We start from the raw sequence: 230,686 nt of genomic DNA on the forward strand, positions 1-230,686 counted from the left end.
CCGCGCGCAATTCAGCGGCCACAGCGGTGTAGCAACTCTCTAAGTCCTCTACCGTTGCCGCATAAAACATGCGCCCGCCGGTCAAGGTCGCCAACTCGCGCAACTGATTGCGCGCTATGGCGTAGCCGATGCGCGCACGTGGGCCGTACCGTTCGACGACCTCAGCTTCCGTATCAAGGTAAATCGGCAACAGCATTGCGTCGCACTCCTGCGCTAACGCCCGCAGCTCTTCGTAGGTCGTCACCGAACCGTATTCGGGGCCGCCCGGCGGCAGCACATTGTCCATCCCGTCCGTCACGATGACCACCGCGTTGCGCTCGCCGCGTACGTCGCGCAGGACGGATTTGATCGTTCCCGCCAGCGCGTCGTAGAAGTTCGTTCCGCCTTCGGGACGGCGGATATCATCAATCCGCTCCCGCAGCTTGCGCCGGTCGTTCGTCAGCGGGCAGATCAAACGCGCTGTGTCGGAAAACGTCACCACCGCCATCCGGTCTTCCGGGCGCAGCGCCCCTAAAAACCCCAGTGCGGCCCGACGAATTACCGCCAGCTTTTCCCGCGTACTGCCGCTTAGGTCAAGCAACAGAACGAGGTTGAACGGTGTTTCCAGGGCGCCAAAGTAACTCACGTCCTGTGGCTCACCGTCTTCCAACACCACAAAATCCGTCGGTTGAAGGCCGCGAATGGGTACGCCGTTTGGCGTCGTAATCACCGCGTTGAGCATGACCAACGTAGCTTCCAGCACGACATCGCCGCCGTCGCTCGCGCTGAACGGTTCCTCTGCACCTGCGGCTGCGCTCACAACCGCCGGACGCTGCAATGCCGGGCGTTCCCGACGGTCGGCGTTGGGCGGAAGCGGCTTCGCCACAATGTCGCCCCGATCCGCCTGCGCAACCAGAATCGCCCCACCACGCCCCATTTGCCCATGGAGCATTCGGTTGTCCGGCGTACCAAACTGCTTCAGCGGCAATTCCGTGCGGACGGCACCGTGGACGCTTGTCCAAGTCACATCGGCGTCGCCATCTAGCGGCAGATACAACTCAATGTCGCTCCGGTACGCCGTGGCGATGAGTCCCGCCGGCAGCCCTTCCACGCGCACCTTGCCGACTTCGCTGAACAACCGCAGGTAGGTGTTTTCCGGTACGAGTACGTCCAAATCCACGCCCGTCACGGTCTCCGGCGGGTCGGTCGTGATGTTGAGCTGATTGGGCAGTTCTTCGAGGATGACTTCCTCAGCGCGGACCGGCGGCCCTGGCGCAGCGTGGCGTGCCGCCGTGATGGTGACATCGGGGCGGGCGACGATGCGCACGCGGATGTCACCGCGCGGATTCCAGATGCGAATGGTGCTTTTCGGCGGTAGTAGCGTTCGGGTGTCATCGAAGTACCGCTTCACCGGCATGCGCGGCTCAAACGACGGCGACGGCTGCTGTGCGTGGCCGCCGATGCCGCCAAGCCACCACCAAGCAGTCAAGCAGACAAGGAGATGCAGCGTGTCTCTCATGCCCGGTAAGAATCGTCCGTCGCAACCAAGATAACCTCTGCGATAGAGCGTCGGCGGCCTTCAGCGTCGAAGGCGAGGTTCGCAGCGGCTAGCCGCATGTTGACAAGCGTCATGTCAAACACGTCTCGGTGGGTGATGGCCGCCTCATCTTTTTCGTCGGCAAAGTTGAGCGGACAGACCTCGACGAAGCCGTTCTCGTCGTCATCGTTGAGATACAGCAGTGGGAAGCCGTGCGTGCGGCACAGCACCGGCCGCGCCGCATAAACGGCGCAGGCGCCGTCCAACAGCGCCGGACAGGGAACGCTCTGCTCTGGCTCCGGCGGAAAGGTCGTCGGCCGAGGCGGCGCGTCCCGAAACAGGGCGGCCTCACGCTGTTGCGTCGCCTGCGCCTGTCGCCGCAAACGGGCTTTGGTCGGAGCGTCAAGCGCGGCGACAGCCTCTCGCAGACGTTCGGCTTCAATCGGCGACACCGTCAAGTGCTGTTGGCAGCAGCCCGTACAGCCCAGCCGACAGGTAATCGCCGTCGGGAATCGCGCCCGTAGCACAGCGGCAAAACGCTCAATATCAGCAATCAGTTGGTCGTATGCAGCGCGGGCGGCTTCTGGTGTGGGCGATGGGACGGACATAGCGTGGCGACCTTTTCCAGCTATAGCTCTTGCCTATAGGCCCGTTAGTCGGCGATAGGCTTCCCAGTAGCGCCTGCGCGTCGCCTCGACAATCCCCTCCGGAAGCGCCGGTGCCGGTGGGCGCTTGTCCCAATCGAGCGTTTCCAAGTAATCACGGACAAACTGTTTGTCAAATGACGCCGGACTTCGTCCCGGCGCATACTGGGCGGCGTCCCAGTACCGGGATGAATCAGGCGTGAGCGCTTCGTCAATCCACAGCAGCCGTCCGTCGGCGTCCAGCCCAAACTCGAATTTTGTGTCGCAGAGGATCAGCCCCCGGCTCAGGGCGTACTCCGCCGCCTCTGTATAAAGCGTCAGCGTCAAATCCCGCAGCCGTTCGGCGAGGTCGCGCCCAATTTGGTCGGCCATCTGGTCGAGCGAAATGTTCTCATCATGGCCGGTTTCCGCCTTCGTGGCGGGCGTAAACAGCGGTTCGGGCAGCCGGTCGGCCTCGCGCAAGCCCGACGGCAAGGTCAGGCCGCAGACTTGACCCGTTTGTTGGTAGTCCCTCCACCCGGAGCCGGCCAGATAGCCCCGCGCTACACACTCAATTGGCAACGGTGTGGTCTTGCGCACCAGCATGGTTCGTCCTTCTAGTCGGTCGGCATAAGGCCGTACGGCGGCCGGGAAATCGGCTGGGTCGCAGGAGAGCACATGGTGCGGCGTAAGGTGTCCCAGCCGGTTGAACCAAAAGGCGGAAAGCGCCGTCAGAAGGCGTCCCTTGTCGGGAATTGGCGTCGGCAAAACGCAATCGAAGGCGGAAATCCTGTCGGTAGCGACCATCAGCAGCGCGTCGCCGAGGTCGTACATTTCGCGCACCTTGCCCGACCGAAAACGCGGCAGCGGCAGGAAGTCGGTGTGGGCGAGCGGCGGCGCGGCGGGCGGCGTCATGGCGCCTCCGGCAAGTTTGGGGTTGTTTTGCGCGCCCGAACCTTGGTGAACAGCGGCCGCCGCCAGCGAAGGCGGGGGCGGACGCGCCAGCGTTCACGTAGCAGTGTGCGCGGCGGCGCTTCGATCCGATCACGGACTGCGACGTAGAAATCCTTGAAGTAGTTCCACATAGACCACAGGGCGGAAACCACCACCATCCACATCACGAAGCGTCCGGTCCCGTAAGCGATGATGCGCAACGCCTCGATGCTGAACGTTCCCTGCCAGAGCGCCGCCAGCGCCTGCTGAACGGCCGCCATGGAAGAGGTACCGACCGGGAGCGGCGGCCGGCCTTCGTGACTGCCGAGCATTAGGCAGGTGATGGCGACGACCTGCGACAACATCTTGAACTTGGCCATTTTGGAGGCGGCGATAGCGACGCCCTGCTGGGCGGCGATGCTCCGTAGGCCAGAGACAGCGAACTCGCGTCCAATGATGATGACCACAGCCCAACCGGGGGCTAGCTTGTTTTCGACCAATGAAATCAACGCCGCCGAAATCAGCAGTTTGTCGGCAATCGGGTCAAGCAGCGTCCCCAGCGTCGTCACCTGTCCGCGTCGCCGGGCAAGGTAGCCGTCAAGCAAATCGGTTACCGATGCGCCCAGAAACAGCGCTACAGCCAGCAACTGACGCGGTAGGCCGAAAACGGATTCCGAGACGCTCGTCATCAACACGACAACCATGACAGGGACAACGAAAATCCGGGAAACCGTCAGTGTGTTCGGCAAGTTCACGGCGGCGGCAAGGGCTAAAGCGACGTTGTGGACAGGCGGCGCAGAGTGACGCGCACCAGGGGGCGCATCACCAAGACGTTAGAAGAGTTTCAGGCGAATGGTCAGGTACTTTTTCGGGTCCTGCCGGAAGTCCATCAGCAACTGGTTGGCCTGAGCAGAAGTCGCAGTCAGGTTATCGTAAAGTTGCGGATCACGTAAGAGCTTTCCGGCTGAGCCTTCCCCGCGTTCTAGCCCGGCCAGCAGGTGGTTGAGACTGGTTAGGGTTTGCTCCACCTCGCGGTACAGCTTGTCGTCGCGCAGCAGGCGACCAACGGTGCCTTCGCCGCGTTCAAGGCGCGTCATTGCCTCTTCCAGCTTTGCCGAAGTGCGGTCAAGCCGTTCGAGGACGGCGACGATTTCTGTATAGGCGCGGTCATCCGTCGCCAGCTTGCCGAGTGTGCCACGCCCATCGCCGATGTCAGCGACGAGCTTTTCCACCCGGCGCACGGCAGCGTCCAAGTCATCGTACAACTGTGGGTCGTTGATGAGCTTGGAAGCGGTGCCCTGTCCGCTGCGGATGTCCTGCACCAATCGGGCGGCTTCAGCCGTAGTGCGCTCAAGGTTGTTGTATAGGTCGGCGTCCGATACCAACCGGCCGACCGTCCCCTCGCCGCGATTGATTTTGTCGGCGATTTGCTTGAGCGAATCGGACAGCGTTGTGAAGTTGGCCAGAATGTCATCCGCGCCGGAAATAATCTGACGAATAGTCGTTTCCGATGCGCCGCCGATGAGGTCCCCGTCCTTGACCGGCGCAGCGTTCAACGTTCCGGGCGTAATGTCCACCACCTTGTCGCCCAGCAGCCCGACCGATCCCAGAATGACCTTAGAATCTTGGCGAACACGCTCACCGGCGGGACGCCCATCAATGATGGGATCCAGAGCTAGTTCCAACTCGACGTTTTGCGTCGTGTCTTTGCTCTCCGGTACAGACAGCAAGAGCACGCGCTGCACCTTACCGACCTTGACGCCGGCCAGCCGCACTTCAGCTCCCGGACGCAGGCCGTCCACATTCGCTAGACGGGTGCGGACAATGAGTTCGCGCCGGAAGGGATTGAGATCGCCGCTGATGGTCAAAATTGTGGCGATAAGGATGATAATCGCCATCAGCGTCATCAATCCAACGCGCAAATCAAGGATGGAGGGCTTTTTCTTCGCCATGGCCGTTTTTCTGCGCTCAATCCAGTTCGAGAAACGTCCGAATGTATGGGTCGGTTGAGTTCCAGAAGGTTTCTGCGTCGCCTTCTAGAATGATTTTTCCCTGACGCAGCATCATAAACGTCGTCGCCGATTCCGTGTGACCGCGCGGGTTTTTCACAATGACGACCTCGCCGTTGTCGCCGATGGTGGCGTGGTGGTCGGCCAGCACGATGGCGTCCTGAATTCGGTGCGTGACAAACAACGAACTGACGCCTTCCAAGTCACGCAGTTTGATGGCTAGTTCACAGATGGTACGCGCCGTCGGCGGATCGAGTCCGGCGGTCGGTTCATCGTAGAGGATGATTTTCGGGTTTCCCACCAGCGCCCGCGCGATACCGACGCGACGGCGCATGCCACCCGATAGCTCGGCCGGCATTTTGTTGATGGCGTCCTCCAGATTGACGAACCGCAGCATGCGGCGCACGGTTTCTTCAATTTCCGCTTCATCCGCCCCGCGTTCAAAGAGACGGTAGCCAACGTTCTCATAGACGGAAAGGCTGTCAAACAGTGCGCCTTCCTGAAACACCATGCCGATTTTTTGCCGCATGGCGGTAAGCTGCAATTCATTGAAGTCGGTAATATCTTCGTTGTCCACGAAAATGCGACCGCTGTCCGGCTTGAGCAAGCCCAACACGAGCTTGAGGACGGTGGATTTCCCCGTTCCCGAACCGCCCATCAGGATTTTGGTTTCGCCCGGATACACGCCGAAGCTCACGCCGTCGAGGACTTTTTGTGTCCCGAACGCCAGATGGACATCCCGAAACTCAATGGCGTATCCGCCCATCGTCACCTCGGGAAAGCGGAGGCCGAGCCGCCGCTTACGCCGTGCCGCTCAACGTCAAAATCAGTCGGGTAAGAAAGAAATCCGACACTAGGATCAACACGATAGATACGACGACCGAGGTGGTGGTGGATTGTCCGACGCCGACCGTCCCGCCACTGGTGCGCAGCCCGCAGCGGCAGCCCACTACTGCCACAATCAAACCGAATACGCCCGTTTTGAGGAATGTTCCCCAAAGGTCGTCATAGTTGAGGGCTTCGCGCGCCGACGCGAGATACACCGACGATGGAATCTGCAAAAATGTGATCGCCACCACTAAGCCACCGATAACGCCAATGACGTTGGCGAAGATCGTCAGCACCGGCGCCATGGTCAGCAACGCGATCAGGCGCGGACGCACCAACTTCCGAAACGGGTCGGTGCCCAACGCACGCATGGCGTCAATTTGCTCGCTGACGCACATCGCCCCCAGTTCGGCGGCGATGCCGGAGCCGGAACGGCCGGCTAAGAGGATACAGGTCAAAACGGGACCAAGTTCACGGAGCAGGGAGGTCGCCACGAGCCGTCCAGTGTAGTTTTGCGCGCCGAACGACCGGAGTGTGCCGGCGGTTTGAAGCGCCAGCACCGCGCCGATGAAGAAGCCAGCTAGCAAGACGATGGGGAGCGTCCCAAAGCCGATAGTGTCCATCTGAGCGACGGTTTCCCGCCAGTACAACGGACGCCGAAACGGATGGCGGACAGCTCGCCAGACAAGCAGGGTGCTTTCCTGAAGCTCGTCCAGTAGAAGATAGAAAAGGTTCACACGCGGCGGAACAGCCTTGAAAAATCGTCAGCCGGCGACGGGCTTCGCATGGAGACACCACCGACGGCGGCACTTTTACGGAGTATGACCAAGAGGTGTCAAGCCTTGAGGCCCTTGGGCGGCTTGGCATGGCTGCGGCCGATGCTAATGCAGTTTCTCAGGGCGGCGGTCGCCAAAGGACCGCCGATAATGCGCGCTTTTGGAATAATGCGCGCTTTGGTAAGACCGGACAACGTCGCTTACATAACGGCGTATGCGCAAGCCGGGCTACCAAAAGGCGTTGAAACTGGCTTAGCAAACGTCCCCGCCCACGCGCCGCTTCGCCTTTACCGGGCGGCGATACTCAGCGCACGTCCTGTATGCGGCCGAAGAGCCAAGCGTCCAGTGAAAGCGCACCGCCTCCCGAAGCAAGGAGTGATAGCGCCCCCACCATCAAAACTAGCGGATACTCCTGCTTGTTGAAGCCGTCGTTGGCATGCGCGACAAACGCTGCAACGCCCATTGTAAACGCAACGAAGACGGCCGCCCACCGCGTCATCAGGCCCAACAGCAGCGCAATGCCCCCTAAGAATTCCGCCGCAATCGCCGCCCACCCAAAGACCGTCGGCAGCGGAAAACCAATCTTTTCAACGAAACCGATGAAGCGCCCCGGATCGCCAAAAAGCTTTTGTGAACCGTGAATGACCATCGCGCCACCGACGGCCAACCGAATCAACAGCGGGCCGCCCGCCGCGAGACGATCCAGCCAGCCTAGTAAAAGCAGCTTTTTCATCGTGTTTTCAATGATGCTCCAGCAAGGTCGGCGGCTTGTACTACTCAACGGCCGCCGGAGTGTGGACGCCAAAAGAAGCCCTGTCACTAATCGAGCGGCAGGACGCCAATTCCCCTGTCTTCAAGGCTGCCAAGGTAGAGTTTGCCGTTGTGCTCGACGACGTTGGTGACAGGCGCGAAGGCCGTTGGAGATGGATCCTGAAAGTTCTTGACGACTTCGCCCCGCTCATTGATCCCAATCACAAATCCGTAGTGATCTGGCTTCGGTTGGAAAATGCGCGGCAAACGCAGAACCACCTTCCGCCAGAAAGGTTGCGGAAGCAGCTTGTCCAGCGTGGCGTTTCGGCGCGCAAAAAGCGCCACCCAAAACACGCCGTTGCTTCCAGCGGAAACCCCGTCGGGAAATCCGGGAAGGTTGTCAATCAACGTCTCGACCTGTCCACGTCGCTCACCAGCCAGCCAGTACCGCAGGATGCGATACTTCGCCGTCTCAGCCAGCACCAGTGATTGCTGATCAGGGCTGAGCGCGACGCCGTTGGGAAAGTACAGGTTCTCCAGCACGACGCGCGTGGTCTTTGTCGCTGGATCGTAGGCCAGCAAACGACCATTCGGCCGATGTTCGAGGAAATCCAGCCGATACTCCGGCTGGGCGAACTTCCACGAAGCGTCGGTGAAATAAATCGTTCCGTCGGCGGCGATGTCGAGATCGTCAGTAAACTTGAAGGGCTTGCCGCCAGCTTCCGTGCTGAGCACCGTCACCGTCCCATCCGGCGCAACTTCCAACAAACCGCGCATGCAATCGGCGACAAGCAAATAGCCGCGCCGATCAAACTTGAGACCGAGCGGCCGCCCGCCCGTAGCGGCAAAACGCTCCGGCGCACCACCACCAGCTGGAAGCCGGTAAATGTTCCCATCCTTCGCCCCAGCGTAGATGCGCCCATCGGCGGCGACCGCCACATCTTCGGAACCTACAATCGTTTCCGCGCCCAACCGTGCAACTTGAGCCAATGCCCTGTTGACGGCGTAAATGCCTTCCAGCGTCGGCGCTGGCGGCGGCGTCCAAGCGGCGGCGTCAATTTTGACCGGATAAAACAACAAGTAGAGGACGCCGAGCGTCACGATGACGACAAAAGCGATAACAAGATGCCAGAGCTTCACGGCGAATTTTTTCCTTATCATACGCCGGCGGGTGAGATTCGGCGACGCGCTGACTAACACCGACCGGCGCTGTTTGGTAAGGTGCGGCGCATTCCCGGACAGGGCAAGGGGAGACTTCAGCAAGCAGCGGCGCGTCCATCGGACGCCGCACCGACGACGTACTTGTTCTCAAAATGGAAGAATTTTTCAAGCTTTCTGGCATCAATGCCACCATCCGACCACACAGCCGTCCCCTCCCGCCGTTGCGTCTTCACGCCAACGCCGTTACGCCTCTTACAGGCGACGCGCCAGTCCGGTTCATCACAAGTAGTGACGCCGCCGTGACCATTTGGGATGAACCGGCCGGTCGGCTCAACGGAAATGGCCGGCCAAGAGGGCAGCAAGCAATTACGTCTTAGGTACATCCGCACAGGGCTTTCTGAAACCACTCGCAACCATCTGTGCGGCTACGGGTTGATCGGAAGCGAACGCCACGCTGACCAGTTGTTCAGACGGGGCCCGAAAACGGTACGGGCAGTGCCGACAGCCATGGCCGCAGCAATAGCCGCGCTGCAGCAGATACTCGGCCGTAAACACGTAACGCCCCGCTTCAATGTAGTAGTCCCGACCTTCGACCAGCGCCATCCCCAACCAACCAAAACGGCTGTGCCAAGGCCTGTCACTTGTGGTTTGTGGGGACGCCCGACGATGTTCGCCCAAGGATTTCCGTACGCTGCGCCGAAACCAGCCGATACGCCACGCCGCGCCAGACGACGACGCGGCGAAAAAGCGACGCCGCCGTATTGGCAGCATACAGCATGGCTGTCGGAAGATGGAGCAAACAAAACAGTAGTCGCCGTCGCCGGTCGCCGATGTGGTGTGCGCCTAAGACGGCCTTGACGGCCGTCAGGGCGTAGGCGTCATCCAGCGCGCCCAGTAGCACAAGCAGCGCACAACCCAGATGAGCGGTGGAAAGCCGTCCGGCAAGTCCGTCGCCGAGGCTCTCAAGGAAGACGCCGGCGACGACGACCGTGAGAAAGCCGTACCACAGGAGGGCGATGCGCCACATCGTCGGGTGATAAACGCGCGTGATGATAATCTGGCGCATGGTGAACTCCCACAAGTCGCGCCAGCCGACCCGATCTGGGGAAGCGACAAGGCACGTTGGGACAAACACCATCCGCCGCCGTTGCTCACGCAAAACGGCGCTCAGCGTGTAGTCGTCACTGAGCGTCCCACGCCACCGTTCGGCTAGGCGCAGTTGCTCAAACGTCGTCCGCCGCAGCGCCATCGAACCGCCCCAGACGAAGCTTGCGCCGGCGGGATTGAGATTGGTTAGAATGACCGTATTCCAGTTCGCCCGCCACAGACTCGGCAAGTCAGCGTCGGCGAGTGAGTACCACCGCATGCCGCTCGTCGCGCCAACCTGTTCGTCGCCCAACGGCGCCACCAACTCCCGCAGCCAATCCCGCGCCACCTCAATATCGGAGTCCAGAAAGGCGAACACTTCACTCTCCGGCCGCGCGGCGCGGACGCCCGCCAGCAGGTTGTGAACTTTTTGACCGCTGTCGGTCGCCAGGCCGGCGACAACGACACGCAACCGGTCGGGGTGGCGCTGCGCAAAGGAGGTCAGGCGCGGCCACGCGGCGTCGGCTTCACTTTCAACCACAAAGACAATCTCATAGCGCGGAAAATCCAATGTCGCCAGCGTCGGCAGGCTGCGCCGAAGCCCCTCGTCGTCCCCTTTGCAGGGCAGAATGACCGTCACAAACGGGGCGTACGGTTTAGGATGAGCGCGCGCCGCGACAAAACGCCGGACGTAGTGGAGCAGCCGTCGCCCCTCCCACAGACGCAACAGCGCGCGTCCCAACAATGGCAGAAGTAGGAGATCAAACCAGTGGACAGCCGCCACATCGGTCATATCGCGCCAAAACCGTTGTGCGCCAAGGCGTCGGCCACACAGGCCGCCAAAACGCGCCTGACTTGTTGCGGCGAGTGCGGCGGCAGTTCATAGACGGCGGCAAAACCGGCCGTCCGCCAGTCGGTTTCGGCCAGCAGGATGCGCCCAGCAAAGGCCAACACCGGCACGTTGCGCGCGCGTCCCAGCGCCGCCAGATGGCTGGTGGTTTTTCCGGCGAGCGATTGGCGGTCAAGTTGACCTTCCCCGGTCAGGATGACCGTCGCCTGCGCCAGCGCCGCCTGAAAAAGCGGTAGGCCGGTCAACAGTTGCGCGCCTGAAACCAACTCGGCCCCAAGCCAAGCCGCAAGCGCGAACCCAGCGCCGCCCGCCGCTCCAGCGCCGGGTAGGTCACGCGCCGGACGGCCGAAGGTTGCTTCAAGCAGGTCGGCCCAGTGACGCAGGTTGGCTTCAAGCTGCGGCAGTTCGTCGGGCGTCGCCCCTTTCTGGAGACCGAACGTGTACGCCGCGCCGTCCGGCCCAAGCAGCGGATTGCGCACGTCGCACGCGCAAATGACTCGTCCCCCGCGCGCCTGAAAAGCTTCCAGCGCCGGATGTAACGCCGACCAGTCCAGACGCGCCGCCTGGCCTAGCCCAAGGTTGCCGGATGCGACCGGTTCACCCTGCCGATTCAAAAGCCGGACGCCAAATGCTTCTAGGATGCCGGCCCCGCCGTCCAGCGTCGCTGTATCCCCAAGCCCAATGACGATCTTGTGAATGTGTGGCCGCGTCATGACGGCGCGCAGAAGTTCGCCAGTTCCGTAACTGGAAAGATGCGCCGGTCGGCGCGCGGCTTCGGGAACAAGATGAACCCCTGAAGCCATCGCCATTTCCGCGTACGCTACGCCGTCCGGCGTTTCACCAAAGACGCCTGCCCTGGGCGGTCCGACCGGCGGCCGCACCTTGACTTGCCGCCGCCGAAGTCCGGGGTGAAGCGCTTTGAGGGCGTCCAGAAAGCCACGGCCGCCATCGCTCATCGGGAAGCTCAGCAGGTCAGCCGCTGGGTGGGCGCGTCGGACGCCAAGCGTCATCGCCTGCGCGGTGCGGACGGACGACAACGTTCCCTTGAAGCCATTCGGCGCGACCAGCCACATCGAACCAGCCCGGGCTCCTTCAAGCGCTCTGTTCTGTCATGGCTTGCTTGACGGCGTGGAGCAGCTCGTTTTCGCTGAACGGCTTGGCAAGAAATACACACTGCTTGGGCAGGCCCAGCATCCGCTCACGAGCGCCAAAGGAGCCGCTTATGACAATACAACGGCAGCCCGGATATTCCTTGAGTGCATCCTCCACGACCCGCTGTCCGCCGCCTTCCGGCAGAATGTCATCGGTGACAAGTAAGTGAATCGGCTTGCCCTGTTGCGCGACGATATACCGAAGCGCCTCCTCCGCTGTTTGCGCCGCGAGGACGATAAAACCGGCGTCGGTCAGCCATTCGCAGATCAGCTCCAGCAAATCCTCTTCGTCTTCCACCACCAACGCCGTCAGTCCGCTGTAATGTCCACTCGGTCGCCAAGCATGGCGCGGTCTGGGTGACAGGCTTGGGTCGGCTTCGGCCATCGGCAAAAACAGAAAGAATGTCGTCCCAACGCCCAGCGCCGATTCCACCTCAATAAAACCGCCGCACTCCGTGATGCAGCCGTAGGTCATGGAAAGTCCCAGTCCCGTTCCTTTGCCGCTCGGCTTCGTCGTAAAGAAAGGCTCAAAGAGGCGCTGGCGCGTCTCCTGACTCATGCCGATGCCTGTGTCGGCGACCGTAATCAGCGCGTAGTCGCCTGGTTCAGGTGGGAGCGCACAGGCGCGGATGCGCCCGGACGGCGATTGTATTTGTTCCGCCGTCAGATTGACCCGGCTGGTTGCTACAGTCAACGTCCCGCCTTCCGGCATGGCATCACGCGCATTGACCACCAAGTTGAGCAGCGCCTGTGAAAGTTGTCCGGCGTCCACCGAAGCGTAGAGCGGTTCAGGATGCAGATGCTTCGTGAACTTCACCCGCGCCGACAGAATGCGTTCGGCGAGCAGCGCCGTCTCCATGACAATCGGGTTGATGTCTTGCACCAGTGCAACGGCGTCACTTTTCCGGCTGAAGATCATCAACTGCCGCACGAGTTCAGCTCCGCGCTTGGCGGCAGTCAGGATCGCCGCCCGTTGTTTGGCCAGCCGCGCATCGAGTTGACTGGACCGCGCGCCGATCATTTCGGCGTAGCCTTGAATGACCGACAGGATGTTGTTGAAGTTGTGGGCGACGCCCGAAGTGAGTTGCCCAATGGCTTCGAGGCGCTGCATACGGCGAAATTGCTCTTCCCGTTGCTGCCGACCGAGCGTTTCTTCGGCCACCGCCAAACAGAACACATCAGCCCCAAGCCGAAAGCGGGCGATGGCAAGGTGAATGGCGATGGGCGCGGCGTTTTTGGTTTGATGTCGCCAAAGGGTGGGCTGCGTGAACTGGTGCGGCGATGTTTGCTCGCAGGGTTTTTCGGTCAGGTAGTCGCGCCACGCTTCCCGCATATCGGCGGTCGCAAGTTGGACGACATCCAATCCGGGCCATTCATCGGCGGCGTAGCCGTACAGTTGCAGCGCCGCTTCGTTGGCGTACCTTGTCTTGAGGGTGTACGGGTCGAAGAGCCAGACAGGCAGCGGGAATTGGTCAACAATCGCGCGCCACGTATCGGCCACGACGGCTTCTTCGGCCGACCGAAACCACTCGCTCAACAGCGCCGCCGGAAGGTCGCCGGCGCGCGCTAACGTCTCCGGCGTGAGGTTGCCCGCCTCCAGCAACGCCGCCAGAGCTTGATGGTGCAGAGCGATCAGTTGGGTCGCGCTCTGAAGCTTGGCGTCAGTGAGCAGCTTTTTTAGGGTAGCGACAGCCGCCGGGAGGTCAATCCGCCTGCTCACGTAGCTTTTGAGCGCGTCGGTATAAGTTGAACGCGACTGTTCTGGGAAGGGCATGAGTCAAAATAACAACACTCAGCAACAAAGGTGGTAAGGAATTCGTACCACGTGTGATGTTCTCTGAATAGTTGGGCTTGAAGGCCTTCCGTGCCTCTTTCTGTGCCTTTGTCAGCGGTGGCCGCACGAAACATCACCAACGAGCGGCGGCGGCGCCCCGACGCGAGAAGCCGTCCAGCACGGCGGCGACGGCCTCCGCCACAACGTCTTCCGCCTCAATCGTTTGTTCTTCGGCGAAGCCGATGCGCGACGGCAGAATGAAGCGCAACCGACCACGCGCCACCTTCTTATCCAGCCGCATCGCCGCCATGAGGTCTGCAACGGCGATTCCGTCCGTGCCGGGCATGTGGCCGATCCGTCGCACCAATCGTTCCACACGCGCCGCTTCCGCTGCGGAGAGCCGCCCCAACCGGACGGCGATGCGGCAGGCGGCGACCATGCCGACGCCGACCGCCTCACCGTGGCGAAAACGCCGATACCCCGTGACGGCTTCCAGCGCATGCCCAACCGTATGCCCAAAGTTTAGGACCTTGCGTTCACCGGCCTCGCGCTCATCGCGGGCGACAATCTCCGCCTTGATCCGACAGCAATCGGCGACGACTTCCGCCAGCCAGTCCCACGGCAACCGGCGGCGCGGCGACAGCGGCAAACGCGCCTCAAGACGCGCAAACAGGTCGGCGTCACGGATGACGCCGTATTTGACGGCTTCGTGCCAACCGGCGTTCCACTCGCGGCGCGGCAGCGTCGTCAGCGTCTCCAGCTCGGCGACGACCAACGCCGGCTGGTGAAACGCGCCGATGAGGTTTTTGCCGGCGCGATGATTGACGCCGGTTTTGCCGCCGACCGAGCTGTCAATCATCGCCAGCAGCGTGGTGGGCAACTGGATGTAAGCCAGTCCGCGCAGATAGGTCGCGGCGGCAAAACCGGTCAGGTCGCCGACGACGCCGCCTCCCAGCGCCGCCAGCAGGTCGCGCCGCTCCAGTCGGTGCGCCACACAGGCGTCCCAAATGCGCGCCGCCGTCCGCAGCGTTTTGTAGCGTTCCCCAGCAGGAACGACGCACAAGTGGCCGCGCCAGCCGGCCGCTGCAACGCCGGAGAGGACGGCGGCGGCGTAGCGTTCGGCCACCTGCGGATTGGTCACAATGAGAACCGAGCGCGGGTCGTCGCCAAAGGCGCGCCGGAGCAGGTCGCCCAACGCGCGATACAAACCTGCGCCGATATGTACATCGTAGCGCCCGCCGGCGTATGTCACCGGCACGGTGCGGGAGGTGTCCGCCGGGGCGCAGTGGGGTTCGCCGTCCATCATGGGGCGCCGCTAGGTTTTTTCTTCATTTGCTGGATGACCAGATTACGTACTTGGACGGGAACGGCCGGGTCGTTGCTGAGTTCCTTGAGCTGCGCCGGCGTTAGCGTGCCGACCAGCGTTACAGCGCGGCCTAGCGGCAGCATGCGATTGCGCAGAAGCGCCATCTTGACATAGTTGCGGTTGGCCCACCGGGCAGTGTCGGCGATGAGGATAACAACGTGCTGGTGGGTCGCCTTCCACACAGCCGTCGAGACGATACTTTCCGTCAGGAAGGGATTGTTGAGCGCGGCGCGGACGACCTCACTGTTGGCGTCGTTGAGCAACTGTGGCAGCAAACGCCCGCCATTGCTACGCCGCGCCAGTGTGATTTTCTGACCTAGGGGAAGGCTCTGATACTGCTGCAAAATCGCGTTTTCCGCCGCCGTCTTGATTTCTATCGGCAGCGCCGGCGTGATCAGCACTGTAACCAGATCAAACAGAAACAGGTTTGGTACAAGGCGTAGCCCAGCTGAAGCCGGAAGCTTTGGATTGAGCACCAATAAACGCCGCAGCCGGTGGCTTTCCTGCACCCGCCGGTCGCCAGCCATCCGCCGCAAAATCTCGTGCGAGACATCCCGCCGCCGGGCGATAATGGTCAACTCCTCTTCGCCGGTCGCCTCGTTGTCGAGCAGGGCGTTGAGCACCTCGTCCGTGGCGTCGAAGGCCAAGTGGAGGCGCTCCTCCAGCGTTCCGCTCCGGGCGCGCTGGATGCGCCGAAGCAAATCCAGCTTAGCGAGCAGTGCCTGCTTGGCGGCCGTTTCCGCCTCGCTGATCTCCGGTGGCACTGCCTCTAATGCGGCGTCATGTTCCTCTTCACGCTCTTCGGTCATCGCGTTCCTCACTACGGGGCGTCAGGTTTGAGATAGGCGGCGAACCACTCGTGAACGGTTTTGTACCAGAGTTCGCTGTTCTGTGGCTTCAAAATCCAGTGGCCCTCGTCTGGGAAGTACAGCAGCCGCGACGGAACGCCGCGCCGCTGCAACGTCGTAAACAGTTGCAGCCCTTCGCCGACGGGTACGCGGTAGTCCAGTTCACCGTGAATAACCAGCGTCGGCGTGGTGAAGTTTTTGGCGAAGCGATGCGGCGACCATTTTTCGTACAGTTCGGGATGATCCCACGGATTGCCCTTAAACTCCCACTCAGTAAACCACAGTTCTTCGGTCGCACCATACATGCTGACGAGGTTATAGACGCCGGCGTGCGAGACGAACGCCTTGAATCGGTTGTCCGTGTTGTGACCGAGCATCCAGTTGACCATATAACCGCCATAGCTGCCGCCCGCCGCACCGATGCGGTCAGCGTCCACAAAGCCCATGCCGACGACGTGCTCAACGCCCCGGAGCAGGTCGTCATAGACCTTGCCGCCCCAGTCGCCGCTGATTTCGTCGGTAAACCGCTGACCGTAACCCGTCGAGCCGCGTGGGTTGACCATAAGGACGACGTAGCCCGGGGCGGCGAACAGCTGCGCATTCCAGCGGAAGCTCCAGCCGTTCGACCACGCACCCTGCGGCCCACCGTGAATGAGCAAAATCATCGGGTACTTTTTACCTTCGACAAACTGGGGTGGCTTGACGATAAAGGCATGAACGCGCGCGTTGTCCGCGCCGGTGAACCACGTCTCCTCGACCTTGCCGAAGCAAATCTCAGAGAGAAAGGTGTCATTGACGCGCGTCAGCTGCTTTGGCTCACCGCCGGCGGTCGCCACGGCGAAGACTTCATTTGGGCGCATCAGCGTGGACTGTGTGAAGTAAAGCGTCTTGCCATCCGGCGCAACTGAGAGGTTGCCGTTCTGTCCCTGCGCCACCAGCGGGCGGGCGTCGTCGCCGTCCAGCGTCAGGGTGAAGATGGGGACCTGTCCGCGATGGTCGCCGGTGAGAAAAAGCTTGCGGCCGTCCGGGGACCAGACGAGTTCATCAAAGGAGATATCCACCTTCTCGCTCAGACGGCGTAGCTTGCCGGTAGCGCGTTCGTAAAGGATGACCTGCTTTTTGTCCGACTCAAACCCAGCCCGATCCTGCGACAGCCACGCAATGTAGCGGCCGTCCGGCGAGTAGCGCGGGTGAGTGTCCGAACCAGGGCTTGTGGAAATGCGCCGGACTTCACCGCCCGCAAGCGACACGATGAAGATGTCATTGTTGGTGCTCAGGGCTTCTTCGCGGTCGGTGTTGCGCGCGAAGGCGAGTTCCGCGCCGTCCGGCGAAACGTCATAGTCGCGTCCACCGAGACTGAACGGCGGCGCGTCATAGTCGCCCGGCGTCAGATCGCGAGCCGGCCCACCCTCGACGGGAACGACGAAAATATGCGTCCGGCGACCTTCTTTGAAGCGATCCCAGTGCCGATACAGCAACCGGTCGGCGATCTTGGCTTTGACCGGGCTGGCCTCGGCGGCGGCGTACTTGCGCCGGTTGCAGTCTTCGTCCGGGCATTCGGGGTACACTTCGGCAACAAAGACCAGCCGCCGCCCGTCAGCCGCCCAGAGGACGCCTGAAACGCTGGTGTAGAAGTCTGTAATCTTGCGCGGCTCGCCGCCGTCGAGGCCAATCACCCAGATTTGCGCTTTGCCGTCGCGGTTGGAAACAAACGCGACGCGCTTGCTATCGGGCGACCAGCACGGGTCGGTCGCCGAGTGCTTCCCGGATGTCAGTTGGCGGGCCTCACCGCCGCCGGTCGGTAGAACCCAAATGTCGTACTGGACGCGGTTGGCGGCCTTGTCTGTTACGCCTTGGACGTAGGCGATGTGGCGGCCGTCAGGCGACACGACGGCGGCGATGATGCGCCGAAACTTCATCTGATCATCGAACGTCATTGGGCGCAGCGCGGCAAGGGCGGCGCTTGACATAAGAAACGCCCAGAGCAAGCAGAAGACAAAGCAGTGCGGCTTGAGATGTGGCATGAAGAGCCGAACTCCCAACGGATAAAGTGCCGACAAGGCCCGTAGTGTAGTGTGCTGGCGCTGGGCCTGTCACGAAGCCGGTTACAAACGGCGGCGGAGGGCCTGAATTTTTCAGGCTTGCTTTTCGGACGGAGTTTTCTCCATTCTTCAGCACAAGGGTTCTTTCCCAAGTCGGTCTTCCTATGGTTTTACATTCCTCATGAGCATCCTTGTTGTCGGAACGGTTGCGTTCGACCACGTCAAAACGCCGTTCGCCGAACGCGCAAACATTTTGGCAGGGGCGGCGACGTACTTCTCTATTGCCGCTTCATTTTTCACGGCGGTCAGCGTTATTGGCGTTGTCGGTGACGATTTCACGGCGGAGCACGAACGAGTTTTCGACGCGCGCGGCATTGATCTGTCAGGGCTGGAGCGTCGCCCCGGCGGTAAGACGTTTCGCTGGACGGGCGAATACGGCTATGACTTGAACACTCGGACGACGTTGGAGACGCAACTCAACGTCTTCGCTGACTTTCATCCTCGGATTGCAGCTGCCCAGCAGGACATTCCATACCTGTTCCTCGGCAACGCCCATCCTACACTTCAGCGGGATGTCCGGCGGCAGAGCCGGGCGCGGCTGACGGCGATGGACACGATGGACTTCTGGATTCGCGGGACGCCCGGCGAACTGCGCGAAACGCTGCGATGTGTGGATCTCTTGATTATCAACGATGAAGAAGCGCGGCAGTTGGCGCGCGATCCGAACGTGATTCGCGCCGCCAAGACCATTATGGCGCTGGGGCCGAAACGGCTCATCGTCAAGCGCGGTGAATACGGCGCAACGCTGTTCGGGGAGAATTCGTTCTTTGCGATTCCCGGCTTCCCGCAGGAAAATGTCGTAGACCCAACAGGCGCTGGGGACACGTTTGCCGGTGGCGTGATGGGGTACTTGGCGGCGACCGGCAGCGGTCTGGACGAGGCATCACTGCGCAAGGCGATGATTTATGGTTCGGTGATGGCGTCCTTTACGATTGAGGCGTTTGGGACGGAGCGGCTGCTGACGTTGACCCGTGAGGAAATCAATGAGCGTTACCGGCAGTTCAAAACGATGACCTATTTTGACGGCATCGAACACAGCTTCTGAGGGCTGATTCATTTTGGGAGGTGTTGTTATGCAACCCCCACTGACCGTTGACACCCTCTTGGCTATGGCGTGCGCCAAGGGCGCGTCCGACCTCCATCTCAAAGCTGGCAGCCATCCCTTTATTCGCGTGTACGGCGAGTTGATGCCGCTGGTGGACGTTCCGCGCCTAACGCCGGAAGACACGCTGGCGATGGCGTTTAGCATTATGAACAACCGCCAGAAGCAGCGGTTTAAAGACGCCTGCGAGGTGGACATCGCCTACGGTGTTTCAGGGCTGGGGCGCTTTCGGTGCAACATCTTTCAGCAGCGCGGCGCAGTCGGCATGGTCTTTCGTGTCATCCCAATGACGGTGCGGACAATTGCCGAGTTGCAACTACCGCCGGTCGTCGAAAAAATTGCAGAGGAACGGCGAGGGTTGGTGCTTGTCACTGGCACGACTGGCTCTGGTAAATCCACAACGCTGGCCGCCATTATTGACCACATTAATCGCCATCGCACCGAGCACATCATTACGATTGAGGACCCGATTGAATTTCTCCACCGGGACCGGCGTTCGTTTGTTAACCAGCGTGAAGTGGATGTGGATACGCGCAGTTTCAATGAAGCGTTGCGGGGCGCACTCCGACAGGACCCGGACGTGATTTTGGTTGGTGAGATGCGCGATCAGGAAACGATTGAGACGGCGCTGACGGCTGCTGAAACCGGCCACTTGGTGCTCTCCACGCTGCACACGTTGGACGCCACGGAAACCATCATGCGCATCGTCTCGATTTTCCCGCCGCATCAACAGCAGGCAATTCGCCTGCAACTGGCTTCCGTTCTCCGGGCTGTGATTTCGCAGCGGCTGATCCGCAACAAGGAGGGCAACGGGCGCGTCCCGGCGGTGGAGGTGCTCATTACGACGGCTTATATCCGCGACTGCATCATCAATCAGGAAAAGACGCCGAACATCCGCGACGCGATTGCGCAGGGTACGTCACAGTATGGGATGCAGACCTTTGACCAGTCGCTGTACGACTTGCTCAACCGAGGTCTCATTTCGTACGAGCAGGCGCTAGCCGGCGCGAGCAACCGTGATGAGTTCGTCCTACGCACAAAGGGCATTCAGACGACGAGCGATCAGGCCCGCGAGGAAATGGAGAAGCGAATCACGACGCGCGCCGGCGATGTCAGCCTTCCGCCGACCTCGCCCCAGATCAGCCGGTACTAGCGCGCTGTTCAAGAAAAGTAGCGGATGACTCGACTCCCTGGTTGGCGGGGTGGGAGACGGTGGGAAACCGGCGGCGACTCGGAAAATAATAGCTGCCCTATGTCGGCCTCTGGACGGAAAACGACGACGCAGTGGCCTCCGACGGCGTTCCCAAAGCTACCGCGCAGGACACAACAACCAACCAAGTGGAGCATCCCGGTCATCTGGCTTGCCCTAACGTTGAGCTTCATCTTGATGTCGGCAGGGATGGCGGCTCAGGCGCAGAACATTCTGCCAGCTGTTCAAGAGGCGGGCGCGTTGGCTGTGACGCAGCCACCTATCGGACGGTTGGACGGACGCACTATCACGCGGCTCGACATCGAAGTGAAAGGCGGCCTTCCGTCTGAGCCGTCGCTGGGAGAAGCCATCGGGTTACAGGTGGGCGAGTCGCTAACAGCGGCGCGGCTGCGAGCGGCTCTCGTTCGGCTGCATCGTTCCGAGCAGGTCGCCGACGCCGAAGTGTGGACCGCCGCTGACGGTGCCGAAGGGGTTCAAGTGCGGTTTGTCATCACCCGTCAACTCCGGGTCGCCGATGTGACCTTCGACGGCGACATCCTTTTTCCTGCCGAGGAGTTACGGACGCGCTTGGCGGCGCTTGAGCGCGGCAACCGGATTACAGCACGGGCGCTGGCTGAAGGCGAAGAGAACCTGCGACTTTTCTACCGTGAACGCGGCTATTTTCAAGCGACAGTGGCGGCGCGCGTCTCCGCTCCAAACGACGCGGCGCGGGCGCGCGTCACCTTCGTTGTGAGGCCGGGTCCGCAGGCGATCATCGGAGACTGGTGGATTGACGGCGACCTCAAGATTCCCCGCGCTGACTTTGACGCCAAGATCATCCGGCATCCGGTCGGGACGCCGTACGCCATTGACTTCATTCAGTCGGACTTGCAGCGCATCCGCGCGCTGCACCTCGCGCGCGGCTACCTTGATCCGCGCATTAGTGAGCCGCGCGTCGCCTTTGATCCCACCACTAATCGAGTCGCCGTCTCCGTCTCTATCAACTCCGGGCCGCTGGTGACGGTCAACATCACCGGCTTCGCCTTTCGCCGTGAGGAGCAGCGCCAGCTTCTTCCCATTCTCCGCGACGGCGGCCTAGATGACTTGACGCTTGAAGAAGGCGCGCGCCGGTTGTTGGTCGCCCTGCAACAGCGCGGCTACTTCTTCGCCGAGGTGGACTGGTCGCGGCAGCGACTAGTCGGCGAGGAGCGGGTGGTTGTGACGTACACGATTGAACCGTACCGCCGCTATCGGGTGCAGGAAGTGCGCATTGTCGGGACGGACGCGCTTCGCTACCGCGACGTGGCGGGTGACTTCAAAACCCGCCCGGCCTCGCTCATCCCACCGTCGCGTGGTCTGGTCACGGAAGATACGCTGGCGCGGGACGCGGAAGTGATTCTGCGTGACCTGCGCAACGCCGGATACTTGCAGGCTCAAGTAACGGAACGTCGCATCGGAGTCGGACTCAACGACCAGTCGCTGACCGTGCTGTTTCAGGTCGAGCCAGGTCCACGCGCGCAGGTGGTCGCCGTCCGCTTTACGGGCAATCAACTACTTGACACTGAACGCCTCAGCCGGGTGTTGGCGCTGTCGCCGGGCGACTTTGTGACGCAGGAGCAAGTGCGCGCCGACTTGGAGCGGCTCAAGGCGCTTTACCTGAGTGAAGGTTTCGCTGAAGCACGGGTTCGGCAAGAACTGGAGGAAGTCAACGGCGATCCGGCGCGAGTGTACGTGGTGTACGAAATCGAGGAGGGACGGCGCTTTACCATCAACCGCGTCATCATCGGTACGCGCGGCCGTACGTCCGAACAAACCCTGCGGCGTTTTCTGGGCGTGCGGCCGGGCGAACGGTTGCGCCGCGACCGGCTCACGCAAGCCGAGCAGGCGCTCTACGCCACCGGCGCGTTTCGTCAAGTGCTGATTCAGACGCCGTATGTCCGCGCCGCCGGCCCGACCGAGGCGTTAGCCGACGTGACGCTGGATGTCATTGAGTCCAAGCCCTATACGCTGGCCTACGGGTTCGGTTACCAGACCAACGACGGCCCCCGTGGTTCGTTTGAGCTGTCGAACGCCAACATGTTCGGTCGCCTTGAAGTCGGCAGCGTGATTGTGCGGCTCAGTCGGCGGGAACAGTTGGCGCAGGTGTCCTACCAGTTTCCTCGGTTCAACCTACCGCGCGTGACGACGTTGACCGACGGCGTCACGGCACCGATTCTCATTTCCGGTCTCTTCCAACGGCAAGCGCGGGTCAGCTTTACCACACAACGGTTGGCGGCGCTTGTCCAGTCCGAACTGCGCTTCGGCGCCCAGAGCGCCCTGATTTTCCGCTACCGATTGCAAAATGTGCGGGTGCTGGACTTGCGGGTGAGCAACCCTCCACTCCAGCGTCTGGATGTGCCGCTCAATCTCGGCACGTTGTCGGCGACATACGTCCGCGACACCCGCGATGTCCCGCTTGACGCGACGCGCGGCGGCTTCATCTCGGCCGACTTGACGCTGGCGACGCCCTACATTGGCGGCTCGGAGCGGTTTGTGCGCTTTCTGGGACAGTTTCAGGGGTATCGTCGCGCTGCCGAACGGTCGCCGGTCGTCCTTGCCGGGCGGCTGCAGGTGGGATTGGCGCAACCATATGGCGAGAGCCGGACGTTGCCGATCAGCGAACGCTTTTTCTCCGGCGGCCCGACCACCCTACGCGGCCTAGGGTTTGAACAAGCCGGCCCGCGTGATCCGGTCACAGACGCGCCGATTGGCGGCAACGCGCTGGTGGCGGCGACCGGTGAAGTTCGCTTCCCGGTGCTGCAAAATGTTGAGGGCGCAGTGTTTTACGATGTCGGTAACGTCTTTGCCCGCATTGCGGACATCAACTTTGGGTGCATGACCAACAGCCTTGGCGGCGGCTTTCGCCTCAAAACGCCGCTAGGGCCGTTGCGTGTGGACGCGGCGTACCTGCTTGATCCGCCGTTTTATGTGGCGACGCCCAACCGCCGACTCACCAACCTCCAGGTTCACATCACCTTTGGGCAGGCATTTTGAAGCGGCGCTTTATCGGCGTGTGGAGCGTGCAACAGCGCGTCGTAGATGTTCGACGGCAGGCGGATGACCCGTCCGTGTGCGTCAGTCGGGAGATGCAGGGTGTCGCCTGTCGCCAGCAGCGTCTCATCATCCTCGCGGTGGACGGTATAGGCAAAGCCAACCTGCCGTGAACGCAGCGTCGTCAGGCGCGTCTCAATGCGCAGCGCGTCGTCGTATCGTGCGGCGGCGTGATACCGAACGCGCGCTTCAGCGACCACGAGCCGGACGCCCGCCGCCTCCATATCGCGGTAGGTGAACCCGCAGGCGCGGCAGTAGTCCGTTCGCCCGACCTCCATCCAGACCAGATAGTTGGCATGGTAGGCGACGCCCATTTGGTCGGTTTCGGCGTAGCGCACCCGCAGGCGCGAAATGACAGCCGGCATTTCAATCAGCGAGCGGTCGGAAGATATCGGACGTTTACCCATGGACGTGCATCATCATCCGCCGGCCGGCACCGCGGCCGGTTGTTGACGCAGCACATTGAGCTGCGCTTCGCGTCCGTCGCGGTAAAACAGGTTGAAGGTGTCAAACGGGATGAGGCGCCCGTCGGGATGGACAATATGCACGCATGACCGCTTGACCGAGCGAATGTCAAGGCTGTGGGCGTCCATAAACTGCACGATCAAAATCCGAAAGACATTTTCATAAGTGAACTGCTCCGGCACGCTCACGAGCGGCAGGCAACACAAAAGCTGCTTGAGCGAAACCGCCTGCATTGCTGGCGAGTGTCCGGTTGAAAACGTCTTGAAAATCTGCTCGCGCAACGCCGGGCTTTGCTCGTAAATGATCGTGCTGCCCCCGCTGTTGAGCAGGAACTCCGGGTCAATCAGGCCCGTCAGCGGGATGACCTCGCCGCCCAGCCTCAGCGCGTAAGCCATCGCTAGACAGTCGGGATGACACGGCACGGGGAGTATGTCCTGCGGCTTGAGCCACGGCGTCTGGCGGAGGATTGCCTGCCGAACTTCACTGAGCGTCAGGCGGTCGCGCGCCGGATCGAAACGCTCCGTGCGGCCGGCGACCTGTACCGGCTGGAACGTCACGCCCCGGACGCACGAATGCTGAAGCGCGAACGCGATGATGTCGCCGATTTCATCGTCGTTGACACCCTTCTTGAGCGTGACGACCAGCGTCGTCGAAACCTTCAGGCGGTCGAGGCGTTCGAGCGCCCGCTCGCGTACCGTACGCAAATCCACGCCGCGCAAGTCGCGCAGGGCGTCCGCCCGCAGCGAGTCGAACTGCAAATAGATTTCAAAGCCCGGCATGTAACTCGCCAGCCGCTCGGCGAAGGCTTCATCCTGCGCGATGCGCAGCCCGTTGGTGTTGACCATCAGATGCTTGATGGGACGGCGTCGCGCGGCGTCAAGAATTTCAAAGAACTGCGGATGAAGCGTCGGCTCGCCGCCGCTGATTTGCACGATGTCGGGTTCGCCCTCGTTCCGGACGACGCAATCCAGCATGAACTCAACCTGCTCCAGCGAGCGGTGCGTCGGTCGGTGCGGTCCCGACTCGGCGTAGCAAATCGGGCAGGTCAGGTTGCAGTGGTCGGTGACTTCCACGATGGTCAGACAGCCGTGCTGCTCGTGATCGGGACAGATGCCGCAGTCATAGGGGCAGCCATACTGGATCGGCGTGTTGAATTGCCTGACGAGTTGGCCGGGTTTGAGAAAAGCGCGCTGCTGTTTATAAAACGCCGCGTCGGTCGAGATCAGCACCCGCTCGCGTCCGTGTACGGGGCAAAACTTGTGCATGAACACCCGGTCACCCTCGATGACGATTTTGGCCTCGACCTTGCGGTGGCAAGTCGCGCAAATCGCATTAGTGAGTTCGTAAAACACGTACGGACGGTCAGCCATGCGCACGCTCTCCTTCGGCTGTCGGAAGTAGCGCCACTAAACCATGCGGCCGACGCCTAAGCCGCCACAGGGTGTAGCCGGCTGCGCCCATCCCCAGCAGCGCCGCCGTTTGAATCGCGGTGAGTCCCCACGGATACACGAACGGGCGCGGCTTGATGAACTCCACCGTGAAGCGAAACGCTAGATACGCGAGCAGAAAGCGGCGGAACAGCGCGCCCGGCGGGTCCTCTGCAGAAGCCGTCCGGCGCAGCGTCACGCCGAGCGCCGTGAGATAGGCGATTTCGTACAACTGTGTCGGATGGCGGCGCAGGCCGTCGCCGAAGTCCACGCCCCACGGAAGTCCTGTGAGAGCGCCGCATGTGCCGTCGGTCAGCCCGGTGAGAAAACACCCGACGCGACCAATCGCTATCCCGACCAGCAGCGGAACCACGTAAGCGTCGCCGGTCGCCTGTCGGACGCCCGCTAGTCGCTTGGCGGCCTCGACGCCGGCCCAGCCGCCCAACAGCCCTCCGACAATGGACTTACCTTCGAGCCAAATGAGCGGGTTGGCGCGATAGCGCCAGTAGAGCGTCGGCGCTTCCAGCCATGCAAGCAGCTTGGAGCCAAGCCATGCGCCAAAGAGGCACCCGACCAGCGTCCAGACGGTTTGCTCAACGGTGAGTCCGCTCGGTTGACGCCGCCGCGCCCGGACATACAGTTGAAATCCGACCGTGTAGGCCAAGACCTCGCAGACAAGATGAATTGGGACGACCACCCCCGGCAACCGGATGTCATACGGAAAGTTCATGATGCTCACGGGGGCGCACGGCGGCCGACGGTCAGCGTGACTGGTAACGTTCGGCGGTTTTGACCCGTACCAGCGCGGCTTCAACTTCAGCGCGCAGGCGTGAGAGGTCGTCATCTGGGCGTTCCGATTCAGCTTGCTTGAGGGCCAGCTCGGCTTCACGCAGTCGCGTTCGCGCCTCCTCGATGTCAATGTCTTCAGCGAGTTCGGCGCGTTCGGTCAGCACCGTCACGCGGTCGCCAAGCACCTCCACAAAGCCTTGGGAGACAAACGCTAGTGTTTCTTTGCCGCCCTGCCGGTAGGTCAACAGCCCGGCGACGCTCAGTTGCGACATCAGCGCGGCATGGCCGGGTAGAACGCCGATTTCCCCATCCAGCGCCGGTAAAACAACTTCATCCACCGTCTGGGACAGTAGCGCCCGTTCGGGCGTCACGATGTCGAGTGTAAGAGGCATATCGTTTGAAAAACACCCTTTTTGTGCCAGAGTATATCCGGCGGCACGATACCAGCCTCCACCCCTGCGTGGAAGCCGGCGGACGATAGTGAACCGATGTGCACGCTGGCGCAGCATAGCGCAACCTATCGCTTGAGTTTGGAACTAGAGGAGATAACTCATGGCTGTTGAAATCACTGGCAAGTACCTTGGCGCACTGCGCGTCGAAATGCATCACGGCCCGTCGGGCGCAACCCTTCAGACGACGGCTCCGGCGGACAACCACGGCGACGGCAATGGCTTTTCGCCGACGGATTTAGTCGCAGCAGCGCTTGGGTCTTGCATGATGACATTGATGGGGATCGTCGCCCAACGCGACAATCTCGACCTTTCCGGCGCGCACTTTCGCGTCGTCAAACATATGCACACCGCATCGCCGCGCCGCGTGGGCGCGTTGCCGATTACCTTTCACCTCCCCAACCACATTCCCACTGAAGCTCGCCCTAAGCTGGAACGCGCAGCGCTGACCTGCCCGGTGCATCACAGCCTGCATCCCGACATCGAAATGAATGTCGAGTTTCTCTACGATCTGTGAACGGCAGCGTTGACAGCCGTGCGGCGGCGGCGTAATGTCGTTGGCCGCCGTTTTTGCGCGGGCGTAGCTCAATGGTAGAGTACCAGCTTCCCAAGCTGGGTGTTGTGGGTTCGAGTCCCATCGCCCGCTCTGTCGCCTAAAGACAAAAATGAGGCGGAGCCAGTGGCTCCGCCTGCTTGTTTGCGCCCTTTTGCGGCGTCCGGGCTTAGAAGTTGCGGAACAGCGCGTTAGCGTCTAGCGTCCCATTGCTCACACAGCGTCCGTTGAGCGACGGGATGCGATAAACGCTGCTCAGGATATTGTTCTTGATGGTCAAGCCACGAGCGGAACGCCGCGCGGCGTACAGGGCTACAACGCCCGTGACGTGCGGGGTCGCCATTGATGTGCCGCTCAGCGAACCATAGCGGCTGGCCGGCAAGGTGGACTGAATGTTTGAGCCGGGAGCGCCAAGGTCAACACTGGTGCGACCAAAGTTGGAGAAGGACGACAGCGCGCCGGTGCTCGTGATGGACGCAACCGCGATAATGTGGCTGTGATTGTAGCTGGCCGGGTAGGATGGGCGGGCGTCATTGTCGTTCGACGAGTTGCCCGCCGCCGCCACGAAGAGGATGTTGCGCGCCTGCGCCCGTGAAATGGCGTCATAGAGCGCCTGCGAATAGCCGCCGCCGCCCCACGAGTTGTTGGTGGCGACGATGTCCAGACCGTGCCGGACGCGCAAATCCGTGAAGTAGTCAATCGCGCGAATGGCGTTGGCTGTCGTGCCGCCCTGCGTGCCAAGGAACTTGCCCGAAATCATGGTCACGCGCCAGTTGACGCCAACGACGCCAATGCCGTTGTTGCCGACCGCGCCAATCGTGCCAGCGACGTGCGTGCCATGCGAGTCAATGCTGGTCGAGCCAGAGGCCGGGCCGTCATACACTGTCCGGTCGTTGTTGACGAAATCCCAACCGTTCGTGTCATCTACGTAGCCGTTGCCGTCGTTGTCGCGGCCGTCCACCGGATCAAATGGGTTGACCCAGATGTTGGCTTGCAGGTCGGGATGGTTGACCTGAATGCCCTCGTCAATGACCCCGACGAAGATGTTGTGTGAACCCGTGCCGTTCGTAACGGAGGTTGACCATACGGCGGCCGCTTCGCTGCCATACGGGTTGCTTGTACCCGAACCGGTGTTAGCACCGTACATGCCCCACAGTGAGCCGTTGAGGAAGAGCGGATCGTTCGGCCGCGCCGCCTGCAACTTCGTGTAAATCCAGTTCGGTTCGACCGACTTAACAGCCGGATTGCCCTTGAGGATTTCACAGGCTTCCTTGACGCTCAACCCCGGCGGCAGCACCTCCAACTCAACTTCACCGGCGGCGCGCCCACCGGCACGCAGCGGCGTGCCTTCCTCCAGCATCCGCCGCCGGTCGGCTGAAAGCAGCGTTGTCGCACGCGATGCGCCGATCATGGCGCGCACCTGCGCCCGGCTACGCTCATCGGCGTCTTCATAGAACTGAATGATGACTTGATTGGCGACATAGCGCGGTTCGCCAGCGACATCCACCGGGTACTCATCTTGCCCGCCACCCGCCGACGGGGGCAACGGCCGGCTGATCTGGCTAAAGGTCGTCGCTGTCAGACCGCCAGCAAACAGGAGCGCAAACGCATAAACCAGTGGCTTCTTCACGATTGGGATTCCTCCGTATGATTGAACCGGAAAAATTTCTGGCGCGCAGGCGACAAAGCGCACTGTGCATCCAAGGAGGCAAGCAAATCACGCGCCAAACTTGGCGACTGACATACAAAACTTCGCCGACGGTGCGAGAACGTTTCGCGTCAAAGCACAGCAACGTAGCTGAAATGTTGAGTTTCCACGCTTTCCGGCCGTCGTTTGCGGTCGGTATCGCAAAAGAGCTTGAGAAGCGGTGCGACTTAACACTACCCTCACACTTGCATATCCAGTTCCGTCAATCGCCGCTTCCATGTCAAGCAGCTTACTGTCAAGCTGATTGACGGTAAGCTGCTTCACAATCACTTCCGTGATTGGGTGCGTCGCCACGATGCCCAATGTTCCTTCATCTCCCCAAGGTGGTCGGCTTGAGCGCTTAGTCGCCAAGCTACAGTTTGAAATTCACGAGCTTGACCGACAAGGGTCGTCTTTGGCGACGGAACGGCGCTTGACTTTAGTGAGGGCGCTAGTCGAGGCCGGGCGGTATGATGAAGCGGCGCAGGTTTTAGACCTGCTTGCGACGCGCGTCTCCGACGAGGCCCTGCTGGCGCGGGTGCACGCCCAACGGGGCGACTTGCTGCTTCGTCAACACAATATCCCGCGCGCCATCCACGAAGCGAACTTGGCGCTCAAGTTGGGCGAGTCGTTGGCGGACGATGCGCTCGTGGGGCAGGCGGAGGCGTTGCTAGGACGGATTTACGCCGCGATCGATGAGTATGCCATTGCCCGTGAGCATCTGGAACGTAGTCTGCGCTTTTTGGAGCCGTTGCGCGACGTGCAGGGTGTCGCCGAATGTCGCTGGCAGTTGGCCGTGATGGCCCACCACGAAGGTCGCATCACGGAGTCGCGCGACGAAGCGGCGCGGGCGCTCGCCTTGCTAGAGGCGTTGCCCGGCGGGCTGGCGGCACAGGACATCAGCTTGGTCGGCCAGTTGCTTGACCATCAGGCGTTTATCGCCTTCGAGTCAGGCGACCTTGCGGCGGCGCTGACGCTGCTGGAGAAGGCTATTGCGCACTGGTCGCAGACGGAAGACCGGCTCGCTTTGGGGCGGGCGTACGACTTGGTGGCCGACGTACGAATGTACGCTGGCAAGTGGCGTGAGGCGGAAGCAGCCCTAGGTCAAGCCATGGCGTTGGTGGCGGACGACCCGGCGTCGGAAAGTCTGGTACGGCGCACTGCCAGTCGGTTGCGGCTCTGGCAGGGCGACCTTGACGCCGCTGAACGGCAGGCGCGACTGGCGGTTGAACGCGCCTTGGCGGCCGGACGACCGGCGGCGGAAGCCGGCGGCTGGGAGGCGTTGGCTGAAGCCTTACTAGCGCAGGGGCGACATGACGAAGCGATTTCACTCTTTGAACAAGCCACGCGCATCAACGCCAAAATCAACCGCATTGCGCGTCTGCCGGTCAGTCATCTGCGCTTGGCCGAAGCGTGCTTGGCGGCTGGCGACGCCGCTCGCGCCGAAGCTCACTTACGCCGAGCGCGTGAACTGCTCGGCGATTCGCCGAAGCTGCACGCCGCTGGCTTCGCCTGCCGGCTGGACGGCGAACTGCACCTGTTGCGCCAAAATCCTAGCGAAGCCGTCGCCGCTTTCACGCAGAGCCTGTCCATGTTTGAAGCGGCTGGTTTCATCTACGACGCCGCCTGTAGCCATCTTGGCGCTGGACGGGCGTTTCTGGCGTTGGCGAACGCCGCTCGAGCGCGAATTCACCTTGAAGCCGCACAGCGCATCTTTACCGAGTTGGGCGCAGCGCGCTTGGGCGCACAGGCGACCCGGCTTCTAGAGGAAACTAGGCGTATCCAACCAACGACCGTCACGCCGCCTGCGCCCAGCCTGGACGCCCTACTGGTAGAAAGTCTTGTGGCGGCTTCGACTTCGCCTGACCTGTTGTTGCGCGAGTTGGCTATCCTCCTCCGCGATGAGCTGCACCTGACGGCGGCGATTTTTGAGCAAATGCCCGATGGAATTCGACTCCTTGCAGGCGTCGCACCCCAAGCGGAGCGGATGCGCCGCGTGCTGGAAAGCAGCCTGCATGAGGAACGCTCGCTGCCTGATGATCTGACCGTACGCGCTTTCAACGATGTTCGCCCCGGCACTGACCTTCCTCCAATGCGGCGGTTTTTTCTGTGCATCGCCGGCGTTGTGCCGCCGCACGTCGTCACAACCATTGAGGCGCTGGTTCACGTCGTGGAGTTCATTTTGGAAAATCACCGCTTGCGCAACACAGTGCGCACCGCGCGTGCGGTCGTCAACAGTGAACCAGTCGCCAATCGGTTTGCGCACCTTGGGTTGGTGTGCGAGTCGCCGGCGATGCTGGCCGTGGTTGAGCGCATTGAGAAAATTCGGTCGTCAGACGTGACGGTGTTGATTACGGGCGAGTCAGGCGTTGGGAAGGAATTGGTCGCCCGCGCCTTGCACGCGACGAGCCGGCGGCGCGACCGAGTGTTTCTACCGTTCAACTGCGCAGCCATCCCGGCGGAACTTGTGGAAAGCCGTTTGTTTGGCCACCGGCAGGGCGCGTTCACCGGAGCCAGTAAAAGCGCGCCGGGCATTATCCGCGCCGCCGCCGGTGGAACGCTGTTTCTGGACGAAATTGGTGAACTGGCTCTCCATGTCCAGCCCAAGCTGCTGCGTTTCCTTCAAGAGAAGGAAATTCACCCGGTCGGGGAGGAGCAGCCGATCAAGGTGGATGTACGGGTCATTGCCGCCACCAACCGTGATCTCGAAGCCGAAGTCGCTCAGGGCAGGTTCCGCGAGGACCTCTTCCATCGGCTCAATGTTGTCCGCCTACACGTCCCGCCACTGCGCGCGCGGCGGGAGGACATTGCGCCGCTGGCCAAGCACCTGCTGCGTGAATGCGCTCGGCGGGAAGGCAAGACGGTATCGCTTTCCGAAGCCGCTCTGGAGCGATTATGCCGCTTGCCGTGGCCCGGCAACGTCCGCCAGCTCAAAAACGAAATCGAGCGTGCTGTCGCCCTAGCCGAACCGAATGACATTCTAACGCCGGAGCACTTTTCGCCGGAGTTGTGGACGGCGGCGTCGCTGATGTCGAGCGGCAACCATCGAACGCCATTGGTTTCGATGGGTGGGTGGAGCGGTGACAGCGCAGGGGCGTCACCCGTCCGGCAGACCCTAGCCGAAGCGGTTGAAGCGCTTGAACGGCGGATGGTTGCCGAGGCGCTTGAGCGCCATCACGGCAACATCACCCACGCCGCCCGCGAATTAGGTCTGACGCGGCAGGGGTTGATTCTCAAACGCCGTCGGTATGGCTTTGAAAAAGAACCGTTTCGGGAGCGAACCGGCGGCAATCCGATGCGCGACGCCGTCGGCCGGCCATAATCTACTTAGCCGTACTGCGCGCCTGCGCCGTGGTTACTCGAACAGCCACCGGGCGCACAATCCAACTGCCGCCGCTCCGAAGAGGACGAACACGGGATTCATCTGATACCGGCCGGCCAGACTGGCGCTTGCCAGCCCCAGCGCTGGCACTAGCCACCACGTGTAGGGCGCAGGTCCGTACGCGCTTTTCCCGATCGTCACGGCTGCTGCCGCCAGCAGGGCGACGCCAGTTGGCATGGCGGCGCGCAGCGCCCCCTGCACCAACCGGTTCTGCCGGAAGCGTTCAACCGCGCTGGCGACCAAAATCACCAGCCATAATGGGACACCAAAAATGCCAACCGCGGAAACACCGGCTCCGACCAGACCGGCGACACGGTAGCCGATAAAGACGGCGGCGATCACAAACGGCCCCGGCGTCAACAGGCCAAGGGCCGCTGCATCGGCAAGTTCTTTTGGCGTCAGCCAGCCATGCACATCCACGACTTCATGACCAAGCAGGGGAATGATGACAAACCCACCGCCGAAAGTCAGCCCACCGATTTTCAACGCGATCAGCGCCAGCCGCGCTACCCGTAGCAAGAAAGGGTCGGTGCCGGCTTCCGCCGCCAGCCAAAGGCCGACCACCGCCGACCCGCTGACCGCCGCCGTTAGAAACAGTCCTCGGAGAGAGGCGCGCGTCTGCGGTCGCCCCACCGTGTCGGCGGCGGCGTTAGTCTTTCGCCGAGCGGCGCTCACCAACCCGCCCAGCAGGGAGAGGACGATCAAGGGGAATGTCATTGCCGGAACGGCGACAGCTAGGCTAAAAACCCCTATGACCTGTATGTATTGCCAGTGGGCGTCAAGCGCCTGACGTCCAAGGCGAATCGCCGTCGTTGTGACGAGGCCGGCGGCGGCGGCGTTCAGGCCTGTAAACACAGCTGTCGCTAAGGGTATGTCGCGCACGCGGTCGTAAAGCGCGGCGAAAAGCAGCATTAGCAACCCTGACGGCAGGGCGTAGAGCGCCATCCCCGTCGCCGCACCGATGGCCCCGTGCAGCCGGTAGCCGATAAACGCCACCGTGTTCGTCGCAATTGCGCCGGGCAGGCTTTGCGCTAGCGTCACGGCTTCCAAGAACGCCTCGTCCCGCAGCCAACCGTAGCGGCGTGTAAACCGATCTTCTAAGTAAGCGACCATCGCCCCGCCGCCGAACGCCGTCGCGCCAATCAACAAACAGACCAACGCAAACCGGCGCAAGCTGGGGCGGCCGCCCGGCTCGATCTCTTGTCCGCCGGATGTCGTTTCGGACCCCGAAGCCGTCACACAAATGAATAGGTCTTACCGGCGCTGTCTCCCGCTTCGGGTTTGGGCGCAGAGGAGTCACTTGCCGACGATGCAGGACTAGTTGGCGACGACTCCGCCACCGGCGTCGGGGCGCGTTCGGCCGCCATCGCCTTGTCGAACTCAATTCGGTTCGTCGCGGCGGCGCGCGCTACCTCCGGCGTGATCTTGCCCGCCTTACACAGTTCGATCAGATGCTGATCGAAGGTCATCATGCCGTATTCCCGACTGCGGGCGATGACAAAATTAAGATCGCCTAACTTTTCGGGATTGCGCAGACATTCCTGAACTGCGCTCGACATGCGCAAAATCTCAACCGCCGGGATGCGCGCCTGTTGATTCGCCATTGGAAGCAATCGGAGGGAGATGATTGCGGCCAAGTTGTCGGCTAGTCGCGCCCGCGCCATTGCTTGTTCCTCCGGCGGATAAAAACCTAGCACGCGCGAAATGGTTTTCTGGGCGTCCGTGGTGTGGATGGCGCTGAAGACGAGATGGCCGGTCTCCGCCGCCCGCAGCGCCGTGTCGAACGTCACAGCGTCGCGGATTTCACCGACCAAAATCACATCCGGGTCCTGCCGCAGAGCGGCATGCAAGGCTTCCGGGAACGAACGGGTGTCTTGTCCGATTTCGCGCTGCGTAATGATGCTGCGGTCGTTTTTGTAAAGGAACTCAATCGGGTCTTCGATGGTGATGATGTGGAGTTTGCGCGTCCGATTGATATGCTCGATCATCGCCGACATTGTGGTGGATTTACCGTTGCCGGTCGCGCCGGTGACAAGTACTAGCCCGCGACCTAGGTCGGCGATGTGCGCCAGCGTCGGCGGCAGGTTCAGTTGCTCAAACGTCCGTGCTTCAATCGAGATGGCGCGCAGCACGATGGCAAAGCTGTTCCGCTGCTTGAAAATGTTGGCCCGAAAACGGCCGGCGTTCTCGACGCCGTATGAAACATCCCTCTCAACAAATTCATCGTGGGCGTGCAGACGGTCATTTTTGAGCAGGATTTGGGCGATGAGTTCAGTGTCCTGCGGCGTCAAAACATCGTACTTCACATCCATTAGCGTTCCGTTATAGCGGAACAACGGGACGCTACCGGCCTGAAAGTGAATATCTGAGACGCCGCTTTTGACGGCCATGGTGAGGATGCGGTCGAGAATCTTTTTGTCCATAGCCATAGGCCTGATCCAGTCAATGCTCCAACAGGATGAAACAAACAGCCATGAGACAATGGCGCATTACAGAAAGTTGGAACAGCGATGGCCTCACTGTCGCATAAGCTGGAGTTTTGCTCAAGGCAGACGCATCCCGGCGACAAAGGTTTCTAACGTTCGCGGCGACTCAACGTTGAACGTCACGGCGTCGGGCAGAATTTGCCGCACTAAGCCAGTGAGAACGGTTTTTGGTCCGACTTCAACGAAGGCCGTTGCGCCCTGCGCCGCCAAGGTTTGCACCGAAGCCACCCACTGAACCGGCGCGCAGACTTGGGCAATCAGGTTGGCGCGGAGCCGTTCAGCGTCAGTTGTAGGTTGTGCGTCCACGTTGGCAACGACCGCGCAGTGTGGCGTTCGGAACGTCAGTGCGGCTAAGTCCTGCGCCAGTCGCTCCGCCGCTGGCTTCATCAGCGGGCAGTGAAACGGGGCGCTCACAGGCAGTTCAATGGTGCGCGCTTTCCGTGCGCGGGCCAGTTCCATCGCTCGCTGGACAGCCGGACGGTGCCCAGCGATGACCGTCTGCTGCGGCGCGTTGAAGTTGGCCGGACGGCACAGTTCGTCCTCCCGCTCGGCTTCCGCGCACAGCGCCGCGACAGTGTCGGCATCAACTTTCAACACGGCCGCCATCGCCCCAACGCCAGGCGGGACAGCCTCCTGCATGTACTGCCCGCGCCGCCGAACCGTCCGTACTGCCTCGGCGAAGTCAAGCGCGCCGGCGGCGACCACCGCACCGTATTCGCCCAGCGAGTGGCCGGCGACAATACCGGGGGTGAAGCCGTGGCGGCGCAGGACACGCCAGACGGCGATGGCATGCGTCAAAACAGCCGGCTGCGTATTGGCCGTTAGGTTGAGTTCAGCTTCCGGCCCCTCAAAGCACAGCGTACTAAGTGAAAATCCCAGTGCGTCGTCAGCTTCTTGAAAGGTTTCGCGGGCTTCCGGGAAAGCAGCGACCAAGTCGCGGCCCATCCCGACGTACTGCGAAGCTTGTCCGGGGAAGAGAAAGGCGAGCATAAACGTCACAGGGCAACGCGGCGCGCACCACCGGCCGTTCGGCGGCTCCTCGGCTTGTGCGTTCCACGCCGAGTCAGTCTGCACTTGCGGTTGAATACGTTTTCGGAACCAATAGACTGGCGTCAAGCCGGCGCCGTTGCTGACTTGGTTTTTTCGCCGGTGGATTCTAAACCGACAGGAATTTTTTCGGATGACGGGACTAGCCATTCTTGGCTCGACGGGTTCCATCGGCTGTAACACGCTTAATGTTGTAGAGCATCTTGCACCGCGCTTTACGGTGGCGGCATTGGCCGCCGGGCGGAACGTAGAACGCTTGGCGGAGCAAATTCGCCGCCATCGCCCCCAACTGGTTGCTGTTGCGGATGACGTCGCTGCGCGGCGGCTTCGCGACCTCGTGGCGTCCGACTGGTCAGGCGAGATCGCTGTCGGCGTGGACGGCATGACGGCTGTGGCGACCCATCCGGCGGCGGCCGTGGTGATGTCGGCCGTGGTCGGCGGACGGGGCTTGCTGCCAACCTTGCGGGCGATTGAACTCGGCCGTCGCGTCTGCATCGCCAACAAGGAACCGCTGGTGATGGCGGGTGAACTGATGATGCGGCGGGCGCGCGAGTGCGGAGCTGAAATTCTGCCGGTGGACAGCGAACACAACGCCCTCCATCAATGCCTGCGCGGGAACACGCTGGCGGAGGTTCATCGGCTAGTGCTGACGGCGAGCGGCGGGCCTTTCCGGACACTACCGGCGGAAGGCTTTCCACAGATCACCGTCGCACAGGCGCTACGTCATCCGACATGGACAATGGGCCGCAAGATCACGATTGACTCGGCGACGCTGATGAACAAGGGCTTGGAGGTCATTGAGGCGCGCTGGTTGTATGATGTGCCGCCGGACCGGATTGAGGTCGTCATCCATCCCCAGTCGGTGGTGCATTCGCTTGTCGCCTTTGTGGACGGTTCGACGATAGCGCAGTTGGGTGTGGCGGATATGCGGCATCCCATTCAGTACGCGCTGACGTACCCGGAACGAAGGCCTGCGCCCGTAGAGCGTCTCGATCTAACGGCTGTCGCCAAGTTGGAGTTTTATCCGCCGGATATGGAGAAGTTTCCATGTCTGCGGCTAGCCTACGACGCGCTGCGGGCGGGCGGGACGTTTCCAGCGGTTCTTAACGCAGCCAACGAAGAAGCCGTGGCCGCGTTTTTGGAAGAACGGATTCGGTTTACGGACATTCCCCGCATCATTGAAACGACTCTGGGGCGGCATGATGCGCAGCCAACGACAAGCCTTGAGGCGATTCTAGCGGCGGATGCGTGGGCGCGGCGGGAAGCGCGACGCCTCATTACCGCGCCGGTGTGATCGAGGCTTGGCCTTGGATGAAGGCTGGCGCATCCGGCTAACACGCGGCGTTGCACACCTTAGAGACTGGCGCTGTTGGGTTGTTACAGGCGTTCCCCGCAAGCCTGTTCCAGCGCCCGCATAACGCGCAGCACAAGGTCTTCCCGCCAATGCCGAGCAACGACTTGCACGCCGACCGGCAGCCCTGCGCTGCCGCGTTCTACGTCGCGCGCCGTTCGTTGGCTTAGGTCAAGCGTATTGGGACGGTCGCTTTCCTCGTTTGGGCCAACGGTCGTCCATGGAACGACGCCGGCCGGCGTCCCCAGCAGGTTGTAGAGTGCCGTGTAGCTGATGGCTTCCACCGTGTATGCGCTAGCGCCATGCGTGAGTGCAGGTAGTCCATCCGCCGGACACAAAATCACATCGCACCGCTGTCCATCGAGGGCTTCCAGAAACCGCTCACGATAGCGCGTGCGGGCTTCAACAAGCCGCCAGTAGCCTTCGGCGCTGCGTGAGCGCGCCGCACGCAACAGTCGCGCCGTCGCCCGCTGTCCTGTTAGGTCGGCAAGCCGCGCCAACCAGCTACGCAGCCAGTTGGGTAATTGCGCCGTAACCAAGAACGGCCATAGGGGCGTCCAGATGGGTTCAGCATAGAGCAACGCCCGGATGTGACGTAGATTGTCGGCGAACAGAATACCGACAAACAACCCAAACGCTTCGGCCACGTCCGGCGGTTGCCATGGGACAACCTCCGCGCCGCGTCGTTCAAGCGCGTCGGCGGCCTCACGAACGGCGCGACGAATGGCCGGCGACGGACGAAACAACCCATTATCGAGGTAGTAGGCAACCCGTAATCCCGCGAGTGAGGCTGTTTCATCAGGGTCACGCCATGGGACGGGCGGCGTGAGGTCGCCAGGGTGTTGATCGGGCGTTGTTAGGACGCGCATCGCCAAGGCAAGGTCTTCAACCTGACGCGCCATCGGTCCTGGCTGAGCTTGGATGGCTTCCATACCAGGGAAAACTTCAGCGTGCCCCTGCATCGTCAGGCGTCCTGCAGTCGGTTTGAGGGACGCGATCCCGCAAGCATGCGCTGGAAGCCGGAGACTCCCCCCAATGTCGCTGCCAAGGCCTAACGGCGATCCAAAAGCTGCGATGATCGCCGCTTCGCCGCCGCTACTGCCGCCAGGCGCGCGAAGGGCATTGCGTGGATGCACCGTACGTCCATACAGGGGGTTTTCACATTCGTTCGCCATGGCGAGTTGGGGCAGGTTCGTTTTCCCCAGCACAATGGCCCCGGCTCGGCGCAGTCGCGCAACGGTTGGCGCGTCAGCCGCTGCGCGGGCGGCGGCCTGTTGGATCAGCCCTAGTGAAGTCGGCAGTCCGGCAACATCAAATGACGCCTTAACCGTGATGGGCAGGCCGTGTAGTGGGCCGAGTGGTTCACCGGCGGCGCGGCGGGTGTCAGCCTCGGCGGCGGCGCGGCGAGCCTCGTCAAAACATGTCACCACGACCGCCCTAAGCTGTGGGTTGACGGCCTCGATACGCTCGATGTGAGCTTCCACAACCTCCTGTGCGGAGAGCTCGCCTGCCGTGATTCGTTGGACAAGGCTTGTCGCGCTCATTCGGAGGAGAGAACTTTCAGGCGGAGTGTCCGGGGCGGCCATTGGTTCGAGACTCCTTGCTTGCCTCTGTGATGGCCTTGGTGATGGCCAAAACGCGCTTCCGCCGGCGGGACTGTAACGCCGACGATAACCGCGCAAATTGTTCAAGCGCTGCCTTGCTAAACGTCAAGTGGATTCCAAACTTCTAGTTCTGGGGAAGGCGCTACAGGATTTCCGCGTGGGCGCGGTGAAGCGCCTGCCGATTGCCTTCCCACATGAGCCGCGCCGCCGCTGCTTCACAATCCAACCACTCGTAGGCGTCATGCTCGGCCGGGGACAAGCGTATGCGATCGGCGTCCACCGGCGCGGCGAAGGCATGTTCACGGTTGAACACCGGCCCCTCAGCGGACGGCGCAAACCAGTCGGCGTCCACCACGTACGTCCGCGTCAAATCCAAATCGCGCAGCAGGGACGTGGTCAGGCCGGTTTCCTCAGCAAGCTCACGCCGGGCCGCATCCGGCGGCGACTCGCCGGACTCGATGCGTCCAGTGACAAGCTGCCAAAAGCCGCCGCGCGCAGCGACGCGCCGCAGCAACAGATACTCGCGGCGGCCGGCGCGCGTCCGAAAGACCACAACCTGTACTGACGCATGCGCCACTTCACGTCGAACAATTTCGCGCTCGAACACTACGCCGAAACGCCGACTGACTCGCGCCCCGACTTCCTCCAGCGACGGCGTCAGCCCTGTCTCATGCGCGATGGATGTAACGGCTTTGTCTTGAATGCCGCAGGGAATGATGAAGCTGAAATCACGCAAACGTGTCGTGACATTGAGCGCAAAGCCATGCGAGGTAATCCAGCGTGAAATGTGGACGCCAAGGGCGGCGATTTTGCGCTCGCCTGCCACCCAGACGCCGGTCAAACCCGCAAGTCGCCCGGCTGCGATGCCATACTCGGCGACGACGCCGATTAGAACTTCCTCCAGATCACGCATGTACCGGCGGATGTCACGCCGGTTGGGGTTGAGGTCGAGAATGGGGTAGCCGACCAGTTGGCCCCAGCCGTGATACGTCACATCGCCGCCGCGCCGCGTTTCGTAAACAGCAATGCCCTGACTCGCCAGCACAGTCGCCGGAACAACGATGTTCTGCGCCTTCGCTGCACGCCCCAGCGTGATGACCGGCGGATGCTCCAGCAACAGCAGCGTATCGGGGATGTCGCCTGCGCGCCGCTGCGCGACCAGCTTTTCCTGCATCACCAGTCCGGCGGCGTAATCCACCACGCCCAGCGACCACACTTCCAGCGGGCGTACCAATGCGGCCACGGCGCTACGAAGTCTCGACGACGTAATCCATCGTTTCGAGGTCACGGTCAATGACATCCGGCTGCCCAAAGAACTTGAGCCACAGGAAGCCGACCGTCCCCGCCGTCAGCGACGCCAGCAGAATCGTCATCTTGGAGGCGCTCACGATGAGCGCATCGTTCGGGAAGGCCAGATTTGTGATGAAAATGGACATTGTGAAGCCGATGCCGCCCAGCAGCCCTGCGCCCAACAAGTGTTTCCAGTTCAGATCAAGCGGCATCCGGCACAAACCGACACTAACCGCCAGTGCGCTGGCTAGAACAATCCCCACCGGCTTACCGACAAACAGCCCGGTGAAAATGCCGACGCCATTGGCGCTGGCAATCAGCGACACCACATCCTGTTGAATGACGATGCCCGTGTTCGCCAACGCAAACAGCGGCAGGACGCCGAACGCCACCGGAAACTGAAGCCGATTTTCAAGCCGGTGCGAGGGCGATGTTTCATCCTCCGCCTTAGCCGTAAACGGGATTGTGAACGCCAACAACACTCCGGCGATTGTGGCGTGGACGCCCGACTTGAACAGGCAAAACCACAGCCCAATACCGCCCAGCAAATAAGGCCACAGCCGCATGACGCGCAGCCGGTTCAGCACGGTCAGCGCAGCGACCATCGCCAGCGCCGCGCCAAGGTAGCCCCACGCCAACGCCCCCGAATAAAACAGCGCAATGACGATGATCGCGCCCAAGTCGTCAATGACCGCCAGCGCCGCCAGAAAAACCTTGAGCGACGCCGGCACGCGGTCGCCTAGAAGCGCCAGTACGCCTAACGCAAACGCGATGTCCGTCGCCATTGGAATGCCGACGCCCGACTGCGTCACCGTTCCGTTGTTGAGTATGAAGTGAATCGTCGCCGGAACGATAATCCCACCCAGCGCCGCCACAATCGGCAACAGTGCATGGCGAATGTTCGAGAGTTCACCGACGTACAACTCACGCCTAAGTTCCAGCCCGATGAGGAGGAAGAACACCGCCATCAGCCCGTCGTTGATCCAGGCCTCAACCGGCAGCCCACCGACCTTGGCATGCCAGAAGTGTAGGTAACTCTCCCCTATCGGCGAGTTGGCGATCAGCAGCGACGCCGCCGTACATCCCAGCAGCAAGACACCGCTCGCCTGCTCGGACGACAAAAACCGCTTGAAGGTCGGCGACAATCGTAGCTCGATGAGGGGCATCGGGCATCCTCCACACAAACGGCCTCGCCGTTTCCAAAGATGATTCCGGCACTGTATCCGCCGCCGACCTGCAAACCGAAACGGTTGTTAGGAGGGACGGCCAAGGGTGCGGCGGAGCAGTCCGCCCTGCGGTCAACGCAGCGCGATTCCTGAACTCTGCGCGTAAATCGTCGTGATGCTCTGCGCGACCAAGTCCGCCACGTTGATGAGCGGCTGCGGGTAAACCCCGAAAAACAGCACCGCGACCGCCGACAGCGTCAGAGCGACCCGTACGCCCGGCGTGAGCAACAGCGGCGAAGCGTCGGCGACGTTTTCACTCGGCGGGTTCAAAAACATCGCCCGCGCAAAGCGCGCGTAGTAGTAAAATGCCACCACCGCGTTGAGCACCGCGACAACGGCCACATAGGTCAGCCACGGCTTGCCGCTTTGAATGAGCGAACCAAAGAGGAAGAACTTGCCGACAAAACCCGCCGTCGCCGGAATCCCCGCCAAGCCGAGAATGAAAATCAGCATGAGCACGGCGGCGCTCGGCGACTTGATGAACAGACCGTTCAGGTCGTCAAGTTTTTCGCCGATGACGCCCTGCCGATGCAACGCGATGATGACGGCAAAAACGCCCGTGTTCATCAGCGTGTAGGTCATAATGTGGAAGGCGACGCCCTGATAGCCCATCGCCGTCCCCGACACGAGGCCCAGCAGGATGTAGCCCGCGTGGGCGATGCTTGAATAGGCCAACAAGCGTTTGACGTTGTCCTGCGTCACGGCGGCCAGATTGCCGACCGTCATCGTCAGGACGGCGACCACCGCCAGCAGGGTCGCCCAGCCGGGGAGGTTTTCCATCTCGCGCATCGGCCCCAGCGCAAAGAGCAACATCCGCGCCAGCAGGACGTACGCCCCCGCCTTCGGCCCAACCGACATAAAGGCCGTCACGGTCGTCGGCGCGCCTTCGTAGGCGTCCGGCGCCCACATGTGGAAGGGTACGGCGGCGATCTTGAACAGCAGCCCGGCCGCCGTCAGCACCAGCGCCACCATGAGCAACAAACGTGGGTCGCCCGCGTCCGAAGCCACGCCTTGGATGTAATTGGCGATGGTTTCCGAAATGCGACTCAGGTTCGTGTACCCCGTCACGCCATACACCAGTGACAGCCCGTAGAGAATCAGCGCCGACGAGAAAACCCCCGTCAGGAAGTACTTCATTGCGGCCTCGTTTGAGCGTCCGTCACGCTTGAGGTAGCCGACCAGCACATAGACGCTCAATGACATCAGCTCAAACGAGACGAAGAGCGAAATGAGATCGCCGCTCACCGCGACGAACATCATCCCCAGCGTCGAAAACAAAATCAGCGCGTAGTATTCGCCCCGTTGCTCGCGTTCAAACTCCAGATACTTGATCGAGTAGAGAATCGAAAACGCCGCCGCGACAATGAACACGAAGCGAAAAACGACTGACAGCCCATCAATGAACAGCATCCCGTAGAAGGCGCTGATCGGCAGCAGCCCCGCCGTCGCCGCCGTCTGCTGCGCTAGCGCGACAGCCACAAAGGCCAGTCCGATGAGGCTCAAGTAGGCCGTGATGTGCTTCTTGCCGCGCGGCAGCGCCACATCCAGCACGAGCGCCGCGCAGGCGAACAGCGTCAGGATGATTTCCGGCATGATGAGCGCTGTATCGCGCAGGGTCGGAAGCGGAGGCAGTTCAACCAGCAAAGGCAACATAGTCACACTCACAGCAGCGTTTTCAAGCCTGCACGTCCTGTCACGGGTTTAGTTGCGGGCCGTCGCATCAGGCGCGACCGGCGCAGCAGTCCTTGCCTCAACCGGCTTGGCCGTGTCACTGAAGTAGGCGGGGCGCATCTGCCGCACGACGACTTCCGTCGTCCCATTGATGAAGGTTACGAGCGGCTTCGGATACACGCCGAAAATGATCATGGCGGCGACCAGCGGCGTGAGGTACGCCCATTCGCGCGCGTTCAAATCGGGCAAATCGGCGTTTTTCGGATTCTTGACCGGCCCTAGGAACACGCGCTCATAAAGCCACAGCATGTAGGCCGCGCCCAGAATAATGCCCGTTGTTCCCCAGAAAGCCCACGTGATGTTGGCTTCAAACACGCCCCGCAGCCCGATGAACTCACCGACAAAGCCATTGAGCAGCGGTAGACCGACGCTCGCCAGCGTGGCAATCATAAACATCGTCGCAAAAGCGGGCATCGTGTTGACAACGCCGCTGTACTCGGCGATTTGCCGCGTATGCCGTCGTTCATAGAGAATCCCAACCATGATGAACAGCGCCGCGCTCGTGACGCCGTGGCTCAACATCTGGAGTGCCGCGCCGTTAATCCCGTTCGGGTTGAAGGCGAAGAGCGAAAGCATGGTCGTCCCCATGTGCGCGACGGACGAGTAGGCGATGGTCTTCTTCATATCCTTCTGCGCCAAGGCGACCATTGAGCCATAGACGATGCCCAGAATCGCCAGCGTCGCCATCACCGAGGCGACGGTCGGGTCCATCGAGGCGTCGGGGAACATCGGGAAGTTGAAGCGGACAAAGCCGTACGTGCCGATTTTGAGCAAAATGCCGGCCAGAATGGCCGAGCCGGCTGTTGGGGCTTCCACGTGGGCGTCCGGCAGCCACGTATGGAAGGGCACCATCGGCACTTTGATGGCCAGCGCCAATGCAAAGCCGGCATAAAGCCACAACTGAAGCGACAGGGGCACCAAAGGCTTCCCCTGCCCATCGCGGGCACCGCCAATGGCCTGCAAAGCGTAAATGTTGAATGTCCCCAACGGCGCAGTGTCGTCGTACTCGCCGCCGCCCGCCCGCGCTGCGTACGCCACACCGGCCCGGCGCGCGGTCTCAACGCCTTCCAAAACCATGCCGCGCATCGGCGCATTATTGCCGACAATGACCTCGACGGCCGCCTTGACTTCCGTCGGATACTTCGCCGCCGTCTCCGCCGCCGTAAAGTAGAACTTGAACACGGCGACCAGCATCAGCAGCGAGCCGACCAGCGTGTAAACGAAAAACTTAATGGCTGAGTATAGTCGCCGCTCGCCGCCCCAGACGCCGATAAGCAGGTACATCGGCACGAGCATAACCTCGAAGAACACGTAAAACAGAAACAAATCGGCGGCGGCGAAGACGCCGATCATAAACGACTGCATGATGAGCAGCAGCGTGTAGTACTCCTTCTGCCGTGTCTCGATATAGCTCCACGAACACAGCGCCACAATCGGGCCGAGAAACGTCGTCAGCATCACGAGCGTCAACGCCAGCCCGTCCACGCCCAGTTGGTACTTGGCGCCAATCGCCGGAATCCAGTCGGCGGTTTCCATAAACTGCAAGCCGCGTACCTCATAGTTCCACAGCAGGACGAGCGGCAGCGAAACGAGGAAGCACACCGTCATCCAGACCGTGGCAAACTGCTTGATAAGGTCAACGCGGCGCTTGTTGAAGAACAAGAGGATCAGCGCCCCAACCAGCGGCAGCCACGTGACAAGGCTCAGAATGCCGATCGGCCCGATGAAGAGCCGGGCCGGCTCCGACGCCAAGACAATGTTGCTCAGTACCATGCCGTTCCTTCCTCGGTAAGCTTTCCCACGCCGCAGCCGTTCAAGGTTGCGCCACGCGACTGGTCTGCGGCGAAGACGGCGACGACGTGCGCGTCTCCGGCGCGAACAGCGCCTTGTAGAGCGGATAGCCCATCCCCGCAATAAACAGGAAAATCCCTAGCGCCATCACCAGCACGTAGTTCTGCATCAAGCCAGTCTGCACCGTGCGGAAAATGACCGAACTTGCGCGCGTCAGCCACGCAAACAGGTTGACGACCGAATCCACGACGAAATCCACGCCCCACGCGCCGAGGTTGAGCCTCTTGAACGCGCCCACCAGATACACGTCAATGAAATCATCCCAGAACCACTTGCGGTAGCTGAGCACGTAGAGCGGACGAAGCGTTTGCGCGAGCTTGTCCGGCAGTTCCGGGCGGACGACGTAAATGAAATACGCCAGCCCCATCATCGCCAGCGCCCAGACGACGCTGACGCCCGCCAGCAGCCACTCGGTCGGGTTGACGCCGGTGACAGGCTTTTCCGGGTAGAGCGTCGTGTCCATCACCGGCGCGAGCCAGTGATGAACGTAGTTGGGAAACGCCCCGCCGGTCAGTTCTTCCGAAACACCCGCGAAGCCGGCGACGACGGCGAAGAAGCCCAGCACCATCAGCGGAAGCGTCATCACAAGCGGCGATTCATGCGGGTGAAAATCCTTCGACGCCGGCGCGTGATGACCGTCGCCGTCATGATGTCCCTCTTGAAAATCCGGCCCCTCAAGGAAGCGCTCCTTGCCGAAGAAGGTCAGGCACATCAGGCGCGTCATATAGAACGCCGTCACGCCGGCCGTCAGAAAGCCCATCGCGTAGAGCGCCAGCCCCACTTCGTGACTGAAGACCGGCGTATGGAGCGCCTTGGCGAGAATTTCATCCTTGCTGAAGAACCCAGCGAACGGAAAGATGCCGCAGATGGCAAAGAGCGACAGCATCATTGTCGCAAAGGTAATCGGCATGTACTTCTTGAAGTTGCCGTAGTAGGTCATCTCTTGCTGGTGACCGCTGGGCGAGCCGCCGTGGATGACACTACCCGAACCGAGGAAGAGCTGCGCCTTGAAGAAGGCGTGCGTCACGACGTGAAACACGCCCGCTGTAAACGCCCCAACGCCGCACCCGACAAACATGTAGCCAAGCTGCGACACGGTGGAGTACGCCAGCGCCTTCTTAATGTCGGTCTGCGTGACGCCGATGGTCGCAGCGACGAATGCTGTCGCAATGCCGATGACGGCGACCGTGAACATCGCCGTCGGCGCGCGCTGGAAGAGCGGGTTGCAACGCGCCACAAGGTACACGCCCGCCGTCACCATCGTCGCCGCGTGAATGAGCGCGGAAACAGGCGTCGGGCCGGCCATAGCGTCCGGCAGCCACGTGTAAAGCGGTATCTGCGCGCTCTTGCCCGCCGCGCCCAGAAAAATCAGCAGCGCAATGACGGTCAGCGTGCCGGTCGTGAAGCTCAGCGCCGCTAGGCCGAACGGCTCCTGCGGCAGCACCTTCACCATCGCCATCACGTCGGCGTAGTCGAGCGTCCCGAAGACGGCGAAAGTCGCCATCATCGCCAGCATGAGGCCGAAGTCGCCGACGCGATTCATCACAAAGGCTTTTTTGGCAGCCACGGCGGCTTCCGGCTTCTTCAGGTAGTAGCCGATGAGCAAATATGACGCCAGACCGACGCCTTCCCACCCGACGAACGTCATGAGGAAGTTCGCGCCCAACACAAGGTTGAGCATCATGAACATGAACAGGTTGAGATAAGCGAAAAAGCGGTGAAAGCTCGGATCGCCGTGCATGTAGCCGATGGCGAACAGGTGGATGAAAAACGCGACAAAGGTAACGAACAGAATGTACAGCCCTGAGAGTTGGTCAAGCTGATAGGCCCACTTGACCGAAAACTCCGCCGCTTGGCCGGCGTTCGGCCCGATGGTCAGCCGCAAGGCTCCGCCGGGCATCCACTCAAACAGCGTCACGACGTAGGGCGTCGCAACTTCGTCTGTGTCTACCTTGGGATCGGTCGCCTTGGTCTCGGTTGCGTCACGCTTAGTATTGGTCTTCGGGTCGTAGGTGACGCCATGACCAATCAGACGCGCCTGAAGCTCGGCTTCGCGCTGCTTGGCCGCCGCCTGCACCTTGGCGTCGTGGGCGTGGTGGCTGAACTCATAGACGGCGACCGCCGAACAGACAAACGACGCCGCGACCGTTGTACAGGCGATGGCTCCGATGACCTTTTCGGAAAAGCCGAGTCGCTTGGCAAAGAGGCCGTTGATAACAAACCCTAGCAGCGGAAAAAATGGGACGAGCGCAACAAGATCCATAAACCGGCGTCACCACTTGAGCAGGTTGATTTCATCCGCCGCGACGGTTTCGCGGTTGCGGTAGAGCGCGAGCAGTAACCCTAACCCCAACGCTGCTTCCGCCGCCGCGACCACAATGATGAAAATCGTCATGACGTGGCCGTTGTGGGCGTAGAGGCTGCCCTGCGTCTGCCAGTAGCGGGCAAAAGCGATGAAGTTCAGGTTGGCGGCGCTCAGCATCAACTCAACCGACATGAAAATGACGATGATGTTCCGCCGAATGAGGACGCCGCCGATGCCGATGCTGAAGAGAATGGCACTCAGCACGAGGAACTTCGAGGTGTCCACTTCCTTCAGGCCCTGAACATACCGCTCCATAAGCGAGGGTTCGGCAGCCTGTTGCGCGGCCCAGCTCAACACCGACGCGAGAAAAGACATGGCGATCGCTCCTGTCCATCAGTCGTAGGTTTCTTCCTGTTTCCGGTCGCGCGCCAGCAGCACTGAGCCGACAATCGCCATCAGCAGCAACACGGAGGCGATCTCAAACGGCAGCACAGCCTGCGTGTAGAGCGTCACGCCCAGCGTCTCCGTGTCGGCCGAGATGACGCCAGCCGGGGCGTTCGGGTCGGGCTTGGCGTTCTCAATGGCCATCCGGTCGGCGGAAGGCTTCGTCTTGAAGAAGCCCCCGCGCTGCTGGGTGTACGTCACCGCGCCCAGAATGGTCAGGCCAACCAGCGCAGCGATAAACGCGCCGACCTTATCCTGCCGATTGAAGGGGTTTTCCACTTCGCTGCGCGTGTTGACAAGCATCAGCACAAACAAAAACAGCACTAGAATGCCGCCGACGTAGACGAGAATTTGCGCACCGGCGACAAACTCCGCGCGCAGGAGGAGAAACAGCCCAGCCATCGCAATCAGCGTGGAAATCAAAAACAGCGCACAGTGAACGGGATTCCGCGCCGACACCGTAAAGACGGCGGCGAAAAGCGTCGCCAGCGTCAGCATCCAGAAGAAAACCGCTTCCCAACCGACAAGCAACATAGCATTCTCCGTGCTTGACGGCACGGCGTCGTGTGCGCCGCGCCTGTCACACCTAAGCGGGTTTGACGCCCGGCGTCAGCTTGACTTTGCGCGTACTGACAGGAATCGTCGTCCGTTGCGCGCGCAGGTTGAAGCTCTTCGAGTTGCGGTTGATGGCGTTGAGCAGCGCCAAAATGGGGAACAGGGATAGAAAACCGGCGACCGTGAAAAACACCTTGCCCTGCCATTCCATTTCCAAGACGCCGCCTACCGACCGCACCAGTCCCAACTCCTTGCCGATGATGTACACCGTCGCTATGAGCACAATGTTGGCAAGCGCAGCAGGCATCAGCCATTTCCAGCCCAACTCCATCAGTTGGTCATAGCGGTAGCGCGGGAACGTCCAGCGCATCCAGATAAACAGGTAGAGAATCACGCCGCATTTGACGGCGAAAGCCATCACACCGATGAGCGTCAGCACCGCTTCTCGGTAGGCTGCGGGAAACTGCGCGGCGACCCAGTCCATGCCCGGCACGTACCAGCCGCCCAAGTACAATGTTGTGCCAATGGCCGAAACCACGACCATGTTGGTGTATTCCGCGATGAAGAAAATCGAGAAGCGAAAGCCGCTGTATTCCGTGTGAAAGCCACCGACCAGTTCCGATTCGGCTTCCGCCAAATCGAACGGCGCGCGGTTGGTTTCTGCGACGACGGCGACGAGATACACAATGAAGGACGGAAACAGAAACAGGACAAACCACACACCCAGACTGCGCTGCGCCTCGACGATGCCCTGCATCGAGAACGTCCGCGTGAAGATAAGCGCCGAAACAATCGTTAGCCCGATGGCGGCTTCGTAGCTCACCATTTGCGCCGACGAACGCAGCGCACCCAGCAGCGGGTATTTACTGTTCGACGCCCAGCCGCCCAGAATGATGCCGAGCACGCCGACCGATGAGACCGACAAAATGAAGAGCAACCCGATGTTGATGTTGGTGATGCTCGCGTAGTGCGGCCCATACGGCAGCACCGCCAGCACCACGAAGGCGCACACCATGCTGATGATGGGCGCGAGTGTAAAGACCGTCTTATCCGCCTTGAACGGAATGACATCCTCCTTGATGAGGAGCTTGATACCGTCAGCTACCGGTTGGAGCAGGCCGAACGGCCCTGTACGGTTAGGGCCGATGCGCACTTGAATCCACGCGCTGATTTTGCGCTCGGCGAGCGTCAGGTAGGCGACCACCGTCAGCACCACAACCAGCATGACGGCGATCTGGACAAGCGGCCACACGATGAAGTCAGTGGCGTCGGTCGGCGTTAGCTTCGCTGCCACCCACGGCGGCAGGTAGGTATAGACCCACTTTACGAGCGATTCGACCCATTGTGGGGATGCGCTGAGCGCCGGCATCCACGGCCACGGGAGTGTCGTCATCGGTCAATCTCACCCAGAACAATATCCAGCGAGCCAATCATCGCCACCACGTCTGACACAAGCGACCCAATCGCCATCTTGCGCAACGCACCCAAGTTGACGAACGACGCCGGACGCATGCGCAGACGGTAGGGCTTCGTTCCGCCGTCGGAAACAAGGTACAACCCCAGCTCACCCTTCGGGCCTTCAATCGAGTGGTACACCTCGCCGGCCGGCACGCGAATGACCTTTGGCACTTTGCCCATCACTGGGCCGTCGGGAAGCTTGTCGAGCGCCTGCATGATGATGCGGCGGCTCTGGCGCATCTCCTCCATGCGCACGAGGTAGCGATCAAAGGTGTCGCCGTTTTCACCAATCGGAATGTCAAAATCGAGGTCGGCGTAGCACTCGTACGGGTCGGTTTTGCGTACGTCGTAGTCCACGCCCGACCCACGCAACGGTGCGCCGGTCAAGCCCAGATTAATGGCGTCTTCAGCCGAAATCACACCGATGCCGACCGTCCGCCCCAGCCAGATGCGGTTTTCGTTGAGCAGCGTTTCATATTCTTCAAGCCGCTTGGGAAACATGTCGCAGAAGGCCCGCACCTGCGCCTCGAACCCGGGATAGGCGTCGTAGGTCATCCCGCCGATCCGAAACGCATGGCAGGTCAGCCGCGCGCCGAAGAAGTTCTCGAAAATCTTGAGGATTTCCTCACGTTCGCGGAAGGCATAAAGGAACACCGTAAACCCACCGATGTCGAGTGCGTGCGTCGCCAGCCAGAGCAGGTGACTTGACAGCCGATTGAGTTCGGTCAGGATCACCCGCAGGTACTGCGCACGGGGCGGCACTTCGATGCCCATCGCCTTTTCGACTGTTTCTACGTAGAGCAGCCCGTTCGAGACGGCGGCGATGTAGTCCAGCCGGTCGAAGTACGGCGCAATCATCGGGTAGAGGCGGTTTTCAAAAATTTTTTCCGCGCCTCGGTGCAGGTAGCCGATGTCGCAGTCAAGGTCCACCACACGCTCGCCGTCGAGCTTGAGGATGACGCGCAGCACGCCATGCGTGGATGGGTGCTGGGGCCCCATGCTCAAGACCATTTCTTCGGAATCAAACAGCGTTTCGGTGTAGTGGGTAACAAGTGGAATAGCTGGGTTCATGGGCAACACCAGAAGCAGTCGTGGGCCAAGTCGGCCGTCATTCAAACTTCCCAGTCAGATCGGCGCCTTCGGGAATTTCGAGAATATTCAGATTTTCAGCGACCCATTCGTTGTGACGGTATTCAATCGGGTATTCCTTGCGAAGCGGGAAGCCGACCCAACCCTCAGGCAGCAGAATGCGCCGTAGGTCGGGGTGGCCTTCAAACGTAATGCCGAACATGTCGTACACCTCGCGCTCCAGCCAGTTGGCGGCCGCCCAAATGTCACATACCGTGTAGATGGACTGGTCTTCAGGTAGTTCGGCTTTGACGCGCAGGCGACGATTTTCAGGGATGGAGTAAAGCTGATAGACGACTTCAAAGGCCTTACGGTCTGGGTAATGCACGGCCGTGACATCGGTTAGCATGTCGAACCGAATTGCGGCGTCATAGCGCAAGTACCAGAGCAGATCGCGGGCGCGTTCCGGGACGACACGCACGATCTGCTGACCGTTGCATGTGACAGTTTCCTTGATGTCGTCTTGGAAAACCGCCCGCAGTGTAGTGATAAACGGATCGTCCTTGATCTCGGTGTAGGCTGGCGCGGCCTCCTTTTTCGCCGGCGCTTTAGCAGCGGCTTTGGCCGCGGCCTTGGCAGGGGCCGGTTTCGGCGCGGCGTCACCTTCGGACGCAGTAGCTTCACGGGCGGCCTTGGCGGCGGCGGCTTTAGCTTTGGCGGCGGCGATTTTAGCCTCGCGTTCGGCGTCGGCGGGTGCGGATGCGGCCGGTGTGGCGTCGCCTTCGGATGTGGCGGCCTCACGAGCTGCTTTTGCAGCAGCGGCCTTGGCTTTGGCGGCGGCGATTTTGGCTTCGCGTTCGGCGTCGGCGCTTGAGGCCTTCGGTGACTCTCCGGGTGGTGACTCCGCTCCCGGCGTTGACTTCGTCTCGTCGGACATCACTGAACAACCCCAACTGGGACAGGTCTTGAAGCGCCGGCGGTGGGCGCAAAGCCTGCTTATAGGCGAAAAAACGCGCCGGCGACCAGATGAACTTCCGCCTTTTTTCCGCTGCAAGTATATGATTCTGAATGTGTTAGAAAACTAACGCTATAACTTGGAACGGATTTTTCAGCAACAAAAACGGCGGGACGCTCACGGCATCCCGCCGAATGCTGTCACGTCACTCCAAACGTTGCCCAACCGATTGGGTTTGGCGTGGCGGCTATTTGCCCCCTGGCAAGCCGTTGCCGCCTGCCACGACAGCCGCCGCGCCTGCCGCCTGTGTCGCCGAAGCCGCCGCACCGTTGCCGTTGACGGTGGTGCGCTTGGCGCGTCCGATTTGAACGAGCTTCGTTTCGCCGTTCTTGATGCCGAGCACCTTCTCACGGAAGAGCTTTTCCATCAGCCGCTTCTCTTCGGCGGCGGTCATGGGGCCGTCCGCGCCACGCGGACGCACGCGGGCTGCGTCTTCGGGGTTGACGTTCAGTGTGCATGGGCCGTCGGGCAGCTCGACGTTCCGCCCCTTAGCGTAGATTTCGTGCTTACCGTGTTCCTTGTACCACTTCGCTACGGTTGCATTCTTGTACATGTCCTCAATGATGTTCCGCCAGCCGACACCGGTGTTATAGGCGCAGAAGGAGATTTCGCCCTCCTGCGTACCGTAGGGGATGATGCACATTTCCGTCCGGCGGAAGTCATAGTTGAAGAGGTCTTGGAACCACATGCCGGCGATGAAGAGGAAGTTCCAGCGGTCGCGGCGACGCTTTTCGATGTCCTCGCGCGTCCGGTTGCCCTTGACGCTGCCGTAGTCGCGGCCGGAGATGCCAAGCGACTTGTCAAACTTCTCCAACAGCGACTTGATCGTAAAATGCGTCGGTGCTTTGTACGGGTCGTAGTTTCGTAGCAGCGACAGCGCCATCAGAAACGAAGAAAACACTCGTCCGCGGCCAGCGTCCGTAATCGCCTGCATGTCCTTGAGCAGACGCGGCACATTAATAAACGCCGGCACTGGCGCCATTTCCTTAGTTTCTTTGTCAATCATAAGGGCCGTCCCAACGCCGCAGTTGGGGTGGCAACCGCAGCTCAGATGACCGAACTGCGCTTCGGGACCGTGCGCCAGATCGGCGAAATCAGCAATGGTGCTCATCACGGAAATCGGAAACCAATCGCGGGTCGGTTCAGTGACGCCGATCTGTTCTTTTACGTCGTACGCCAAGTGCGAGAGTGTATAACGCTGCCGCAGACGACGCTCATCGGTGATGTCTTCGTCGCGCCCAGTGAACGACACCGGCTGGAACGAGACGAAGGCGATCTTTTTGGGATTGTCCAAGGCGAAGCGAATGACCGGGCCTACTTGGTCGTTGGTGACGCCGTTGACAAGCGTCACGACCAAGACGATTTCAACGCCCGCTTCGTGCAGGTTTTCAATCGCGCGGAGCTTCACGTCAAAGAGGTTGCCGACCTGCCGGTGGCTGTTGGCGTCATTGCCGATGCCGTCAAACTGAAGGTATGCGTAGCGTAGACCGGCCTCGGCCGCCTTGCGGCAAAACTCCTTGCTCTTGGCAAATTCAATGCCATTAGTAGCGCACTGGACGCTGTTGTAGCCTAGTTGCCGTGCGTAGCGAATCGCCTCCAAAAAGTGCGGCGACAGGGTGGGTTCGCCGCCGGAAAACTGCACTGACAGCTGCCGGCGGGGTTTGATGCTGATGGCGTTGTCGAGGATTTCCTTGATTTCCTCCAGCGACAGTTCATGGACGAATCCAACCTGATTGGCGTCCATGAAGCACGGGTCGCACATCATGTTACAGCGGTTGGTGAGGTCTATCGTCAATACTGAGCCGCGACCGTGCTTGATGGAGCTTGTCCCGTGATTGTGCAGTTTGGCGTCATTGTGGGCGTCAATGTCCCGGCCGGGAAATTGCGCTTCGATATGAGCCAAAAAGTTGGCGTCAATTGCCATCAAATCTTCAAACCGACCGTGAACAGGACATTCCTTTTCCATCCAGACTTCATCGCGCCCGGTTTCGGGATTGTGACGTTTGACAATCTGCGCCTTGATCTCACCAACACGTTCATTGATGAGAATTGTGTAATCCACTTCACCGCTCAGAATCTTCTCGCGCGCCTCTTTGACGCATTTGGGGCAAAGTGAATCCGTCGTGCGCGGCCAGCCAAGGGTGGGCTTGGTCTTTTGCCACGATTTGAGCAGGGGCTTATCCGACCACTTGGGCGTAAAGGAAGGGGCTGGCCGGTACTTGTTGACGGACTGAATGGCGACAAATAACCCTCCCGCGAGTTTCGACAACGCTTTTTCGGCGTGCTTGATGGGCTTCATGAGTCCTGTATGTCTCCTAGATTACAAGGTATCGTGCTTTGTCCCAGCGAAGGTGTTCGACTTCAGGCAACAGTCTTCAAGTTGCAGGCGATATGCCAGAAGCAACTTGTTTTGTCGGACACTCTCAACTGGTAAGCGACCGAACCGACGGCTTTTCAAGCGAACAGCAACGCCTGAGTCCAAGCGGCGTTGAACGGTCTCATAGTGCGGCTGCATCTTGTGTGCTGACCGACGGGGTGTCAAGACAAACCCGTGTAATGCATCTGTATCCGGGCGGCTCTCAGGAGACGCTGCAACCGCGCCGCTGGCGGCGGACTTGGCTTCCCGGCTGTCACGGGTTGTCCGCCGGCGCCTCTAAAAAAGGTACACAATGGACAGCGGCGGAGCGGCAGGCGAGCGGCTCTTTCCACAAAATGTCCACAGGCAACGGTCCACAACCTATAAGAAGCTACACGAACTCTGGAGAAGTAAATTAAACGAAAAAAAAGATTTCACTCCGTTCGTCTAACTAACTCAAGCCGAATCAATGATTTGCCTCGATCAGGCGCGCGCCAACTGCATCTCGCGCCTCAAAGAGGGCTTGACACTTACTTGAGCCTTTACTAGATAAACCTCTGTCTGAAAAAGGTTTCACAGATTCATCAAGGGTGAGCAAGGGGGTGCGCCGACGGGTCGCCGGAGGCCGGTCGTGTCTACGTACCGCTGCTTTCCAAGGCAAACCGGATGGAGCTGTCGGTCAGAAGTATCGGTCAGGGTCAATGCCCCATGCCGCCGTGCGTGCGGAAGGCAGGGAGTTACGCACAAGGAGTGACGCCGACAATGGATGAAACCAAAGCACCTGTAGAACCGGTCTTTGAAGACATTCACCTCAACTGTATTGAGTGTGGCGCGCCGTTTGTTTTCACAGCCGGGGAACAACAGTTCTTTTTCGACAAGGGACTCAAAAATCAACCGAAGCGGTGCAAGCCGTGCAAGATACGCAAAAACGAACGTTTCAACCAGTTGCTCAGCATGATGGCAACGGACGGAAGTCGCCCACGGATTCAGGTCGAAGTGGAATGCGCGGAATGCGGCGTACGGACCACCGTACCGTTCTTGCCAACGCAGGGACGGCCGGTATTGTGTCGGGATTGCTTTGTCCGGGCGCAAGTTTCAGCCCAGGTTACGACGAAACCCCCGCTGAAGTACGCGCCGCCGACCGTCGCCCAAAACCTTCCTCCCCTCAATCACATCGCCGTAAAGCCATGACGCGGCAACGCAACCAAGTGGCGCTGTGAGCGGCCGAGCGAGCCGGGTTCAAAGATAACCATCCTCAGCGAAAGGCCTGACGATTTTTATGAACAGACGACCAAGGCGATGTCACGGTGATTGCCGTGACATCGCCTGATTTTCTTTGCTTGTTCGGGTCGCCCTTCAGCGTCGTTTTTTAGCGTAAGTTTCAGCAAACACAATGGGGCAATCTTCAGCGAGCGGTTGGCAGGCTTTTCAGCACACACCTAGCCGTCATTGGTAGGCGGCGGGCCAGCATCTCGTCGCTCACTACCGTCCCGCAGTCGCTGCCTCTTCGTCTTGACGCACTACCCGTTCCGTTTCCGAGCATCCATTTCTAAGTTTCAAGTGCTGCGGGCTTGAGCGACTGAGCAACCTGTGCCATAGTCCCCGCGCCGCATTCAACATTCCGAAGGCTTTCGGAACACCGCTCGCAACCCACCATACTGGGAAACCTTGTTGTTTCCGGGAGACTCAACCATCCCCCACGGAGGCTCTTAGTATGCAGCGTTCCCTTCTTACACTGACTTTATTGGCGGGCGCATATGCGGTTGGCGCAACGTCCGTCCCCGCTCAGACGACTCATCAATCGACAACGGCAGAAGTTCCGATTCGAGGCGCGAATAATATCAGCCTACCTGAACAGTTCATCGTCTCCGCCAAGGCCGGCGTCGTCAACTTTGTTGAAGGTGCGGTCACAACCTGCCGCGCCAAAGACAATAGCAGCTGGCGTTCCGCCGCCGTTGGCGGCCGCCTCAAAGCTGGCGACCGGCTGCGGACTGGCGCGGACGGACGCGCCGAAATGCTTCTCAATCCCGGCTCCTACCTCCGACTCGACCGTGAAGCGGAAATTATCCTGACGAATCCCAACCTCGATGCGCTGACGATTGAAGTCGTACGCGGCGCCGCCCTGTTTGAAGTCACGGGCACCGATGGGACGGAACTCTTCATCCGCCTGATCCTGCCCAACGGCATGGTGAATCTAGCGCGCAACGGCTTGTATCGCGTCACTGTTCCGGCGGAAGGCGCGCCGACCATTGCCGTCGTCAAGGGGCGCATCGCCGTCGAGCAAGCTGGTAAACTGACGCCTATCAAGGACAAACAACTCGTCACGCTCGAAGCCGCCACGTTCACCACCGCCAAGCTCGACAAAAAGGCACAGGATGACTTCGACGCTTGGAGTCGCAACCGCGCGAAAATCCTCCGGGACGCCAACGCCCGTCTCAAAGACCGCGACATTCTGACGGCCTTCAACAACTGGCGGCAAAACGGGGCATACGGCTTCGGCTACGCGCCTTTCTTCGGCCTCTGGCTCTTTGACGCGCGGCTTGGCGGCTACACGTTCTTTCCGTTTTATAGCTTCTGGAACTCGCCCTACGGCTTCGCATACGGCACGTGCTGGGGTTTGCTGTGGGATTTCTATCGCCCAACCCTGCTGTGCAACCCGATGCGGCTGAACGCGCCGCTGACGGCCGGCACGCATCAGTCTCCGGCTTCCACGCCTATGACGCCGTCCGACATGCCCTTTGAGCCGCACCAACCCGGACACGAGCCGGTCGGTGAGTTGAGCGCCGGACGACCATCGCTGACGCCCCGGCCGAGCCTGACACCGCGTCTCCCGATGACACCCCAGCCAACGGCTGGTATGGTCGGTGACGACGATTATCTCCCGGCGTTGCCGCACCGGGAGCTACCTTCAACGGTCGCTCGGCCGTCGTTTGACGACGGCGTGTTTGGCAAGCCCGGCTACGAACCGCCGATGCGCGGTGGGATCATGCGCGGCGGGATGACGCCTGATTACGGCGGCGCTCCCATGCGTGGCGGCTACGGCGGCGACGCCGGCCTCGGCAGTCCCGGCGTCATCAGCCCCGGCGGCGGGCTGCGGCCCAGCACCCCGCTGCGAACCGGCGGTGATGGTTCAACCCGCACCCAAAGCCCGATTGTGGAATAACTCGCCACGGCATCGGCGAACCGCCTTGGCGGCCGGCGTTCCGGCCGCCAAACTTTTTTGGCGGCTTTCTATGACTGCAACCGACACGGCAACGGCTTCCAAACATGATGGAGATTGAATTTCTCGGCACAGGTACGTCGGTTGGCGTCCCGATGATCGGCTGCACGTGCGCAACCTGTACGTCCGATGACCCACGCGACCGCCGCCTGCGCGTGTCGCTGCTTGTCCGTTACCGAGGCGCACATATTCTGATCGACCCGGCGATTGACTTTCGTCAGCAGGCGTTGCGCGCCGGGCTGACCTCGCTCGACGCCGTGCTCATCACACACGCCCACGCCGATCACGTCTTCGGCATTGACGACTTGCGGGCACTGAACTACCGCCACGGGGCGACGCCGTGCTTTGCCAGCGCGGAGACGTGGGCAAATCTGTATCGAATGTTCAGTTACGCTTTCGGCCCGCCGGGGCCGTCGAGTCGGCCGCGACTCATACCGCACGTCATCGGCGGCGACTTTACCCTCTGTGGGCTGCATGTCACGCCTGTCGAGTTGCCGCACGGCGATATGACGACGCTTGGTTTTCGGCTCAACAACTTCGCTTATGTCACCGACTGCAACGCCATTCCCGACGCCGCCTGTGAGCGACTTCTGGGGCTGGAGACACTCGTTCTTGATTGCGTGCGCTACGCACCGCACCCGACACACCTACACCTGGAGGCGGCGCTGGGCTACATCGAGCGACTAAAGCCGAAGCGGGCGTATTTGACCCACATTGCGCACGACATTCGCCATGCAGAACTGGACGCGCGCCTGCCGCCGAGCGTCCGGTTGGCTTATGATGGACTGCGGGTTGAGGTTTCCTAGTGATTTTCTGCGACGGCGCAGCTGGGGGCGCGTGGGCGTCTTGTCCGACCGAGGATTTAGGAAGCGCGCTGAAGCTATCCCAGCGCCGTCTCTCGGCAATATGAACACGCGATGCCGCGCCTGAAGCTGACGGTCGAGTACGACGGTACGGATTACGCCGGGTGGCAGGCGCAAACGAATGCGCGGAGCATACAGAGCGTGCTGGCTGCTGCGTTCGTTCCGCTCACTGGGCGTCCGGCGAGGTTGTACGCCGCTGGACGCACGGACGCCGGCGTTCACGCCCTGGGTCAGGTCGTTCACACGGATGTCACCCAGTCGCGCACCGTAGAAACTTGGCAATCCGCCCTCAACGCCCACCTGCCGCCCGATATTCGCGTGCGGCGGGTGGAAGTCGTCGGCGAGGATTTCCATGCCCGCAAGTCGGCGCGCGCCAAGCTGTACCATTACGCTTTTTGGCGTGGCCGGGTCGAAAGTCCACGCTGGCGACGCTACAGCCTAACCGTGCCGACGACGTTGGACTGGGCAGCAATGGACGCAGCGGCGCGGCATTTTGTCGGATGCCATGACTTTGCGCCGTTTAGCGTAGCCGACCGCACGGTTCAGACAACGGTTCGCACCATTCACGCCGTAACGTGGCATCCGTCGCCGGCCGAACCAACGCTGGCGGCAGGCGATCCGCTGTGGCCGTCCGAGTTGGTCGCTGTCGCCTTCTACGGCGATGGTTTTTTGCGCCACCAAGTACGCCGCATGGTCGGCGCGCTGCTTGCCGTTGGGCAACGTAAGCTTGCCCCGGACGTGATTCGAGAACTGCTTTGCGGCGCAAAGCAGTTTGCGACGATTGTCACCGCGCCGCCCCACGGCTTGACGCTGCTGCGTGTCGATTACTAGTATCTGCGCCATTCTACCCGCACTAGCGGCCGTCGCCGCGATTTTGAAAACGGCTAATCTACGCAACGTTTGAATGCACGAGTTTGAATCGCTGATTGAACGCGGCTCCTTAGATGATTTCCTTTTCCGTCAACTTGACCCCGCCCGCCTCCCGCGTCATTTAGCCATCATCATGGACGGTAACGGACGTTGGGCCAACCGCCAAGGCAAGGCGCGCATTGCTGGTCATCCGGCCGGCGTCGAGGCGGTGCGCACGACGGTTGAAAACTGCGCACGACTGGGCATCCCAACGCTGACGCTCTATGCCTTTTCGTCGGAAAACTGGCGGCGGCCGCGTCTGGAAGTCGCCATGCTGATGCGCCTACTGCAGGATTGCCTTCAGCGCGACGTGCCGTTGCTGAATCGCTACGGCGTTCGCCTGCGCTTTATCGGGCGGCTGGAAGCGTTATCGGCGGAGATTCGCAAGGCGCTTGATTGCGCCATGGCGGCGACGGCGAACAACCGCCGGATGACGCTTAACGTCGCCTTCAACTACGGCGGGCGGGCGGAGATTGTAGACGCCCTACGCGCTGTGGCGCGTGAGTTCATAGGCCTAGGACGGTCGTTGGAGACGCTGACGGAGGAAGACGTAGCGCGTCACCTTTACACGGAAAGCGATCCCGACTTGTTGATTCGCACCAGCGGCGAAATGCGTCTGAGCAACTTTCTGTTGTGGCAGATGGCGTACACGGAAATTTTCGTGACCGACACGCTCTGGCCTGACTTCAACCGGACGCATTTACTAGAAGCGCTGGTGGCTTATCAGCGTCGAAACCGCCGGTTTGGGGGCGTCGAAACGGTTGGCGTTCCGGCGTCAGCGCTGGCATAGTGCGTCCGTGACCGACGCCTGCCCACCGCCTGTTTACCACATTCAGACTGAACAGGGGCGTTACTACTTTGCCGCCGGCCTGACGCTCATGCTGTCGAGCGTCGCCTTCCGGGTTGGGTATTCGTCGGCCGGCGTGACGCTGCTGGCGGTTTTCCCGCTGTTAATCGCGGCGGCGCGCTTTGAGCGCCTCGTTTTTGACGGCCGTTATTTGCGGCGACGCGGGCCTTACGCTTGGTTGAAAAGCAAACTGCTGGGCGCGAGCTCCGATCTCCCCCTGACCGAACTGGAGCTGGTCGTCACAGAGGTCTTGTCTCTCCCGCTGGGTGTTGCGCGCTATCGGTTTCGCACCATTTTCACTGGGGCGGACTTCGAAGCGGTTGTCTTTTCCAATATGGCGGGGTACTCACGCTTCGTGACGGCGGTGTTGGCGTCCACCACCGAGGCCAAGCTCGACTTGCACTCGCTGACATGGCGGCGCTACGGCTCACCGCCGCCGGTGGCGACCATTGCCGAGACGCTGGATAACGACCAGATCGCACAGCTTTCGTCCCCGCTGCTGCGGCACATTGCTAACTACCTTGCGCTGATGGGCGACTTCAAGCCGGCGCTGCGCTGCTTCAAGGAAGCCTATGGACGCGCGCGCGGCGATCCCGAATTGCTGTGCGAAATGGGCCGTTTTTTCTGTTGCCTAGCAGCGGTGGAGCATCCGCGGTGGCGACTCCGCGCCGGCGCTTGTCTGCGTCTAGCAGCCCGGTTGGCGCAACAAGAACCGCGTTTGTTGGAGCGCATCGGTGAAGCTTACTGTGAGTTGTTAGACTTTGTGCGCGCCGAACGCTGTTTTCGGCGAGCCGTCGAGGTGGATCGCGGCTTGTTTCGCGCCTACGCCGGACTGGCTGAACTGGCCTTTCGGAACAGCCAACTGGCGCGCGTCGCACACTACTATAGCGCCGCCGCCGACAGTGTCTCTGACCCTGCGCTCCGTCGCCGGGCGCAACGCGAGGCGCGCTACTACGAACGCCTAAGTCGAGATGATGACTACCTCGAAGCTGAGGCTCGGCGCATCACCTTGCTGCACCACATTCGTCAGATGCGTACGACAGCGGGTTACGTCTTCTGCGTCGCCTGGCTCATCGTCGGCGTAGCCGGACGCTTCTCGCCGAACCTGCAAGACGGCGGCCTTGCCGCAATGGGTTCCTCCGGCTTGGCTTGGATTGGTCTGTCGCTCGGCCTTTGCCGGCGTCGCAAGCGAGTGGAAGCTTCGGAAACTGTAGCGCCAAAATAACTTGGCGCACCCTGTAGCCGGCGAGTGACTTGCGTCGTTCGTTGCGCGCCGATGACAGGCTCGGCCGGCTTTCAACGCGGCTGGCAGGCGGTGGAAAGCGGCTTAGTGCCGCCGTTGCAGCATGAAGTCGGCGTAAAGATCCAATAGCGTTCGGTGCGGCCCGGGCGGCAGGACGGCCAGATGCCGCTTGGCTTCCACAAGGTACTCAATCGCTAGGTTGCGAGCGAAGGCAATCGAACCTGTCTCCTCCAAAAGCGCGATCGCCTCTGGAAGCTCGCCGTTGAGGTCACGTTTCCCCAGCAGTTCAAGGAAACGCGCACGCGCCGCTGGCCGCGCATGTTTGAGGAAATGAATGACAATCAGCGTTTTCTTACCTTCCCGAATATCCAAACCGAGCGGCTTGCCAAGGCGCAGCGGGTCGGCTTGGAGGTCTAAAACGTCGTCCCAGATTTGAAACGCCGTCCCGATTTTTTCTCCAAATGCCGCCAGCGCCGTGAGGCGCACCTCGTCGGCGTCGGCCGTCAACATACCGAACACACAGCTGGCTCGGTAGAGCGCCGAGGTTTTACGGGCGGCCATGGCAAGGTAGTCCTCGATATCCAAATCAAAGCGCCGCTCAAAGTACAGGTCGTCAAACTGGCCGTAGCACATTTGCTTCGCTGTTTGCCCGAGAATGTGCACCATCCGCAGTGCGTGGCGACGAATGCGCGACGCTTGCTCGACCGCTTTGGCATAAAGCCAATCTCCCACCAGTAGCGCTAAGCTCAGCCCAAAGCGGGTATGCAGGGTTGGCTGTCCGTGGCGCTCCGTGCTGCCGTCCATCAAGTCGTCGTGAATGAGCGACAGATTGTGCAAGTACTCTACCGCCAGCGCTGGCGGGATAGCTTCCTCCAGCGCGCCGCCGGCCGCTTCGGCCGTCGTCACGACGAGGAACGGCCGCAGGCGCTTGCCCTTGCCCTCGAACAAGTACGTCACCGCCTGGCGCAGTTCCGGTTGTGTGACCTCCCGTAGATCATCCGCAATGGCGGCGTCCACAATGTGGGCGACGGCTTGAATTCGTTCAACCAGCGGCAGAAAGACTGCCGGCGGCGCAGCTTCGCGCGCGCTGCCCAGAGCGTTGGTGGTTGTAGCCGCCGTGTCGGCGGGCGTCGGCGTCATCATCGGCGTCTCCCAACGGCCAATCGGCTGGGGCGTTCAAATGCTGACGCCGGAAATGGCTCCGCGGCCGGCGCGGCTTCAATTGAAACACCGTCCAACTCAGCCAGACGGCGCTCCAGACGCTGGCGCTCAAAGCGGCTGATTTCAGGAAACGCTGCCAAGTAGGCGCGATATGCCGCCCTTGCGCCCGGTAAGTCTCCGGCGTACTCCAGCGCGCGCCCCAGCCAGGAAGCCGCCGAACGCCGTAACTCCTGCTCCGCCTGCGCTGCTAAGGCAACCCGTCGGAAATGCAGCGCCGCCTCCGCGTAGGCGTGTCGGCGGATACACAACTCGCCGAGGGCGTAAACATCCCGCCAATCCACATTCTCACCGCTAACAGCCTGGGCAAGTTCCTGCGTCAATGTCTCCAAAAGGCGGGCCTCCGGCGATGGTCGAAGACGCGCCCACCAGCGGCGCACGAGCAGCGCCGGCGGCGTCACCCAACGGACGACCCGCCACGCCCAACGCGGATGCCATAGCGCGAGGCGTACCGCCGTCGCCGCCACTCGAACCTTAAGCGATGTCATGCGAATGCCTCTGGTGAAACAACGCTGTGGGAACTTGCCTCGCCATCCTACCCGAAGCTTATCCAGTAAACCAAGCATAACCGCACATCTACGGGCGACTTCCGTGCGGAAAATTTGGTTGGGGCGCTCCGAGAGGAGAGCGCCCCAATCGGTTCTCGTCGGCTTCCGCCGACTCACGAAGTTTTGACGCGCACCGCAACCCCCCAAGCGTCAAGAGACCTGAGAACTCCCCCCGGAGTCGTCGTTCCAAGCCTCCAAACAAGCGATGCGCGCCAAGCCCGTACAATCTCGCTGAGCCGTTTCTGAAGAGCTGGCGACCGTTGTTTCTTGCTTGGTCGCCGCTTGACTCGGCTCACGGCGCAAAGAGTACGAAAAACGCTCAAATCAGTCAAGTCATTTCGCACGCTTTTTTCCGAACCCGACGCCGCCCGAAACCAAGAGGCTTGTCTAAATAGTTTGGAAAAGGCGATTTATCGCTAAGCTAGTGACTGGCGGGCGGCTTGACCGAATCGCCGAGGTCGCTTACAGTTTGGTTGGAAGAGTCCTGCCAAAAACGCTCAAAACGTTCACCGCAAACCCTAGGTAGCCGTTTCGTGCCTCGCTCTAAACGCTCTGCGCCGCCTACATCGAATCAGTCGCCGACGTACTCCACTGCCGAAGTAGCGCGCATGTGGGCCGTCAGTGAGTCGTCCATCAAACGGTGGAGCGACAGCGGCGCACTGCCCTGCCTAAGGACACCCGGCGGGCACCGGCGCTTCACCTTACAGGCGTTGCTTGACTTCCAACGGAAGGCAGGCGGCGTGCTGCAGGCGGAACAAGCGAGCGCGGTGAAACTTGGCGGCCTCGATCGAGCTGTGGCGGCGCGCGACTGGGCGCAACTGCAAGCGCTTTACTACGAAGTCGCCGTCGCCGGCGACGCAGCAGCCGGCATGGCGCTGCTGGAGCGCGTTTACCAGGGCGGCGTTTCCGCCGTTGACATCAAAGAACGCATCTTGACGCCGGTGCTGCACTTGATTGGCGAACGCTGGCGGCGCGGCGAACTCAACATCTGGGAAGAACACCTCGCATCGCAGGTGACGTTGGCGGCGACGGAGCATCTCCACCGGCAAACGCCGCGCGCGCCTGCGCACGGACGGTTGGCGTTGTGTGGCTGTCCGGAGGGCGATCTACACGAAATTGCGCTGCACTTGGTGGTCGAAGTGCTGGAAACCGAAGGCTGGCGCGTAATCTCGCTCGGACCGAACACGCCGCTGTTTTCTTTCGCCGACGCCGCCCAGCGGTTCGCCCCACACCTTATCTGCATTTCGGCGACCATCGTGCACGACCTCGAGCGCCTCCGGCGCGATTATGGGCATTTCTACCGAACAGCCCGCCGACATGGCGCACGCATTGTCATCGGCGGAGCGGCCTTTGCTGACCCTCAGGTCCGCGACATTTTCATCCATGACTTTCAGGCTGCCGGACTGACGGACTTCCTAGAGTACCTTCGGCGGGAATTCCCACCGCTTCCTGGCGTGGAAAAACCGAACTGAGCTGGCGCCCTGGCGTCATCCTGAGTGGGCCACAGTGGACGGGAGGTTTGTGTTCCCCCTGCGCGGAAATCATTCCCAAGCGGCGGCAAGTCGGCTAGATTTACACAACGCAACAACGCCCCTCCCACAGGGCGCGGTCGGCTTTTTCACTTGGCGTTTTTTCCGCTTCCTCCGGAGCTTCACGGTTATGCCAGTTACACGAATTGCTATTTTGCTTTCGGGCTGCCTTGTGGCGGCCGGGTCGGTGACAACGCCGGCGCTCCCACAGCAACCATCGCCTAAGCCGCGGGCCGAAAAGCCGCATTCGCCGCCGCCTGCGAAGGCGTCACGGGACCAACGGATCAAGGCCTACGAGAAATTCCTGCAGGCGCGGCGCTACGTCGCCCAAGCAGACCCCCTCAACGCGATTGCCGCCTTCAAGGAAGTGTTGGCGCTTGATCCGAAAGCGGCCGCGGCTCACGTCGAGTTAGGCAATCTCTACCTTGAAGCGCGCAACCTGCGAGACGCGGAACAGCATGCCCGGCAAGCAGTCGCCCTCGACCCGGAGGATGCCACAGCGCACTGGTTGCTGGGGCGGCTGCTTTACAGTCAGGCGCTGGGCGCTACGTTCAACCGTGAGAAGGCCCGCGAAGCTGTCGCCGCGCTTGAGACTGTCGCCAAACTGGATAGCCTCAATCTGGATGTGTACCGGCTTCTGGGACGGCTCTACCGCGATTTGAATGAAGTGGACAACGCTCTATCGGCGTACGCCAAGCTGATCGGCGCCAATCAGGGCGGCCCGGAAGAGTTTGACGCTGCCACGGAGCTGTACTTCCGCAAACGGCGCTACCGTGACGCCGCCAACACGGCGCGTCAAGCCTATGTGCTTAGCGGCGAAAATCCCCAGTGGGGCTACAGGCTCGCTCAGGCGCTGTTGTACGCGGGGCAAACGGCTGAGGCCATTGAAGTGCTCCGCGAACTGCTCGAAGAAAACGGCAACAACCTGCGGCTGACGCTGAGCTACGCCGAGGCGCTGATGCGCGGCGGGCGCTATGCCGACGCCGAACAGCAGGTGCAACGGATTTTGTCCGTCCACCCCAATCATCCTGAAGCCCTTTCCATCCTGGCGCAGGTGCAGCGCCGCAGCGGCCGGCGCGAAGAAGCCGTCAAAACCCTGCAGCAGGCGCTCGCCGGTCAGGATGTAACGGAGACGTTGGCTCAGCAGTACGCCCTAGCGGAAACACTGGCTGAACTGGGACGGATAGAGGAAGCCGTCGCCGCTTACGAGTCGGCGCTGCGCAGCGTCGTCAACCCTGACAACTCTGTAAGCGAAAGCCAGCGCGAGCGCGCTGAACTCATCCTGATGCGGATCGCCGCCACCTACAAAGCCGCTGGCAGAAACGACAAGGAAATCGCCACCTACGACCGGATGCGGCGCATGCTGGGCGCAGAAAGCGCGCTGGCTGATATGCTGGAGATTGAGTCGCTGCGCAGCGAGGGAAGACATGAAGAAGCTCTCAAGGCGGCCCGCGCCGCCCGGCGGCGTTTCCCACAGGAGCGGCAGTTTGTCTATCTCGAAGCGCAGGTGCTCTCGCGGTTAGGGCAGGTTGACCAAGCGTTGAAAGAACTCAAAAAAGTCGCCGAGGAAGTTGACGACGCCGGCGAGATTGCGCAGATGAAGGCGATTATCCTCAGCGACGCCAACCGGTTTGAGGACGCTGAACAATCGGCGCGGCAGGCGGTGCGCTACGACGAAAAGAACATCGCCTATCTGGTTACGCTGAGTTCGATTCTCGAACGCCGCAAACAGTACGCTGAGTCAGAGCAACTGTTGCGCACCGTGCTGTCGCTCGACCCGGACAACCCAACGGCGCTCAATAACTTGGGTTATTTCCTCGCCGAACGCAACGAACGGTTGGACGAGGCGCTGGCGCTGGTGCAGCGGGCGGTCAATATCGAGCCCACCAACAGTTCGTTTCTCGACAGCCTCGGCTGGGTGTACTTCAAGCAAAACCGGCTGGATTTGGCGAAATACTACATCGAGCAAGCGCTTGGATATGACCGGCGCAACGCGACGCTTAACGACCACCTGGGCGACGTACTGGAACGGATGGGCGATCTGGAAGGCGCACGGCGGCAATGGAAAATTGCCCGGAGTTTGGCGACCGACCCAGAAGAAATCCACCGCATTGAAGCCAAGTTGCAGCGTGGGCAAACAGCCGAAACCCAGTAAGCCGGTAGTGGGAAAGGCGGCATGGGCTATGTGTGGTTGATTGCGTGGCGCTACCTCTGGGCGCGGCGGCGAGCCGCCCTGTCCGTCGCCGCCGGACTGGCGCTTCTGGGGTTGACCGTCGGCGTGTGGGCGCTGACCGTCGCGCTGGCCTTCCAGAGCGGGATGGAGGCCGAGCTGCAGGGCAAAATTCTCGCGGGGACGGCGCACCTCAACGTTCTGCGGCGCGGCGGCCGCCCCCTTGACGCCCCTTCCGCCCTCAAGGCCAGCATCCAGCAAACATCGGGGGTGCGGTCGGCGACGGCGACCACCTACCGGGAAGCCCTCTTGGTCGGTAGTTCACGGACGGCGGCGGCCGTGTTGAAAGCCATTGATTTGTCGGAACCGCCGGATGCGCTTGAAGTGACGCGCACCCTATGTCCGGGCGTTCGGCTAGCGGATTTGACGCCGACGCGCGGCCCGGACGGAACGATTCTCGACGGCGTGATTCTAGGCAAGCGTCTGGCGCAGGAAGCCAAGCTTCGCGTCGGCGATGTCGTCGAAGCGTTGACGCCGCACGGGCGCGGCGAACTGTCGCCATTTGGCCGCTTGCCGGCCGCCTACCCTCTCCGCGTTGTAGGCTTTTTTGAGTCGGGGTTATATGAATACGACGCCGCTTGGGCCTACATTTCGCTGGACGCCGCGCGTCGGCTGACCGGCGATGAAGCGCCGGCGACGGTCATCCAGGTCATGCTCGACGACCCACGTGCGTACCAAGCGGCGGCGGCGGCTTTGCAGGCGAAACTCGGCGCTGACTACGTGATTGAAGATTGGGCAACCTTGAATCGTACGGCGTTCGCCGCACTGAACCTTCAGCGTCTGGCGTTCGCCGTCGTCATCAGCTTGGTGATCTTGGTCGCAGCGCTCAACGTCGTCACCACGCTGACGCTCTTGGTCACGGAAAAACGCCGCGACATCGCCATCCTGCTAGCGCTGGGCGCGACGCCGCGCGCCATCCGGTTGATTTTTCTGGCGCAGGGCTTGGCGTTGGGGCTACTGGGCGTGCTGTGCGGTGGGGCGCTGGGCGCAGCCACGACGATCGTCTGCGACCGCTACGGGTTGATTCGGCTTGATGAGCGGATTTACTCGATTGCGTCTGTCCCGTTTCGCTTTTCCGCGCTTGATACGGCCGTGGTGCTTGGCGTCGCCCTCGGTCTAAGCTTGCTGGCTGCCGTTTATCCTGCCTGGCGTGCAGCGACGCTCAATCCAGCGGAAGGTCTCCGTCATGCCTAGCCTAAGAAACCGAATCTGGCTGCTTGCCGGGCTGCTTTGCTGGCTCGTGGGAGCGAGTGCGGCGCAGACGCCGCCGGAACCGCCTGACTGGTTGAAACGCGCATCCACGTTATCCACTGCGCTGGGCTGCGCGCCAGAACTCAGCGCCGGATTGGACGACCCTCACTGGTATGTTCGAGCTTGCGCTATCCAAACGCTTGGACAGAGGCGGTGCGCCGCCACCGTTCCGGCGCTTGTGGCGCGTTTTGACGCTGAAGACTGGGATAACCAAGCGCGGATTATTGTCGCGCTGGGTGAGATCGGCGCTCCGGCCGGGTTCGCGCTGGTGGCGCGGGTGGCGGAAGGCGAAGCAGGAACGATGCGCCGGCTTGCCCTCGACGCGCTGGGAGGGTTCGACGCGGCGGCTGTCGAGCCTGTGCTTATCCGCCTCGTTGAGAAAACGCTGACGCCGGACGAAAAGCGCATCGTTGTGCGGTGCATCGCGCGTTTCCAATGTCGCGCTCCGGCGGCCAAACTAGCCGAATGGATGGGAAACGACCCGAACCTTGATCGGGAAATTGCGCTAGCGCGGTATCGGACGGGCGACCAGTCAGCAGGCGAGCGCATCATTGCCGAGTTTACACATTTTGATGCAGCGACTCAGCGCCTCCTGCTGGAGGACTGGGCGCGTCAGCCCGAGCAACGGGCTGCGCCGGCTCTGGCGGCGGCGCTGCAGTCTGGTTCGGCGGCGGTGCGGTTGGCGACGGCGCGAGCGTGGGCGGCGTATGGGACGCACGCCCCGTTGGCGGAAACGCTGAATGTCTTGCCAGCGGCCGAAGCCGAAATAGCATCGCTCCTAATCGGAGCTTTGCGGGCGCATCCAGCCGGTGACGTTGCAGAAGCCGTTGTCGAACGGCTCAAAACTAATCCGCCGGCGGCGACGCAAACGGTTTATCTCAAGGTCTTACAAGCGCTTGACCGTGATGTGGCAGCGGCGGCGCTCCTTGCAGCGCGATCGGCGCATGCGCCGGTTATTGATCAGGCGCTGGAAGCGTTGGGCGTCACGCCGGAGGCGCTGACCGCCCGGCTTGCCGACCCGACACTGACGCCGACGGCACGGATTGAAATCGCGCTTCAGCTTAGTCAGCTGGGCGACGCAAGAGGCTTTGAAGCGCTGCGGTGGAGCTTCGCCAATGGAAACGGACAGACACGCCGTGCCGTCGTCGAGGCGTTTGGTCGGCTAGGGGACGCGCGGGCAGCCGAACCGCTTTTTGCAGCGCTGGACGACGCTGACCCTTCTGTTCGGACGACGGCGGCGGCGACACTGAAGCGGCTTGGCGTGACGCCAGAACGCCTACTGCACGACCTAGATTCCCCAAACGTCGCACGCCGCATCGAGTCATTGCGCCTGCTGGGACGACTTGGCGACGCCGCCCACGTGCCACAGATTGCGGCGCGGCTGCGTAAGGGCGAACCGCTTGCGGTGCGGTTGGCGGCGGCGGCGGCGTTAGGGCGGCTTGGGCGGCCGGAAGCGACGGCGGCGTTGACGGCCGCGCTCAATGCCTCTGAGGCGGCCCTACGGATGCGTGTTGTCGCCGCGTTGGGTGAGATCGGCGGAGAACAGGCGGTCGCCGTACTGCTGCCCCTGTTGCGCGACCGGGACGCCGAACTAGTCGGGGAAACGATACGTGCGCTGACCAAAACAAAGCCGCCGGCGGCGGTCATGCCGTTGCTGGCGGCCCTGCATCACCCCGATTGGCGAGTGCGGGCGGCGGCGGCGCGAAGCTTCAGCGAATGGCGTGATCCACAAACGCCGCCGGCGTTGGTCGGCGCGCTCAACGACGCTTCGGCGTTAGTTCGGTTCTATGCGCGGCAAGCGCTGCTACAACAGGGCGCCGCGCCGCACGGCGAACTGCTGGCGATGCTTGACCGCCGCGAGGCGCGTAGTTGGTACGGGGCGTATGAAGTGCTGCGTCAACTTGCTCCAGAGACGGCGCGTACGGCTTTGTTACAGCGACTAGAGTCGCCCGAGCCAAGCGTACGCGCTACGGCAGCCGCCTTGTTGCGCGCCTACCGCGACACCGACACGCTCAATGCGCTTTTGCGCCGGCTGGACGTGGAGACTCGGTTTCCAGTGCGCTGGTGGTTGACGCGGGCCGTCGCTGAGTTCGGCGAGGCGGCCCGCGAGGCCGTTCTCAAGCGCGCGCGGGCGAAAAATCCACGCCTGCAAGCCGACGCCCTGCGGGCGCTAGGGATGCTGCCGCCCAACCACGAAAGTCGGGAACTGCTGCGCGCTGCGCTAACGGACCCAGAGACGCAGGTGCGGTCGGCCGCTGTAGAAGCGCTGGGACGCGCCGGCGACGTGGAGGCGCTGGCATCGCTGCTGGCGCGACAGGCTGGAGGCTTTACAGTAACGCCGGACGAACTGACGGACGCCCTCCTAGCCTGCGGTGAAGCCGGGCGGGCCGTCCTGCGCCAAGCGTTTTCAGTTAGCGACCCCGCCGTCCGCGCCGTCCTACTTCAGCGACTTGGCGAAGACGGTCACCCTGACGTGCTGCCGTTGCTCCTGAACGCTCTACGCGATCCGTCACCGCTGGTACGGCGGGCGGCGCGGCAAGGCTTGGCGCGTCAGTCAGATGAGCGTGCGGCGCAAGCGTTGGCCGCGTCGCCGGAGGCGTCCCGCTGACGCCTCCGGCGAAGGACAAATGATTCGCAAACAGCGATGCTAAACGCATGACTCGTCAAGCCGTTGGCCGGTGTGCTACAAAAGAAAAACGCCGTGACGCACGGCCGCCGGTCGCCGTTTGCGTTGCGTTTCTCACCGGCCGCCGTTTCTGGGCCGCGACATTCCACGTACAACTGGGTGGTTTCTGGTTATATGCCCCGCGTCGGCGGCGTCATCGTGACACATGGACAACTGGCCACCGAGCTGTTGCACGCGGCGGAAATGATCGTCGGCGACATCAGCCACGTGCGGGCTGTTTCGATTGACTGGCATGATGATGTGGATATGGCGCGGGGCATAATTGAGCGCGCCATCTTGGAGGCCGATCAGGGCAGCGGCGTGGTGCTGCTTACCGACCTGTTCGGCGGCACACCGACTAACCTGGTCATGACGTATGCTGGGCCGGTGCAGGTTGAAGTCATTACCGGCGTCAACCTGCCGATGGTCATCAAACTAGCGACTGCACCAACTGACTGGACGGTGCTGGATGTGGCGCGCTGCGTCATAGAGCAGGGACGCAAGAGCATCCACTTAGCTAGCGAGCTTGTTCGGATGCGGACAAGCTAGCGTAGGACATCGCTTGTTTTGGCCGGCGGAGCCCTCTGCGCCCGGAGGCATCTCGACCGGCCACCCTTGAACAGACGCTCCATGCCGCTGGAACGACTTGTTACCGTCGTTAATCCCCTTGGCCTGCATGCACGCCCAGCTGCGCGGCTCGTAACGGTCGTTCAGCAGTTTCAGAGTCGCGTATTGATTCGCCGCGCCGACGCCGCCGACTTTGTGGATGCCAGCAGCCTGCTGAGCGTGATGTTTTTGGCGGCTGTTAAGGGCACTCAGCTTGTCATCCGCGCCGAGGGTGAAGACGAAGCGGCGGCGATTGAGGCCGTCGCTGCCCTTTTCACCGAGAACAAGGAGTCGTCCCATGTCTTCTAGTCCGCTGACTGACGCGGAACTCTGCTTCAAAGCGTCGCCGGCTTCCCCCGGCGTCGGCTTTGGGCAAGTTGTGCGTCTAGCGCCACAGAGCCGGCCGCCGTTGTTTATCAATGTCCTGCCGCATCGTGTCACATTGGAAATTACGCGCGTCAAACAGGCGATGCAGCGCGCGCGTTGCCACCTAGAGGCGGTCAAACAGCACTTTCGGGAACAAGCTGGTCAAAATTCGGCGCACTTGCTTGACCCCTACATTCTCATGCTCGATGACGCAGTTCTGACGCAGGCGATTGAAGACAACATCCGGCGACACCGCGTCAACGCTGAATGGGCTGTCAAGCGCGCTGTTGAGTCATTGTTGGCAAACTTTGACCGTACGGAAGACGACTACCTTCGCCAGCGACGTGACGATATTCAGGACATCGGGCAGCGACTGATCAGTATCCTTTCCGGTCAACCGCTGCAGGTTCCAGTCTTGGAGTCGCCTTCCATCATCTTCGCCGACGACATTTCACCGACGATGTTGGCGGAGCTGAACACGACAAATCTGAGCGGTCTCGTCACTGACGCCGGAGGCGTCATGACGCATGCCGCTATTATTGCGCGCAGTTTAGGCATTCCAGCCGTCTTCGGCGCGCGTGAGGCGCTCGACCATGCCGCAGAGGGCGTCCCGTGTATCGTGGACGGTTCGCAGGGTGAGGTTATTCTCCGTCCCCGGCGCACGACGCAGACGGTTTACTTGGGACGCCGCGCCGCTGGGCAACGACTTCGCCGTGATAGGCTGACGGCGGCGCGCCTCCCAGCTGTCACCCGTGACGGCGTCGCCTGCCACCTGCTGGCCAACATTGAGATTCAGTCCGAACTGCCAGCCCTAGAACGCTGCGGCGCGCAAAGCGTTGGGCTTTTCCGGTCGGAGTTTATTGTTCCTAGCGACGCCGAAGCTCTCCCAGACGAGGACATGCAATGTGCGGTGTACCAAGCCGTCATTCAAGCTTCACCAGATAGAACGGCGACGATTCGGACCTTTGATTTCAGTAGCGACACTTTACCCGCGCCGCTGCGCGTCGCCGAGCCCAACCCGGCGCTGGGGTGGCATGGCGTCCGGTGGTGGCTGGCCCACGAAGCGGTCGCCAGAACGCAACTGCGGGCGATAGTGCGCGCCGCCGAAGTCGGGCGGGTGCGGATTTTGCTCCCGCGCGTGACCTGTCTTAGCGAACTGCGCATGGCGCGGCGGCGGCTCGATGAAGCTTGTCAGGCGGTTGCGCCGTCTAGCGCAGCGGCCGGGCGGATTGAACTCGGCGCAATGATTGAAACGCCGGCCGCTGTCCTGATTGCCGACCGTTTAGCGCGTGAAAGCGATTTTCTCTCAATTGGCAGCAATGATCTTGTCCAGTACCTGCTGGCCGCCGACCGTGGCAATGAACGGGTTGGCTACTTGCAGCAGCCGCTGCACCCAGCCGTTCTATCGAGCTTGAACATCGTCGTTGCGGCGGCCCGGGCGGCGAACAAGTCGTTGACAATGTGCGGGGAAATGGCGGCACAGCCGCTGTGTGCGCTGGCATTGCTGGGCTTGGGCATTCGTCGGTTCAGTTTGTCACCGGCGGCGCTGCCCGGATTCAAAACCACGCTGCGCCGGCTCTCGATTCGGGACGCGGAACGATTCATCGCGCAAGCTCTGACGCTTGACACGGCGCAGGAGATTGAAGCCTGCGCCACAACCTACTTGACGTAAGCGCAGTGTCCGGGTAGCGCAAAGGAAGCCCGCCGTTCCATCAAGCGATACGCACGCTCAAGATTCGGTCCCGACAGACAAGCTGATCCAAAGTTTCCCAACCGTCAACTACCTGTCCAAAGCACGTATAGCCGCCGTCCAGATGCGGCTGCGGCAGATAGCAGATAAACCACTGACTTCCCCCTGTGTCTTTGCCGGAAAGCGCCATACCGACGCTGCCCCGTATGAAAGGTCGCTCGTTGATTTCGCAGCGAATCTGATAGCCAGGGCCACCGTCGCCGTCCCCACGCGGATCGCCGCCTTGGACGACAAAGTTCGGAACGACCCGGTGAAACGTCAAATCATTGAAAAAGCCGCGTTCGGCTAACGTGATGAAGTTTTCCACCGTCAGCGGCGCATCTTCGGGAAACAACTCCAGCGTCAGTTCTCCCTTCGTCGTCGTGACGACGGCGCACGGGCGGCGCGCATATTGCCGCACTAACCGCCCATAAAACGCCTCGACGCGATTCACCTGGCAAATTCCTACGCGGCGGCGGATTTCCTCCACTTGCGCCGAGCGCGCGTCCGCATCCGACGTGGGCGATAGACGGCGCAGTAGGATGTCGCCTGCCCGCTTGCGCACCAGCCAGTCGGCGTCGCGCAGCGCCGCTTCAAGCGTCGCCTTTGCTTCCGGGTGAGGGTCGGCCGCCAGCGCGTCCAAAATCGCCAGTCGGGCGTCATTCTGCACGTCGTTTTCCGCAGACTTCAACGCCGCCTTCAACGCCGCCCGCCCGTCCTCGGTCGGCGGCAATACAGCCAGCGCCGCCGCCGCTACTGCGCGCACCATCACATCGGGATGACGCAACTCGCGCGCCCAAAATGCGGCCCACGCTGGCGTTTTCGGTATGGCGGCCAACAGCGCCGTCCGCGCCCGTGCGTCCAGGGCATCCAGCGCCAGAAAATGCTCTACGACGCGCGCTCGCCGCGCGTCATCTGGTGGCAACACCGCCAATCCGGCGAAGTAGTTCGCCTGCGCCCGCCAATCATCGGCCGGTGGAAGCAATGGCTTTTCAGTGTTCGCTCCGAAGAAGGCGTCCGCCCCCAGTCGGGCTAGCGCGATTTCTACTTCCGGGGCTGCGCCGATATGCCCAGTAGGGAGCGTTCGCAGGCGTTCAAGCAACGGCCGTGCGGCGGCGACCTTCAAGCGGCCTAGCGTTTCCGCCAACGTGAGCGTCTGAAGTAGTCCCGGCCATGTCGGCCGCTCCGCGTCCGGAACTTCACCGTAACGCCCCAACTCCGACGCCAATTGCGCCAGCAGCGGCGGCGCGGCCTGCTCCGGTACGCGCGTGGCGGCGAGCGCTCGGATAGCAGCGATGCGTACGGCGGCGTTATCCGCCTCCAGCGCCTTCAACAAAACGGCCGTCGCTTCCGCGTCGCCCAGCGCCCCAAGCACACGCGCCAGCGCCACGCGGACAACCGCTTGCTTTTCTTCACGGAAATACGTCAGAAGGCGCTCCCGCTCGCGTACGAAAGCCTGCGCAGTTTCCGGTAACTCACTCAATCGCGCCAGGGCATTTGCGGCATGGAAGCGAACAGAGGCGTTTGGAGACGCCAGAAGTTTGATTAGCGGCGGCGCGCTTGCCGCTTGCCGCATGCGCATCGCCGCCGTCAGAGACAGTGCCGTGAAAAGCTCCCGCTCACTTTCAGGCGCAATTTCTTCGTCTGGTTTCGGGAGCGATGCCAGCACAGCCGCCAGCATGGTGTGGACTGTATCAGCGTCCAGCGTCTTGGCGTTGGCGGCGACGATTTTCCCCAGAGCTTCGGCGCAGCGCGCTCGCACCGGGACGACCTCGGCCTCCCGGAGAAGCGTCCGGCGCAAATCCTCCAGCGGTTCGGTCGTTTCCAGTTCGCCTAGCGCAAACGCCGCCATGGCGCGGACGCGCGCGTTGCCGTCGTCATACAGCCGCTCCAGCAACAGACGGTAGGCGCGAGGATCGCCGATTCGGCCGAGCGCCAGACAAGCGCGCCGCCGAACACGCGCGTTGGACGAGCTGAGCATCTCGACAAACGCCTCGTCGTCGTAGTTGCGCTGGTCCTCAAGCTGGAGCAAGCGCGCAAACAAGCGCTGCGCTGAGTTGGCGCGGCCCAGCACCGGCGGTGTTGTTGCGCGCCGCTGGCCGAGAACCACCCGCTGCAAGTCGTGGACAAGACAACACAGGAACAGAAAATGGCGGCGGTTCATCTTGTGGGTCATCGCTGGGCGAGTTAGGGCATTGTGTCGCCGCGCCCGGTGGGGCTACTCAGGTCGGGAGAAAAAGCCACCTGGTAGAGTCGGCGCAACCCGCAAACGCGGCTGATTGACAAGGCAGACTTCCGCGCTGCCCACCAGCAAGTAACCGCCCGGCGCAAGCGCCTGTTGCAGGCGGGCCGTCGTCTGCTGAATTGCCGTATGGTGCATGTGCGTTAGAACGTTACTGCACACGATGACATCAAACGGCCCGGGCAGATGTCGCCAAAGGTGCGGGTCATAGAGATTGGCGTGGCGCAGTCGAATGTTGCGCCGTAAGCGTCGGTCAAGCTCGCCCGGCGGCGCGTCCGGCGCGTAGACGCCATGGAAGAAGCGTTCACGCAACGTCGGATCCAGATTGCGCAACTGAAGCGGATGGTAACGCCCTTGACTGGCATGCAACAGCGCCTTGCTGCGCAAGTCCACCGCCAGAATTTCAATCCGCCAGTCGGGCGCGTCGCCTAGCAGGTCCTCAAGGATCATCGCCAGCGAAAACGGTTCTTCACCTGTCGAGCAGCCGGCGCTCCACAGTCGTAACCGCTTCACGCCCGCCCGTTTCTCAATCAGTCCCGGTAACACCAACCGCCACAGTGCGCGGAACTGTTCCGGTTCACGGAAGAAACTCGTTTCCCCAAGCGCAATCTCCTCGGCGATGGAGTGCAGCTCGCCGGGCGACTGCGCCGCCACGCGGCAGTAGGTCGTTTCGTCAAACAACAGCCGCCGCGACTTTTCCGTTACCACGGCTTGCAACGCCGTCCGCAGCCCGACATTTGGCGCCCAACCGTACACCTCGGCCAGCGCCCGTTCGAGTTGCGGAAAGTGTGGGTTGGCCGGCTTGCGCTTTCTGACCGGCATCCACTACGCGCCTCCGTCGGCGGTGTTCCAGTCCGACTTGCCGCCAGTTTTTGACCGCACTTGAATGTCGGTAATCCGCATCGTCCGGTCTATCGCTTTGCACATATCGAACAACGTGAGCGCCGCTACACTGACAGCCGTCAGCGCTTCCATTTCAACACCAGTACTCGCCCGCGCCCGCGCTGTCGCTGTGATCGCGATGTGGTCAGGCCCCAGCGTTAACTCGACGTTGACGTGCGTCAGGGGCAAGGTATGGCACAGCGGAATAAGCCGGTCGGTCTGTTTGGCGGCCAAAACACCCGCCAGCCGCGCCGCCTCAAGCGGATCGCCCTTAGGGGTCGTGCGGGCGCGAATGGCGTCAAGGGTTTCCGGCTGCATGTAAATTACGCCGGAAGCGACGGCTGTCCGGTCGGTGGGCGGCTTGTCCGTCACATCCACCATAGTCAGCCTCCCGGCTTCGTCAATGTGGCTTAACGGCATAAGCGAAACGCAACCGACGACGAATCAAACGCAGGCGAAAGAATACGGCGAAAAGCGAAAAGCCGTTCTCCAAACCAATGAAGAACGGCTTTTTCCCTTGACGTTTGTGGCGGAGCTGACGGGGCTCGAACCCGCGACCTCCGACGTGACAGGCCGGCGCTCTAACCAGCTGAGCTACAACTCCGCAAACCTCGCGTCCCCGACGCCCACATTGCCTGCTTCTACCCGCATCCGACGTGGTGGGCGGTACTGGGCTCGAACCAGTGACCCCCGGCTTGTAAGACCGATGCTCTACCACTGAGCTAACCGCCCGTGACCGCACCCGTCGTCGGGGAACGACTCAGAGTAGGCAGGACGCCGCCGGATGTCAAGCGGCTTTTCACCACAGGCGCTTACTTGGGCGGCCGAACTTCAATCACCGACGGCGGCCGCGACCGCCGGCCGCGAGGCAAGGAACTTCTCCGAAGTGTCCGGCTTGCTACGAGAAAATTTTTCAATGGCGGCATTGTCAAGGTTGATTGAGCAGAGGCTTCCGCACATTGAACAAACTTTGGCGTTGGCCGCTTCGGATTCCTCCTTGTACCGCCGCGCTTTTTCCGGGTCCATCGCCAGCCGAAACATCCCCTCCCAATCAAGCTGTTTCCGGTAGCGGGACATCTGATCATTCCACGCCTTCGCACCTTTGACGCCCTTGACCAAATCACCGGAATGCGCCGCAATCCGCGTCGCAATGACACCCTCGATGACATCCTGCCGGTCGGGGAGGCGTAAATGCTCGGCTGGCGTCACATAGCACAGCATATCCGTCCCGGCGGCAGCGGCGATAGCGCCGCCAATCGCGCCCGTGATGTGATCGTACCCCGGCGCGACATCGCAGGTCAGCGGCCCCAACACATAAAACGGCGCACCGTCGCAAATGCGCTTCTGGAGCTGAACGCTTGCCGCAATCTGGTCGAGCGGCACATGCCCCGGCCCTTCAACCATGACCTGACAGCCTTTGGCTCTGGCGCGCGCCACCAGTTCGCCCAGCACTAGCAACTCGGCCAACTGTCCCCGGTCGTTGGCGTCGGCGGTGGCGCCCGGACGCAGCCCATCGCCCAGCGAGAAGGTCACATCATACCGCGCAAAGATGTCGCACAACCGGTCAAACTGTTCATAGAGCGGGTTTTCATTGCCTGTCGCTTCAATGTAGGCCGCCAACAACGCCCCGCCGCGACTCACAATGCCTTCAATCCGCTGGTGGTTGCGCAGCTTTTTGACAGTTTCCTTTGTCACCCCGCAGTGCACCGTCATATAGTCCACGCCCTGCCGGGCTTGTTTCTCGATGACGGCGAACAGTTCCTCCGGGTCCATCTTCAAAATCGAACCCTCCGCCGCGACTTGATAAATCGGTACTGTCCCCAGCATCAGCGGACTTTCCCGAAGAAGCGTTTCGCGGATGAGGTCAAGATCCGTACCAGTTGAGAGGTCCATCACGCTGTCCGCGCCGTACTGAACGGCGGCGTGCAGCTTGAGGATTTCCTCTTCAAGCAACTGGTGGTAGCCCGACGCCCCGATGTTGGCATTGACCTTTGTTCTGAGGCCCTTGCCGATCCCAATCGGGCGGAAGTTGTGGTTGATGTTTTTGGGAATGACAATGGTGCCGTCGGCGAGACCTTGCCGGATGAATTCCGGGTCGAGGCGTTCGTCTTCGGCGACGGCAATCATTTCCTCGGTAATCTTGCCCTCAAGAGCAAGCATGCGAAGCGTCTGGTATTCACCGCGCACGGTGGCGTCCTCCAGTGATTCAAGCTTGGCGCGTCAGGCCGACTTGGCGGCTGAGAGCGGTGGTCTAGTTGCTAGTCTTCATTGTGGCTGCTGCCGTCGTAGTGCAGCACGAGCGCGTCATTGTCCACGCGCGTTTCAAGGTGAACCGGCCGTCCCCACAGTTGGTAGATGTATTCCAGCACTTTGCGGGCGTACTTCAAATCCAACTCCGCGCCTTCAAACCGGTGCGTCAGGTAGAGTTCACGATTGCGGTTGTAGTCGCCATCTGTCACCTCAATGTAGGGGAAGCCGAAGTTAGTCATGTTCGCCACTAACTGGTCACGAACACGCTCCCACTGCTTATCGGTGATCGTCCATTCTTCCTCGTCCACCAGCTCGTACACGTAGAGGTCAAGTTCTTCGACAAGTTCCTTGGTGAGATAATTGCGCAGGAACGACACGTCGTTGTCCACTTCGCGGACCTCGAAGATTTTCTCGCGTCCCTGCCCGCCGGGGCGACCATAGACTTCCCGCTCTTCGGGCGTCGGGTCGTCCCAGCGACGCTCGATGTCCTCAAAGATTTTGTAGCCTAAGTAGTACGGGTTGAGCTGTCCCTTATGCGGCGAGACGACCGAAGCGTGCAGTTCGGCGAACTCGATGAACTCATCTGTGCCCTCGCACAATTCGCGCATAATACGCGCATGCCAGTAGCTCGCCCAGCCTTCGTTCATAATCTTTGTCTGCATCTGGGGGACGAAGTACAGCATTTCGTCGTGAATCATCATCATCACGTCGCGCTGCCACTCTTCGAGCGCCGGCGAATAGGTTGCAATGAACCAAACAAGGTCTTTTTCAGGATAGACCGGCTCGCCAGGTTTCCGCTGCGGGGTCGGAGTCAGGTCAGCCGCCGGCTTTTCACCCATTCGGAGAATGTCCTCAAACGGATCTTGCTTACCCGACGCCGGTTTCTTGGCCGGGGCAGGCGGCAGGTCGCGTTCCTTGCGGATAAAGAAGTTAGGATCAATATGCTCTTCAATCGAGAGTACAGCGTCGAGGAAGGCTTCGACGGTTTTGCGTCCGTACTTGAACTCGTACTCTTCAATGCGCGCCGCATGCAGGTTGACTTCGTCCACCATCCGGCGGTTGGTGCGGGCGAAGTAGGCGTTGTTTTTGAAAAAGTCCACGTGTCCCAACACGTGCGCCATGACGAGCTTGTTCTGAAGCAGCGAGTTGGTTTCAAGCAGAAACCCGTAGGCTGGATTCGTATTGATAACGACTTCGTAGATGCGGGACAAACCGAAGTCGTACATGGTTTTCATCCGGTGGTAAGCCTTGCCAAACGTCCAGTGCGAGAAGCGTCCCGGCAGGGCGTACGAGCCGATTTCATACATGACCGTCGCCGGAACAATCTCGAAGTTGACCGGAAACGGGTCCAGCCCAAAGTCGCGAGCAATAGCCCAGATGCGTTCAAGGGCTTTTTCAAGGTCGGCGATTTCCTTATCCACAGCAAAGTACCTCGTTCAATTCCGGTTACGGCGGGCGGCGCGTGGGACGACGGCGTTGGTCGCACAACAAGCGCCAAGTGGATGAAGTTTTTCACGATAGCCCGTCAAGGCGCGCAACTCAAGGGCGCATTGAGCCGTTGGCGCGCGCCGGGCGAAAACAGTTCTGTGGGTTGTGCGGCCGGTTCATGCCAAGCACTGGCGCACGCCTTTCGCTGCGACGCGATTACCATCATCGCTGGAACATCTAGAGAAGAAAAACCTCAGAGGAGTTTCTAACCTGTGAAGATAGGGACTGAAAAACACAGTGCGACATGGCGTGCGCCAAGATTTTTTGCTTCACTGAACCAACACCGGAGCAAGTAGACGCCTTTCTGGCCGCGCAGGCGGCGCTGCCTGTCACGTACGAAGGAGAGGGCGCGACGCGCGACGCCGTTGCGCTGCCGGCGGGGTACACCGTTGACCGGACGCGCATCAGTCTCGGCTACGGGCGCGTAGTTTTTGAGCGCGCTGTCGCCGCCATGCGCCGGTGGACAATGTTCGCCATGCCATGGCTGCGCCTATACTACACAGATACGCCGCTTGAAGTCGGGCGTGTCGTCGCCGTCGTTCCGTGGCACTTCGGGTTCTGGTCGCTCAACGCCTGCCGCATCGTGTACGTCGTCGCCGAAGAACGGCGGTTCGGCTTTGGCTACGGTACGCTGCCGGCGCACGTGGAATCCGGCGAGGAGCGTTTTCTGATTGAATGGGATGCAGCCGACGACGAAGTGTGCTACGACATCTTGGCGTTTTCGCGTCCGGCGCATCCGCTGGCGCAACTGGCCTGTCCGGTTACGCGCCTGTTTCAGAAGCGTTTCGCCGCTGACTCGCGCCGCGCCATGGTCGCCGCCGTCAAAGCCGCTGACCCGGCCGGCAGCTCCACGTAGGCAATGCTTTTTCGATGAAGTCGCTCGCCGTTTCCTTCACTGTCGCGCTGTCTTTGACCGGCGCGTTCGTCTTCGGACAATCGCCGTCATCGGCCGGACAACCTGCGCCGTCGCCCGCCGGACCCATCCGCTTTGCCGAGGGACGCTACGAACTTGGCCGGCGGACGCGCGCCCTTGAACGCGCCTGGATGGCCTGCCGCGACGCCGACCGGCGAGCCGCCGCCATCCCGCGCGTCCAAACGGCCGTACTTGGCTTCTTTTCAGGCAACACTGGCATCGTCGCCCAGTCGCTGGACGAGACAACCGCCGCGCTGCGCGGCCAAACGCCGGATGCGGCCGACCGCTGGGCGGCGGCGCTGTCCGTGACGCCGGCGCGCGCGTTGATTGACCGGCGCGAATCCATGCTCGATGTGACGATTGCGGCGCTCTATGAAGTCAACATGCCGCGTCCCAATCTGACGCTGCGGCTGGCGTTGGGCAAGGCGGTGACGACCGTACAACTAACGGCCGCGACGCCGCTGCCGCACCGCGTGCGCGTCGCCTGCGAACCGGCTGCGCAGGATCAGGATGTGGACACGGCGTTGGAGGTCACGGTGGGGACGCCCGATAACCCGACGCGGCATACATGGCGCATCGGGTTGAGTCGCGCCCGCGACCTTGACCGCCGCTTGGCGGCGCTGGAGACGGCTGTCGCGTCTATTACCAAGTCGCTTGCGCCGGACACATTCGACATCGAGCGCGCCACCCTCACGATGTGGTTGAACCTGCTCAAGGCGCTGCGCGAAAAACCGCCGCTCGAAACCGACCTCGCCGCCGCCGGCCTGCTCCGCGATGCAGAGCGACTTGCGGCGGCGCTGCGTGCAACCCCGCCGCGTTCAACGCTGACCAACCTGACGGGCGAAGCGCTGGTGAGCCTGCCGACGGCGAAGGGGACGCTCCCGGTGCGAGCGTGGGCGAACCCCGATGCGCCGGTGCTGGTCATCGCCTTTCACGGCGCAGGCGGCAGCGAAAATATGTTCTTTGACGGCTACGGCGACGGGGAGCTTGTGCGTCTGTGCCGGGCGCGCGGGTGGGCGGCGGCTTGTCCGCGTGTGACGAGTCCGCTGGACGACTACGGCCCCGTCATCGAGCGGCTTCCAGCGCGGCTGGCCCCAAAAGCCAAGCAAATTTTCATCGTCGGTCACTCGCTAGGCGCGGTGACGACCTTGGTGGTGGCGACCAAGTACGCCGATCGTTTGGCCGGCATTGCGCCGATTTCTGGGCGCGCACCGGGAGCGACCGGGGCGCTCAAGACGCTGCCGACGTTTGTCGCCGCCGGAACCAAGGATTTCTCGCGTCCCGGCTCGGAACAACTTGCTGAACGCCTCCGCGCACAGGAGACGCCGACGACGTTCAAGCTCTACGAGGCTGAACACTTGCTGGTCGTTCCCGACGCGCTGCCCGACATTTTTACGTGGATGGATGAGTTGGTTCGGCGGCGGTCGTCTACGCCGCCGGGGATGTGACGAATTCCGAGAAGACGACCACGACGGGCGAATATGCGCACAAGTCGGTCCGTCCGCCCCTGGCGTCCTTGTTGGGCGCGCATCACGTCTGTTCGTTGCGTCGGCCGCCGACCAGTACCACCGCCAGCATCACAAACGCCTCCACGACGCCCGCCAGCCCCGCTGAGACGCCGACGGCGCGCTGAAGACCCGCCGCGCCGACCTCCAAGGCTCCAAAACAGACGGCCGCCGGTAGGACGCCGAGCGGATGCTGCCGCGCCAACAACGCCACAGCAATCGCCATATAGCCGTAGCCCGGCGAAAACTGTTCGTACAGTCGGTGGCTGACGCCCAACACCTCAACTCCGCCCGCCAGCCCTGCGCAGGCGCCGCTGATGGTCAACGCCAGCCGGGCTGTTCGGTCCGGGTCAATCCCGGCTGTCCACGCCGCCTGCGGGCTTTCTCCCAGAACCCGCAGCTGGAGTCCGGTCGGCGTGAGAAACAACCAAGCGTAGCCGACCAGCGCCGCAGCGACCGCTACGAAGACACCTGTGTGCAAGCGCGTCGGCGGCAACCAGCGTCCCAGCCGCACGGCTGCGGCCACCATGTCCGTCTGTGGGTAGCTTTTCGCCGCTTCCTGCAACGGCCCATGAACCAACCAGCTCACCAACCAGAACGCAATGAAGTTGAGCATGAGCGTCGAAATCACTTCGCTGACGCCGCGCGCCGTTTTCAGCCATGCGGCCAACCACGCCCACACGCCGCCCGCCGCCGCCGCGCCCAGCAGAACCGGTCCAATCGCCCACCCGGAGTCAAACTGCAAACCCAGAACAACCGCCGCCAGCGCGCCCAGCAGCATCTGTCCCTCCGCGCCGATGTTGAACTGCCCGCCGCGAAAAGCCAGCGCCACCCCAACGCCGCACAACGCCAGCGGCGTCGCCTTGACCAAGGTATCCGCCACAGCGAATCGTCCGCCGAACGCCGCTTTCGCCATAACCCACAGCGCCGGCAGCGGCGCATAACCCGCCATCCGCAGGACGACGGCCCCGGCCGCCAGCGCCATCAGGACGGCCGCCGCCGACAACGCTGCAGCACGCAACGCCTCAGACAGTCGCGCCATACCGCTCCCACGTTGGGCCATCGCCGGCCATGAGACGGCCAATCAGCGTCAGCGGCGCGTCCGGCGTCAGCGCACACGACAAGCGCCCCCTGTGGATGACGACAAAGCGATGGGACAAGCTGAGGATTTCATCCAGCTCATTCGAAATCAAAACCAGACTCAAGCCTTCCGCGCAGGCGGCGCGCAAGGCGCGGTGAATAGCCGCGACAGCAGCGATGTCCACACCCCACGTCGGATTGACCGCCACCAAAACGCGCGGCCGCCGCGCCAGTTCACGCGCCGCCAGCAGTTTTTGTTGATTGCCGCCGGAAAGCGCCGCGACGGGGGACGACGCGCCGGGCGCGCGAATGGCGAACCGCTCAGTCAGCGCCGCCGCATGCCTTTGGATGGCGCGTCCGTCGAGTCGCCACCCCCATCTTCGCCATGCCGGAGACGTTTCATCCCCCAAAATGGCGTTCTCCGCCACCGACAGATGAAGCGCCAGTCCGGCGCGGCGGCGGTCGGACGGAATGTAGTGCAGCCCCGCCGCCATGCGCGCCCGCCGGCCGGTCGGTGCCAGCGCATTGTCCAGCCAAACCCGCCCGCTGGCCGAGCGCAACCCGACCAACGCCTCAGCCAACTCGGTTTGACCGTTGCCGTCCACACCGGCGACGCCGAAGATTTCTCCGGCGCGAACCTCAAAGGATGCGCCCCGGACGCCGGGGCCAGCGTCGCTTTCAACCACCAAGCTTTCGACCCGCAACCGAATCTCGTCGCCGGGTGCGGCCGCCAGCTCGGTAGCCGGCTCTGCCGCCCGCCCGCCGACCATCGCCGCCGCCAAGTCGTCGGGTGTCGCCTCTGCTGCGCCGTACGTCGCCGTGACGCGCCCCTGCCGAAGCACCGTGATCGTGTCACAAAGCTCCAGCGCCTCGCGCAGCTTGTGGGTGATGAACACAACGCTTGCGCCGGCCGCGCGCAGTTCCCGTACGAAGGCAAATAACGTCTCCACTTCGGGCGGCGTCAGCGCCGCTGTCGGCTCATCAAGCAGCAGGAGCGTCGCTTGCCGGTAGAGCGCCTTGAGAATTTCCACCCGCTGCCGAACGCCCACCGGCAACCGACCCACCACTGTGTTGAGACTGTCGGCCAAACCCAACCGCGCGGCGGCGGCGCGAAGCCGCGCCTCATCTGGCCGCACATCGCCGAGTAAGACGTTTTCACGGATCGTGAAACTCTCCACTAGATGAAAGTGTTGATGCACAAGACCGACACCGGCGGCAATGGCGTCGCGTGAAGAAGCAAACATCATCCACTGTCCGTCGCGTGCAATGCGTCCGCGGTCAGGGCGCGTAGCGCCGAACAAGATGTTCATCAGCGTGGACTTGCCGGCGCCGTTTTCACCCAGCAGGCCGTGAATCCGCCCCGGCTTGATGACCAGCGATACGCCGTCGAGCGCCCGGACGTGGCCGTACCGCTTGGCAATGTCGTGCAGCTCCCACGTTGCCACGGCGCTCAGGGTTGTTCCTTGAACACGTCAATTTCGCCCTTCTGGATGGCAAGCGTCAGCGCGTTGAGCTTGCTTTCAAGCTCTTTTGGGATGACGCCCTTTTTGACGGCGAATCCGACGGCGTTGTCCTTGATGCCCAGATGGACGACTTCGCCCTTTTGCTCTTTCTGTAAAATCCGACGGACGACTTCAGCCAACCCACGCGGATTGCTTGTCGGACTGCCGATGATGTGGTCGGGCGCCAGATGCGACTGGTCCTTCTGCATACCGAAGGCGCGGATGTTCCGCTCCTTGACAGCTTGGAAAACACCGGCCGCCGCTGCATCGCAGTCGTGAATGAGAAAGTCCGCGCCCTTGTCAATCATCGCCAACGCCTGCTGACGAGCGGCAGCGGTGTCCGTCCAGCTGCCGATAAAGGCAATAGAGACTTCCATCTTGGGGTTGACGGCGTGCGCCCCGTTCCGAAAAGCGTACAAGTTGCGCGCCGAGGCCGGAATGTTTTGTCCGCCAATCGCACCAGCACGTCCGGTTTTGGAGAGCGTCCCGGCGATGGCACCGGCCAGGTAGGAAGCCTGTCCGGTGTCAAAAACAACGCTAACGACGTTCGGCGCAGCTTTGTCGCCGGCTGTGACGACAAATGTCGTGTTGGGGAAGTCGCGCGCAACGGTCAGCGCTTGATCGGTGAATTCGCCGCCGTGGCCAATAATCACGTCAAACCCTTCCTGCGCAAAGGCGCGGAAGCCTTGCTCCCGGTCGGCCGGGCTGTCATTGACCTGTTGCTGCCGTACTTCGCAGCCAAGTTCCTTCTCAATGATTTTGAGCGCGTCATAGCCAAAGGCATTCCAACCGTCGTCGCTAATCGGACCGGGACTCAGCAGCGCTACGCGGGGCTTTCGCTTAGCGTCGGACGCACTCGCCGCCGGCTGGGGCGCCGGCGCGTCCGGCATCTTGCCGCCGCAGGCAGCGATGCTTAGGGCACAGAGGCAGTTGAAGGCACAAACTAACCAACCCCTCCGTGAGAGGCGAGGCAAAATCCAGACCATGGTTTCACTCACGGTAGTTTTTCCGGGGCCGCCAGAGGAGCTACGGCAGGGGAGGTTTCCGCTGGCGGACGCGCCCCGAACCGTTCACGCAACGCCTCGATGACGGCCGGCAGCAGCGATACAAAGATGATGCCCAGCACAACCAGAGAAAAGTTTTTCCTTACAAACGGAATGTTACCAAAGGCGTAACCGGCGTAAGTCATCGAGGTAATCCACAGCACGCCGCCGATGATGTTGTACGTCAGGAATCGTGGGTAGTGCATGGCGCCGATGCCAGCGACGAACGGGGCAAAGGTGCGCACAATAGGGACAAACCGCGCAATAATAATCGTTTTTGCGCCGTACTTGGCGTAGAACCGCGCTGTCCGGTCAAGGTGGCGGCGGTCAAACAAACGCGAAGTATCGCTGCGAAACACCGCCGGGCCGACTTTTTTCCCGATCCAGTAGTTGACCGTATCGCCTAGGATCGCCGCAATGCTCAAAACGACGACAACCAGATGGACGTTAAGGACGCTGGTTGGCGTCGCCGCCAGCGCGCCGATGGCGAACAGTAGTGAGTCGCCTGGTAGGAACGGCGTCACCACCAAGCCCGTCTCACAAAAAATCACCAGAAACAATAGGACGTAAAGCCCCCCGCCAAGCTGACCGCCCAGCGCATTGAGGTGCTTGTCGAGGTGCAGAACGAGGTCGAGCAGGTACTTCAGAAAATCCATCATGCGTTTGGTCGGCGGCGCGATGGTGTCGGAGATTGAGCCGGCGCCGTTTTCGCCGGGACTTCGGCGGGCGGCTCAAGCGTTCCCGGAATAAAAACCGCCGGAACCTCCTTCAGGTCCTTTCCGTCGCCAGTGATAATCCGCTTGAGCGAGGATTGCCGGTAGTCGGCGTCGGCGACAGTGAGGGTATAACGCCCCTCCTGTCCGGGTTCAAGCGTGGCGGGCGTCAGATAGATGATGCGGCGCTCCGGCGGCGCGCCGTCCGGCTCACGCGGATATAGCTCAATTTCTACCCGCAAGTCAGAGAGCTTTTCGTTGGAGATGTTTTTGACACGACCAGCGATTGTGACAGTACGAGCGATTTTCCCCGTCGCGCCTTTAGGGGCGGACGAATATGTGTTGGCGTACTGGCGCACCTCAACCTGCTTAGCTGGGATGGGCGGCGGTGGAGGCGCTTCAATCCCAAGGCCGCGCGGGAGGGCAGCGACGCGCTCGGCCCAACTTGGCGGCAGCAGGCGGTTGCGTGCCGCCGGGAAGAAGACGACGACGAGACTTCCCAGTACGGTGACAAACAGGGCAAGCAGCACACCCAACCAAGCGGCCTCGCGCCCAATACCGGTCGGGCGATCGTCGCCTAGGAAGCGCGGCGGCGGAACCTCAGTGGCGGGACGCAGTGGCGCAGGGGAAGCAACTTTGGGGATAACTTGCACTGGCGGTGATTCCGGCGGCGCAACCGGCGTGGCGGCGACCGAGGCAGGCGCGGCAACGAGCGGCGCGGCGGCTGGCGGCGGTTGGGGCGGACGCAAGGCCTTCCGTTGCGCTGGAAGGCGCTCCGTCAGGCGAGCTTCGCGCAGATTAGCGGTCTGCGCTTCCACCGGCGCACGCTCCTGCAGGGTCACAGGCGAGCGAGCGCCTTCCGCTGGCGACGCAGTGGCCAGTGGTGCGGTTGCTTCTCGTCCAAGCAGCGGCGAAGTATGTGGCGGCTGTTCCTGAATGTCCTGCGCCAAGGGACTGGTGGACGCCGCAGGTGAAGGAAGCTTGGCCGTCGCCGGTGGGGAAAGAACACCGGTCGTCGTCGAAGGCGGCGGCGCTTCCTCCGGCGGCGTCAACTTGTTTGTGGCGGCGCGCACAGGCGCATCTTCAAGCAACGGAGAAACCACCGGCGCAGGTGTTTCGGCGCGGGGCAACGCAGCAGACAAGGGTTCAGAAACCGCCGTCAAGGCCGGCAGGTTCTCCGTTGTCAGGGTCGGTATGTCTTCCGCCGTCACACGCGGGCGAATCTCAACTGCCAACCCGCGCTCTAGGGGGGTGACCGGCGCGACGCCTGGCGCCGGCGTCTCGGCGCGGACAGGTTCAAGCGCCGCCGGTTGTGCAGGCGCAAACGGGTCGGAGGCGACCAGACCAAGCAACCCATCATCGCCGACATCACGAGTGTCTGGTGTGGATCGGAGCTGACGCAGGGCGAACCACAACAGCGCCACGGCGAGGAGGATAAAAATGGCCACCAGTGCGACGCCGCCAACAAACCACCAGTTGACGGCCAGCGCCGGCAGAAGCCGGCCGAGCGCAAGTTGGACAAGAGGAAACATCAGGATTCGCCGTTTAGGTGTTTGATGATGGCTTCAAGGATTTCATTTTCCTTGACGCCGCGTGAGGGACATTCGACCCAGACGCCGCCCGTCTCGGTTTGGTACTCGCCTTCAATGCGCGCATAAACCGTCAGGCGCGTCCGCTGGGGATCAAGCGGCAGGGCTTCAATTTCGAGCGCATACCGCCCGCGCACCCAAGTAAAGTTCGCCCCGCCGGGCCGCCGTGCAATGAACTCCAGATTCGCCCCGGAGGTCAACGCGCCGCGCGTAAAAACAACGGGCTTGGTCACGAGACGGCCGGGCTTTTCGGCGCTGAGTTTCTCATCAATCACCAATTCGCGGTCGCTAAGGACTTGTTTGACGGCTTCCAGCAGGGTGTCACGCGGTACGTTGAACGTGTAGGGGTTAGGCAACATCGGCTTTCTTTCCTTGCCGCGTCCCCAACTAATCTGCCCGGCGGCCGGTGTAATGGAAGCGCCGCCGACCAGCGCCAACAGCAGCCCAACGAACAAGAGGCGTCCTAGAAGACGTGCCATGTGAAAGTCCCCCGTCTAGGAGGTGCGTCGCACAGTGTACCCCGCGTTAGGCGCGACGACGTGCTATCGTAGCATTCTAGCCCACCGGCGCATTTTACGCCCACCGCAGGTTTGCCAGTGCAGATGCGCCGGGGCAAGCGAGAGGTTTTTTCTTCGCGCAATTTTTTGATGCGGGGGTGACGGCGTGGCGGTTGACTTTTCCGTCGCCGATTTTCAGCGGACGGACGACATTGCATGGATTCTGGAGCACTGTCGGCGAATTGCCGTCGTCGGTTTGTCGTCGAAGCCGGATCGCGCCAGCTATGGCGTGAGCCGGTTTATGCTGGCGTGGGGCTACGACATCGTACCGGTCAATCCAATGGAGACAGAGGTGTTTGGGCGGCCGAGTTATCCTGATTTAGCCGCCGTTCCCGGAGAGATTGACCTTGTGAATGTGTTTCGGCGGTCGGAAGACGTGCCGCCGATTGTCGAGGCGGCAATTGCCAAGGGCGCCAAGGCGCTCTGGCTTCAACTAGGCGTGGTGCATCCGAGCGTGCAGCGGGCACGCGATGCTGGGCTGCGGGTCGTTGTAGATCGCTGTCTGATGGTTGAGCGTCAGCGATTGGCGTGAAACAACACCGGCTCGCTTCCCACCGCGTGGAGGCCGCCCCTGCTGCGCCGGCGTGAAGGCGTCGCCGCCCGCCCCAAGCCGGCGCACAAACACCATAAAAAACGGCTTTATGCGCCGACGGCGACCGCTTGGCAAACGTCGTCCGGCAAGCTTTCAAGCGGCGCTTCCTCCGGTTCGGGCAATACTTCTCCAGCCGCTTCGCGTTCGGCCATCCGCGTAAAGTAGTCCACGATGCGGTCAGTCAGTTCAGTACGGGTCTGTGCGTGAAAGACCTGGGTACGGAACACAGCCCCGCCCGGCAGTCCTTTTGTGAACTGCGCGCACAGTTGCTTGACTTTCCCCATAGCGGCGGTTTCTGTCGGGCACTCGCCCAGCATGAGGTTGAAATACTCCAGCAACAGGTCCCGCTTGTCATAGAGCGTCGGGCGATAGGGCATTTCGCCGCGCATGATTTCGGTCGTCTGCCGGAAAATCCACGGGTTGGCCATCGCGCCGCGTCCAATCATCACGCCGTCCACACCCGTTTCACGGAAACGTCGGATGGCGTCAGCCGGCTGGCGAACATCGCCACAGCCGATGACGGGAATGGAAACCGCTTGCTTGACCTGCGCGATGATGTCCCAGTTGGCCCAACCGCTGTACCCTTGCATGCGCGTCCGCCCGTGAATGGCGATCGCCTCGACGCCGCAATCCTCGGCAAGCTTGCCGACTTCAACGGCGACGATGGAGTTGTCGTCCCAGCCGGTCCGAATCTTGATGGTCAGCGGGATTGTGATGCGCCGCCGCATCTCGCGCAGAATGACCGCCAAGTGCGGCAAATCACGCAGGAGCGACGATCCAGCGCCGCGGCCAACGACTTTCTTCGCCGGGCAGCCGCAGTTGACATCCACAATGTCAGCTCCGGCCTCCTGGGCAATCTCCGCCGCGTCGGCCATGCGTTGTGGATCAGCACCGAAGAACTGAATCGAGATAGGGCGTTCGTCGGCGGTAAACTTCATCATTTTGTGCGTTTTGAGATTGCCGCGCGTTAGCCCTTCAACGCTGATGAACTCCGTCACAATCAAGCCGACGCCGCCTAGCCGCTTGATAAGGCCACGGAACGCCGAATCCGTCACGCCGGCCATCGGCGCAAGGACAAGCGGCGGTTGAACAACAACGTTGCGAATGGCGAAAGCCGTAGGTAGTGGAAATGTCATACCCGATTGGCGTCACGAATCATTTTCCAGCATGAGCGCCGCCTCGATTTCGGCGGCGGAAACCGTCGCCGTGCCGCGCTTCATCACGACCAGCCCGGCGGCGACGTTCGCCAAGCGCATGGCGGCTTCCCAGTCGGCCCCGGCGGCGAGCGCCGCGGTAAAGGCGACCAGTACGGTGTCGCCCGCTCCCGTTACATCCACCGGCGTCCGTCCCCCATAGACGGGAATAGACACCGGCGCGGCGTCCCGCCGAGCCAAGGTCATCCCCTCAGAACCGCGCGTCAGAAGCAGGGCGTCTAGCGCCAGCCGAAGCCGCAGCTGTTCCGCATGGTAGCTTGCGTCGTCAAGATGCCGGAAGGTTGTTCCGGCGAGTTGCTCGGCTTCCTCCTGATTTGGCGTCGCCGCCGTCAGCCCGCGAAAATCGGCCAACCGGCGACGGGAATCAGCGACAACGGGCAAGCCTGTCTCACGCCGCCACGCCTGAAGCAGTGCAATGACTTCGGGAGGCGTGCTGCCGTAGCCATAATCCGACAACGCAACTCCGGTCACCTCCGGCAAAACCGCCCGAATGCGCGCCGCCAACGTCTCTGCGACCGCCGACGGCAAAGGCGTTGTGTCTTCGCGGTCGAGTCGAATGACTTGCTGACGGGCGGCGTTGGGTAGGCCAGCTAAGACGCGCGTTTTAGTCGGCGTCAGCCGTCCTGGCAGGACGACGGCCGCGCCGGTGTGGACGCCGCGCCGCCGTAAGTCAGTCAGGACGCGCCGTCCCGGACGGTCGCGCCCAATGACGCCGATCCACGTGACGGCGACGCCCAGCGCGGCGGCGTTGGCAGCGGCGTTGGCGGCACCGCCCGGAAGGGTCTCTGTAAACTCGTGTCGTAGAATCAAAACCGGCGCTTCCCGCGAAACGCGGGCAATCGTGCCATGGACGAACTCATCCGCAATGGCGTCGCCAAGCACGAGCAAGCGCTGCTCCGGAAAACGCGCCAAGACGGAACGTAGGGAGGACAACCAAGACGCCGGCACAATGGATAATCAGTCTCCCTCAACAGGCACTTTGGATCCAGGTATTTCGTTGAGTCTGCCTGACGCGCTCGCTCGCGGGCAAGACACGTGCAAGCTAGCGGTCTGCTCTGCCAGAGGAAAGGGGTAACCGCTGTGCCCGCGATAGACATATATTCGTCAAAACGTTCGGCAGGAAGGGCAGCCCTTTGCAGGCGTGTGCTGTCTGTGCAGCGCGCCTTGCTTTTCACCTGACTTAGAGCGACTTCTGCCCTACAATCCCGGCGTACTGCGCTGCTCAACGGCGTCTCGGAAGAATGCGGCGCTTGAAAAGTCGAGCAGTGTCGCTTTCGGTACGAACGATAGCCGGAGGTCAGCGCATAATCGGACGTGTTCCAGCGGCAACCTTTCGGCTATCCGGCAGCGTCCTCGGCGGATAGCCGACGGGATACTGACCTCCTCAGCGAGGAACTCCATATGTTCGAGCGATACACAGAAAAGGCTCGGCGGGTCGTTTTTTTCGCCCGGTACGAAGCCGGTCAGTTTGGCGCATCGTCTATTGAAGCCGAGCATCTCTTGTTGGGCCTGATGCGCGAAGACAAAGCGCTAGCCAACCGCTTTTTCCTCAAAGCCCATCTGACGCTGGATAGCGTACGGCGCGACATCGAGGCCCGGACGGTGCGCCGTGAACGCACAACAGTGGCGATGGACTTACCACTCTCGCCAGAAGCTAAACGGATTCTTGTTCACGCCGCTGAAGAGGCGGAACGCCTGAACATGCGCGCCATCGGTACGGAGCACCTGCTGCTGGCGTTGCTGCGGGAAGAAAACAGCTTGGCGGCGCGCATTCTTTACGAACACGGCCTGCGTCCCCATGCCATCCGGGAAGAAATTCTGCGGACGTTGGCGCCGCCCGCCACAACGCCTGCGACAGGCGTCACCAAGAAAGAGTCTAACGGAATTGCTGAGTACAGCCGTGACCTGACCGATATGGCGGCCCGGCGAATGCTTGATCCACTCATTGGGCGGCGCGTCGAGATTGAGCGGGTCATTCAGATTCTTTGTCGCCGCAACAAAAATAACCCGTTGCTGATTGGCGAGCCGGGCGTCGGTAAAACGGCGATTGTGGAAGGCTTGGCCCACCGGATTGTCACCGGCGACGTGCCGCCTTTCCTAGCCGACAAGCGCATCGTCGCGCTTGATCTGAGTTTGGTCGTTGCTGGGACGAAATACCGTGGACAGTTTGAGGAACGCCTCAAAAACATCATGCGCGAGTTGGCGGAGGCGCGAAACATCATCGTCTTTATTGACGAGATTCACACGCTGGTTGGAGCCGGTTCGGCGGAAGGTTCGCTGGACGCAGCGAACATCATGAAACCAGCGCTGTCCCGCGGTGAGATTCAGTGCATCGGCGCCACCACGCCGGCCGATTTTCGGCGCAGCATCGAAAAGGATCGTTCGCTGGAACGACGCTTCCAGTCGGTCCCCGTCGCGCCGCCAACGGAAGAAGAAGCGCTAGCCATTCTCAACGGCTTGAAAGAAAAGTACGAAGAGTTTCATGGCGTCACCTACACGCCGGAAGCTCTGGCAGCAGCCGTGCATCAGTCGAACCGCTACATTGTCGATCGCTTCCTCCCGGACAAAGCGATTGACCTGATTGATGAAGCCGGAACGCAAGTCAAACTGCGGGCGGCGCAGTCGGCGGCTTCAGTTCCGCGACGCACAACCTACTTTACAAGCTTCGGCGCAAACTTTGGCGAAGAATCATCGGTCAACGCAGAGGCGGCTTTTCTGCCCTCTGCGCCGCCGGTTGTGACGCGCGCCGACATTGAAGAGGTCATTGCCCGCTGGACGGGCATTCCGGTTGCCTCCCTCAAGGAAGACGATGTGCAAAAGTTGCTCCGGCTAGAAGATGAACTCCACCGGCGCGTCATCAGCCAAGAACGCGCCATTTCGGCGCTGGCCCGCGCCATTCGGCGTTCGCGGGCGGGCGTCCGCAGTCCGAAGCGTCCCGTCGGCAGCTTTCTCTTCCTCGGTCCAACCGGCGTCGGCAAAACCGAGTCGGCGCGGACGCTTGCGGAACTGCTCTTTGGAACAGAACGTGCGCTCATCCGCTTTGACATGTCGGAGTACATGGAGAAGCACGCTGTCGCCAAGCTTATCGGCGCGCCTCCGGGCTACGTCGGGCATGAAGAGGGCGGGCAACTAACGGAGCGTGTCCGGCGGCATCCATACTCGGTTCTGCTCTTCGACGAAATTGAGAAAGCGCACCCGGACCTGTTCAACCTGTTGCTTCAGGTGCTGGAAGATGGGCAACTAACCGACAGCCTTGGGACAACGGTCAATTTCAAGAACTGCATCATCATCCTGACCTCAAACATCGGCGCACGGCTGATCCAGAAACGAGGACGCTTGGGCTTCCAACCAAGCGGACAAACCGACGACGAAGCCGCCGTTATGAACGCCGTCCGGCAAACCTTCAGCCCGGAGTTCATCAACCGGTTGGACGACATCATCATTTTTGAGCCCCTTGCCGAAGCCGACCTAGAAGCGATTGTTGCGCTCTTGTTTGCGCATCTCAACGACACCTTGGCGCACCAAGGTTTGTCGCTTTCAGCGACGCCGGAGGTAATGCGCTGGATCGTGCAGCAAACCGCCGATGAGCGCCAGTATGGCGCGCGTCCGCTCCGGCGTGCGCTCCAGCGCTTTGTCGAGGACCCGCTCTCCGACGCTGTGATTCGGGGTGACTTCAAAGACGCGACGCAAATCGAGGCCTTTATTGAGGACAACCGGATCGCTTTCCGGGCGCTGACGCCCGAACCGACGGAGGCGCTAGCGACTTCCTAAAGGCGCTAAGACGCTTTCCAAGGCAATAAGCGACTGCTGGGGCAATAAGCGACTGCTGGCTGGTTGGTGCGCGGCGAGCTTCCACGCAGGAAAGCAGTGGAACGCCGCCGCCACGCCACTGGCGGGCTGACCCACCACCCAGAGCAGTTTTTTCGAGAAGGTATAGCCCTCCAGCGCAGCAGCCGGTGAGCGCCGCCAAACTTCCCAACCTGTATAGCGGCGACGCACGGTTTCCCCGTCGGACAAAAGCGGGGAGAGCGCCTAGCTTTCCTGCCGCGCAGGCTGCCTAGCCGGATGCACCGCAACTGCTTTTCCTCACTGCCCCCCACTGACCGGCGGGTTGACTCGCTAGATTTGCTCGAAAAGCACACTAAGCGGCCGAATTTGAGCCAATGACGGCGTTTTTAGAGGCCGCGCTGCGTAAAAACTGCAGGATGGCTTTGGCGGCCAGTCGTCCGCTGGCAGTTGCTCCCTCCATGCTGTCGAAGAACCGGTGGCCGCGGGTAAACCCACCCGCGAGAAAGAAGTTGGGGACAGGTGACGCCTGCGTCGGACGGTAACGTTCAATCCCCGGTTTCGGATGGTAAACTGACTGCGGAATCCGCACGACGACCGACTTCACAACATTCAACCGAGGTGCAATTGTGGGATAGTACGACTTCATCCGCTCCCAGACCGCCGCGACGACTTCTTCATCGCTCAGCTGAAAGAGGTCGCGCGCAGGGGCAACAACGGCTTCAAGGAGGGTATGTCCACTTGCCGGCGCATAACGCGGCGTCGTCAGGCTCATGTCGGCGTAAACCGGCGTGACGCCCGCGCCACCGAAAAGTAGATTGTCGCGCTCCGTCAGCCGACCGTCCAACCAGAGCTGAACATTCATGACCGGAACGCCCACAAAGTGACGCAGGTTGGCAAAGTACGGGTACTGGGCGCGCCAAGCGGCCGGGATCAACCGATTCATTTGATGAACCGGCAAAGCGCACAAGTAGGCGTCGCCTGTTTGCAGTGTGTCGTTGACGACAAAGCCCCGAATCTGTCCAGCGGCGTCAAGCTCAATGCGCTTGACTTTCGACCGCACGTGGAGGCGTCCGCCGGCACGCTCGATGGCGCGCGCCAACGGCTGCGTCAGGCATTCTTCCGGCGAGCCTTCAAGGAATGCGACTTGGAAGCCGTCGTCCCGCCGCAAAAACAGACGAAACACGTTGAGGACTACTTGCGCCGACAACTCGTCCGGCGGCAAAAACTTCAGCGCTAGGGTTTGCGGCAGCAGCATGCCTCCGAGAAGGTTGTCGCCAAGGCCTTGCCGGCGATGCCACTCGGCATAACTTATGCCATCCTGGGCGTCGGCATAGCCGCCGTCGCCAAATAACACCGGCAACAGGGCGCGTCCGTACGCCAACTTTTCCATTAGTGAAAACCGGTTGGCTGTGACGAGGTTCGGTAGTAAGTGCAGGGGAAATGGCAGCCCGCGCCAAGACACGATGTCGTAGGTGACGCCGCCCGGTAAGGTGAAATGGCAAACCGGCGCTTTCCACCGGAGGTAAGCGTCTGCGCCGACCGCGTGCATCAGTTTGAAGAGTTCTTCATAACACCCGAAAAAAACGTGCAGGCCGGATTCAATCCAGTCGCCGTCGGCGTCTTTCCAAGCAGAGACTTTGCCGCCAAGCACATCGCGCGCTTCGAAGAGCTCAACCGCGCAGCCGGCCTGCGTTAGGTCGTAGGCGGCCGCCAAGCCCGCCAAACCGCCGCCTGCAATGAGAACTTTTTTCATAGGTGACTTTCACAAGCGCCGCCGGTCTGAAAAGTCAAGAGGCGGCGCAAACGCGGATTCAGTTCAGGGCGTTTCTGAACTGTCTTCTGTACGCGCGCCGCTTTCCCGAAACATGCTCGCCGTGTGCCGAATCTTATGCTTATCCAGGAGGTGGCGCAGGCTGCGCACCGACATGTTGAGCAACTCCGCCGCTTTGGTCTGATTGCCGCGTGTCCGGCGCAGCGATTGCAGAATGTAGGACTTCTCAATCTCCATCAGGAAGTTTTCAAGATGAATACCTTGTTCCGGTAGTTCGAAGGCGGAGGCGGCGCGGGCCGGGTCGTAGCGTAAGACGCTCTCGGGCAGACGTTCAGGCTGGATTTCATGGGTTGGCTCTAGCGCGACAGCCCGTTCGATCAAATTTTCCAGTTCCCGGACATTACCCGGAAACGAGTAGTTTTCAAGGTACTTGAGCGCCGCTTCCGAGATGGAAGTCACCGGAGGGACGCGATGCTGGCCGTACTTTTTGAGAAAATGCATCGCCAGATCGCGGATGTCTTCTCGCCGCTCACGCAGCGGCGGGACCGAGATTGGAATGACATTGACCCGAAAGTACAGGTCTTTGCGAAATGTACCGGCTTCGACCATCTGCGATAGATCACGGTTAGTCGCCGCGACGACTCGGACATCCACCGGGATTTCCTCCGTCCCGCCGACTCGCCGAATCGAACGTTCCTGAAGGACGCGCAACAGCTTAACCTGCATTCCTAAGCTCATCTCCCCGATTTCGTCGAGGAAGAGCGTCCCGCCGTCAGCCGCCTCAAAGAGGCCCTTCTTGTTGGTCACGGCGCCCGTAAACGCGCCCCTCATGTAGCCGAACAGTTCCGACTCTAAGAGAGTTTCCGTAAAAGCGCCGCAGTTGATTGAGACAAACGGCCGGTCACTGCGCGGGCTGCAGGCATGGATGGCACGCGCCACCAATTCCTTGCCGGTTCCAGACTCGCCGGTAATCAGGACGGTGCTGTTCGTCCCGGCGATGGTTTGAATGAGGCGGAGGACCTCCTGCATCGGGCGGCTGCGTCCGATGATGTTCTCCAGGCGGTTGCGGTCGCCCAGCTCGCGCTTGAGCAAGGCGACTTCGCGGCGCAGGAGGCTCTTTTCGTAAGCGTTCTTGACGATGAGCTTGAGTTCATCAATGTCGAAGGGCTTCTGAATAAAGTCGTCCGCGCCCAACTTGAAGGCTTCCCGGGCCTGCTCCACTGTGCCGTGCGCCGTCATGAGAATCACAACAGTATCAGGAGAGAGCTGCCGACATTCATGCAGCAGTTCCGTTCCCGAAAGACGCGGCATCCTGACATCAGACAGCACAATGTCGAACACCTTACTCCGCAGGGCTTCCAAGGCTTGAGCGCCGTTTTCAGCGATGAAGGTCCGGTAGCCCGCCCGACGGAAGACGTGATCGAGAAGTTCACGCATGCTTAGCTCATCGTCCACGATCAGGATTGTTGGTGTACGGTCAGCCATAACTTCTAGAACTAGGCGTTTTTACATAAAACATCAGCAACAAAACGCCACCGATGACTAAAGGAGGTTGTCGAGGGTTTTCAAACTAAAGTCCGCATGGTAGTGTCTTTAGCAGTTGTCGTCCAAAAAAATCTCCAAACAATGCGTGGACAAGCTGGACGACGCCGATTCTTTGCACTCCCCACCAGCTACGCTCGCGCCGGTCGCCATTCAAGGTCGCTGTCTTCACCGCGCGGCGCGCATTATGGGGAGACCCACGGAGGTACTGGGCACGGCATGATAGATACACAACAAGTTCGTCAGTCACTGCTGCAGGACCGAGCCGTTGTAGATGCGATTCGTCGTCGGGCGCATCAGATTTCACTCGAACGCGGCTACAGTACGCCGCAGCATATGGCGGACGACTGGTTTCGGGCGGAAAACGAAATTCTTGAAAAACTGGTTGAGGAAGAAATCAAACGCCGCCAAAAAATGAACGCCGCCATCAGCGAAAGCGCAATGGCGGAGGAATCCATTCCCTCCGTGACGCTGTCACCGCCAGACGACCAGCCTGCTCCAGCTCCGACTCGCAAGCCAGTCGCGCGCCGCAGCAAAAAAGCGACGGCTCCTGAAGTAGGCGCAGCGGCGGCACTGTCGCCGACGGCTGAGGTCGCCGACAAGCCGAAGCGAACACGAAAGGCAAAGACAACGGAACCGACCACTGCAATGCCGCAGAAGACAGCCGCCGCTGAAGCTCCACCCCCTGCTTCAGCGAAAACTAAGGCGATGAAGTCGTCGAAGAGAAAGACCCCGTAGCCCATCCTGGCACGACTCGCTGCAGAAGCGCCATCGCTGTACGGCGTCGTAGGCGTAATGGCGGGGTGGCACTGGATTGAACGACTGGCATTGCCGATTGCTCTGGTAAAGTAGTCTGTCCAGATGCCTGCTTGGACCAGCCGGTTGCCATTTCCCCCGACAGTTGTCGTCGCGGTTATTGCGCTCTTTGGCTTGGTCTCGGGTTTAGTGCTAACAAGCCAAAACCTTCCAGACCTGACACTGCTTGATGAGCTCGACCGCCCGACCAACACCCGTCTAGCGCATGACTTTCTGCTTCGGCAAACGGGCCAGCCGCCGCCGGATGGCTTTACGTTTCGCCTACTCCAACTGGATAGGCCGTCGCTGACCGTGCTGCGCCAGAGTCGGCCGGAAGCCGACACCCGCCGCTTGGCCCATCAAGCGCATTTGCCCTTGGTGATTGACCACGTCGTCTGGTTTCGATCCAACGGCAAGCTGGCTGCACGGATTGGCCTGACCAGTACGGGCGAGTTGGTGAGCTATCTCAACGGCGAGACGCCACCGACGACAAACGAGCCGCCGCAGGAAACGGCCATTGCGCGGGCGCGCGCTTTTCTCAACGGCGCTGGCGTTGGGTTGGCGTGGCTGGGCGCTCCTCAAGTTGAAAGCGTACCGGGGCAGACGGAAACGGAGGTTCGTTGGCAACAACCTGTGGCGGAGCTGCCGGAACTGACGCGCGTGATTGTTGTGCGGTTGCGCGGCGAAACCGTTTGGTACTTCCAGCATCGTCTTCAACCAACCGCCGTCAACCAGCTTCGTCAGCTTGATCTCAGCATTGTTCCGCCGCTCCTCACGCTGTCACTTCAAATTGGCTTACTTGCGGTAGCGATCGCGTACCTTCTCAAAACAGCTCGCCGCCATGCCATTCTTTGGCGTGTCCCGACCGTAAGCGCCGCTGTAGTGGGCTGCAGCCTGCTGTTAGCGTTTGCCGCCTCGCTGCCTTACACCGTCAACAAGAGCATGTTCGAAAGCCCGGTCGGCGACAGCTCTCCACTGCGGCTGGCGAGTTTGCAGACTCAACAGGGGATAGTTATCAGCGTTGGCAGCCAGTTGGTTTCCGGTCTGATCTACATCCTTCTGGAGATGGGAACGGTTTGGGCGGCGTGCGCAGCGCTGCTGCACATTGAGTATGAGATTCAGCGCCCATGTGCGGAGGTTTTTCGCTCCGTCCTGCTCCTCCGGCGCGTGCCTTACGCCACAATGTTAGAACGCAACTTGGTCGGAAGCGGTGTTGGGTGGGCGCTGCTTGGTTTTACCGGCGCGTTTTGTTGGCTGACCAACGGTTCAAGGCGGCCGATAGAGCAAGCCAGCGACCAGCTCATGTTGCTGCTTGACGCCTGGTCGCCAGAGTTGCTGGTGTTTGGGACGCTGATCGCGGGTACCTTCACACAAGGCATTGTTTTTATCGCCTTTGTCTGGCTTGCCTTGGCGGATTGGCTTCGCTGGCCGCTCCGGGTTGCTTGGCTGGCGACGGCGTTGGTCGGTGGCATCGGGTGGAATGATCCCTTCATCTTCGTGACGTCATACAACCTCACTACGCCGTGGTTCTGGGTGCGGGATGTCGTGCTGGCGTTAGCGCTCACGGCGACCTTCGAGAGTTTCGGATTATGGGCGACGCTCTGTGCTATCTGGGTTTATCAAGCGACTGGCATGGCGGTCATCGCAGCGACCCTTCCAGCGACGGGCTTTTCGCCTTGGTTGCCGGCGTTATCGGTGATGCTGCCCTTCACAACGGTGGCATTGACGTGGCGGCCAGCGGAAAGCGAGCGGGATACTCAACCAACGCTCCTAGAGCGCGTGATCGAAGAACAACGTCAGGCGCAACAACTTGCGCTGGCGGCTCGAATCCAAGCGGCGTTCCTGCCGACGAATGCGCCGCAGCTTGAAGGTTGGGATATTGCCGCCGCCACGTTGCCGGCGCGCGAAGTCGGCGGTGACTTCTATGACTTTTTTCATGGGCCGAACAAAACGCTTGGCATCTTTATGGGTGACGTCTCGGGGAAGAGCGTCTCCGGCGCCCTGTTTACGGCGGTGGCGATGACCACGTTCCGCAGTGAAGTTGAGGAGGACAAACTTGGTTGCGCCGCCATGCTAACGCGTCTCAATGAGCTGCTCTACCCGGATATGAAACGGGTTCGCATGTTTGTCGCCGCCGCCTACGTACAGCTTGACCTCACTAGCGGCCGCTTTACTGTGGCGAACGCAGGCTTGCCAGCGCCGGCTTACCGACGGCGCGGCGCACTTTCTGGAGAGTCCGCCGTAACGTTCCTCGAAGTCGGCGGCCTACCGCTGGGGAGTTTTCGGCGGACAACGTACAACGAACTGCAAGCCGTCCTGCACCTCGAAAGCCAAGATTGCTTGGTGCTAACTAGTGACGGTGTCGTGGAGGCCTTGAACGAGGAAAGGGCGGCCTACGGCTATGAGCGGTTAGCGGCGGTTGTCGACCGCCATGCTGACCAAGGTGCACAGTCCCTCTGCGAGGCGATTGTGGCGGATGTCAAACGCCACATCGGGGACGGCGAGCAGTCAGACGACATCACGATTGTCGTCATCCAGCGCCGCTCCTCGCCGCCGCCTTCCGCCAGCGACAACGGCTTTGCTCAAACCACGTCGCGCAACGCATCCTCCAGCGCCGAAAAACGAAATACATAGCCCTGCTGGAGGGCTGCTCTGGGCACAACCCGCTGCCCGTCCAACACCACTTGCGCTGATTCTCCAAGCATCAAGTTGAGCGCAAACGCCGGTGCCGGTAGAAACGCCGGGCGGTTGAGCACCTTGCCAAGCGTGGCGGCGAAGTCCCTCATCCGCACTGGGTTCGGCGCTACGGCGTTGATTGGCCCTTGGATGGCGTCCGACGCCAGCGCCCACTGGATCAACCCGACCACATCAGCGACATGAATCCAAGAAAACCATTGCATCCCACTGCCCAGCGGGCCGCCGAGGCCGAGTTTGAAGACCGGCAGCATCCGCGCCAGTGCGCCGCCGTCCCGCCCAAGGACAACGCCAATCCGTAGCAGCACGGTGCGTACACCGTGTACTTCAGCGACCTTGGCGGCGTCTTCCCATTCCTGACAGAGTTTCCCAAGAAAGTCGTCGGCGGGATGACTGGTCTCGTCTAGTTCGGTTTCCTGATTTTTGGGATATAGCCCAATCGCTGAAGCCGATATCAAAACCTTCGGCTTGCGTTTCGCCTGAGCAATGGCGCTGACAAGGTTCTGGGTTGTCGCTACCCGACTGTCCCGGAGAAGTTTTTTCTGCTCCGGCGTCCACCGCTTGCCTACAATTGGCTCGCCGGCGAGGTTGATAAGACCGAAAGCGCCATCCACTTCCTTTTGCCAGTCATCGGCTGCCATCGGATCGCCCAGCACCCAGCGAACGCCGCTGGAAGTGTCACGAACTTTTCGTGACAGGGCTGCCAAATCGTATCCTTCAAGCTTGAGCGCCGGGAGAAGCGACCGCCCAATAAAACCACTTCCACCGGTAATAAAGAGCTTTTTCATCGCTGTCTAAGTCGAAAACAGGATGGGGAAATGAAGCAAACCATAGGCAAAGCCAAACGAAAAGACGACCTCGTTGCCCAGTTGAACCAAACGACGCCAAGCGCGACAGGCTTTAGCCGACTGGCTTACGACGCCAACACTTTGTCACCTTCACAGTGACGCGCTTCTTAGGTTAGGCCCGTGCGAGCCTCCGCGCTAAGAAAACATCCTTGGTTTTCATTTCAGCCGCTTCCCCATCGGTTTTCCCCTCCTCTTCACCAGTCAAAAAATCACCGTCGCCGATCTGAAGATGAAGGGCGTTTCCATCTATCCAATTCAAAGCGACGCTCACGATTGGCTGTTCGCCAAGCCGTAGCGTAAACGAGCTTGGTAATCCGGGTCATCTTTTCAAAGTCTATCTTGTCTACTGTATCGGTCGGACGGTGATAGTCGGCATGTAAGCCCGTGAAGTAGAAAATGACGGGAACACCGTGCTTGGCGAAATTCCAGTGATCGCTGCGGTAGAAAAGCCGTAGCGGGTGGTTTTCGTCATTGTAGGTGTAATCAAGCCGCAGCCTGACGGTTTCCTCATTAGTCTGTTTACTCAACTCGAAGAGTTCGCTGCTATGTTTGTCTGGCCCGATGAGGAAAACGCCGTCGCGGTCGGTCAGCGCCGCATTTTCGCGTTGCGTGTCGCCGGGTGCGCGTGAGCGGCCAATCATGTCAATGTTGAAGTTGGCAACAATAGCCTCAAGAGGGACGAGCGGCTCTTGGTCGGTGAAGTAGCCGGAGCCAAGCAAACCCATTTCTTCACCCGTGTTGAACAAAATCAGAATGGAGCGTTTCGGGCGCGGCCCCTCAGCAAAAACCCGCGCCAGCTCCAAGACCGCCGCCGTCCCGGAGCCGTCGTCGTCTGCGCCGGGAAAAATGGTTTCCCCCTGCGCGGGCAGGTGGTCGTAGTGCGCGCTAAGAACGACATACTCCCGCTTGAGTTCAGGGTCGCTCCCGTCAAGGACGCCAACGACGTTTCGGCCGTACTCAACTTTTTCATTCTCAAAAGTCCGAATGACGCACTGTCGCGAGCCAGCGACCGAAGGCAACGTTGCGCCAGTCTTAGCCGCTTCATAGAGCTGTTTCAGCGTCAGATTGAAGTCGGCGAGCACGGCTTCAGCAGCGGCGGGACTCAGTAAGAACGTGGGTGCCGCCGGCGCAACGGCTGTCGTCTCGGCTTTGGGGCGGACGCGCGGCCGCGACTGACGGCGTGCGTACGCGGCGGCCTGCGCCCACCCCTCGGCCAGCTTCTCGTCTGGGATCAACAGCAGGGCGCGGACGCCGTGTTCCAGCGCCGCCTGCTCCCGCCAGTTTTCAGGCAAGGTTTCACCAGTGAGTTCAGCAGGCATCCCACTCGCCAAACAGACAGCAATCCGGCCATCGGCGTTGACGTTCCGGTAAGCGTCCAGCTTTGGATGAGACACCCCGTAACCGACAAAAACCAGCTCGGCTTGCAGCGAGAGATTGGGCAGCGTCGCCGTCGGATCGCGCAGAATAAAGTCCTCGCCATGAACAAACGGCTTTGAGGTGCTGTCCAAGGTGATGGTTGAGTCCTGCCCGCCGGTGCGGGTCACAAAAGGAATGAGCTGAAAAAACGAACCATCCGCCGCCGCGCCTCGATAGCCAAACGCTTCGAGTTGAGCCGCCAGATAGCGCGCTGCGATGCGGTTGCCGGCGCTGAGCGTGTAGCGCCCACCTAGTTCGGCCGAGGCTAGAAACGAAAGGTGTCGCTTGAGCTGCGTCGCGCTGACGGCGTCCAAGTTGGCCGGAAGCGGCGACGAACCGCCGAAGCCGGTCAGCAAAAGCAGCAGCGCCAAAACCGCCGACAGACGACGTGACGCGCGAAAGATGTTCCACATTGTCGCCCCCATTGCACTTCTTCGGTGCGCTCTCCACAAAGACGCGCCGCTCGGGAACGCGAGGACGCCTCCGGAGCGCCCAAGCTTCCCCGCTGCGGATTTGTTCTTCAGACCAAGTAGGCGGCGTGCGCGCACCTAAAGACGTCTTATGTACGGCGGGGACGCTTCTACCTTGGCGAGAACCCTAACCGCCGCTGCGCCCGACGGCGCGAAGCGGTACGGGCAAGGGATACTTACCTGTGTAGCACGCCGTACAAAACTGAAGCCCCTCGTCTGCGCCACACGCCGCCAGCAAACCCTCGTGGCTCAAATAACCAAGGCTGTCCGCGTTGATGAACCGCCGGATTTCCTCTGTGGACTGATTCGCAGCGATCAACTCCGCCCGTGAGGGCGTGTCCACCCCGTAGTAGCACGGCGAAATCGTCGGCGGACAGCTAATCCGTAAATGCACTTCCCGCGCCCCAGCCTGACGAATCATTTCAACGATTTTCCGGCTGGTTGTACCGCGTACGAGTGAGTCGTCCACCAACACAACACGCCGTCCCTCAATCAGATCACGAACCGGATTGAGCTTGACCTTGACGCCGAAGTTGCGGATCGCCTGCGCCGGCTCGATGAACGTCCGTCCAATATAGTGGTTGCGCACCAGTCCAAACCGAAAGCTGATGCCCGACTGCGCCGCGTACCCAATCGCCGCCGCCACCCCCGAATCCGGCACTGGAACAACAATATCCGCTTCCACGGGGTGTTCGCGCGCCAACTGCTTGCCCATCTTGTGGCGGCTTTTGTTGACGCTGCGTCCGTAAATGCGGCTGTCGGGACGCGCAAAGTACACGTGCTCGAAAATGCAAAACGCCGGCGTCTGCGGTGGAAGTGGATGCTCTGAGTGAACGCCGCGCCGATTCACTGCCAGCACTTCGCCCGGCGCAATGTCGCGCAGGTAAGTCGCGCCAATCAAATCAAAAGCGCACGTTTCTGAAGCCACCACATATGCCCCATCCAACTCCCCCAGACAAAGCGGACGAAAACCACGCGGGTCACGGACAATGAACAGGCAATCCGGTGTGAGGATCAGAATCGAGTACGCGCCCTCCAGTTCCCGAAAAACTTCGGCGATGGCTTGCCGCAGGTCGGGTTGGCGCGACCTAGCCAGCTTGTGCAGGACAATCTCCGTATCGCTTGTCGAAGAAAAGATCGCCCCATCGCGCTCCAGCTCGGCGCGCAAAGCGTCGGCGAACGGGAAGTTTCCATTGTGACAAACGGCGATCTCTCCGCGATGGCACTTGATAGAAAACGGCTGGGCTTCACGCAGGCTGACCTCACCGGCGGTTGAATAGCGAACATGGCCGATGGCGCTCCAACCGGGCAGTCGGTCAAAGACGGCCTCCGTAAACACGTCGTTGACTTCGCCCATACCGCGTACGGCGTACAGACGCTCCCCGTCGCTCGTCACAATACCGACCGACTCCTGTCCACGGTGCTGTAGAGCATACAGCCCAAGGTAGGTTAGACGGGCGGCTTCCGGGTGACCCCACACGCCGAAAACGCCGCATTCTTCGCGGAGCTTGTCGCTGGTGAAAGCATAATCCATCACGGTGCTTCTCCGGGACGCCATCGGCCGCCTCGGCGGCAACCGACTACCAAGATGGACGACTCAACGACGGCGCTCATGGAATGAAATAAATCACCCAACTAATGACCAAACCAATCCCGACAAACGCGCCAAAGGTCTTGAGGCCGTAGAGGAGACGTTCACGCGGCGTTTCCGCTTCATTGGTGATGGCGGCCAAGACGGTTGAAGTCAACGCCGCAAACGTCATCATGACAAGCAGATGCATCGGCGCGGTGCTCCCGGTCAGCTCTTGCGCCCTTTGGCGATGTCAAAGGCGTCAAAAATCACCAGATAGTTGAGCAAGCCGGCGACAACCAGAAAGTACGTGCCATACTCATACGTCGCTGCCCTGAACTCAAAGCTGGACCCAACCCCCAGCAGGCGCAATACCGGCTGAAGAACGCCAATTCCAATTTGCCCGACCAAGCAAATCTTGGAGAGGACATCCCGAAAGGAGAACAACTCATCGAGATCGAACGGCGAGTACAAGTGTCCGCGCATCACCAACCCTAGCACGGTCATCGTGTAAATACTCAATCCGATGAGCGCCGCGCGTCCATAACGCCCCAGCAGGCCGTGACCAAGACCGGGCACCATCCAGGCGGCCAAACAAACCAGAATCTGTTTTGAGGCAGCCACCGGGGTCGGCGTCACCGTTCCGACGGAAGACGCCTTACGACCAAGGGAAGAGGCGTCAGTGGTGGGCGGCATAGGCAAAGTCCCCAATGGCAAAGCGTTAGTCGGCGGCCAGCGAAGCCCCGCCCAGCGCGGACTGAAGCGAAGCCAGAACACGGCTTTCAACGCTGTCTCGGCTGCCGACAACGGTACAGCCAGAGGCGCACTTGTGCCCGCCGCCGCCGAAGCGTTCCGCAATTTTTGACACGTCCACGTTGCCCTTTGACCGGAGGCTGATGCGGAACTGTCCGGGATGAATTTCCTTGAAGAAAACGGCGGCCTCCACATCCCGGATAGAAAGCGGGTGGTTGACGATGCCTTCCAGGTCGTCTTCAGTGGCGTCGGCGGCTTCCATCATATCGCGCGTCATCGTCACCCAAGCGACGCGCCCGCTCTCATCGCGCTGCAGGGTAGACAGAACGCTGCCCAACAACTTGATTTTGCCGAACGAGTGTGACGCATAAAGCGCCCGCGCCACGTGCGCCGGACGCGCCCCACGCCTTACCAACTCCGAAGCAATTTTGAATGTCCGCTCGGTCGTGTTGGCGTAGTGGAACGAACCCGTATCGGAAAGCAGCGCGGCGTACACACACTCGGCGATGGGTTGGTTGATGGTGACGCCCAGCGCCTTGCACAGGTTGTAGATCATTTCGCCGACGGCCGCCGCTGTAGCATCAATCCAGTTGATGTGCCCGAAGAGCGCCGTCGTCGTGTGATGGTCAATGTTGACGATGAACTGCTTTTCCAGTCCCGGTAGACCGGGACGGTTAAGATCGCTGCACTCAATGACAAACGCCGCGTCGTACGTCTCATCAATCGTCGGTCGAATCAACACGTCGCCCACACCGGGCAACTCCTGATAGGCGGACGGAATCGGGTCGCGCATCATCACAACAGCGTCCTTGTTCAACGCGCGCAAGCACCAGTAGAGCGCCAGCGACGATCCGGTGCTGTCCCCATCCGGGCGGGCATGGCCGGTGATCAAAAAGCGCCGTTTTGATTCGATGAGTTCAACCACTTGGCTGAGCATAGGGCTTCAACTCCATCAAGGGTGTTCGGCCCGCCGGTCGCCGAACAGACGACCGCCGCATCCGTCATGGCTTGCCGTCCTCCGCAGACGGAGGGGCGTCCAAGGCGGAAAAACGGGGGCGTTCCTCGTTCAGAATGGCCTCAATCCGAGACGCGGAAAGGAGCGTTTTGTCGAGAACAAAATGGAGTGACGGGACACGGTGCAGCCCAAGCCGTTGTCCCAGCGAACGCCGAATGAAGTCCCTCGCCGCATTGAGCGCCCGAACGGTGGCGGTGAAATCCGTCTCGGCGCACCCGTCGCCGCTGACATAAACGCGCGCCGACGTTCCCGCCGCATTCAACGCCACATAGTGGATCGCCACGGGGTCTACGGCTTCATCCGTCAGCTCGAAGCGAACAATCTCACTAATTTCTGTGCGGAAGGCTTCGCTGAGGCGCGCCCGGCGATGACGGGCTGCGCCGGTTGACCGCGAACCATGGCTGGCGTGGCGTCGCATGGGTTCGGTTACAACTCCATTGCGGCGTACTTTTCGAGCGTGTAACACTCGATGATGTCACCTTCCTTGATGTCGGAAAAGCGATCCAGCCCAACGCCGCACTCAAAGCCTGCTTTGACCTCCGCAACGTCGTCTTTGAACCGGCGCAGGGAGGCAATTTCGCCTTCATAGACCACCACGGAGTCCCGAATCAGGCGCACCTTTGCCCCACGCTTGATGACGCCATCCGCCACAAAGCAACCGGCGATGTTCCCCACTTTCGGCACTTTGATGACCTTGCGTACTTCCGCACGACCCAACTCAACTTCCTTCGTGAGCGGGTCTAGCATGCCGATCATCGCCTTACGCACTTCTTCTTCGACTTTGTAGATGACGGTGTGCAGGCGAATATCCACTCGCTCCTGTTTGGCCAGCTCAGCGACCCGTGGCGCCGGCCGGACGTTGAAGCCGACGATAATGCAAACGTGCGACATGTCGTTTGACGCGGACGCCAGCATCACGTCGGATTCCGTAATCGCGCCGACATCGGCCCGGATGACACGGATGCTCACCTTGTCGTTGGAAAGCTTCTGGAGGGTTTCGCGCAGCGCCTCGACCGAACCTTGTACGTCGGCCTTGAGAATGACCAGCAACTCTTTGAGCTGACCGCTCTTCATCTGCTGGTACATGTCTTCAAGACCGCGGGCTGAACTGCTCAACAGCTGCGCCATCCGCATCTTCGACTGGCGGTAGTTGGCCAACTCCTGGGCGCGGGCCGCGTCGTCCACCACTTGGAACAGGTCACCGGCTTTGGGTACGCCTTGCAGGCCCAGCACTTCGACCGGCACGGAAGGTCCGGCTTCGGTGATGGAGCGTCCACGGTCGTCTATCAACGCGCGTACGCGCCCAAAGTGCAGACCGACAATGAGCGGGTCCCCGACCTTGAGCGTTCCCTGCTGCACCAAAACCGACGCCACTGGGCCGCGTCCCTTGTCAAGCCGCGCTTCTAGAACAACGCCCGACGCCAACCGCTTTGTCGGCGCTTTGAGGTCGAGAAGATCGCCAGTGAGCAGAATCATTTCGAGGAGCGTGTCGAGATTACGGCGTTGCTTCGCCGAAATCTCAACCATGACGGTGTCGCCGCCCCATTCTTCGCAGACCAAGCCAATCTCAGACAGTTGCTTCTTGACGCGCTCAACGTTCGCCTGCGGTTTATCAATCTTGTTGATGGCGACAACAATCGGTACTTTGGCTGCGCGGGCGTGGTCAACCGCCTCAATGGTCTGCGGCATGACGCCGTCATCGGCGGCGACGACGATCACGGCAATGTCCGCCCCTTTGGCACCGCGCGCACGCATCATTGTGAAGGCTTCGTGACCCGGTGTGTCAAGAAACACCACGCGCCGGAGTTTTTCCGGGTTGTCAGGATCCGGGACTTCAACGCTGTATGCGCCAATGTGCTGGGTAATTCCACCAGCTTCACCGGCCGCCACGCGCGTGTTGCGGATGGCGTCCAGCAAACTGGTCTTGCCGTGGTCAACGTGTCCCATCACGGCGACGACCGGCGCACGCGGCTCAATATCGTCCAGCGAATCGCTCTCGATAGCGAGGATGTCCTGTTGTTCGTTGATGATTTCCTCAAGGCTGCGCACTGTCACTTCGTAGCCAAACTCGCGCGCCACCTCCCGCATCGCCTCTTCCGAAAGCGTTTGATTGATGGTGGCGATGATCCCTTTAGTGAGCAGCGCCGCTGCAATGTCCTTGGGTTTGACTTCAAGCTTCTCGGCCAGCTCTTTGAGCGTTGTCCCTTCGACCACTGTTACCGGCTTCAGTTCAGTAAAGACCGGCTTGGGCTTGGGCGCCGGGGCCGCCGGAGGTTCTGGGCGGACAAGGTTCTTTTCAAACTCACGGATTCGTCCAGCAGGCTCAGGCTTACCTTTCGCGCTGCGCCGCCCCCGACCAGCGCGCCCGCGGTCGGGAACCTGCGGCGGGACATAGGTGGTGCGTGTATGGGGCGGGGCGGTGGTATCCACTGGCGACGGCACACGGCTGATTGTGGGTCGAGCGGCACGTCCCTCACGCAGTTCCGCCCGCTTTTCTGGGGTTGTTTCCTGTTTGGCTGGGGTTGCCTGTTCGGCGCGCGCCGCCGGTTGCTCCGCCGCCGGTAAGCGTACCGCAGGAACAGTGAAGCTACGAATGACTGGTTGCGTTGAAGGCGGCGGCGTTGGAGCAGGCGGCTTACTCGGAGCGGGTGCAGCAGCGCCGCCGTTCGTTGGTGAGGCCGGCGGCGGGACGATGATTGGCTTGATGCTGGTCGCCGGTGCCGGCTTGGTCTCAGCCTTCGGCGCAGGCGTTGCCGGAGGCGGCGGTGATAATGTGACCACGCGCAGTGTCGCTTCCGCCTCAGGAGGCTTCGGCGCAGCCGCAGTCGGCGCAGCGGCCGGCGACGCCGCAGCCGGCGGGGTATCGGTAGCGCGCGCCGGTTCCGGTGACTTCTTGATAAGACGTGCGCCGGGGACGCTCACCGCCGGTTTGACGCCGACCGAAGCCGGCGACTCGGCCACTGACGGCGCAGTGACTGAGGGAATGGTCGTCAGCGGCACGTTTGGGATGACTGTGCCAGGGGGAAGCTTCCGCAGCTTTGGCGTCGGCGGTGGTACATTCGCGCTGGAGGCACGGTTTGGGTTGTAGCGTTCGCGAACCCGCTCGGCGGTCGTCTGCTCAATGCTGCTCGAGGGGACATAGTTCCCTTTGATCCCCATCCGTTGCAGTTCTTCAATGATCCGCTTGCTGTCAACCTTGAGCTCTTTCGCCAGCTCGTAGATTCTGATTTTGGTCGTCATGCGTGCTACGTCCCCTCTACGTGGTCTGCCCGCCAATGCGCCCTTCAAGCCTCAGGTTTAGATTGAGGCTCAACGGCGGCTACCCCCTCCGTCTCAGAAGACGCTTGTTCAATGGGAGACGCGCTAGTTGGCGGCGTTTCGGCGGCCTCTTCGAGCGCCGTCGTTGAAGCCTCAAGTGTCGCTCCGTCCGCCGTAGCTGCTGCAGCGACTGGAGGCGTCGTTTCTACGTTTGTCTCTGTCACCGGCGTCGCTTCTGCCGGAGACGGGCCGGTAGCGGCCTTCGGCGACAACCGTCTGGCCTGTTCAATGAGCGCCACGGCCTCGTCAAAGCTGATGTCAAGAATGCCGGCGACGTCATTGACGTGGGCCTCGGCCAATTCCTCAATCGTGGTGATGCCGGCCTTCTTTAGGTATTGAGCGTAGGCGGGATTGATGGCGCTCAAATCCGTCGCCGGCGCGTCTGTTCGTGACAACAGCGACTGGAATTGGCTAGCGACTTCGCGTTTCATTTCCGCTTCGCTGCGAATGTCAATGTTCCAGCCGACCAACTTGGACGCCAACCGTACGTTTTGTCCACGCTTACCAATCGCCAAACTAAGCTGAGATTCCTCAACGATGACTTCAAGGCGTTGATTAGTAAAGTCCGTAATCTGGACGCGACTGACCTTGGCCGGCGATAAGGCGTTGGCGGCGAACACCACCGGATCCTCCGACCAAGGGATGATGTCAATTTTCTCACCGCGCAGTTCGCGAATCACCGCCTGTACCCGCGACCCCTTCATACCGACGCATGCGCCCACTGGGTCAACATCCGGGTCGTTGGACGCAACGCCGATTTTGGCGCGTTCACCGGGTTCGCGGGCGGCGGCTTTGATGACCACCGTGCCGTCGTAAATTTCTGGAACTTCCATTTCAAAGAGCCGCTTGAGCAACTCTGGACTCGTCCGCGAGACGTGGACTTGTGGCTCTTTGGCGTCCTTCGTCACCTGGATGATGACGGCACGGATGCGGTCATTTTGGCTGAAGGACTCCGCCGGGGACTGTTCGGAACGCGGCAAAATGGCGTCGGTGCGCCCGATGTCGAGAATGATGTTCCCACGCTCAAAACGCTTGACGACCCCATGAACAATCTGGCCGACGCGCCCAATGTATTCGTTGTAGATGTTTTCGCGTTCCGCTTCCCGAACCTTCTGAATGATAATCTGCTTGGCGGTTTGAGCAGCGATCCGCCCCAGCTCCTCAAAGCGATCTTGGCGCGGTTCGTAGAGCACGTCGCCAATCTCAGCGGAAGCGTCGGCCTGTAGCGCCTCTTCCAGCGACACCTCGGTTTCCGGTGAAACCACCACGTCGGTGACGCGCTTAGCGGCATATAACTCCATGCGGTGACTTTCTTCGCTGTAGATGGCGACAAGGTTTTCGTTGGACTTGAAGTGCCGCCGTGCAGCCGCCGTCACAGCGTCTTGAATCGCCTCAATAATGATGCGCGGGTCAATATTTTTATCCCGACTAATGGCCTGAATCTGTTCCGATAGTAATGACATAGTCCGCTGCCTCCCTCTAAGGCCAGTTACGATACGGGAGTCACTGCTTTACGCGCCGCACGTTTTTCTTCCGCCATCCGAAACAGTTCTTCGGCGCTGACTTCGAGCTGCGCCTGCTCGATGGCGGAAAGCGGAAAACGCATTTCCAACCCGGCGTCGTTGACGAGGACAATAAACGGCGCATCGTCCGCGTGAACCGCCTGGAGTCGTCCGCGCCACAGGCGCTTGCCGTGAACGGCCGTCGTGGTACGCAACCGGATGCGTCGGCCAGCAAAGCGCTGGTAATCCGCCAGCCGGTAAAGACCTCGTTCAACGCCGGGCGAGGAGACTTCAAGCGTGTAGGCCGTCGGTACGGCGTCAATCGCATCGAGGTGATCGCCAATCCGCCGGCTTAACGCAGCGCATTGCTCTAGGGTGACGCCGGCTGGGTGATCCACCACGACGCGCAACAGACGCCGTCGTCCGGCTCCTTTCATTTCGCACACAACAAACTCGAAGCCGTCCTGCGTCACAAGCCGCTCAATGGTTTCGGCGATGTCCAACACCGTTGTTCCTCAAGACTGAAATGGCGGCGGTCTCCCACCACCCTAAGCATTGAACCATCCGACGCGGTGAGCGGCGCTGACCATGACGCCGCGCACCATATGCGCCCAAGATAAGTCATTCAGTATAAACAAGCGTCGCAAAAGGGCAAGCGCCGCCAACGTCCTGGCTCAGCGTTTCGCCCCCATCGTGAAGGATGCGGTATTCAATCAATCCGCTCCATTGAATAGACAACAAGTTTGGCGTGGCTGCCTCGGATGTCATCGCAGGAAGCCCGCCTGAAACGCCAGCCGCCGACGCCCGCCGGTGGAAGTGGAAAAACTACGTAACTATGCCGCTTTGAATTCGATATTTTTGGACAGCTTAAGCCGAGACCACACTTTGCCGCCATCGCAGGCGCTTGAGCCGACGTGGGAGAGGTGTCGGCGGATGATTGCGTCCGGTTGAGGCGCAGACTAAAAGAAACTTTGAACCTAGTCGGTTGGTAGTCCCTCGCCTTACGAGGAAAAATGAGCAACCCGACGCCTACAGCCCTTGCTTCAATTGAGGAAGCCATTGCCGACATCCGCTCCGGGCGGATGGTCATCGTTGTGGACGACGAGGATCGTGAAAACGAAGGGGATTTGGTTTGTGCGGCGGAAAAGGTCACGCCTGACATTATCAACTTCATGGCAAAGTACGGCCGGGGGTTGATTTGTCTCTCCCTGACCGAAGAACGCTGCGACGAACTGGATTTGCCCCTGCAGGTCGCCAACAACACGTCGGGCTTCGGTACAGCCTTCACCGTATCCATTGAAGCCAAGCGTGGCGTGACAACCGGCATTTCCGCCGCCGACCGCGCCACGACGATTCTCACCGCCGTCAATCCGGCGACGCGCCCTGAAGACCTTGCGCGACCAGGGCATGTTTTCCCCTTGCGCGCACGGCGCGGGGGCGTCTTGGTGCGTCCGGGGCAAACTGAAGCCAGCGTAGATTTGGCGCGGCTGGCCGGGCTAACGCCAGCCGGCGTCATCTGTGAAATCATGAACGACGATGGAACGATGGCGCGGCTGCCGCAGCTCGTTGAATTCGCCCGCCGGCATGGCTTGAAGATCGTCTCGGTCGCCGACCTGATCCGTTATCGGCTGGCAAATGAAATTCACGTCCGTTGCACGGCTGAAGCCGACTTGACGCTGCCATACGGAAAGTTTCACGCCATGACGTTTCGCAGCGATATTACGGACGAAGTCCACTTGGCGCTTGTGCTGGGCGAACCGGCCAAGGTGGATTCGGTGCTGGTGCGTGTGCATTCACAAACGCTTCTGGGGGATGTCTTCGAGGAAGCAAGCGACGAAGCCGGACAGTGGCTGCGCCGGGCGCTCCGCAAAATTGCCGCCGAGGGTTGCGGCGTGCTGCTGTACTTGCGCCAGAAGCATGCCGGTACGCACCTTGAAGACCATCTGCGCGCCATCGCCAAGGGGGAAACCATCATTCACGGAAACGTCCGCGATTATGGGACGGGGGCGCAAATTTTGCGCGCACTGGGCCTGCGCCGGATTCGGTTGCTGACGAATCATCCCCGCCGGCTGACGGCGCTGGAAGGCTTTGGGCTGGTCTTTCTCGATACAGTGCCGCTTGATGACTGAGCAGCGGCGGCTCATTACCTTAGCCGTCATTGGGGGCATTGCATTTGGGGCGCGGCTAAGCGTCCGGCTGGCGCGCGGCGAAGCCAACTTCTGGGAACAGAGTTACGGTTTTTATTTCGATCTGGCGCAGAAACTCGTCAATGAACACACTTTCTGCTTGGACGCACTGAGTTGCGCCTACTGGACGCCGCTGTATCCGGCGTTTCTGGCGCTGGCGACTGGCGGCGCGCGCCGATTTGAAGCCGTCGCTGTGGCGCAGTCGCTGGTCGGCGCGGGCACGGCTTTGTGCGCATATGGTTTGGCGCGGCGCTGGTTTGACGCGCGCGCCGGCCTCATCGCAGCGGCGCTGACGGCGCTGTATCCCTACTTCGTCGTTCACGATACGGCGCTTCAGGAAACCGGGCTTTACACGCTGGCGGTTGCGGCGGCGACGTTGGTTCTTGATGCGGTTTCATCGGCGCGGCGTCCAGTTTGGGCGGCTGCGTTGGCAGGGGGCTTGACCGGACTGGCGATGCTGGTGCGGCCGTCACTTGCGCCGTTTGTGCCGCTCGCGCTGGGCTGGCTCTGGTTTGCGATGCGAAGCACGCCGGCGGCGGTCTGGTGGAAGACGTTGGGTGGCTACGCGGCGGCGGTCTGCGTCGTCCTTGCGCCGTGGCTGCTGCGGAACACTCTCGTCGTTGGGCGGCCGACGCTAACAACGCGCATTGGCCACTCGCTCTGGATCGGCAACAACCCGCAGACGTTCAGCCATTACCCACAGGGCAGCATTGACCGCAGTACGGAAGCGGCGTGGGCGGCGCTGACGCCCACCGAACTGGCCGAGGTCAAACAAGCTGTTGCGCGCGGCGAGACGGCGCTGGACGACTGGTTTCGCGCGCGGGCATTGGCGTTTGTCCGGGCGCATCCGGGGCGGACGCTGGCGGCGGCTGGACGCAAGTTGGGTGCAGCCTTTTGGTGGCGGCTCAATCCCGTCAAGGGCTGGCGCGAGCAGCTTGTTTACGGCGGCGGTTATGTTCCGGTGATGTTGTTGGCGCTGGGCGGCGCATGGCGGCTAGCACGGCGGCGGCGTTGGTCGCCGTTGGTGCTCTGTGGCGCACACGTCGTTGCGTTTGGACTGACGACGGCGGTGTTTTGGGCGCACACCAGTCACCGCAGCTACCTTGACGTGTATTTCATCGTGTTGGCTGGTGGAGCACTTTCAGCCCTGTGCCAGGGAAACCAAAGAGCAGACCACCAGTCCACTTGAAAGCGTAACTTCCGAATGAAGTGTCCCCAGACCTAGGGGAGCAAACAAAGCACGCGCGTTTGCCGCTCGATGCCCCTACACGAGGCGCTGTTCCCGGCGAGTTAGGCAACCGCAACCTGTTACGATGGGCGCGTAGCCGCCGCTTCAGGCAACCTGCTTAGGGGTTGCGTATTGCAGGTGACCGACGCACGATACAGGTATGCCGAGTTTTCCACCGACTTCACCAACCCTTTCACCGCCATCATTTTCCGGATCATCAAACTCGCCCAGTAACGCGCTTTCTTCGGAGAACACGGCGCCGTTAGGCATCCCGACTTGGTTGCCGCAGGCGCTCCACGCCTTCGCTTTCCGGGATTACCGTCGCCAATGGGCCGGCGCGTTCGCTTCCAGCGTGGGCAGCTGGATGCAGCAAGTCGCGCAAGCTTGGCTCATTCTGGAGTTGACGGCGAGTCCATTCTACCTCGGTCTGGATGCTTTTCTGGGGATGGCGCCGATGCTGAGTCTGTCGCTGGTGGGCGGCGCCGTCGCCGATCGCGTTGACCGTCGCAAGCTGTTGCTGGCGTCGCAGGCCGTACAGCTTTCGAGCGCCCTGACATTGGCGATACTGGTTGGAACACAGGCGCTGCGAGGTATGCCGCTGGTGTACGCCATCCTGAGCCTGTCATTGCTGACCGGCATGGCGCAGGCGATGAGCGGGCCGGCCTACTTGGCGTTGTTGCCGAATCTCGTTCCCAAGCCGTTTGTTGGGCAAGCCGTCGCCGGCAACGCCATGCAGTTCAACCTCGCGCGGGTTGTCGGGCCGATGCTGGCCGGGTTGGTGATGGTGCGCTTTGGGGTCGCCGCCTGCTTTGCCCTGAACGCGCTGTCGTTTTTGGCCGTGATGGCGGCGTTGGCGACGATCCGCCCGCCCCAGTACGTTGGGGCGGCGGCCGGTCAGTCGTGGCAGCAGGAGATTCTAACGGGTGTGCGCTACGTCTTTGGCGATCCCAACCGACGGCGACTGTGCCTCCTTGCCGCATTGACAACCGGGTTGGGCGTCGCCGTTCCAACCTTGCTGCCGCAATACACCAAAATGGTCTGGCATGGCGACGAAGCGTTGTTTTCACGCTTGGCGGCTTGTTCCGGTCTGGGCGCGGTAGTCGGCGCGGTGGCGGCCGCGATGGTCGCCAAAAAAGCGCAGTTATTGCCGTTGGTGTTTGGCGCGCAGGCGACGCTGGGGCTTTGTATGACGCTGCTGGCCGTCACAAGTTGGTTCTGGGCGGCTTGTTTCTGGCTGTTTGTCGGCGGGGCGCTCCTTGTGGCGGCTTACGCGCTGGTCACAACCTGCTTCCAACAGAACATTGAAGACGACATGCGCGGGCGTTCGGTGAGCATCTACATGGTCTGCTTCCGAGGCGGTATGGCGGTAGGCGGCCTGCTGGCCGGGACGCTGGCGCACTGGTGGAATGTGCCGGCGACGTTCGGACTGGCCGGCTTTGCTCTGGCCGCCGTAGGTTTGTGGGGGGCCTGCGACCGACGAAGTGTCAGCCGTGCGGAAGGCGTTTAGACCGCTTCTCGCGTCAGCGAAGCGGCGCCCCGGAGTGAACGGCGTCAAGGGTTCGGCGTGCGGCGGCCGACCGCCGGTCGGCCAAAGGCGCTACGGGTTGCGACGCAGAACGGTGAACGTCCCCCGTTCCGAAACCCAGACGATGGAAAACATCTCATACCCGACCGGACGCCGCCCAAGCATGGCGTCCAGCGCGTCGCCCCGACCAACCACCAGCCACGTCACCGTCGCCGGAATCGCCTTGTCCAAGGCGTGCCACTCCGAACGCCCTTCGTGCAGCAGTTGGGCGTAGGTCAGCCCGCTCTGCGCAATCACGGATGACGCTTCCCCGCTGAAAAGCGCAACTTGCGCTTGCCCAATGTGCGCGCGCAAAAACTGCGCCAACGCGCGGCGCTCGCGTCCGGCCGGCGTGAACTGTACGCGATAAGCTTCCTGAAAAACCGACAGTTGGTACACGCCGTCGCGCAACAACCAGAGTAATTGTCCGAGGCACGCCAGCATAACAGCCGCCGGCCACCACGGTTGCGACCGTCTCCGTTGCCGCGCTGCGACCGCCAGACCAACGCCGACGGCCAACGCCGGGAGCGCCGTCAAGCCATAGCGGTTATTCAAAAACAGCGGGTAAATCTGAATGTTGCCCGAATACAGGCTGTAGGCGGTAAACAGCGGCGGCAGCCACAGCCACAACAGCGCCACGCCAAGCGGTACATCCAATGAACGCGCGCGCCAAAGCTCATACAGCCGCCGCGCCCAGCCGATCAACCCGAACAACGTTGTGACGGCGGTGACGCAAATCACCACCGTCACACTCCACACCAGTCCGGCGGCAAGCGGCTGCCCGACGACAAAACTCAAGTAACTCAACTCGTCCCGGTGACGCGCAAAGTAGCCGCGCGCCGAGTACGGTCCGTCAAGAAACTCCAGCGGACGGCCGTAAATTGCCCAGTTGTGCCAGAGCCAATACACAATCCCCGCCCCGACGACACCGCCCCAGAGCGTGATGTCGGCGACGCGCGCCCGACCGCGACGCGGCGAACACAACGCCACGAGGCCTAATCCGGCCGGCGTCAAAATCCAACCTTCGTAGCGGGTGAGGACGGCCAACAGCGTCCACAGCGCAAACTTCACCAGTAGAGCACGGCGACCCTGCACCACCCAACCGTACCCATACCAGACGCTCCCCAGCAGCGTCGCCAGAAACAGCGGCTCCGTCAGGGGCGTCGTCTGGACGTAAAGCAATGACGGATTGAGCGCAAACGCCGACCAAGCGACGACGGCGGACATCCGCGACGCCGTGAGCGCCGCAACAAGGCGGAAGAGAAAAACCGCCGCCGTGACAAAGGCGGTTAGTGAGAGGAGGCTTCCGGCCAGCCCTGTCCGCCAGAGGAAGTCGGAAGCCGTTAGCGGGGCGGCTAGAACGTGCGGCAGAGGCAGCCACGGACTGCCCAACTGAATGTAACGATCCCACCAGCCGGCGTCCGGTGGGGCGTCCACGAGCTTGCGGGCGATCGCCAGATGGGCGCAGCCGTCGCCGTAGAGGTTATTCCACCCATAGGCGTAAACCCAGACTAGGGTCGCCCCGCCAATCACAAGCGAGCCCGGCGCGACCAACCGCGCCGGTTCGAAGTTTGTCTGTCTAGACGGCGCACCGACGGCGGACACATTCCCAAGCAAAGACCTGTCGAGCACGGACGTTTTCCGTCGCCACGGCCAACGCCGAGACCAAATCATCCTCAAACATGTTGGGCTGAAACGCGGGCGTCGGCGTCAGGCGGTCACGTCCGCCAGTGCGCCGTGAAGGCGGAGAAGGGATTTTTGACGAATCCGTTGCGAATGTATCGGTTGCGAACTTGGTCGTCATAGCGGGTTTCCTCCTGTGACGAACGTCGCGCGCCAACGTCGCGGCGGTCGTGAGGAAACCACCGCGCGTTAGGACGCAGGCAAAGGCGATGGGGCAGGTCGCGTGCGAATGGCGGTCGTCCTCCACAAAGCGCAAAAATGGCGACTGGCTCAATCAGCCGACGCCTATCGTAGGCTGCGCCGACGCGGCTGGCAAGGCGTCTGCGGCTCTGCGGGGGATCAATCATCAGCTTGAGTCAGGGTCGGCCGCGCCGCCTTGACCCTCCCAAAAGCCGGTGGTAGCGTCGCCGTCCTTGGTTGTCCGGGACGCCGGGCGGATTCCCAGCCCTAAGGCCTGTTCGCTGCGTGTCTTCCGAACTCAAACAGTCGCCGCTTGACGCCGTACACCGCTCGCTTGGCGCGAAAATGGCCCCGTTCGCCGGGTGGACGATGCCGATTGAGTACGGCGGTTTGGTCGCCGAACACATGGCCGTCCGTACGGCGGTAGGCGTCTTCGATGTCAGTCACATGGGCGAGATTCTCGTCCGCGGCCGGGAAGCGCTGAAGTTCATCCAGTCTGTGACCTGTAATGACGCAGCGCGGCTTGCCGACGGCCAAGCGCAGTATTCCGCGCTGCTGACCGAGCAGGGGACATTTGTGGACGACATCCTCGTGCACCGCTTTGCGGAAGATGCATACTTCCTCTGCGTCAATGCAGCTAACACGGACAAGGATGTAAACTGGCTCACACAACGCGCGGCGGGCTTTGAGGTCGAAGTGCACAACGTCAGCGCCGCGTACGCGCAGTTGGCCGTGCAGGGGCCGCAGGCGGCGGCGTTGGTGCAATCGTTGACGACTGACGACCTGACGGGTCTTGGCTACTACCGCTTTCGCCGCGAGGTGGTCATTGCCGGTGTTCCGACGTTGGCGGCGCGGACGGGCTACACCGGCGAAGACGGCTTTGAACTCTACTGCGCGCCGGATGACGCCGAACGGCTCTGGACGGCGTTGACAACGACCGGCGGCGCAACGCCATGCGGCCTTGGCGCGCGCAACACACTGCGTCTTGAGGCCAAGATGGTGCTCTACGGTCACGAAATTGACGAGACGGTGACCCCGCTTGAAGCCGATTTGGGTTGGATGTGCAAGCTCGGCAAGGGCGATTTCCTTGGGCGCGACGCCTTACTCAGGCAAAAGGAAACTGGGCTGACGCGCAAGCTGGTTGGCTTCGAGGTGGAAGACCGCGTTCCCGTCCGCGACGGCTATCCGCTGGTCGCTGATGGACGGGAAATCGGGCATGTTACTTCCGGCAGCCCGTCGCCGTTTCTGAAGAAAAACATCGGACTGGCGTATCTTCCGATTGACAAAACGGCGGTCGGGACGCAAGTGTTCGCCGTGGTGCGCGGGCGCGAAGTTCCCTGCCGCATCGTTTCAACTCCTTTTTACACGCGCCCCAAAGCATGAGGCGCGCAAGGCATCTTGGCGAGGGTTTTTCATGGCGAACTATCCTGACGACTTGCAGTACTCCAAAGATCACGAATGGATCCGCGTCACCGGCGATACGGGGCGGGTCGGCATTACGCACTACGCGCAGGAATCGCTGGGCGACGTCGTTTATGTTGACCTCCCCAAGGTCGGTACGACGGTCAAAGCCAACGAGCCGTTCGGCTCCGTCGAGTCAGTCAAGGCCGTTAGCGAACTGTTTGCGCCGGTCTCAGGCGAGGTCATCGAGGTCAACACCAAGCTGGCTGACGCACCGGAACTCGTCAACTCATCGCCCTACGATGAAGGGTGGATGATTGTGATCAAGCTTTCTAACCCAAGTGAACTGGACGCGCTGTTGAGCGCCGCCGAATACGAAGACTTTATCAACGAGAAATGACGGCTGCGACGACCGGCCTCACCCCCCATGCGCCGGTCGTTTTCGCGTCGCTTCAACGCGCATGCGCTACATCCCAAACGCAACACCTGAAGAACGGGCGTCCATGCTGGCGACGCTCGGCCTGTCAACCATCGCCGAGCTGTTTCGCGGCATTCCCGAAGACCTCAAGCTCCAGCGTCCGTTGAACCTGCCGCCGGCGGCGAGCGAGGCCGAGTTGACGGCGTTGTTTGAATCGCTGGCGGGACAAAACATCTTACCGCGCGCCTCATTTCTGGGCGCTGGCGTGTATGACCACGTTCGTCCGCTCATCATTGACACGTTGGTGTCGCGGTCGGAGTTTTATACGAGCTATACACCCTACCAGCCGGAAATCAATCAGGGCACGCTTCAGGCGATTTTCGAGTATCAGACCTTCATCTGCCAGTTGACTGGCATGGACGTTTCGAACGCCTCCATGTACGACGGGGCGACGGCGTTGGCTGAGGCGATGTTGATGGCTGTTCGGCTGACGAATCGTTACCGCGTCATCATGTCAGCCGGCGTTCATCCCGAATATCAGGCAGTATGCGAAACCTATGCGCGCCGCGCCGGGCTTGAGTTGGTCATCGCTCCGTTGGCCGAAGACGGGACGACAGCGCCTGTCGAGGCGTTGATCAATGACGCCGTCGCTTGCGTTGCGGTTCAGTCGCCCAACTTCTTCGGTTGCATCGAGGATGTCGCGCCCGTCGCGGAAGCGGCTCGCAAGCACAAGGCGCTGACGGTCGTCGCCGTCGCCGAAGCGATGTCGCTGGGCGTGCTTGCGCCGCCCGGCGAGGTCGGCGCGGATGTCGTCGTCGGCGAGGGGCAGTCTCTTGGCATACCGCCGTCGTTCGGCGGGCCACACCTCGGCTTTTTCGCCGCGCGCGAACAGTTCGCCCGCCAGATGCCGGGTCGCTTGATTGGGCAGGCCTACGACGCCGAAGGGAACCGGGGCTTTGTCATCACGCTGGCTACGCGCGAACAGCACATCCGACGCGAAAAGGCGACTTCAAACATTTGCAGCAATGAAGGCTTGTGCGCACTGGTCGCGGCAATCTTTCTCTCCACCGTTGGGCGACGCGGCTTTCAGGAACTGGCGACGCGCAACATCCAGAAAGCGGCGTACCTGAAAAACGCCCTCGCGGCGCTGCCCGGTTTTGAGCTTGTCTATCGCGCTCCGGTGTTCAATGAATTCGTCGTCAGGACGCCGGCGCCGGCTGCGCAAATCGTAGATGAACTGCTTGCCGAAGGCATTCTGGCCGGGCTGCCGCTTTCGCGCTACTTCCCGGAGCGAACCCACGAGCTGCTGGTGTGCGCAACGGAAAACACGACGCGCGCAGCCATGGACGACTTTGCGGCGAAGCTGGCGCGGTACAGCGTAGGCTGACGCCATGCGCACGCTCGACGATCTCATCAAGCCGTCGGTGCGGCGGTTGCAGCCTTACACGCTCACGCCGCACCGCGTTCCCATCAAACTCAACCAGAATGAAAACCCGTTCGGCGTGCCGCCCGCCATTGTCGCGGAAACGCTGCGCCGAACGGCCGGGCGCGACTGGGCGCGGTATCCTGACTTTGTCCCAACTGATTTGCAGACGACGCTGGCGCGATTCGCCGGGTGGCGTCCCGATGGCGTTGTCATCGGCAACGGCTCGAATGAGATTATTCAGGCGCTTCTGACGATTCTGGTCGCGCCCGGCGCGGCGGTCGTTCTCAGCGAGCCGACCTTTACGGTCTATCGCTTGATGGTCGAGGTGTTGGGCGGTGTGGTCGTCAACGTCCCGCCTCGACCGGACTTCAGCTATGACATGCCAGCGATGATTGACGCGGCGCAGCAGACCCAAGCCGTGGCAATGATTCTTTGCTCGCCGAACAACCCAACCGGCGTCACGGTCACGGAAGCGGAACTGCGCGCCGTCCTGGACGCCTTCGACGGCTTTGTGATTGCGGATGAAGCGTATCACGAGTTCTGCGACCAGAATTTTGTTCCGCTGCTGGCCGATTTTCCACGTCTGGTCGTCCTGCGGACGTTCTCGAAGGCGATGGCGATGGCCGGGCTGCGCATTGGGTACGGCTTGGCTGCGCCCGAAGTCGCTGTAGAGATCAACAAGGCCAAACTGCCCTATAACGTGAATTTCTTTTCGCTGGCGGCGGCGCAGGTCGCCGTTGAGATGTACGACGCCGAGCTACGTCCGCTGGTCGAGCGCATCATTCGTGAACGGGCGCGCGTGACGGCAGCTTTCGCCGAAATTGATTGGGTTAGGCTGCTGCCGAGCCGCGCCAACTTTCACCTGTTGCACACGCCGCAGGTGGCGCCCAAACGCCTTTTCGAGGCCTTGTTGGCGCAAGGCATTCTCATCCGCGATGTCAGCCGGTATCCGCTGTTGAGTGAATACGTCCGCTTCAACCTTGGGACGCCGGAAGAAAACGATGCGCTGCTGGCGTTTTTCAAAAATGTACAACCGGCGCAAGTCGCCTAGCGTTTCAGCCAAACGCAGCGAAATTCTGAAGAAGTCGTAGCCCCACCCGATGGCTCTTCTCCGGATGGAACTGAACGCCCATGACGTTGGCGCACGCGACGGCGCTCGCGTAATGCAGCCCATAGTAGGTCGTCCCAATCACCGTCTCCGGGCGAACTGACGCCGCGTGATACGAGTGGACGAAGTAAAAAAACGCTTTGTCGGGAATGCCTTGCCAGAGCGGATGCGCCTGCGTCTGGGTTACCTGATTCCAGCCGACATGGGGTACAGGACGTACATCGGGCGGAAAGCGGACAATCTCTCCGGGTAACAAGCCCAACCCGGCATGCCGCCCGAATTCCTGACTCGCCTCAAACAACATCTGAAAACCAACACAAACGCCCAACACTGGAATACCGGCGCGCGCCGCGTCTTGAATCACGCCGTCTAACCGCCGCGCACGGAGTTCAGCCATAGCTGCGCCAAACGCGCCGACGCCCGGTAGGACAACGTGGGTCGCCCGCCGCGCCGCCGCCGGTTCGGAGGAAATATCCGCCATGACGCCAACCTGCGCGAACGCACGTTCTAGGTTGCGTAAGTTGCCGACGCCGTAATCGAGGATGACCAGTCTGCTGGGCATTAGTCGCGAGCATTGGCTGGAACGCCCGTTGTCGCTGGCGTGTTCCGCCGCGCCATTTCTTCAGTGACAAAATAGCCCGGACGCGCCCGTACCCGCGCCTCCGGACGATTCACCCGCACCCGCACTCGCCGATAACCGGGCTGGTCAAGCCCACGGGTTGGGTAGTACCCAAGGACATACACGTGACGGAGTTCGTCGGCAATCGCCTTGAAGATCGTTCGCGCCGTGCTCAGATCGGTGAAGGGGTTGTGCGTCCCGCCGGAAATCACGGCAATGTCGCGCAAAAATGTTTCCTCCAAACCAAGCACGGAAGGATCCTGACGACTGGCGGAACGGCCGGTTTGGGGTGGGTCGGCGAACGGAAACATTGGGCCGCGACGCGAACGACGCCCCGGCATCGGAAACGGCAGGGGGAACGGAAACTGGATCGGCGTTTGAATCTGATTTGGATCGGCGGCCGGGTATTCCACCGTGTACACCAGCACATCCGATTCCACCACCCGGTCGAGAACGTCACGCGGCTTATAGTACCGGCTGGTGGTGTCTTCGCCGTCCGTCAGCAGGATCAGCGCTTTGCGTCCCTCAATCGGAGCCAGATAGCCTTCAAGAATCTGGTAGGCGGCGTCATAAAGCCGCGTTCCCCCCTCGATTTTGGCACGCGCCACGGCGCGGCGCAGTTCGGCTTGATCGCTGGTAAACGGACAGAGTTGCCGAATCTTATCCGAGAAGGTAAACACGCTCACCCGATCGTCCGGGCGGATATGGTCAATAAAGGCGTCCGCCGCGTCGCGCATGTCGTCAATGCTCAAGTAAGCGCTCCGACTGACATCCAACACCAGCGCCACGTGAAAGGGCGTCTGCTCGGACGTAAAAAATGTGATTTCCTGCGGTACGTTGTCTTCCGTCAGGGAAAAGTCGCCTTTCTTGAGAAACGGTATGTAGCGGTTGTAGTCGTCACTCACAACCACCGGAATCGTCACCAGCGTCGCCTGAATGGTGATGATGTCTTCGTCGCTAGCCGGCGGCGTCGGTGTAGGAAGCGACGGACTGGGCGCATTGTCGCCGCGCCGACCCAGCGTCGGACGTTCACGCCTTGGCGCAGCCGAGTCTCCTTCATCGGCAGGCGGCGTATCCGTCGTCGGCCGCGTCGGGACAATCCGCGGCCGCGTTGTCTGACGACCGGACTGCGCCGCCGCAAGCAGCGGTGAGCCGACCACCGCCAGCGCAACAAACAGCGCCAGAAATCGGCGCGTCACTTGGCGTTGCACGTACCCGATGTTTCCCATGCTCGTATCCCCGTCGGCGAAGAGTGAACCGGAGCGGATGCCTGCCGGATGTTGACGAACAAACAGCACACTTCGTTGCAAAAAATTTTAGCGCCTTTCGCAGGCGACGGCGGCGCGGTACAGCGCCTCAACTGCCGAAACTGCGCGTTCCAGTGTGTAGCATCCCACGGCTTGGCGGCCGCCTTCAATCAGTCGCCGCCGGAGGTCGACGTCGGTGGATAGGCGGAGCAAAGCGGCGGACCAACCACGTACGTCGCGCGCCCCCACCCGCAGACCGTTCACGTTGTCAGCGACCAACTCGGCGAGACCACCAACATCCGAGACAACGACCGGTACGCCTGCCGCCCAAGCTTCTAAAACACCCAGTGAAAACGCTTCATTCTGGGACGGGATGGCGACTACGTCGCAGGCCGCTAGCAACCCTGGCGCGTCTTCGACAAACCCCAAGAAGCTGACCTGCGCCGTCAGACCGGCCGTATGAGCCTGCCGCCGCAAACGCGCCAGGTAGGCTTCGTCGCCGTCGCCGGCCAGCACCAAGTGTAGAGACGGCGCAGACCGCCGGGCCGCCTCCAGCGCAAACAACAGCGTCGCCTGTCCCTTGGCCGCTTCCAGACGATTGAGACAGCCGATAATGAACGCCTCGCTAGGCAAACCAAACCGCCGCCGCAAGACCGGACGCTCCACATCAGGCGGGCGGCGAAAACGGTCGGCGTCCACCCAGTTTGGAATGACAACTAAACGGGCGTCATCCCAACCAAGCGACGCTTTGGCTTGGTCACGGACGTAACCCGATACAGCAATCAACTGCTCGGCGACGCTCAGCCACCATCCATAGAGCCAATGGCGCGTCAGCGGCGCATAGTGATGGCGCGTCAGAAACAGAACAGGCGTCGCCTCCCCGCGCCAGTGTCGCCACCGCACAACGCCGGCCGCCACCGGATAGTCGCGGGCGTAGTGGGCGTGTACAATCTCGATTCGCTCCCGCTCCACCACCTCGGACAACCGTCGCAGCGCGTCAAGATCAAATGCTCGCCGGACGACGATTGGGTGGAGAACACAGTCAACGCCGAACCCCTGCAAATGTCGGGCGAGCGCGCTGTCCGCTGGCGTCGCAACGTGTAGACGGTGTCCCCGGACGGCCAGCGCCGCGACCAACTCCAACACATGCCGTTCCCCACCCCCAAAAGTCCGTCCGGAACTCAGATGAAGAATGTTCATGTCGCCGCAGCGCGGCGCTTGACCATGTAGGGATTGACGCGCGGATCGAACCGAAACCGGTCATGCCCGCCAACAAACACCACGCAACCGACTAACAAGGCGACCAAGTGGTGAAAATGGACGGCCTCCCAGCGCATGATGGGATGCACCTGGATGGTCAACAGGCGGCGGGACGGCGAGCCGTGGTGCGTGTTGAGTTGGGCGCGCTCAAACCGTACTTCCAGCAAATCGTGCTTGTAGAACTCTCGCCGGACATGCAGCGAAAAATCACCCGGTTGTCGCCCGTCGCGGCGCAGCCTCACGAGGAAGCGTCCGGTCGGCAGTTCAATCGTCATCCGCGCCCGGTGCGGATTGCGCCGCCGATTGATGCGCAGCCGCGACAGCCCTTGCGTGCCGTCTTGGATGATCATTTCGTACCCCATCCGCCCGACGCTCAGATCAAGCGCCAGACCGTCAGCTAGGGCGACATAGCGGCCAGCCCGCCGCCGCTGCCAGACCAAGTGCGCCAACACTTGGTCGGCCTGACGGAGAGTAAACAGGGGACGGCGAACGCCCGTCCGCTCAACAATGATGAGGCCGGCTCTCCATTCGTGAAAGTCAAGTCGTGGTTCGTGCGGAGTCGAAGCTGAAAATGCTTTCATGCCTGACGCGCCGGAAATCGCATCTCCGGTTTTTTAGTGGGAGGTCGTAGCGAGCGCGGCGGGCTTCATCAGCTTCTTGTAACCATCTTCACTGTCCGTCCACTTGAGAATTTCTGAAACCCGCCAGACGGGAAAGGGGTGCGTTCTGCCACTGGCGATCTGCCACGTCCAGAAGCGGTCAATGAAGTTGCTTTCATTGCGCTGATCAAAAGCGCGCGCCTGAGCAATGAACTCTTCATGGTCGAGCTTGGAAGTCAACGCCCCACCCGCAAGTTTCATCATCAACTTCGTCAAAACGTGCGTTTCCTGCACAACCAACTGCGCCGCCCGGTCGCAGCTCAGCTCCGCCTTCTGATACCAAGTCAGTAAAGCGCTCCGTACAGGCCACGTCAGCAGTTCAGAAACGCCCTGCGGCAGCGGCGCGCGCGCCAAGGCGTAGCTTCCAAGCTGAAACAGTAACTCGGCCGCGGCCTTGTAAACCAGGTGGCGACAATGAATGTGACCGAGTTCGTGGGCGATGACGGCCAGCACCTCAATGTCGTCAAGACGCTCAACCAACGGTGTAAACAGCACAATGAAGGGCTTTTCCACGCCGCTCGTAAACGCGTTGAAGCCCAGCCCACCGCCGCCCAGCGGATTGGTGACGCTCAGATACAGTTCTGGCAATTCCTGAATCCCTAGCGTACGGCAGGCGACTTCCAGTTTGGCGTGTAAATCCGGACACTGCTTTTCCGACACCTTGACGCCGTTGGCGGTGAACATCACCCGCAGATAGCTCTCACCCGTAATCTCAAGGGCCTTCTTGAGCAGCGGGTCAATACCGGGAATCAGTTTCAGAGTGTTCAGCGCCTGCAAGTCTAGCGGATGAATGTACTCACGCGGTTCAAGGCCAGGAAACTTGCGATGCGGCTGTTCATCCAGCGGCAGCCGGCAACGTCCACAACGCACGCCGGCCCGAGGCGTCCAGTCGGGACGGACACGATTCCGCTGACCGCAGTACCGGCAACGCACCTCCCGCGGTCGTACTTCGTTGGCGGCGCCGTTTAAGGTTTCCTTAGCCGCTGCGGCTGCCTTGGGTGCAGCGTCGCCCACAGGCGCAGCGTCGGCGGCGCTGTCTACTGCAGCAGATGGGTCGGCGGACTGATCAGAGGGGTGTTCGCCATCAGTCGGCGGCGGCTCATCGGAGACCATAGGCGTATTTCCAAAAAAGAAGCAGTACTTGGGCGCGGAGACGCCGCGCCGGGGATGCCGCTTCAGCTTGCTTGATTTTACGGCGGTGGGCAACCCTCCGTGGCTAGAGAGCGACGGCGCTCCGCTCAAGTCCAACGCTTTCAGTATGCTCGTGCAAAGATCGCCTGTGTCGTCGTCGGCCGCCCCGTCATGAAACACGTTCCCGTTTCACCCGGCTGCGCCAGCGGGATGCACCGCAACGTCGCTTTGGTCTCTTCCTTGATCCGCTGTTCAAGCGCGGCGTCGCCGTCCCACCATACCCGCGCAAAGCCGGTTTCGACAGCCGCTTTGAAATCGTCGTAGGTCGTCACGTCACGGATGTTGGCGTCGCGGAACGCTGTCGCTTTCGCCAGCAACGACGCCTGAATGTCCTCTAGCACTGCGGCGACGGCGGCGGCTAGCCCGTCCCACGCAACGAAGGTCTTGCCGTCCTTACCCGGCCGGTCGCGTCGCGCTAGCACGACCGTTCGCTTAGCGACATCCTTCGGACCGACTTCCATCCGCAGTGGGACGCCGCGCATCTCCCAATCATTGAACTTGAAGCCCGGCGTTAGGCCGTCTCGTGCGTCGAGTTTGACGCGAACGCCGGCCGCCGCCAGTTCACGTTGCAGCCCGGCGACGGCTTCCATGACCTGCGCGCGTTCGGCGTCATTTTTGTATATCGGGACAATGACAACCTGAAACGGCGCCAGACGCGGCGGCAGCACCAATCCCTGATCGTCGCCGTGAACCATAATGATCGCGCCAATGATCCGCGTGGACATCCCCCATGAGGTTGTCCAACAGAACTTGCGCTCGCCGTCGCGGTCGAGGAACTGAATGTCGAACGCCTTGGCGAAGTTTTGGCCCAAGTTATGCGACGTGCCGGCTTGAAGCGCCTTGCCGTCACCCATCATAGCTTCAATCGAGTAGGTGCGATCCGCGCCGGCGAACCGTTCCGATTCCGACTTGACGCCCGGAATGACTGGCAGCGCCGCCTCGTTGAGGGCGAAGTCGGTATAAACATCCAGCATGCGGCGGGCTTCGGCTTCAGCTTCCTCAAAGGTCGCATGCGCCGTATGGCCTTCCTGCCAGAAGAATTCCAGCGTGCGCAGGAAGAGTTTGGTGCGTAGTTCCCAGCGGACGACGCTGCACCACTGGTTGATAAGCACCGGTAGATCACGATACGACTGAATCCACTTGGCGTAGGCGTGCCCGATGACGGTCTCCGAAGTCGGACGAACGACAAGCGGCTCTTCGAGTTCCTTGTTGCCGCCGATGGTGACGACCGCCAATTCGGGAGAAAACCCCGCGACATGCGAGGCTTCGCGCTCAAGAAAGCTCTTTGGAATGAGCAACGGGAACGCCGCGTTGAGATGTCCAGTCGCTTTGAAGCGGCGGTCAAGCGCCGCCTGAATGTTCTCCCACAAAGCCCAGCCGTAGGGCCGGACAATCATACAGCCGCGCACCGGCGCGTAATCCGCAAGTTCCGCACGTAGCACCAACTGGTTGTACCACTCGTTGAAGTCTTCGGCGCGCGTCGGTAGTTTGGGTTCGGCCATTGGAAAAACGTTGACACCAACAAACAAGATCAAGCGGGCAGCTCGCCCCGCCGTGTGTTTACCTTGCCGCCGCCGACAGGTCAACGGCCGTAGCGCACGCCGCTTTGCCGCCAAGCTCAGCAAAAACAACTAGCCGAAGCGGCGACATTGCGCGTATCGTTTTGGTTCCCGTCCGGCGTCATCAACAATGACCAGCAGTTCCGGCGGCCTGGGCGGAATGGTACGAACGATTGGATTGTTTGCCCTATGAAAGTCATCATCGTTGGCGCCGGGCTGGCCGGCTTGGCGTGCGCTGTCGAGCTAGCCGACAACGGCTATCAAGTTGAAGTTTTAGAAAAACGTCCCGTCCTAGGCGGGCGCGTCTCATCCTGGCTAGACAAGGACGGCGACTGGGTGGAAACCGCCCCACACGTCATCCGGGGGAGTTACAAGTCGCTCATTGCTCTAATGGAGCGGGTCGGCATCGCCGACCGCATCAAATGGAAGAAGCAGCAGCTCGTGTACGCCAGCAAGGGCGGCAAGCTTTCTTACATCACTTTCTCGCCGTCTGCCGGGCCGGTCGAAATCTTGCGTTCCATGATTGGGAGCGATCTGCTCGGCTTCGGCGATAAACTCAAACTGCTGACTGGACTCCTGCCAGCGTTTACCGGCGACAAAAACTTCATTGAGAACCAAGACATCAAAAACTTCAGCGACTGGGCCGCCAACTTGGGTGTCAACCGTGAGGCCATCGGACGCTTCTTCGATCCCTTGTCGCGGACGATTAGCTTCCTCCGTCCCGACGAAGTTTCGGCGCGGGTCATCATTTTCCAGATGGCCTCGATCGCTAAGGGTTTCAATGCGACGCGCATCGGCTTTTTGGATGGCGACCCCTGTCGGCGGTTGTTCCAACCAATTCAGGCGTACCTTGAAAAACGCGGCGCGCGCATTCGCACCAACGCCCGTCTGGCGCGAATTGATTTCTCCAATGATGCGCCGCGCGCACTGGGGTTGGAACTTACCAACGGCGAGTACCTAACGGCCGATGTGTATGTCTCGGCGATGGAACTCCACGCGCTGCGTGAGGTGCTGCCGGGGCAGGCGTGGAGTTTTCCGTTCTTTTCACGCCTCTGGCAGGTGGAGGAAATTCCGGTTATTACCGTCCAACTGCGCTTCGACCGCAAGGTGGTCACCCTGGACAACGCCGTGTTCGCCATCGGCACGATCATGTCGTTGGTCGTTAATCTGTCAGTGACGAGTCCTGGCTACGCCGACGACGTGTGCCTGATTGAAATGATCGTCGCGCCGGCCAAGGACATTTTTCACCTTGACGACGGTGAAATTGTCCGGCTGTGTTTGGACGACCTAACCGAGTTGTTTCCCGAAGTTGCACAAGCGAATCTGGTCAAGAGCACCGTTGTACGAATCCCGCAGGCGCTTTATCGGTGTGAGCCGGGCGCGGAGAGTCGGCGGCCGCCCCAGAAAACGCCGATCGAAAACTTCTTCCTCTGCGGCGACTATACAAACCACGGCTATACGCCCAGTATGGAGGGCGCCACGGTATCAGGCTTTCGCGCGGCGCAGATGATTATGGAAGCTTATGGACGCAACCTCCAGTGGCATGGAGGGACGCCGCCAAGCTAAAGCCCAGCCTTTGCCGAGGAGACTTGAACCATTGGGTGCGTTGATGCCCCCTGGCGCATACCGTCATGGATGTCGCTGTTATTGGAGCTGGCCTGGCTGGTTTGACCGCCGCCTACACGCTGACGCAACGCGGCTTCAACTGTGAAGTGCTGGAAAAGAGTCGTGCGCTTGGCGGGCGGATGGCGACTCGTCGCCATTTGGGCGCTGTGATTGACCATGGCGCGCAGTATTTCACGGTCAAGACGGCGGCGTTCGCTGGCTTTTTGCGGGAAATCGGGGTGGTTGAGGCGATGCAGCCGCTGGCCGCCCCTGTTATCGGTTATCCCTTTCAGAGTCTGACGGCTGCGTTGGCTGAGGCTGCGCAGGAAGTGTCGTCGGAGGGACGTGAATTTCCCTATCGCTACGTCTTTCGGTTAGGAATGACCACGCTGGCCAAAGCCATCGTTCAGCGGCTCGGCGAACACCGCGTCATTCGGGAATGTTTTGTGGAAGCCGTTGCGTGGGACGCGGCGGCGCGGCGCTGGACGCTGCACACTCGCGGCGACAATACGACGCTTGGCGGAATACGTCAGGCCGACTGGGTGGTGTTGGCACTCCCAGCGCCGCAGGCGGCTCAGCTTTTGGCGCGCAGCCAGCCGCTGCCGGCATCGCTTGCGGCGTTACAGAGGGCGCTGGAGAACATCCCCTACTATCCTTGTCTAACTGTGATCTGGGGCGCGATTTCCGACGGCATGTATCCGGGCGTCGGGGCGTTGCGTGCGACAGCCGGCCACTACGCCATTGGTTGGCTAGCATGGCTCGACCGACTTGCTCCGCAGCGCGTTCCCTCCGGCATGGGCGTCGGCATTGCACAGTTTGCACCACAGGCCAGTCGAGTGCTGTTGGATCAACCGGAGGGCGTCGTAGTGCAGGCTTTGGCGATAGCGCTCAACGCTGACCTGCATATTGACCTGCCTACGCTCCAATGGGTGCAGATCAAGCAATGGCGTTACGCTAACCCGGCGGCTACGTTGACCGACCTCAGCCTCCTGACGGCGGCGGCGGAGTTTCAACTTGAGGCCTGCGGCGACTACTTCCTCGGCGGACGTGTTGAGGCCGCTTTTCTCAGCGGCCTCGCGGCGGCGGATCGTTTGTGTCAGCGGGTAGGCCGCTAGTGCGCGCTTTCTGCTAATAGGCGGTTAGCTCGCTATTTGGCGTGCGGCAAACACCGCCGTGCGCCAAACTTTGATGCGATCCACGGCCCCCCTCCACCTGCGCGGAACGGCCCTAGTTCCATCGCGCCAAGGCTGTTTTGGCGTCACGGATGTACGGTTCAAGCGCCTGTCGCTCCGTCTCAGACGTAACACGCCGCTTCTGCTCTTCTAGCCACGTCAACGCCTCGCCCCACCGTTCAAGCTGGAGGTACAGCAGCCCGATGTCACGCCGTACATTGTCGTCATCGGGATGAACGACATACAGCATGCGCATCGTCCGCAGCGCTGTTACCCAGTCCTTGGCGTTGACGGCGATGCCGAACAGATTGCGGAGCATCCGCAGCACAATCTCTTTGACGCCGGCCGTCGCCAAATCCTCCGGCTTCAACTGCGCCTGCGCGCCGCGGACGCCCCGGAGCAGAGACCGCAAACCGTCGTCGTCAAGCCACGCGCAACGGCGAAATGGATCAAGGTAGCCGACGCCGTCAGGGCCGGCATAACGAACCAAAAAGTGCCCCGGAAAGTTGACGCCTTCACACCGCAGGCCGAACCGCCGCGCCAACTCAATGAAGACAACCGAAAGCGTAATCGGAATCCCAGTGCGGCGTGTCAGAACGTCGTGCAGAAAGCTATTACGCGGGTCGTAGTAGTTGGTTTCGTTGCCCCGAAAACCAAGCGCGATAAACCCTTCAATAAACAACTCAATCGAGAGCGGCCGGGACGCACCGGCGGCGAGGCAACGACGTAACTCATCCGCCATGGCATCTAGTCGCGCCGGAATCGAGCCGATCTCTGAGTCCACCTCAACCGCCCACGTTACCGCCGCCGCCGCCTCGGCCAGGGGCGGGGCGCTCGGCCCTCGCCACATGGCCGTCAACTCCGTCAGACGCTGTTCAAAGCGGCGCTCTTGTACCGTGGAAGGCATTTGACAAACAGTTCAACGGGGTCACGGCATGGATTCGCCCGGCGCGGCTTCCTCCGCAAACGACCGGCAAGCCGGACTGTCGGCGTCAGCGTCCTCCGCCGCCTTGTCGCGGCACCGGAGCTTGCCCGTCTCATCCAAATAGTACGTGTAGTCGCCAGTGCGATCCGGCCCCGTCCGTACCGCTGGGAACGCCGTCACGCTGAAACCAGCCGGCTTGCCTCCGCCCGCCGGACGCAAAACAATCGGACCAAGGATGTAGCCTTTGTACGGCAAGCGGTGCATGAGTTCGACTTCTTCCTCGAACGCACGGCCGCCGTCGGCGCGTTTGGCCAAGGTCGGCAAGCTGTCAGAGTAGCTCCCTTGACCGGGGCCACGCGCGTATGCCATCTGCGCTTCATAAATCGCCCGCAAAACATCACATACCGCCTGCTCATTGGCGCGACGTTCGTCCGCCGCCGCCATCGAGCCGTAGCTTGCGCCAGCGACACCGACCATAAACGACAGCGGGAGGTCCACCCTGCTGATCATGGCGCGACCTTCACGCCCGATATGCGTGAAAAAGGAAAACGGCGTCAACCCTTCAAGGAAGGGCTGGTAGCGTTTCGGCGTCTCCCTACGCAGTCCCTCTAAAATTTGCACGAAGAAGTTATGGGCAAGGTAGAAGCTTCCCATTGCATCCGCCGGACGCGCGCTGAAGCCAACGTTGAAATCTTCCCGCCGTCCAAGCGTTTGTCCACGACGATAACTGTCAATCACCCATTTCACGTCGCTTGTCCTTCCAGCGACAAGCACATTGGCGACGACCGCGACGGCGAAAGCCTCCTCTTCCTTGTCGTTCTCACCGCTAAAAAGCCAAATCGTCTCGCCTTCGTAGATCTTCGTACGCGGCTCAAAAATAGGCTTGGGAGGTACCGCCCATTCACCTTCAGCGGGGTTGACGGTCGCCTGTTGCGCAGCTTGTTGGGCGCGCCGGTCGGCGGCTTTGCGGACGGCAAACGAAAAAATCTTGGCGAAGGCGTCACGCAGCGCCTGCGGGTTGTTGCTGACGGCGAAGACCGCGCTGTGGGGTTCGCCGGACAGCGGGTCTCCACCACTGAACATTTCAGCCACCCGTAGCCCGCCGACGCCAAAGGCAATTTCACCGGTCAGCGCGGCGGCGATTTCCTGCCGAAAGTTGACGCCAAACTTGCGCTCGGCGGCCTGAATATCCGTTTCGTACTTGGCGCTGACCACGCCGGCCATCTGGCGAAGCGTGTCATACACGCGCGTTGCGTTGACACTCATCGTGGCGAAAATCTGCGTGTTGTCAGGGAGAAAGTTGGCGGCGTACCCGTTGACGCGCGGCCCGTCCACAAACGCCGGATAGAGGCCGGGCGCGGCGCGGTCAACGCCGACGACAATCTCTTGCATCACGCGCCCCGCCTGCACGCCGCAGGCATAGCCGACGCCGTCCATCACCCCAACGCCGGAAAGCTCTATCAGTTGGTTGACTTTGGCGGCGAACTCGGCTTTCGCCTTGACTCGTTCACGGGAGGCGGTCTTTGCGGACGGGCGTGGCTGCAACAGGTCGGTCAGCAGTTGCCGTACATAGCCGCCGACCGAGGTCGTGTTGATGTACACCAGTCCGTTGTACGGCCTGGTCAGTTGTCTCCGAACCTCTTCAAAGCCCTTGCTTTTGCCTAGTGGCGCAAAACCCGGCCGGCTGACCTGCGCCAGCCAGCGCTTCATCACGGGACTGAGGCCGACGGCGATGACCTGCCCACTGCGAGCCATCATCAGGGACTCATTCGCTTTGCGGGCCGGGAAGGTGGTCGTCTGAAACCGCCCGACCCGACCGGTGACGGGCTTGGCGCTTTTGCCGTTGTTTACGAGAGCGGGCAACCACTGACTACCCAGTTCCACATAGCGTGTCGCCGCCGCGTCATCCGGCGCAATCACCACACCAACCAACTCAACTTCAGGCTTCGGTATACCGATCGCCGGTGCCAGCCCATACTTGTCCTTACCCGGTATCAAGGTCAGACCGAGTCCGAAGCGCGTCGCGCCGATGGTCGCTTTGTCAGGCAGTCCAAAGGCGACAAGCGCTTCGTCATACCGCGTGAGATCAATCGGCAGCGGCGAATCAGCGGACGCCAAGAAGTTCCTGAAGTTGTCGGCGGCGAGAACCTCGTCTATGACGTTAGTGATCCGCTCAACCTCCAGATAGAGCAAGGTGTCGGCCGGAAAATATTCAGCGAGCGGCAGCGGAGCGGCCGGCGCAGTGGTCGCCGGTCCTTGAGCGGCGGTCGGCGTGGCTTCACGCACGGGCTGCCGGCGGGTACGCTGCGCTGCAGCGGGCGTCCAGACAGCTAACAGCAGCGTTAGGACAAATCCGCCAACGACAAGGTGGCGGTGAGGGATAGGCCAGCTATGCAATGGGTGATTCATAAACATTTCCTCAAGTTGGTCCCGACAGTAGGCGGGTGCAAGCGGGCGGATTTAGCCACCCGCGCCCTACGAATCAGCAGGCTGTGCATTTAGGCAGACGGCGTACTCAAGGCTGTGACGAGCCGTCGTGCGCGTTCTGTGAGGTGGTCAAAGTTCGGCGTTGCATCGGTTTGAGGTGAAAAAAGTCCGCCGCCGATAGCGACGACCGACGCCCCGGCACGGAAGTAGTTGGGCACCTCGTTGAGATCAACGCCGCCGGCTGCCAGCAGGTGAACCTCTGGGAGCGCCCGCCGCAGATGGCCAATATAGACCGCGCCGCCGAAAGCCGCTGCCGGAAAGACCCGTACCAGTGCCGCGCCTTGCTCGGCTACCAACGCCACTTCACGCGGCGTCGCCCCGGCTGGAATAACCAGCAGACGGTGCTTGCGGCAAAACTCCACAAGGGGCGCGTTGTCATACGGCAGCGTGACAAACTGAGCGTTGGCTTTGATGGCACGGTCGGCAATTTCGATGCTGGGAGCGTCGCCTATCCCAACGACAACCTCATCACCGAAGCGCCGCCGGATGTCCACAATGACGCGCATTGCGCCGGGCGTGGTGTATGGGACTTCAACAATGCGAATGCCGCCTTCAACAACGGCCTGCGCCGACTGCACAGCGATTTCCGCCGTCGCCGCCCGCAGGCTGGCGATGAGGCGATGGACGAAAAACCGCTGGAGGAGATCACCGGACGACATTAGCCCCGCAGGATGACGCGCGCCGGTGCGCCGTCGCTGTCCATTAGTTTCAGCGGAAGACACAGCAACTCATAGTCGCCGGCGTCCACCTCGCGCAAGTCCAAGCCTTCCAGAATGACGACCCCGTTGGAGAGGAATTCATGATGGGTCGCAAAGGTCGTACTGCCGTATTCCTCAACCGATAAATAGTCAATCCCTACGAGCTTGATGCCGTCGGCGACCAGCTTGGCCGCCGCTTCCGGTGTAATGAAGACATAGTCGGGATTGAATGTTTCCTGCCGCCACAAATGTGAATTACGGGTTTTGAACAAGACCCGGATGTGTTCGCCCAAATCCAAACGCGAAAGTGTCTCGACATCAATTTTTCGTGAAGTGACTTCCACGACACGCGCGCGGCCCACCAGAAGGTTCAGGGGAATCTCGTGTAGCTTGCGCCCGTTCTGAATGAAGTGGAACGGAGCATCTATGTGCGTTCCTGTGTGCGTTCCCATACCGCAGTAGCACACATTCGCCGGGTCGCCCTTAGCAATCTGCGCGTGTGGTTCAAGCACTACCGGCGGGTCGCCTGGATAAACCGGCATCCGTGGATGAACCGGAACCGTCACATCGTAAATTTGCATAACCCTGGATTCCTTCCTTGTCCGGCGCGGATGCTAACGGCGTCGCCCAAGCCCTGTCAAACCGGACGATTATGGCAACGCCGCCTGAAACAAAATCGGCTTTCAGCCATGAAAGAGCTGTGAAACTCGGCTTTTGCACCAGCTTGGTACTTGCGCCCCATGACGCTGCGCGGCGCACCGTTGTATTCTGCCGCTGCGTGTTTGCTGCTGGTTCGCGTATGGACGGCCGCGCCGTCAGGATGGCGCTACGCCTTCTTGCTGGTCGCCGGACACTGCTCCCTGCGTACCCGCGAACGATGTTCACGCCGGAGGTATGTATGCGCTTCTTTCAACTGGGTTGCTTGATGTTTGGTTTGCTTTTGAGCGTCGCCTGTGACAACGCTCCCAAAAAGCCAGCGGCGGAAGACAAAGCCGCTAAGCCGGCTAAACCAGCCCCCAAACCCTGTGACCCCAAAGACCTTATTCCCGTCAAGCCTGAAACGCCCCCGGAGTCGCTGGAAGTCCAACACATCCTGATTGCGTATAAAGGCAGCGGCGCGTCTAAAAATCCCCAGATCAAAGTTACGCGCTCAAAGGAAGAGGCGCGCAAACTTTGGGAAAAAGTGTTTGAGGAAGCCCGCAACTGCGCCGACTTCAATCAGCTTGTCATCAAGTACAGTGACGACCCCAACAAGATGAATGACTACAAGTACAACGCCTTTCCGGGCTTTTACGAAATCACTCCCAAGGGCGTCTTTGATGAGAACTTCAAAAAGTGCGCCCAAGGCCTCAGTCCGGGGAATATTGACAAGGTAGAAAGCTACTACGGCTTTCACATCATTCGGCGGAAGGCGTAAGCGGCGACATGGCGCATGACACAACTGCTTCGGTGGCGTCTTTTACCGTTCGTTTTGCCTGCATCTGTGACCGAGGTCTGCAACGCATCGCCAACCAAGACCGGGCACTGGCGGAAGTCAACGCCCGGCTCTTTGTCGTCTGCGACGGCGTCGGGGGTAACACCGGCGGTGAAATCGCTAGCCAGACGGCGATTGAGACCGTCCGCGACGCCTTCATTGCGCCCGACGACAACCCGCCGCTCATCCGGCTTGAACGCGCGATCCACTACGCCAATCGTGACATTTATGAGATGGCCAAACACGATCTCGACTTGGCCGGTATGGCGACGACGCTGGTGGCGTTGCACCTCAACGGCGAGACGGCTTACGTCGCGCACGCAGGCGACAGCCGCCTGTACCACTTCGCCAACGGCGCACTGACGCAAGTCACGATTGACCACACGCCGTTGCAGGACGCCGTTCGCCGCGGTGAACTCTCAGCCGCCGAAGCTGAACAACTCCCTAAAGCTAACGAAGTCAGCCGGGCGCTGGGCGTGCGTCCCGAAGTCGAAGTTGAAACGCAGGATTTCACGTTTACGGTTGGCTCGCGTTTTCTGCTGTGTACCGACGGTGTGACGCGCCACATCACCAACGACGAACTGGAACGGCTGATGATTACCTTTGTCGACAACCCTGACGGGCTGTGCGACGAAATTCACCGCTATTGCTACGAGCGCGGGGCGGAAGACAACTTCACAGCGCTGGTTGTCTGTGTTGATCCGCCGTCGCCAGCTCCACCGCCGGTCGGGCCACCGTCCACGCCGTCGCTCCAGGAGCGGTTGATACGAACGCGGGAGCTTAGCCTTGCGCCGAGTTTTCCCACCGATCGGACAACCGGCGAGCACCATCCGCTCAAGGAACTGGTTGAAGCGCGGCGGGCGCGTTCGCGGCGCGAACTCCTTTGGCAAGTCTTGGCGACGCTGCTGTTGATGGCGTTGGCGTTTGTCGCCGGATGGTGGATGGGCGGCGGCGGTCGGTCGCCGAACCCGCCGCCGGTTGCGCCGGGTTCTCCATCGGCGCGCTAACGGGCGGCCACTCACGGAATCTCGACAGGCTGCTCTGTCCGGCTTCAGTACTCCGAATGACGCCGGAGGCGTCCACGTAGAAAACACGTCCGCCAGTCAGACCTGGAATGGTCGGCGTCGCCAGCACAAAGAAATCCGCCGGGCTGGCTGGCGTCGCCTCGGTGACATAAAGCATCAGTCGGTAGTCCGCCATCGCCCATAGGTCATCCGGTAGGTGGCTGTACGCCTTGAGTTGCGCCGGTGTAGCGAAATTGCCGCCCGAAACCAACTGGAAGGCCGTCTGGGCGGCGACCAATTGCGCCAAACGTTCCACGACCAGCGCCTCGTTGCGTTTGATCCGCTCATCAGTGCCAATTGCGCCGTCCGGGCGGAGACTGCGCAGCGATAGCCACGTCGGTACGTTTTGGGCGGCGGCGTGGCGGAGGGGCAGCCGACGAACCAGCGCGGCGACTGCCGTTTCCGCCGGAGGCATGGACGGCGTTGTCGGACGTACCTCGAACGGAGGCTCATCCGTTGCGTTTACGGCCGTCGCATCCGGCGCAGGCGTGGGGGGTGGTGCGGCCGCCGGCGACGGGAGCGAGTCTGCGGCAGGCATCCGCCCAGTCAGCGTCGGCGGCGCAGCGGCAACGGTCAGCAGGCCTTCGCCGCTTGTCCATCGCGGCAGGACGCGCGCCGGACGCAGTTGCTCCGAGGCCGGACGCGCTTCGGCGAGCCGTTCTAAAACCGGACGCGCGCCCGGCGTCTCGCGGTCAGCGACCAGCGGCGGAGGCGGCGGGGCGGGCGACGCTGTAGGGAGCGCCGCATCGGGTATGCGTGGCGGCGGCAGTACGGCGACCAGCGGCGGCGTGGCCGGAGCGGTAGGCAGCATCATGCGCGGCAGGCGTAAACGATCCAGCGCGGCGACGGCCGCCTGCCGAACGTCCGGCGAGCCGTCCTCGCGCGCTAGCCGTCGCAGCACTGTCGCTGTCTCCGGCGGCACGTCTTGCAGCGCTGGCGTTAGCGCGAGCCAGTTGGCGCGGACGGACGGGTCAGCTTCCGTGGGCAACCGCCGTGTCGCCTCCCGGATAAAGCGGGCTGGATCGGTCCGCGCCAACCCCAAGACCGCCGCCCGGCGCACGTCCGGGTCGGCGTCTTCCAGCGCGGCTTGCAGCCATTCGGCGGCGTTCGGCGCGTTGACAACCACCACAAGCGCCAGCAGCGCCCCGCGTCGGCGCAGGGCTTCAGGCGCGCGGAGGAGGGTTTCCAGCCTTGTCGCGGCGGCGTCCACAGCGTTGAAAAAACCGGCAAAGGTCGTGCGGTGGGCCGACAACTCATCGAAGGTCATCCGCCCGATGGTTTCGACGACGCCGGTAAATGCCTCCTCTGAACCAAGGCGAGCCAGCGCAAAAGCCGCCGCGCTGCGCAGAGCGTTATCATTGGACTGAAGCACGGCAAGCAGGACCGGCAAGGCGCGTGCGCCGCCGATGCGGGGCAACACAGCGACGGCGGCGGCGCGAACAGTTGGGTTGGCGTCCGCCAACGCCGACTGAATAGCGGGAAGCGCTCGCGCGTCACCGATCTTACCAAGCGATTCAACCGCGCGGCGGCGCAGCAGTGGATCGTCGGCGGTTAGGGTTTGGATGAGCGCCTCCGTTGCGCGGTCATCCTTGAAGCCACCTAACGCTTGGACAGCCAGCGTTCGCACCAGCGGATCGCCGTCGCGCAGAGCATCCGTCACGGCGTCGAGGGTACGCGGGACGGCAAGCGCGCCTAAGGCGTCCACAGCGCGGGCGCGCACGCGGGCGTCTTCATCGCGCAGCGCATCGGTCAAAGCGTCGGCAGCCGTGTCGTCGCCAATCTTCCCCAGCGCAAAAGCGGCGTTCTGACGGACGACGGCCTCGCGGTCGCGGAGGGCGTCCACCAGCGGCAGTACGGCCCGGCGGTCACGTAGGCGGCCCAGCGCCTCAGCCGCGCTTGCGCGGACGGTTCGCTCCGGGTCACGCAACAACTCAATGACTTTGTCAACGGCGCGCGCGTCACCAATGATCCCAAGCGCCATCGTGGCGCGGCTGCGGACATACAGGTTAGCGTCGCCCAACGCGCGCAGGAGCGGCTCAACGGCTTCCCTGCGACCGAGCGCGCCAAGCGCCTCGGCCGCACCGATCCGCACCTCCGGTTCGGCGTCGGACAACGACCCGACCAACGCCGGAAGCGACGCCGCATCGCCCAGCTTGCCAAGCGCCTGCGCGGCGGCGCTGCGGACGGTCGGTTCAGCGTCCCGCAGTCGCAGACGCAACGCCGTCGCCGCCTGTGGACGCCCTAGCCGCGCCAAGGCGAGCGCCGCCGCCGCTCGTACGTCGGGACTACTGTCGTTGAGGGCGGCGATAAGGCCATCCAGAGCGAGTTCACTTTTGAGGTTGCCAAGAGCTTCAGCGGCGGCGCTACGAACAAGAAAATCCCGGTCGCCGCGCAAGGCTTCCAGCAGCGGCGTCACTTGGCGCTCATCACCGGAACGACCAAGCTCTTCAACAGCGCGGCAGCGGGCTTCACGATCCTGTAGCTCGCCCAGGCTGCGCCGCCCATCCTGCGCCGCTGTCGGTGAGACGTTTGACCAGACGCTTCCGGCGATGACGCCCACCAAGAACGCGCCCAGCATCAAGAACCGTCGCGCATGAGGTCCAATCTGCGACATGGCGGTTTCTTCCTCGCTTCTTTCCCGGATGCACGGATGTCTTCGTTCGCCGATGATCACGTCCGCCTGATGATGTTCACAGGCGGTTCGGCGGACGCACGCGCCCGCATTGCATCCGCACGACCCATCTGTTCGGCGATGTTCCCGCAGCGCCACGCTATGACTCTGGCCCGCAGCGCCTGTCGTCGCTTTTCGACCACAGCTGGCAACAGCAGTCGCGCCGCCATCTTGGCGCGCGCCCGCCAGCCGGGCGCCGCCGACCAACTTGACCAAGCCAACACGGCGGCGCGGCGACGTGCGCCCGCGCGCGCAAAAGCTTCCGCGTACGTCCACGTCAACTCGGCGGCGGCGCGGCGGCGTTCCACGTCCGACAGGCCCATCCAGTCGGCGGCGCGGGCCTGCGCAGCCAGCGTCTCCGTCAGCATGAAGTCCACGTCGCGGCTGGTGTTGCGCCCGTGCCGCCGCCAAGCGGCGCGCGCTTCCGCATCTAGCGCAAAATCACCAAGGCGACACAGCCGCAGGTACAACTCATAGTCTTCCAGTCGGGCTCGTTCATTCCAGCCGAACCGGGCCAGCGCGGCCGTCCGATACAGAACGGTGGAACTCATCGGCGCGCCGCCGCGCAGGAGCATGGCGCGTACGTCGCCGTCCGTGTAGCGCGCCCACCAGCGCGTGTCGTCCACAATGTCGTCGTCGGCATTGACGACCAGCGCATGGCCGTAGGCAAGAACGGCCGGCGGACGCGCTTCGAGCATCGCCGCGCGCGTCGCCAGAAAGTCGGGCAGCCAGAGGTCGTCCGAGCCGAGGTAGGCGAAATAAGGTGCGTTGCAGTAACCAAGGGCTTCGTTGAGCGTCGCGCACAGCCCCCGGTTGACGGCGTGGACGATGAGTTCGCAAGGGAAAGGACATTCGGCCAGCGTTTCGGCGATGATGCGCGCCGAATCGTCGGGCGAAGCGTCATCAATAACGAGCAACTTGGTCGGCGGTTGGGTTTGGCGGAAGATGGAGCGCAGCGTACGCGCCACAAAACGCGCGTGACCATACGAAGGGACGACAACGAACACACCGGCGGCGGGCGCGGTGACGACGTTCACAGGGCAATCACCCGGTCGTAAAAATCGCGTAGTCGGTTGAGGTACGCCGCCAGAGTATAGCGTCGGCGCGCATGCGCTTGTCCACGCGCGGCCAGCGTACGGCGGTAGGGCAGGTCGTCCAACAACTGGTTGAGGACGCGCGCGCAGTCCACCGAATCCCCGGCGCGAAAGAGCGCGGCAGCGGTACCGTCGGCAGTGACTTCGCGCAGGGCGGGAATGTCCGAGGCGGCGCAAGGGACGCCGGCTAGCATGGCTTCCACCAGCGCCAACCCGAAGGTGTCGCTGTGTGAAGAAAGAACAAACACATCCAGCTTCGGCAACACGTCGGCGGCCGGACGCGCGCCCCAAAAATGAACGCGGTGCAGGAGGCCGCCGCGCGCACAGATGGCGCGCGCCTCACGGTAGAGTCGTTCGTCCTGCGCCGCCCCGACAAACACGCACTGCGCCGTCGGCCGGCGCTGGAAAACCTCCGGCAGCGCCCGGCACAGCGTGGCGTGATCCTTGATGGGGGTAAAGTTGGCAATCATGCCGAGTATCGGCCCGGTTGCGGGAGCGTCCGCTGCAGAAGCCGCCGGCCGAGCCGGATCGGGGACGCCGTTGGGGATGACCGCCACCCGCTGGGCGCAGTCGAGGCGAAGCATGCCGTCGGCTTCATGCCGGCTTCGTGCGGCTTCGGAGACGACCGTTACGGCGTCCACGCGCGGCAGCAGGAAGTTGAGCGCCCGGCGGTTTTTGGCGTCGTAGGCAAGGTTATGGAGCGTGAGGACAAGCTTGGCCGGCAGGCCGCGCCGCGCCCACCACGCATGGAGCGCCTCGACGGCTTGGTTGGCATGAATGAGGTCAATGGCCTGCGTTTGGATGAGACGACGCAGCCAGCCAGCGAGCCTAGGGTCAAACGGCGCGCGCCGGCGGTGGAAAAACGACCGAGGCAGAGCGTGAAAGGCGTCGGCGAAGTTCCCGTCACCAAAACCGGCGACATAAGCTTCAATCCCGACGGTGGCTGCGTTTTGGCAGGTCGCCAGCGTCAATGTCTCGACGCCGCCCCGGTTGAGCGAGTCGAGCAGATACAAAACACGCAGGGGATTGGCTCGTCCGGCGCTGCGGCTCACGCCGTGGCGTTGCCGGCGGTTGGCGACGCGGCCGCCGAGCCAAGGAAAGGTTGCATCAGTTGCTCCCAGCTTTGCCGGACGGGTTCAATAATCGCTTGAAATGCAGGCGTTTCGCGGAGTCGCGCCCAATCAGGATTCGAGATAAACCACGGGTAGTTCTCATTACCGAGCGCGATGGCACGGCGCAGCCAGTAGAGGGCGTCTTCGTCGTCGCCTAACGCGGCGTAAAGCGTCGCCAACCAGTAGGCGGCGTCCCCATCAGCGTTGGCAATCTCGCGGACGGCGTCGTTGATGAGGGCGCGGGCGCGATCCGGCTGGCCTTCAATGACAAAGCCAAGCCCGTAGATTGGACGAAAAGCATGCAGGTCGGGGTTACGCTCAAAGAGTTCCCGGAACGTACGGGCTGATTCAGCGTAGCGTCCTTGGTAGTAGAGCACCTGCCCAAGCACCATCGAGGCAAAGGGGTGATTGGGTTCGACAAACAGCGCCCCGTCAAGGTACTCAAGGGCTTCTTCGTAGTGTCCTTGGTACATGGCAATGCGCGCGCGGTTGTAGGAAACCCGGACGAAATCCGTCGGATCAAGCCGCAAACAGGCCTCGTATTCGGCGAGGGCCGGGCCGTACAACCCGTCCCACCGGTGCAAATACGCAGCCGTGTTGTGGGCGGCCGGGTCGTTAGGCGCAATGGCCAGCATCCGGCGAACCTGCTCGCGGGCGCGCGCCTTCTCGCCCTTCAGCAGGTAGTAGTAGACCATGTTGATTTGCGGCTCGATAAGCGAGTCATCCAGCGCCAGCGCCTGTCGGAAACGTTCGGCGGCGCGTTCGAAGTACAGCGCTCCACCAATCCCCTTCAGGACATACTCGACATAACACAGCCCCATTCCGGAGTGCGCCAGCGCGAAGTTGGGGTCACAGGCTAGAGCGTTTTCAAACATTTCCGTCGCCGCGCTGAAGTCGTCCTTGAGCATGGTCTGGCGGAACCGCTGCAACTGGTTACGCCCGCGTAGGTAGTACTCAAACGCCTCCGCGTTGCGGGTCGTCGGTTTGGCGATGCGTTCTTGCTCGGTCGGGCTAATGCGGACACGCAGTTCCTCGCAGATTTTCTGCGCCAGCGTATCTTGGAGCGTGATGAGGTCCTGCGCGTCGAGGTCAATCTTGTCGCTCCAGAGAATCTCGCCCGTGTGGACATCAATCAGCTGCGGCGTCACGCGCATCCGGTGCCCGGACTTGACATAGGCGCTCGTCATAATCGCGTCCACCTGCAGCTCGTTGCCGACATAAATCGGATCAAGGTCGCGTCCTTGGTACTTCGCCATGTAGCTTGACGGACGCACGACGATGGATTTGAGGCCGGCTAGTTCGGTGATCACGCTGTCAGCGAGCGAAAAGCTGTAGAAGTCGGTCTGGGGGTCGCCGCTGAGGTTACGGAACGGGAGAATGGCGATGGAGCGTTTATCGGAGGTCCGCCACGAGCTGGGCATCGAATCGCGTAGTCCTTGCCCTTTGTCAGCAATGTCTTCGGTTTTTTTCTCGGCCGGTTCGGCTGGGCGGGGCGTCGCCGCCGGTTGCACAGTCGGCTGATTGGTCGGTGGACGGTCGGCGGTTCCGCGCAGACGGCTGATGAGGCGGCCGACGACGCCGCCGGTGAGCCAATTGCTGCGCTCATGGCGCGGGGCGACCATCGGCAGCAGGGAGTCATCCGTCAACGGTTGGCCGGTTTGCATTTGCACCGCGCGCAGCAGTTGCTTGAGCTCCGCTTGGAACTCGCGCATGGTCTGGTAGCGCGCCGTGACCTCCTTAGCCGTCGCCTTTTCGAGAATGGCCTGTAACCGTTCCGGCGCAGCCGGGTTAAAGGCGGACAATGGCGGCAGGGGTTCGTGCATGATGGCATGCATGACGTCCACGCTGCTCTTCCCTTGGAAGGGGAGACGTCCGGTGGCCATCTCATAAATGACAATGCCAAGGGAAAAGATGTCGGAGCGGGCGTCAATTGTGCCGCCACGCGCTTGTTCTGGCGACATGTAGCCCGCCGTACCGAAAGGGACGCCGGCTTGTGTCAGTTCCATGACCGACTCATCCCCAATCGTCTTGGTCGTCGCCTTGGCGAGGCCGAAGTCAAGAATTTTCGCTTGACCGCGGTCGTTAACAATGATGTTGGTGGCCTTGACATCACGGTGAATGATGCCGCGTTCATGGGCGGCGGCCAGAGCGTCGGCCAGCTGGACGGCGATGGAGAGTGTACTTTCCACATCGAGCGCGCGTCCGCGAACCATCTGCTTGAGGCGTTTGCCTTCGAGGTACTGCATGACGATGAAATGCAGGCCACGGTCTTCGTTGATTTCGTAAACGGTGCAGATGTTAGGGTGGTCGAGAGCGGAGGCCAGCTGAGCCTCACGGAGGAAGCGCTTACGGGTTTTTTCGTCGGCGACCAATTCAGCCGGCAGGATTTTGATGGCGACGATACGCCGCAAGCGGGTGTCCTCAGCTTGATAGACTTCGCCTTGCCCGCCTTCACCGATTTTTTTGAGGAGCTTGTAGTGGAGCAGGTAGGTGCCAATCATACATCCACCCTCAAGTGGCGACCCGCGCACCGGCACAGCGCCGGCGCACTGAGTGAGGCGCAGTCAAAATTTTTGGTTGCGCGGTGTGGTCAGCTTCGCCGTATTGGCTGGGGCGATACTAGATGATTCACCAAGGCTTTTCCACTGGAAACCACAACACCCCTAAGCTAACGCAAGGCCGGGCTGAGGGAGAAGGGTGACGTACACGTGTCGTCTTCCTTCTGCGTTGTTTGAGGTCCGGAGGACCGTCGCGGCAAAGGGGGCGCTCCCGACGACTCCTCCACGTGGAATGACTCACGAAAGCTTGCTCTCACAAAAAAGCCGTTGCCGAAACCGTCTGGCTGTGCATGCTGGATGGTAACATGAGCGCCGGCCTGGTGTTGTCCCGGCGCAAGTCACCTGGAAGGACACGCTCCGCCATGCTCGCCGTCAGCTCCAACCACGCCAAAACCATCGAACTCGTCTACCAAATCCTGTGCGACGACGTACGTCTCGAAGTCGGCAACAAGCTCAGCTTTATGGGGGTGTTTCAGGAAATCTACGCCCCGGAAATCCCCTTTGGGCTGGTGCGCATGGCGGTGTGCAATCACTGGCGCGGGACGGGCGAGTACCTATCGGAAGTCCGCATCCTTTCTCCCGGACGCCGTGAAGCGCTCGCCGTTTCGACGCCGTCGCGCCTGAGCCTGCCGGCGCAGGGCTTCAACACGAACGTGACGTTTTTTCTGAATCTGCATTTTCCGCAGGCTGGGGAGTACGTTGTACAGACGCTGCTTGACTCGCGCTTGTTTTGCGAGACGATCTTGCGGGTTGGACGCCTGACGCCGCCGTCCGACCACCACCCCAATCCGCTACTGAACTGAACCTAATGTGGGTTGTGACAACGTCTGATGTTGTCCCACGCCACCAAAAAACTTTTTATGCGGGGTTTCCAGCGCATGGTTACGGCAGCGGCAGGTCGTTCGCCGCACCGCATGTCTCCGGTGCAGCCGCTATTTTCACCGGGCTGGTGGCGCGGCCAAAACGCCGGTGACGTGCCGTTACCAGCAATGATCAAGGCGGCGCTCGGCAATGGCGCAGTGGACATGAGCGCCCAGCAAACCGGCATGCCGGGCGGCAGTACGCTGGCGCCAATCCCGAACGACACGGAAGGTTGGGGGTGTGTGAACCTCGCCAAAACGGCATTTGGAATCTGTTTGTCGTGGATGACGCAACCGCTGACGTTGGAGCCTTTGCAGGCGGCTGGTCGCTGACCATTCAGACACAGACGCCGGTTTGCAGCTCGTGTACGACCTCCTGCACGCCCGGCGTTATCAACCCACTCGTTACCGTATCCACAAACATAGGTGCGCCATTTGGTTTGCAGGGTTCTTCAACCTGCGCGACAGACGGGTACTCAAACGACTTCTTGATTCAGTCAACACTAACCAATCTATCCACCTCGACGCTGACCAACCTCGCTTTCCAAGTTGTTGAGCTGCAGCATGCGAACGGTCCGGTACCGTCAATACCCTTCCGCCTGACATCGGCGGATGGGGCGACCTGCACAAGCGGCGGTTTGGTTGGCGCGACACAGTCGCTCACGGGCGTCACGCTTGCGCCGGGACAGAGCGCGACGGTGACATTTCGGATTGCCATGCCGTCCGTGCGACGGTTCCGGTTCTTTGTCAACGTGCTTGGATGCATTACTGGCAGCACTCGGCTGCCGGAACAGCGACTTGATGCCCTTGCCAAAGCTTCGCCCATCGAGATTAAGACGGGCGGCCTTGGTCGGAGCGGAGCGACCGAGGCGAGCCGTCGCCGGCCTGCATCAGGGCGCCACTCGGCAGGTCAAGCCGGTCGTCGGTAGCACCTGCATCCACTGACAATGCTTTCGGGGGAGGTGGAATCACCTCCCCCGATTTTTTGCACAGATGTGCAGTGGTCGTTTCCAAGCTGTTTCCACTGAGCCAAGCGTGAAGCTTTGCTTCTCAATCTGCGCCTTTGCAGCTCTGGGGGAGACAAACCGACGGTTCCCGCTGTGTCCGCCACCAGTCCAAATAGGCGGTTACGGAGCGCCGCCAAGTTTGTCCACACTAGGCTGTCGTGGCGCACCCGCCGTCCGAAGCGCCGCGCCTTCTCGTAAAGGGAGCCGTCTCAGAACGGCGAAGCGCCGCCCTCGGTAGCAGAAAGCCTCCTGCGATCTTTTCACAGTAGGAAGGTGCGCCGCACCAAATCGAGCGCAACTTGCGAGGCCAGCTGGCGAATCCGGTCGCGGTCGCCCGGCAAAATAAACCGCCGGTGCGTCGTCACGAAGTCGCCGGCGACGCCGACATACACCAGTCCAACCGGCTTTTCATCCGTACCCCCGTCGGGACCGGCGATACCGGTCACGCCCACGCCGATAGTTGTCTGCGCGCGCGCCTTAACGCCGGCCGCCATCGCCTCTGCCACCTCCGCGCTGACCGCGCCATGGGTGGCGATCAGTTCCGCCGGGACGCCCAACAGTCGCGTCTTGGCCTCATTGGCGTACGCAACGACGCCCTCGATGAAATACTTGGAACTGCCCGGCACGTCCGTCAGCCGCTTAGCAAGCAATCCGCCCGTGCAGCTTTCGGCCGTGGCAATCGTATAGCCTTTGACCGTCAGCCGTAGGCCAATGACTTGCTCCAGCGTCTCGCCGCGATGGGAAAACACGTTCGCACCAAGCGCCTCCTCGACTTGCCCAACCAACTTGTCAAGCAGGGCGTCGGCCTCCGCATCCGACGGCGCTTTAGCCGTAAAATGCAACTCGACTTCCGTGTTGTTGAACAGAATCGTCGTGGTCGGATTAGTGTAGCGCGTGTAAATCGGCGCAATTAGGCTGTCCACCTGCGACTCACCCATCCCGGCAACGCGCAGCGTCCGCGTGCGGAGACGGACGCCGCCAGCTCGGCATTCCAGCCGGGGGCGGACATACGCCGTAAACATCGGACGCATTTCGCGCGGGGGCCCCGGCAAAACCACCAGCAGTCGGTCGCCTTCCTCAAGGATTAGACCCGGCGCCGTTCCGTACTCGTTGCGCAGCGGTTCGGCGTCGCGCGGAATAAGCGCCTGCCGTTCGTTGTTGGCTGGCATAGTCAGCCCCCGGTCAGCGAACTGCCGGCGAATCCGCTCCAGCAGCTCCGGTTGCAACACCAGCGGACGCTGTGTGACGCGCGCGACGACCTTCCGCGTGATGTCGTCTTCGGTCGGCCCTAAGCCGCCGGTTGTAATCACAATCGGCGAGTTGCGCAGGGCGTCGCGGAGCGTTTCTTCAAGGAATGGTTCGTCGTCGCCAACGACGGTTTTGCGGCGCACCGCAATGCCAAGCGCATTGAGTTCGGCGGTCAGCCAAAGTGAGTTGGTGTCGCTACGGAACGGCGTCAGCAACTCTGAGCCGATGGCGATGATTTCAGCGTGGGACATAGGCGCACCAGTGAGTCAGACGTTGTGAGACGCTATGTTACGTCACGTCGCACACCATGGTGGAACCATCATCGCCAGACGAAACAACCGTTTCCGTACAGCCAAGATCGTCCAGAAAAGGCGACCGACACCGGGCTTGCACTGTGGTTTGGCCGCCATTCACATGTTGCGTACGCCGCGCCGCCCACGACAATGTCGCCTGTTTTTCCGCGCGCGTCAGTCCTACGTAGAGCAGTCGCCGCTCCTCCTCAAGCTTTTTTGGGTCATTTTTCACCAAACGGTCAGTCGGCTGTCCGTCCGACGGCGGGCCGGCGTCTTCAAGCGCGGGCAGCCAGACATAGCCGAACTCAAGGCCCTTGGCGGCGTGGATGGTCATCAGCGTTACGGCGTCACAGTCGCGCCACGTGTCGGCCGCAGTGAAGAGGCGCGTAAAATCGAGCAACGCTGTCATCGCTTCGCGGACAGGCAAATCATCGTAGCGTTTGGCCACGGCCGCCAAGGTCGCCGCCGGACGAGTGAGCGCCGCGTCAGACGCCGCGCCGACGCGCCGCCGCCAAACGGCCACCGCCTGTTCCGCAGCCGGTTCAACGCTTAGCCGCGTCAGCAAGCCGTCGGCGGCGGCCGGTTTCCACATCGCCGCGCCCGCCTGAAAGAGCCGTGAGACGGCGGCTTCGGCCTCATCCATTTCGAGCAACATCGCCAGCGCCAGAACACCCAGCGTCTCCGCGCCCAGCGCATCACCGCGTCGCCGAGTGTAATCCGCCTGCATCCGCTCAAAGACCACTGCTAGGGTTTTTACGTCGTCAAGCGCGCGGTGGGCTGTTCCAGTGTCCACACCGTACAGAGCAGCCAAGTTCTCTAAACGGAACTTTTTGACGGCCGGTTGGTCGGCGTAAATCTGGCGCGCAAACGGAAGCGTATCGAACAGTGGGTTGTCGAGCCTGCAGCCGACATTACCCAAACGGCGCTTCAAGATGGGGAAGTCAAACGTTAGCCCGTTGTGCGCGACCAGCAAATCATCGCCGAGAAACTCCAGCAACGCCGGCGCTACGGCGTCAAAGGTCGGCGCGTTGGCGACCATCTCTGGCGTGATGTGGTGGGTTTTCTGGGCTTCGAGCGCAATCGTCTCTAGCGTAGGGCGCACAAGTTGGCTGTAGGTTTCCGTGATGACGCCGTCCCGAACGCGCGCCGCCGCGACCTCGACAATATCGCAGCGCTTAGGATCCTTGTCGGTCGTTTCCAAATCCACAACGGTGTAATGGGAAAACAGCGGGCGCAGGGTTTGCGCCAAGTAGGCGCGCGCCAGTTTCCAGAGAGCGACAAAGCGGCTCGGCCGTGCGCCGCGTTCGTCGGCTGGAAGCGCGTCAGTCCGCACCACCAAACGCGCTCGCATGCCGGTTGGTGCGTCATCACACGCCAGCGCGATGACGCCGGAAAACTTCCAGCGTGCAACGGCCGCTCGCTCAGCGGCAGCGTCCAGCGCTAGTAAAACCGCTTTTTCGTGCGGGAGGGCGTCGCCTAGGAGGTGACACGGCAGAACGTGAAAGCGGGCTTGTCCGGCGAGGGTCTGCGTCAGGAGCACGGCCGCCGCGTCTTCAATTAGCGGCGATTCAGCGGCGATGACCAGTGCGCCCGCCAGTTCGGAAAGTCGCGCCAACCACAGGGCCGCCTTCTGAATATCGTCCGGCGTCGTGAGCAGCGAAGGCAGGGCGGCACCCGGTTCGAGAAACGCGCTGACGGCAGCGATCCAGTCGGAAAGACATGACGCCCTATCGAGGTAGATTTCTCCGATCTTCAAAAGACCAATGAGGCGACCGGCGGTGTGCCGTAAACCGGCGTCGTTGTCTTCAAGCGCCGCCCGAAGCGCCCATCGCAACGCCTGCCTAGTCGCAGGCGCATACCCCTGCCAGCCTTTCTCAAACTTCCGACGGATGGCTTCGTCGGCAACAGCGCCGATGAGTTCGGCAACAGCGAGATCATCGTCGGGGTTGAGCGCCGCCCGCATGAGGAGGAGAAGTCGCTTGACTTCCGGCGCGTCATAGACGCCTCGGCGTCGGACAACCTGGCACGGGATTCCTAACGCCAAGAGCGCGGACTCAAACGCCTCACCGATGTCGTGGCGTCGGTAAAGCACCGCCATGTCGGAAAACGGAACGCCCGACCGTCGCTTATCCTGAATATCAGCCGCAACGCCGTGTATTTCCGCAATGTCGTCGGCGTAGCGATACAGACGAACAGGCGCTCCATCGGGACGATGCGCGCGCGGCGTTTTGTCAAACAGGCGCGGCGCGCGCGCCAGCAGCCGATTCGCCGCCGCCACAATATTGCCCGAGCAGCGGTAGTTGGTTTCGAGCCGGAACACGGCGCGGTCATCGCCGCCTAGAAATTCAGTGAAGAACTGATGAATGTTTTCAGGGCGCGCGCCGCGCCACGCAAAGATGGATTGGTCGTCGTCGGCGACAGCGAACACCGGAATGACGTTTTGGTAGGTTTTGGCGTTTGTGTCCCAGTCAAGCGCCAACCGCTTGAGGATGGCGTACTGCGCCGCGTCGGTGTCCTGAAACTCATCCACTAGAATGAAGCGCCAGTCGCAGCGCACTTCAAATAAAACGTCGTCATTGGCGAGCAGGCGTTCAGTGAGTGTCAGAATGTCGTCAAAGTCAATCAGCGCGTTCCGACGCAGATAGGCTTCGTACTCGGCGAAAAACGAGTTGGAAGCCCGCAACAGGTCTTCCGGCGACGCTGAGCAGACTGCTGCGCCTACGCCCGCGTTGGATCGCCGGTCGCCGATCCGGACTTGCGAAAATTTTCTCAGAATTTCCTTCGCGTTTTTTTCGTCCATGCCAGCTTTCAATCGCTGGAGCGCAGTGATTTGCGCCGCTTCATCGGCGACGCCGAAGTACTCAGGAAGACCAACGTGTTCGTGGTAGCGCCGGAGGAGTTGCAGGCAGAAACTATGAAACGTGCCGACGGCAAGCCGTCCGGTCTCACCGGGCAACAGGCGGCGCAGGCGGTCACGCATTTCTTCCGTGGCTTTGTTGGTGTAGGTCACGGCCAGCACCGCTGACGGCGGGACACCAAGGCGGGTTACGGCATAGACGGCGCGATACGTCAGCGTGCGCGTTTTACCTGTTCCCGGGCCGGCCAAAACCAGATGTGAGGTCAACGGCGCTTCGACGGCCTGTTTCTGTTCGTCGCTGAGCTGGAAGCCCTGGGTGGTGGGGGCATCCATAGCCGCCAGCGGGCCAAAAGGCTCGGTGGTCGTGTTTGACGGGGACGACAGCATCAGCAGTGCACCTGGCTCTAGCGGCTGCGCCCTAGTGGGCAAGGCGTTCGCGGACATACCGAAACACGCGCCGTCCTTACCACGCTTACCGCACAGGTGAAAAGCGTTCCCAGCACAGCAAGTCGCCTTCGTCCGGCGGCGGTTTCCCTAATGCGGCGGTGACGCACCACGATAGATACCCTCGTCGTTGGGAAGCAACGCAGACGGACGCAGCGTTCGGGCGCGCGGCCGCAGAACAGCCGGAAGCTGACTTTGCAGCGCCCGGCGGACAACGTGCCCGCCCGGATTCAAATGCTTGCGCATGTGGTCAATCATCAGGTAGCCGTCGTGAAACTTGAAGGGCGTTTCGCCGGTTGTGTAGTGACCGCAGTACATCCAGGCCGACTTGTAGGGCGCGCGATGCCGCTCAAATTCACTCATGGCATGGCGCGTCAGGTGCGGCAGAAAGGTCATGTCATAGCGGGCGGCAATCAGCAGGGTTTTCTTGTGGCGGTTTTCCGGGCGACCCAACCGCTCGATGTAGGGGAACGGACTAATCGGCAGCCAGTAGTCGCGTAGGTCGTAACGTGTCACGTGGTGTTCAAGGCCGGCGCGAACGTGGCTGGTTGAAATGCCCGTCCAAACGACATCGGCGAAGTAGCTTGAGACGTGGTTGAACGCCGCCACCTGAAGGCGCGGGTCGAAAACATACGCTAGAAAAGCCACGCACGAACCAATGCTTGTGCCGATGATGCCAAAGCGGGTGTAGCCTTGGCTTTCAAGCCAATCCAAAACAAGCCGCACCTCGTGAACCGCCTGCCGGACAGCTTGGATGGTTCGCCCGATGTTGGGGCTGACCATGTAATCGGCTCGCACCTGGTGTACGGGCCGCCGACTGCCGTGATAGGGCAAACTAAGCCGCACCGCTGCGATGCCAAAGGCGTTGAGTCCCCGGCAGACCGAGACATGACTGGCGTAATCGGCATTCCACTGCGGAAGCACCAGCACAACCGGCGGGCGCGTCGTCGCACCCCATCGCTCGCGCACCGGAAAGTACCGCGCCCAAGCAAGGTTGTTCGGCTCATCCGGCGTTTGAATCGAGCTTGGGAACGTCAGCCAGCCGTCGTGCAGATGCCAATCGGTGAGCGGAGGGGGCGTGAAAAAGCGTTCGCTGGCTGGGAGCGTCCGCCGGGCGTATTCACGTAAGAACGCCGGCGGGTCGGGGAAGTCCGCCGCTGACAGCGGCACATCCAAGTGCTCGGCGTGGGCGGTGAGATGTTCCACTCCCCACGCGAAAGGAGACGCATGCCGGTGCCGATCCACCTTCGAGAGACGTAGTTCCCACGCCTGAATAAAACGCTTCAGCATGGCGGACGACAAGCCTAACCAACCGCCGAGGTTTCACTGAATGCGCCGCCTGTGATCGCCGCATCACTGAAAATCACGAATGTGTCGTCGTCAATCGGTCCCAGACCAACGTGGCGCTCCCCTTCAAACTCACGAACCCAAGCGACGACCATCATCTCTTTGCGTTCGGCGTTGATGGTCGGCAGCGCCAGATTGAGCTTCTCGCCGACCGTCACTTCCAACGGGGTGATGACACACGCGCCGCGCCGGCTAATGGAAATACACTGGGCGGAGGCATCGCGCTTTAGGCCATCCCGGCCAAAAACCTCAACCACAGCCGGTAAACGGCATGTCAGTCGGTTCTCACGTCGCAAGGTTTCAAATTTCGACTCTTCGGTTGTCGTCATGGTGCTTGGCCTGCTCCCTGTAACGTTGCACCGTACTGGGCCTGTCCTAGTCCTTTTCGCTATCCAAACACAACCAGATGACTATTTTCCAGCTTGCCGTGAGTGAAACCGGACGGTAGATTGGTAATCTCTTCGTCGCCGAACTCTACCCATGCAGTCAAAGCACGGCATTGCTTTGCCATCCATTCGGTCACGTCTGAACTGGCGGCGGTTTTTGCTTCGGCGGCCGCTTCTTGTTTTCGTTCTCGGTCTGCTTCTCATCGGCGGCGTCACAAAGCCGACGTATCCGGCTGTTCCGACACCCCCGGCGACCATCTCAGAGACTGCAGCCGACGCCCGAAGCAACGCGCGTGTGTTCGACACGGTATGTCGGCTGGTCGAACGTAAGTACTATGACCCAAAACTGCGCGGCGCCAACTGGGCTGCTCTGACTGAGCGATTACGCCGCGAGGCGCTGACCGCCACTGACGAAACAACGCTTTACAATGTCATCAATCGTCTCCTTGGCAGCCTACAAGATCAACACACCTTCGCCGTTCCTCCAACACGCGCGCGTGAGGAGAGGCAGGGTGCGCGGGTTGGGCTAGGAATTCAGTTGCGCAAGGTGGAGGGCCGGTGGGTTATTACCCGCGTTCTAGGTGGTTCGGCGGCTCAGGACGCCGGCCTTCGTCCAGGTTGGCTCATCGTGGAAATAGACGGTCGTCCTTTTGATGGATTCAACCCCGGGCAGACGTTTCGCGTCGGGCAATCCGTGCGGCTCAAGCTGCTTGACGCCGATGACCATCCTCGGCGCGTTGAAGTGATTTGTCGCGCCTTCGCCACCACCCCGGAGCAACGCGCCCGGCTTTTGCCGGAGGGACTGCTTTACCTGCGCTTTAGTGAGTTTGCGCCGAAAACCGCCTCTTGGATAGAGGAGCAAATCCGAGCCCACCCGCACGTTACGGGTCTGATCCTTGATTTGCGCGAGAATACCGGTGGTCTGCTTGACGCCTTAGCCAATTGCCTGCGGCTTATCTATCAGCAGGATGTTGTTTTTGGTGACTTCATTCAACGCAACCAGAAACCGCTGCGGATGCGCATCAGGGGCAACCGGAGCGCCTTCACTGGCGCAGTCATCGTGCTGACGGATGAGAACTCGGCTAGCGCCGCCGAAATCTTCGCTGCGGCGATACAGGACACCCAACGCGGCTTGGTGATTGGCCGACGCACTTCAGGAGCGGTTCTAGCCAGCATTCAGGAAGCGCTTCCCGACGGCGGCAAATTGCAAATCAGCATCCGCGACTACCGAACAGTGCGGGGCGTCCGGCTTGAAGGTCGCGGCGTGACTCCGGATATCGTTGTCAACCTGACCCTTCACGACCTCCGCCGCAACGTAGACGTTGACCTACAAGAAGCGTTGGCGCATTCGACGAGCCGTCCGCCGTTACCGCCGCCGTCGCCAGCGGCGCTTCCGCGCCGGTAATGTTGAGGCGAGCCGACAAAGCTTGACAGGCACTCTGAGGCTATGGCCAACTGCGCATTCGCTTTTTTCAAGAAAGCGCCCCTATGTCTCGTTCGTCTAGTGGCCTAGGACACCGCCCTTTCACGGCGGTAACACGGGTTCGACTCCCGTACGAGACACCACTCGCCGCCGAATTATCGGCGGCTTTATTTTGTCAAACCGGCTTCATTCGGACGACGTTCCAGTGGGCGCGCGACGCCTGCCCTGCTGGAAAAGCCTCTTCCTGCCGTGGGTTGGGTTCAACTGTGGCGGGAAGCCTGCTTGGCGTCGGCGAACTTAGGTTTCAACGCGGTGCGCCCGGAACAAAACGTTTGTCCCTAGTCGCTCACGAGCGTCCCAGAAGGCGCAGACCCACCACGAAACGTCATCCTGCCGATACACCCCGCGCGTGAGCGCGCACGCGCCCAACTCGCGTGTCATCTCCGCCAGCGCCGGTGCGTCACCGAGGTACTCAGCCCAGCGGTCGTCGTCAAGCGATTCCAAAGCGTAGTCAGTTGGAAAGAGGGCCCGACAACTTTCTAAATCAGGGTGGTGGGTCAGGATGAGCTGGGCCGGATCGCTTGACTCCGAACCCAGCCGGTCGCCGACTTGGAAGGTGAGGAGAAACAAGCGGTTGATCAAATCGAACTGTTCAGGCGTCATAGTAGTGTCTTCTGGTGGGCAATGACCGGCGTTGTCAGGGGCAAAGTGCATGGGCGCTACTTGGCGTCGTGCTTTGGATCAGGTTCAGTCGCAGGCGTCTTCTCTTTGCGCAGGACGGAGTCAATCAGATTGGCGTAATCACTGCTGCGTTCGCCGACGACGGCGTCAAGTTGCTCAAGTCGGCGGTTGGCTTGAAACAACTCGTCGGCGATGTTGAGCGCCGAGAGGATCGCTACACGCAGACTGTCCACCGTATGGGTGCTGCTCATCACTTCCCGCATTTTGCGGTCAACATACGCCGCGAGTTCGGAAATGTAGGCGCTGTTGCCGTCGCCGCGGATGTTGTAGACCTGCCCATAGATGCGGACCTCGACCGTCTGGGTACCGGTTTCACGTGGGTTTGCCATTTTGGATTGCCTCTACGCTGGAACCGGGTTTCTCACGAAGCCGACGCGAAACGCTTCAATCCGCCGCTTTCGTCGCTGCCTTCGCCGTCTCTAGCCAAACCCTGCCGTCTCTGTGGGCCGCCTTCGGCGGCTCGAAGCCCTGTTACGAGCGTCGCGCGGCTTCTGTCAACTCAGGTTCGACCAAGGCGATGGCGTCGAGCATAGCCTCCACCTTGCTTTTGATGGCGTCCCGTTCATTGAGCATCTGGTGCAAGCGCTGATTCAGGCGTTCATTTTCTTCGGCCCGTGAAGCCGCCTCCCGTTTGAGAGCGGCCACCTCGCGTTCGAGCGACTCCTTTTCCTGACGTAACAGTTTCGCATACTCGACGATGCGATAGAGCTTGTCTTCCAGATGGTTGAACTTTTCCATTCCGTTGAGCGTCGTCACGGCTTTCCCTCTGGCTCGATGGCTTCCTAGTGAATAGTGTCTCTGCCTGAGTTCGTCATCATGACACAGGGTTGAAGCTCAGCGAATAGTCGCACCAAAGCGACTGCATAGCGTTTCGACGACTCGGCGATGTCGCTCGGCGACCTCATCATCTGTGAGTGTTCGATCAGCCGCACGATACCACAAATTGAGCGTTACGGCGCGCTTTCCGGGTGGAATTTGCGCTCCGGTGAAAACATCCCGCAACCGAACCTGTTCCAGTTCTTCAATCCTAAGGTCGAGGACAGCCTGTTGAATGGCGGCAAAGGGGAGGACGGCGTCAAACAGCGCCGAGATATCGCGTTCGACGCGCGGGTAACGGGGCAAGGGACGGTAGACGGCGAAGCCACGCTGGTCGCTCAACAGCGCCGCCAACTCGATTTCCGCAACGTAGACCGGCGACTTAAAATCGAAATGCGCCGCCACAGCTGACCCCAGCCGACCCAAACGTCCAATCGGTTTATCATTGATACGGAGGACGCCCGCCTGTCCTGGAAAGAGGCCGATTGCGTTTTGTTCATCCGCCGGAACGACGACTGTCGTATGCCGACAACCCGCCGCATCACATAGCGCCTCCACAATCCCCTTGAGAGTGTGGAAGTTTTCCAGACTCGGCCGTCCGCGCCAATCGTCGGGCAAGCTCCGGCCGGACATGGCTAGAGCGAGATGTTCCGCCTCGACCAGTTTGCCGTCTGCTGTGTGAAAAACCTTCCCTATCTCAAACAACCGTATGTCATCTGTGCCGAAACGGAAGTTCCGTGCAACGGCCGTCAGCAGTCCTGGTAGGAGCGAGGTGCGCAACTCGGCCTCTTGTTGGTCAAGTGGGTTGGCGATCAGCATGCCACGCGGCGCGCCGACGGCGGCAAGGAGGTCGCCGGCGCACCAGCTAAACGAAATGGCTTCATAAAAGCCATGCGCCAGCAGCGTTTGGCGTATGACGCGACGGCGCTCGTCGCCGGGCAAATACTCGCCTGCCCCGTCCCAGCCGGGGAGCGTCGCCGGGACAGCGTCATAGCCGACATGCCGGACGACTTCTTCCACGAGGTCTTCTTCAATTGCTACGTCCACGCGAAAGCTGGGAACAATCCACTCTGTTTCGCCTTCCTCCTCGGTGACAAGCTCAAATCCTAAACCGGTCAGAATCTCCGCCGCCTTGGAAGGCGGAACCTCGACGCCGGTCAGTTCCGCAATCCGTGCATGGCGCAGGCGAACTGTGGTCGGCGTACGCGGCACGGCGACCACATCCAGCGGGCCTCCCAAAACTTCTCCGCCCGCGACGTCAACGATGATCTGCGCGCAACGGTCAAGCGCGCGGCGGACGTTTTCGACATCGGCCCCACGCTCAAAGCGGCGCGACGCCTCGGTGTGTAGCCCTAATGCGCGCGCCGTCCGGCGAACGGCGGCCGGCGCGAACCAGGCGCTCTCCAGCAAAACCTGGGTGGTTGCGGCGGAAATCTCACTATCCGCGCCGCCCATGACACCGGCGACGGCCACCGGACGTTCGGCGTCGCAAATCACGAGCATGTCCGGAGACAGCTCACGCCGAACGCCGTCCAACGTCGTGATGGTTTCACCGGAGCGCGCACAGCGGACGACGATGCGCCGTCCGATCAGGCGCTCAAAATCAAAAGCGTGCAGTGGGTGTCCCAGTTCCAGTAGGACAAAGTTGGTGGCGTCTACGATGTTGTTGATGCTGCGCTGGCCGACGGCGGCAAGCCGCCGCACCAACCAGTCAGGTGATGGACCTACCTTCACGCCTTGAATGATACGCGCCGCATAGCGATGACACAGATGAGGAGCTTCGACCTCGATCTGAACCGCTGGGCCAATCGGTTCAGCGCGTTCAACCAGATGGATTTCAGGGAAAGTCAACTGTGCGCCGGTCAAAACAGCCGCTTCACGAGCAAGGCCAAAGTGACACAACGCATCAGGACGATTGGTGGTCAAGTCGAAGTCAAAGATGAAGTCGTCTTCGTAAGGGGTGACGGCGTCCACAGCTAGTCCAGCGGCGGTGAAGCGTTCCGCTAGTTCACGCGCCGCGAGATTAGGCTTGACGTAGGTTTCAAGCCAGTTGTAGCTCACTTTCATAGGGCGTGTGGTTTTTAGGAGATGACGGAAAAGTGCGGGCTCAGGGGCGCAGACGACGCGCTGTTTAGGGTTGAAGTTGATGACCGCAGACGGTGCAGGTACGAGCCTGCTCATTGGCCCAAAATGCATCAAACAGCGGCTTGAGCTGGGTCGTGAGATCCGTCACATGCAGCGAAACTTCATGCAGACGGTTGCCGCAGTGGTCACAGTACCATTCAAACCGATCCAGTTCGTCGGGGCGCCGTACCCGCTCGATGACCAGTCCGAGGGTGTTGGGACCGCGCTGGGGGGAATGCGGTACAAGCGGCGGCAGTAGAAAAATTTCACCTTCTCGAATGGGTAGGTCCCGAAACTGCCCATCTTCAATCAGGCGCAACGTCATATCGCCTTCAAGCTGGTAGAAAAATTCCTCGCCCGGATCAATGTGATAATCCTTGCGCTGATTGGGGCCGCCAACGACCGTCACCATAAACTCACGGTCTTTCCAGATTTGAGCGTTACCCACCGGCGGGCGTAGCAAGTGACGATGTTCGTCAATCCACTGACGGAAGTTAATGGCGGTCAACATACGACATGCGCTCCCAAGCCAAAACAGAAAAGCCGACTCAGCCCATTCTAAGTTGGCGTCTGAAGCGATGGAAAGCCCTGCTAAACCCTCCAGTCAACCAAGGCGGCTCCGTTGCGTTGGTCGCCGTCCCGTGCGATAGTCATTGCCGCCGCGCCACGGGGCTCGGCGCACGGTTTTCAGCCGCTGGGAACTTGTTGTAGCTTGCCTTCAGTATGCGTCGTGTGTTTGATGAGCCGCCGTTGGGTGGTGGCGGCCCGCAGCCCGGTACGCTGTTTTTGATGGCTGCGACGACCGTGGTCATCATTGTGCGGGCGCTTGCGCCGGTCCCGTTCTTTTTTCTGCCGGAGGCGGTGCTCCGCGGCGCCGTGTGGCAGTTCCTGACCGCCACTATTACGCCGATGACGCCCGGTGGGTGGGTTATCGGTTTGTTGGTGCTCTACCTCTTTGGGAACGTGATTGAGCGAATGCTCGGCACGGTGCGTTTTTTAACGTTGTGCTTTGCCGGCGGCGCGGCGGCGTACTTGGGAACCCTGTTGACGGCCCTAGCCGTCTGGTTGGTTTTCCCATCGCCAACGCCCTCATTCATCTTCGCTGCCAGTTCGGCGACGCTGTTTTCGCTGATGGTCGGCGTTTTCGCCGCCCGCCTCTGGGAAACGCCGACGTTTTTCAACTTTGTCCAACTGCGTGGGCGGACGATTTTTTATGTCTCGGCGGCGATTGACAGCGTATTTTTGTTATACGGCTACCCGGATTCAGTTTCGGCGCTGTGGGCCTTGGGGATTGGGTTTTTGTATGTGCGTGGCGGTGAATTCGCCTGGTACCGTACGGCTCGTGATTGGGTGACAGGGCCTATTCGCCGCTGGCGGATTCGACGCCGATACAAAAACTTTCATGTCGCCGAATCGGAAATGCAACGGATGTGGGATGAACTGGAAGAACGTCTGAACCAAGAAGAGCGGCGTCCACGCCGCTGAAACGGCGGGCAAGCAGGCAACCCATTTTCAGGCAACCCATTTTGAAGAAAGCAAGGAGAGTGCGCCGAGATGAAACGTGTCCTAGCCGCCGATGACGACATTGGAACCCGCGCCGTGATCAAGAGTACGCTGGGGCGTGAGTTTGAGGTGGTGGCAGTGGAGAACGGCAAAATTGCGCTGGAGATGCTCCAACGTGACCCAAATTTTGCCTGTCTCCTACTCGACCTTGATATGCCGGAGATGGACGGCGGCGAGACCTACCGCCGGTTGCGGCAGATACCAGCGCTGGCGGATTTGCCGGTGATCATCCTGACCGGTGACGCCAGCGTACAAACGGAGGCAGAAGCCCTGCAGGCGGGCGTGGTGACATACTTCCGCAAGCCGTTCTCACCTTCGCAATTGCTTTCCATCGTTAAGGCGGCAACTCGCAACCGTTCATAGGCGCATCATTGCATGAATCAGTCCGTACCCATGTTTGATCTTGCCAAGCTGCTCCGTGAAAAGTACGAGCCAGTCATCGGTCTTGAAATCCACGCGCAACTCAACACAAGGAGTAAAATTTTTTGCCCCTGTCCGACTTACTTCGGCGCGGAACCAAACGCCAACACATGTCCAGTGTGTTTGGGGTTGCCCGGCGCGCTGCCGGTGCTCAATCAGGCCGTGGTGGAAAAAGCGGCGTTTGCGGCCTTTGCACTGAACCTCCACATCAATGAAGTCTCCATCTTTTCGCGGAAGAACTACTTTTACCCTGACTTACCCAAGGGCTATCAGATTTCGCAGTACGACCAGCCTTTTTCCGTCGCTGGGTATGTTGAAATTCCGACCAGCGAACGCGACGAAGGGGGGCGTCCGATTGAGTGGCGTTTGAAGCGGTTTCGAATTCAGCGCATGCACATTGAGGAAGACGCGGGTAAGAGCCTGCACGAGGGCATGCCGGACTCGGCCAAAGTCTCCTACGTCAACCTTAACCGCAGCGGCGTGCCGTTGGTGGAGATTGTCAGCGAGCCGGATTTCCGCAGCAGTTGGGAAGCGTACGACTACGTGCAGTATTTGCGGCGTGCATTGCTCTACGTGGACGCCTGCGACGGCAACATGGAGGAGGGAAGCCTGCGCTGCGACGCAAATGTTTCCATTCGGCGGCGGGGCAGTGACACGTTCGGCGTCCGTACAGAAACGAAAAACCTCAACTCCTTTCGTTTCATTCAGCGGGCGATTGACTACGAGATTGCGCGGCAGATTCGGATTCTTGAGGAAGGTGGTCACATCGTGCAGGAGACGCGCTTGTGGAATGAACGCGAGGCGCGCACATACACGATGCGCACCAAGGAGGAAGCGCATGACTACCGTTACTTTCCTGAACCAGACCTACCGCCGTTGGTCTTGAGCGCAGAAACCATTGCGGCGTTGCGCGCCCGGATGCCGGAGCTACCAGAGCCGCGTCGTCGGCGTTTCGCCGAGACCTATGGGCTTTCCCTAGAGGACTCGACGTTGATGACGACAACCCGCGAAGCGGCGGACTTCTTCGAAGCCTGCGTCAAGGCGAGCGGTAACGCGCGCGCCGTCTTCAACTGGATCGCCAATGAACTGCTGGCCCGCGTTCCGGTTGAAAAACTGTCGCTCGCCACATCGCCTGTTAGTCCCGAAGCGTTGGCCGAACTCATTGCTTTGATTACCGACGGCACGCTGAGCAACAAGTTGGCAAAGGAAGTTTTTGAACGAATGTTGACGACCGGCAAGCCGGCCAAGCTGATTGTACAGGAGTTAGGCGGCGGCCAAGTGTCGGACGTAGGACAGATTGAAGCGATTGCGTCGGAAGTTATCGCCGCCAACCCGAAGCAGGCGGCGGAGTACCGGGCTGGCAAGAAGCCGTTGTTTGCCTTCTTTGTTGGGCAGGTCATGAAGGCAACGAAAGGGAAGGCGAATCCGCAGGTCGTCAATGATGTGCTCAAGCGTTTACTGGACGCCCCATAGGAAGCTGAAAAAAGTTTCCAGGGGACAGCCCGGCGGCGATCAACCAAGACGCTTCAGCCAAGCGTGCGGACGGAAACCGACAAGCTCCGCCCTAGCGTTATTGGCACATGTTTACCGAAGCCGCCGACGCACGGTTTGACAGGGGCATTGACGAAAAGTGCCCCGAAACCTTATGCTGACCGACTCACTTTGAGCACAAGCTTGACAAGGAGACGAACCACCCTGCATGCCGAACAAGGCTTCTGCCCTCAAACGTGTCCGTCAAACAGAGCGGCGCAACGCTGTCAACCGTCGTAATCGGAGTCGTCTGCGCACGTTCATCAAGAAGTTTCGGGCGGCGCTCAAAAAGCCCGCTCCCGAAGACTTGGCGCTGCTTGAGCCGCAAAAGTTGGCCCGCGTCAAAAAGAAAGAGGCGACGGGTCTCCAGAAGGTGTACTTGGAGGCCGTTTCAATCATTGATAAGTCCGTTCAGAAAGGGATTATTCACCGCAACACGGCAGCCCGCTACAAATCACGGCTCTGGCGTCGCATCGTGACCACCCTCAATCATTACAAGGCCGGGGAGACAACCTCTCCGGCGGCCAACGCCTGAAGCGTCTGTTTTGGTGTCGCTTTGCGCCTTCCGCCGGCGATTTCGGTCGGCTCGTCTCCTGTGGGGGATCGTTTGGCTGATGATGTGGCCGGCGTCCGCACCGCGCACGAGCCAAAGCGTCGGTGCCGCCGTTGTCGCCGACCCACTGACGACCGTCGCTCCAAACACAGCGTATGCAGCCGACCTCGCCTTGGCGGCGCGCTATGCGCCGGTCTTCCACCAAGGTTTGGGGCAGACGCCGCGTTTTGACTACATCACCAACTTCGACTTCGACAACGACTGGCGCGGCGACAACAACTGGCAAAATGCCGAAGACACCCGTTTTCCGTTGGCTGCGTGGGTGTATTTTTCCGTCTGTGAAACAACGACGCACTACTTCATCCACTACGCGGTTTTTCACCCACGCGATTGGAAAGGCGGCAATCGGCGCGGCGTCGTCATGAGCGACCTGCTGCGCATCGGCGCACGCTATGGGCGGCGGTATGACCCAACCGGCGTGGTGGACGACCTCGTGCTGGCGCACGAAAATGATTTGGAAGGCTGTCTGGTGGTGGTCGCCAAGGCGCGCGGCGGCGCGGCGAACCGCGAACGGGTGGTGTTTGTGGAGTCGCTGTCCCACAACAAGTTTCTGCGTTACACGCCGGGGACCGGACAAGCCGCCAACACCGTTCGACTCGAAGGCGACCGGCCGCTGCTGTTCATTGAACCGCGCGGTCATGGCATTGAAGCTTACCGGGGCAGCCAACGTCAGCTTCGGGACTCGGACAAGGGCATCGTCCGCTATGAATACGCCGGTCAGCCGGGCGTTCCCGGCGACGGCGAACCGCCGCAACGACTGGGCTATGCGCTGACGCCGCTGGGGCCGACGCTCTGGGCGCGCGCACAAGGGGGACGCAACGAAACCTACGGCGAACAGTTCAACTATGGGACACGGCACATCACAGTCGCCGGGGGGCGGCGCGCGCTCTGGCTCGGCGTGTTGGGTTCGGCGTTTTTGGGCGTGAACGGCGGCCGGAACATGGCGCGGCCGCCGTGGGGTTGGTTTGATCGCAACGAGCGCCACCGCCCGCTCGGCGAGTGGTATTTTGACCCGGCGGCGACCATCAAGCGTCACTTTCAGCTTGGAAGCGACTTCTCAACCAGTTACGTTGCGCACCCGCTGCTGCAACCGGCGGCCGGTCGGACACCACGCGACTAGACGGTATAGAGAGGCGGCGTTGGCGGCCTGTGAGGTCTGGCGCAGCGAAAGCGCCGCATTCTGCACTAGTCTCCGTCAGACGCTTGCCGGCTTTCTTGGTTGGGCAACAGCCAAGCTCCGGCCGGCGTCAGGAACTCAACGCCGGCAAGAAAACGGCCTTCCTCCTCCTCATCAGGCCGAATGTTGCGCACAACGGCTTCAATCGTCTCCGCCGCATCGCCGCGCGTACCAAACAGATGCACATGCTCACCGGGCGCAAACTCTGTGGCAACGCGCAACTGTGCGCCGAGCAAACTTGTCACTTCCACAACGGCCAACTCCGCCCATAGCTTTCGCTGTAGGTTGTTCGCCACGAGAATGACCGGGTGGGAGACCGGAAAACGGGGCGCACGCCGCTTGCCGTTCGGGTCGGGATCGGTTTCGACGGCCGGCAGCGGCGCACGCGGCTTGCGGGAAAACGCCACTTCTTCAATCGCACGCCGGAGCAACTTGACCCGACTTTGCTCAAGCCGCTGCGCTTCAAGGACATCCCACAGCAAGAGATGCGCGTTGGGATCGGGGAAACCGCTCCACAACACACTGTAGATGCGCATCAAAGCTTCTTCATAGTTGCCCTGCTGAAAAGCTCGCCGCGCCAACTCAAGGTTGACTTGGGGTGAGCTCTGAGCGGTGTTGGTGGCGGTCATCGTTCGTTGCGTCAAACATCCGGGTTGAGCTTAGTGCTTGGCGCACGCTGTACTTAGCACGCTGTACTTAGCGCACGCTGACCCCTGGCCGAATGATGGTCGCTAAAAACCTTGACAGTGTGCGCCAAGGCGTCAAGCCGGTTTTGTCTCCGATGATTTTGCCGCGTCACGTTCAGTGAGAAAAGGCCGGTTCCATCGCCAGCCGCAAATTCGCGCGCGCCGACTCCGAAGCGGAGTCCACCCTAAGCGCCTCAACAAAGGCGCGGCGCGCAGCTTCATAGTTCCCCTGTTCGCCATGGATGACGCCGAGATTCACCCAAGCGTCACCCAACTGCGGGTCAAGCGCCACAGCCCGTTCAAGGGCAGCGCGTGCGGCGTCGGGCTGGTTCAGGCGCAGCAGGGTGACGCCGTAGCCGGCCCAAGCCGTCGCCAAGAAGGGATCGCGGCGCAGCGCGTCCTCGTAAATGGCGCGGGCTTCCGCGTAATGGCCGCCACGGTAAAAACCGGCCGCCGTGTTGGCGAGCACGTCGCCGGGTGGAACATACTGGCGTTTGCCGGCCTCATACCAACGGAGCGCCTCCTCGGTGCGTCCTTGGCGGGCAAGCGCGTTGGCGAGCGAAAAATACGCTTGCCAGCCCAGCGGATTACCTGCAATGGCCGCCCGGAACAGGGCTTCGGCTTCCGCGATGCGTCCCTGCCGAAGATAAAGTTGCCCCAGCAACGTACGCGGCGCGGCGCGATGCGCGCCAATCCTAATTGCCTGCTGCAAGGCGGCTTCAGCCGCCGCCACGTCCCCGGCGTCCTCATACACCTTGGCGATCCCCATCCAGCTCTTTGGATTGCCGGGTGCGTCGCGCAGCAGCGCCCGGCTGTAGGCTTCGTTGTCGGTCCAGTCCGGGTTGCGCGTAATCGTTCGCCACGCCATCAGCGCCAGTCCGACGACGCACAGTGCAACGGCGGCGGTTTTCCCTTCTGGCGCACGCCTGTAAAGCGTTTCCAGTCCAAGACCACCCAGCAGACAAATAGAGATTGAGGGCACGTATAGCACCCGTTCGGCGATCACCAGTCCAGTCGGAACGACAATGTTCGAGACCAGTGAAATCGAAACAAAGAACATCAAGACGGCGAACGCTACAATCGGCCGTCGCCGCCAAGCAGACAGCCCAATGCCAAGTACGGCGCTGACCAAGACGAGCGACAGCGCGACGCGGGGCGTGACAGTTGAAACCTTCGGAAAAAAGCTGAAGTCGTAAAAGGCGCAGAGTTTGTACGGGAAGACGAGCAGTCGGAAGTACTCGACAAACCCTTGCGACATCGTCAAAACGCGCGTCAGCCATGTATCGCCGTGAAAGTACGTCTGGTCGCCTTGGACACCGAAGCGTCCATTTACCAGCCGCCGGGTGACGATATAGCTTGCAGCGACAAGGAGAAAACCGCTGGCGTCCACCGCCGCCCGCCGCCACTCTGCGCGAGTTCGCAAGCGTCCGGCGCACAGCTCCGCCAATCCAATAACGCCGATGAGGGTGAGGGCGCTTTCCTTGGCGTACATCGCCACGGCGAACGCCGCCCACGCTAACCATCGCCAATGCCGTCCCTGTGCGATGCGCAAGTAGGCGTGCCAGCTCAAAAAACCGAAGCCGGCCGCCAGCAGCTCCGTTCGCCCGACGACCTGCGTGACTGCCTCGACATGCACCGGGTGCGCAGCGAACAGAAGCGCTGTGAACAACGCCAACAGCAACCGGCGCGTGTAGGCGGCGACCAGTCCGTAAAGCAGGCAACCGTTCAAGGCATGGAGCGCCAAGTTGACCAAGTGATATCCCAGCGGATGAAACCCGTGGACGGCGTAGTTGAGCGCCAAGCTGACGTTGACCACCGGGCGGTAGGTGGCGACCTCTTCGTAGCCGATCCCCCAGTACGGCTGGGCGAACACGCGATAAATGTGCGGTAGGTCACGGATGGCGCGGTTGACCGTCACCACCAGCACATCGTCTTGGGCGAAGCCGCAGTTGAGCGCGTTGGCGTAGCAGACGACCGTGACGAGACTGATGAGCAGGTAGGCCGTGCGCGCCGGAAGCGTCTTGTCGGCCGACGCAGCTTGCGCCGTCGCCGGGGCTGGATTATGGCTTTCAGGCATGAGGCTTACACCGGGTGCGTCTTTTGAAAACCGTGACCGTACAGCCATGATGGCATACCTTGCCGGTTTTCTCTTTACGTCGGCGGTCTTCATCGTGAGCGTTTTGTACCAACCGCCCGACACGCCGACCGTCACGCTGTGTACGCTGAAGACCACCACCGGCATTGACTGTCCAACCTGCGGCCTGACGCGCGCTTTTTGTGCGCTCGCCAAGGGGCAATGGACGCGCGCCCTACGTTTTCATCCCATGTCGCCGGTGATTTTCACCTTGTTCGGGTGGTGGTGGCTGCGCTCTCTGTTGCATTTGATGGGCCGCAGCCGCTGGGTTCAGCGTGTCGAAGGTTGGTTTCCGCCGTGGCCGACCGTTCTGGTCATAGCGGCGGGATTGCTGATCGGGTGGGCGTTCAAGCTCAAGTTGCAGTGAATCACAGATTCACCGTTGAACTTGTTATCGCTGGGATGTACGCTACGCCCCTGCAAGGTTAGGGAACGCTGTAGCGCCTTCGGCAAGAGGTTGTTCAGCTTTTGGCGTGAGGCGCTGGTCTGAGCCAGGTTCGACTCCTTTTCCCGACCGCTTTCCGAGGTTCGCCATGCGCGACGCTCCCGTTTCAAACGGCGCGTCGTCGGTTCCACCGGCTTTGCTGGCCGGCTTGACGATGCGCTTGCCGCTGGACATTGCTTCGGAACCTGCTCCGCTTCCCCCCTCCCAAAACGACCCCTTCGTCGGTCGGACGCTCGATGGCAAGTACCGGATCGAGCGCCGTATCGGACGCGGCGGGTCCGGCACGGTCTATCGCGCCCGCCACCTACTCATTCACCGCACTGTCGCCGTCAAGGTGCTGTCGCTGCAGCTTGTCGCCGATGAAGACGCGCTGGCGCGCTTTCGGCGTGAAGCGACCATGGCCGGACAGCTCAAGCACGTCAACATTGTTTCCGTCACGGATTTTGGCATCACGCCGGACGGCGTGGCCTATCTGGTGATGGACTTCATCGAAGGGCGAAGCCTGCGCCGCATCCTCGACACCGAAACAACAATTGCCCCGGAGCGGATTGTGCGGTGGATGAAAGCCGTCTGCTCGGCGGTGCATGCCGCGCACCGCAAGGGCATCATCCACCGTGACCTCAAGCCGGACAACGTGATGATTGAACTCGTGGACGAGGAAGAAATTCCACGGGTGCTGGATTTTGGAATCGCCAAGTTGATGGACGCCTTCGCTGGCGGCAATGACTTCAACACCGAAACTGGCAGCGTGATGGGTACGCCCCACTACATGTCGCCAGAGCAGTGCGAGGGCAAGCCGCTTGATCCGCGCTCCGACATCTACAGCTTGGGCACGCTTGTGTACGAACTGCTGACCGGCAACGTCCCGTTTCCGGGCAAGGTCACGACAACCGTCATGATGCAGCAGGTGACGGCGACGCCGCGCCCATTGCGCGACTGGCGACCCGACCTGCCAGAAGCCGTCGAACTGTGCGTGATGCGGGCGCTGAGCAAAAATCCGGCGGCGCGACAATCCACGGCGCTGGATTTCGCCCTTGAACTGGAGGCCGCGCTGGCGTCTTCGACGGCGGGAGCTTCGTCCGACCGTTGGTTGGAGGCGGCGACGGATGAGCCGGCGAACTCGTTGTCGTCAGAACCGGCGACGGATTTTCGCGTCCAGTTACAGCAAGCGGCCGCCGCCGCGCTGCCGTTGCCGCCGGTCGCAGCGGCGACGCCCAAGCCCGTTGCCGACTTGCCTCTAGCGACCGTCGCGGCGGCGGACGCCCACGCCGGCACAGATAGTCTGCATGCGGCGGAGCAACGCGCCGCGACCGCGAAATTAGCTCTTGAACAAAACCCGCCAGCGGCTGAAAGTCCAGAGGGGAAAGCGCACGAATCCAACGCCGCATTGCCGGCGCTTCCTGCAGCGGAAGCCGTCCCGAATGCTGCAAGCGTCTCCCTTCCTGAAGCCGCGCCGCCGTCCGTGACGACGGAAGCAACGCCCCACCCTGTCGCACCGCCGGCCGCGCCAACCATGGTGACAGAGCAACGGCGTGGCATAACTCAGCCGGCTGTCGCATCCAGCCGCGTCAAACTGCAAACGTGGCTGCCGTCGGTGGCGCTGGCGCTGGCGCTGCTGGTTGTCGGCTACGCCCTGACCATCTATGGGTGGTATCGCCAGGCGAACGTTCGGCTGGGACAACAACTGGCCGCACTAGCGCAGGATCGCCGAGAGCCACTGCATACGCTGCGCCGCCGAACCGAGGCGCAGCTTGCAGCGCACAAGCTACGTGTGGACAACGTGCAGGTTCGCCTTGATCCCCCTAACCAACAGATCACCATTCGCGTGCGCTATCAACGTTCCCTGCTGGGCATTCCCCTCGGCTTTGAGGCGGAAGGCGTTGCGCATGCCGTGCCGATGACGCTTGACATGCTGGCGGACATCCCACCAGCGCAGGCGGAGGTGATGAACGTATCGCGGCGGGAGGTGGAGCGTTACCGCGCCGAGCGGCGCTCGGCGGCGCACGGCAACGGCAATTAGTTCTTGACGGCTTCTTTATTTGGATTTAGTCTAAGCGCGTTATGAAACGCCTCTCAACCGACGCCGTCATCAATCTGATCCGCGCCCAAGGCCTCAAGCTGACGCCGCAACGTCTGGCGATTGTGGCGTACCTCCAGCGGTGCGACCATCATCCGACGGCGGAAGAGGTTCTGGCGGCGGTCAACGACACATTTCGGATGACCTCGCGGGCGACTGTGTACAACACCCTCCGCTGGCTCACGGAAAACGGCTGGCTGGCTGAAATCTATGAGGGTGGTGTGGCGCGCTTTGATCCTAACCTTGACCCGCACCACCACTTTGTCTGTCGGCGATGCGGGCGGGTGGAAGATGTGGACTATGACGCCGTTGCGCCGCAGCCGCAGTGTACGTTGCCGGGACGGCACGTGATTGAGAGCTTTGAGTTGACCCTCCGTGGCGTATGCGCGTCCTGCGCGGCGGCGGACGCGGCAACGACATAATTTTTTTGCCTCTGGATTTAGATAAAGTCTAAATCCTGACTTCATCTACAAAGGAGCATGCAAGCGATGAACCAACCCAAAACAAAAACCCACCAGAACTTACAGGCGGCTTTCGCCGGTGAAGCTATGGCGAACCGCCGCTACCTCTACTTCGGTCAACTGGCGCGCAAACTGGGCAACGAAGAAGTCGCCCGGTTGTTTGAGCGGACGGCGGAGGAAGAAACCGGCCACGCCTTTGCGCACTTGCAGTTGATGTACCCTGAATCCGAAATGACGGTCGAGAAGCTGCTGCGAATTGCCTACGAGGGCGAAATGTACGAAACCGAGCAGATGTACCCGACCTTTGCAGAAGAAGCCCGGCAGGAAGGCGCATCGGATGCGGTAGCCAAGTTTCTTGAACAGGCCGCTGAGTCGCGCGAGCATGCCGAGCGCTTCAAGGCGATGTTGGAGCGGGCGGCCAAGCAGTTCAAAGCGTTTGGTCGGGTTGAAGCCGCACACGCCAAACGGTACGCCGACGCTTTGGAAAAGGTCCTCGCCGGTTAGCAGACCTGCAAGCGATGGGGCGGCCGCCCTGCCGTTGGGCGGGGTGGTTGCTCCATCGCCTTGCCCGCCTCAAAAGTCACGCCGTGCCGCCCCAGTCAGCGGCGTGGCTCATCCGGATTCCAACCGTAAACGGTCAGATCAAGCGTACCGTCAGCCCGAAAAACAACGCCTTCGTTCTCCAACCGCGCCCGTTGCTCATCCGCCAGATAAAGCGATAGCTTGCCTGTACTGATCCCGCCGCGCGCGTTGACGACGCGATGCCAAGGTATGGGGCGGGCGGCGCGGGCGCTGACCTGTAGCGCCCACCCGACGCCCTGCGCTGAGAGCCGTTCGCCAATCAGCCGCGAAATCCGGCCGTAGGTCGTCACGCGCCCGTACGGAATGCGACGAACCCATGCATAGACGGCTTCAAACGGCGGAAGGATTTCTTCGGAAGATGGACGCTTGTTCATGACACCTTACGAGCCACCGATTGACTTGCGCAGTGATACTGTAACGCAACCCTCGCCCGCCATGCGGGAGGCAATGGCGCGCGCCGCCGTCGGCGACGACGTGTATCTCGAAGACCCGACCGTCAACGCGCTTCAGGAACGCGCCGCCGAACTCCTCGGTTTTGAGGCTGCATTGTGGACGCCGACCGGGACTATGGGCAACCAGATTTGTCTTCGACTGCACGCGCCGCCAGGAAGCGAAGTCATTGTCGAGCGCCGCGCCCACATTTACGAGTGGGAACTTGGGGCGTTTGCCGCATTGTCGGGGTTGATTCCCCGTCTGATTGACACCGAGCGCGGTCATCCAACTTGGGATGCCATCGCCGCCGCCATCCAGCCCAATGTGTACTATCGGACGCCGACAGCGCTCATCTGCCTTGAGAACACCCACAACATGCACGGCGGAACGGTCGCCGACCCCGCCGTAACAGCCGTTATTCTGCGTGAAGCGGCGGCGCATGGGCTGCCTGTCCACCTTGACGGCGCACGGCTGTTCAATGCGGCGGTCGCCCTTGGCCGTCCGGTTGCGGAATTGGCGCGCGGTTTTTCCAGCGTAATGGTTTGCCTATCAAAGGGACTTGGCGCGCCAGCCGGGTCGCTCATCGCCGGTTCACGTGACTTCATCGAACGGGCGCGAAAGGTGCGCAAGATGTTCGGCGGCGGCATGCGGCAGGTCGGCATGTTAGCGGCGGCCGGACTGATGGCGCTTGAGGAAGGCCCGACGCAGCTTGCCGCTGACCATGCCAACGCCAAGGCGTTGGCCGCCGACTTGGCGACTCTACCCGGATGGCGTGTTGACCTCAGCCGCGTAGAAACGAATATCGTGCTGTGTGATGTCACCGAAACCGGCTTTTCCGCGCCGGAGCTATGCCGTCGCCTCACGACGTACGGCGTCTTGGCTGGGGCAGTGAGCGACACGCAGATTCGTTTTGTGACGCACCGGGACGCACCCTACGAGGCTTGCCGGGAAGCTGTGGCGCGCATTCGCCGCTTGCTGACAGAACTTCCTCCGGCTGCGTGTACGTCCCTGCCCATCTCTCCGACACACGCTACACAAAAAGCCAGTTGAACAGCAGGAAGAAGCCACCAGAGAGAAAAATCGCCGCTGGCAGCGTCAGTACCCACGCAGAAGCAATTTTGATGACCGTCGCCAGTTGCAAGCCCGACCCCTTAGCGACCATTGTCCCAGCGACGCCGGACGACAAGACATGCGTTGTGCTGACCGGCAGGCCGAGGTACGACGCCATTCCAATGCTCGACATCGCCACCAACTCCGCTGACGCACCTTGCCCATAGGTCAGGTGCTCCTTACCGATTTTCTCGCCGATGGTGACGACAATCCGCTGCCAGCCGACCATCGTCCCAATACCGAGCGACAACGCAATGGCGATTTTGACCCAAAGCGGCGCAAAGTCGGTCAGCGCTTTGAGGGTGGCAGCGTCTTTTTTGAGGGCGTCGGCTTCAGCGGCTGAAAACGGCGACGGCTCGGCCTTTAGAACCTTCTTCACCACGGCGTCTAGCTTGATGATGTCGGCCCGTACATCTTTACGCTGCTCGCGTGGGATGTCGTTCAACGCGCCGTGCCCGTCGAGCATCCCACGCACGCGCGCCACAGCCGCCCGCAGCGCATCGCCTTCGGCCGGCGCGAGCCGCACCGCCGCGCCTTCAAGCCGCACCAGCGCTTGCCGCGCGGTTTCTATCTGCTGTGGACTAGCTGACATGTCCAGCGCAAACGAGGCTGGGACAATGCCTGTCAGAATGAGCATTACCAACCCGATGCCCTTTTGCCCATCGTTGGAGCCGTGGGCGAAGCTGACGCCGGTGCAAGTCAGCACCAAAATAGCCCGAATCCACAGCGGCGGTGGGTTGTGCTCGTCGGGCTTTTCGTAGAGCCGCTTGTCTGGGAGGAGATTTTTCGACAACAGCACCAGAATCGCCGCCAACAAAAAGCCGATCAGCGGTGACAGCAACAGTGACAGGCCGGTTTCCGACACCTTGCCCCAGTTGACACCGTCACCAAGGCGGTGGCCGGGCAGCATCGAGTTGGCCAACCCGACACCGACAATAGCGCCAATCAACGTATGCGAACTCGACGCCGGCAACCCAAAGTACCACGTCCCAAGATTCCAAATGATCGCGCCTAGCAGCAGCGCTAAGACCATAGCGAGTCCCGCGCCGGTGCTCTTTGAAATGAGCAACTCGACGGGGAGCAGATACACAATCCCCATTGCCACGGCGATGCCGCCGAAAAACACGCCGCAAAAGTTGCAGATGCCTGACCAAACCACAGCCGTCCACGGACGCAGCGATTTGGTGTAAATCACCGTGGCGACGGCGTTCGCCGTATCGTGAAAGCCGTTGACGAACTCAAAACCAAAAGCTACCGCGAGAGACAGCAAGAGCAACACGAGGGTGCCGAGCGGAAGCGCCTCGCCGAATAGTGCGTCCATACGGGTCGGAGTTCCTCAAAAAAGGCTTGAATACGCTGGGGCAACGTACTGCAAGGCTGACCGGAAGACGTTAACGCCATGTTTCAAAAATGATTCACGTCAACACTTTCTTGACCTTGGCGGGCACACCGACCACCAAGGTGTCCGGCGGCACGTCTTCCGTCACAACTGCTCCAGCCCCGGTCATCGCTCGCGCGCCGACGCGCACCGGCGCCACCAGCATGGTGTCGCTCCCGACTTTTACGCCGTCTTCTATGATGGTGCGGTGCTTCTGCTTGCCATCGTAGTTGCAGGTGATCGTGCCGGCGCCGATGTTGACCTGTGCGCCCAGCGTGGCATCACCCAAGTAGCTCAGATGCATGGCCTTTGTTCCGGTACCCAGCGACGATTGCTTGACTTCCACGAAGTTGCCGACGACGGCGGCTTCGTGCAAGTGGGCGTTCATCCGCAGGTGCGCAAACGGACCGACGGACGTTCGGTCGTCAAGGCGGCTGTCAAACACCAGCGAATAGTCGCGCACCGTCACGTCGTTGCCCAACCGTGCGTTGACCAGCCGTGCGCCAGGATGAATCCGGCAGTTTTCGCCAATGACAGTTTCCCCTTCGAGATGGACGTTTGGATACACGACCGTATCCATCCCAATCCGCACATCGGCTTCGACATAGGCCGTCGCCGGATCGAGGAACGTCACACCGGCGGCCATCAACTCGGCGACCTTGCGCCGCCGAAAAGCCTCTGCGACGGCGGCCAGTTCGGCGCGGGTGTTGACGCCGCGCACTTCCTCGGCGTCGGGATGGTGGACGACCTCGACAGGGGAACCGGCGGCGCGCAGCAACGCCAAGGCGTCAGGCAGATAGTATTCGCCCTGCGCGTTGTTGTTTGAAACGCGCGCCAGAATGTCAAACAAGCCATCAAATTGAAACGCATAGACGCCGGCGTTGATTTCGGTGACGGCTTTTTCTTCAGGCGTGGCGTCGCGTTCTTCCACAACGCGGTCAAAACCGCCGTCGGCGCGGCGCAGGACTCGGCCGTAGCCGGTTGGAACCGCCATGGTGGTGGAAAGTACGGTCGCCGCCGCACCCGTTTCGCTATGCGTCGCTAGCAAGCGACGGAGCGTTTCAGCCCGCAGCAACGGTACGTCGCCTGACAACACCAACAGCGTCCCCGTTGCATCCTGCAAAACATTCTCCGTCGTACGCAGCGCATGCGCCGTGCCGCGCCGCTCGGTTTGCACAACAACCGTTGCCGGAACGTGAGGACAGAGTGCCGTCCACCGGGCGTGGAAAGCTTCCCGAACAGCTTCAGCCTCATAACCGACGACGGCGATGACCTGCTGCGGGGCGAGCGCGGCGGCCGTCCGACAGACATGACCAAGCAGCGAATCTCCGGCGACTGTGTGCAGTACCTTCGGACGCCGCGACTTCATGCGCGTGCCGTCGCCGGCCGCCAAAATGACAACGGTAAGTGACATGGACAATGTGATAACTCCTCGACACAATTCCCGGCTGGTGCAGATTCCGCCGCCGGACTATAAATTCTCGAGAAGGGCTGCCGCTACTTCTGCACGGGGTTGGGCGGAGACGACGCCGACCAACAGAGTGGGTATGGGACGCTTTTTTGGCACGGATGGGATACGCGGCCGCGCCGGCGAGTTCCCACTTCAGCCGGAAGCCTTAGCCGTCATCGGCGCGACCTTAACCAACGTGTTTTCGGCGCGCCTCGGACGCACGCCGCGCTTTATCATTGGCGGCGATACCCGTGAATCGAGTCCGTGGATGGCGGCGGCGCTGGCGCGCGGAGTGATGCGGTCCGGCGGGACGGTGAGTTGCGCCGGGGTCATGCCAACGCCTGGCGTGGCGTACCTAACGCGCGCGGAGGGGTTCGACGCCGGGATTGTCGTCTCGGCTTCCCATAACCCTTTTCACGACAACGGCGTCAAGTTTTTCCTTGCTTCCGGCGAAAAACGCGATGACGTACTAGAAAACGCCATTGAGGATGCTCTGCGGTCATTGACGCCAGCGCCAACAACGACCGCGCCGACTGAAACGCCGCTGTGGGAAGACCCGACGCATGCGCTCAGCTACTTGGAGTTTTTGACACAGTGCATCGGCGACGACCTTGATCTTTCCCGCTGGTCGGTGGCGATTGACTGCGCCAACGGCGCGGCTGCGCCATACGCCAACATCGCCCTTCAGGCGCTTGGCGCGCAGACCTTCGTCACCGGCGCGACGCCGACGGGACGCAACATCAACGACCAGTGCGGGACGGTTCACATCCGGCATTTGGCGGACTTCACCCGCGCCGTCGGCGCACAAATCGGGGTGGCGTTTGATGGGGACGCCGACCGCTGCCTCTTTGTGGATGATCAGGGCGAAGTCGTGGACGGTGACGCGATTCTCTACGCCATGGCGCTGGACGCCGACGCGCGCGGCGAGCTAACGCCCCGCTGCGTCGTGGCGACCGTTATGAGTAACATGGGGCTGGAAGTCGCGCTGCGCGAGCGTGGCATTGAGCTGATCCGCACGCCAGTCGGCGACCGCGCTGTGCTGGCAGCGATGCTGGAGCGTGGCGCACTGCTGGGCGGTGAGCAGTCTGGGCACATCATATTTGCGCGGCAGAGTCTAGCTGGCGATGGCCTCATCACCGCCCTCAACGTTCTACGGATGCTGACCGAACGTAACCTGTCGCTGCGCGACGCCGTGCGCGGTCTGCCGCGCTTCCCGCAGACGCTGATCAACATTCCCGTCCGTGAAAAGCGCCCGTTTGAGACGCTGCCGAGCGTGACGGCGACGGTGCGGGCGGTTGAAGCGCAGTTGGCCGGACGGGGAAGGCTGCTTCTCCGCTACTCCGGCACGGAAAACTTAGCGCGCGTCATGCTTGAAGCCGCCAACGGCGTTGACATCGGTGCGCTGGCGGCGCAAGTGGCGGCGGCGATTGAGCGCGATCTGGGCAACGGCCGCCCATGACAGTTGTCGCCGACAGTCCGACGTTTCAGTACGCGCCGCCGCAAGCTGCGTACGGCGCGCGGTGCATTATCGTCAAGCCGAATTTGGGCTACCCCACGCCCGCCCCGGTGACGGTGAGCCTGCCGGTGCTGCGCGCCGTGCTGATGGGGCTGCGCTGCGCCGCGCCGCGCGCAGAGATCATCCTGCTGGAAGGCGTTTGCACCAAGGTCGGCTTTGCCGAAGTGATGACGCAGTTGGGCGTCAGTCGTCTCTTGACCGAACTGAATGACCCAGATGTTCGTCTACTGGACGCTGATACACTCCCCAGTAAGCCGTATCCCAACCAGTCGCCGACGCCCGAACGCTTTTCCGAAATGCATGCGCCGGCGCTGTTGGACGACGCCGATTGCCGTCTGTCGGTCGCTGCTTTCAAGCGGACGACGCTCCGGGAACGTCCGCTGTTGAGCGCCGCGATTAAGAACCTGTATGGCTTGTTTCCGCGCGCCATTTACCGCGCCCGCAGCCCGTACGCGCGCGGGCAACTCCATGTCCCCGACGTACAGCGTGTTTTGGTGGACGTGTATTTCACGCTGGGCATGCGGTTTGACGGCGCGGTGGTGGATGTGACGCACAAGTTCGTCAGCCGCGACTGGCGACCCGATGTGGGGACAGCCGTCCCCGTCGGCAAAGTCGTGACGGGAGACGACCTTTTGGCGGTGGATATGAAAGCGGCGGAACTTGCCGGAGAGCCGCCGTCGGATTACCTCCAGACCATTGCCGCGCGACGGCGGACAAACGGCGCGTAAGCCACATATGAACGAACCGGCGGCGATGCTCACCGAGGATTTTTTCAGCCGGGATGCCGTGACCGTCGCGCAGGAACTGCTGGGGTGTACGCTGGTTCATGGCGAGGTCGGCGGCGTCATCGTCGAAACTGAAGCATACACCGACGATCCGGCCTCGCACGCGGTTCTGCGCGGGCCGCGCGGTCAACTGATGCGGGAGACTTACGGGCGGCTTTACGTCTATTTGATTTATGGGATGTACTACTGCCTAAACTTCACGACGGACGCCGCCGGTCCTGGCGCGGTTCTGATTCGCGCCGTCGCGCCGACGCGCGGTCTTGAGCAGATGCAGGCGCGCGTACCGCGTCGGTTGCCCCCGCATGAGTTGGCGCGCGGCCCTGGTCGGCTGTGTCGCGCCTTCGGCATCGGACGCGAGCACAACGGTGACCGCATCGGCGACCGGGTGTGCGTTCTGCCGCGCGCCTACCAACCCGCCATCGCCAGTTCACCGCGCATTGGCATTACGAAGGGCCGCGATTTGCTTTGGCGGTTTTACATACCCGACGAACCGAGCGTGAGTCGCTTCCGATGACGGTGACACCGATGACACACAACATCCAAAGCGCCGATTTGACGACGATTCTTAGCGCAGTCTGGAGGGCGCTGGAGACCGGCGCGCAGCAGGCGAAGCATCCGTTCCACACGCCGGTCGTGGCCACAGGCGGCGCGAACGACTGCGATGCGCGGGTGGTCGTCCTCCGGCGGGCGTCGCCGGCGTTGCGCGAACTGGCGTTTCACACCGACGCGCGCGCGCCAAAGGTTCGCCTGTTACAAACGTGTCACACAACAGCATGGGTGTTTTATGACCCGGCGGCGAAGGTCCAGGTACGCGCTAAGGGGGTGACCGCCGTTCACATTGGGGATGAGACGGCGGCGCAGGCGTGGTTGCGGACGAAGCTGATGTCACGGCGGTGTTATCTGGCCGAGACCGCGCCGAGTACGCCAGTGGACGAGCCGACCAGTGGGCTTCCGGCGGCGTTGCTTGCGCGGTCGCCGACGGCGGAGGAAAGCGAGGCGGGTTTTGTCAACTTTGCGGTGTGCGTGACGACGGTTGCCCGGTTGGAGTGGCTCTATCTTGCGGCGCGTGGTCATCGGCGGGCCGCCTTCGTTTGGGACGCCGCCGCTGAGCGGTGGCAGGGAACTTGGCTGACGCCGTGAGGGCATGGGCGGCAGGTGTTTCCAGTATGCTTCCTCCACACGTTGACGATTTTGGGTCTTTTCGCTGGGGCGCTCGCCAGCTTTTCGTTTGTGTTTCAGGTGTGGCGGAGTTGGCGCACGAAGTCCGTCAAGGATGTTTCGGCCGGGATATACATTGTGTTCGCAGCCAGCGTCGTTCTCTGGCTGACCTATGGGGTGTTGCGTTGTGACGTGGCGTTGATTGTCTGGAACGCGCTTACGCTGGTGTTGTTCATGGTCATCCTGACGCTGAAGTTTCGTTACGCCCAACGCGCGATAGACTAGAGCAGCTTTCGCATAAGGGTAGCAACGCCCCCGCGAGAATCGCAGCCTGGCGTGCCAACCCGCTACATCTAAAGTGCGCCGGCAGCCTTCGCAGGGTCTGGGCCAACTTGAATAGGTGGATTGCTCCTTCGACGCTTGGCAGACCCTTCGGAGGCGCTCCGACGGCTATGAAGGATGATTTGCGCGGTATTGCCGCCCTGACTGTCGTTACGTTTCACGAAGCCCGTAAGCGTAAGGTGCTTCTGGCGGCTTTTGTGTTGGGGTTGCTGTTTCTGGCACTTTTTGCATGGGGATTCCGCACGACCGTGGTGGAAGCGGCTAGCGTGCCGCCAACCATTCAACGTCTGCAACACAACCTACTGACACTGGCCGGCTTGTATGTCGTCAACTTCCTTGTCGCCGTCACGGCCGTGGCGCTGCCCGTGGACACGCTGTCGGGTGATATCGCTTCTGGTGTCGTCCACACGCTGCTGACCAAGCCGCTGTGCCGGGCGGCGGTTGTCATCGGCAAGTGGCTGGGTTTTCTCGGCTTGCTGACGCTTTACCTGTGTTTCATGGCAGGCGGCGTGTTGCTTGTCGCCCGCCTGACGGCCGGTTACACGCCGCCCAACGCGCCGGCGGCGCTGGCGGCGATGTGGCTCGGGGGCGTCGTCCTGCTGACGATGACCATCGCTGGCGGGACGCGGCTTTCAACCCTCACCAACGGCGTCGTCGTCTTTGGGCTATATGGCGTCGCCTTCATCGGCGGTTGGATGGAACGCATCGGGACGTTGCTCGGCAACGCAACGGCGCGCAACTTGGGCATCGCTTCCAGTTTGCTCGTACCAACGGAGGCGATGTGGCAGTACGCGGCGGCGCTTCTTCAACCGACGCTAGCGCGGCAATTCGGACTGGGGCTGTTTTCCGTGGACTCCACCCCGTCGCCGCTCATGCTTGGCTGGGCTGTTGGATGTGTTCTCGTGAACCTGGCGCTGGCCGTCTGGTGGTTCGAGCGCCGTGACCTATAACTGCACGCCGCAAGAGATTTGCCGTGACCAAAGCCCGGAACGTATGGTGGAACAAAGACCATCCCTTGTTCTTATGGAGTCCTGCCCATGCTCGTCCTTCCCGAACGGCCGCGGCGAAACCGTCGCACCGAGTCCATCCGCCGCATGGTGCGCGAAACATCCCTCACGCCAGCGCACCTCGTCGCTCCGCTTTTCGTTGTGGACGGCTACAACGAACGACAGCCGATTCCTTCGATGCCCGGCTGCGAACGACTTTCGATTGACCTGCTGGTTGAGGAATGCCGCCAACTGGCGGCGCTTGGCGTCGGCGGCGTCGCCCTGTTTCCGGCGTTGCCAGAGTACAAAAAGGACAAGACGGCCTCAGAGGCCCTCAATCCTGACGGCCTCTTCCCGCGCGCCGTCAGCGCCGTCAAAGAGCGCGTCCCGGAGTTGACTATCTTCACCGATGTCGCCCTTGACCCCTATTCCTGCGATGGTCACGACGGCTTGGTGTCGGAAACCGGCGAGATTCTCAACGATGAAACCGTTGAGGTGTTGGCGCGCATGTCGGTTGTCCATGCGCGCGCCGGGGCGGATTACGTCGCGCCGTCGGACATGATGGACGGGCGCGTGGGCGCGATTCGGGAAGCGCTTGATGTCGAAGGGTTTACCAACGTAGGGATTATGGCGTACTCCGCCAAATACGCCTCGGCTTTTTATGGGCCGTTCCGCGACGCGCTCGATTCAGCCCCTAAATTCGGCGACAAGCAGACCTACCAGATGGACCCGGCCAACGTACGGGAAGCTTTGCGCGAAGTTCGGCTCGATTTGGCGGAAGGTGCAGACATGGTGATGGTCAAGCCGGCGTTGGCCTATCTGGATGTCATTCGCGCCATTTGGGAGTTTTCAGACGTGCCGGTTACGGCCTACCAAGTTAGCGGCGAGTACGCGATGGTCAAGGCGGCTGCCGAGCGTGGCTGGATTGACGGCGACCGAGTGATGCTGGAAATCCTGACGGCGATTCGCCGCGCCGGCGCGGATGTGATTTTCACCTACTTTGCCAAGGAAGCCGCTCGGCGGTTGGCATGACACACGATGAACTAAGAAGCCTGTTGCTTGCCGTCCGTGCGGGGACGTGTTCGCCGGACGACGCCTTGGCGCGGCTGGCCGGCTGGCCTGCCGAGACATTGACCGACGCAGACGGACGGCCGTTCGCCACGCTTGATCACGGTCGGGCGTTGCGGCAGGGCTTCCCAGAGGTCGTCTACGGCGCGTCAAAGACCCCGGAGCAACTGGCGGCGATTGTGGCGCGCCTGAGCAGCCAACATCCCAACATTTTGGTAACGCGCGCGTCGGAAGCTGCTTACCAAGCGGTCAGAGCGGTCGCCCCAGAAGCACAGTGGGACGCCTTGTCGCAAACGCTTGTTATCCGACGTGATATGACGCGCTACGGCGGCGGACTCATCGCCGTTGTATGCGCCGGTACGACCGATTTACCGGCGGCGCGGGAGGCCTTGCTCACGTGCGAGGTCATGGGCAACGAAACCACGCTCATTGCGGATGTCGGCGTCGCCGGCCTGCACCGCCTGCTAAGCCATCTGGACACGCTCCGGCAGGCGCGTGTCGTCATTTGCGTCGCCGGGATGGAGGCGGCGCTGGCGTCGGTCGTCGGCGGTCTTGTGGCGGTTCCAGTCGTCGCCGTGCCGACCAGCGTCGGCTATGGCGTGGCGCTGAACGGTCTGACGGCGTTGCTTGGGATGCTCAACAGCTGCGCGCCTAACGTAACCGTCGTCAACATTGACAACGGCTTCGGCGCAGGGTATGTCGCTTCCCTCATCAACCGCCGGTCCGGTTGCTGACCTCTCCTGATTGGTTGCAAATTCCAGCCAAATGGCCGTTGCACGCTACCCCGCCCCGGCCGTATACCGTGAAAGTTTGCAGCGCATCCCCCTGCGCCGGCTTTGTACGGACGACCGTTGGAAACCGCCGACGTGTCGCCGCGACGATGGAAAGTCCTGATTGTCAGCGTTTTTTGGAGGAAGTTTGCCTGATGGACGACACTCAGCAGCAAATGCGACTCAAGACCGGCTTGGCGGAGATGCTCAAAGGCGGCGTCATTATGGATGTCGTCAACGTCGAGCAAGCCCGCATTGCCGAAGAAGCCGGGGCGGTAGCCGTGATGGCCTTGGAGCGCGTGCCGGCCGACATTCGGCGGGACGGCGGTGTGGCGCGCATGTCGAATCCACGCCTGATTCGCCAAATCATGGAAGCCGTCTCGATTCCGGTGATGGCCAAGGTGCGCATTGGCCATACGGCCGAAGCACAGGTGCTTGAAGCCCTTGGTGTGGATTTTATTGATGAGTCGGAGGTGCTGACGCCGGCCGACCCCTACCACCATATCAACAAATTCGCCTTCCGTGTCCCGTTTGTCTGCGGCGCGACGAATCTCGGCGAGGCGCTGCGGCGAATTGGAGAAGGCGCGGCGATGATTCGGAGTAAGGGCGAGGCCGGGACTGGCAACATCATTGAGGCGGTGCGGCATTTGCGCGAAATCCGGCGCGACATTCGGTTGCTGACGGTTCTTGACGAAGATGAGTTGATGGCGGAAGCCAAGCGCCTACAAGCGCCGTATGAGCTGGTGCGCTATGTGGCGCAGCACGGCAAGCTGCCCGTACCGCTTTTCGCCGCCGGTGGTGTGGCGACCCCAGCTGACGCTGCGCTGTGTATGCAACTGGGGGCGGAAACGGTGTTTGTCGGCTCTGGCATCTTCAAGTCCGATGATCCGGCGCGTTTCGCCCGCGCCATCGTCAAAGCCGTGACATTTTACCAAGACCCGGCCAAAGTACTGGAGGCCTGCGAGGAAATCGAAGACGGCCAGCCTATGCGCGGGCTGGCGATTGAGACGCTTCCAGCCGAACAGGTCTTGGCAGCGCGCGGTTGGTAGGATTCGCCGAGCGCACGGGACAAAACTTCGCCCGGCGATGGACTTTCAACTCGGACGTTGCTTATGCTCCAGTCGCATTGGCAACGTCCTTCTGTTTGTTGCTTATTGTGACCGTTTGCTGCTTCGCTGATGTCGCTACGTGAACTCAAGATTGTTCGTGTGACGCCGGTCGGTGCAGCGCCGACCTACAATCTGACGATGCGTGCGCCGCACCACAACTATTTCGTCAACGGCGTCCTGACGGCGAATAGTCACTCGGTCTGCTACGGCATCCTTGCCTACCGGACGGCGTACCTCAAAGCGCATTACCCGGCGCACTTTTGGGCCGCTGTCCTGACGAATGAACTCAGCGACAGCGACAAGGTGGCGCGCTACCTTGAGAGTGCACGCGCACAAGGCGTTGAGATTTTGCCGCCCGATGTCAACGTCAGCCAGCATGGCTTTACGGTGACGGAAGGCAAAATTCGCTTTGGATTGATGGCCATCAAGGGACTTGGCGAAGCGACAGTGGACGCCATCCTTGATGCCCGTGAACAACAAGGACCGTTCAGGTCGCTCTTTCATTTCACTGAGCGGGTTGACCCCAAAGCTCTCAATCGGCGTGTCTTGGAAAGCCTTGTGAGGTCTGGCGCGTTTGACGGTCTTCCGGGCACGCGCGCCCAGAAGTTCGCTGCCATTGACGCCGCACTTGAACATGGCGCACGGGCGCACCGGGATGCAGCCGCCGGTCAAGTCTCGCTGTTTGATGGACTCACTGGTGACACAGCCCAGGCGCTGGAGACGGCGCTGCCGAATGTTCCTGACTGGACACCTAAAGAAAGCCTTGCTGGTGAAAAGGCGACGTTAGGGTTTTACCTTACTGGGCATCCGTTGGCTGCGTTCCGTGAAACCTTGAAAAGCCTCAAAAGCCTTTCCTGTGCGCAACTTGCAGAGCAGAACTCCGGCGATGAGGTGCGTGTCGGCGGCATCGTCAGCAACTTTACGGTGAAGAATACAAAAAAGGGCGAACGCTTTGCTGTTTTCAGCCTTGAAGATGAAACCGGCGGGATTGAAGTCATTGCGTGGCCGGAAACGTTCAGACGACTTGGCGACAAGGTACAAGACGACGCAGCGATTCTTGTCACCGGTCGCTTGGAACTTGAAGACGGCGTACCGACACGGCTTATCGCCGAAGCAGCCGAACCGCTCGAAGGCCTGCGCGAACGTCAGGCACGAAGTGTGACGATTCGCCTGCCAGCGACGGCGCTCGACACGGCGCGAGTTGAAAAACTTTGCGAGGTCATTGACCAGCATCGTGGGGAGCGCCCCCTCATGTTTATTGTGCGTTTGCCTTCCGGCATGGAAGCTACACTTCGCGCACATCGCGCCTTTGACGTACGCCCTTCACCAGAGCTACTTGAGGCTTTGCAAGCGGCTCTTCCGGATTGCATCATTGAACTTCAGTGACCTGTTCCCGGAGGGCGTTGATCACGGCGCGGTTGGAAGAAGGGACTCCAGTAACGACCTAAGCCGAGCTTGCCGCCGTCGCATCGGTTGGTGGCGCGCCGGACAGTCCTGACTTTTGCCGAAGTGTTGGCGCTCGACCTCTCTTGCTGGAGCCAGCATTCCCACTACAGATGGCGTTCCCTTGGAAAGCGTCTGGATCGCCTGCAAAACCTGCCTCGACGATTGTCTGGGCGGCGCTGGCGTGGGCGGTATTGAGGCGGTGGAACGAGACGGGCAAGAGGCCGCGGCGTGAGCAGCTTGCGGCTGGTTGGGCAAGTGGAAGGGGAGTCTCACAGGGTGGCGAGCGGTGGTTGCGGTTGTGTACGCGGCGGGTCAGTTTGCGCCAGCAGCGGCGGAAGTGGGACGTATTCGTGCGGAAGCGGCTGAAACGCAGCTGCAGGTGAGAGAGTGCGAGCGGCGGGCCTTGAAACTAGAGCATTTGTGCACGTTGCCGGAAAGTCCAATCCTTGACAGGCCGCAAATCACCCCAAGGCTTTATTTGACGCCGACTCAGGCAGCCAAAGAACTCCCTTCCTTGGAATAGTAATCTGGCTTGGTTGAAGACCAACCTCAAATGAATCACAGGCCGACGCAGCTTCAAGGCAACGAGTGCATAAGGCGTTTAACTGCCGACGAACATCCGCTTCGATGTGTAGCAGCGTTTCGTGAAGGTCTGGGTCACTCACCACCTGGCTCAACGGCTGGTTGTCTTCGGCAGTGACAACCAATCGCTCGCCGCTCGAAAAGAGCGCCTCAAGACGATTCACCGAAGAAAAAAATTCCTGCCGTCGGTTATTCACAATTTCATTGAGTTTGGCTTCCGGGAGATTTCTGGCAAGTCCCTTTCGCTCGGCCGCCGCTTGTACTTGCAATAGCTTGAGGTTGACGCGCGCCGTTAGCGCCGTCAGTTCATCTTCAATCGTGTCGGCGGCCGACTCGGCCAGTCGCCTGATGAAGCTTTCCCGCGTTTCCCCAACTTCGGAAAAGGCGTCAAACTGCCGGTTAAACCACAGCCGGAGCTTCTCACGTCGCGCCAGCCAATCCACGAGTTCTTCTACGTGGCCCGATAATGCCGCGTCATCCAACAAGCATCCGTGCAACTGGTAAGGGAGTTCACGCGGCGGCGACTTCCACAGCCGATCCTCCGTCAAACCGGAGGGGTCAAGCGGCGGATGCTCCCAGTCAGGGCTACCCTCACCGCGCGGAACCCAGGCTAGAAACCGTCGCTCTTCCGTGTGTTTGAGCCGCGCCCGTAGGCTGTGAAACTTCAGGCTGCATTCGACCAACCACGCCGGCCGGTAGCCGTCGGCCGTATCCGGTACGGGGGCAAGCCAGTACTGCGGCACATTGAGGGTTGGCGGCGACAACAACGTCGTCATGGCGCTTATATCGGCGGCGGCGCAGGACTACAGCACGCCCTACATGCGCTCCGGCGCGTCAATTCCAAGGACGTTCAGCGCCGCGCGGAGCCGGGTTTCGACCAAACTCACCAACGCAAGCAGAAACGCCCGCCGGACATCGTTGGATTCGTGTCGGATGTTATGCCGATTATAAAACGCGCTAAACGCTTGCGCGAGTTGGAAAGCATACTTCGCCACAACGGATGGCTCCAGCGTTTCGGCGGCCTCTGCAAGGGCAACGTCGTAGCGCAATGCCAGCGTCGCCAACGTCCAGAATTCGTTCGGGCTTTGGCCTTCGTCCCGAAGCCAGTCGTCGAGGCGGCGCAGGTGGTCGCGCAGAACGGCGGCCGGCGCGGCACAATCCAGACCGGCTTCGCGGAGTTTACGGCGAATGCCCGCCACACGCACCAGTGAGTACACCAAGTACACGCCGGTTTCACCTTGCTCAGCCATTGCATCGGTGAAATCAAAGGCGATGAGCGTTGTCCGTGCAAACTTCAGCAGGAAATACCGAGCGGCCGCCACGGCGATCTTGTGGGCAATCGCCCGTTGTTCGGCTTCAGACAACGCCGACTGATGCGCTTGGACATGCGCCAGCGCCTTACTTTCTAAACGGTCGAGTAGATCATCGGCCCTGACGCCCAATCCCTTGCGACCGCTCATTGAGATGAAAGGCCGCCGTCGGTCCTCATCAGAGAGGGTAAAGCCAAGCTCAAGACAACTGGCCGGCGTCAAGGCCACTTTTTCATAAGCGACATGCGCGCTGGCGGCGATACGGCTTTGTACGTTCGGCGGCGCGACGGCTAAAACCCCACGTTTGACGAACGCTTGGGCGTAACTCTGACCAACGTCAATGACGTTCAAGTAGGCGACGCCGTGACCAAACGCCGTAGGAGGGGATTCAGCCTTGGACGCAGCCGCGCCACCCATCCAGACGGTATGCCCATCAGGATAGTGATAAAACGCCCGATAGTGAAAATCACGGTTGAGCAGACCAAGCTTCCAGAGGTGATAGGCAATGTCTTTACCGGTATAGTTCACCGTGCCATTTGAGCGAACAAGGATTTTGTCGGCGTCATGTTCGTCGTCGGCCACGGCGGCGGTGTCCTGATCGGCGCGCATCACCCAGCAGCCGGCTCGCCGGCCTTCGGTTTCATAGACGATAGCGCCAGCCGCTTTGAGCTGCTCGAAGGCGTCCGCCCAGAAGTTCAGGCGTAGAATGGCGCTTTCACAGGGCAACACATCATACTGAACGCCCAGCCGCTGCATGGTGGCAAGGTGACATCGCACAATACGTTCGGCGATGTGTTCCGCCAGCGCCGCCGCCGCTCCCTCATGTCGCTCGATGGCGTGCAGGACCTCCGCCCGGAAGCGCAGGCGCGTTTCATCCTCGGCGTACCACGCCCCGACGCGCGCGTAGAGGTCCCAGCACACATCGTCAAACTTGTCGGTTATGGCTTCGACCTCAGCCAGCGACTTGCCTTCCATGTGCATAAACCCGACGACAACGTCCGCCACCTGAACGCCCGTGTCATCAATGTAGTTGTGTACTTCAACCGTCTCACCGACGGCGCGCAAAATCCGCACCAGCGCGTCGCCTAGAACGGCGTTGCGAAGGTGGCCAATGTGGGCGGCTTTGTTGGGATTGACGCTGGTGTGCTCAACAATGATTTTGCCGCCGAAGCGCGGCGTCGGTTGCGCCGCCGGCGACTCAAGCGCCGCGAGCAGCGTCTCTGCCCGCCGCAGAAATAAGTTCACGTAACCGGCGCCGGCGACTTCAATCCGGTCGAAGCTCGTCAATTTGGCGCGCAGTTCTTCAGCCAGCGCCGCCGCGATGTCGCGCGGCGGGCGCTTTTCGCCCGTCGCCGCTTTGAGACGCTTGGCGATTTCAAACGCCGCCGGTGTCGCCAAATCGCCCATCAGAACGCTAGGCGGAAACTCCACTGCCGCATCCGGTAAAACGACACCAAATCGCCGCTCAGCCGCCGCCTTGACGGCGGCGCGTACTTTTTCTCGTAACGAGTGGAACATAAGCTTAGGTGGTGTGGGCAATCTCTAAGCCATAACGCTACCATTCCAGACGGTGGGCGGCGCAAGGGCGCAAGTCGGCGACCGTCTCGACGCAGGCGCACCTGACGAATAACGTTTGGCTTGCGGTCATACTGCATAACTTGTCGTGTTCAGGGAGGTTCAACCATGCGCGTTTGGCTGCTTTCGGCCGTCTTGACGGCTGTTGCGCTGCTTAGTTTGCCGGTGACGGCGCAACAGCGCCGGCCGGCGCGTCCGACTGCAACACGCCCAACCACGCCGCCGAAGCCGCCTCAACCACTGACGCCGAAGCCAAGCCGGGCGGCGACGCTCTCGGTGGAGGAACTCAAAAGGGTACGCGCTGTGATTGAGTCAGCGGCCGGGAACATCGTGCTGGAGTTTTTCCCGGAAGTTGCCCCGAACCACGTCCGGAACTTCCTGCGCTTGGCGGAGCAAGGCTACTACGATGGGACGGAGTTCAATCGCATCGTGAAGGACTTTGTCATTCAGGGCGGCGATCCCGCTAAGTGGCCGGCGGATAGCCCTAACCGCAAAATTCGGTTTGACACTGGGCCGCTCAAAGCCGAATTCAACGATACGCCGCACGATAGAGGAATTCTTTCGATGGCGCACGGCAGCGACCCTGACAGTGCGACGACGCATTACTTCATTTGTCTGCGTCGTGCTCCGTCGCTGGATGGCAAGTACACGGCGTTTGGGCGCGTCGTCGAGGGGATGGATGTTGTGGACAAAATCGCCCAGACGCCGATTATGCCCGGTACCGACGACAAACCCGCCGAAAGGATTGAGGTGCGGACGATTCGAGTCGTCTATCCACAGCAGTGATGTTCTTCGCCGCCCGAAGACAGGGAGCGCATCAACGGCGGCGTGGTCGTCTCATCCACAGGTTAGTCGCCTTCTGCAAGGACGCAGCCGCTGTATGACGTTCGAGGCGCAGCTCAGAAGTTGCCTTTTCGAAATTGCCCTTTTGTGAAGCAGTGCAAGGGACTCCACATTGTCCGGCTAGCGGCAACTCCGGCCGATGCTGACCAGAGTAGGCCGCGCGGAGCGTAGGTGCCCTGCCCACTGCGCCAACGAGTGATCCGGTGGCCGGCCACAGCGGGAAAATCCTCGCCGTTCACCCCAACCACCGCCCCCCACTCGCGCGGCTTGATTCTGTCCAACGTTAGACGGGTTGGGTGCGCCACCCAACAGGAAAGCGTAGGGCGGCGCTATTGAGCTGCAAGTAGCATATCCCCTTACGAGAAAGCGCCGCACGGCGTTAGCCGTCGGGTATCGTTCCCCATCGGGTGGCGTCAGCGCCAAGGCGTCAGCTTTTCTAGGCCGAAGTTGAACGAGTCTGTGTCGCCGCGCTGAGAGAAGCGCCTTGGATGAGGATTCCACATGAGCCGCTTGTGAGCGCACGACTGGCGCAGCTTCGTGAAACACGGTGCGCGCGCGTGCTATGGTTGCCGCTGACTCCCGATTCTGTGTCAGCGGCCGTGTTTCATGGACACCCAGCACATCCGGAACTTTTCCATCATCGCCCACATTGACCACGGTAAGTCCACTCTGGCCGACCGTTTGCTTGAACGCACCGGTGCGCTCACTCAGCGCGAAATGGCCGACCAAGTGCTTGACGCCATGGACCTTGAGCGCGAGCGCGGCATCACCATCAAAGCCCATGCCGTCCGCCTCAACTACCGCGCCCGGAACGGCGAGGACTACGTCCTCAACCTAATTGACACGCCCGGACATGTGGACTTCTCCTACGAAGTTTCCCGGTCGCTCGCCGCCTGCGAAGGCGCACTCATCGTCGTGGACGCTACGCAAGGCGTTGAAGCCCAGACGCTAGCCAACGCCTACCTCGCGCTCGAAAACAATCTCGAAATGTTTCCAGTCATCAACAAGATTGATTTGCCGTCGGCGGAGCCAGAGCGCGTACTTGCCCAAATTGAGCAGGTCATCGGCCTCGACTCAAGCCGGGCCGTTCTAACCAGCGCCAAAACCGGCGTCGGCACGGACGAAGTGCTGGAGCGTATCATTGAGGTCATTCCGCCGCCCCGAGGCGACCGCAACCAACCGCTCAAGGCGCTGATTTTTGATTCGTGGTTTGACAACTACAAAGGCGTTATTGTCCTCGTGCGCGTCGTGGACGGCGTTCTCCGTCCAGGAATGAAAATCCGCTTCATGGCGACCGGACGCGACTACGAAGTGGAAGGCGTCGGCGTCATGACGCCCAAAATGCGCGAAATCGCTGAACTCGGCGCCGGCGAAGTTGGTTTCTTTTTCTCGAATATCAAGACCGTCGCCGACGTACGCATTGGCGACACGGTGACGGACGCCGCCCGTCCCGCCGCCGAGCCGCTGCCCGGCTTTCAGGAAGTCAAGCCGATGGTCTTCGCTGGGTTGTACCCGGTCGAAAGCGACCAGTACGAGGCACTCCGCGATGCGCTTGAAAAGCTGCGTCTCAATGATTCGTCATTCCTTTACGAACCTGAACACTCCGCTGCGCTCGGCTTTGGTTTCCGCTGTGGCTTCCTTGGGCTGCTGCACATGGAAATTGTTCAGGAGCGACTGGAACGCGAGTTCGGGTTAGACCTCATCGTTACCGCTCCCAGCGTACGCTTTGACGTTTACCTCACCAACGGCGAGAAGGTGACTATTGATAGTCCCTCGAAACTCCCTGATCCGGTCAAAATCGAGCGCATTGAAGAACCCATCATCCGCGCCACCATCATGACGCAGGACGACTATCTTGGGCCGATTCTGGCTTTGCTCGATGAGAAACGTGGCGTCCAGCGGGGTTTTGACTATATCGGCGAAAAGCGCGTCATGCTGACCTACGACCTACCGCTTTTGGAAGTCGTGTTGGATTTCTTCGACCGTTTGAAATCGGTTTCGCGTGGCTACGCTTCGCTGGACTATCACTTGAAAGGCTACGAGCCGGCCGATCTGGTCAAGCTTGACATACTGGTTTCCGGCGAGCCAGTGGACGCCTTATCGCTCATCATCCACCGCAAAAACGCCTATGCTCGCGGCCGAGCGCTGGTCGAAAAGATGAAGGAGCTGATCCCACGTCAGCTTTTTGAAGTCCCCATCCAAGCCGCCATTGGCAATCGCGTCATCGCTCGTGAGACGGTCAAGGCAATGGGCAAGAATGTTCTTGCCAAGTGCTACGGCGGCGACATCACCCGCAAGAAGAAGCTCCTCGAAAAACAGAAAGAGGGCAAAAAGCGCATGAAGAAAGTTGGGCGCGTGGATATTCCGCAGGAAGCGTTCCTCGCCGTCTTGCGCGTCGGCGAGGCAAAGTGACGACGCATAACCAAGAGGGACGCTCTGCAACCGCCCTCACGGGACAACGCCGCTTCCCAATAGCGGCGGATGCTGCTTTGGCTGCTGGTGGACGCCAGACAATCCGTTGTGACAACCTCTGTCTCCTGCAGAAAAGCGCCCCTAGAGCGGTTTTCCAAGGAGATACGGCGTCCGTGACCCCGGCTGGCGGTCGGCGACGCTTACTTCGCCGGCTTTGCGGGCTTGGGCGGCTCAAAAACGTCGTGACCCATGGCGACGCGCGGCGCGCCTTTGACTGGCGACTGCCGCCCGCCGACCGGCGGGCTGACTCGCTGCACTTTCTTTGCACTTTCTTTCGGAAAAGTGCGCTTAGGTGTGCAACGCCGACGCTTGCATGCGAAGGTTGAGAAAGCGCAGACCGACCGTGAAACCCAACGCTAAAACGCCGGCCGCCAGCACGGTTTCCGGGGAAGCTCCAAGTTGCTCAAACCACTGCGTGTAAAAGTGAATCCCGCCAAACACCGCTACCGTGTTGACGACCCAGCGCCGGTTGCGTCGCCAGGCCCAAAGCGCGGCGACCAGAAGCGCACCGGCCCACGCCAGCGCAAACACGAAGGCTGGGATAGGCGGCTGGCTATGGAGATGGAAATCCTTCTCCATCCAGAGCCAATCACCCCACAGTGAGCCAACCCAAAATCCAAGATTGGCGATTAGTACGCTCGTCCGGGCGGCGGCGAGCGTCACCCCTTCGTAGTTCGAAGGCGCGCGCTTAGAAAGCTGATACAGCGCGATGGCGAGAAGCGTGAACACCACGACCGTTAGGAGCGGCTTTTCGACGAAGATAAAGTACGCGGCGTGTCCGTAGCCTGTCCCAACCCCCAGACACGCCGACAACATCAAGGTCGCCAACACCGCTAGCAGGCTGCTTTGCGCGACAACGGTCGTCACGGTGAACAGGGCGAAAACCGTCCAAAACGACGCCGGCTGCGCGTTCCCAAACGCAATGACGCCGCCGCCGGTTAGGAGCGCGCCGACTAGTAGGCAGATGTTCGCCAGCAAACGCCACATCTCGGCCTGACGAAGTAGCAACCCTAGTCCGCCCCCAAGCACAACCAACCCAAGCGCCGTCGCGGTCGTAGGCTTCGGCAGCAAGGCAAGTGCGCCGCCGCTCACCGCTATTACGCTGAACCCAATCAGCAGATTGAAAACAAGCGAACCCGTCGCGCGGGCGGCGTACGCACGAAGCCGCTCGTACTCTTCCGTTGTGATTTTGCCTTCGGCAAGCAGCTGATCTAGATCGAGCGTGTACTTCATAGGGCCGCCGCCTCGCGCCACCGGGTACGGCGTTATCTTTGTGGAAACATCTTTCCCCGGCAATGTCCTCCAAAACAAACGCCGGTGGAACCAAAACAAGCGCCGCGCCTCAAACCTCTTCGAGAACGCGCACGCGGCCAGCCGCTTGCGCCTCCGCCACGACGCGCTGCGTAACCTGCGGCGGCGCTTCGTCGTAGTGCGCAAACTGCATAGCGTAACTCCCGCGCCCGCTCGTCAGCGAGTTGAGCGCTGTAGCGTAGCTTAGCATTTCACCCAGCGGTACATGCGCTTCAATGACCTGCTTGTTGCCTTTGGCGCTAATGCCCAGAATGCGACCGCGACGTGTGGAAAGGTCGCTCATTGTGTCGCCGGCCGCTTCGGCTGGTACGCTGACCTCAACATGCATAATCGGCTCAAGCAGAACCAGTTTGACCTTCTCCATCGCCGCCCGGAACGCCTTGCGTCCAGCCAGCTTGAACGACAGTTCATCCGAATCCACAGTGTGATACGCGCCGTCCACCAGTTCGACTTGGAAATCCACCACCGGGTAGCCCGCCAGCGACCCCTGTTCGGCGGCTTCCAAAATGCCTTTTTCCACCGCCGGACGGAACTGCTGCGGAATGACGCCGCCGACAATTTTGTCTATGAAGCGAAAGCCTGATCCACGTGGCAGCGCCTCAAACACACACTTGCAATCGCCGAACTGCCCGCGACCGCCGGTCTGCTTTTTGTGGCGCGCATGAACTTCGACCCGCCCCTTGAACGTCTCTAAATACGCCACCTTGGGCGCGTGCAGCGTGACGGCGACGCCGTACCGCTTGTGCAGCCGCTCCACCGTCAGCTCAATGTGCTGCTGATTGCAGCCTGACAGAATGAATTCCTTGGTCTGCGGATCGCGGGCGTACCGCAGCGTTCCGTCCTGCTCAATCAGTCTGGCGATCGCGCTGGAAAGCCTGTCTTCGTCGGCGCGCGACTTAGGTTCGATAGCGAAGGCGATAGCCGGCTCTGGCATCGTCACTGGGGCAAACCGCACTGGCGCGGCCTTGTCGCAGAGTGTATCGCCTGTGTGCGTATCTTTGAGTTTGGTCACGGCCACGATGTCGCCGGCATGGGCTTCGGGGATTTTTTCAAGCTGCTTGCCCTGCGGGGCGTACACCGCCGTGATCTTTTCCAGCGTGCCGCGCCCGCCGTTGACGACCAGCGTATCCGGCCGGAGAACGCCTGACACAATCTTGCACAGCGAAATGCGGTTGAATTGGTCGTCGAGCGTTTTGAAGACATAAGCGGCGAAGGGTTCGTCGTCGGTCACGTGACGCGGCGACACAAGGTCAGCGTCCAGCGGCGACATTCCAAGCCAGCCGCCGACATGCGCTGGGTCGGGCGCGAAAGTCGTCAGCGCGTCAAGCAACGGCGCAACGCCGATGTTGAGCGTCGCCGAGCCGACAAACACTGGCGTCAACCGGTGCCCGGCAATCGCCGCCGGCAGCGCCGCGAAGAGTTCTTCATCGGTCAGCGTCCCGCGCTCAAAAAAGGCTTCCAGCAGGCGGTCGTCGGTTTCCGCGACACGCTCGACGAGCGTTTCGCGGGCCTTGGCTGCTACTTCCACCAGCGAGGTTGGAATGCTGTCTTCGGTGAATGTTCCGCTGCCGTCGGGCTGGTACAGCAGCGCCCGTTGGCGCAGCACATCCACAACGCCGCGAAAATGTTTCTCTACACCGATGGGCAGTTGAAACAGGATCGGCTGCAAGTCGCATTGCTCAGTCAGCGCGGCCAAGCAGGCGTCAACATCGGTCTGCTCTTTGTCGAGCTTATTGATAAAAACAAAACAGGGCAGATTGAATTCCGCTGCATACTGCCGAACTTGCTCTGTGCCGATTTCAACCCCATTATGGGCGTCAATAACGATCAGCGCCGTTTCGGCGGCGCGTAGCGCCGGACGACTATCGAGAATAAACGCCGTTGCGCCGGGCGTATCGAGCAGGTTGATTTTGTGGTTGCGCCAGACGCCGCGCGCGACGCTTAGATGCGTTGACAGTTGATGCGCTACGGCGACTTCATCGAAGTCAGTGACGGTTGTGCCGTCGGCGACTTTGCCGAGGCGCGGTGTCGCGCCCATAGTGTACAGCATTGCGGCCGCCAGCGAGGTTTTACCGGCGTGCCCGTGACCGACGAGCGCGACGTTGCGTAGGTGAGGGGTGGCAAAGACGTTCATGCCGTAAAAACTCCTTTCCAGTCTGATGGTTGTGAGCTGGAGTGCGCCAAGCCTCTGCGCGTCATAGCGGAGATGGCGCACTGCTGGAACCGAGCGACAGCCACGGCATCTCACCAACAGAAGAGCAGATGGCGAAAAGCGTAGGTATTAAAACGTACTTTGCCGCTGCATCGGCGGGCAAAAAAACTTTCGTGCGGCTGCGATGGTGGCGCGCAAATTGAGGCGCGGATTCCGACGGCGTATGGCATGCTGCCAGCGGCCTGACCCATTCGCGCCGCTGTCAACGCTCACCTCAGAAACCGCGTCGCCGTCATGTCATTTGTTCACACAATGAGGCAACATTTTTCAAAACCAGCGTCCCGGTGCTGGAGCGTCGCCGTCTCCCCTTTCAGAACTTGGCTTGGCGGCCTTGTAACCCAAGGTTGGTCGCTTTGGCCGGCGGTCCTGCTGCTGTCAGCGGCGCTGGTGGGATTAGCGCCGGCTCAACGCCGTGCTGTGCCGCCCAAGGTTGCGGCGGCGCTGGCTGAAACTGACGCCATCTTGCGCGAGGTATCGCGTCTGCGTGAGCTTCCGATCAAACGCCCGGTCAAGGCGGGCTACCGCTCGCGGAAAGAAGTTGAGCAGTTTGTCATCGCGGATCTTGAAGCCTCACAGACGCCTGATGAGTTTGCGGCGCAAACCAAAATGCTCATCGCGCTGGGGTTGATCCCGAAGGATTACAACCTGCGGGAAGCCATGATTCGGCTACTGACCGAGCAGATTGCGGGCTTCTACCAGCCGAAGACCGGAGAATTCGTCCTTACGGAAAGCCTTGTCGCCGACGATCCTGACAGCCGGCGGATCGCCATCGCGCACGAACTAACCCATGCGCTTCAGGATCAGCACTTTGACCTGCGGCGGTTTGAGAAACCGACCAAAGGCAACAGCGACCGCGACATTGCTGTTCGCGCCCTTATCGAGGGGGACGCGACAGTGGCGATGCTGGCCTACGCCTTTGATGGGCGAATGGACGTTCAAAAACTGCCCCTCTCGATTGGCGCACTGTTGGAGACGGTGGGCGCATTGAGCGAGGACTCACGGAAGACCCCAGCGCTCGCTGCGGCCCCGAAGGCGCTCAAGCGGATGCTGCTATTTCCTTACGCGGACGGCGCGAACTTCGTCCAAGCGTTATTGCGCAACGGCGGCTGGGCGCGAGTATCTCGAACCTTTACCGACCTGCCCGAAAGCACCGAGCAGGTGCTGCACCCGGAAAAGTATTTCGCTAATGAGGATCCCATCGTTCTAGCCGTGACCGACGTTGCCGCGCAACTGGGCGACGGTTGGCGCTTTGTGACCGACGATGTCCAAGGAGAGTTTGGCTACCGGCTGATTCTCGGCGAGTTTATTGACGAAAAATGGGCGCAACGGGCGGCGCAGGGATGGGGCGGCGACCGCTCGGCGCTGTACGAGCACCGCTCCACTGGACAACTTTGCCTCATTCAGGTCACCCGCTGGGACACGGTCGCCGCCAGCCAAGCCTTCTTTGACGCCTATGTAGAACGGACGCAGCGCCGTTTCCCACGCCAAGACTTTGCGCGCGTCGCGGCCGGGGTTGTCGTGGGCGAAGGGGTACACATTGAGCAACGCGGCGCGGATGTCTTCATACTGGAGGGTTTGCCGCCGGACGCTGACGCCAAGGCGCTGATTAGACGACTGACGACGCCGTAACTACCCTTGGCCCCTTGCTGGCGCATACCATACACGACGACAGGCTGTTTTTTTGAGCAAACAGGCGCAATGTGCTAGTCTGGCTAGGATTTAGCTTGCTTGTCGGCCGGCTGCGCCGTCTTGTCCTAATCTTTCGGTTAGGTTTACCACGCTGTGGGGTTGCACATAGCCGCCAAGCTGTGGAACAGCCGGATGGACGTATGAACAACACGTCGCCTGTCGAGTTGTCGCCCGACCCGCCCGCTGCCGAGGCGGCGGAAGTCACGGTGCGCCGTTCGGATGACAGCATCGCCGGCTTTGACGCGCAGCGCATTGTGGAATCGCTGCGCCGCGAGCTCGGCGTCTCGCGCGAACTCGCCCAGCGGATAGCTCAGGATATTGAAGTTGTCGTCCGCCGGTCGGCGCTCCGCCGTGTAACTTCGTCCATGCTGCGAACGCTGATAGATGCCAAGCTCATTGAGTACGGCTTGGAAACCGAATACCGAGCGCATGCCCGACTAGGGCTGCCGGTCACCGACGTTGATCGCATCGTCAAACAGGCTGGCCACCGCGCCGCGCCCTTGCCGCTGACCCCGGAGGGGACAAGCCTTGAAATTGCCGCCGCCGTCAAGCGTGAATACGCCCTGCTGTCGGTGTTTTCCGCGCCGGTGGCTGAAGCGCATTTGGTCGGCGACATCTTTATTCAGGACTTAGGGGCGATTGATCGTCCCTACGCCATCATCCAGTCGCCGGATGTCGTCAAACGGCACGGGTTTGCGCTGCCGAATCGGTTTACCGTTTCTCGTCCGGCGCGGCATCCAGAAGTGCTGGTCGCCCATTTGGTCAAGTCATCGTCGGCTCTGCAGGGCTATGTCAACGGTACCGTCGAGTGGGACGCCGTCAACTTTAGCCTAGCGCCGTACTTGGAAAGTCTGACCGAGCGAGAGTTAGCCCAGATTGCCGAGTCCTTGATTTTTGAGCTGTCAGCGACGGCGGTTGGACGCGGCGGCGCGACGCCTACCTGCGTCATGCATCTTGACTGGCAAGCGCCGCCGTATCTGGCGCAGCGTCCGGCCGTTGGCCCCGGCGGCGGCTTCACCGGCAAAGTCTACGCAGATTACACCCCCATAGCGCGTCGCTTTCTCTGGGCGCTGTTTAGCGCTTACCGGGACGGCGATGGGCAGAAACTGCCGTTGTTGGGGATTCGTCCAGTCCTGCACGTTACGCCTGAGGACGCTGACGATGAATGGCGGGCGCTTGTCACCGAGGCCTGCCGTACCCTGCTGGAACGGGGCAATGTTTGGTTCGCCTTCGACCACACCCCGGAACGGGCTTTCCTCAGTCGGTTTGGTTTACCTTACGAAACAGGTTTCGCCGAGGCCGCGACGGATGAGTGGTGCGCCGCCGCCTTCCAAGTGGTCGCCATCAACCTGCCGCGTGCGGCCTATCGGGCGCGTCCGGGCAAGGTCGTTGAGATTTTTGAGGAACTCACACGGTTGATGGACATCGCTGCGCAGTCGCACCTAGAAAAGCGAGTGTTTCTAGAAAAACTGCTGGCGCGTGGTGAAGACGGCCCACTGGCGTTGCTGGCGGCGCGACGCGGTGGGCGACCTTTTTTGCGGCTGAGTCGAACTACCCACCGGCTGTGCCCGGTCGGCCTTGATGACTTGGCGCAGGCTGTTACTGGCTATCGGCTTCATGAGTCTTCTGTGGCGCGCGATTTCGGCGCACAGGTCGTTACTCACCTTGCCGCCGAAGCCGCGCGCCTCACCTCCCGCCATAAGACCCACTTCGTCTTGGCTGAATCGCATACTGAAGGGATGACGGAACGCTTTGCCCGCCTAGACACGCGGTTTTTCCCACAAACCGCTGTGGATGGCCGTCCGTTTGCCGACCTAGCGACGATAGAAAGTTACGTCAACGGAGCGAAACTATCGCCGGCGGCGCCGCTCCCGCCGCGTCAACGCGCCCAGTGGGAGGGTCAGATTCAGCGCGGCTACTTGCTCAACGCCACGACAGACCTCTGGCTGGGCGACGACCTCCCGACGCCGACCCAACTTGCTGATTTGGTGGCCGACATCCGTACCGACGGCTTAGCTACGGGGCTGATGGCGGCGCCGGAGTTTACGGTCTGCCGCGCCTGCGGCGGCGTCACCGTTGGGAACGCAACGACATGTACAGCCTGTGGCTCGACCCAAGTCGAAACCCTCGCCAAGGCGACCAATCGCTACAGCCGGGTGGCGGCTTGGTCGCCAGCGGCTCAGGCTGAACGGCAGCGTCGCGCGCGCGTTACTGCCGATGTACTGTGAGTGAACTGTCTGTGCTGCGGCCTCCTTCTGCAGGCGGAATCGTACATCACCCAAACTCGCCCGTCGCTTTGCTTATTCGTCGCCTTCCGCCGCAGGCAGATCGCTGACCAGATCAAGCAAATCCGGGCCGGAACGCCGCTCATTTTCTTGAAGCCACGCCGCCAATTGCAGGCGTTGCTCGCGGTTGAGTCGCCCAACCAATCGAAGCAGTTCGGCCCGCTGCCGCTTCAGTTGAGCGTCAAGCGTCGCCTGCAAACGCGCTTCAAGTTCAGCCTCACGCTGGGTGGTTTGTTCGGTCAGCGCCTCCGTCACTGTCTGGGCCGCCAAGCGTCGCAGCGCGGCTTCGTCCACCGCCACCGAACTAGACGCCTGTGGTGTGCGTTCCGTGCGCCCCGACCAGCCGAAAGAAACAGAAACATTTTGCGGCCCAACTGTTACCCGAAAGCCAGCTAACGCCAGCACGACAAAGGCGGCAGCCAGGCTGGTCGCCATTCGACCCCACAGGGGGAGTATGGCGAAGAACTCACGCCACGCCTGCCACAATGTCGGCTTGACGACAAGGTGCACACGCGGCGCGACGGCATCCATTGTCCAGCTTTGCAGCGTCGCCTGGACAGACTTGAAGCCTTCTAATTCGGTGCGACAGACGGCGCAAACTTGCAGGTGACGCTCAATGTCCGCGATCTCGGCGGGGGTGGCTTCTCCGTAAAGGTAGGCCACCAGGTCCGGGCCGCGGTCGCAGGCGGGGGCTGACGAACGATGCGTGGTCATAAACGATTTCCTCCTCAGTGAGACGAACGGTGCAGGCCCAGACCTTCCAGACGGCGACGCAAGAGATTGAGTCCCGTGTAGAGCCGGGTTTTGACCGTACTCACCGGAATCCCAAGCACTTCAGCGATTTCGTGAAACTTCAGCCCTTCATACTCCTTCATCACAATGACCTGCCGCATTTCCGGGGGAAGCGCCGCCAGCGCCCGCCGGACGAGTTGCGCTTGTTCATCACGGAGCAATGCCTCATCCACAGTGCCGGCCGTTGCTGGAGGATCGAAGCCGTGCGCTTCGGCGTGTTCGTCAAGCGAGACGTTCTCGGACGGCTGACGCCGTTGCCGTGAGCGACAGGCGTTGAGCGCAATCCGATAAAGCCACGAGGAAAACTTGGCTTCACCGCGAAACGTTTTCAGGTTGCGAAACGCCGCCAGAAACGTCTCTTGGCATACCTCCCGCGCATCTTCATCCGACCCCATCAGGCGATAGGCCAAGCTGAACACCGGGCGTTCCCAGCGCCGAACCAGGAGTTCAAACGCCCGGTGTTCTCCGCTCAGCGTACGCTCGACCAACTCTAAGTCAGACGCTTCTACCATCGGTTGGTTTTCGCTCTGCCAGCCGGGTTGACCGATCATCACGGCTGCGCCCGTCCCGGACGCGCGAAATAAGACGCCAACCTCAGCCATAAAGTCGGATTTTTACCGTTGCAGCAGTGGCATGCCGAACCAAGGTGGGGCGTTTTAGCGACCGTCGGCCAAAATGCCTCACATTTTTGCCTCACATTCGGTGGCCGGTGAAAGCGCACTCTCAGTTGCCGCCTCACAACTGACTGACTCTGAAAATCTTCAGGAAGACGCCCTTTCTCTTTTCAGCAGCGGCACAGCGTTTGCTTACCCCTTTTGTCGGTATCCGCCATCATTGAAGACGGAGCAACCAAAGCTAACTTCTCGAAAGGACTTACGCCATGAAGAAAATTGCGCTCGCGCTTTTCGTCGCGCTCGTAATGGGCGTGACCACCTTTGGCGTCATCGAAAACGCCTATGCTCAAGACCAGCCGGCCGCTGGCAGCGGTAGTTCATCCGGCACGAAAGCAACAAAGAAGAAACGCCGTCGTCGCAAGAAGAAGAAAGAAAGCTCTTCTTCAACGCCAAGCGGCGCAGTGATGGCCAATCAGTTCTAAAATCCGTTCGACAACATCACGGTTGACACGAATTGCAGGCATGGGGGCGCACGCCCCCATGCTTTTTTGTCGCCATGCAGGCAAAGCCTTCAGGCTACGCTTGTTTCCGCTCACCGGCCAAGTAGTATGCAAGACAAACCATGGCGGCTTGACGCCAGGCACACCCTATGGAGTTTGTCTGAGGCATGACGTTTGACATCTGGACGCGCGACCCGCGTACCTTGGCCGCCGACGCGCTGGCCGTGTTTGTGTTTGAAGAAGATACCCTGACCACGCCCGAACTGGCGGTTTTCCATGAATCCATGCCGGGCCTTCTGCCAAACGTGCTAGGGACGGAGATGCGCGGGAAAATCGGTGACGCCGTAACGCTATACGTGGTCGGTGGATTGGAGGCCAAACGGCTGTTGCTGATTGGTGCCGGGCCAGTCGCCGACTTTGACCTGCGGACGTTGCGCCGGTGCAGCGCGCAGGCGGCGCGTGTCGCCGTCAAGAAGAACGTGACAACGTTGGCGCTGCTCCCACGCGGCAGTTTTGATCCGGGGCAGGCGGCGGCGGCGATGGCCGACGGCGTATTGACCGGCCTCTACGACCCTGCGCTTTACCGCAAGCCGAAAGAGGACACTAAAAACATCGAATGTGTGCTCTTGTGTGTAGAGCCGGTGGCTGAAGCGGCCACTCGGCAGGGCGTTGCGCGAGGTGTCACCCTTGGCGAGGCAGTCAATTTCGCCCGCACGCTTGCGCAAGAGCCGGGCAACAAGTTAACGCCGGTCGAAATGGCGCGGCGGGCGCAGGCCATGGCCGAACGTGAGGGGTTGGACTGTACGGTCTTCGGGCGTGAGCAGATGGCGGAAATGGGCATGGGCGCGTTGCTGGCCGTCGGGCAGGGCAGTGCGCAGGAGCCGCAACTGATCCGGCTCAGCTACCGCCCGGCGGAAAGCAGCGGCTACGACCATATACGCCTCGCCTTCGTCGGCAAGGGCATCACATTTGACACAGGCGGAATCTGCATCAAGCCGCGCGACGCGATGTGGGAAATGAAGTATGACATGTCCGGCGGCGCGGCGGTTATCGGCGCTATGCAGGCGCTCGCTCGGCTCAAGCCGCCTATTGCCGTGGACGGTTATGTGGCGGCGGCGGAAAATATGCCGTCGGCGGCGTCCTACAAGCCGGGGGATGTCCTGCACGCCTACAGCGGTAAGACGATTGAGGTGATAGACACGGACGCCGAAGGTCGCCTTGTGCTGTGTGACGCACTGGCTTACGCCCGCAAGGACGGCGGCGCAACCCATCTGGTCGATCTGGCGACGCTGACCGGCGCAGTGATGGTGGCGCTGGGGCAAGAGCGGGCGGGGCTGATGGGCACCGATCCGGCTTGGATTGAAAGCGTCAAGGCGGCGGCGGCGGCGGCGGGAGAAAAAGTTTGGCAGTTGCCCTTGGACGAGGAGTACGGCGAACTGATGAAAAGCGACATCGCCGACATTAAGAATCTGGGCAATCGCTACGCTGGCTCTATCACGGCCGCTTGGTTTTTGCGGGAGTTTGTGGAAGACACGCCTTGGGTTCATCTTGACATCGCCGGCGTCGCTTGGCTTGACAGCGACAAACCCGACATGGCGAAGGGGCCAACTGGCTTTGGGGTGCGGACGCTTGTGCAACTTGTCGAACAGATGGCCGCTGGACAACTGAACTAAGAACACAGGACAAAGACCTCAGGCCCAAGCCTTTTCAGGGGCGCGCGATGGTCGAGTCCCTCGAACTTTGGATTGAACGTCTCGTCGCTGGGGGGAACGGTCTTGCTCACCTGCCCGACGGACGAGCGGTTTTTGTGCCGTATGTCGCGCCGGGTGAGTTGGTACGCATTCAGCTTGTCGAAGAAAAACCGACCTTTGCGCGCGGCCGGCTGCTGGAAGTGATTCAAGCTGCGACAGTACGGCGTACGGCTCCTTGCCCGCACTACGGCGTCTGCGGCGGCTGTCAGTTGCAACACTTGCACTATGCGGCCCAAGTGGAGGTTAAACGTTCTCTGATTCGCGAGGCGCTGCTCCGGTTGGGGCACATCGTTTGGGACGCCCCCATCCCAATGCGAACGGGGTCGGAATGGGGCTACCGAGGCCGTGTGCAATTCAAGCTAGCCGCCGCCGGCGACCGCTTACGAGTCGGCTTCTATGCCGCCGGCACAAACGAGCTGTGTGAGATCGAAACATGTCCGTTGCTTGCGCCACCGCTGGCCAAGCTACCAATGCTTCTGCGCCAACAGCACCCAACGCTCCCACCGAACAACGCCCTGGATGTCGCCGTCGGCGATGGAGACGCGCTCTCAGCTTCCGCGCCGGTCGCCGCGCTCTCGACGCGACCGATTACGCGCCGGATTGGCGATTTCGTTTACACCTATGACGCGCGGTGTTTTTTTCAAGTCAACTGCGAGTTGGTTGCGGCGCTCGTCGCCGAAGTCGTCCCGGACAGCATGCCGCCGGGCAGATTGGCGCTTGATCTGTACGCCGGCGTCGGGCTGTTTACACTTCCGTTGGCCCGACGGTTTCGGCAAGTCATTGCTGTTGAAGTCTCGCCTAACGCAGTCGCCTTTGCGCGTGAAAACGTAGAGCGGAACGACGCGGCCAATGTTCAGGTCGTCGCTGAAGATTGTGGACGCTGGCTCCAGAGGCGGGCGGCGGCGTTCACCGATCGGGTTGATTGGTTGGTTGCAGACCCGCCGCGCGCCGGCCTCGACCATGCCGTCCGTAAGGGTATTGCTGCGATTCGTCCGCGACACATCACATACATCTCCTGCCATCCGGCGGCGCTCGCCCGCGACCTAAAGTTCTTGCTGGCGCAGGGCTACCAGTTGACCGGCTTAGTTGGTTTTGATCTGTTCCCGCAAACGGCTCACGTTGAGGTCGTCGCCCGATTGGCGCGAATCGCCGCCGCTCCATCAGAGGCGACCATCAACTGAAATCTCCTCCTATCGAGACTAAACCCTTCTAGACTAAAAAGTTCGTCTCAACGCCCGAAACGGTTTTGCGCTTGACGCACCGTGCGCCAGCTGCCTACTATTCGCATCCAAATGAACGCCTTCAATGACGCCCAACACACCTCCCTGTCATACTCCAGTCCTGTTACAAGAAGTCTTGACGGCGCTTGAACCGGCGCGCGGCGGCTGGTTTGTGGACGGCACGGTGGGCTTGGGTGGACACAGCGAGGCGCTGTTGGCAGCCGGAGCCAACGTCTTGGCGATTGACCGCGACGCCGAGGCATTGCGTTATGCTGCGGAACGGCTTGCCAAGTACGGCGATCGTGTACGGTTTGTTCACGACGATTTTCGCTCTCTAAAAAAGATTTTATCTCGGCTGGGCTGGACACAGGTCGCTGGCGTCTTGGTGGATTTGGGGGTTTCCTCGTGGCAGCTCGACAATCCGGCGCGTGGTTTCAGTTTTCGCTCTGACGGCCCGCTTGATATGCGGATGGACACCACCAGTCGGTCGCTCACGGCGGCTGACATCGTCAACACCTGGGAGGAAGCAAAGCTGGCTGAGCTGATTTGGCGGTGGGGCGAAGAACGCTGCGCCCGGCGGGTGGCACGCGACATTGTAGCGGCGCGGCGGCAGTCGCCTATTCTCACCACCGGACGGCTAGCGGACATTGTTCGGCGGGCGATCCCAACGCGCGGGCCGTACCGGCTTGATCCGGCGACGCGCACGTTTCAGGCGTTGCGTATCGCCGTCAATCGGGAACTCGAAGGGTTGGAAACCTTCATATCGGAGGCGACGGATGTTCTTGCGCCGGGCGGAAGGTTGGCGGTTCTGACATTTCACTCGCTAGAGGATCGCCTGATCAAACGCGCTTTGCGGCGGGAGGCCGGCGTCCCGGACGATGATGCGCCGGTGGATGTCTGGGGACAGCGCATCGCACCTGAACCGCGTCTGCGGTTGTTGCACCGTCGCCCAATCGTTCCAACGGCGGCTGAAGTGGCGGCGAACCCGCGCGCACGCAGCGCTAAACTCCGTAGCGCAGAACGCTTACCGCCGGCGTCAGTGTAGCCACCATCTCTTGACCTATCGAACCTGGGGGGAACTTATGCTGCCAGTGGGTGAGGTTGTATGGCTCGCGATCGGTATGTTGTTCCGCTCAGGAACCAACGGCGTCGCCGCCCCCTTGACCGGCAGGCGCTGCTTCGGTGGGCATTTGTTTGTATTGGCGGCCTGACGCTCGCGGTGGGTTTCGGCTTCGCCGCTTGGCAACAGCAAGAGGCGCTACGCCTTGGCTACGAAGCTCAACAGCTTCGTTCTGAACTCAATGAACTGATCCGTGAACGGGACCGGCTCGAAACGGAACGTCAACGAAAGCTGTCGCCGATGCTCGTCGAGCGATTGGCGCAGCCGTACAACTTTGCCCGGCCGCAAACCGGGCAGACCGTTGTGGTGGAGGCGCGTCCCTAATGCCAGCGGGTCGAGCAATGACAACACGAGTCGCTGCGCCGGTGCGCAACGCTGTGCCGATCCTGACGCGACGGCGACGTGTGACAGCCGTAGCAGGTGCGGCTGGGAACGAACATCGGCGTCTCCTAGTGCTTGGCGGCCTGCTCAGCTTCTGGATGCTGGTCGTTGTGGGCCGGTTAGTTCAACTGCAGGTCTATCAAGCCGACAGCTTGCGTGAAAAAGCGGAGCAGCAACAGCAAAAAATTCTCAAAACGCTGCCCCATCGGGGCAAAATTCTCGATCGGCACGGTCGTGAACTGGCGACCAGCCTCAAGGTGGCGTCGGTCTACGTCGCGCCTAAAAACATTCGCCGGGAGGACCTCCACAAGGCCGAGCAACTCGCCGCTGCGCTCGGGCTTGACCGCGAAACCGTTCTAGAAAAACTGACCAGCTCAAGAACTTTTGTGGCGCTCAAACGCAAGGTCACGCCGGAAGAGGAACAGGCGGTTAGAAATCTCGACATGCCGGGTGTAGAGTTGGTGACGGAGACACAACGCCACTACCCGCAAGGCTTCGTTGGGGCTTCGGTGGTGGGCTTTGTCGGCGTCAGTGGCGACGAGGTGGAGGAACACGGTCAAGCGGGCGTCGAGCGGGCGTTTGAAACGCATCTGGTGGGTAAGCCGGGGCGCGTCATCGTCGAGCAGGACGCCCGCCGTAGGGTGTTCAACGTCTTGGAAGAATCACCGGAGGTTGGCCAGAGCCTCATCTTGACGCTGGACACCCAAATCCAGTTCGAAGTGGAACGCATCCTCAGCAATGCCCTCCGGGAGCAAGGTGGAAAAGGCGGGGCGATTGTCGTGATGTATCCAGCGACCGGTGAGGTACTGGCAATGGCTTCGTCCTTCGGCGATCCGCTGCATGAACCGCTCAAAGACCCGGAAGCGCTGCTGCGTCGCTACCGCAACCGCGCCGTGATGGATCACTACGAACCCGGTTCGGTTTTCAAAATCGTCACCTACGCTGGCGCCCTGGAGGAAAAGCTCCTGACACGGCAGCAGAAAATTGACTGCCAAGGCGGGGCCATCCAGATGAATGGCCACACGATTCTGGATGGTGGGCGCTACGGCGCGTTGACAGTAGAAGAGGCGTTCGCCAAGTCCTCCAACGTGGCGGCCATCAAAACCGGCCTCCGGCTGGGGCGCGACCGATTGCTCCGCTATGTTGAACGCTTTGGTTTTGGTCATCCCACCGAAGTCGGCCTAGCGGGCGAGACGGCAGGCGGTGTTGGCCAGCTCAGCGACGCTCTGCTTGGCGCGCTTCCGATGGGCTACAGCATCAATGTCACCCTGCTCCAGCTCTGCGCGGCGGCGGCGACCATCGCCAACGGCGGTGTTTGGGTTCAGCCGCATCTTGCCCAGCGTATCGTTTCCACTACCGGCGATGTCTTGCTGGAAATCAAGCCACGAACGCGGCGGGTTGTCAGTCGCGAAACGGCGCAGGATATGACGCACCTGATGCGGGCGGTCGTGGAACGGGGAACAGGCAAGCGGGCTTCGGTACGTGGTTACACTACCGCCGGCAAAACCGGTACCGCCAAGAAGGTGGAGCGTGGACGGTACTCGGAGACGCGCTATGTCGCCTCGTTCGTAGGCTTCGCCCCGGCAACGCGCCCGGCGCTGGCGATTGCCGTGATGATGGATGAGCCGCCTTACGGTCGTCACCATGGCGGCGACGCCGCTGCGCCGGTGTTTGCGCAGGTGGTGGAAACCTTGCTGCCGCTGCTCAAGGTACCGCCGGATGTGTCACCGGATATTGACCCGGCATGGGCCGGCGGCGCGCCCATCCCGCTGGAAGCGCCGCCGGACGGACGCGATGACAGCCCTAGGCTGTATGCGGCCGTACCCTCAGGTGAAGAAGCTGCTGTAGTGCAGTCCCACGCTGGGGAAACAACAATCGTCGTCACCGTGAGCGATGGTCGGCGCATGCCGGATTTACGTGGGTTGGGAATTCGGTCGGCGCTGATCGAGTGCGCCAAAGTCGGCGTCCGGCTGGAAGTACACGGGTTTGGGACAGTGCGGACACAATCCATTCCCCCGGGGACGCTCCTTACAGAAGGGGAGACTTGCAAAGTCACGCTCGACCACTAGAGCGCTCTTTAGGAAGATGCGGGCGGCGTACCACCCCCGGCATCGTTTTAATCCCGTCGCCGATTGTTGTGGAAAGGGCACCGGCGCGCTTTTCCGCCGAGCGCAGTGAACAACGTGAAGGCGCGTCAAACATTTACGGCATCCCATCGCAGACGCGCCACGTTATGGGGCGCTCGACACGCCTTGAGCCGGAATCGTCGGTCCCGGATAGCGCAACCGAGGCTTGCCGGCGTGGTAATCCTGAAGCCGTCCAACTGCGAACTGGTCGTGCTGCAACGCCTGAATGGCGCTCGTTACGGCGATCGCCCCGGTGATGGTGGTAATGCACGGAACATTGTACTGAATGGCCGCCGCCCGAATCGCCTTCTCATCAAAATGAGATGCTTTCCCCAAGGGCGTGTTCACAATCAGGTCTATGCGGCGGCTGCGGATGAGGTCCACGATGTTAGGTCGCCCTTCATTGACCTTGAAGACCATCTCGACCGGCAGGCCAGCCGCCGCCAGCATCTCCTGCGTGCCGCGTGTCGCCACCAGTCGAAATCCTAGACGATGCAACCGCTGTGCGACCTTCAACGCCGCTGGCTTGTCACGATTGTTGACGCTGAGGAACGCCGTCCCGGTGCGCGGCAAGGGCGTCCCAGCTCCCACTTGCGCCTTCCAATACGCCATCCCAAAACTGTCCGCCACCCCCATGACTTCGCCGATGGAACGCATTTCCGGCCCCAGCACTGGGTCCACGCCCGGAAACTTGATGAACGGAAACACCGGCGCTTTGATGAAAAAACGCCCCACCGGCAACATCGGCGGCAGGTTGAAGTCCGCAAGACGGCGGCCAATCATCAACCAAGCGGCGATCTTGGCAATCGGCACGCCGGTCGCCTTGCTTACAAACGGGACGGTGCGCGACGCGCGCGGATTGACTTCAAGGACGTATACCAAGTCGTCCTTGACCGCAAACTGAATGTTCATCAAGCCGACGACCCGCAGCGCGCGCGCCAGTTGGCGCGTATAACGCCGCATCACATCTAAATGCCACGGCTCGATAAGGTAGGTCGGCAGTACGCTTGAACTGTCACCGGAATGCACGCCCGCCTCTTCAATGTGTTCCTGAATGCCGGCGATGCACACGTCTTCGCCGTCGGAGAGGGCGTCCACATCCACCTCAACGGCGGACTCCAGAAAGTGATCAATCAACACCGACCGCCCGGACGACGCGCCGATGGCTTCGACGACATAACTTGCCAGACTCGGCTCGTCGTAGGCGATCATCATCGCTCGTCCGCCAAGGACGTAGCTCGGCCGCACCAGCACCGGATAGCCGACCTTTTGGGCGACGGCGCAGGCTTCCTCGACCGTCGAAGCCACGCCGGACGGGGGTTGGGGAATGTCCAGCTCGCGCAACAACGCGCCGAATCGCTCTCGGTCTTCGGCCAAATCAATGCTCTCAGGCGACGTACCGATGATCGGGACACCGGCCTGCCGCAATCCATAAGCGAGATTCAGCGGCGTCTGTCCGCCGAACTGCACAATGACGCCCTCGGGCCGCTCGCGTTCGATGATGTGCATGACATCCTCGAACGTCACCGGCTCGAAATACAGCCGATCCGACGTGTCGTAGTCGGTCGAGACTGTCTCCGGGTTGCAGTTGACGATGATGGTTTCATACCCCGCCTCGCGCAGGGCGAAGCTGGCATGACAGCAGCAGTAGTCAAACTCAATCCCCTGTCCAATCCGGTTCGGCCCGCTGCCCAGAATAAGGATTTTCCGCCGGTCGCTTGGGTCGGCTTCGCACTCTTCTTCGTAGGTTGAGTACAGATAGGGTGTGTAGGAGGCAAACTCTGCCGCACAGGTGTCTATCCGCTTGAAAACCGGCCGAATGCCGCTGCGCAGACGGCGGGCGCGCACTTCGGCTTCCGTACAGCCAATGGTGCGCGCTACGCGCCGGTCGGAGAAACCCATCCGCTTGACGCGCCGTAGTTCGGCGTCGGGGATGTCGTCCAGCGTCCGTCCACGCAGGGCGTTCTGAGCATCTGCAATCTCCTTGAGTTGATGCAGAAACCACGGATCAATAGCGGTCAGTTCATGGAGTTCGGCGCACGTCCAGCCGCGTTCGAGCGCCATTTGCAGGTAGCGGACGCGCTCCGGGTTTGGCGTGATGAGTCGCCGCCGCAGGTCGTCGTCGTTGGTATAGACGGGCAGCTTTGCTGCACTCGCTTCAAGCGACCGGAGCGCCTTCATGAAGGCTTCCTTGAAGGTGCGGCCAATCGCCATGGCTTCGCCGACGGATTTCATCTGCGTCCCCAGCACCGGTTCGGCCGCCTGAAACTTCTCAAACGCCCACTTCGGAATCTTGACGACGACGTAATCCAGCGTCGGCTCAAAGCAGGCCGGTGTTTTGCGCGTGATGTCGTTCGGAATTTCATCCAGGGTGTAACCAACGGCGAGCTTGGCGGCGATTTTGGCAATTGGGAAACCCGTCGCCTTAGACGCCAGGGCCGAAGAACGAGACACGCGCGGATTCATTTCAATGACCCGGACGCGCCCATCCCGTGGATTGACGGCGAACTGAATGTTCGCACCGCCGGTTTCAACGCCGATGCGTCGGATGATCTTCAAACTTGCGTCGCGCAGCGCCTGATATTCACGGTCGGTCAGCGTTTGCGCCGGGGCGACAGTGATTGAGTCCCCCGTATGGACGCCCATCGGATCGAAGTTCTCAATCGAACACACAATCACGATGTTGTCAGCGCAGTCGCGCATGACTTCGAGTTCGTACTCCTTCCAGCCCAGCACCGACTCCTCAACGACAACCTCGTGGACTGGGCTAAGCGCCAGTCCGCGCTCGACAATCTGGTAAAGTTCTTCGTCATTGTAGGCGATGCCGCCGCCCGCCCCGCCCAGCGTAAAGCTCGGTCGGACAATCGCTGGGTAGCCAATCGCGGCTTTGACCGTTTCCAGATCGGTTTCCGGGGTGACGAAAACCGCCTTGGTCATTTCGAGGCCGATGTCTTCCATGGCGGCTTTGAACCGCCGGCGCGACTCAGCTAACTCGATAGCGGCGATGTTAGCCCCGATGAGTTGAACGCCCAGCCGTTCCAGAACCCCCGTTTGCGACAGTTGCATCGCCAGGTTGAGCGCCGTCTGACCGCCAACGGTGGGCAGCAGTGCGTCCGGGCGCTCGCGTTCCAGCACAGCCGTTACGGCTTCAAGAGTCAGTGGCTCAATGTAGGTGCCGTCAGCCAGTTCGGGATCAGTCATGATGGTGGCCGGGTTGGAGTTGACCAGAACCACTTCGTACCCTTCGGCTCGCAATGCTTTGCAGGCCTGCGTGCCGGAGTAGTCGAACTCACAGGCCTGCCCGATGACAATCGGGCCGGAGCCAATGACGAGAATCTTGCGCAGGTCGGTGCGTTTGGGCATGGGCGGAAGGAGTCAGAACCATTTTTTGCGTCGGAAGAACAGCAGCATTCCGGCGACGACACTGATCATGACCACCCAGAGAAACGGATAAAACCACCAGATTTTGATTTCCGGCATGTATTCGAAGTTCATCCCATAAATGCCGACGATAAACGTCAATGGCATCCAGATGGTTGAGAAAATCGTGAGAAACTTCATAACCTCGTTGATGCGGCGCGAAGCCACCGCCAGATGGGCCTCCGCAACATTGGTCGCTAGTTCAATCAACATGGCGCAGTTTTCTTCGAGCCGGATGGCGTGGTCATAGACATCCCGAAAGTAAATCGCCGTTTTGGCTTCAATAAAAGGCAGGTCCTCGCGCCGACTAAGTCGCAGTAGCATTTCGCGCTGAAGGCCCATCAGCCGCCGCAGCGTCATCAGTTCGCGTTTGGTTTTGAGGACGATCGGCAACACGTCCTGATCCGACTCGGTGAAAATGCGGGCTTCGATTTCCTGAATCCGATCCTCGACATCGGCCAGCACCGGAAACACCTGATCAATCATCCGATCCACGATGGCGTGCAGTACTAGATCAAGGTGCCGATCAATGGTCGTGTCGCGGGCGTCCACAATTTCGGCGACTTCCTCAACGGGCGTGAAGCCGCGCTCGTGAATGGTGACGAGAAAACCCATGCCCAGATAGACGGCCAACCAGTTCGTCGTACAGTGACCAACGCCCAAGCCCGGCAAGACCGTTTCGTCGCTCAAGCCAGCGACGCTCTCAAACACCATGAACAGGTATTCTTCGTACTCGTCTATTTTGGGACGATGCTCCGGGCTAAGGGCGTCTTCCACAGTCAGGGGGTGAAACCCAAAGAGGCTCGCCGCTGCTTGGAGCGTCGCGGGCGCTGGCGCCGTCAGATCGAGCCAAAACGGTCTTTGCAACCGTGCTTGCCAGCATTCACGTAGCGTGTCTTCGGTCAGTTCGGGTAAGGGACGCAAGCCAACGCCGTTGTACACACGCAGTACGGCCGACCGCTGAAGATCGTCTGGCGGAGCAGCAGGTTGGGCGGTGGTGTTTTCGATCAAGTTCAGGCGGCCGGTTGTCAATTCCCGCATGCCTCACCCTTCGTCGCTGCCAACACGACGTGATTCCAGTGTCGGAGACTCGTCGTCCACCAACATCTCCCAGCCGATGGCAGTGACGGCGGCTTCGATCGCCAGCCGCGCCGTAATATCTTCGAGGCGGCGCGTTTCATCCGTCGCCTGTCCGTCGCCGCTGACGGTTGCTTCAAGGCGAAGCTTGTCCGAACCAAGTAAATCCACGCTGCGCAGAGATTGCAACTTGAACCGGCTGCGCGCAATTTCCTGAATCAGCAACGGGCGAATGTGGGCTTCGTCGGCTTGCCCGCAGGTGACTTCCAACCGATACGCCGTTTCGAGGTCGGTTTGATCAAGCGGCTGCCGATTGATGCGCCGCGCCAGCGGACGCAGCGCCAAGTGCGCGGCGAGAACGAAGGCTGTCAGCAACAGGGCTTCGAGCGGAAGGCTGGACCCGGCCAAAACGCCAATCGCCGACGAGCACCAGAGCGTCGCCGCCGTATTAAGACCGCGCACGCTTGCGCCTTCCTTCAGGATGACGCCGCCGGCGAGAAAGCCGATGCCGGAGACGACCTGCGCCGCGACGCGCGTCGGACTCGTGTCGGTTTTGTCCACCAACGTAGGCAACGCCACATAAGCCGCCGCGCCAATCGCCACCAGCGCGTTGGTGCGCAAGCCGGCCTGTCGCTGCCGCCATTGTCGTTCAAGGCCGACCACCGCGCCGCAAAGCGCCGCCAGCATCAACTGTTCGGCAAACGTCAACCACGTCACGGCGCATCGCTCTCACTTTCACGCAGCTTGGCTATGACTTGCTTCATATCTTCCCACACCTCACGTTTTTTTTCAGGGGAGCGTAGCAGGTAAGCCGGATGAAAGGTGGGCATTAGCGGAATCCCCCGGTAGCTGTAAAAGCGTCCGCGAATTTTGGAAATACCGGGCAGCTTTGGATCGTCAAGTAAAGCGCTTGCCGCCGATGCGCCGAGCGCAACAATGACGCGCGGCCGAATCACGGCCAGCTGGCGGTGGAGAAAACCGACACAGGCAGCGACTTCGTCCCGTTCCGGCGCACGATTTTCCGGCGGCCGGCACTTGACGACGTTACAAATATAAACGTCCTCGCGCTTGAGATGCATTGCGGCGATGATTTTGTCGAGCAACTGCCCGGCGCGGCCGACAAAGGGGCGTCCTGTCGCGTCTTCTTCCGCGCCCGGCCCCTCGCCGACGAAGACTAACCGCGCCTGCGGCGAACCCTCACCGAAGACAATATGCGTTCGGTGGCGCGCTAGTTTGCAGCGTTGGCAGTCCCCCAAATCGGCGCGGACGGCTTCCAGCGACACGTCTGGTGCAGCCGCTGATATCCCCCCGGAGTCGCCGAACAACGAGTTCTGTTGCGGTTGAAACAGGGTGGACAGAGGCTGGTTGCAGGCGGCGGAGGTTCGGGCTAAAGTTTTACTTTCAATCTCCGACTCGCCGTAAAGTTGGCGGCGGTCAAGCTCCGTTGCAGGCGGAGGTTGTTCGTCCCCATTTAGCTGTGTTTCGCCCAAGTGAACTTCTGCAGTAGATACCGTTGGTGGCGATAGCGTGAAGTGACTAGAACCGAGCGCCGGCGACGCTGGTAAAGTGTCCGAAGTCGTCGCCGGCAGGGTGTCGGTGTCGCGCGCCGCGCCAAGGAAGGCGACGCCGATTTCCTTCAAGAAGCGTACGTAGTCGGCTGTGGCTTCAGTAAGCTGACGGAATTCACTTTCGAATGGGCTTTTGAAGCTCATACGCGAAATCAAGCCGACGCCTGGCAAACCGACCGGTGGATGTGTGACGGCGTGCTGGCTGAAACAGTTTGGGATGACACAACGCAAGGCGGTGTGGTTCGGCATAATCTTACAAAGGTTGCGGCGGCTTGACACTTTCCTATGGTGTTTTGCCCGGCAACTTGTATATAAACCACTTACTCAGTCACCGGCTTCATTGACAAGCACCATGCGCGCTGTCAAGACAGGCATCCGCCGTCGCACCTTGAAGATTGCGCCGTGCGCTCTTGGTGAGAGCGTCGGAAAGCCACGGTACGGGCCGGCGTGCCGCGTTGCATAACCTCGCACCGTCCGTCAAAGGGAAGTCCAAGGGTACGAGTATGGGTTTTTTCGACCGCTTCTTCGGTAAGAAAAAAGAAGAACCGCCCCGCACGCCGCCTCCCGCGTATGTTCCACCTGAACCGCCGCCGCTGCCGACGGCAGCCCGGCCGCAGCCGGTAGATGTCCCGCCGCCGGTGGAACGCGCCCCTGAGCCAGTTCCCCAAACGTCGCCGCCTATTGTTGAGCAGGCGGCTGAGCCGCCGCTCCCTGTGGAGGAGACGCCGTCCTACGCTCAAACCATCGCTGAAACTGTCGAAGAAGAGCCGGTTGAAGAAGTTGAAGCGCCAGAGCTGCACACGGCGGCGGAGGCAGCAGAAGCCGAGGCTCTAGAAGAGGATGACTTTTCACTGTCGGGGCTGACCATGGAAGCCGCGCCAGCGGCGGGTGTGGTCGAAGAGGCGGCTGTTGGCGCAGTGACGCAACGTGAAGCATCCATAGCCAGCGCCTCGGCGGTCAGCCTGACGGATTCCGGCGTTGAAGCCGACAAAACTGATTTTGACATCCCGACCATTCAAGCGGACGGCAAGGCGGCGGCTCAACCAGCCAGCGGGCAGGAACTGTTCCTTGGCGAAAACGATTTGGAAGGTTTTGACGACGCCTTTGAACGGATCATCGCCCGGGGAGAAGACGACGGACTGGATGAGGACATGGCACCAGCCGTGACGACCGACCAGACGGAGGTGCGCACGCTCTTTTCGGAGATCGCCGCCAACTACATCCGTCCGGTCAAGGCGTTCATTATTGAGCTGCGCGCCGGCGCAGCACGTAAGGAATGGCTGGAGATGTGTCAGCCGGCCATCAGTAGCTTGGGCAAGTCCGCCTTAGGAATGGGAATGGAGGATGTTAGTGACGCCGTTCACGAGTTTGAGAATCTGCTGGCTGAAGCGCGGTCATCGCGCGACGGCATGGTGAGCGGTGAACTGCGGGAGCGTATTCTCAGCAACTATCAGACGCTGACGGAAATGCTTCCGGCGACCTTTGTCATTGACGACACAACGCTTCAGTCCGAAGGGATGATCGTCAACTCGCTGCTGAAACAGATTCCCGAAGTCGGCAAGGTCACGATTGACAAGCTCTATCGCGCCGGACTCATCACGATCGAAAGCTTTCTTGTCGGCGCGAAAGAAGACCTTGCCGTGGCGACGGGTCTCCCCATCTGGCTGGCGGAAAAGATCGTCGAGAAATTCAAGTCGTACCAGCAACAACTGGAGAGCGGCGTGGCGCAGAGTGGCAAAGCTGGGCTGCTTGACCGGCTTGAGCAGCTTACGCGCGACTTGCAGGATGCCCACGAAGCCTATGAAATTGCGACGGCTGAAGAGTCCAGCAATCCCTCGGCCGCGGAAGACCGGCGCTTTTATCGTCAGGCCCGGCAGGAAACGCAGCTTCAAATCAATGTGCTTCTGGCGGAGCTGGGAGCGGTCGCTCTAGCCAATGAGATTCAGCGTCTTTCGTTTGAAAAGCGTGTTGAACGACTACGGCGCTATATTGCCGACGCGCGGCAGTCATGACCCTGTTTGATGTAGTCTTAAGAAAAACGCTGGGTGTTCCTAAAACTGTCCGGTTGACGCGCGCCGGGGCGCAAAGGGAACGTGTCAGACGGAGCGGTACGGCCCGCATGTTTCAATAAAAAAACGGCGAAAGGGGTGCCTCCATGCCTGAGTTCACCTTGGAAGAAGTCATTGAACGAGTCTCGCGCGGCGAGTCGCTGGAACGGGCGGACCTGCGCGAACTCGATTTGTCGAAAGCCAACCTAGACAACGCTAACCTGCGTCGCGCCGATCTTGAAGGCGCCAACCTTGAAGAAGCCAGCCTGCGACGCGCCAACCTCGCCAGCGCCAGCCTACGCGACGCTTTTCTGGTGCGCGCCAATCTGGAAGGGGCGAACCTGCGTGGGGCGGATTTGGAGAGCGCCAATCTGGAAGGGGCGAACCTGCGTGGGGCCGACCTGTCGCGGGCGAACCTCGAAGGCGCGAACCTTGAAGGTGCGGACTTGACGGGGGCGCGGTTGCCGTCGGCGCAGCTGATTGACGCTAAACTCGGCGTGGCGACGCTTGAAAACGCGGTGTTTTCCAACGCCGACCTGCGCAACGCCTATCTGGGCGGCGCAAACCTCACGGCGGTTGACTTCCAGAACGCCATCTTGGAAGCCGCCAACTTTGAGGAAGCCTTACTGACCGGGGCGAACCTCCGTGACGCTGTGCTGCGTCGCGCTGTGCTGCCCGGCGCCGACCTGTCCGGCGCTAAACTCGAACGCGCCGTCCTAGAAGGGGCTGACCTGTCGCAGGTGAGTTTTCAAGACGCCGACTGCCGGCATGTCATCTTTCAGGGCGCACGCCTCAAAGGTGCGAAATTCAGCCGAACGCATCTGTACGGAAGCGACTTTTCCATCGAAGTCGCCGACGGCGCGGAGGTGGACGAAGTGGACTTCAGCGTCGCTGGAGACGGTTCCCAGCTGATTCCAGCGTCCAACTTGGCGGCGTTCCTCAACGGCAAGACGGACGGCGGAACGGCCTCGCCGCAGGCGGCGGCAGTGGCGCTTGCCCCAACCAACCGGCGTTACTTTGGCCACGGCGACGTGCTGCGCGATGCTTCGCTGGAATTTGACGCCAACTCCATTGTTGAAGTGGACGGCCGCTTCCTGAAGTGCAACATCACACTCGGCGCAGGTGCGCAGCTCATCATTGGACGTGAAGGGTTGCTTGACGGCTGCCAAGTTCACGGCAGCGGCATTCTGATTGTCCATGGGCGATTTGCGTCCGACGCGACACCGGGCATCAATGGTGCGCGGCGGATTATCGTCGGCTCGACGGGATCGGTTCGCGCCACGGTTAAGCAGCCAGCTGACCATACGCACTTTGCCTTCGAGCCGGGCTGCATTCTGCGTCTCAAGATTGAGACAGCCTAGGACTTCCTAACAGAAGCGCCGGGACAGCGCTTTCTCCAACTGGTTGAGGCGACACAATGGCGGAGAAGTTGACGATTGTAGAAGAGGGTAGCGAACTGACCGGTACGCTAAAGTCCAGCTGCGGCGTCACCGTCAGCGGCAAGATTAGCGGTGAACTCCATGCGCCGGCGTTGGTGGTCGCTGCAACCGGCGCCGTTCACGGTACAGTCAAGGTCGAACGGTTACGTTCGGAGGGCGAACTTTCAGGACGGATTGACGCCGATACCATTGAACTCGCCGGTCGGGTCAATGACCAGACGACCATCACTGCCCGCTCGCTTGAGGTCAAAGTCTCAAATGGAGACCAACCCACTGCGATTTTCGGCAACTGCGTGATCGAGGTTGGCGTAGACCCGAACGAGCCGCCCGCCCAAACACAGCCACCCAAAGAAGGCAAGGGTAAGAAGGGGCAGCCAACGCCCGCCGACGCGCCGCAGGCCGGGTAACCGGGTAACTCCGTGGGTACGCTTAGGCGACATACCGGGGCTGTCGGCGTCCGTTAGCGCGACCGCTGTTTGCCCGTGCGGCGTTGCTTGGCCTCCATCGCGCGTAGGTACTTCCGAGGGTTCTTGTCGAATTTCGGCTTACAAGCCGGGCAGCAGAAATAATACCGTTTGCCCCGATAGTCGCTGTGAGCGGCGGCGGCGGTGTCTTCAACCTCCTCTAACGTCACCGGGCAGATTGGTTTATCGCTTGGGGCGGTCGCCGCCGGCGCTTGCGTTGGCGATTGCGGTGATGCACTGACAAACGTCGAGCACAGCAGAAGGCACCCTAGCCCAGTAAGTGGCAGCGCACGAAAAACGCGAAACATTTTTGAATCCTCCCCGCGTAGCTTCCCGAGTCAGTTGAGCCCCTTCCCACCACACCACAAACAGCGCAAAGGTTGGCGCGCGGCGGCGTTCCGAGGCTTTCCCGCGTGGCGGCAAGCCCGCCGTACGTGTCATGCCAGAAAGCCTTAGGTAAGGCACTGCTTATCACGAGAGGCATCGGTTGCGCCACCTGGCGTAGCGGCCGGCCCACATTCGAGACACGCTACCTGAATCTTCACAGGGCTTCTTCACCTGCCAGAGCCTTCTCCAAGGCAATCGAGTAAGTTGGCCTTACATTCGCTGCGCGGCGGCTTCCCTGGTCGCAGGCGCTGCATCGTCCCGAAAAGCACAGTCGTCCTTGGTTTTGTGGCGGCTCTGCCATCCAGCGGCGGCGTTAGCAGTCACTGCGGTCAGACAAGACCGCCCGCAAAGTAGGCGACATAAGCTCCGCTCGCAAGCCAACCAAGTGGAAAGCCTCTAGCTATTCCAGTTCATGCAGCGCCGCCGCAAACAACGGAATCAACAATTCGTGATGACCGGTCAGCGCAATACCGCGTCCCGCCCCACCCGCCACCGGACGGCGTACAACGTTGGTCAAAGGGCGGTAATGCTGAATGAAATCAAAGTTGACCGTCGTGAAGTCCGTCAGCGGGCAGCCAAGATTCCTCACGGTCGTCACCGCCTTGAGGAAAACTTCAGGCAAAATGACGGCCGAGCCAACGTTGAGGTACACGCCGCCGTTGTGAAGCTCCTGTACCAGCGCGCACAGCAGGCGAAAATCGTGGTACGTCGCCGCGCCAATGTGCGCTCCGTCAGCTGTTGGGTGAATGTGGGTAATGTCCGTGCCGACCGCAACGTGGACGGTAACCGGTACCCTCCGGCGGTATGCCTGCACCAACAATGACTGGGCGGCGTAGGGCGGTTGCAATTCATCAAGCCAGCGGCCAACCGCCTCTCCCAACCCGATTCCATCCGCCGCTGCCAAGGCACAGGCTGCATTGATGCCCCGGCCAGTTTCCTCCGCGCCCCCAAACGCGCCCACGCTCAGCGAGGCGTCAACGTCTTCGGAAGTCGCTCCAACCAAGGCAATCTCAAAATCGTGGATGACGCTTGAGCCATTGCAGGCAAAGGCCGTGACGTACCCCTGCGCCATCAAATCAATTAGGACTGGCCCCAGCCCACATTTGATGACATGGCCACCCAAACCGACGATCACTGCGCGGCCTCGGTCGCGGGCCGTACGGACAGCCGCGACGGCGGCGCGCAGTTCCTTGACGGCCAGAATGTTGGGCAGCGACGCAAAAAAAGCTCGCAAACTCGCCCCCGACGGGCAAGGGCTTGCCAAATCACCAGCGGTGACTTTACTCGGCCGGTTAGCAAGCGGGTAGGTGCGCAACCCACGGATGTCCAACGGCGGCGTGGCGTAACGACTCTTCGACGGCGGAGCGGTGGCGTTCACAGGCGTTTCCATGGCGAGTTACAAAAGCTCACCGCGCGGAAGAAAAATGCGAAAGGTCGTTCCCTTCCCAACCTCGCTCTCGACGGTGATGAAGCCCTTATTCTGAGCAATAATGCCTTCCACCACCGACAAACCCAGCCCCGTACCCTTACCGATTGGCTTTGTCGTAAAAAACGGCTCAAAAATCCGCCGTCGCACCTCCTCCGGCATCCCAACGCCTGTATCGGCGACTTCCAGCATAACGTAAGGGTTCATACGCATTGTCTCATCGCCGGCGCGGTGCGTGCGAAACGGCGCGCCAACGGCGGCATTGGGGCGCGGCTCCTGCCAAACGTTCATTGTCGAGAAGGTAAGCGTACCGCCCTGCGGCATGGCGTCGCGGGCGTTGACGGTCAAGTTTGTCAACACCTGCTCCAACTGCTGCCGATCTGCAACGACCATACCCAAGTCCGGCGACAGGTCGGTTTTCACGGCAATGTGCGGCTCTAACAGCGGGCGCAACATACGGACGGTGGCTGTCACCAACTCGTTAAGGTTGAGCGGAGCCAGTTGCTGCTGTTGCTTGCGCCCAAAGGCGAGGAGTTGACTCGTCAGCGCCGAGGCGCGCGAAACGGCTGTTAGGATGTCCTTAGCGTACCGATGCAGGACATCGGGCGACGAGCGCTCGATGGACAAAGGGGACAAGCGGCGTTCGAGAAGCCCAGCGTAGCCGGCGACAACTGTGAGCAGGTTGTTGAACTCATGGGCGATCCCAGCCGCCAACTGACCGACGGCTTCCATTTTTTGGGCGTGCTGCACCTGCTCTTCAAGCGCCCGCCGCTGGGTGACATCCTCGATCATGCTCAGCAGGTACTGTGGTCGCCCTTCACTATTCCGCACAACAACAACCGTCATTCGCCCCCAGACCGCTTGGCCATGTTTGGTTCGGTAACGCTTCTCGATTTGAAAGCTAGAAAGCTTAGGATCATCAACCAACCGCCGCGCCAGACGAGACGTTTCCTCAGTGTCCTCTGGGAACTGAAACTCCGAGTAACGCCGTCCGGCGACTTCTTCTGGCGTATAGCCTAGCCACTCGCAAACCGTCCGATTGGCGCGCAGTACTTGGCCGGTCAGCGATACGAGCGCAATCCCTAACGGCGCAGCGTCAAACATGCGCCGGAAACGCTCCTCGCTCTCGCGCAGCGCGCGCTCTGCTAGGCGGCGTTCGGTCAAATCCCGCCCGATGCCCTGAAAGGCGACCGGAGTGCCGTTTTCCAGCACCAACCATGTCATTAGCTCGAACGTTAACCGCCGCCCATCACGGGTCACCAACGTCGCCTCATACCGAACAGGGGTTTCCGGCGCTTCTAGAAGCCGCTTGATAGCTTCCTGCACCACCGGACGACTTTCCGGCACGACAAGCTCCCAAAGATTGATGGAACGCGATTCTTCACGCCGATATCCGAAAAGCGCCTCGGTCGCCGGGTTGATGTCAAGCAACCAGCCCTGCACGTCGTGACAATAAATGATGTCATGCGCCCTCTCGAAAAGCGCCTTGTAGCGGGCTTCGCTTTCACGGAGGGCTTCCTCCATCCGTCGGCGTTGCGTCACATCGCGCGCCGTACCATGGATGCCGACCGGCACGCCGTTTTCGTAAAACAGCCGGGAATTAATCTCTAGGGTGACGCGCCGGCCGTCCTTGGCGATGACATCCAGTTCGTACTGGGTGGCGTCCACCCGTCCGGTGCGCTTGTCGGTGATGGCCTGAAGGGCTCGCTCGCGGTGTTCAGGGGCGACAATCTGGGCCATCGTCAAGTATTTGGCGTCAGCCGGCGTGTATCCGAGGATACGCTCAGCGCCGCGATTCACCGAGAGAAAACGCCCCTCAAAGTCGTGGACATACACAATGTCGCCGGCGTTCTCGAAAAGGTCGCGGTAGCGAGCTTCGCTTTCACGCAACGCCTGTTCCATCCGCTTGCGCTCGGTAACGTCACGCAACATACCCTGAACGGCGAAGGGTTTTCCGTCACGGAAAAGCAGGCGTGAGTTGACTTCAAGCGTGACCCGCCGCCCGCCTTTGGTCATGAAGTCCACTTCGTAGCGCGACTCCGCACTACGTCCTTCCAGCTTGTCGTTCAACGCTTGCAGGAGGCGCTCACGATGCTCGGGGACAACCAGTTGGACGAACTCCCGGACTGACATCGCTCGGATTTCTTCGGCGCTGTAGCCAAGAAGTTCTTCACCGGCGCGGTTCCAAGCCAGACGTTGGCCGTCAAGGCTGATGACGAGAATGATGTCACTCGCGCCATCAAAGATTTCCCGATAACGCAGCTCGCTTTCTCGCAGGGTGCGAATTGTCCGGCCAGCCTCGCGCAGCGCCTCTTCCAACTCGGCAATCCGGCGGCGGGCGGCGTCTAACGTCAGGTCGGAGGCCGTTTCCACCGTCGTCGCCTCGTCGGACGAAGTCGCTGTTTCCCCTATCTCCATCATCGCGTCACTCACGCTCCTCGACGGTAGTGGTTCGCGTTCCGGCGTAAAAACCGTAGCGGCCAGCGATCCGCTCATAGCCCGCCTTCGGCGCAGGATAGACCCAAGCAACCTGCGGCGTTAGATGCGTTCCGTCGTCAAAGTTCACCCAGTTGCACGTACCCTTGTAGCTGCAGGTGTAAGTGTCGGCCGTCACCTTCAGAACAGCCTGATTGACGGCTTCCGGCGCAAAGTACCAGTTGCCTTCAAAAGCAAAAACCTGAGCCGGATCGCTCGCCGTAGCGAGAACCGTCCCTGTTGCGCGGTCTTTGATCGTAACTTTCATAGCCATACCCTTCCGGTACGCGGCTTTGTGCCGTATGCCGCCGTACCCAAAAACAACCTGAGCGCCGAACCAAGCTGTCATCATACGCGATTCAATGCGCCCTCACCACGGCCTAAAGAGGCGCGGCGGGAGGGAACCGAGGCGCAAGCGGCGTGTCTATGACCTTGGCGCTTCGCTGCGCTATCCGGCAAGGTTTCCGCCGCTTGATAGGGCCTTTGGCGGGACGCACGTCTGGCGGGACGCACGTCCAGCTTTGCCGTCGTCGCCGATTTGGTATATGCGTTTTGCGTCACTTCAACGCAACGGAGGGTGGCGGCGTTATTCTGGAGGACGTTCTGCATATGAGCACGCAACCATCCTCGGCGAGAGCCGTTGTGTTCCGCCAAACTTTTCTATTCGTTGGGCTTTGGTATGGTTTGGCGGTGATCCTTGCCGTTGTCTTGGCTGTGTTGGGTGGTGTTTTGGAGGCTGTCGTCTGGACGCGCCTTGCGCCGGCTGTTCCATTCCTCACTGCAGCATTGTGTCTTGCACCGTTCATTGTCGCCGGCGTGAAGCACCTACAGCAGTGGTCGGAAACCTATACCTTGACGGACGACAAGATTGAGGTCAGCACCGGTATTTTGACCAAAACGGTACGGAACATCCCCCTGACTAAAGTGCAGGATGTCACCGTTGAACAAACCTTACTCCAGCGGCTTCTAGGGCTGGGCAATGTCGTGGTGGATAGCGCCGCCGCCACTGGAAAAGTCACGCTGCGGCAGGTGGCGCAGCCGCAGGCTATCGCTGATCAGATTCTCCACCGTGCAGGGACGCGATTGCCATGACCTTTCGCGCTCAAGGAAAGCCGCTCCAGATGACTTTAGGGGCGGCGCTGCTATTCAGCTTGTTCGCTAACCCCGTTTGGGGCGAGGCGCGGGATGAAACTGCCGGACGGCCGTTTCCGGTACGCGAGTTAGGCGTCAGCCGGAGTTTTCCGGCCGGTGCGAAGTGGCCGGCGGAGGCGGCCGCGCCTTTCCAGAGCGACATCGCCAGAGAATTTGGCGTCACGTGGGTGCATTGCGGACAGCGTGACGGCGTGGGATTTCTGCTTTACCGCTGCCCAGGCGGCGAACGCGCGCTAGGCTTAGCTAAGTTTATCGGTGGCGAGGCGCTGGGAAGTACCGTTGTCAGCGTCGCCCTAGAGGCGCCGGAAGCCAAGCGCTCGGCGGTGGCGGCCTTTTTGCGCGCCAAGCTTGCGGACTGGCAGGCGACGCTGCCGCCTGAAGAAAATGAAAGCAACCGGCCGGTCGTTCTACGTAAGCTGCCGGCGCAGTCGCTTCAACCCGGAACGGAATACTATGCGGTCGGAGCGCGGGGATTGGCGCACGCCGCTTGGCTTCAAGCCGGTGCGCTGCCGACACCGCCGGGCAGCGCCTTTGCGTGGGCGGACTACGCCGCCGAGGCGCCGTTTGAACATTTTCTTGTCGCCGAGTATCCGACGCCGCAGGACGCCACAGCCGCGTTGGACGCCGCACAGATTCTGGCTTCCGCCCGCCGTCTCATTGCCCGTCGGGGCAACTTCATTGTTGTTGCGGACGGCGTACGAGACCTCGCGCGCGCGCGTGCGGCCATTGAGCGCGTTGAGTACGACTATGTTGTACGCTGGTTAGGGCATCCCCCAGCTCGGATTGGTGCGTCCACTCGTACGACGCAGCAGGACATTCGCCACATTGGACAGCTTTTGATTAGCATCGCTTCGTTTGTGGCGCTGGCCGGTGTTGGGATGGTGTCGCTTGGTGCGGCCGCCGGCGGCGCGTTTTTCTACTGGCGGCGAAAGCGAGCCGGCGACGGTTTTGTTGCCGCCGACACGATGCTCCGGCTCAACCTTATTGAGGATTGGACGTTGTCCGCCGGGCGCGGCGCGTCCGCTAAGCGCTTGACTGATTGACGGCTCCACGAAGCAATGCGGCGTTAGTCAACGCGCCGCCGACTACAGAAAAGTTTCGCCGCCATCTGACCGAGCTTGCCGAACGCGAACGGCGCGAAACCCAACCCCCTCAGCCGGAAGTTTTCGCCGTGATGCGGGCGTTCGCAGCACGCGCTCGGTTTGTGTCAGTGCAGGGCGTACGGCATCACGTCTACGAGTACGGCCCAGCGGATGGCCCGGCAGTGCTGTTGCTGCATGGGTGGGATTGCTCCTCATACTGGTTCTACCGCCTGGCACCGGCGCTTGGCGACCGAGGTTTTCGCGTCGTTGCATTCGATTTTCGTGGTCATGGGTTCTCCGATTCGGCGGTGGACGACCGTTATGACCTGCCGACGCTTGTGCAGGACACGCTGCTTTTGGCCGACGCGCTGGGTATTGGGACATTCGATCTGGTGTCGTTTTCGTTGGGTTCAGCAGTGGCGCTGCTGGTTGGCGCCCAAGCGCCGGAGCGGGTCGGTCGCCAAGTCGTGATGAACTTTGGTCTGTTCAACTACGGCCCGTTGCAGGCGCGTCTTTTGCCGTCCATTCTCAAAGTGATCTTCGACACATTGCGGCGTATTCCATCCAAAACGCTGGTGTACCGGTATGTCTCAGCGACCTTGAGTCAGCGGGAAGTCCCGTGGCAGGACGTTGAAATGGCCTTCACCAGCTTGGTGTACTGCGATTCCCGCGCCGCCTTTCTGGCCGTAACCGACTTGGTACGGCCAGAGCGTATGGCGCAGATTCAACATGCGGCCGCTCAAGCTGCGCCGACGCTGGTCATCACCGGCGAATTCGATGCGGTTGTGCCGTTCGCTGACAGCGAACGGCTGGCGCAAACGCTCCCAACTGCCCAACTGCACGTTTTACTTCGCACCGGCCATTTGGTGCTCTTTGAACGACCGGATGAAATCGAGCGTCTTGTCTCTGACTGGTTATACGCTTTCCCGATAGGAACTGTGCCATAGCTCCCTTCCAAGCTCTCATCAAGTACCCAAACGACGTGATGGAACGTATGGCTTCTCGGTAAAGTTTCTCAATCCTTCGGTTACTAATCCGAGATGGGTGGCAGAGCTTTTATTGCATACTCCCCAACAGGAAAAGATATCAGCTCTGGCCTGAAGCGTTGCCGGGGATGGCGCTGGATGGAAAGCGCCAGCTGGGGGACAAGCTCGGCTTGGGCGGGTATGGCGTAGTGTTCGCCGGAGAGCATCTGGAACCGAAGCGGCCGGTGGCGGTCAAGGTATTCAGGCCGGTGGCCGGCAACGACAGTGCGGAAGCCCTAGAGTGATTTCAGCGGGACGGCGCGCCGGCGGCGCAAATCAAGCACCGGAATGTGGTAGAGGCGCTTGACGCAGGCGTGTCAAGCGACGGCATCGCTTATCTGGTGATGGCGTTGCTGAAGGGACATGCGTTGACATGGGAACGTGCGCAGGGAACGTCGCCGTGGAGCGGGCGCTGCGAATCTGTGGGGCGGTGTGTCGTAGCTTGGCAGCAGCATGCGTCGGCGTCATCCACCGGGACGTGAAGCCGGAAAACCATCTATGTGACTGGTTAAGCGAGGAAGAAGCGGTCAAGGTATGTGGAGTTTGGGATTGCGACGGTGGTCGAACACAGCGGCGGACATCTGGAAACACTGACGGTGGCCGGGTTGGTCGTGGGGACGCCGGCCTCCATTGCGCCGGGGCGTGTTGTGGGAAAAGGGTACGGCGGGCGGACGGGTACGCCGTGGGCGTCAGCTCTACGATGAGTGTCTCACAATGTTGCAGTCATAAGCGCACTCGCTGGAATAATGCTCGAAATAATGTTGACTTGACGCAGCGATGGTGATCTAAGTACGTAGTTCCTGCTAAGTAAGCCTTGGCTCTAAACAAATCAAAACAAAAGTCGCGCTCGAAGACCCTCTGGAGGGATTCGCTATGGGTCGCGCTACGATATGCGCTGGATCGCGGTGGTGTGTCGGTCGGAATCCTCTGTACGCGGCGGTGCTGGGCGTGTTGTTGAGCGCCGTGGCGTTTGGGCAGACAGCGAGAGACTTTGTTCTGGACGGCAGGGACGCATGGCGCAGCGCGAAGCAGAACGCGCGCCTTAGCGGGCGGTTGGGCGGCGAGCGGATGGTCGGTCGTCGTGTGGCGAGGTGTGTGAGCGTCGGCTCGCCGGTTTGGTCTTTCAGCAGAGACCGTAGCTATCGGATCGCGCCGACAGTGGTGAATGTAGGAGCGTTTGGCGGGCGCAGGGTGGTGAATGTGACGGTCGAGGCTGGGTGCGCGTGGACGGCGGTGAGCAATGTGCCGTGGGTGACGATTGCGAGCGGTGCGAGCGGGAGCAGGTCGGGGATAGATGGGGATGTGGTGGCGTTCAATCGTGGGGGAATGTGGGAAGGGATGGCAGCGTCGGCTGGGCGGACGTTCAAGGTGGTGCAGCCTGGGGTTGGGGGTGGAGCGAGGCCGGAGAACCTCGACTCAACTTTCGGGGCGGGACAGGTTGGGACAGGCTATGTCATTCATGCTGTGGCGGTGCAGCCCGACGGGAAGGTAGTGATTGGTGGGCAGTTCAATCTCGTCAACGGTGTGGCACGGAACTGTATTGCGCGGTTGAACGCGGACGGAACGCTGGACATGGGCTTTGGGGCTGGGACTGCCAATGATGATTTTCCTTTTGTTCTCGCCGTGGCGGTGCAGCCCGACGGGAAGGTGGTGATTGGGGGCGGTTTCACGCGGGTCAATGGGGTGGCGCGTGGCGGCATCGCGCGGTTGAACGTGGACGGGACACTGGACGCAAGCTTTGGCGCTAGGCAGAGCGGGGCAAGCGACTGGGTTGAAGCTATGGCAGTGCAGCCTGATGGGAAGGTAGTGATTGGGGGCAGGTTCACGCGGGTCAACGGGGTGGCGCGTGGCGGGATCGCGCGGTTGAACGCGGACGGAACGCTGGACACAAGCTTTGGTGCCGGGCAAGGCGGGGTAAGTGGCGGGAATTTTCCTAGAGTTCACGCTGTGGCGGTGCAGCCGGACGGGAAGGTGGTGATTGGAGGCAAGTTCACGCGGGTCAACGGGGTGGCGCGGAACTGTATTGCGCGGTTGAACGCGGATGGGACACTGGACGCAAGCTTTGGCGCTGGGCAGAGCGGGGTGAATGGTTTGGTTGAAGCTGTGGTGGTGCAGCCCGACGGGAAGGTGGTGCTTGGGGGCTGGTTCACGCGGGTCAACGGGGTGGCGCGCAGTGGGATCGCGCGGTTGAACGCGGACGGAACGCTGGACACAAGCTTTGGCGCCGGGCAGAGCGGGGTGAGTGGAGGGAGGTTTCCTGCAGTTTCCGCCGTGGCGGTGCAGCCGGACGGGAAGGTGGTGCTTGGGGGCAAGTTCACACGGGTCAACGGGGTGGCGCGCAGTGGGATCGCGCGGTTGAACGTGGACGGGACGCTGGACGCAAGCTTTGGCGCGGGGCAGAGCGGGGTGAGTGAGTCGGTTGACGCTGTGGTGGTGAAGCCGGACGTGAGGTTGGCGGCGTTGAAGAAGCGGCTGAGCGGGCGGCTGAACGTGATGGCACTGTGGCAGGTATGCCAGCGCTAGGGCCGACACTGAAAAATATTTTCCGGGCAGCGGGAAGCGTGGCGTGACGGGTTAGGACGGTGGGCGCTGAAGCGGCGGATTTGATGACGGGACGTGGGTAAGCCCGAAGCTGACGCGGTGGCGGTGTGAGCAGCAGGGCGGAAGGGCGCGAGCGATGTATCCAGCATTGCGGGTATGGGGGTGGAGGGCAAGGCCCTACACATTCTCGGAAATTGCTCCAGCAGGGCGGTTCAGTGAAACAAGAGCAAGGCGACATAAGTGAGACATAGGCTGGCTTGGAGAGGAACAGATTGCGTGGCTTTCACGCAGGCAGCTTAGTTATTCTAAAAGCTTTTCTGAAAAAACATAACGTACTCATGCTTGAAGATATAAAAACCCCCGGCTAAAGCGCGGTAGCGCCACATGTTCTCCAAATTACGCTTGGCGCGATTACCTTGTATGTCTTTGACCACTATGCTCTTCAGAGTCAATCCCCATTTCATCACTTCCTGCATGCAGTAAAAGCCCAAAGGTATCCATTCACTTTCCGCATATATGTCACCTATCACCAAGACTAAAAATCTGCCACTCTCTAGAAAAGTCTTGGCAATCTCAACAACTTGGCTAAATTTTTCTAGGAAGCATTCAATGGACGGACAGTTAGAAAGATCTTCTGCAAGATTGGAAAATTTGATTATGGAATGATACGGAGGGTGCAGGAAGACAAGCTGAACCTTTTCTTTTCCCATTTCCTCTAAGGTTCGTGCGATGACCGCCGGCATTGAAGTCGTATCACTGCTGTCACCGGTAAGGACCTTTGTGATGACATTGTGTGGATTCTGCTCACTGAAGATACGATCAGCGGCTTTTTGCGCCAGTTCCGGCTTGAGTTCAATACCAATACCGTGTCGGCCTAACCGGCGAGCTTCTATTAGAGACGTACCGGATCCTAGAAAAGCGTCAAACACGATGTCGCCCCGTTTAGTAAAGCGCCGCATCGCTTGGTATGGAATCTGGGGAACGAAATTGCCATGATAGTCAGCAAGATGCGCCCCACTTCTGTCCCTTTCTGGAATGAGCCAAAGCGAATCAGTGATGATGTCATCGTACTCGCGCCAACGGTTGAGATCTATGTCGTTCAGCGGTGAAATTCTCTCGGACTTCCTAGTCTCTTGACTGCCTTTTCCGCTGTCCAATAACGGCAGGCCATAAAATAAACTTTGGTTCTTCATCACTTGAAATCTAACCAAAGCTAACTTGGACATGAAAAATACCAATAGATTCGATGTGAAAAGCAAAAACCAGTCAGTGTTTAGCTTCCGGCGAGCGGAGCAGCCGTCCACCGGGGAAAACCGGCCGCGGCACCGGCTGCGGTACGTCTCCCAACGCCTGCGCCAAATCTTCAATCAGGTCATCCGCATGCTCCAGCCCAATCGAAAGCCGCACCAAGTTCTGCGGCGCGCGCGTGTCCGGTCCTTCCGCCGAGGCCCGATGCTCAATCAAACTCTCCACGCCGCCGATGCTCGTCGCATGCGTGAAAATCCGTGTCCGCGCCGGCAACGCCTTCGCTGCCGCCGCCCCCTCCTTCAACGTAAACGACAGCACCCCCCCGAAGCCGCTCATCTGCCGCTTTGCCGTCAAATAACCGGGATGCTCCGGCAAACCGGGATACAACACTCGCTCAACCCGCTTGTGCGTCGCCAAAAAACGCGCCACCTTCAACGCCGTCTCCGACTGCGCGCGGACGCGACACGGCAGCGTCTTCAAGCTGCGCTGCAAAAGCCAGCAGTCGAACGGCGACGGCACCGCCCCAACCACCGCCTGTATCCGCCGAATCCGCTGAAAAAACTCATCCTCAGTCTTCGTAATCACTACCCCGCCTAACACGTCGCTGTGGCCGCCTAAAAACTTCGTCGTCGAATGCACGACCAAATCCGCCCCGAACGCAAACGGCCGCTGAAGCACTGGCGTCCCCAACGTGTTCTCCACCAACAGCCGCGCCCCATAGGCATGGGCAATCTCCGCCGCGCGCGCGATGTCCACTACCGACAACAACGGATTGGAAGGCGTCTCGACCCATACCAGCGCCGTGGCCGGCCGCATCGCCGCTGCAATCGCCTCTGCGTCGGTGGCGTCCACAAACGTCGCCTCCAACGCCCATGCCGCGAAGATGTCCTTTAGCAAAACCGCCGTGCCGTAGTACGTATCCTGCGCGATGACGACATGCTGCGCCGGCGTCAGCGCCTGAAACACCGCCGCCGCCGCCGCGTTCCCCGAAGCGAAACAGGCCGCCGCCGCGCCGCCTTCCAGCGCCGCCAAGCTCGCTTCCAACATTTGCCGATTCGGGTTGCCCTCGCGCGTGTACTCAAACCCGCGTGGACACGCGCCCGTTGCGTCCCGCTCGTAGTTGGTTGCTAAGTAAATCGGCGGCATCACCGCGCCCGTCGCCGGATCGGGCGTCCGACCGGCATGAACGGCCAAGGTCTCAATCCGGC

At 61.1% G+C, this 230,686-nt stretch carries 189 protein-coding genes, 4 tRNA genes and 1 pseudogene (2 of these 194 running past the window's edge); 81 read left to right on the forward strand and 113 right to left on the reverse strand.

All coding sequences use genetic code 11. The features are described 5' to 3' along the window. The 17 genes from NZ585_00710 to NZ585_00790 form a co-directional block, all read right to left on the reverse strand. Nucleotides 1-1,498 carry the 5' portion of a VWA domain-containing protein gene (locus NZ585_00710; GenBank protein ID MCS7078559.1) on the reverse strand. Its footprint begins 125 nt before the window's first position, so the window shows 1,498 of its 1,623 coding nt (coding positions 1-1,498); the start codon lies at nucleotides 1,496-1,498; its stop codon lies beyond the left edge, outside the window. Next, on the reverse strand, nucleotides 1,495-2,124 hold the full coding sequence (locus tag NZ585_00715; GenBank protein ID MCS7078560.1) for a YkgJ family cysteine cluster protein: 630 nt from the start codon (nucleotides 2,122-2,124) through the stop codon (nucleotides 1,495-1,497). Before NZ585_00715 ends, NZ585_00710 begins: the two co-directional genes overlap by 4 nt. Nucleotides 2,125-2,157: 33 nt before the next feature. Continuing rightward, the gene (locus NZ585_00720; protein MCS7078561.1) at nucleotides 2,158-3,054 is read right to left on the reverse strand and encodes a phosphoribosylaminoimidazolesuccinocarboxamide synthase; all 897 of its coding nucleotides are present in this window, start codon (nucleotides 3,052-3,054) and stop codon (nucleotides 2,158-2,160) included. Further along, on the reverse strand, nucleotides 3,051-3,776 hold the full coding sequence (gene pgsA, locus NZ585_00725; GenBank protein MCS7078562.1) for a CDP-diacylglycerol--glycerol-3-phosphate 3-phosphatidyltransferase: 726 nt from the start codon (nucleotides 3,774-3,776) through the stop codon (nucleotides 3,051-3,053). Before pgsA ends, NZ585_00720 begins: the two co-directional genes overlap by 4 nt. A 129-nt stretch (nucleotides 3,777-3,905) precedes the next feature. Next, nucleotides 3,906-5,024, reverse strand: a complete 1,119-nt coding sequence (locus tag NZ585_00730) for an MlaD family protein (protein ID MCS7078563.1) — start codon at nucleotides 5,022-5,024, stop codon at nucleotides 3,906-3,908. 16 nt (nucleotides 5,025-5,040) lie between these two features. After that, the gene (locus NZ585_00735; protein ID MCS7078564.1) at nucleotides 5,041-5,847 is read right to left on the reverse strand and encodes an ATP-binding cassette domain-containing protein; all 807 of its coding nucleotides are present in this window, start codon (nucleotides 5,845-5,847) and stop codon (nucleotides 5,041-5,043) included. A 34-nt stretch (nucleotides 5,848-5,881) separates the two neighbouring features. Beyond that, a complete protein-coding gene (locus NZ585_00740) occupies nucleotides 5,882-6,646 on the reverse strand; it encodes an ABC transporter permease (protein ID MCS7078565.1) in 765 nt (254 codons plus the stop codon). A gap of 343 nt (nucleotides 6,647-6,989) precedes the next feature. Next, the gene (locus NZ585_00745; GenBank protein ID MCS7078566.1) at nucleotides 6,990-7,418 is read right to left on the reverse strand and encodes a DoxX family protein; all 429 of its coding nucleotides are present in this window, start codon (nucleotides 7,416-7,418) and stop codon (nucleotides 6,990-6,992) included. 86 nt (nucleotides 7,419-7,504) lie between these two features. Continuing rightward, on the reverse strand, nucleotides 7,505-8,575 hold the full coding sequence (locus tag NZ585_00750; protein MCS7078567.1) for an SMP-30/gluconolactonase/LRE family protein: 1,071 nt from the start codon (nucleotides 8,573-8,575) through the stop codon (nucleotides 7,505-7,507). Nucleotides 8,576-8,691: 116 nt separating this feature from the next. Next, entirely contained in the window at nucleotides 8,692-8,958 is a 267-nt protein-coding gene (locus NZ585_00755) for a hypothetical protein (GenBank protein MCS7078568.1), read from the reverse strand. Nucleotides 8,959-8,962: 4 nt separating this feature from the next. Further along, a complete protein-coding gene (locus NZ585_00760) occupies nucleotides 8,963-9,199 on the reverse strand; it encodes a DUF5522 domain-containing protein (protein MCS7078569.1) in 237 nt (78 codons plus the stop codon). A 34-nt stretch (nucleotides 9,200-9,233) separates the two neighbouring features. Next, nucleotides 9,234-10,475, reverse strand: a complete 1,242-nt coding sequence (locus tag NZ585_00765; GenBank protein ID MCS7078570.1) for a glycosyltransferase — start codon at nucleotides 10,473-10,475, stop codon at nucleotides 9,234-9,236. Further along, complete coding sequence (locus NZ585_00770) at nucleotides 10,472-11,605, reverse strand: glycerate kinase (GenBank protein ID MCS7078571.1); 1,134 nt, start codon at nucleotides 11,603-11,605, stop codon at nucleotides 10,472-10,474. Before NZ585_00770 ends, NZ585_00765 begins: the two co-directional genes overlap by 4 nt. A gap of 19 nt (nucleotides 11,606-11,624) precedes the next feature. Then, on the reverse strand, nucleotides 11,625-13,457 hold the full coding sequence (locus NZ585_00775) for an ATP-binding protein (protein ID MCS7078572.1): 1,833 nt from the start codon (nucleotides 13,455-13,457) through the stop codon (nucleotides 11,625-11,627). 133 nt (nucleotides 13,458-13,590) lie between these two features. Continuing rightward, nucleotides 13,591-14,763 (reverse strand): 3-dehydroquinate synthase, encoded by a 1,173-nt coding sequence (gene aroB / locus NZ585_00780; protein MCS7078573.1) that lies wholly within the window; start codon nucleotides 14,761-14,763, stop codon nucleotides 13,591-13,593. Then, complete coding sequence (locus NZ585_00785; GenBank protein ID MCS7078574.1) at nucleotides 14,760-15,632, reverse strand: hypothetical protein; 873 nt, start codon at nucleotides 15,630-15,632, stop codon at nucleotides 14,760-14,762. Before NZ585_00785 ends, aroB begins: the two co-directional genes overlap by 4 nt. A gap of 11 nt (nucleotides 15,633-15,643) precedes the next feature. Beyond that, entirely contained in the window at nucleotides 15,644-17,695 is a 2,052-nt protein-coding gene (locus tag NZ585_00790; protein ID MCS7078575.1) for a S9 family peptidase, read from the reverse strand. Nucleotides 17,696-17,894: 199 nt separating this feature from the next. On the opposite strand from NZ585_00790, the gene NZ585_00795 reads away from it, so the two are divergent. The 3 genes from NZ585_00795 to NZ585_00805 all read left to right on the forward strand — a co-directional run bounded on the left by NZ585_00795 (nucleotide 17,895) and on the right by NZ585_00805 (nucleotide 23,097). Next, nucleotides 17,895-18,818 carry a PfkB family carbohydrate kinase gene (locus NZ585_00795; GenBank protein MCS7078576.1) on the forward strand — a complete coding sequence of 308 codons (924 nt, stop codon included), beginning with the start codon at nucleotides 17,895-17,897 and terminating at the stop codon, nucleotides 18,816-18,818. 28 nt (nucleotides 18,819-18,846) lie between these two features. Next, nucleotides 18,847-20,028, forward strand: a complete 1,182-nt coding sequence (locus tag NZ585_00800) for a type IV pilus twitching motility protein PilT (protein ID MCS7078577.1) — start codon at nucleotides 18,847-18,849, stop codon at nucleotides 20,026-20,028. 99 nt (nucleotides 20,029-20,127) lie between these two features. Further along, nucleotides 20,128-23,097, forward strand: coding sequence for a BamA/TamA family outer membrane protein (locus NZ585_00805; GenBank protein MCS7078578.1), 2,970 nt, complete (start codon nucleotides 20,128-20,130; stop codon nucleotides 23,095-23,097). On the opposite strand, the gene NZ585_00810 is transcribed toward NZ585_00805, so the two are convergent. The 4 genes from NZ585_00810 to NZ585_00825 are packed head-to-tail and all read right to left on the reverse strand — an operon-like array spanning nucleotide 23,070 to nucleotide 26,227. Next, the gene (locus NZ585_00810; protein MCS7078579.1) at nucleotides 23,070-23,561 is read right to left on the reverse strand and encodes an acyl-CoA thioesterase; all 492 of its coding nucleotides are present in this window, start codon (nucleotides 23,559-23,561) and stop codon (nucleotides 23,070-23,072) included. The genes NZ585_00805 and NZ585_00810 overlap by 28 nt on opposite strands. 12 nt (nucleotides 23,562-23,573) lie before the next feature. Continuing rightward, a complete protein-coding gene (locus NZ585_00815) occupies nucleotides 23,574-24,989 on the reverse strand; it encodes a radical SAM protein (protein ID MCS7078580.1) in 1,416 nt (471 codons plus the stop codon). Continuing rightward, the gene (locus NZ585_00820; GenBank protein ID MCS7078581.1) at nucleotides 24,982-25,776 is read right to left on the reverse strand and encodes a prolipoprotein diacylglyceryl transferase; all 795 of its coding nucleotides are present in this window, start codon (nucleotides 25,774-25,776) and stop codon (nucleotides 24,982-24,984) included. The genes NZ585_00815 and NZ585_00820 overlap by 8 nt, the downstream gene beginning before the upstream one ends. A 31-nt stretch (nucleotides 25,777-25,807) precedes the next feature. Further along, nucleotides 25,808-26,227 (reverse strand): F0F1 ATP synthase subunit epsilon, encoded by a 420-nt coding sequence (locus NZ585_00825; protein ID MCS7078582.1) that lies wholly within the window; start codon nucleotides 26,225-26,227, stop codon nucleotides 25,808-25,810. Nucleotides 26,228-26,387: 160 nt separating this feature from the next. Here NZ585_00825 and NZ585_00830 point away from each other — a divergent pair, with 160 nt between their 5' ends. Continuing rightward, nucleotides 26,388-26,801: an OsmC family protein gene (locus tag NZ585_00830; GenBank protein ID MCS7078583.1), complete on the forward strand. Its 414-nt coding sequence runs from the start codon at nucleotides 26,388-26,390 to the stop codon at nucleotides 26,799-26,801. A gap of 57 nt (nucleotides 26,802-26,858) precedes the next feature. Then, nucleotides 26,859-26,930, forward strand: a tRNA-Gly gene (locus NZ585_00835). A gap of 76 nt (nucleotides 26,931-27,006) precedes the next feature. On the opposite strand, the gene NZ585_00840 is transcribed toward NZ585_00835, so the two are convergent. Then, a complete protein-coding gene (locus tag NZ585_00840; GenBank protein ID MCS7078584.1) occupies nucleotides 27,007-28,467 on the reverse strand; it encodes a S8 family serine peptidase in 1,461 nt (486 codons plus the stop codon). A 373-nt stretch (nucleotides 28,468-28,840) separates the two neighbouring features. Between NZ585_00840 and NZ585_00845 the strand changes: the two genes are divergently transcribed. Continuing rightward, on the forward strand, nucleotides 28,841-31,846 hold the full coding sequence (locus NZ585_00845) for a sigma 54-interacting transcriptional regulator (protein MCS7078585.1): 3,006 nt from the start codon (nucleotides 28,841-28,843) through the stop codon (nucleotides 31,844-31,846). A gap of 33 nt (nucleotides 31,847-31,879) precedes the next feature. On the opposite strand, the gene chrA is transcribed toward NZ585_00845, so the two are convergent. From chrA to fabD, 3 genes are all read right to left on the reverse strand, one after another. Then, nucleotides 31,880-33,145, reverse strand: coding sequence for a chromate efflux transporter (chrA, locus tag NZ585_00850; protein MCS7078586.1), 1,266 nt, complete (start codon nucleotides 33,143-33,145; stop codon nucleotides 31,880-31,882). Further along, a complete protein-coding gene (locus NZ585_00855; protein MCS7078587.1) occupies nucleotides 33,142-34,335 on the reverse strand; it encodes a PilT/PilU family type 4a pilus ATPase in 1,194 nt (397 codons plus the stop codon). The genes chrA and NZ585_00855 overlap by 4 nt, the downstream gene beginning before the upstream one ends. 114 nt (nucleotides 34,336-34,449) lie before the next feature. After that, complete coding sequence (fabD, locus tag NZ585_00860) at nucleotides 34,450-35,382, reverse strand: ACP S-malonyltransferase (protein MCS7078588.1); 933 nt, start codon at nucleotides 35,380-35,382, stop codon at nucleotides 34,450-34,452. 190 nt (nucleotides 35,383-35,572) lie between these two features. Here fabD and NZ585_00865 point away from each other — a divergent pair, with 190 nt between their 5' ends. Next, nucleotides 35,573-36,733, forward strand: coding sequence for a 1-deoxy-D-xylulose-5-phosphate reductoisomerase (locus NZ585_00865; GenBank protein MCS7078589.1), 1,161 nt, complete (start codon nucleotides 35,573-35,575; stop codon nucleotides 36,731-36,733). Nucleotides 36,734-36,816: 83 nt separating this feature from the next. Here NZ585_00865 and NZ585_00870 read toward each other — a convergent pair whose 3' ends face one another. The 12 genes from NZ585_00870 to NZ585_00925 form a co-directional block, all read right to left on the reverse strand. Beyond that, a complete protein-coding gene (locus tag NZ585_00870) occupies nucleotides 36,817-38,334 on the reverse strand; it encodes an amidase (protein ID MCS7078590.1) in 1,518 nt (505 codons plus the stop codon). Between the two features lie 202 nt (nucleotides 38,335-38,536). Beyond that, on the reverse strand, nucleotides 38,537-39,637 hold the full coding sequence (lipB, locus tag NZ585_00875; protein MCS7078591.1) for a lipoyl(octanoyl) transferase LipB: 1,101 nt from the start codon (nucleotides 39,635-39,637) through the stop codon (nucleotides 38,537-38,539). 4 nt (nucleotides 39,638-39,641) lie between these two features. Next, complete coding sequence (gene nhaA / locus NZ585_00880) at nucleotides 39,642-40,850, reverse strand: Na+/H+ antiporter NhaA (protein ID MCS7078592.1); 1,209 nt, start codon at nucleotides 40,848-40,850, stop codon at nucleotides 39,642-39,644. 132 nt (nucleotides 40,851-40,982) lie between these two features. Then, the gene (locus tag NZ585_00885) at nucleotides 40,983-42,563 is read right to left on the reverse strand and encodes an NADH-quinone oxidoreductase subunit N (GenBank protein MCS7078593.1); all 1,581 of its coding nucleotides are present in this window, start codon (nucleotides 42,561-42,563) and stop codon (nucleotides 40,983-40,985) included. Nucleotides 42,564-42,611: 48 nt separating this feature from the next. After that, nucleotides 42,612-44,414: an NADH-quinone oxidoreductase subunit M gene (locus tag NZ585_00890; protein ID MCS7078594.1), complete on the reverse strand. Its 1,803-nt coding sequence runs from the start codon at nucleotides 44,412-44,414 to the stop codon at nucleotides 42,612-42,614. Between the two features lie 40 nt (nucleotides 44,415-44,454). Then, complete coding sequence (nuoL, locus tag NZ585_00895) at nucleotides 44,455-46,755, reverse strand: NADH-quinone oxidoreductase subunit L (protein ID MCS7078595.1); 2,301 nt, start codon at nucleotides 46,753-46,755, stop codon at nucleotides 44,455-44,457. A gap of 9 nt (nucleotides 46,756-46,764) precedes the next feature. Further along, nucleotides 46,765-47,112, reverse strand: coding sequence for an NADH-quinone oxidoreductase subunit NuoK (gene nuoK / locus NZ585_00900; protein ID MCS7078596.1), 348 nt, complete (start codon nucleotides 47,110-47,112; stop codon nucleotides 46,765-46,767). Between the two features lie 78 nt (nucleotides 47,113-47,190). Then, complete coding sequence (locus NZ585_00905) at nucleotides 47,191-47,775, reverse strand: NADH-quinone oxidoreductase subunit J (GenBank protein ID MCS7078597.1); 585 nt, start codon at nucleotides 47,773-47,775, stop codon at nucleotides 47,191-47,193. Nucleotides 47,776-47,827: 52 nt separating this feature from the next. Then, nucleotides 47,828-49,189: an NADH-quinone oxidoreductase subunit NuoH gene (gene nuoH, locus NZ585_00910; protein ID MCS7078598.1), complete on the reverse strand. Its 1,362-nt coding sequence runs from the start codon at nucleotides 49,187-49,189 to the stop codon at nucleotides 47,828-47,830. Continuing rightward, nucleotides 49,186-50,283, reverse strand: a complete 1,098-nt coding sequence (locus NZ585_00915; protein ID MCS7078599.1) for an NADH-quinone oxidoreductase subunit D — start codon at nucleotides 50,281-50,283, stop codon at nucleotides 49,186-49,188. The genes nuoH and NZ585_00915 overlap by 4 nt, the downstream gene beginning before the upstream one ends. A gap of 79 nt (nucleotides 50,284-50,362) precedes the next feature. Further along, nucleotides 50,363-51,259, reverse strand: coding sequence for an NADH-quinone oxidoreductase subunit C (locus NZ585_00920; GenBank protein ID MCS7078600.1), 897 nt, complete (start codon nucleotides 51,257-51,259; stop codon nucleotides 50,363-50,365). A 265-nt stretch (nucleotides 51,260-51,524) separates the two neighbouring features. After that, nucleotides 51,525-53,636, reverse strand: a complete 2,112-nt coding sequence (locus tag NZ585_00925; protein ID MCS7078601.1) for a radical SAM protein — start codon at nucleotides 53,634-53,636, stop codon at nucleotides 51,525-51,527. A gap of 819 nt (nucleotides 53,637-54,455) precedes the next feature. Between NZ585_00925 and NZ585_00930 the strand changes: the two genes are divergently transcribed. The 6 genes from NZ585_00930 (at nucleotide 54,456) to NZ585_00955 (ending at nucleotide 60,757) form a co-directional block, all read left to right on the forward strand. Beyond that, complete coding sequence (locus tag NZ585_00930) at nucleotides 54,456-54,884, forward strand: zinc-ribbon domain containing protein (GenBank protein MCS7078602.1); 429 nt, start codon at nucleotides 54,456-54,458, stop codon at nucleotides 54,882-54,884. Nucleotides 54,885-55,407: 523 nt separating this feature from the next. Next, the gene (locus NZ585_00935) at nucleotides 55,408-56,856 is read left to right on the forward strand and encodes a FecR family protein (GenBank protein ID MCS7078603.1); all 1,449 of its coding nucleotides are present in this window, start codon (nucleotides 55,408-55,410) and stop codon (nucleotides 56,854-56,856) included. Nucleotides 56,857-56,960: 104 nt separating this feature from the next. Further along, complete coding sequence (locus NZ585_00940; protein MCS7078604.1) at nucleotides 56,961-57,719, forward strand: MBL fold metallo-hydrolase; 759 nt, start codon at nucleotides 56,961-56,963, stop codon at nucleotides 57,717-57,719. Between the two features lie 111 nt (nucleotides 57,720-57,830). Continuing rightward, complete coding sequence (gene truA / locus NZ585_00945) at nucleotides 57,831-58,607, forward strand: tRNA pseudouridine(38-40) synthase TruA (GenBank protein MCS7078605.1); 777 nt, start codon at nucleotides 57,831-57,833, stop codon at nucleotides 58,605-58,607. 73 nt (nucleotides 58,608-58,680) lie between these two features. After that, complete coding sequence (gene uppS / locus NZ585_00950; protein MCS7078606.1) at nucleotides 58,681-59,475, forward strand: polyprenyl diphosphate synthase; 795 nt, start codon at nucleotides 58,681-58,683, stop codon at nucleotides 59,473-59,475. Nucleotides 59,476-59,482: 7 nt separating this feature from the next. Further along, nucleotides 59,483-60,757, forward strand: coding sequence for a hypothetical protein (locus NZ585_00955; protein MCS7078607.1), 1,275 nt, complete (start codon nucleotides 59,483-59,485; stop codon nucleotides 60,755-60,757). A 102-nt stretch (nucleotides 60,758-60,859) separates the two neighbouring features. Here the strand turns inward: NZ585_00955 and NZ585_00960 are convergent, their stop codons facing one another. After that, nucleotides 60,860-61,918, reverse strand: coding sequence for a polyprenyl synthetase family protein (locus NZ585_00960; protein ID MCS7078608.1), 1,059 nt, complete (start codon nucleotides 61,916-61,918; stop codon nucleotides 60,860-60,862). Next, nucleotides 61,915-62,481 (reverse strand): hypothetical protein, encoded by a 567-nt coding sequence (locus NZ585_00965; GenBank protein MCS7078609.1) that lies wholly within the window; start codon nucleotides 62,479-62,481, stop codon nucleotides 61,915-61,917. Before NZ585_00965 ends, NZ585_00960 begins: the two co-directional genes overlap by 4 nt. A gap of 593 nt (nucleotides 62,482-63,074) precedes the next feature. On the opposite strand from NZ585_00965, the gene NZ585_00970 reads away from it, so the two are divergent. The 7 genes from NZ585_00970 (at nucleotide 63,075) to ptsP (ending at nucleotide 72,860) form a co-directional block, all read left to right on the forward strand. Next, nucleotides 63,075-64,013, forward strand: coding sequence for a cobalamin-dependent protein (locus NZ585_00970; GenBank protein MCS7078610.1), 939 nt, complete (start codon nucleotides 63,075-63,077; stop codon nucleotides 64,011-64,013). 187 nt (nucleotides 64,014-64,200) lie between these two features. Beyond that, nucleotides 64,201-66,225 (forward strand): tetratricopeptide repeat protein, encoded by a 2,025-nt coding sequence (locus NZ585_00975; GenBank protein ID MCS7078611.1) that lies wholly within the window; start codon nucleotides 64,201-64,203, stop codon nucleotides 66,223-66,225. Between the two features lie 21 nt (nucleotides 66,226-66,246). Then, nucleotides 66,247-67,494 (forward strand): ABC transporter permease, encoded by a 1,248-nt coding sequence (locus tag NZ585_00980; protein MCS7078612.1) that lies wholly within the window; start codon nucleotides 66,247-66,249, stop codon nucleotides 67,492-67,494. After that, nucleotides 67,487-70,159 carry a HEAT repeat domain-containing protein gene (locus tag NZ585_00985; protein ID MCS7078613.1) on the forward strand — a complete coding sequence of 891 codons (2,673 nt, stop codon included), beginning with the start codon at nucleotides 67,487-67,489 and terminating at the stop codon, nucleotides 70,157-70,159. Before NZ585_00980 ends, NZ585_00985 begins: the two co-directional genes overlap by 8 nt. Nucleotides 70,160-70,231: 72 nt before the next feature. After that, nucleotides 70,232-70,765 carry a PTS sugar transporter subunit IIA gene (locus NZ585_00990; protein ID MCS7078614.1) on the forward strand — a complete coding sequence of 178 codons (534 nt, stop codon included), beginning with the start codon at nucleotides 70,232-70,234 and terminating at the stop codon, nucleotides 70,763-70,765. A gap of 81 nt (nucleotides 70,766-70,846) precedes the next feature. After that, entirely contained in the window at nucleotides 70,847-71,131 is a 285-nt protein-coding gene (locus NZ585_00995) for an HPr family phosphocarrier protein (GenBank protein ID MCS7078615.1), read from the forward strand. Continuing rightward, nucleotides 71,121-72,860, forward strand: coding sequence for a phosphoenolpyruvate--protein phosphotransferase (gene ptsP / locus NZ585_01000; GenBank protein ID MCS7078616.1), 1,740 nt, complete (start codon nucleotides 71,121-71,123; stop codon nucleotides 72,858-72,860). The genes NZ585_00995 and ptsP overlap by 11 nt, the downstream gene beginning before the upstream one ends. A gap of 40 nt (nucleotides 72,861-72,900) precedes the next feature. On the opposite strand, the gene NZ585_01005 is transcribed toward ptsP, so the two are convergent. From NZ585_01005 to NZ585_01035, 7 genes are all read right to left on the reverse strand, one after another. Beyond that, entirely contained in the window at nucleotides 72,901-75,081 is a 2,181-nt protein-coding gene (locus NZ585_01005) for a peptidylprolyl isomerase (protein MCS7078617.1), read from the reverse strand. Nucleotides 75,082-75,135: 54 nt separating this feature from the next. Further along, nucleotides 75,136-75,981: a methyltransferase gene (locus tag NZ585_01010; protein MCS7078618.1), complete on the reverse strand. Its 846-nt coding sequence runs from the start codon at nucleotides 75,979-75,981 to the stop codon at nucleotides 75,136-75,138. Nucleotides 75,982-75,984: 3 nt separating this feature from the next. Next, nucleotides 75,985-76,461: a cyclic pyranopterin monophosphate synthase MoaC gene (gene moaC / locus NZ585_01015; GenBank protein ID MCS7078619.1), complete on the reverse strand. Its 477-nt coding sequence runs from the start codon at nucleotides 76,459-76,461 to the stop codon at nucleotides 75,985-75,987. A gap of 107 nt (nucleotides 76,462-76,568) precedes the next feature. Next, nucleotides 76,569-76,645 (reverse strand) — tRNA-Asp (locus tag NZ585_01020). Between the two features lie 53 nt (nucleotides 76,646-76,698). Then, nucleotides 76,699-76,773 (reverse strand) — tRNA-Val (locus NZ585_01025). Between the two features lie 99 nt (nucleotides 76,774-76,872). Then, nucleotides 76,873-78,201, reverse strand: coding sequence for a phosphomethylpyrimidine synthase ThiC (gene thiC / locus NZ585_01030; protein MCS7078620.1), 1,329 nt, complete (start codon nucleotides 78,199-78,201; stop codon nucleotides 76,873-76,875). Between the two features lie 98 nt (nucleotides 78,202-78,299). Continuing rightward, complete coding sequence (locus NZ585_01035) at nucleotides 78,300-79,712, reverse strand: SpoVR family protein (protein ID MCS7078621.1); 1,413 nt, start codon at nucleotides 79,710-79,712, stop codon at nucleotides 78,300-78,302. Nucleotides 79,713-80,023: 311 nt separating this feature from the next. On the opposite strand from NZ585_01035, the gene NZ585_01040 reads away from it, so the two are divergent. Further along, the gene (locus NZ585_01040) at nucleotides 80,024-80,635 is read left to right on the forward strand and encodes a DUF1990 domain-containing protein (protein ID MCS7078622.1); all 612 of its coding nucleotides are present in this window, start codon (nucleotides 80,024-80,026) and stop codon (nucleotides 80,633-80,635) included. Between the two features lie 14 nt (nucleotides 80,636-80,649). After that, nucleotides 80,650-82,140 (forward strand): hypothetical protein, encoded by a 1,491-nt coding sequence (locus NZ585_01045; protein ID MCS7078623.1) that lies wholly within the window; start codon nucleotides 80,650-80,652, stop codon nucleotides 82,138-82,140. 82 nt (nucleotides 82,141-82,222) lie between these two features. Here the strand turns inward: NZ585_01045 and NZ585_01050 are convergent, their stop codons facing one another. The 6 genes from NZ585_01050 to NZ585_01075 form a co-directional block, all read right to left on the reverse strand. Further along, nucleotides 82,223-83,239, reverse strand: coding sequence for an ABC transporter permease (locus tag NZ585_01050; GenBank protein ID MCS7078624.1), 1,017 nt, complete (start codon nucleotides 83,237-83,239; stop codon nucleotides 82,223-82,225). Beyond that, nucleotides 83,223-84,722, reverse strand: coding sequence for an ABC transporter ATP-binding protein (locus NZ585_01055; GenBank protein MCS7078625.1), 1,500 nt, complete (start codon nucleotides 84,720-84,722; stop codon nucleotides 83,223-83,225). The genes NZ585_01050 and NZ585_01055 overlap by 17 nt, the downstream gene beginning before the upstream one ends. A 5-nt stretch (nucleotides 84,723-84,727) precedes the next feature. Then, nucleotides 84,728-85,669 (reverse strand): BMP family protein, encoded by a 942-nt coding sequence (locus NZ585_01060; GenBank protein ID MCS7078626.1) that lies wholly within the window; start codon nucleotides 85,667-85,669, stop codon nucleotides 84,728-84,730. Nucleotides 85,670-85,773: 104 nt separating this feature from the next. Further along, nucleotides 85,774-86,481 carry a DedA family protein gene (locus NZ585_01065; GenBank protein ID MCS7078627.1) on the reverse strand — a complete coding sequence of 236 codons (708 nt, stop codon included), beginning with the start codon at nucleotides 86,479-86,481 and terminating at the stop codon, nucleotides 85,774-85,776. Then, entirely contained in the window at nucleotides 86,478-88,067 is a 1,590-nt protein-coding gene (locus tag NZ585_01070) for a hypothetical protein (GenBank protein ID MCS7078628.1), read from the reverse strand. The genes NZ585_01065 and NZ585_01070 overlap by 4 nt, the downstream gene beginning before the upstream one ends. Beyond that, nucleotides 88,067-88,603 (reverse strand): hypothetical protein, encoded by a 537-nt coding sequence (locus tag NZ585_01075; GenBank protein MCS7078629.1) that lies wholly within the window; start codon nucleotides 88,601-88,603, stop codon nucleotides 88,067-88,069. Before NZ585_01075 ends, NZ585_01070 begins: the two co-directional genes overlap by 1 nt. Nucleotides 88,604-88,787: 184 nt before the next feature. Between NZ585_01075 and NZ585_01080 the strand changes: the two genes are divergently transcribed. Then, complete coding sequence (locus NZ585_01080) at nucleotides 88,788-89,213, forward strand: CoA-binding protein (GenBank protein MCS7078630.1); 426 nt, start codon at nucleotides 88,788-88,790, stop codon at nucleotides 89,211-89,213. A gap of 107 nt (nucleotides 89,214-89,320) precedes the next feature. Here the strand turns inward: NZ585_01080 and dusB are convergent, their stop codons facing one another. After that, nucleotides 89,321-90,409: a tRNA dihydrouridine synthase DusB gene (gene dusB / locus NZ585_01085; protein MCS7078631.1), complete on the reverse strand. Its 1,089-nt coding sequence runs from the start codon at nucleotides 90,407-90,409 to the stop codon at nucleotides 89,321-89,323. 12 nt (nucleotides 90,410-90,421) lie between these two features. Next, a complete protein-coding gene (locus NZ585_01090; GenBank protein MCS7078632.1) occupies nucleotides 90,422-91,399 on the reverse strand; it encodes a PfkB family carbohydrate kinase in 978 nt (325 codons plus the stop codon). A gap of 489 nt (nucleotides 91,400-91,888) precedes the next feature. On the opposite strand from NZ585_01090, the gene NZ585_01095 reads away from it, so the two are divergent. Further along, nucleotides 91,889-94,258 (forward strand): ATP-dependent Clp protease ATP-binding subunit, encoded by a 2,370-nt coding sequence (locus tag NZ585_01095; GenBank protein ID MCS7078633.1) that lies wholly within the window; start codon nucleotides 91,889-91,891, stop codon nucleotides 94,256-94,258. Between the two features lie 370 nt (nucleotides 94,259-94,628). On the opposite strand, the gene NZ585_01100 is transcribed toward NZ585_01095, so the two are convergent. Both NZ585_01100 and NZ585_01105 read right to left on the reverse strand, forming a co-directional pair. Further along, a complete protein-coding gene (locus tag NZ585_01100; protein MCS7078634.1) occupies nucleotides 94,629-96,029 on the reverse strand; it encodes an FAD-dependent oxidoreductase in 1,401 nt (466 codons plus the stop codon). 63 nt (nucleotides 96,030-96,092) lie between these two features. Beyond that, entirely contained in the window at nucleotides 96,093-97,532 is a 1,440-nt protein-coding gene (locus NZ585_01105) for a sigma-54 dependent transcriptional regulator (GenBank protein ID MCS7078635.1), read from the reverse strand. 276 nt (nucleotides 97,533-97,808) lie between these two features. Here NZ585_01105 and NZ585_01110 point away from each other — a divergent pair, with 276 nt between their 5' ends. Together NZ585_01110 and NZ585_01115 are read left to right on the forward strand one after the other, a co-directional pair. After that, a complete protein-coding gene (locus NZ585_01110; protein MCS7078636.1) occupies nucleotides 97,809-98,327 on the forward strand; it encodes a DUF2934 domain-containing protein in 519 nt (172 codons plus the stop codon). Between the two features lie 123 nt (nucleotides 98,328-98,450). Continuing rightward, on the forward strand, nucleotides 98,451-101,018 hold the full coding sequence (locus NZ585_01115) for a PP2C family protein-serine/threonine phosphatase (protein ID MCS7078637.1): 2,568 nt from the start codon (nucleotides 98,451-98,453) through the stop codon (nucleotides 101,016-101,018). On the opposite strand, the gene NZ585_01120 is transcribed toward NZ585_01115, so the two are convergent. From NZ585_01120 to NZ585_01165, 10 genes are all read right to left on the reverse strand, one after another. Next, entirely contained in the window at nucleotides 100,967-101,866 is a 900-nt protein-coding gene (locus NZ585_01120) for a TIGR01777 family oxidoreductase (GenBank protein MCS7078638.1), read from the reverse strand. The two genes, NZ585_01115 and NZ585_01120, sit on opposite strands and share 52 nt — an antisense overlap. A 269-nt stretch (nucleotides 101,867-102,135) precedes the next feature. After that, nucleotides 102,136-103,767 (reverse strand): M20/M25/M40 family metallo-hydrolase, encoded by a 1,632-nt coding sequence (locus tag NZ585_01125; GenBank protein ID MCS7078639.1) that lies wholly within the window; start codon nucleotides 103,765-103,767, stop codon nucleotides 102,136-102,138. 172 nt (nucleotides 103,768-103,939) lie between these two features. Then, entirely contained in the window at nucleotides 103,940-105,346 is a 1,407-nt protein-coding gene (purF, locus tag NZ585_01130) for an amidophosphoribosyltransferase (GenBank protein ID MCS7078640.1), read from the reverse strand. Between the two features lie 76 nt (nucleotides 105,347-105,422). Then, nucleotides 105,423-105,593, reverse strand: a complete 171-nt coding sequence (locus NZ585_01135) for a hypothetical protein (GenBank protein ID MCS7078641.1) — start codon at nucleotides 105,591-105,593, stop codon at nucleotides 105,423-105,425. A 17-nt stretch (nucleotides 105,594-105,610) separates the two neighbouring features. Then, entirely contained in the window at nucleotides 105,611-106,078 is a 468-nt protein-coding gene (locus NZ585_01140; GenBank protein MCS7078642.1) for a hypothetical protein, read from the reverse strand. Between the two features lie 25 nt (nucleotides 106,079-106,103). Continuing rightward, nucleotides 106,104-107,072, reverse strand: a complete 969-nt coding sequence (locus NZ585_01145) for a bifunctional oligoribonuclease/PAP phosphatase NrnA (GenBank protein ID MCS7078643.1) — start codon at nucleotides 107,070-107,072, stop codon at nucleotides 106,104-106,106. A gap of 64 nt (nucleotides 107,073-107,136) precedes the next feature. Beyond that, complete coding sequence (rbfA, locus tag NZ585_01150; GenBank protein MCS7078644.1) at nucleotides 107,137-107,568, reverse strand: 30S ribosome-binding factor RbfA; 432 nt, start codon at nucleotides 107,566-107,568, stop codon at nucleotides 107,137-107,139. Between the two features lie 8 nt (nucleotides 107,569-107,576). Then, nucleotides 107,577-110,390 carry a translation initiation factor IF-2 gene (infB, locus tag NZ585_01155; GenBank protein ID MCS7078645.1) on the reverse strand — a complete coding sequence of 938 codons (2,814 nt, stop codon included), beginning with the start codon at nucleotides 110,388-110,390 and terminating at the stop codon, nucleotides 107,577-107,579. Nucleotides 110,391-110,434: 44 nt separating this feature from the next. Continuing rightward, complete coding sequence (gene nusA, locus NZ585_01160; protein MCS7078646.1) at nucleotides 110,435-111,931, reverse strand: transcription termination factor NusA; 1,497 nt, start codon at nucleotides 111,929-111,931, stop codon at nucleotides 110,435-110,437. A 26-nt stretch (nucleotides 111,932-111,957) separates the two neighbouring features. Then, on the reverse strand, nucleotides 111,958-112,476 hold the full coding sequence (locus NZ585_01165) for a ribosome maturation factor RimP (GenBank protein MCS7078647.1): 519 nt from the start codon (nucleotides 112,474-112,476) through the stop codon (nucleotides 111,958-111,960). 507 nt (nucleotides 112,477-112,983) lie between these two features. On the opposite strand from NZ585_01165, the gene ribB reads away from it, so the two are divergent. Next, nucleotides 112,984-114,099 (forward strand): 3,4-dihydroxy-2-butanone-4-phosphate synthase, encoded by a 1,116-nt coding sequence (gene ribB / locus NZ585_01170; GenBank protein MCS7078648.1) that lies wholly within the window; start codon nucleotides 112,984-112,986, stop codon nucleotides 114,097-114,099. Continuing rightward, nucleotides 114,092-115,345, forward strand: a complete 1,254-nt coding sequence (locus tag NZ585_01175) for a glycosyltransferase family 39 protein (GenBank protein MCS7078649.1) — start codon at nucleotides 114,092-114,094, stop codon at nucleotides 115,343-115,345. Before ribB ends, NZ585_01175 begins: the two co-directional genes overlap by 8 nt. A gap of 144 nt (nucleotides 115,346-115,489) precedes the next feature. Here NZ585_01175 and NZ585_01180 read toward each other — a convergent pair whose 3' ends face one another. After that, nucleotides 115,490-115,654, reverse strand: a complete 165-nt coding sequence (locus tag NZ585_01180) for a hypothetical protein (protein ID MCS7078650.1) — start codon at nucleotides 115,652-115,654, stop codon at nucleotides 115,490-115,492. 10 nt (nucleotides 115,655-115,664) lie between these two features. Here NZ585_01180 and NZ585_01185 point away from each other — a divergent pair, with 10 nt between their 5' ends. Continuing rightward, nucleotides 115,665-116,891, forward strand: a complete 1,227-nt coding sequence (locus NZ585_01185; GenBank protein ID MCS7078651.1) for an MFS transporter — start codon at nucleotides 115,665-115,667, stop codon at nucleotides 116,889-116,891. Nucleotides 116,892-116,981: 90 nt separating this feature from the next. Here NZ585_01185 and NZ585_01190 read toward each other — a convergent pair whose 3' ends face one another. Together NZ585_01190 and NZ585_01195 are read right to left on the reverse strand one after the other, a co-directional pair. Continuing rightward, nucleotides 116,982-118,580 (reverse strand): hypothetical protein, encoded by a 1,599-nt coding sequence (locus tag NZ585_01190; GenBank protein MCS7078652.1) that lies wholly within the window; start codon nucleotides 118,578-118,580, stop codon nucleotides 116,982-116,984. Continuing rightward, nucleotides 118,528-118,752: a hypothetical protein gene (locus NZ585_01195; GenBank protein ID MCS7078653.1), complete on the reverse strand. Its 225-nt coding sequence runs from the start codon at nucleotides 118,750-118,752 to the stop codon at nucleotides 118,528-118,530. The genes NZ585_01190 and NZ585_01195 overlap by 53 nt, the downstream gene beginning before the upstream one ends. A gap of 344 nt (nucleotides 118,753-119,096) precedes the next feature. On the opposite strand from NZ585_01195, the gene gcvT reads away from it, so the two are divergent. The 4 genes from gcvT to hisC all read left to right on the forward strand — a co-directional run bounded on the left by gcvT (nucleotide 119,097) and on the right by hisC (nucleotide 123,107). After that, a complete protein-coding gene (gcvT, locus tag NZ585_01200) occupies nucleotides 119,097-120,194 on the forward strand; it encodes a glycine cleavage system aminomethyltransferase GcvT (GenBank protein MCS7078654.1) in 1,098 nt (365 codons plus the stop codon). Nucleotides 120,195-120,225: 31 nt separating this feature from the next. Continuing rightward, nucleotides 120,226-120,612, forward strand: coding sequence for a glycine cleavage system protein GcvH (gcvH, locus tag NZ585_01205; protein ID MCS7078655.1), 387 nt, complete (start codon nucleotides 120,226-120,228; stop codon nucleotides 120,610-120,612). A gap of 61 nt (nucleotides 120,613-120,673) precedes the next feature. Continuing rightward, nucleotides 120,674-122,017: an aminomethyl-transferring glycine dehydrogenase subunit GcvPA gene (gene gcvPA, locus NZ585_01210; GenBank protein ID MCS7078656.1), complete on the forward strand. Its 1,344-nt coding sequence runs from the start codon at nucleotides 120,674-120,676 to the stop codon at nucleotides 122,015-122,017. Nucleotides 122,018-122,021: 4 nt separating this feature from the next. Continuing rightward, complete coding sequence (gene hisC, locus NZ585_01215) at nucleotides 122,022-123,107, forward strand: histidinol-phosphate transaminase (GenBank protein ID MCS7078657.1); 1,086 nt, start codon at nucleotides 122,022-122,024, stop codon at nucleotides 123,105-123,107. 4 nt (nucleotides 123,108-123,111) lie between these two features. On the opposite strand, the gene hisH is transcribed toward hisC, so the two are convergent. From hisH to proS, 6 genes are all read right to left on the reverse strand, one after another. Further along, on the reverse strand, nucleotides 123,112-123,726 hold the full coding sequence (gene hisH / locus NZ585_01220; protein ID MCS7078658.1) for an imidazole glycerol phosphate synthase subunit HisH: 615 nt from the start codon (nucleotides 123,724-123,726) through the stop codon (nucleotides 123,112-123,114). Next, nucleotides 123,726-125,081 (reverse strand): VWA domain-containing protein, encoded by a 1,356-nt coding sequence (locus NZ585_01225; protein MCS7078659.1) that lies wholly within the window; start codon nucleotides 125,079-125,081, stop codon nucleotides 123,726-123,728. Before NZ585_01225 ends, hisH begins: the two co-directional genes overlap by 1 nt. Nucleotides 125,082-125,099: 18 nt before the next feature. After that, nucleotides 125,100-126,230, reverse strand: coding sequence for a glycosyltransferase family 4 protein (locus NZ585_01230; protein ID MCS7078660.1), 1,131 nt, complete (start codon nucleotides 126,228-126,230; stop codon nucleotides 125,100-125,102). Beyond that, the gene (locus tag NZ585_01235) at nucleotides 126,227-126,871 is read right to left on the reverse strand and encodes a hypothetical protein (GenBank protein MCS7078661.1); all 645 of its coding nucleotides are present in this window, start codon (nucleotides 126,869-126,871) and stop codon (nucleotides 126,227-126,229) included. The genes NZ585_01230 and NZ585_01235 overlap by 4 nt, the downstream gene beginning before the upstream one ends. A 33-nt stretch (nucleotides 126,872-126,904) precedes the next feature. Then, nucleotides 126,905-128,062 carry a M48 family metallopeptidase gene (locus tag NZ585_01240; protein ID MCS7078662.1) on the reverse strand — a complete coding sequence of 386 codons (1,158 nt, stop codon included), beginning with the start codon at nucleotides 128,060-128,062 and terminating at the stop codon, nucleotides 126,905-126,907. A gap of 140 nt (nucleotides 128,063-128,202) precedes the next feature. Continuing rightward, complete coding sequence (proS, locus tag NZ585_01245) at nucleotides 128,203-129,642, reverse strand: proline--tRNA ligase (protein MCS7078663.1); 1,440 nt, start codon at nucleotides 129,640-129,642, stop codon at nucleotides 128,203-128,205. Between the two features lie 246 nt (nucleotides 129,643-129,888). Here proS and NZ585_01250 point away from each other — a divergent pair, with 246 nt between their 5' ends. Both NZ585_01250 and NZ585_01255 read left to right on the forward strand, forming a co-directional pair. Beyond that, nucleotides 129,889-131,265 (forward strand): FAD-dependent oxidoreductase, encoded by a 1,377-nt coding sequence (locus NZ585_01250; GenBank protein ID MCS7078664.1) that lies wholly within the window; start codon nucleotides 129,889-129,891, stop codon nucleotides 131,263-131,265. A 65-nt stretch (nucleotides 131,266-131,330) separates the two neighbouring features. Then, nucleotides 131,331-132,419: an FAD-dependent oxidoreductase gene (locus tag NZ585_01255; protein ID MCS7078665.1), complete on the forward strand. Its 1,089-nt coding sequence runs from the start codon at nucleotides 131,331-131,333 to the stop codon at nucleotides 132,417-132,419. 112 nt (nucleotides 132,420-132,531) lie between these two features. Here NZ585_01255 and NZ585_01260 read toward each other — a convergent pair whose 3' ends face one another. From NZ585_01260 to NZ585_01275, 4 genes are all read right to left on the reverse strand, one after another. Continuing rightward, nucleotides 132,532-133,383, reverse strand: coding sequence for a transglutaminase-like domain-containing protein (locus NZ585_01260; GenBank protein MCS7078666.1), 852 nt, complete (start codon nucleotides 133,381-133,383; stop codon nucleotides 132,532-132,534). A 21-nt stretch (nucleotides 133,384-133,404) separates the two neighbouring features. Continuing rightward, nucleotides 133,405-135,810, reverse strand: a complete 2,406-nt coding sequence (locus NZ585_01265; protein ID MCS7078667.1) for a hypothetical protein — start codon at nucleotides 135,808-135,810, stop codon at nucleotides 133,405-133,407. Nucleotides 135,811-135,899: 89 nt separating this feature from the next. Then, nucleotides 135,900-136,547, reverse strand: a complete 648-nt coding sequence (locus tag NZ585_01270; protein MCS7078668.1) for a hypothetical protein — start codon at nucleotides 136,545-136,547, stop codon at nucleotides 135,900-135,902. After that, nucleotides 136,547-137,167, reverse strand: a complete 621-nt coding sequence (locus NZ585_01275; GenBank protein MCS7078669.1) for a cyclase family protein — start codon at nucleotides 137,165-137,167, stop codon at nucleotides 136,547-136,549. The genes NZ585_01270 and NZ585_01275 overlap by 1 nt, the downstream gene beginning before the upstream one ends. Before the next feature lie 317 nt (nucleotides 137,168-137,484). Here NZ585_01275 and NZ585_01280 point away from each other — a divergent pair, with 317 nt between their 5' ends. Beyond that, on the forward strand, nucleotides 137,485-138,003 hold the full coding sequence (locus NZ585_01280; protein MCS7078670.1) for a peptidyl-prolyl cis-trans isomerase: 519 nt from the start codon (nucleotides 137,485-137,487) through the stop codon (nucleotides 138,001-138,003). Nucleotides 138,004-138,011: 8 nt separating this feature from the next. After that, a pseudogene (locus tag NZ585_01285) lies at nucleotides 138,012-138,746 on the forward strand (protein phosphatase 2C domain-containing protein). Between the two features lie 148 nt (nucleotides 138,747-138,894). Here NZ585_01285 and NZ585_01290 read toward each other — a convergent pair. From NZ585_01290 to NZ585_01305, 4 genes are read right to left on the reverse strand one after another with little or no spacing between them, the layout of a single operon-like run. After that, on the reverse strand, nucleotides 138,895-141,738 hold the full coding sequence (locus NZ585_01290; GenBank protein MCS7078671.1) for a HEAT repeat domain-containing protein: 2,844 nt from the start codon (nucleotides 141,736-141,738) through the stop codon (nucleotides 138,895-138,897). A 56-nt stretch (nucleotides 141,739-141,794) separates the two neighbouring features. Further along, nucleotides 141,795-142,832, reverse strand: coding sequence for a glycosyltransferase family 2 protein (locus NZ585_01295; protein ID MCS7078672.1), 1,038 nt, complete (start codon nucleotides 142,830-142,832; stop codon nucleotides 141,795-141,797). Continuing rightward, nucleotides 142,829-143,941 carry a glycosyltransferase family 4 protein gene (locus NZ585_01300; GenBank protein ID MCS7078673.1) on the reverse strand — a complete coding sequence of 371 codons (1,113 nt, stop codon included), beginning with the start codon at nucleotides 143,939-143,941 and terminating at the stop codon, nucleotides 142,829-142,831. The genes NZ585_01295 and NZ585_01300 overlap by 4 nt, the downstream gene beginning before the upstream one ends. After that, complete coding sequence (locus NZ585_01305; protein MCS7078674.1) at nucleotides 143,938-146,502, reverse strand: protein kinase; 2,565 nt, start codon at nucleotides 146,500-146,502, stop codon at nucleotides 143,938-143,940. Before NZ585_01305 ends, NZ585_01300 begins: the two co-directional genes overlap by 4 nt. A 419-nt stretch (nucleotides 146,503-146,921) precedes the next feature. Between NZ585_01305 and NZ585_01310 the strand changes: the two genes are divergently transcribed. From NZ585_01310 to NZ585_01320, 3 genes are read left to right on the forward strand one after another with little or no spacing between them, the layout of a single operon-like run. Next, nucleotides 146,922-147,362 (forward strand): hypothetical protein, encoded by a 441-nt coding sequence (locus NZ585_01310; protein MCS7078675.1) that lies wholly within the window; start codon nucleotides 146,922-146,924, stop codon nucleotides 147,360-147,362. Between the two features lie 27 nt (nucleotides 147,363-147,389). Further along, entirely contained in the window at nucleotides 147,390-147,752 is a 363-nt protein-coding gene (locus tag NZ585_01315) for a hypothetical protein (GenBank protein ID MCS7078676.1), read from the forward strand. Continuing rightward, nucleotides 147,701-148,348 carry a hypothetical protein gene (locus NZ585_01320; GenBank protein MCS7078677.1) on the forward strand — a complete coding sequence of 216 codons (648 nt, stop codon included), beginning with the start codon at nucleotides 147,701-147,703 and terminating at the stop codon, nucleotides 148,346-148,348. Before NZ585_01315 ends, NZ585_01320 begins: the two co-directional genes overlap by 52 nt. 338 nt (nucleotides 148,349-148,686) lie before the next feature. Here the strand turns inward: NZ585_01320 and NZ585_01325 are convergent, their stop codons facing one another. From NZ585_01325 to NZ585_01340, 4 genes are all read right to left on the reverse strand, one after another. Further along, nucleotides 148,687-149,925, reverse strand: a complete 1,239-nt coding sequence (locus tag NZ585_01325; GenBank protein ID MCS7078678.1) for a competence/damage-inducible protein A — start codon at nucleotides 149,923-149,925, stop codon at nucleotides 148,687-148,689. A 37-nt stretch (nucleotides 149,926-149,962) separates the two neighbouring features. Next, the gene (locus NZ585_01330) at nucleotides 149,963-153,268 is read right to left on the reverse strand and encodes a UvrD-helicase domain-containing protein (protein ID MCS7078679.1); all 3,306 of its coding nucleotides are present in this window, start codon (nucleotides 153,266-153,268) and stop codon (nucleotides 149,963-149,965) included. 90 nt (nucleotides 153,269-153,358) lie between these two features. After that, nucleotides 153,359-154,558, reverse strand: a complete 1,200-nt coding sequence (locus NZ585_01335; protein MCS7078680.1) for an alpha/beta hydrolase family protein — start codon at nucleotides 154,556-154,558, stop codon at nucleotides 153,359-153,361. Nucleotides 154,559-154,572: 14 nt separating this feature from the next. Then, a complete protein-coding gene (locus tag NZ585_01340) occupies nucleotides 154,573-154,944 on the reverse strand; it encodes a PilZ domain-containing protein (GenBank protein MCS7078681.1) in 372 nt (123 codons plus the stop codon). 151 nt (nucleotides 154,945-155,095) lie between these two features. On the opposite strand from NZ585_01340, the gene NZ585_01345 reads away from it, so the two are divergent. Together NZ585_01345 and NZ585_01350 are read left to right on the forward strand one after the other, a co-directional pair. Then, nucleotides 155,096-156,406 (forward strand): S41 family peptidase, encoded by a 1,311-nt coding sequence (locus NZ585_01345; protein ID MCS7078682.1) that lies wholly within the window; start codon nucleotides 155,096-155,098, stop codon nucleotides 156,404-156,406. Between the two features lie 85 nt (nucleotides 156,407-156,491). Further along, nucleotides 156,492-156,567, forward strand: a tRNA-Glu gene (locus NZ585_01350). A gap of 154 nt (nucleotides 156,568-156,721) precedes the next feature. On the opposite strand, the gene NZ585_01355 is transcribed toward NZ585_01350, so the two are convergent. The 5 genes from NZ585_01355 to NZ585_01375 form a co-directional block, all read right to left on the reverse strand. Further along, on the reverse strand, nucleotides 156,722-157,138 hold the full coding sequence (locus tag NZ585_01355) for a hypothetical protein (GenBank protein ID MCS7078683.1): 417 nt from the start codon (nucleotides 157,136-157,138) through the stop codon (nucleotides 156,722-156,724). A gap of 5 nt (nucleotides 157,139-157,143) precedes the next feature. Further along, nucleotides 157,144-157,494, reverse strand: a complete 351-nt coding sequence (locus NZ585_01360) for a cell division protein ZapA (GenBank protein MCS7078684.1) — start codon at nucleotides 157,492-157,494, stop codon at nucleotides 157,144-157,146. 142 nt (nucleotides 157,495-157,636) lie between these two features. Further along, nucleotides 157,637-157,921 carry a hypothetical protein gene (locus NZ585_01365; protein MCS7078685.1) on the reverse strand — a complete coding sequence of 95 codons (285 nt, stop codon included), beginning with the start codon at nucleotides 157,919-157,921 and terminating at the stop codon, nucleotides 157,637-157,639. Nucleotides 157,922-157,999: 78 nt separating this feature from the next. Then, complete coding sequence (pheT, locus tag NZ585_01370; GenBank protein ID MCS7078686.1) at nucleotides 158,000-160,048, reverse strand: phenylalanine--tRNA ligase subunit beta; 2,049 nt, start codon at nucleotides 160,046-160,048, stop codon at nucleotides 158,000-158,002. Between the two features lie 64 nt (nucleotides 160,049-160,112). Further along, nucleotides 160,113-160,616: a 3-hydroxyanthranilate 3,4-dioxygenase gene (locus tag NZ585_01375; protein MCS7078687.1), complete on the reverse strand. Its 504-nt coding sequence runs from the start codon at nucleotides 160,614-160,616 to the stop codon at nucleotides 160,113-160,115. A 212-nt stretch (nucleotides 160,617-160,828) separates the two neighbouring features. On the opposite strand from NZ585_01375, the gene NZ585_01380 reads away from it, so the two are divergent. From NZ585_01380 to NZ585_01400, 5 genes are all read left to right on the forward strand, one after another. Next, nucleotides 160,829-161,590 carry a rhomboid family intramembrane serine protease gene (locus NZ585_01380; GenBank protein MCS7078688.1) on the forward strand — a complete coding sequence of 254 codons (762 nt, stop codon included), beginning with the start codon at nucleotides 160,829-160,831 and terminating at the stop codon, nucleotides 161,588-161,590. 69 nt (nucleotides 161,591-161,659) lie between these two features. Next, nucleotides 161,660-162,031: a response regulator gene (locus NZ585_01385; protein MCS7078689.1), complete on the forward strand. Its 372-nt coding sequence runs from the start codon at nucleotides 161,660-161,662 to the stop codon at nucleotides 162,029-162,031. 30 nt (nucleotides 162,032-162,061) lie between these two features. Further along, nucleotides 162,062-163,561, forward strand: a complete 1,500-nt coding sequence (gene gatB, locus NZ585_01390; protein MCS7078690.1) for an Asp-tRNA(Asn)/Glu-tRNA(Gln) amidotransferase subunit GatB — start codon at nucleotides 162,062-162,064, stop codon at nucleotides 163,559-163,561. A 226-nt stretch (nucleotides 163,562-163,787) separates the two neighbouring features. Next, complete coding sequence (gene rpsT, locus NZ585_01395) at nucleotides 163,788-164,153, forward strand: 30S ribosomal protein S20 (GenBank protein ID MCS7078691.1); 366 nt, start codon at nucleotides 163,788-163,790, stop codon at nucleotides 164,151-164,153. 13 nt (nucleotides 164,154-164,166) lie between these two features. Then, nucleotides 164,167-165,351, forward strand: a complete 1,185-nt coding sequence (locus NZ585_01400; protein MCS7078692.1) for a hypothetical protein — start codon at nucleotides 164,167-164,169, stop codon at nucleotides 165,349-165,351. A gap of 65 nt (nucleotides 165,352-165,416) precedes the next feature. Here the strand turns inward: NZ585_01400 and NZ585_01405 are convergent, their stop codons facing one another. Together NZ585_01405 and NZ585_01410 are read right to left on the reverse strand one after the other, a co-directional pair. Next, nucleotides 165,417-166,037, reverse strand: a complete 621-nt coding sequence (locus NZ585_01405) for a PilZ domain-containing protein (protein ID MCS7078693.1) — start codon at nucleotides 166,035-166,037, stop codon at nucleotides 165,417-165,419. Between the two features lie 172 nt (nucleotides 166,038-166,209). Continuing rightward, nucleotides 166,210-168,171 (reverse strand): tetratricopeptide repeat protein, encoded by a 1,962-nt coding sequence (locus tag NZ585_01410; protein MCS7078694.1) that lies wholly within the window; start codon nucleotides 168,169-168,171, stop codon nucleotides 166,210-166,212. 46 nt (nucleotides 168,172-168,217) lie between these two features. Here NZ585_01410 and NZ585_01415 point away from each other — a divergent pair, with 46 nt between their 5' ends. The 4 genes from NZ585_01415 (at nucleotide 168,218) to NZ585_01430 (ending at nucleotide 171,715) form a co-directional block, all read left to right on the forward strand. Further along, a complete protein-coding gene (locus NZ585_01415; GenBank protein MCS7078695.1) occupies nucleotides 168,218-168,595 on the forward strand; it encodes a DUF2752 domain-containing protein in 378 nt (125 codons plus the stop codon). 166 nt (nucleotides 168,596-168,761) lie between these two features. Then, a complete protein-coding gene (locus NZ585_01420; GenBank protein MCS7078696.1) occupies nucleotides 168,762-170,693 on the forward strand; it encodes a serine/threonine protein kinase in 1,932 nt (643 codons plus the stop codon). Nucleotides 170,694-170,734: 41 nt separating this feature from the next. After that, nucleotides 170,735-171,172, forward strand: a complete 438-nt coding sequence (locus NZ585_01425; protein ID MCS7078697.1) for a transcriptional repressor — start codon at nucleotides 170,735-170,737, stop codon at nucleotides 171,170-171,172. A 66-nt stretch (nucleotides 171,173-171,238) separates the two neighbouring features. Next, nucleotides 171,239-171,715, forward strand: coding sequence for a rubrerythrin family protein (locus NZ585_01430; GenBank protein ID MCS7078698.1), 477 nt, complete (start codon nucleotides 171,239-171,241; stop codon nucleotides 171,713-171,715). Nucleotides 171,716-171,810: 95 nt separating this feature from the next. Here NZ585_01430 and NZ585_01435 read toward each other — a convergent pair whose 3' ends face one another. Beyond that, a complete protein-coding gene (locus NZ585_01435) occupies nucleotides 171,811-172,167 on the reverse strand; it encodes an MGMT family protein (GenBank protein ID MCS7078699.1) in 357 nt (118 codons plus the stop codon). Here NZ585_01435 and NZ585_01440 point away from each other — a divergent pair. Beyond that, nucleotides 172,166-173,275: an aminotransferase class I/II-fold pyridoxal phosphate-dependent enzyme gene (locus NZ585_01440; protein ID MCS7078700.1), complete on the forward strand. Its 1,110-nt coding sequence runs from the start codon at nucleotides 172,166-172,168 to the stop codon at nucleotides 173,273-173,275. The two genes, NZ585_01435 and NZ585_01440, sit on opposite strands and share 2 nt — an antisense overlap. On the opposite strand, the gene NZ585_01445 is transcribed toward NZ585_01440, so the two are convergent. Together NZ585_01445 and glmU are read right to left on the reverse strand one after the other, a co-directional pair. Continuing rightward, nucleotides 173,256-174,656 carry an inorganic phosphate transporter gene (locus tag NZ585_01445; protein ID MCS7078701.1) on the reverse strand — a complete coding sequence of 467 codons (1,401 nt, stop codon included), beginning with the start codon at nucleotides 174,654-174,656 and terminating at the stop codon, nucleotides 173,256-173,258. The two genes, NZ585_01440 and NZ585_01445, sit on opposite strands and share 20 nt — an antisense overlap. 94 nt (nucleotides 174,657-174,750) lie before the next feature. Beyond that, nucleotides 174,751-176,127, reverse strand: coding sequence for a bifunctional UDP-N-acetylglucosamine diphosphorylase/glucosamine-1-phosphate N-acetyltransferase GlmU (glmU, locus tag NZ585_01450; GenBank protein ID MCS7078702.1), 1,377 nt, complete (start codon nucleotides 176,125-176,127; stop codon nucleotides 174,751-174,753). A gap of 133 nt (nucleotides 176,128-176,260) precedes the next feature. On the opposite strand from glmU, the gene glmM reads away from it, so the two are divergent. The 10 genes from glmM (at nucleotide 176,261) to NZ585_01500 (ending at nucleotide 185,283) form a co-directional block, all read left to right on the forward strand. Then, entirely contained in the window at nucleotides 176,261-177,622 is a 1,362-nt protein-coding gene (glmM, locus tag NZ585_01455; GenBank protein ID MCS7078703.1) for a phosphoglucosamine mutase, read from the forward strand. Continuing rightward, entirely contained in the window at nucleotides 177,619-178,407 is a 789-nt protein-coding gene (locus tag NZ585_01460; GenBank protein ID MCS7078704.1) for a DUF362 domain-containing protein, read from the forward strand. Before glmM ends, NZ585_01460 begins: the two co-directional genes overlap by 4 nt. A gap of 7 nt (nucleotides 178,408-178,414) precedes the next feature. Continuing rightward, nucleotides 178,415-178,978: a DNA-3-methyladenine glycosylase gene (locus NZ585_01465; protein MCS7078705.1), complete on the forward strand. Its 564-nt coding sequence runs from the start codon at nucleotides 178,415-178,417 to the stop codon at nucleotides 178,976-178,978. An 11-nt stretch (nucleotides 178,979-178,989) separates the two neighbouring features. Beyond that, complete coding sequence (locus NZ585_01470) at nucleotides 178,990-179,604, forward strand: hypothetical protein (GenBank protein ID MCS7078706.1); 615 nt, start codon at nucleotides 178,990-178,992, stop codon at nucleotides 179,602-179,604. A gap of 42 nt (nucleotides 179,605-179,646) precedes the next feature. Continuing rightward, a complete protein-coding gene (locus NZ585_01475; protein MCS7078707.1) occupies nucleotides 179,647-179,907 on the forward strand; it encodes a SemiSWEET transporter in 261 nt (86 codons plus the stop codon). A 167-nt stretch (nucleotides 179,908-180,074) separates the two neighbouring features. Then, the gene (locus NZ585_01480; protein ID MCS7078708.1) at nucleotides 180,075-180,914 is read left to right on the forward strand and encodes an ABC transporter permease; all 840 of its coding nucleotides are present in this window, start codon (nucleotides 180,075-180,077) and stop codon (nucleotides 180,912-180,914) included. A gap of 87 nt (nucleotides 180,915-181,001) precedes the next feature. Continuing rightward, the gene (hemB, locus tag NZ585_01485) at nucleotides 181,002-181,982 is read left to right on the forward strand and encodes a porphobilinogen synthase (GenBank protein ID MCS7078709.1); all 981 of its coding nucleotides are present in this window, start codon (nucleotides 181,002-181,004) and stop codon (nucleotides 181,980-181,982) included. After that, nucleotides 181,979-182,752, forward strand: coding sequence for a nickel pincer cofactor biosynthesis protein LarB (larB, locus tag NZ585_01490; protein ID MCS7078710.1), 774 nt, complete (start codon nucleotides 181,979-181,981; stop codon nucleotides 182,750-182,752). The genes hemB and larB overlap by 4 nt, the downstream gene beginning before the upstream one ends. 191 nt (nucleotides 182,753-182,943) lie before the next feature. Beyond that, entirely contained in the window at nucleotides 182,944-183,837 is an 894-nt protein-coding gene (pdxS, locus tag NZ585_01495; GenBank protein MCS7078711.1) for a pyridoxal 5'-phosphate synthase lyase subunit PdxS, read from the forward strand. Nucleotides 183,838-183,966: 129 nt separating this feature from the next. Further along, nucleotides 183,967-185,283 (forward strand): OB-fold nucleic acid binding domain-containing protein, encoded by a 1,317-nt coding sequence (locus NZ585_01500; protein MCS7078712.1) that lies wholly within the window; start codon nucleotides 183,967-183,969, stop codon nucleotides 185,281-185,283. Between the two features lie 521 nt (nucleotides 185,284-185,804). Here NZ585_01500 and NZ585_01505 read toward each other — a convergent pair. Together NZ585_01505 and argS are read right to left on the reverse strand one after the other, a co-directional pair. Next, nucleotides 185,805-186,701, reverse strand: coding sequence for a hypothetical protein (locus tag NZ585_01505; protein ID MCS7078713.1), 897 nt, complete (start codon nucleotides 186,699-186,701; stop codon nucleotides 185,805-185,807). A gap of 39 nt (nucleotides 186,702-186,740) precedes the next feature. Continuing rightward, nucleotides 186,741-188,753: an arginine--tRNA ligase gene (gene argS, locus NZ585_01510; protein ID MCS7078714.1), complete on the reverse strand. Its 2,013-nt coding sequence runs from the start codon at nucleotides 188,751-188,753 to the stop codon at nucleotides 186,741-186,743. 165 nt (nucleotides 188,754-188,918) lie between these two features. Here argS and NZ585_01515 point away from each other — a divergent pair, with 165 nt between their 5' ends. Continuing rightward, nucleotides 188,919-189,596, forward strand: a complete 678-nt coding sequence (locus NZ585_01515; GenBank protein MCS7078715.1) for a peptidylprolyl isomerase — start codon at nucleotides 188,919-188,921, stop codon at nucleotides 189,594-189,596. Between the two features lie 663 nt (nucleotides 189,597-190,259). Then, nucleotides 190,260-192,065 (forward strand): translation elongation factor 4, encoded by a 1,806-nt coding sequence (gene lepA, locus NZ585_01520; GenBank protein ID MCS7078716.1) that lies wholly within the window; start codon nucleotides 190,260-190,262, stop codon nucleotides 192,063-192,065. Between the two features lie 348 nt (nucleotides 192,066-192,413). Here lepA and NZ585_01525 read toward each other — a convergent pair whose 3' ends face one another. Together NZ585_01525 and NZ585_01530 are read right to left on the reverse strand one after the other, a co-directional pair. Beyond that, a complete protein-coding gene (locus NZ585_01525; protein MCS7078717.1) occupies nucleotides 192,414-193,358 on the reverse strand; it encodes a hypothetical protein in 945 nt (314 codons plus the stop codon). Nucleotides 193,359-193,467: 109 nt separating this feature from the next. Continuing rightward, nucleotides 193,468-195,570, reverse strand: a complete 2,103-nt coding sequence (locus NZ585_01530; protein MCS7078718.1) for an elongation factor G — start codon at nucleotides 195,568-195,570, stop codon at nucleotides 193,468-193,470. 495 nt (nucleotides 195,571-196,065) lie between these two features. Here NZ585_01530 and NZ585_01535 point away from each other — a divergent pair, with 495 nt between their 5' ends. Together NZ585_01535 and NZ585_01540 are read left to right on the forward strand one after the other, a co-directional pair. Then, entirely contained in the window at nucleotides 196,066-197,277 is a 1,212-nt protein-coding gene (locus NZ585_01535) for a hypothetical protein (protein MCS7078719.1), read from the forward strand. Between the two features lie 200 nt (nucleotides 197,278-197,477). Next, the gene (locus NZ585_01540; protein MCS7078720.1) at nucleotides 197,478-199,565 is read left to right on the forward strand and encodes a hypothetical protein; all 2,088 of its coding nucleotides are present in this window, start codon (nucleotides 197,478-197,480) and stop codon (nucleotides 199,563-199,565) included. 72 nt (nucleotides 199,566-199,637) lie between these two features. On the opposite strand, the gene NZ585_01545 is transcribed toward NZ585_01540, so the two are convergent. Both NZ585_01545 and NZ585_01550 read right to left on the reverse strand, forming a co-directional pair. Continuing rightward, nucleotides 199,638-200,336 (reverse strand): zf-HC2 domain-containing protein, encoded by a 699-nt coding sequence (locus NZ585_01545; protein MCS7078721.1) that lies wholly within the window; start codon nucleotides 200,334-200,336, stop codon nucleotides 199,638-199,640. 14 nt (nucleotides 200,337-200,350) lie between these two features. Beyond that, nucleotides 200,351-201,016 (reverse strand): sigma-70 family RNA polymerase sigma factor, encoded by a 666-nt coding sequence (locus tag NZ585_01550; protein MCS7078722.1) that lies wholly within the window; start codon nucleotides 201,014-201,016, stop codon nucleotides 200,351-200,353. Between the two features lie 278 nt (nucleotides 201,017-201,294). On the opposite strand from NZ585_01550, the gene NZ585_01555 reads away from it, so the two are divergent. The 6 genes from NZ585_01555 to NZ585_01580 all read left to right on the forward strand — a co-directional run bounded on the left by NZ585_01555 (nucleotide 201,295) and on the right by NZ585_01580 (nucleotide 208,069). Beyond that, entirely contained in the window at nucleotides 201,295-201,510 is a 216-nt protein-coding gene (locus NZ585_01555) for a hypothetical protein (GenBank protein MCS7078723.1), read from the forward strand. Nucleotides 201,511-201,695: 185 nt separating this feature from the next. After that, the gene (locus NZ585_01560) at nucleotides 201,696-203,201 is read left to right on the forward strand and encodes a leucyl aminopeptidase (protein MCS7078724.1); all 1,506 of its coding nucleotides are present in this window, start codon (nucleotides 201,696-201,698) and stop codon (nucleotides 203,199-203,201) included. A 47-nt stretch (nucleotides 203,202-203,248) separates the two neighbouring features. Next, complete coding sequence (locus NZ585_01565) at nucleotides 203,249-204,460, forward strand: class I SAM-dependent RNA methyltransferase (protein MCS7078725.1); 1,212 nt, start codon at nucleotides 203,249-203,251, stop codon at nucleotides 204,458-204,460. Nucleotides 204,461-204,584: 124 nt separating this feature from the next. Beyond that, nucleotides 204,585-205,544, forward strand: coding sequence for a 16S rRNA (cytosine(1402)-N(4))-methyltransferase RsmH (gene rsmH / locus NZ585_01570; protein MCS7078726.1), 960 nt, complete (start codon nucleotides 204,585-204,587; stop codon nucleotides 205,542-205,544). Nucleotides 205,545-205,604: 60 nt separating this feature from the next. Beyond that, nucleotides 205,605-205,943, forward strand: coding sequence for a hypothetical protein (locus NZ585_01575; protein MCS7078727.1), 339 nt, complete (start codon nucleotides 205,605-205,607; stop codon nucleotides 205,941-205,943). Nucleotides 205,944-205,960: 17 nt separating this feature from the next. Then, on the forward strand, nucleotides 205,961-208,069 hold the full coding sequence (locus NZ585_01580) for a transpeptidase family protein (protein MCS7078728.1): 2,109 nt from the start codon (nucleotides 205,961-205,963) through the stop codon (nucleotides 208,067-208,069). Between the two features lie 162 nt (nucleotides 208,070-208,231). Here the strand turns inward: NZ585_01580 and carB are convergent, their stop codons facing one another. From carB to NZ585_01600, 4 genes are read right to left on the reverse strand one after another with little or no spacing between them, the layout of a single operon-like run. Beyond that, complete coding sequence (gene carB / locus NZ585_01585) at nucleotides 208,232-211,489, reverse strand: carbamoyl-phosphate synthase large subunit (protein MCS7078729.1); 3,258 nt, start codon at nucleotides 211,487-211,489, stop codon at nucleotides 208,232-208,234. 12 nt (nucleotides 211,490-211,501) lie between these two features. Continuing rightward, complete coding sequence (corA, locus tag NZ585_01590) at nucleotides 211,502-212,587, reverse strand: magnesium/cobalt transporter CorA (protein MCS7078730.1); 1,086 nt, start codon at nucleotides 212,585-212,587, stop codon at nucleotides 211,502-211,504. A 3-nt stretch (nucleotides 212,588-212,590) separates the two neighbouring features. Continuing rightward, the gene (locus NZ585_01595) at nucleotides 212,591-213,340 is read right to left on the reverse strand and encodes an MgtC/SapB family protein (protein MCS7078731.1); all 750 of its coding nucleotides are present in this window, start codon (nucleotides 213,338-213,340) and stop codon (nucleotides 212,591-212,593) included. Beyond that, a complete protein-coding gene (locus NZ585_01600; GenBank protein MCS7078732.1) occupies nucleotides 213,337-213,927 on the reverse strand; it encodes a uracil-DNA glycosylase in 591 nt (196 codons plus the stop codon). Before NZ585_01600 ends, NZ585_01595 begins: the two co-directional genes overlap by 4 nt. A 767-nt stretch (nucleotides 213,928-214,694) precedes the next feature. Between NZ585_01600 and NZ585_01605 the strand changes: the two genes are divergently transcribed. From NZ585_01605 to NZ585_01615, 3 genes are all read left to right on the forward strand, one after another. Then, on the forward strand, nucleotides 214,695-216,203 hold the full coding sequence (locus NZ585_01605) for a hypothetical protein (protein MCS7078733.1): 1,509 nt from the start codon (nucleotides 214,695-214,697) through the stop codon (nucleotides 216,201-216,203). 143 nt (nucleotides 216,204-216,346) lie between these two features. After that, nucleotides 216,347-217,600 carry a pentapeptide repeat-containing protein gene (locus tag NZ585_01610; protein MCS7078734.1) on the forward strand — a complete coding sequence of 418 codons (1,254 nt, stop codon included), beginning with the start codon at nucleotides 216,347-216,349 and terminating at the stop codon, nucleotides 217,598-217,600. 56 nt (nucleotides 217,601-217,656) lie between these two features. Continuing rightward, nucleotides 217,657-218,085 carry a polymer-forming cytoskeletal protein gene (locus tag NZ585_01615; GenBank protein ID MCS7078735.1) on the forward strand — a complete coding sequence of 143 codons (429 nt, stop codon included), beginning with the start codon at nucleotides 217,657-217,659 and terminating at the stop codon, nucleotides 218,083-218,085. 53 nt (nucleotides 218,086-218,138) lie between these two features. On the opposite strand, the gene NZ585_01620 is transcribed toward NZ585_01615, so the two are convergent. From NZ585_01620 to NZ585_01635, 4 genes are all read right to left on the reverse strand, one after another. Then, nucleotides 218,139-218,450: a YHS domain-containing protein gene (locus tag NZ585_01620; protein MCS7078736.1), complete on the reverse strand. Its 312-nt coding sequence runs from the start codon at nucleotides 218,448-218,450 to the stop codon at nucleotides 218,139-218,141. 479 nt (nucleotides 218,451-218,929) lie between these two features. Then, a complete protein-coding gene (locus tag NZ585_01625) occupies nucleotides 218,930-219,919 on the reverse strand; it encodes a hypothetical protein (GenBank protein ID MCS7078737.1) in 990 nt (329 codons plus the stop codon). A gap of 6 nt (nucleotides 219,920-219,925) precedes the next feature. Continuing rightward, the gene (locus NZ585_01630; protein MCS7078738.1) at nucleotides 219,926-222,451 is read right to left on the reverse strand and encodes a PAS domain S-box protein; all 2,526 of its coding nucleotides are present in this window, start codon (nucleotides 222,449-222,451) and stop codon (nucleotides 219,926-219,928) included. Beyond that, nucleotides 222,381-222,704, reverse strand: coding sequence for a DUF427 domain-containing protein (locus NZ585_01635; GenBank protein ID MCS7078739.1), 324 nt, complete (start codon nucleotides 222,702-222,704; stop codon nucleotides 222,381-222,383). Before NZ585_01635 ends, NZ585_01630 begins: the two co-directional genes overlap by 71 nt. Before the next feature lie 335 nt (nucleotides 222,705-223,039). Between NZ585_01635 and NZ585_01640 the strand changes: the two genes are divergently transcribed. The 6 genes from NZ585_01640 (at nucleotide 223,040) to NZ585_01665 (ending at nucleotide 228,212) form a co-directional block, all read left to right on the forward strand. Further along, entirely contained in the window at nucleotides 223,040-223,522 is a 483-nt protein-coding gene (locus NZ585_01640) for a PH domain-containing protein (GenBank protein MCS7078740.1), read from the forward strand. Beyond that, nucleotides 223,519-224,625 carry a hypothetical protein gene (locus tag NZ585_01645; GenBank protein MCS7078741.1) on the forward strand — a complete coding sequence of 369 codons (1,107 nt, stop codon included), beginning with the start codon at nucleotides 223,519-223,521 and terminating at the stop codon, nucleotides 224,623-224,625. The genes NZ585_01640 and NZ585_01645 overlap by 4 nt, the downstream gene beginning before the upstream one ends. Beyond that, nucleotides 224,622-225,611 carry an alpha/beta hydrolase gene (locus NZ585_01650; GenBank protein MCS7078742.1) on the forward strand — a complete coding sequence of 330 codons (990 nt, stop codon included), beginning with the start codon at nucleotides 224,622-224,624 and terminating at the stop codon, nucleotides 225,609-225,611. The genes NZ585_01645 and NZ585_01650 overlap by 4 nt, the downstream gene beginning before the upstream one ends. Before the next feature lie 167 nt (nucleotides 225,612-225,778). Further along, nucleotides 225,779-225,934 carry a hypothetical protein gene (locus NZ585_01655; GenBank protein ID MCS7078743.1) on the forward strand — a complete coding sequence of 52 codons (156 nt, stop codon included), beginning with the start codon at nucleotides 225,779-225,781 and terminating at the stop codon, nucleotides 225,932-225,934. Between the two features lie 291 nt (nucleotides 225,935-226,225). Beyond that, the gene (locus NZ585_01660) at nucleotides 226,226-226,393 is read left to right on the forward strand and encodes a hypothetical protein (protein MCS7078744.1); all 168 of its coding nucleotides are present in this window, start codon (nucleotides 226,226-226,228) and stop codon (nucleotides 226,391-226,393) included. Between the two features lie 169 nt (nucleotides 226,394-226,562). Then, nucleotides 226,563-228,212 carry a hypothetical protein gene (locus tag NZ585_01665; protein MCS7078745.1) on the forward strand — a complete coding sequence of 550 codons (1,650 nt, stop codon included), beginning with the start codon at nucleotides 226,563-226,565 and terminating at the stop codon, nucleotides 228,210-228,212. Nucleotides 228,213-228,535: 323 nt separating this feature from the next. On the opposite strand, the gene NZ585_01670 is transcribed toward NZ585_01665, so the two are convergent. Together NZ585_01670 and NZ585_01675 are read right to left on the reverse strand one after the other, a co-directional pair. Continuing rightward, nucleotides 228,536-229,456: a DNA methyltransferase gene (locus NZ585_01670; protein MCS7078746.1), complete on the reverse strand. Its 921-nt coding sequence runs from the start codon at nucleotides 229,454-229,456 to the stop codon at nucleotides 228,536-228,538. 40 nt (nucleotides 229,457-229,496) lie between these two features. After that, nucleotides 229,497-230,686 carry the 3' portion of a PLP-dependent transferase gene (locus NZ585_01675; GenBank protein ID MCS7078747.1) on the reverse strand. It continues 16 nt past the right edge of the window, so 1,190 of the gene's 1,206 nt are visible here — the last part of the coding sequence; its start codon lies beyond the right edge, outside the window; its stop codon occupies nucleotides 229,497-229,499.

Origin of the sequence: Chloracidobacterium sp., from assembly GCA_025057975.1 — a bacterium.
In the GTDB taxonomy this organism is placed as follows: domain Bacteria; phylum Acidobacteriota; class Blastocatellia; order Chloracidobacteriales; family Chloracidobacteriaceae; genus Chloracidobacterium.

Bases quoted from the DNA above. Each gene is read 5' to 3' on its own strand.
- NZ585_01555 (MCS7078723.1), top strand. From the start codon at position 201,295: ATGAAGAAAATTGCGCTCGCGCTTTTCGTCGCGCTCGTAATGGGCGTG.
- NZ585_01230 (MCS7078660.1), bottom strand. From the start codon at position 126,230: ATGAACATTCTTCATCTGAGTTCCGGACGGACTTTTGGGGGTGGGGAA.
- truA (MCS7078605.1), top strand. From the start codon at position 57,831: ATGCCGCGCCTGAAGCTGACGGTCGAGTACGACGGTACGGATTACGCC.
- NZ585_01405 (MCS7078693.1), bottom strand. From the start codon at position 166,037: ATGACCGCCACCAACACCGCTCAGAGCTCACCCCAAGTCAACCTTGAG.
- NZ585_01315 (MCS7078676.1), top strand. From the start codon at position 147,390: ATGTTGTCCCACGCCACCAAAAAACTTTTTATGCGGGGTTTCCAGCGC.
- NZ585_01045 (MCS7078623.1), top strand. From the start codon at position 80,650: ATGAAGTCGCTCGCCGTTTCCTTCACTGTCGCGCTGTCTTTGACCGGC.
- NZ585_01270 (MCS7078668.1), bottom strand. From the start codon at position 136,547: ATGTCGTCCGGTGATCTCCTCCAGCGGTTTTTCGTCCATCGCCTCATC.
- NZ585_01605 (MCS7078733.1), top strand. From the start codon at position 214,695: ATGGGTTTTTTCGACCGCTTCTTCGGTAAGAAAAAAGAAGAACCGCCC.
- gcvH (MCS7078655.1), top strand. From the start codon at position 120,226: ATGGCGAACTATCCTGACGACTTGCAGTACTCCAAAGATCACGAATGG.
- NZ585_01530 (MCS7078718.1), bottom strand. From the start codon at position 195,570: ATGAACGTCTTTGCCACCCCTCACCTACGCAACGTCGCGCTCGTCGGT.
- glmM (MCS7078703.1), top strand. From the start codon at position 176,261: ATGGGACGCTTTTTTGGCACGGATGGGATACGCGGCCGCGCCGGCGAG.
- NZ585_01175 (MCS7078649.1), top strand. From the start codon at position 114,092: ATGACTGAGCAGCGGCGGCTCATTACCTTAGCCGTCATTGGGGGCATT.
- NZ585_01050 (MCS7078624.1), bottom strand. From the start codon at position 83,239: ATGGCGCGACTGTCTGAGGCGTTGCGTGCTGCAGCGTTGTCGGCGGCG.
- nuoK (MCS7078596.1), bottom strand. From the start codon at position 47,112: ATGGAGCGGTATGTTCAGGGCCTGAAGGAAGTGGACACCTCGAAGTTC.
- NZ585_01110 (MCS7078636.1), top strand. From the start codon at position 97,809: ATGATAGATACACAACAAGTTCGTCAGTCACTGCTGCAGGACCGAGCC.
- NZ585_01610 (MCS7078734.1), top strand. From the start codon at position 216,347: ATGCCTGAGTTCACCTTGGAAGAAGTCATTGAACGAGTCTCGCGCGGC.
- NZ585_01010 (MCS7078618.1), bottom strand. From the start codon at position 75,981: ATGCCGGTCAGAAAGCGCAAGCCGGCCAACCCACACTTTCCGCAACTC.
- gcvPA (MCS7078656.1), top strand. From the start codon at position 120,674: ATGCGCTACATCCCAAACGCAACACCTGAAGAACGGGCGTCCATGCTG.
- NZ585_01505 (MCS7078713.1), bottom strand. From the start codon at position 186,701: ATGACGACGTTGTTGTCGCCGCCAACCCTCAATGTGCCGCAGTACTGG.
- rpsT (MCS7078691.1), top strand. From the start codon at position 163,788: ATGCCGAACAAGGCTTCTGCCCTCAAACGTGTCCGTCAAACAGAGCGG.
- NZ585_01375 (MCS7078687.1), bottom strand. From the start codon at position 160,616: ATGTTGACCGCCATTAACTTCCGTCAGTGGATTGACGAACATCGTCAC.
- NZ585_00770 (MCS7078571.1), bottom strand. From the start codon at position 11,605: ATGTGGCTGGTCGCGCCGAATGGCTTCAAGGGAACGTTGTCGTCCGTC.
- NZ585_01105 (MCS7078635.1), bottom strand. From the start codon at position 97,532: ATGGCTGACCGTACACCAACAATCCTGATCGTGGACGATGAGCTAAGC.
- hemB (MCS7078709.1), top strand. From the start codon at position 181,002: ATGCTCGTCCTTCCCGAACGGCCGCGGCGAAACCGTCGCACCGAGTCC.
- NZ585_01330 (MCS7078679.1), bottom strand. From the start codon at position 153,268: ATGTCCGCGAACGCCTTGCCCACTAGGGCGCAGCCGCTAGAGCCAGGT.
- NZ585_00965 (MCS7078609.1), bottom strand. From the start codon at position 62,481: ATGACATCGCTTAAGGTTCGAGTGGCGGCGACGGCGGTACGCCTCGCG.
- NZ585_01145 (MCS7078643.1), bottom strand. From the start codon at position 107,072: ATGCTCAGCCAAGTGGTTGAACTCATCGAATCAAAACGGCGCTTTTTG.
- pdxS (MCS7078711.1), top strand. From the start codon at position 182,944: ATGGACGACACTCAGCAGCAAATGCGACTCAAGACCGGCTTGGCGGAG.
- NZ585_00720 (MCS7078561.1), bottom strand. From the start codon at position 3,054: ATGACGCCGCCCGCCGCGCCGCCGCTCGCCCACACCGACTTCCTGCCG.
- NZ585_01430 (MCS7078698.1), top strand. From the start codon at position 171,239: ATGAACCAACCCAAAACAAAAACCCACCAGAACTTACAGGCGGCTTTC.
- NZ585_00870 (MCS7078590.1), bottom strand. From the start codon at position 38,334: ATGAGCGCGACAAGCCTTGTCCAACGAATCACGGCAGGCGAGCTCTCC.
- dusB (MCS7078631.1), bottom strand. From the start codon at position 90,409: ATGACATTTCCACTACCTACGGCTTTCGCCATTCGCAACGTTGTTGTT.
- NZ585_01065 (MCS7078627.1), bottom strand. From the start codon at position 86,481: ATGATGGATTTTCTGAAGTACCTGCTCGACCTCGTTCTGCACCTCGAC.
- NZ585_01340 (MCS7078681.1), bottom strand. From the start codon at position 154,944: ATGACGACAACCGAAGAGTCGAAATTTGAAACCTTGCGACGTGAGAAC.
- NZ585_01115 (MCS7078637.1), top strand. From the start codon at position 98,451: ATGCCTGCTTGGACCAGCCGGTTGCCATTTCCCCCGACAGTTGTCGTC.
- NZ585_00825 (MCS7078582.1), bottom strand. From the start codon at position 26,227: ATGCCTCTTACACTCGACATCGTGACGCCCGAACGGGCGCTACTGTCC.
- NZ585_01335 (MCS7078680.1), bottom strand. From the start codon at position 154,558: ATGCTGAAGCGTTTTATTCAGGCGTGGGAACTACGTCTCTCGAAGGTG.
- NZ585_01345 (MCS7078682.1), top strand. From the start codon at position 155,096: ATGCAGTCAAAGCACGGCATTGCTTTGCCATCCATTCGGTCACGTCTG.
- NZ585_01265 (MCS7078667.1), bottom strand. From the start codon at position 135,810: ATGAATCACCCATTGCATAGCTGGCCTATCCCTCACCGCCACCTTGTC.
- NZ585_01670 (MCS7078746.1), bottom strand. From the start codon at position 229,456: ATGTCCAAGTTAGCTTTGGTTAGATTTCAAGTGATGAAGAACCAAAGT.
- NZ585_00890 (MCS7078594.1), bottom strand. From the start codon at position 44,414: ATGGTACTGAGCAACATTGTCTTGGCGTCGGAGCCGGCCCGGCTCTTC.
- pheT (MCS7078686.1), bottom strand. From the start codon at position 160,048: ATGAAAGTGAGCTACAACTGGCTTGAAACCTACGTCAAGCCTAATCTC.
- NZ585_00920 (MCS7078600.1), bottom strand. From the start codon at position 51,259: ATGTCCGACGAGACGAAGTCAACGCCGGGAGCGGAGTCACCACCCGGA.
- NZ585_01575 (MCS7078727.1), top strand. From the start codon at position 205,605: ATGGCTCGCGATCGGTATGTTGTTCCGCTCAGGAACCAACGGCGTCGC.
- NZ585_01635 (MCS7078739.1), bottom strand. From the start codon at position 222,704: ATGGCTATGAAAGTTACGATCAAAGACCGCGCAACAGGGACGGTTCTC.
- NZ585_01325 (MCS7078678.1), bottom strand. From the start codon at position 149,925: ATGTCCCACGCTGAAATCATCGCCATCGGCTCAGAGTTGCTGACGCCG.
- NZ585_01460 (MCS7078704.1), top strand. From the start codon at position 177,619: ATGACAGTTGTCGCCGACAGTCCGACGTTTCAGTACGCGCCGCCGCAA.
- NZ585_00865 (MCS7078589.1), top strand. From the start codon at position 35,573: ATGACGGGACTAGCCATTCTTGGCTCGACGGGTTCCATCGGCTGTAAC.
- NZ585_01135 (MCS7078641.1), bottom strand. From the start codon at position 105,593: ATGCATCTGCTTGTCATGATGACGTTTGCGGCGTTGACTTCAACCGTC.
- nhaA (MCS7078592.1), bottom strand. From the start codon at position 40,850: ATGCCCCTCATCGAGCTACGATTGTCGCCGACCTTCAAGCGGTTTTTG.
- proS (MCS7078663.1), bottom strand. From the start codon at position 129,642: ATGGCCGAACCCAAACTACCGACGCGCGCCGAAGACTTCAACGAGTGG.
- NZ585_01515 (MCS7078715.1), top strand. From the start codon at position 188,919: ATGCGCGTTTGGCTGCTTTCGGCCGTCTTGACGGCTGTTGCGCTGCTT.
- NZ585_01480 (MCS7078708.1), top strand. From the start codon at position 180,075: ATGAAGGATGATTTGCGCGGTATTGCCGCCCTGACTGTCGTTACGTTT.
- hisH (MCS7078658.1), bottom strand. From the start codon at position 123,726: ATGCCCAGCAGACTGGTCATCCTCGATTACGGCGTCGGCAACTTACGC.
- NZ585_01005 (MCS7078617.1), bottom strand. From the start codon at position 75,081: ATGAACCGCCGCCATTTTCTGTTCCTGTGTTGTCTTGTCCACGACTTG.
- NZ585_01305 (MCS7078674.1), bottom strand. From the start codon at position 146,502: ATGATTGGCACCTACCTGCTCCACTACAAGCTCCTCAAAAAAATCGGT.
- NZ585_01385 (MCS7078689.1), top strand. From the start codon at position 161,660: ATGAAACGTGTCCTAGCCGCCGATGACGACATTGGAACCCGCGCCGTG.
- NZ585_00735 (MCS7078564.1), bottom strand. From the start codon at position 5,847: ATGGGCGGATACGCCATTGAGTTTCGGGATGTCCATCTGGCGTTCGGG.
- NZ585_01060 (MCS7078626.1), bottom strand. From the start codon at position 85,669: ATGCCGGACGCGCCGGCGCCCCAGCCGGCGGCGAGTGCGTCCGACGCT.
- corA (MCS7078730.1), bottom strand. From the start codon at position 212,587: ATGCGGGAATTGACAACCGGCCGCCTGAACTTGATCGAAAACACCACC.
- NZ585_00975 (MCS7078611.1), top strand. From the start codon at position 64,201: ATGCCAGTTACACGAATTGCTATTTTGCTTTCGGGCTGCCTTGTGGCG.
- NZ585_00815 (MCS7078580.1), bottom strand. From the start codon at position 24,989: ATGGCTGACCGTCCGTACGTGTTTTACGAACTCACTAATGCGATTTGC.
- NZ585_01380 (MCS7078688.1), top strand. From the start codon at position 160,829: ATGCGTCGTGTGTTTGATGAGCCGCCGTTGGGTGGTGGCGGCCCGCAG.
- NZ585_01425 (MCS7078697.1), top strand. From the start codon at position 170,735: ATGAAACGCCTCTCAACCGACGCCGTCATCAATCTGATCCGCGCCCAA.
- argS (MCS7078714.1), bottom strand. From the start codon at position 188,753: ATGTTCCACTCGTTACGAGAAAAAGTACGCGCCGCCGTCAAGGCGGCG.
- NZ585_01465 (MCS7078705.1), top strand. From the start codon at position 178,415: ATGAACGAACCGGCGGCGATGCTCACCGAGGATTTTTTCAGCCGGGAT.
- NZ585_01075 (MCS7078629.1), bottom strand. From the start codon at position 88,603: ATGGCACGTCTTCTAGGACGCCTCTTGTTCGTTGGGCTGCTGTTGGCG.
- NZ585_00760 (MCS7078569.1), bottom strand. From the start codon at position 9,199: ATGGCGCTGGTCGAAGGTCGGGACTACTACATTGAAGCGGGGCGTTAC.
- NZ585_01440 (MCS7078700.1), top strand. From the start codon at position 172,166: ATGACACCTTACGAGCCACCGATTGACTTGCGCAGTGATACTGTAACG.
- NZ585_01100 (MCS7078634.1), bottom strand. From the start codon at position 96,029: ATGAAAAAAGTTCTCATTGCAGGCGGCGGTTTGGCGGGCTTGGCGGCC.
- NZ585_01310 (MCS7078675.1), top strand. From the start codon at position 146,922: ATGCTCGCCGTCAGCTCCAACCACGCCAAAACCATCGAACTCGTCTAC.
- NZ585_01415 (MCS7078695.1), top strand. From the start codon at position 168,218: ATGATGGCATACCTTGCCGGTTTTCTCTTTACGTCGGCGGTCTTCATC.
- NZ585_01435 (MCS7078699.1), bottom strand. From the start codon at position 172,167: ATGAACAAGCGTCCATCTTCCGAAGAAATCCTTCCGCCGTTTGAAGCC.
- NZ585_00980 (MCS7078612.1), top strand. From the start codon at position 66,247: ATGGGCTATGTGTGGTTGATTGCGTGGCGCTACCTCTGGGCGCGGCGG.
- larB (MCS7078710.1), top strand. From the start codon at position 181,979: ATGACACACGATGAACTAAGAAGCCTGTTGCTTGCCGTCCGTGCGGGG.
- NZ585_00855 (MCS7078587.1), bottom strand. From the start codon at position 34,335: ATGGCTATGGACAAAAAGATTCTCGACCGCATCCTCACCATGGCCGTC.
- nuoL (MCS7078595.1), bottom strand. From the start codon at position 46,755: ATGGATCTTGTTGCGCTCGTCCCATTTTTTCCGCTGCTAGGGTTTGTT.
- NZ585_01275 (MCS7078669.1), bottom strand. From the start codon at position 137,167: ATGCAAATTTACGATGTGACGGTTCCGGTTCATCCACGGATGCCGGTT.
- rbfA (MCS7078644.1), bottom strand. From the start codon at position 107,568: ATGCGACGCCACGCCAGCCATGGTTCGCGGTCAACCGGCGCAGCCCGT.
- nuoH (MCS7078598.1), bottom strand. From the start codon at position 49,189: ATGACGACACTCCCGTGGCCGTGGATGCCGGCGCTCAGCGCATCCCCA.
- NZ585_01420 (MCS7078696.1), top strand. From the start codon at position 168,762: ATGCGCGACGCTCCCGTTTCAAACGGCGCGTCGTCGGTTCCACCGGCT.
- NZ585_01620 (MCS7078736.1), bottom strand. From the start codon at position 218,450: ATGTTTCGCGTTTTTCGTGCGCTGCCACTTACTGGGCTAGGGTGCCTT.
- NZ585_01120 (MCS7078638.1), bottom strand. From the start codon at position 101,866: ATGAAAAAGCTCTTTATTACCGGTGGAAGTGGTTTTATTGGGCGGTCG.
- NZ585_00715 (MCS7078560.1), bottom strand. From the start codon at position 2,124: ATGTCCGTCCCATCGCCCACACCAGAAGCCGCCCGCGCTGCATACGAC.
- NZ585_01560 (MCS7078724.1), top strand. From the start codon at position 201,696: ATGACGTTTGACATCTGGACGCGCGACCCGCGTACCTTGGCCGCCGAC.
- NZ585_01525 (MCS7078717.1), bottom strand. From the start codon at position 193,358: ATGAAGTACACGCTCGATCTAGATCAGCTGCTTGCCGAAGGCAAAATC.
- NZ585_01565 (MCS7078725.1), top strand. From the start codon at position 203,249: ATGGTCGAGTCCCTCGAACTTTGGATTGAACGTCTCGTCGCTGGGGGG.
- NZ585_01235 (MCS7078661.1), bottom strand. From the start codon at position 126,871: ATGAAAGCATTTTCAGCTTCGACTCCGCACGAACCACGACTTGACTTT.
- NZ585_01640 (MCS7078740.1), top strand. From the start codon at position 223,040: ATGAGCACGCAACCATCCTCGGCGAGAGCCGTTGTGTTCCGCCAAACT.
- NZ585_01615 (MCS7078735.1), top strand. From the start codon at position 217,657: ATGGCGGAGAAGTTGACGATTGTAGAAGAGGGTAGCGAACTGACCGGT.
- NZ585_01500 (MCS7078712.1), top strand. From the start codon at position 183,967: ATGTCGCTACGTGAACTCAAGATTGTTCGTGTGACGCCGGTCGGTGCA.
- NZ585_00820 (MCS7078581.1), bottom strand. From the start codon at position 25,776: ATGAACTTTCCGTATGACATCCGGTTGCCGGGGGTGGTCGTCCCAATT.
- NZ585_01095 (MCS7078633.1), top strand. From the start codon at position 91,889: ATGTTCGAGCGATACACAGAAAAGGCTCGGCGGGTCGTTTTTTTCGCC.
- NZ585_00830 (MCS7078583.1), top strand. From the start codon at position 26,388: ATGGCTGTTGAAATCACTGGCAAGTACCTTGGCGCACTGCGCGTCGAA.
- gatB (MCS7078690.1), top strand. From the start codon at position 162,062: ATGTTTGATCTTGCCAAGCTGCTCCGTGAAAAGTACGAGCCAGTCATC.
- fabD (MCS7078588.1), bottom strand. From the start codon at position 35,382: ATGCTCGCCTTTCTCTTCCCCGGACAAGCTTCGCAGTACGTCGGGATG.
- NZ585_01260 (MCS7078666.1), bottom strand. From the start codon at position 133,383: ATGCCTTCCACGGTACAAGAGCGCCGCTTTGAACAGCGTCTGACGGAG.
- NZ585_01070 (MCS7078628.1), bottom strand. From the start codon at position 88,067: ATGTTTCCTCTTGTCCAACTTGCGCTCGGCCGGCTTCTGCCGGCGCTG.
- lepA (MCS7078716.1), top strand. From the start codon at position 190,260: ATGGACACCCAGCACATCCGGAACTTTTCCATCATCGCCCACATTGAC.
- NZ585_01410 (MCS7078694.1), bottom strand. From the start codon at position 168,171: ATGCCTGAAAGCCATAATCCAGCCCCGGCGACGGCGCAAGCTGCGTCG.
- NZ585_01250 (MCS7078664.1), top strand. From the start codon at position 129,889: ATGAAAGTCATCATCGTTGGCGCCGGGCTGGCCGGCTTGGCGTGCGCT.
- NZ585_01545 (MCS7078721.1), bottom strand. From the start codon at position 200,336: ATGACCACGCATCGTTCGTCAGCCCCCGCCTGCGACCGCGGCCCGGAC.
- hisC (MCS7078657.1), top strand. From the start codon at position 122,022: ATGCGCACGCTCGACGATCTCATCAAGCCGTCGGTGCGGCGGTTGCAG.
- carB (MCS7078729.1), bottom strand. From the start codon at position 211,489: ATGCCCAAACGCACCGACCTGCGCAAGATTCTCGTCATTGGCTCCGGC.
- NZ585_00730 (MCS7078563.1), bottom strand. From the start codon at position 5,024: ATGGCGAAGAAAAAGCCCTCCATCCTTGATTTGCGCGTTGGATTGATG.
- NZ585_01470 (MCS7078706.1), top strand. From the start codon at position 178,990: ATGACACACAACATCCAAAGCGCCGATTTGACGACGATTCTTAGCGCA.
- ribB (MCS7078648.1), top strand. From the start codon at position 112,984: ATGAGCAACCCGACGCCTACAGCCCTTGCTTCAATTGAGGAAGCCATT.
- NZ585_01665 (MCS7078745.1), top strand. From the start codon at position 226,563: ATGGGTCGCGCTACGATATGCGCTGGATCGCGGTGGTGTGTCGGTCGG.
- rsmH (MCS7078726.1), top strand. From the start codon at position 204,585: ATGACGCCCAACACACCTCCCTGTCATACTCCAGTCCTGTTACAAGAA.
- moaC (MCS7078619.1), bottom strand. From the start codon at position 76,461: ATGCCGTTAAGCCACATTGACGAAGCCGGGAGGCTGACTATGGTGGAT.
- NZ585_00745 (MCS7078566.1), bottom strand. From the start codon at position 7,418: ATGAAAAAGCTGCTTTTACTAGGCTGGCTGGATCGTCTCGCGGCGGGC.
- uppS (MCS7078606.1), top strand. From the start codon at position 58,681: ATGCACGAGTTTGAATCGCTGATTGAACGCGGCTCCTTAGATGATTTC.
- glmU (MCS7078702.1), bottom strand. From the start codon at position 176,127: ATGTCACTTACCGTTGTCATTTTGGCGGCCGGCGACGGCACGCGCATG.
- NZ585_00800 (MCS7078577.1), top strand. From the start codon at position 18,847: ATGCAACCCCCACTGACCGTTGACACCCTCTTGGCTATGGCGTGCGCC.
- nusA (MCS7078646.1), bottom strand. From the start codon at position 111,931: ATGTCATTACTATCGGAACAGATTCAGGCCATTAGTCGGGATAAAAAT.
- NZ585_00960 (MCS7078608.1), bottom strand. From the start codon at position 61,918: ATGATGACGCCGACGCCCGCCGACACGGCGGCTACAACCACCAACGCT.
- NZ585_00940 (MCS7078604.1), top strand. From the start codon at position 56,961: ATGATGGAGATTGAATTTCTCGGCACAGGTACGTCGGTTGGCGTCCCG.
- NZ585_00845 (MCS7078585.1), top strand. From the start codon at position 28,841: ATGCCCAATGTTCCTTCATCTCCCCAAGGTGGTCGGCTTGAGCGCTTA.
- NZ585_00790 (MCS7078575.1), bottom strand. From the start codon at position 17,695: ATGCCACATCTCAAGCCGCACTGCTTTGTCTTCTGCTTGCTCTGGGCG.
- NZ585_01040 (MCS7078622.1), top strand. From the start codon at position 80,024: ATGGCGTGCGCCAAGATTTTTTGCTTCACTGAACCAACACCGGAGCAA.
- NZ585_00905 (MCS7078597.1), bottom strand. From the start codon at position 47,775: ATGTTGCTTGTCGGTTGGGAAGCGGTTTTCTTCTGGATGCTGACGCTG.
- NZ585_00805 (MCS7078578.1), top strand. From the start codon at position 20,128: ATGTCGGCCTCTGGACGGAAAACGACGACGCAGTGGCCTCCGACGGCG.
- ptsP (MCS7078616.1), top strand. From the start codon at position 71,121: ATGTCTTCTAGTCCGCTGACTGACGCGGAACTCTGCTTCAAAGCGTCG.
- NZ585_01355 (MCS7078683.1), bottom strand. From the start codon at position 157,138: ATGCACTTTGCCCCTGACAACGCCGGTCATTGCCCACCAGAAGACACT.
- NZ585_01240 (MCS7078662.1), bottom strand. From the start codon at position 128,062: ATGGTCTCCGATGAGCCGCCGCCGACTGATGGCGAACACCCCTCTGAT.
- NZ585_00935 (MCS7078603.1), top strand. From the start codon at position 55,408: ATGCAGCGTTCCCTTCTTACACTGACTTTATTGGCGGGCGCATATGCG.
- NZ585_01550 (MCS7078722.1), bottom strand. From the start codon at position 201,016: ATGGCTGAGGTTGGCGTCTTATTTCGCGCGTCCGGGACGGGCGCAGCC.
- NZ585_00995 (MCS7078615.1), top strand. From the start codon at position 70,847: ATGCCGCTGGAACGACTTGTTACCGTCGTTAATCCCCTTGGCCTGCAT.
- infB (MCS7078645.1), bottom strand. From the start codon at position 110,390: ATGACGACCAAAATCAGAATCTACGAGCTGGCGAAAGAGCTCAAGGTT.
- NZ585_01625 (MCS7078737.1), bottom strand. From the start codon at position 219,919: ATGGAAACGCCTGTGAACGCCACCGCTCCGCCGTCGAAGAGTCGTTAC.
- NZ585_01540 (MCS7078720.1), top strand. From the start codon at position 197,478: ATGAACAACACGTCGCCTGTCGAGTTGTCGCCCGACCCGCCCGCTGCC.
- NZ585_01180 (MCS7078650.1), bottom strand. From the start codon at position 115,654: ATGCCTAACGGCGCCGTGTTCTCCGAAGAAAGCGCGTTACTGGGCGAG.
- NZ585_00930 (MCS7078602.1), top strand. From the start codon at position 54,456: ATGGATGAAACCAAAGCACCTGTAGAACCGGTCTTTGAAGACATTCAC.
- NZ585_01140 (MCS7078642.1), bottom strand. From the start codon at position 106,078: ATGCCGCCCACCACTGACGCCTCTTCCCTTGGTCGTAAGGCGTCTTCC.
- NZ585_00775 (MCS7078572.1), bottom strand. From the start codon at position 13,457: ATGCCCTTCCCAGAACAGTCGCGTTCAACTTATACCGACGCGCTCAAA.
- NZ585_00810 (MCS7078579.1), bottom strand. From the start codon at position 23,561: ATGGGTAAACGTCCGATATCTTCCGACCGCTCGCTGATTGAAATGCCG.
- NZ585_01255 (MCS7078665.1), top strand. From the start codon at position 131,331: ATGGATGTCGCTGTTATTGGAGCTGGCCTGGCTGGTTTGACCGCCGCC.
- NZ585_00985 (MCS7078613.1), top strand. From the start codon at position 67,487: ATGCCTAGCCTAAGAAACCGAATCTGGCTGCTTGCCGGGCTGCTTTGC.
- purF (MCS7078640.1), bottom strand. From the start codon at position 105,346: ATGGATTATGCTTTCACCAGCGACAAGCTCCGCGAAGAATGCGGCGTT.
- NZ585_01360 (MCS7078684.1), bottom strand. From the start codon at position 157,494: ATGGCAAACCCACGTGAAACCGGTACCCAGACGGTCGAGGTCCGCATC.
- NZ585_01125 (MCS7078639.1), bottom strand. From the start codon at position 103,767: ATGGGGGCGACAATGTGGAACATCTTTCGCGCGTCACGTCGTCTGTCG.
- NZ585_01290 (MCS7078671.1), bottom strand. From the start codon at position 141,738: ATGTCGCAGATTGGACCTCATGCGCGACGGTTCTTGATGCTGGGCGCG.
- NZ585_00785 (MCS7078574.1), bottom strand. From the start codon at position 15,632: ATGACCGAAGAGCGTGAAGAGGAACATGACGCCGCATTAGAGGCAGTG.
- NZ585_00885 (MCS7078593.1), bottom strand. From the start codon at position 42,563: ATGTTGCCTTTGCTGGTTGAACTGCCTCCGCTTCCGACCCTGCGCGAT.
- NZ585_00925 (MCS7078601.1), bottom strand. From the start codon at position 53,636: ATGAAGCCCATCAAGCACGCCGAAAAAGCGTTGTCGAAACTCGCGGGA.
- NZ585_00765 (MCS7078570.1), bottom strand. From the start codon at position 10,475: ATGACCGATGTGGCGGCTGTCCACTGGTTTGATCTCCTACTTCTGCCA.
- aroB (MCS7078573.1), bottom strand. From the start codon at position 14,763: ATGATGGACGGCGAACCCCACTGCGCCCCGGCGGACACCTCCCGCACC.
- thiC (MCS7078620.1), bottom strand. From the start codon at position 78,201: ATGCTTGCTCTTGAGGGCAAGATTACCGAGGAAATGATTGCCGTCGCC.
- pgsA (MCS7078562.1), bottom strand. From the start codon at position 3,776: ATGGTTGTCGTGTTGATGACGAGCGTCTCGGAATCCGTTTTCGGCCTA.
- NZ585_01645 (MCS7078741.1), top strand. From the start codon at position 223,519: ATGACCTTTCGCGCTCAAGGAAAGCCGCTCCAGATGACTTTAGGGGCG.
- NZ585_01445 (MCS7078701.1), bottom strand. From the start codon at position 174,656: ATGGACGCACTATTCGGCGAGGCGCTTCCGCTCGGCACCCTCGTGTTG.
- NZ585_01655 (MCS7078743.1), top strand. From the start codon at position 225,779: ATGGCGCTGGATGGAAAGCGCCAGCTGGGGGACAAGCTCGGCTTGGGC.
- NZ585_01630 (MCS7078738.1), bottom strand. From the start codon at position 222,451: ATGAGCGGATCGCTGGCCGCTACGGTTTTTACGCCGGAACGCGAACCA.
- NZ585_01580 (MCS7078728.1), top strand. From the start codon at position 205,961: ATGACAACACGAGTCGCTGCGCCGGTGCGCAACGCTGTGCCGATCCTG.
- NZ585_01195 (MCS7078653.1), bottom strand. From the start codon at position 118,752: ATGACGACCAAGTTCGCAACCGATACATTCGCAACGGATTCGTCAAAA.
- NZ585_00795 (MCS7078576.1), top strand. From the start codon at position 17,895: ATGAGCATCCTTGTTGTCGGAACGGTTGCGTTCGACCACGTCAAAACG.
- NZ585_01280 (MCS7078670.1), top strand. From the start codon at position 137,485: ATGCGCTTCTTTCAACTGGGTTGCTTGATGTTTGGTTTGCTTTTGAGC.